The organism is Pseudomonas ulcerans (genome assembly GCF_036324125.1).
Lineage (GTDB): Bacteria > Pseudomonadota > Gammaproteobacteria > Pseudomonadales > Pseudomonadaceae > Aquipseudomonas > Aquipseudomonas ulcerans.
On record NZ_JAZDQN010000005.1, the window covers coordinates 1 to 226,197 of the forward strand.

At 64.2% G+C, this 226,197-nt stretch carries 205 protein-coding genes, 1 other RNA gene and 6 pseudogenes (1 of these 212 only partly in view); 113 read left to right on the top strand and 99 right to left on the bottom strand.

Going from position 1 to position 226,197, the window contains the following annotated elements; all coding sequences use genetic code 11:
* The first annotated feature begins 387 nt into the window (after positions 1 to 387).
* Together V0R59_RS06200 and V0R59_RS06205 are read left to right on the top strand one after the other, a co-directional pair.
* Positions 388 to 666, top strand: a complete 279-nt coding sequence (locus V0R59_RS06200) for a hypothetical protein (protein WP_330073768.1) — start codon at positions 388 to 390, stop codon at positions 664 to 666.
* A gap of 99 nt (positions 667 to 765) precedes the next feature.
* Positions 766 to 1,095 carry a DUF6388 family protein gene (locus tag V0R59_RS06205; protein ID WP_330073767.1) on the top strand — a complete coding sequence of 110 codons (330 nt, stop codon included), beginning with the start codon at positions 766 to 768 and terminating at the stop codon, positions 1,093 to 1,095.
* 36 nt (positions 1,096 to 1,131) lie between these two features.
* Here V0R59_RS06205 and V0R59_RS06210 read toward each other — a convergent pair whose 3' ends face one another.
* A complete protein-coding gene (locus V0R59_RS06210) occupies positions 1,132 to 1,569 on the bottom strand; it encodes a hypothetical protein (RefSeq protein ID WP_330073766.1) in 438 nt (145 codons plus the stop codon).
* 1,101 nt (positions 1,570 to 2,670) lie between these two features.
* Here V0R59_RS06210 and V0R59_RS06215 point away from each other — a divergent pair.
* Positions 2,671 to 2,943, top strand: coding sequence for a hypothetical protein (locus tag V0R59_RS06215; RefSeq protein WP_330073765.1), 273 nt, complete (start codon positions 2,671 to 2,673; stop codon positions 2,941 to 2,943).
* A 3-nt stretch (positions 2,944 to 2,946) separates the two neighbouring features.
* Entirely contained in the window at positions 2,947 to 3,426 is a 480-nt protein-coding gene (locus V0R59_RS06220) for a hypothetical protein (RefSeq protein ID WP_330073764.1), read from the top strand.
* A 391-nt stretch (positions 3,427 to 3,817) separates the two neighbouring features.
* Here V0R59_RS06220 and V0R59_RS06225 read toward each other — a convergent pair whose 3' ends face one another.
* The 3 genes from V0R59_RS06225 to V0R59_RS06235 all read right to left on the bottom strand — a co-directional run bounded on the left by V0R59_RS06225 (position 3,818) and on the right by V0R59_RS06235 (position 8,003).
* Positions 3,818 to 6,148 carry a S8 family peptidase gene (locus V0R59_RS06225; protein ID WP_330105836.1) on the bottom strand — a complete coding sequence of 777 codons (2,331 nt, stop codon included), beginning with the start codon at positions 6,146 to 6,148 and terminating at the stop codon, positions 3,818 to 3,820.
* 182 nt (positions 6,149 to 6,330) lie between these two features.
* Positions 6,331 to 7,320: an AAA family ATPase gene (locus V0R59_RS06230; RefSeq protein ID WP_330073762.1), complete on the bottom strand. Its 990-nt coding sequence runs from the start codon at positions 7,318 to 7,320 to the stop codon at positions 6,331 to 6,333.
* An 83-nt stretch (positions 7,321 to 7,403) separates the two neighbouring features.
* Positions 7,404 to 8,003, bottom strand: coding sequence for a DUF6088 family protein (locus tag V0R59_RS06235; RefSeq protein WP_330073761.1), 600 nt, complete (start codon positions 8,001 to 8,003; stop codon positions 7,404 to 7,406).
* 296 nt (positions 8,004 to 8,299) lie between these two features.
* Between V0R59_RS06235 and V0R59_RS06240 the strand changes: the two genes are divergently transcribed.
* Both V0R59_RS06240 and V0R59_RS06245 read left to right on the top strand, forming a co-directional pair.
* On the top strand, positions 8,300 to 8,803 hold the full coding sequence (locus V0R59_RS06240) for a transposase (RefSeq protein ID WP_330073760.1): 504 nt from the start codon (positions 8,300 to 8,302) through the stop codon (positions 8,801 to 8,803).
* 201 nt (positions 8,804 to 9,004) lie between these two features.
* Positions 9,005 to 9,577, top strand: a complete 573-nt coding sequence (locus tag V0R59_RS06245; RefSeq protein WP_330073759.1) for a hypothetical protein — start codon at positions 9,005 to 9,007, stop codon at positions 9,575 to 9,577.
* Between the two features lie 4 nt (positions 9,578 to 9,581).
* On the opposite strand, the gene V0R59_RS06250 is transcribed toward V0R59_RS06245, so the two are convergent.
* The 3 genes and pseudogenes from V0R59_RS06250 to V0R59_RS06260 form a co-directional block, all read right to left on the bottom strand.
* Positions 9,582 to 10,352, bottom strand: coding sequence for a hypothetical protein (locus V0R59_RS06250; RefSeq protein WP_330073758.1), 771 nt, complete (start codon positions 10,350 to 10,352; stop codon positions 9,582 to 9,584).
* A 2,221-nt stretch (positions 10,353 to 12,573) separates the two neighbouring features.
* Entirely contained in the window at positions 12,574 to 13,569 is a 996-nt protein-coding gene (locus V0R59_RS06255; RefSeq protein WP_330073757.1) for an SEL1-like repeat protein, read from the bottom strand.
* 913 nt (positions 13,570 to 14,482) lie between these two features.
* Positions 14,483 to 15,328, bottom strand: a pseudogene (locus V0R59_RS06260) (YifB family Mg chelatase-like AAA ATPase); the annotation flags it as partial.
* A 250-nt stretch (positions 15,329 to 15,578) separates the two neighbouring features.
* On the opposite strand from V0R59_RS06260, the gene V0R59_RS06265 reads away from it, so the two are divergent.
* Positions 15,579 to 16,625, top strand: a complete 1,047-nt coding sequence (locus V0R59_RS06265) for a hypothetical protein (RefSeq protein ID WP_330073756.1) — start codon at positions 15,579 to 15,581, stop codon at positions 16,623 to 16,625.
* On the opposite strand, the gene dmeF is transcribed toward V0R59_RS06265, so the two are convergent.
* The 3 genes from dmeF to V0R59_RS06280 form a co-directional block, all read right to left on the bottom strand.
* Positions 16,626 to 17,537, bottom strand: a complete 912-nt coding sequence (dmeF, locus tag V0R59_RS06270) for a CDF family Co(II)/Ni(II) efflux transporter DmeF (protein WP_330073755.1) — start codon at positions 17,535 to 17,537, stop codon at positions 16,626 to 16,628.
* Positions 17,538 to 17,545: 8 nt separating this feature from the next.
* Complete coding sequence (locus V0R59_RS06275) at positions 17,546 to 17,821, bottom strand: metal/formaldehyde-sensitive transcriptional repressor (protein ID WP_330073754.1); 276 nt, start codon at positions 17,819 to 17,821, stop codon at positions 17,546 to 17,548.
* Between the two features lie 153 nt (positions 17,822 to 17,974).
* The gene (locus V0R59_RS06280) at positions 17,975 to 18,238 is read right to left on the bottom strand and encodes an accessory factor UbiK family protein (protein WP_330073753.1); all 264 of its coding nucleotides are present in this window, start codon (positions 18,236 to 18,238) and stop codon (positions 17,975 to 17,977) included.
* A 410-nt stretch (positions 18,239 to 18,648) separates the two neighbouring features.
* Here V0R59_RS06280 and glnK point away from each other — a divergent pair, with 410 nt between their 5' ends.
* The 3 genes from glnK (at position 18,649) to sutA (ending at position 21,186) form a co-directional block, all read left to right on the top strand.
* On the top strand, positions 18,649 to 18,987 hold the full coding sequence (glnK, locus tag V0R59_RS06285; RefSeq protein ID WP_002555808.1) for a P-II family nitrogen regulator: 339 nt from the start codon (positions 18,649 to 18,651) through the stop codon (positions 18,985 to 18,987).
* A 38-nt stretch (positions 18,988 to 19,025) separates the two neighbouring features.
* Positions 19,026 to 20,360 (top strand): ammonium transporter, encoded by a 1,335-nt coding sequence (locus V0R59_RS06290; RefSeq protein WP_330073752.1) that lies wholly within the window; start codon positions 19,026 to 19,028, stop codon positions 20,358 to 20,360.
* Positions 20,361 to 20,862: 502 nt separating this feature from the next.
* Positions 20,863 to 21,186 carry a transcriptional regulator SutA gene (sutA, locus tag V0R59_RS06295; protein ID WP_330073751.1) on the top strand — a complete coding sequence of 108 codons (324 nt, stop codon included), beginning with the start codon at positions 20,863 to 20,865 and terminating at the stop codon, positions 21,184 to 21,186.
* A 64-nt stretch (positions 21,187 to 21,250) separates the two neighbouring features.
* On the opposite strand, the gene V0R59_RS06300 is transcribed toward sutA, so the two are convergent.
* From V0R59_RS06300 to lptM, 6 genes and pseudogenes are all read right to left on the bottom strand, one after another.
* Positions 21,251 to 21,946: an HAD family hydrolase gene (locus tag V0R59_RS06300; RefSeq protein ID WP_330073750.1), complete on the bottom strand. Its 696-nt coding sequence runs from the start codon at positions 21,944 to 21,946 to the stop codon at positions 21,251 to 21,253.
* Complete coding sequence (gene xerC / locus V0R59_RS06305; protein WP_330073749.1) at positions 21,943 to 22,842, bottom strand: tyrosine recombinase XerC; 900 nt, start codon at positions 22,840 to 22,842, stop codon at positions 21,943 to 21,945. Before xerC ends, V0R59_RS06300 begins: the two co-directional genes overlap by 4 nt.
* Positions 22,842 to 23,579 (bottom strand): DUF484 family protein, encoded by a 738-nt coding sequence (locus tag V0R59_RS06310; RefSeq protein ID WP_330073748.1) that lies wholly within the window; start codon positions 23,577 to 23,579, stop codon positions 22,842 to 22,844. Before V0R59_RS06310 ends, xerC begins: the two co-directional genes overlap by 1 nt.
* 13 nt (positions 23,580 to 23,592) lie before the next feature.
* Positions 23,593 to 24,423: a diaminopimelate epimerase gene (gene dapF, locus V0R59_RS06315; protein ID WP_330073747.1), complete on the bottom strand. Its 831-nt coding sequence runs from the start codon at positions 24,421 to 24,423 to the stop codon at positions 23,593 to 23,595.
* Between the two features lie 4 nt (positions 24,424 to 24,427).
* Positions 24,428 to 25,675 (bottom strand): diaminopimelate decarboxylase, encoded by a 1,248-nt coding sequence (lysA, locus tag V0R59_RS06320; protein ID WP_330073746.1) that lies wholly within the window; start codon positions 25,673 to 25,675, stop codon positions 24,428 to 24,430.
* A 12-nt stretch (positions 25,676 to 25,687) separates the two neighbouring features.
* Positions 25,688 to 25,822, bottom strand: a pseudogene (lptM, locus tag V0R59_RS06325) (LPS translocon maturation chaperone LptM); the annotation flags it as partial.
* Between the two features lie 187 nt (positions 25,823 to 26,009).
* Between lptM and cyaY the strand changes: the two are divergent.
* The 3 genes from cyaY (at position 26,010) to rnk (ending at position 27,127) form a co-directional block, all read left to right on the top strand.
* Positions 26,010 to 26,342 carry an iron donor protein CyaY gene (gene cyaY / locus V0R59_RS06330; RefSeq protein WP_330073745.1) on the top strand — a complete coding sequence of 111 codons (333 nt, stop codon included), beginning with the start codon at positions 26,010 to 26,012 and terminating at the stop codon, positions 26,340 to 26,342.
* A 1-nt stretch (position 26,343) separates the two neighbouring features.
* Positions 26,344 to 26,559: a DUF1289 domain-containing protein gene (locus tag V0R59_RS06335; RefSeq protein WP_330073744.1), complete on the top strand. Its 216-nt coding sequence runs from the start codon at positions 26,344 to 26,346 to the stop codon at positions 26,557 to 26,559.
* A 157-nt stretch (positions 26,560 to 26,716) separates the two neighbouring features.
* Entirely contained in the window at positions 26,717 to 27,127 is a 411-nt protein-coding gene (gene rnk, locus V0R59_RS06340) for a nucleoside diphosphate kinase regulator (protein WP_330073743.1), read from the top strand.
* On the opposite strand, the gene V0R59_RS06345 is transcribed toward rnk, so the two are convergent.
* The 3 genes from V0R59_RS06345 to V0R59_RS06355 form a co-directional block, all read right to left on the bottom strand.
* Entirely contained in the window at positions 27,128 to 29,980 is a 2,853-nt protein-coding gene (locus tag V0R59_RS06345) for a class I adenylate cyclase (RefSeq protein WP_330073742.1), read from the bottom strand.
* 176 nt (positions 29,981 to 30,156) lie between these two features.
* Positions 30,157 to 30,402: a TIGR02647 family protein gene (locus V0R59_RS06350; protein WP_042121039.1), complete on the bottom strand. Its 246-nt coding sequence runs from the start codon at positions 30,400 to 30,402 to the stop codon at positions 30,157 to 30,159.
* Positions 30,403 to 30,489: 87 nt separating this feature from the next.
* Positions 30,490 to 30,774: a hypothetical protein gene (locus V0R59_RS06355; protein WP_330073741.1), complete on the bottom strand. Its 285-nt coding sequence runs from the start codon at positions 30,772 to 30,774 to the stop codon at positions 30,490 to 30,492.
* Between the two features lie 147 nt (positions 30,775 to 30,921).
* Here V0R59_RS06355 and V0R59_RS06360 point away from each other — a divergent pair, with 147 nt between their 5' ends.
* Positions 30,922 to 31,590: a glutathione S-transferase family protein gene (locus V0R59_RS06360; protein ID WP_330073740.1), complete on the top strand. Its 669-nt coding sequence runs from the start codon at positions 30,922 to 30,924 to the stop codon at positions 31,588 to 31,590.
* Between the two features lie 145 nt (positions 31,591 to 31,735).
* Here the strand turns inward: V0R59_RS06360 and argH are convergent, their stop codons facing one another.
* Positions 31,736 to 33,130, bottom strand: coding sequence for an argininosuccinate lyase (argH, locus tag V0R59_RS06365; RefSeq protein WP_330073739.1), 1,395 nt, complete (start codon positions 33,128 to 33,130; stop codon positions 31,736 to 31,738).
* Between the two features lie 199 nt (positions 33,131 to 33,329).
* On the opposite strand from argH, the pseudogene V0R59_RS06370 reads away from it, so the two are divergent.
* The 8 genes and pseudogenes from V0R59_RS06370 to rsd all read left to right on the top strand — a co-directional run.
* Positions 33,330 to 33,437: pseudogene (locus V0R59_RS06370) on the top strand (sensor histidine kinase); the annotation flags it as partial.
* Positions 33,434 to 34,180: a LytR/AlgR family response regulator transcription factor gene (locus V0R59_RS06375; protein ID WP_330073738.1), complete on the top strand. Its 747-nt coding sequence runs from the start codon at positions 33,434 to 33,436 to the stop codon at positions 34,178 to 34,180. The pseudogene V0R59_RS06370 and the gene V0R59_RS06375, both read left to right, overlap by 4 nt.
* Before the next feature lie 118 nt (positions 34,181 to 34,298).
* Positions 34,299 to 35,240 carry a hydroxymethylbilane synthase gene (hemC, locus tag V0R59_RS06380; RefSeq protein ID WP_330073737.1) on the top strand — a complete coding sequence of 314 codons (942 nt, stop codon included), beginning with the start codon at positions 34,299 to 34,301 and terminating at the stop codon, positions 35,238 to 35,240.
* The gene (locus V0R59_RS06385) at positions 35,237 to 36,004 is read left to right on the top strand and encodes a uroporphyrinogen-III synthase (RefSeq protein WP_330073736.1); all 768 of its coding nucleotides are present in this window, start codon (positions 35,237 to 35,239) and stop codon (positions 36,002 to 36,004) included. Before hemC ends, V0R59_RS06385 begins: the two co-directional genes overlap by 4 nt.
* Positions 36,005 to 36,048: 44 nt before the next feature.
* Complete coding sequence (locus tag V0R59_RS06390) at positions 36,049 to 37,179, top strand: uroporphyrinogen-III C-methyltransferase (protein WP_330073735.1); 1,131 nt, start codon at positions 36,049 to 36,051, stop codon at positions 37,177 to 37,179.
* A complete protein-coding gene (locus V0R59_RS06395; RefSeq protein ID WP_330073734.1) occupies positions 37,176 to 38,414 on the top strand; it encodes a heme biosynthesis protein HemY in 1,239 nt (412 codons plus the stop codon). Before V0R59_RS06390 ends, V0R59_RS06395 begins: the two co-directional genes overlap by 4 nt.
* 198 nt (positions 38,415 to 38,612) lie before the next feature.
* Positions 38,613 to 39,119, top strand: coding sequence for a disulfide bond formation protein B (locus V0R59_RS06400; RefSeq protein ID WP_330073733.1), 507 nt, complete (start codon positions 38,613 to 38,615; stop codon positions 39,117 to 39,119).
* A gap of 245 nt (positions 39,120 to 39,364) precedes the next feature.
* Positions 39,365 to 39,835 (top strand): sigma D regulator, encoded by a 471-nt coding sequence (rsd, locus tag V0R59_RS06405; protein WP_330073732.1) that lies wholly within the window; start codon positions 39,365 to 39,367, stop codon positions 39,833 to 39,835.
* Between the two features lie 28 nt (positions 39,836 to 39,863).
* Here the strand turns inward: rsd and V0R59_RS06410 are convergent, their stop codons facing one another.
* Positions 39,864 to 40,526 (bottom strand): FKBP-type peptidyl-prolyl cis-trans isomerase, encoded by a 663-nt coding sequence (locus tag V0R59_RS06410; protein ID WP_375547341.1) that lies wholly within the window; start codon positions 40,524 to 40,526, stop codon positions 39,864 to 39,866.
* Between the two features lie 239 nt (positions 40,527 to 40,765).
* On the opposite strand from V0R59_RS06410, the gene V0R59_RS06415 reads away from it, so the two are divergent.
* Positions 40,766 to 41,884, top strand: coding sequence for an AlgP family protein (locus tag V0R59_RS06415; RefSeq protein WP_330073731.1), 1,119 nt, complete (start codon positions 40,766 to 40,768; stop codon positions 41,882 to 41,884).
* On the opposite strand, the gene V0R59_RS06420 is transcribed toward V0R59_RS06415, so the two are convergent.
* A complete protein-coding gene (locus V0R59_RS06420; protein ID WP_330073730.1) occupies positions 41,860 to 42,342 on the bottom strand; it encodes a TIGR02444 family protein in 483 nt (160 codons plus the stop codon). The genes V0R59_RS06415 and V0R59_RS06420 overlap by 25 nt on opposite strands.
* A 50-nt stretch (positions 42,343 to 42,392) precedes the next feature.
* Between V0R59_RS06420 and V0R59_RS06425 the strand changes: the two genes are divergently transcribed.
* The 3 genes from V0R59_RS06425 (at position 42,393) to V0R59_RS06435 (ending at position 45,608) form a co-directional block, all read left to right on the top strand.
* Positions 42,393 to 44,303, top strand: a complete 1,911-nt coding sequence (locus V0R59_RS06425) for an ATP-binding cassette domain-containing protein (RefSeq protein WP_330073729.1) — start codon at positions 42,393 to 42,395, stop codon at positions 44,301 to 44,303.
* Entirely contained in the window at positions 44,303 to 44,890 is a 588-nt protein-coding gene (locus tag V0R59_RS06430) for a mechanosensitive ion channel family protein (protein ID WP_330073728.1), read from the top strand. The genes V0R59_RS06425 and V0R59_RS06430 overlap by 1 nt, the downstream gene beginning before the upstream one ends.
* 85 nt (positions 44,891 to 44,975) lie before the next feature.
* Positions 44,976 to 45,608 (top strand): LysE family transporter, encoded by a 633-nt coding sequence (locus tag V0R59_RS06435; protein ID WP_330073727.1) that lies wholly within the window; start codon positions 44,976 to 44,978, stop codon positions 45,606 to 45,608.
* Positions 45,609 to 45,656: 48 nt separating this feature from the next.
* On the opposite strand, the gene V0R59_RS06440 is transcribed toward V0R59_RS06435, so the two are convergent.
* From V0R59_RS06440 to V0R59_RS06455, 4 genes are read right to left on the bottom strand one after another with little or no spacing between them, the layout of a single operon-like run.
* Positions 45,657 to 46,403 carry a penicillin-binding protein activator LpoB gene (locus V0R59_RS06440; protein WP_330073726.1) on the bottom strand — a complete coding sequence of 249 codons (747 nt, stop codon included), beginning with the start codon at positions 46,401 to 46,403 and terminating at the stop codon, positions 45,657 to 45,659.
* A 3-nt stretch (positions 46,404 to 46,406) separates the two neighbouring features.
* Positions 46,407 to 46,997 (bottom strand): penicillin-binding protein activator LpoB, encoded by a 591-nt coding sequence (gene lpoB, locus V0R59_RS06445; RefSeq protein ID WP_316920449.1) that lies wholly within the window; start codon positions 46,995 to 46,997, stop codon positions 46,407 to 46,409.
* A gap of 19 nt (positions 46,998 to 47,016) precedes the next feature.
* Positions 47,017 to 47,388 carry a YcfL family protein gene (locus V0R59_RS06450; protein WP_330073725.1) on the bottom strand — a complete coding sequence of 124 codons (372 nt, stop codon included), beginning with the start codon at positions 47,386 to 47,388 and terminating at the stop codon, positions 47,017 to 47,019.
* A gap of 14 nt (positions 47,389 to 47,402) precedes the next feature.
* Positions 47,403 to 48,803, bottom strand: coding sequence for a COG3014 family protein (locus V0R59_RS06455; protein ID WP_330073724.1), 1,401 nt, complete (start codon positions 48,801 to 48,803; stop codon positions 47,403 to 47,405).
* Positions 48,804 to 49,128: 325 nt separating this feature from the next.
* Between V0R59_RS06455 and V0R59_RS06460 the strand changes: the two genes are divergently transcribed.
* Together V0R59_RS06460 and V0R59_RS06465 are read left to right on the top strand one after the other, a co-directional pair.
* Positions 49,129 to 51,024 (top strand): cytochrome c/FTR1 family iron permease, encoded by a 1,896-nt coding sequence (locus V0R59_RS06460; protein WP_330073723.1) that lies wholly within the window; start codon positions 49,129 to 49,131, stop codon positions 51,022 to 51,024.
* A 66-nt stretch (positions 51,025 to 51,090) separates the two neighbouring features.
* Complete coding sequence (locus tag V0R59_RS06465; protein ID WP_330073722.1) at positions 51,091 to 51,555, top strand: YaiI/YqxD family protein; 465 nt, start codon at positions 51,091 to 51,093, stop codon at positions 51,553 to 51,555.
* Positions 51,556 to 51,642: 87 nt separating this feature from the next.
* Here the strand turns inward: V0R59_RS06465 and elbB are convergent, their stop codons facing one another.
* Positions 51,643 to 52,308: an isoprenoid biosynthesis glyoxalase ElbB gene (gene elbB / locus V0R59_RS06470; protein ID WP_330073721.1), complete on the bottom strand. Its 666-nt coding sequence runs from the start codon at positions 52,306 to 52,308 to the stop codon at positions 51,643 to 51,645.
* 113 nt (positions 52,309 to 52,421) lie between these two features.
* Here elbB and V0R59_RS32160 point away from each other — a divergent pair.
* A pseudogene (locus V0R59_RS32160) lies at positions 52,422 to 53,492 on the top strand (sterol desaturase family protein); the annotation flags it as partial.
* 57 nt (positions 53,493 to 53,549) lie between these two features.
* Here V0R59_RS32160 and V0R59_RS06480 read toward each other — a convergent pair.
* Entirely contained in the window at positions 53,550 to 54,194 is a 645-nt protein-coding gene (locus V0R59_RS06480) for a DedA family protein (protein ID WP_330073720.1), read from the bottom strand.
* 208 nt (positions 54,195 to 54,402) lie between these two features.
* Between V0R59_RS06480 and hemB the strand changes: the two genes are divergently transcribed.
* Together hemB and ppk1 are read left to right on the top strand one after the other, a co-directional pair.
* A complete protein-coding gene (hemB, locus tag V0R59_RS06485) occupies positions 54,403 to 55,413 on the top strand; it encodes a porphobilinogen synthase (RefSeq protein ID WP_330073719.1) in 1,011 nt (336 codons plus the stop codon).
* A 19-nt stretch (positions 55,414 to 55,432) separates the two neighbouring features.
* Positions 55,433 to 57,667 carry a polyphosphate kinase 1 gene (gene ppk1, locus V0R59_RS06490; RefSeq protein ID WP_330073718.1) on the top strand — a complete coding sequence of 745 codons (2,235 nt, stop codon included), beginning with the start codon at positions 55,433 to 55,435 and terminating at the stop codon, positions 57,665 to 57,667.
* On the opposite strand, the gene ppx is transcribed toward ppk1, so the two are convergent.
* Positions 57,654 to 59,156 carry an exopolyphosphatase gene (ppx, locus tag V0R59_RS06495; RefSeq protein ID WP_330073717.1) on the bottom strand — a complete coding sequence of 501 codons (1,503 nt, stop codon included), beginning with the start codon at positions 59,154 to 59,156 and terminating at the stop codon, positions 57,654 to 57,656. The genes ppk1 and ppx overlap by 14 nt on opposite strands.
* A gap of 240 nt (positions 59,157 to 59,396) precedes the next feature.
* Here ppx and trxA point away from each other — a divergent pair, with 240 nt between their 5' ends.
* The 5 genes from trxA to V0R59_RS06520 all read left to right on the top strand — a co-directional run bounded on the left by trxA (position 59,397) and on the right by V0R59_RS06520 (position 64,708).
* Positions 59,397 to 59,723 (top strand): thioredoxin TrxA, encoded by a 327-nt coding sequence (gene trxA / locus V0R59_RS06500; protein ID WP_330073716.1) that lies wholly within the window; start codon positions 59,397 to 59,399, stop codon positions 59,721 to 59,723.
* A 227-nt stretch (positions 59,724 to 59,950) separates the two neighbouring features.
* Positions 59,951 to 61,210, top strand: a complete 1,260-nt coding sequence (rho, locus tag V0R59_RS06505) for a transcription termination factor Rho (protein ID WP_009395654.1) — start codon at positions 59,951 to 59,953, stop codon at positions 61,208 to 61,210.
* A gap of 127 nt (positions 61,211 to 61,337) precedes the next feature.
* Positions 61,338 to 62,804: a 4-hydroxy-3-polyprenylbenzoate decarboxylase gene (ubiD, locus tag V0R59_RS06510; protein ID WP_330073715.1), complete on the top strand. Its 1,467-nt coding sequence runs from the start codon at positions 61,338 to 61,340 to the stop codon at positions 62,802 to 62,804.
* Complete coding sequence (locus V0R59_RS06515) at positions 62,804 to 63,772, top strand: CDP-6-deoxy-delta-3,4-glucoseen reductase (protein WP_330073714.1); 969 nt, start codon at positions 62,804 to 62,806, stop codon at positions 63,770 to 63,772. Before ubiD ends, V0R59_RS06515 begins: the two co-directional genes overlap by 1 nt.
* 285 nt (positions 63,773 to 64,057) lie before the next feature.
* Positions 64,058 to 64,708, top strand: a complete 651-nt coding sequence (locus V0R59_RS06520) for a gamma-glutamylcyclotransferase (protein ID WP_330073713.1) — start codon at positions 64,058 to 64,060, stop codon at positions 64,706 to 64,708.
* Positions 64,709 to 64,761: 53 nt separating this feature from the next.
* Here V0R59_RS06520 and V0R59_RS06525 read toward each other — a convergent pair whose 3' ends face one another.
* Entirely contained in the window at positions 64,762 to 65,739 is a 978-nt protein-coding gene (locus V0R59_RS06525; protein WP_330073712.1) for an NADPH:quinone oxidoreductase family protein, read from the bottom strand.
* A 163-nt stretch (positions 65,740 to 65,902) separates the two neighbouring features.
* Between V0R59_RS06525 and V0R59_RS06530 the strand changes: the two genes are divergently transcribed.
* Positions 65,903 to 66,310, top strand: coding sequence for a flagellar basal body-associated protein FliL (locus V0R59_RS06530; RefSeq protein WP_330073711.1), 408 nt, complete (start codon positions 65,903 to 65,905; stop codon positions 66,308 to 66,310).
* Here the strand turns inward: V0R59_RS06530 and V0R59_RS06535 are convergent, their stop codons facing one another.
* From V0R59_RS06535 to V0R59_RS06550, 4 genes are all read right to left on the bottom strand, one after another.
* A complete protein-coding gene (locus V0R59_RS06535) occupies positions 66,311 to 67,420 on the bottom strand; it encodes an ABC transporter permease (RefSeq protein WP_330073710.1) in 1,110 nt (369 codons plus the stop codon).
* The gene (rbbA, locus tag V0R59_RS06540; protein WP_330073709.1) at positions 67,420 to 70,140 is read right to left on the bottom strand and encodes a ribosome-associated ATPase/putative transporter RbbA; all 2,721 of its coding nucleotides are present in this window, start codon (positions 70,138 to 70,140) and stop codon (positions 67,420 to 67,422) included. The genes V0R59_RS06535 and rbbA overlap by 1 nt, the downstream gene beginning before the upstream one ends.
* Positions 70,137 to 71,102, bottom strand: a complete 966-nt coding sequence (locus tag V0R59_RS06545; RefSeq protein WP_330073708.1) for an HlyD family secretion protein — start codon at positions 71,100 to 71,102, stop codon at positions 70,137 to 70,139. The genes rbbA and V0R59_RS06545 overlap by 4 nt, the downstream gene beginning before the upstream one ends.
* Before the next feature lie 93 nt (positions 71,103 to 71,195).
* Complete coding sequence (locus tag V0R59_RS06550; RefSeq protein WP_330073707.1) at positions 71,196 to 71,645, bottom strand: EVE domain-containing protein; 450 nt, start codon at positions 71,643 to 71,645, stop codon at positions 71,196 to 71,198.
* Between the two features lie 185 nt (positions 71,646 to 71,830).
* On the opposite strand from V0R59_RS06550, the gene V0R59_RS06555 reads away from it, so the two are divergent.
* On the top strand, positions 71,831 to 71,977 hold the full coding sequence (locus tag V0R59_RS06555; protein WP_330073706.1) for a hypothetical protein: 147 nt from the start codon (positions 71,831 to 71,833) through the stop codon (positions 71,975 to 71,977).
* 14 nt (positions 71,978 to 71,991) lie between these two features.
* Here V0R59_RS06555 and V0R59_RS06560 read toward each other — a convergent pair whose 3' ends face one another.
* The 4 genes from V0R59_RS06560 to V0R59_RS06575 all read right to left on the bottom strand — a co-directional run bounded on the left by V0R59_RS06560 (position 71,992) and on the right by V0R59_RS06575 (position 73,406).
* Entirely contained in the window at positions 71,992 to 72,597 is a 606-nt protein-coding gene (locus V0R59_RS06560) for a 5-formyltetrahydrofolate cyclo-ligase (protein WP_330073705.1), read from the bottom strand.
* An 87-nt stretch (positions 72,598 to 72,684) separates the two neighbouring features.
* A non-coding RNA gene (gene ssrS / locus V0R59_RS06565) (6S RNA) lies at positions 72,685 to 72,863 on the bottom strand.
* 19 nt (positions 72,864 to 72,882) lie between these two features.
* Positions 72,883 to 73,200, bottom strand: a complete 318-nt coding sequence (locus V0R59_RS06570) for a cell division protein ZapA (RefSeq protein ID WP_330073704.1) — start codon at positions 73,198 to 73,200, stop codon at positions 72,883 to 72,885.
* The gene (locus V0R59_RS06575; protein ID WP_330073703.1) at positions 73,197 to 73,406 is read right to left on the bottom strand and encodes a TIGR02449 family protein; all 210 of its coding nucleotides are present in this window, start codon (positions 73,404 to 73,406) and stop codon (positions 73,197 to 73,199) included. The genes V0R59_RS06570 and V0R59_RS06575 overlap by 4 nt, the downstream gene beginning before the upstream one ends.
* A 144-nt stretch (positions 73,407 to 73,550) precedes the next feature.
* Here V0R59_RS06575 and V0R59_RS06580 point away from each other — a divergent pair, with 144 nt between their 5' ends.
* From V0R59_RS06580 to gcvP, 9 genes are all read left to right on the top strand, one after another.
* On the top strand, positions 73,551 to 74,105 hold the full coding sequence (locus V0R59_RS06580; RefSeq protein ID WP_330073702.1) for a YecA/YgfB family protein: 555 nt from the start codon (positions 73,551 to 73,553) through the stop codon (positions 74,103 to 74,105).
* A gap of 19 nt (positions 74,106 to 74,124) precedes the next feature.
* Complete coding sequence (gene pepP, locus V0R59_RS06585) at positions 74,125 to 75,465, top strand: Xaa-Pro aminopeptidase (protein WP_330073701.1); 1,341 nt, start codon at positions 74,125 to 74,127, stop codon at positions 75,463 to 75,465.
* Positions 75,462 to 76,661, top strand: coding sequence for a 2-octaprenyl-6-methoxyphenyl hydroxylase (gene ubiH, locus V0R59_RS06590; RefSeq protein WP_330073700.1), 1,200 nt, complete (start codon positions 75,462 to 75,464; stop codon positions 76,659 to 76,661). Before pepP ends, ubiH begins: the two co-directional genes overlap by 4 nt.
* Before the next feature lie 41 nt (positions 76,662 to 76,702).
* Positions 76,703 to 77,920 (top strand): 2-octaprenyl-3-methyl-6-methoxy-1,4-benzoquinol hydroxylase, encoded by a 1,218-nt coding sequence (locus tag V0R59_RS06595; protein ID WP_330073778.1) that lies wholly within the window; start codon positions 76,703 to 76,705, stop codon positions 77,918 to 77,920.
* 105 nt (positions 77,921 to 78,025) lie between these two features.
* Positions 78,026 to 79,027 (top strand): extracellular solute-binding protein, encoded by a 1,002-nt coding sequence (locus V0R59_RS06600; protein WP_330073699.1) that lies wholly within the window; start codon positions 78,026 to 78,028, stop codon positions 79,025 to 79,027.
* Between the two features lie 223 nt (positions 79,028 to 79,250).
* A complete protein-coding gene (locus V0R59_RS06605; RefSeq protein WP_375547347.1) occupies positions 79,251 to 80,813 on the top strand; it encodes an ABC transporter permease in 1,563 nt (520 codons plus the stop codon).
* Between the two features lie 120 nt (positions 80,814 to 80,933).
* Complete coding sequence (gene gcvT / locus V0R59_RS06610; RefSeq protein ID WP_330073697.1) at positions 80,934 to 82,016, top strand: glycine cleavage system aminomethyltransferase GcvT; 1,083 nt, start codon at positions 80,934 to 80,936, stop codon at positions 82,014 to 82,016.
* 48 nt (positions 82,017 to 82,064) lie between these two features.
* Positions 82,065 to 82,448 carry a glycine cleavage system protein GcvH gene (gene gcvH / locus V0R59_RS06615; RefSeq protein ID WP_330073696.1) on the top strand — a complete coding sequence of 128 codons (384 nt, stop codon included), beginning with the start codon at positions 82,065 to 82,067 and terminating at the stop codon, positions 82,446 to 82,448.
* 101 nt (positions 82,449 to 82,549) lie between these two features.
* Positions 82,550 to 85,423 (top strand): aminomethyl-transferring glycine dehydrogenase, encoded by a 2,874-nt coding sequence (gene gcvP / locus V0R59_RS06620; RefSeq protein ID WP_330073695.1) that lies wholly within the window; start codon positions 82,550 to 82,552, stop codon positions 85,421 to 85,423.
* Positions 85,424 to 85,486: 63 nt separating this feature from the next.
* On the opposite strand, the pseudogene V0R59_RS06625 reads toward gcvP, so the two are convergent.
* Positions 85,487 to 87,133: pseudogene (locus V0R59_RS06625) on the bottom strand (GspE/PulE family protein).
* A gap of 63 nt (positions 87,134 to 87,196) precedes the next feature.
* Positions 87,197 to 87,553 (bottom strand): hypothetical protein, encoded by a 357-nt coding sequence (locus V0R59_RS06630; RefSeq protein ID WP_330073694.1) that lies wholly within the window; start codon positions 87,551 to 87,553, stop codon positions 87,197 to 87,199.
* Between the two features lie 126 nt (positions 87,554 to 87,679).
* On the opposite strand from V0R59_RS06630, the gene V0R59_RS06635 reads away from it, so the two are divergent.
* Entirely contained in the window at positions 87,680 to 88,150 is a 471-nt protein-coding gene (locus V0R59_RS06635; protein ID WP_316920481.1) for an Lrp/AsnC family transcriptional regulator, read from the top strand.
* Between the two features lie 69 nt (positions 88,151 to 88,219).
* Here the strand turns inward: V0R59_RS06635 and V0R59_RS06640 are convergent, their stop codons facing one another.
* Positions 88,220 to 89,587, bottom strand: coding sequence for a CYTH domain-containing protein (locus tag V0R59_RS06640; protein ID WP_330073693.1), 1,368 nt, complete (start codon positions 89,585 to 89,587; stop codon positions 88,220 to 88,222).
* Between the two features lie 126 nt (positions 89,588 to 89,713).
* Between V0R59_RS06640 and argE the strand changes: the two genes are divergently transcribed.
* Both argE and argA read left to right on the top strand, forming a co-directional pair.
* Complete coding sequence (argE, locus tag V0R59_RS06645) at positions 89,714 to 90,862, top strand: acetylornithine deacetylase (protein WP_330073692.1); 1,149 nt, start codon at positions 89,714 to 89,716, stop codon at positions 90,860 to 90,862.
* A gap of 116 nt (positions 90,863 to 90,978) precedes the next feature.
* A complete protein-coding gene (argA, locus tag V0R59_RS06650; RefSeq protein WP_330073691.1) occupies positions 90,979 to 92,277 on the top strand; it encodes an amino-acid N-acetyltransferase in 1,299 nt (432 codons plus the stop codon).
* A 108-nt stretch (positions 92,278 to 92,385) separates the two neighbouring features.
* On the opposite strand, the gene V0R59_RS06655 is transcribed toward argA, so the two are convergent.
* Positions 92,386 to 93,762, bottom strand: a complete 1,377-nt coding sequence (locus tag V0R59_RS06655; RefSeq protein WP_330073690.1) for a glutamine synthetase family protein — start codon at positions 93,760 to 93,762, stop codon at positions 92,386 to 92,388.
* A 602-nt stretch (positions 93,763 to 94,364) separates the two neighbouring features.
* Between V0R59_RS06655 and V0R59_RS06660 the strand changes: the two genes are divergently transcribed.
* The 7 genes from V0R59_RS06660 to V0R59_RS06690 all read left to right on the top strand — a co-directional run bounded on the left by V0R59_RS06660 (position 94,365) and on the right by V0R59_RS06690 (position 102,642).
* A complete protein-coding gene (locus tag V0R59_RS06660) occupies positions 94,365 to 95,726 on the top strand; it encodes a glutamine synthetase family protein (protein ID WP_330073689.1) in 1,362 nt (453 codons plus the stop codon).
* A gap of 48 nt (positions 95,727 to 95,774) precedes the next feature.
* Positions 95,775 to 97,136, top strand: coding sequence for an aspartate aminotransferase family protein (locus V0R59_RS06665; RefSeq protein ID WP_330073688.1), 1,362 nt, complete (start codon positions 95,775 to 95,777; stop codon positions 97,134 to 97,136).
* A gap of 151 nt (positions 97,137 to 97,287) precedes the next feature.
* A complete protein-coding gene (locus tag V0R59_RS06670; RefSeq protein ID WP_330073687.1) occupies positions 97,288 to 98,385 on the top strand; it encodes a polyamine ABC transporter substrate-binding protein in 1,098 nt (365 codons plus the stop codon).
* 165 nt (positions 98,386 to 98,550) lie between these two features.
* Positions 98,551 to 99,645, top strand: coding sequence for a polyamine ABC transporter substrate-binding protein (locus V0R59_RS06675; protein WP_330073686.1), 1,095 nt, complete (start codon positions 98,551 to 98,553; stop codon positions 99,643 to 99,645).
* A 59-nt stretch (positions 99,646 to 99,704) separates the two neighbouring features.
* A complete protein-coding gene (locus tag V0R59_RS06680; protein ID WP_330073685.1) occupies positions 99,705 to 100,847 on the top strand; it encodes an ABC transporter ATP-binding protein in 1,143 nt (380 codons plus the stop codon).
* Positions 100,844 to 101,764 carry an ABC transporter permease subunit gene (locus tag V0R59_RS06685; RefSeq protein WP_330073684.1) on the top strand — a complete coding sequence of 307 codons (921 nt, stop codon included), beginning with the start codon at positions 100,844 to 100,846 and terminating at the stop codon, positions 101,762 to 101,764. Before V0R59_RS06680 ends, V0R59_RS06685 begins: the two co-directional genes overlap by 4 nt.
* Positions 101,761 to 102,642 carry an ABC transporter permease subunit gene (locus V0R59_RS06690; RefSeq protein ID WP_330073683.1) on the top strand — a complete coding sequence of 294 codons (882 nt, stop codon included), beginning with the start codon at positions 101,761 to 101,763 and terminating at the stop codon, positions 102,640 to 102,642. Before V0R59_RS06685 ends, V0R59_RS06690 begins: the two co-directional genes overlap by 4 nt.
* Before the next feature lie 85 nt (positions 102,643 to 102,727).
* On the opposite strand, the gene V0R59_RS06695 is transcribed toward V0R59_RS06690, so the two are convergent.
* Complete coding sequence (locus tag V0R59_RS06695; RefSeq protein WP_330073682.1) at positions 102,728 to 105,109, bottom strand: penicillin acylase family protein; 2,382 nt, start codon at positions 105,107 to 105,109, stop codon at positions 102,728 to 102,730.
* Between the two features lie 95 nt (positions 105,110 to 105,204).
* Here V0R59_RS06695 and V0R59_RS06700 point away from each other — a divergent pair, with 95 nt between their 5' ends.
* Complete coding sequence (locus V0R59_RS06700; protein ID WP_330073681.1) at positions 105,205 to 105,753, top strand: sugar O-acetyltransferase; 549 nt, start codon at positions 105,205 to 105,207, stop codon at positions 105,751 to 105,753.
* A 54-nt stretch (positions 105,754 to 105,807) separates the two neighbouring features.
* Here V0R59_RS06700 and V0R59_RS06705 read toward each other — a convergent pair whose 3' ends face one another.
* The 3 genes from V0R59_RS06705 to V0R59_RS06715 all read right to left on the bottom strand — a co-directional run bounded on the left by V0R59_RS06705 (position 105,808) and on the right by V0R59_RS06715 (position 108,924).
* Entirely contained in the window at positions 105,808 to 106,083 is a 276-nt protein-coding gene (locus V0R59_RS06705; protein WP_330073680.1) for a bacteriocin immunity protein, read from the bottom strand.
* Positions 106,080 to 108,266, bottom strand: coding sequence for an S-type pyocin domain-containing protein (locus tag V0R59_RS06710; protein ID WP_330073679.1), 2,187 nt, complete (start codon positions 108,264 to 108,266; stop codon positions 106,080 to 106,082). The genes V0R59_RS06705 and V0R59_RS06710 overlap by 4 nt, the downstream gene beginning before the upstream one ends.
* Before the next feature lie 97 nt (positions 108,267 to 108,363).
* Positions 108,364 to 108,924: a DUF6436 domain-containing protein gene (locus V0R59_RS06715; protein WP_330073678.1), complete on the bottom strand. Its 561-nt coding sequence runs from the start codon at positions 108,922 to 108,924 to the stop codon at positions 108,364 to 108,366.
* Positions 108,925 to 109,022: 98 nt separating this feature from the next.
* Between V0R59_RS06715 and V0R59_RS06720 the strand changes: the two genes are divergently transcribed.
* Complete coding sequence (locus V0R59_RS06720; RefSeq protein WP_330073677.1) at positions 109,023 to 109,955, top strand: phospholipase BipL; 933 nt, start codon at positions 109,023 to 109,025, stop codon at positions 109,953 to 109,955.
* Here V0R59_RS06720 and V0R59_RS06725 read toward each other — a convergent pair whose 3' ends face one another.
* Complete coding sequence (locus V0R59_RS06725) at positions 109,956 to 110,705, bottom strand: hypothetical protein (RefSeq protein ID WP_330073676.1); 750 nt, start codon at positions 110,703 to 110,705, stop codon at positions 109,956 to 109,958.
* A 114-nt stretch (positions 110,706 to 110,819) separates the two neighbouring features.
* Between V0R59_RS06725 and V0R59_RS06730 the strand changes: the two genes are divergently transcribed.
* Positions 110,820 to 111,452: a 2OG-Fe(II) oxygenase gene (locus tag V0R59_RS06730; protein WP_330073675.1), complete on the top strand. Its 633-nt coding sequence runs from the start codon at positions 110,820 to 110,822 to the stop codon at positions 111,450 to 111,452.
* Positions 111,433 to 111,936: a DUF523 domain-containing protein gene (locus tag V0R59_RS06735; RefSeq protein ID WP_446033240.1), complete on the top strand. Its 504-nt coding sequence runs from the start codon at positions 111,433 to 111,435 to the stop codon at positions 111,934 to 111,936. Before V0R59_RS06730 ends, V0R59_RS06735 begins: the two co-directional genes overlap by 20 nt.
* A gap of 57 nt (positions 111,937 to 111,993) precedes the next feature.
* On the opposite strand, the gene V0R59_RS06740 is transcribed toward V0R59_RS06735, so the two are convergent.
* The gene (locus V0R59_RS06740; RefSeq protein ID WP_330073674.1) at positions 111,994 to 112,770 is read right to left on the bottom strand and encodes a transporter substrate-binding domain-containing protein; all 777 of its coding nucleotides are present in this window, start codon (positions 112,768 to 112,770) and stop codon (positions 111,994 to 111,996) included.
* 204 nt (positions 112,771 to 112,974) lie between these two features.
* Positions 112,975 to 114,204: a phosphoglycerate dehydrogenase gene (gene serA, locus V0R59_RS06745; protein ID WP_330073673.1), complete on the bottom strand. Its 1,230-nt coding sequence runs from the start codon at positions 114,202 to 114,204 to the stop codon at positions 112,975 to 112,977.
* A gap of 173 nt (positions 114,205 to 114,377) precedes the next feature.
* Between serA and V0R59_RS06750 the strand changes: the two genes are divergently transcribed.
* The 4 genes from V0R59_RS06750 (at position 114,378) to V0R59_RS06765 (ending at position 118,563) form a co-directional block, all read left to right on the top strand.
* Positions 114,378 to 115,775 (top strand): FAD-binding oxidoreductase, encoded by a 1,398-nt coding sequence (locus V0R59_RS06750; protein WP_330073672.1) that lies wholly within the window; start codon positions 114,378 to 114,380, stop codon positions 115,773 to 115,775.
* 38 nt (positions 115,776 to 115,813) lie between these two features.
* Positions 115,814 to 116,488 (top strand): fumarylacetoacetate hydrolase family protein, encoded by a 675-nt coding sequence (locus tag V0R59_RS06755; RefSeq protein WP_330073671.1) that lies wholly within the window; start codon positions 115,814 to 115,816, stop codon positions 116,486 to 116,488.
* Positions 116,489 to 116,636: 148 nt separating this feature from the next.
* Positions 116,637 to 117,569, top strand: coding sequence for an SdiA-regulated domain-containing protein (locus V0R59_RS06760; RefSeq protein WP_330073670.1), 933 nt, complete (start codon positions 116,637 to 116,639; stop codon positions 117,567 to 117,569).
* Positions 117,570 to 117,663: 94 nt separating this feature from the next.
* Complete coding sequence (locus V0R59_RS06765; protein WP_330073669.1) at positions 117,664 to 118,563, top strand: SdiA-regulated domain-containing protein; 900 nt, start codon at positions 117,664 to 117,666, stop codon at positions 118,561 to 118,563.
* 124 nt (positions 118,564 to 118,687) lie between these two features.
* Here V0R59_RS06765 and rpiA read toward each other — a convergent pair whose 3' ends face one another.
* Positions 118,688 to 119,359, bottom strand: coding sequence for a ribose-5-phosphate isomerase RpiA (rpiA, locus tag V0R59_RS06770; protein ID WP_075802888.1), 672 nt, complete (start codon positions 119,357 to 119,359; stop codon positions 118,688 to 118,690).
* Positions 119,360 to 119,492: 133 nt separating this feature from the next.
* On the opposite strand from rpiA, the gene ilvA reads away from it, so the two are divergent.
* Positions 119,493 to 121,004 (top strand): threonine ammonia-lyase, biosynthetic, encoded by a 1,512-nt coding sequence (ilvA, locus tag V0R59_RS06775; RefSeq protein WP_330073668.1) that lies wholly within the window; start codon positions 119,493 to 119,495, stop codon positions 121,002 to 121,004.
* Positions 121,005 to 121,043: 39 nt separating this feature from the next.
* A complete protein-coding gene (locus tag V0R59_RS06780) occupies positions 121,044 to 121,472 on the top strand; it encodes a DUF2269 family protein (RefSeq protein ID WP_330073667.1) in 429 nt (142 codons plus the stop codon).
* 9 nt (positions 121,473 to 121,481) lie between these two features.
* Here V0R59_RS06780 and V0R59_RS06785 read toward each other — a convergent pair whose 3' ends face one another.
* Positions 121,482 to 122,138 carry a histidinol-phosphatase gene (locus tag V0R59_RS06785; protein ID WP_330073666.1) on the bottom strand — a complete coding sequence of 219 codons (657 nt, stop codon included), beginning with the start codon at positions 122,136 to 122,138 and terminating at the stop codon, positions 121,482 to 121,484.
* Between the two features lie 143 nt (positions 122,139 to 122,281).
* Between V0R59_RS06785 and V0R59_RS06790 the strand changes: the two genes are divergently transcribed.
* Both V0R59_RS06790 and ptsP read left to right on the top strand, forming a co-directional pair.
* Complete coding sequence (locus V0R59_RS06790; protein ID WP_009396722.1) at positions 122,282 to 122,761, top strand: RNA pyrophosphohydrolase; 480 nt, start codon at positions 122,282 to 122,284, stop codon at positions 122,759 to 122,761.
* 22 nt (positions 122,762 to 122,783) lie between these two features.
* On the top strand, positions 122,784 to 125,048 hold the full coding sequence (gene ptsP, locus V0R59_RS06795) for a phosphoenolpyruvate--protein phosphotransferase (RefSeq protein ID WP_330073665.1): 2,265 nt from the start codon (positions 122,784 to 122,786) through the stop codon (positions 125,046 to 125,048).
* Between the two features lie 83 nt (positions 125,049 to 125,131).
* Here ptsP and V0R59_RS06800 read toward each other — a convergent pair whose 3' ends face one another.
* On the bottom strand, positions 125,132 to 125,878 hold the full coding sequence (locus V0R59_RS06800) for an NRDE family protein (RefSeq protein WP_330073664.1): 747 nt from the start codon (positions 125,876 to 125,878) through the stop codon (positions 125,132 to 125,134).
* 126 nt (positions 125,879 to 126,004) lie between these two features.
* Between V0R59_RS06800 and V0R59_RS06805 the strand changes: the two genes are divergently transcribed.
* Genes V0R59_RS06805 through V0R59_RS06815 form a run of 3 tightly spaced genes read left to right on the top strand, consistent with a single transcriptional unit; the run spans position 126,005 to position 128,632 of the window.
* Entirely contained in the window at positions 126,005 to 126,787 is a 783-nt protein-coding gene (locus V0R59_RS06805; RefSeq protein WP_330073663.1) for a sulfite exporter TauE/SafE family protein, read from the top strand.
* A gap of 14 nt (positions 126,788 to 126,801) precedes the next feature.
* The gene (lgt, locus tag V0R59_RS06810; protein WP_330073662.1) at positions 126,802 to 127,611 is read left to right on the top strand and encodes a prolipoprotein diacylglyceryl transferase; all 810 of its coding nucleotides are present in this window, start codon (positions 126,802 to 126,804) and stop codon (positions 127,609 to 127,611) included.
* Between the two features lie 49 nt (positions 127,612 to 127,660).
* Positions 127,661 to 128,632: a thymidylate synthase gene (locus V0R59_RS06815; RefSeq protein ID WP_330073661.1), complete on the top strand. Its 972-nt coding sequence runs from the start codon at positions 127,661 to 127,663 to the stop codon at positions 128,630 to 128,632.
* A 100-nt stretch (positions 128,633 to 128,732) separates the two neighbouring features.
* On the opposite strand, the gene cadR is transcribed toward V0R59_RS06815, so the two are convergent.
* A complete protein-coding gene (gene cadR, locus V0R59_RS06820; protein WP_330073660.1) occupies positions 128,733 to 129,176 on the bottom strand; it encodes a Cd(II)/Pb(II)-responsive transcriptional regulator in 444 nt (147 codons plus the stop codon).
* Between the two features lie 84 nt (positions 129,177 to 129,260).
* On the opposite strand from cadR, the gene V0R59_RS06825 reads away from it, so the two are divergent.
* The 7 genes from V0R59_RS06825 to V0R59_RS06855 all read left to right on the top strand — a co-directional run bounded on the left by V0R59_RS06825 (position 129,261) and on the right by V0R59_RS06855 (position 138,214).
* The gene (locus V0R59_RS06825; protein WP_330073659.1) at positions 129,261 to 131,510 is read left to right on the top strand and encodes a heavy metal translocating P-type ATPase; all 2,250 of its coding nucleotides are present in this window, start codon (positions 129,261 to 129,263) and stop codon (positions 131,508 to 131,510) included.
* Between the two features lie 8 nt (positions 131,511 to 131,518).
* Entirely contained in the window at positions 131,519 to 132,388 is an 870-nt protein-coding gene (locus V0R59_RS06830; protein ID WP_330073658.1) for a LysR family transcriptional regulator, read from the top strand.
* Between the two features lie 136 nt (positions 132,389 to 132,524).
* Positions 132,525 to 133,589, top strand: coding sequence for a putative 2-aminoethylphosphonate ABC transporter ATP-binding protein (locus V0R59_RS06835; protein WP_330073657.1), 1,065 nt, complete (start codon positions 132,525 to 132,527; stop codon positions 133,587 to 133,589).
* Between the two features lies 1 nt (position 133,590).
* Positions 133,591 to 135,315 (top strand): putative 2-aminoethylphosphonate ABC transporter permease subunit, encoded by a 1,725-nt coding sequence (locus V0R59_RS06840; RefSeq protein WP_330073656.1) that lies wholly within the window; start codon positions 133,591 to 133,593, stop codon positions 135,313 to 135,315.
* Between the two features lie 46 nt (positions 135,316 to 135,361).
* Positions 135,362 to 136,387, top strand: a complete 1,026-nt coding sequence (locus V0R59_RS06845; RefSeq protein ID WP_330073655.1) for a putative 2-aminoethylphosphonate ABC transporter substrate-binding protein — start codon at positions 135,362 to 135,364, stop codon at positions 136,385 to 136,387.
* Positions 136,388 to 136,535: 148 nt separating this feature from the next.
* The gene (locus V0R59_RS06850) at positions 136,536 to 137,663 is read left to right on the top strand and encodes a TIGR03364 family FAD-dependent oxidoreductase (protein ID WP_330073654.1); all 1,128 of its coding nucleotides are present in this window, start codon (positions 136,536 to 136,538) and stop codon (positions 137,661 to 137,663) included.
* Positions 137,660 to 138,214: a phosphonate degradation HD-domain oxygenase gene (locus tag V0R59_RS06855; RefSeq protein ID WP_330073653.1), complete on the top strand. Its 555-nt coding sequence runs from the start codon at positions 137,660 to 137,662 to the stop codon at positions 138,212 to 138,214. The genes V0R59_RS06850 and V0R59_RS06855 overlap by 4 nt, the downstream gene beginning before the upstream one ends.
* Before the next feature lie 114 nt (positions 138,215 to 138,328).
* On the opposite strand, the gene V0R59_RS06860 is transcribed toward V0R59_RS06855, so the two are convergent.
* Both V0R59_RS06860 and V0R59_RS06865 read right to left on the bottom strand, forming a co-directional pair.
* A complete protein-coding gene (locus tag V0R59_RS06860) occupies positions 138,329 to 139,693 on the bottom strand; it encodes a GTPase/DUF3482 domain-containing protein (protein WP_330073652.1) in 1,365 nt (454 codons plus the stop codon).
* Positions 139,686 to 141,065, bottom strand: a complete 1,380-nt coding sequence (locus V0R59_RS06865) for a DUF2868 domain-containing protein (RefSeq protein WP_330073651.1) — start codon at positions 141,063 to 141,065, stop codon at positions 139,686 to 139,688. Before V0R59_RS06865 ends, V0R59_RS06860 begins: the two co-directional genes overlap by 8 nt.
* Positions 141,066 to 141,131: 66 nt before the next feature.
* Between V0R59_RS06865 and V0R59_RS06870 the strand changes: the two genes are divergently transcribed.
* Entirely contained in the window at positions 141,132 to 141,650 is a 519-nt protein-coding gene (locus tag V0R59_RS06870) for a dihydrofolate reductase (RefSeq protein ID WP_330073650.1), read from the top strand.
* Positions 141,651 to 141,779: 129 nt separating this feature from the next.
* Here V0R59_RS06870 and V0R59_RS06875 read toward each other — a convergent pair whose 3' ends face one another.
* Positions 141,780 to 143,168: an L-cystine transporter gene (locus tag V0R59_RS06875; RefSeq protein WP_330073649.1), complete on the bottom strand. Its 1,389-nt coding sequence runs from the start codon at positions 143,166 to 143,168 to the stop codon at positions 141,780 to 141,782.
* Positions 143,169 to 143,411: 243 nt separating this feature from the next.
* Between V0R59_RS06875 and V0R59_RS06880 the strand changes: the two genes are divergently transcribed.
* From V0R59_RS06880 to V0R59_RS06895, 4 genes are all read left to right on the top strand, one after another.
* Positions 143,412 to 144,467: a haloacid dehalogenase-like hydrolase gene (locus V0R59_RS06880; RefSeq protein ID WP_330073648.1), complete on the top strand. Its 1,056-nt coding sequence runs from the start codon at positions 143,412 to 143,414 to the stop codon at positions 144,465 to 144,467.
* Between the two features lie 124 nt (positions 144,468 to 144,591).
* Positions 144,592 to 145,122, top strand: a complete 531-nt coding sequence (locus V0R59_RS06885) for an RNA polymerase sigma factor (RefSeq protein WP_330073647.1) — start codon at positions 144,592 to 144,594, stop codon at positions 145,120 to 145,122.
* Positions 145,119 to 146,084: a FecR family protein gene (locus V0R59_RS06890; protein WP_330105837.1), complete on the top strand. Its 966-nt coding sequence runs from the start codon at positions 145,119 to 145,121 to the stop codon at positions 146,082 to 146,084. The genes V0R59_RS06885 and V0R59_RS06890 overlap by 4 nt, the downstream gene beginning before the upstream one ends.
* 188 nt (positions 146,085 to 146,272) lie before the next feature.
* Positions 146,273 to 148,621: a TonB-dependent siderophore receptor gene (locus V0R59_RS06895; RefSeq protein ID WP_375547346.1), complete on the top strand. Its 2,349-nt coding sequence runs from the start codon at positions 146,273 to 146,275 to the stop codon at positions 148,619 to 148,621.
* A gap of 182 nt (positions 148,622 to 148,803) precedes the next feature.
* On the opposite strand, the gene ilvD is transcribed toward V0R59_RS06895, so the two are convergent.
* Positions 148,804 to 150,645 (bottom strand): dihydroxy-acid dehydratase, encoded by a 1,842-nt coding sequence (gene ilvD, locus V0R59_RS06900; protein WP_330073644.1) that lies wholly within the window; start codon positions 150,643 to 150,645, stop codon positions 148,804 to 148,806.
* Between the two features lie 310 nt (positions 150,646 to 150,955).
* Here ilvD and V0R59_RS06905 point away from each other — a divergent pair, with 310 nt between their 5' ends.
* Complete coding sequence (locus V0R59_RS06905) at positions 150,956 to 151,438, top strand: DUF2867 domain-containing protein (protein ID WP_330073643.1); 483 nt, start codon at positions 150,956 to 150,958, stop codon at positions 151,436 to 151,438.
* A 68-nt stretch (positions 151,439 to 151,506) separates the two neighbouring features.
* On the opposite strand, the gene V0R59_RS06910 is transcribed toward V0R59_RS06905, so the two are convergent.
* Entirely contained in the window at positions 151,507 to 152,703 is a 1,197-nt protein-coding gene (locus tag V0R59_RS06910; RefSeq protein WP_330073642.1) for a class I SAM-dependent rRNA methyltransferase, read from the bottom strand.
* A 197-nt stretch (positions 152,704 to 152,900) separates the two neighbouring features.
* Here V0R59_RS06910 and V0R59_RS06915 point away from each other — a divergent pair, with 197 nt between their 5' ends.
* Positions 152,901 to 153,713 carry an HDOD domain-containing protein gene (locus tag V0R59_RS06915; protein WP_330073776.1) on the top strand — a complete coding sequence of 271 codons (813 nt, stop codon included), beginning with the start codon at positions 152,901 to 152,903 and terminating at the stop codon, positions 153,711 to 153,713.
* 3 nt (positions 153,714 to 153,716) lie between these two features.
* Positions 153,717 to 154,529, top strand: a complete 813-nt coding sequence (gene mutM, locus V0R59_RS06920; RefSeq protein WP_330073641.1) for a bifunctional DNA-formamidopyrimidine glycosylase/DNA-(apurinic or apyrimidinic site) lyase — start codon at positions 153,717 to 153,719, stop codon at positions 154,527 to 154,529.
* A 114-nt stretch (positions 154,530 to 154,643) separates the two neighbouring features.
* Here the strand turns inward: mutM and ggt are convergent, their stop codons facing one another.
* The 6 genes and pseudogenes from ggt to V0R59_RS06950 all read right to left on the bottom strand — a co-directional run bounded on the left by ggt (position 154,644) and on the right by V0R59_RS06950 (position 160,856).
* Entirely contained in the window at positions 154,644 to 156,329 is a 1,686-nt protein-coding gene (gene ggt / locus V0R59_RS06925; protein WP_330073640.1) for a gamma-glutamyltransferase, read from the bottom strand.
* Entirely contained in the window at positions 156,329 to 156,580 is a 252-nt protein-coding gene (locus V0R59_RS06930; protein ID WP_011531711.1) for a YfhL family 4Fe-4S dicluster ferredoxin, read from the bottom strand. The genes ggt and V0R59_RS06930 overlap by 1 nt, the downstream gene beginning before the upstream one ends.
* 111 nt (positions 156,581 to 156,691) lie before the next feature.
* Complete coding sequence (coaD, locus tag V0R59_RS06935) at positions 156,692 to 157,171, bottom strand: pantetheine-phosphate adenylyltransferase (protein ID WP_330073639.1); 480 nt, start codon at positions 157,169 to 157,171, stop codon at positions 156,692 to 156,694.
* 107 nt (positions 157,172 to 157,278) lie between these two features.
* Positions 157,279 to 158,862, bottom strand: a pseudogene (locus V0R59_RS06940) (GMC family oxidoreductase N-terminal domain-containing protein); the annotation flags it as partial.
* Positions 158,863 to 158,876: 14 nt separating this feature from the next.
* Complete coding sequence (locus V0R59_RS06945) at positions 158,877 to 159,362, bottom strand: twin-arginine translocation pathway signal protein (protein ID WP_330073775.1); 486 nt, start codon at positions 159,360 to 159,362, stop codon at positions 158,877 to 158,879.
* Between the two features lie 51 nt (positions 159,363 to 159,413).
* Positions 159,414 to 160,856: a coniferyl aldehyde dehydrogenase gene (locus V0R59_RS06950; RefSeq protein ID WP_330073774.1), complete on the bottom strand. Its 1,443-nt coding sequence runs from the start codon at positions 160,854 to 160,856 to the stop codon at positions 159,414 to 159,416.
* 185 nt (positions 160,857 to 161,041) lie between these two features.
* On the opposite strand from V0R59_RS06950, the gene V0R59_RS06955 reads away from it, so the two are divergent.
* Entirely contained in the window at positions 161,042 to 161,707 is a 666-nt protein-coding gene (locus V0R59_RS06955; protein ID WP_330073638.1) for a TetR/AcrR family transcriptional regulator, read from the top strand.
* Between the two features lie 30 nt (positions 161,708 to 161,737).
* Positions 161,738 to 162,592, top strand: coding sequence for a sulfurtransferase (locus V0R59_RS06960; RefSeq protein WP_330073637.1), 855 nt, complete (start codon positions 161,738 to 161,740; stop codon positions 162,590 to 162,592).
* Here the strand turns inward: V0R59_RS06960 and V0R59_RS06965 are convergent, their stop codons facing one another.
* From V0R59_RS06965 to V0R59_RS06980, 4 genes are all read right to left on the bottom strand, one after another.
* On the bottom strand, positions 162,593 to 163,576 hold the full coding sequence (locus V0R59_RS06965; RefSeq protein WP_375547345.1) for a hydrolase: 984 nt from the start codon (positions 163,574 to 163,576) through the stop codon (positions 162,593 to 162,595).
* A gap of 92 nt (positions 163,577 to 163,668) precedes the next feature.
* Positions 163,669 to 164,250, bottom strand: coding sequence for a 16S rRNA (guanine(966)-N(2))-methyltransferase RsmD (gene rsmD / locus V0R59_RS06970; RefSeq protein ID WP_330073636.1), 582 nt, complete (start codon positions 164,248 to 164,250; stop codon positions 163,669 to 163,671).
* The gene (locus V0R59_RS06975; RefSeq protein WP_330073635.1) at positions 164,250 to 165,713 is read right to left on the bottom strand and encodes a M16 family metallopeptidase; all 1,464 of its coding nucleotides are present in this window, start codon (positions 165,711 to 165,713) and stop codon (positions 164,250 to 164,252) included. Before V0R59_RS06975 ends, rsmD begins: the two co-directional genes overlap by 1 nt.
* Positions 165,710 to 167,062 (bottom strand): M16 family metallopeptidase, encoded by a 1,353-nt coding sequence (locus tag V0R59_RS06980; protein WP_330073634.1) that lies wholly within the window; start codon positions 167,060 to 167,062, stop codon positions 165,710 to 165,712. The genes V0R59_RS06975 and V0R59_RS06980 overlap by 4 nt, the downstream gene beginning before the upstream one ends.
* Before the next feature lie 236 nt (positions 167,063 to 167,298).
* Here V0R59_RS06980 and ftsY point away from each other — a divergent pair, with 236 nt between their 5' ends.
* From ftsY to rpoH, 4 genes are all read left to right on the top strand, one after another.
* Entirely contained in the window at positions 167,299 to 168,723 is a 1,425-nt protein-coding gene (gene ftsY / locus V0R59_RS06985) for a signal recognition particle-docking protein FtsY (RefSeq protein ID WP_330073633.1), read from the top strand.
* Positions 168,720 to 169,391 (top strand): cell division ATP-binding protein FtsE, encoded by a 672-nt coding sequence (gene ftsE / locus V0R59_RS06990; protein ID WP_075805208.1) that lies wholly within the window; start codon positions 168,720 to 168,722, stop codon positions 169,389 to 169,391. The genes ftsY and ftsE overlap by 4 nt, the downstream gene beginning before the upstream one ends.
* Positions 169,388 to 170,413 (top strand): permease-like cell division protein FtsX, encoded by a 1,026-nt coding sequence (gene ftsX, locus V0R59_RS06995; protein ID WP_330073632.1) that lies wholly within the window; start codon positions 169,388 to 169,390, stop codon positions 170,411 to 170,413. Before ftsE ends, ftsX begins: the two co-directional genes overlap by 4 nt.
* Positions 170,414 to 170,526: 113 nt before the next feature.
* On the top strand, positions 170,527 to 171,381 hold the full coding sequence (rpoH, locus tag V0R59_RS07000) for an RNA polymerase sigma factor RpoH (protein WP_330073631.1): 855 nt from the start codon (positions 170,527 to 170,529) through the stop codon (positions 171,379 to 171,381).
* Positions 171,382 to 171,458: 77 nt separating this feature from the next.
* Here the strand turns inward: rpoH and mtgA are convergent, their stop codons facing one another.
* Positions 171,459 to 172,154, bottom strand: a complete 696-nt coding sequence (gene mtgA / locus V0R59_RS07005; protein ID WP_330073772.1) for a monofunctional biosynthetic peptidoglycan transglycosylase — start codon at positions 172,152 to 172,154, stop codon at positions 171,459 to 171,461.
* A 67-nt stretch (positions 172,155 to 172,221) separates the two neighbouring features.
* Here mtgA and V0R59_RS07010 point away from each other — a divergent pair, with 67 nt between their 5' ends.
* From V0R59_RS07010 to trmB, 4 genes are all read left to right on the top strand, one after another.
* On the top strand, positions 172,222 to 172,593 hold the full coding sequence (locus V0R59_RS07010) for a DUF423 domain-containing protein (protein ID WP_330073630.1): 372 nt from the start codon (positions 172,222 to 172,224) through the stop codon (positions 172,591 to 172,593).
* 102 nt (positions 172,594 to 172,695) lie between these two features.
* The gene (gene thiS, locus V0R59_RS07015) at positions 172,696 to 172,896 is read left to right on the top strand and encodes a sulfur carrier protein ThiS (protein WP_010222198.1); all 201 of its coding nucleotides are present in this window, start codon (positions 172,696 to 172,698) and stop codon (positions 172,894 to 172,896) included.
* 52 nt (positions 172,897 to 172,948) lie between these two features.
* Positions 172,949 to 173,743, top strand: a complete 795-nt coding sequence (locus V0R59_RS07020) for a thiazole synthase (RefSeq protein ID WP_330073629.1) — start codon at positions 172,949 to 172,951, stop codon at positions 173,741 to 173,743.
* A gap of 9 nt (positions 173,744 to 173,752) precedes the next feature.
* The gene (gene trmB, locus V0R59_RS07025) at positions 173,753 to 174,478 is read left to right on the top strand and encodes a tRNA (guanosine(46)-N7)-methyltransferase TrmB (RefSeq protein WP_330073628.1); all 726 of its coding nucleotides are present in this window, start codon (positions 173,753 to 173,755) and stop codon (positions 174,476 to 174,478) included.
* A gap of 97 nt (positions 174,479 to 174,575) precedes the next feature.
* Here the strand turns inward: trmB and V0R59_RS07030 are convergent, their stop codons facing one another.
* The 10 genes from V0R59_RS07030 to V0R59_RS07075 form a co-directional block, all read right to left on the bottom strand.
* On the bottom strand, positions 174,576 to 174,902 hold the full coding sequence (locus V0R59_RS07030; RefSeq protein ID WP_330073627.1) for a DUF3392 family protein: 327 nt from the start codon (positions 174,900 to 174,902) through the stop codon (positions 174,576 to 174,578).
* Positions 174,903 to 174,911: 9 nt separating this feature from the next.
* Complete coding sequence (hemW, locus tag V0R59_RS07035) at positions 174,912 to 176,093, bottom strand: radical SAM family heme chaperone HemW (protein ID WP_330073771.1); 1,182 nt, start codon at positions 176,091 to 176,093, stop codon at positions 174,912 to 174,914.
* Positions 176,094 to 176,122: 29 nt separating this feature from the next.
* Complete coding sequence (gene rdgB / locus V0R59_RS07040) at positions 176,123 to 176,719, bottom strand: RdgB/HAM1 family non-canonical purine NTP pyrophosphatase (protein ID WP_330073626.1); 597 nt, start codon at positions 176,717 to 176,719, stop codon at positions 176,123 to 176,125.
* Entirely contained in the window at positions 176,716 to 177,150 is a 435-nt protein-coding gene (locus V0R59_RS07045; protein WP_330073625.1) for a DUF4426 domain-containing protein, read from the bottom strand. The genes rdgB and V0R59_RS07045 overlap by 4 nt, the downstream gene beginning before the upstream one ends.
* A gap of 27 nt (positions 177,151 to 177,177) precedes the next feature.
* Complete coding sequence (gene metW, locus V0R59_RS07050) at positions 177,178 to 177,798, bottom strand: methionine biosynthesis protein MetW (RefSeq protein ID WP_330073624.1); 621 nt, start codon at positions 177,796 to 177,798, stop codon at positions 177,178 to 177,180.
* Positions 177,799 to 177,805: 7 nt separating this feature from the next.
* Positions 177,806 to 178,945, bottom strand: a complete 1,140-nt coding sequence (gene metX, locus V0R59_RS07055; protein WP_330073623.1) for a homoserine O-succinyltransferase MetX — start codon at positions 178,943 to 178,945, stop codon at positions 177,806 to 177,808.
* A gap of 143 nt (positions 178,946 to 179,088) precedes the next feature.
* Positions 179,089 to 179,679, bottom strand: coding sequence for a YggT family protein (locus tag V0R59_RS07060; RefSeq protein WP_330073622.1), 591 nt, complete (start codon positions 179,677 to 179,679; stop codon positions 179,089 to 179,091).
* Between the two features lie 10 nt (positions 179,680 to 179,689).
* Positions 179,690 to 180,508 (bottom strand): pyrroline-5-carboxylate reductase, encoded by an 819-nt coding sequence (gene proC / locus V0R59_RS07065; RefSeq protein WP_330073621.1) that lies wholly within the window; start codon positions 180,506 to 180,508, stop codon positions 179,690 to 179,692.
* A 38-nt stretch (positions 180,509 to 180,546) separates the two neighbouring features.
* Complete coding sequence (locus tag V0R59_RS07070; protein WP_330073620.1) at positions 180,547 to 181,233, bottom strand: YggS family pyridoxal phosphate-dependent enzyme; 687 nt, start codon at positions 181,231 to 181,233, stop codon at positions 180,547 to 180,549.
* 135 nt (positions 181,234 to 181,368) lie between these two features.
* Positions 181,369 to 181,995: a C40 family peptidase gene (locus tag V0R59_RS07075; RefSeq protein ID WP_330073619.1), complete on the bottom strand. Its 627-nt coding sequence runs from the start codon at positions 181,993 to 181,995 to the stop codon at positions 181,369 to 181,371.
* Positions 181,996 to 182,151: 156 nt separating this feature from the next.
* On the opposite strand from V0R59_RS07075, the gene V0R59_RS07080 reads away from it, so the two are divergent.
* Positions 182,152 to 182,571, top strand: a complete 420-nt coding sequence (locus V0R59_RS07080; protein ID WP_330073618.1) for a TM2 domain-containing protein — start codon at positions 182,152 to 182,154, stop codon at positions 182,569 to 182,571.
* Positions 182,572 to 182,622: 51 nt separating this feature from the next.
* Here V0R59_RS07080 and V0R59_RS07085 read toward each other — a convergent pair whose 3' ends face one another.
* From V0R59_RS07085 to V0R59_RS07095, 3 genes are all read right to left on the bottom strand, one after another.
* On the bottom strand, positions 182,623 to 183,315 hold the full coding sequence (locus tag V0R59_RS07085; RefSeq protein WP_330073617.1) for an SPOR domain-containing protein: 693 nt from the start codon (positions 183,313 to 183,315) through the stop codon (positions 182,623 to 182,625).
* 1 nt (position 183,316) lies between these two features.
* Entirely contained in the window at positions 183,317 to 185,053 is a 1,737-nt protein-coding gene (gene argS / locus V0R59_RS07090) for an arginine--tRNA ligase (protein WP_330073616.1), read from the bottom strand.
* Positions 185,054 to 185,157: 104 nt separating this feature from the next.
* Positions 185,158 to 187,377, bottom strand: coding sequence for a primosomal protein N' (locus tag V0R59_RS07095; RefSeq protein WP_330073615.1), 2,220 nt, complete (start codon positions 187,375 to 187,377; stop codon positions 185,158 to 185,160).
* Between the two features lie 169 nt (positions 187,378 to 187,546).
* Here V0R59_RS07095 and rpmE point away from each other — a divergent pair, with 169 nt between their 5' ends.
* From rpmE to V0R59_RS07110, 3 genes are all read left to right on the top strand, one after another.
* Complete coding sequence (gene rpmE / locus V0R59_RS07100) at positions 187,547 to 187,762, top strand: 50S ribosomal protein L31 (protein ID WP_330073614.1); 216 nt, start codon at positions 187,547 to 187,549, stop codon at positions 187,760 to 187,762.
* Positions 187,763 to 187,821: 59 nt separating this feature from the next.
* On the top strand, positions 187,822 to 188,562 hold the full coding sequence (locus tag V0R59_RS07105; RefSeq protein ID WP_330073613.1) for a thermonuclease family protein: 741 nt from the start codon (positions 187,822 to 187,824) through the stop codon (positions 188,560 to 188,562).
* Positions 188,563 to 188,742: 180 nt separating this feature from the next.
* Complete coding sequence (locus V0R59_RS07110; protein ID WP_330073612.1) at positions 188,743 to 190,011, top strand: malic enzyme-like NAD(P)-binding protein; 1,269 nt, start codon at positions 188,743 to 188,745, stop codon at positions 190,009 to 190,011.
* Between the two features lie 161 nt (positions 190,012 to 190,172).
* Here the strand turns inward: V0R59_RS07110 and V0R59_RS07115 are convergent, their stop codons facing one another.
* Complete coding sequence (locus V0R59_RS07115) at positions 190,173 to 192,602, bottom strand: penicillin-binding protein 1A (protein WP_375547344.1); 2,430 nt, start codon at positions 192,600 to 192,602, stop codon at positions 190,173 to 190,175.
* 135 nt (positions 192,603 to 192,737) lie between these two features.
* Entirely contained in the window at positions 192,738 to 194,444 is a 1,707-nt protein-coding gene (gene ltrA / locus V0R59_RS07120; RefSeq protein ID WP_313116998.1) for a group II intron reverse transcriptase/maturase, read from the bottom strand.
* A 1,339-nt stretch (positions 194,445 to 195,783) separates the two neighbouring features.
* Here ltrA and pilM point away from each other — a divergent pair.
* The 10 genes from pilM (at position 195,784) to hemE (ending at position 210,316) form a co-directional block, all read left to right on the top strand.
* Complete coding sequence (gene pilM, locus V0R59_RS07125) at positions 195,784 to 196,692, top strand: type IV pilus biogenesis protein PilM (protein ID WP_330073610.1); 909 nt, start codon at positions 195,784 to 195,786, stop codon at positions 196,690 to 196,692.
* Positions 196,692 to 197,231: a PilN domain-containing protein gene (locus V0R59_RS07130; RefSeq protein WP_330073609.1), complete on the top strand. Its 540-nt coding sequence runs from the start codon at positions 196,692 to 196,694 to the stop codon at positions 197,229 to 197,231. The genes pilM and V0R59_RS07130 overlap by 1 nt, the downstream gene beginning before the upstream one ends.
* Positions 197,228 to 198,112, top strand: a complete 885-nt coding sequence (locus V0R59_RS07135) for a type IV pilus inner membrane component PilO (protein WP_330073608.1) — start codon at positions 197,228 to 197,230, stop codon at positions 198,110 to 198,112. The genes V0R59_RS07130 and V0R59_RS07135 overlap by 4 nt, the downstream gene beginning before the upstream one ends.
* Positions 198,113 to 198,145: 33 nt before the next feature.
* Positions 198,146 to 199,399, top strand: coding sequence for a type IV pilus secretin PilQ (locus tag V0R59_RS07140; protein WP_375547343.1), 1,254 nt, complete (start codon positions 198,146 to 198,148; stop codon positions 199,397 to 199,399).
* 4 nt (positions 199,400 to 199,403) lie between these two features.
* Entirely contained in the window at positions 199,404 to 199,922 is a 519-nt protein-coding gene (gene aroK / locus V0R59_RS07145) for a shikimate kinase AroK (protein WP_075802147.1), read from the top strand.
* Between the two features lie 100 nt (positions 199,923 to 200,022).
* Positions 200,023 to 201,120 carry a 3-dehydroquinate synthase gene (gene aroB, locus V0R59_RS07150; protein WP_330073607.1) on the top strand — a complete coding sequence of 366 codons (1,098 nt, stop codon included), beginning with the start codon at positions 200,023 to 200,025 and terminating at the stop codon, positions 201,118 to 201,120.
* Between the two features lie 16 nt (positions 201,121 to 201,136).
* On the top strand, positions 201,137 to 202,762 hold the full coding sequence (locus V0R59_RS07155) for an SPOR domain-containing protein (protein ID WP_330073606.1): 1,626 nt from the start codon (positions 201,137 to 201,139) through the stop codon (positions 202,760 to 202,762).
* A 372-nt stretch (positions 202,763 to 203,134) separates the two neighbouring features.
* Entirely contained in the window at positions 203,135 to 207,580 is a 4,446-nt protein-coding gene (gene gltB, locus V0R59_RS07160) for a glutamate synthase large subunit (protein WP_330073605.1), read from the top strand.
* A gap of 121 nt (positions 207,581 to 207,701) precedes the next feature.
* Entirely contained in the window at positions 207,702 to 209,120 is a 1,419-nt protein-coding gene (locus tag V0R59_RS07165) for an FAD-dependent oxidoreductase (RefSeq protein WP_330073604.1), read from the top strand.
* Between the two features lie 131 nt (positions 209,121 to 209,251).
* Positions 209,252 to 210,316: a uroporphyrinogen decarboxylase gene (hemE, locus tag V0R59_RS07170; protein ID WP_330073603.1), complete on the top strand. Its 1,065-nt coding sequence runs from the start codon at positions 209,252 to 209,254 to the stop codon at positions 210,314 to 210,316.
* A gap of 56 nt (positions 210,317 to 210,372) precedes the next feature.
* Here hemE and V0R59_RS07175 read toward each other — a convergent pair whose 3' ends face one another.
* Positions 210,373 to 211,227 (bottom strand): hypothetical protein, encoded by an 855-nt coding sequence (locus tag V0R59_RS07175; RefSeq protein WP_330073602.1) that lies wholly within the window; start codon positions 211,225 to 211,227, stop codon positions 210,373 to 210,375.
* A 150-nt stretch (positions 211,228 to 211,377) separates the two neighbouring features.
* On the opposite strand from V0R59_RS07175, the gene V0R59_RS07180 reads away from it, so the two are divergent.
* A complete protein-coding gene (locus V0R59_RS07180; RefSeq protein ID WP_330073601.1) occupies positions 211,378 to 211,731 on the top strand; it encodes a NirD/YgiW/YdeI family stress tolerance protein in 354 nt (117 codons plus the stop codon).
* A 99-nt stretch (positions 211,732 to 211,830) separates the two neighbouring features.
* Here the strand turns inward: V0R59_RS07180 and V0R59_RS07185 are convergent, their stop codons facing one another.
* Entirely contained in the window at positions 211,831 to 213,096 is a 1,266-nt protein-coding gene (locus V0R59_RS07185; protein ID WP_330073600.1) for an MFS transporter, read from the bottom strand.
* Between the two features lie 112 nt (positions 213,097 to 213,208).
* Here V0R59_RS07185 and V0R59_RS07190 point away from each other — a divergent pair, with 112 nt between their 5' ends.
* Positions 213,209 to 214,096: a LysR family transcriptional regulator gene (locus tag V0R59_RS07190; protein WP_330073599.1), complete on the top strand. Its 888-nt coding sequence runs from the start codon at positions 213,209 to 213,211 to the stop codon at positions 214,094 to 214,096.
* Between the two features lie 6 nt (positions 214,097 to 214,102).
* On the opposite strand, the gene V0R59_RS07195 is transcribed toward V0R59_RS07190, so the two are convergent.
* The 13 genes from V0R59_RS07195 to V0R59_RS07255 form a co-directional block, all read right to left on the bottom strand.
* Positions 214,103 to 214,897, bottom strand: a complete 795-nt coding sequence (locus tag V0R59_RS07195) for a hypothetical protein (protein ID WP_330073598.1) — start codon at positions 214,895 to 214,897, stop codon at positions 214,103 to 214,105.
* Positions 214,898 to 214,934: 37 nt separating this feature from the next.
* Positions 214,935 to 216,161 (bottom strand): beta-ketoacyl-ACP synthase, encoded by a 1,227-nt coding sequence (locus V0R59_RS07200; protein ID WP_330073597.1) that lies wholly within the window; start codon positions 216,159 to 216,161, stop codon positions 214,935 to 214,937.
* The gene (gene fabG, locus V0R59_RS07205; protein WP_330073596.1) at positions 216,161 to 216,889 is read right to left on the bottom strand and encodes a 3-oxoacyl-ACP reductase FabG; all 729 of its coding nucleotides are present in this window, start codon (positions 216,887 to 216,889) and stop codon (positions 216,161 to 216,163) included. Before fabG ends, V0R59_RS07200 begins: the two co-directional genes overlap by 1 nt.
* Positions 216,886 to 217,353, bottom strand: a complete 468-nt coding sequence (locus tag V0R59_RS07210; RefSeq protein ID WP_330073595.1) for a hotdog family protein — start codon at positions 217,351 to 217,353, stop codon at positions 216,886 to 216,888. The genes fabG and V0R59_RS07210 overlap by 4 nt, the downstream gene beginning before the upstream one ends.
* A complete protein-coding gene (locus V0R59_RS07215) occupies positions 217,350 to 218,537 on the bottom strand; it encodes a beta-ketoacyl-[acyl-carrier-protein] synthase family protein (protein ID WP_330073594.1) in 1,188 nt (395 codons plus the stop codon). Before V0R59_RS07215 ends, V0R59_RS07210 begins: the two co-directional genes overlap by 4 nt.
* Positions 218,534 to 219,019: a hypothetical protein gene (locus V0R59_RS07220; RefSeq protein WP_330073593.1), complete on the bottom strand. Its 486-nt coding sequence runs from the start codon at positions 219,017 to 219,019 to the stop codon at positions 218,534 to 218,536. The genes V0R59_RS07215 and V0R59_RS07220 overlap by 4 nt, the downstream gene beginning before the upstream one ends.
* Positions 219,016 to 219,747 carry a class I SAM-dependent methyltransferase gene (locus V0R59_RS07225; protein WP_330073592.1) on the bottom strand — a complete coding sequence of 244 codons (732 nt, stop codon included), beginning with the start codon at positions 219,745 to 219,747 and terminating at the stop codon, positions 219,016 to 219,018. Before V0R59_RS07225 ends, V0R59_RS07220 begins: the two co-directional genes overlap by 4 nt.
* Complete coding sequence (locus V0R59_RS07230; protein ID WP_330073591.1) at positions 219,744 to 220,991, bottom strand: NAD(P)/FAD-dependent oxidoreductase; 1,248 nt, start codon at positions 220,989 to 220,991, stop codon at positions 219,744 to 219,746. The genes V0R59_RS07225 and V0R59_RS07230 overlap by 4 nt, the downstream gene beginning before the upstream one ends.
* Positions 220,978 to 222,138, bottom strand: coding sequence for a cation:proton antiporter (locus V0R59_RS07235; RefSeq protein ID WP_330073590.1), 1,161 nt, complete (start codon positions 222,136 to 222,138; stop codon positions 220,978 to 220,980). The genes V0R59_RS07230 and V0R59_RS07235 overlap by 14 nt, the downstream gene beginning before the upstream one ends.
* Entirely contained in the window at positions 222,135 to 224,453 is a 2,319-nt protein-coding gene (locus tag V0R59_RS07240; protein ID WP_330073589.1) for an MMPL family transporter, read from the bottom strand. Before V0R59_RS07240 ends, V0R59_RS07235 begins: the two co-directional genes overlap by 4 nt.
* A complete protein-coding gene (locus V0R59_RS07245; RefSeq protein ID WP_330073588.1) occupies positions 224,443 to 225,039 on the bottom strand; it encodes an outer membrane lipoprotein carrier protein LolA in 597 nt (198 codons plus the stop codon). The genes V0R59_RS07240 and V0R59_RS07245 overlap by 11 nt, the downstream gene beginning before the upstream one ends.
* A gap of 231 nt (positions 225,040 to 225,270) precedes the next feature.
* A complete protein-coding gene (locus V0R59_RS07250; protein WP_330073587.1) occupies positions 225,271 to 225,696 on the bottom strand; it encodes an acyl-CoA thioesterase in 426 nt (141 codons plus the stop codon).
* Positions 225,689 to 226,197, bottom strand: the final stretch of a protein-coding gene (locus V0R59_RS07255) for an HAL/PAL/TAL family ammonia-lyase (RefSeq protein ID WP_330073586.1). It continues 1,036 nt past the right edge of the window; only the last 509 of its 1,545 coding nucleotides appear in the window; its start codon lies off the right edge, out of view — the gene reads right to left on this strand; its stop codon occupies positions 225,689 to 225,691. The genes V0R59_RS07250 and V0R59_RS07255 overlap by 8 nt, the downstream gene beginning before the upstream one ends.

Genomic DNA, 226,197 nt, shown 5'->3' on the forward strand with positions numbered 1-226,197 from the left:
GTCATCTGCTTCATCAGGCGTCTCTGCGGTTGAGATCAGGCATTCTGCCAAAGCTGGAAGCCCTCTTCAGAGTTTCCTTAGGTTATCGCGGCGTTGAGTTCTTAGGATGCGTTGAGGCAATTCATGACTCCAATGTCAAGGATACCGATCCTGGATAGGCGCTATTGTGCTTCGAACAACGGATAGGATGCAGCCCCATTCTGCACTTTCGTTCCTGATTCGGGTTCTATTCTGGGGGCGTGCTTAGGACACAGCAATTGCCCTTTCGCCAGAAACCCTTGAAAATTCCCTATGCCTCTCCGAACGGCCGAGTGAGTGGGATACTTCATCTACGGAGGCCTGAGCTGACGCTCAGCCACGATCCTGCAGCTCATTATGTAGAAGACTATGACGACAGATTTAGAGGAAGAGATGCGCCACGCGCTGTTTGGCCGTGCAGGCGCAAGCACGTCGGTGGAGCCTCCCCCTGAGGTGAGGACCAATCGTAAGGTGGGTCGGTCGCGACTGAGGGTAACGCTGCGCGTGGGTAATGAGTACGAAGGTAAAATGTTCGACTTTGTCCATGACGCCGATACTTTGAGCACGCTGCTGGCCGAACAGGAGGCTACGAAAGCCGCTCGGAAGAAGTATCGTTTTGTAGAACTGGTCTCGGTTAAGCCGGTTTGAGTAGTTCGTGGCTGCTAGCAAGGTGTGATGTGAACTCTTGTGCGAGATCCGAGCTGATTTTAAGGCGCCGCCATGAAATGACCCAGGGAGAGAATTAATATGCCGAGCTACGAAGATCGGTACGCTGCAGCACATGAAAAGTTCTTCGCGGAACACCCTGAGGCACAAGTCGAGGTTGAGTCAGCAGACGTCCGTGAGGTTGAGGCGCTCGGGGTAACAATGGAACAATACTGCCAGCAGAAGCGGTATGAGGTCTTTTCCAAAGCGGCCAGGAGGCGTGGCCTCGATCTGGATGAGTTTGTGATCTGGCTTGTTGCTGATTCTCCTCAGCAAGCTCATGAGTGGCGCTTGAGGACCCATCGTAGGATGGCCGACGCGCTTGGCATCGAGTGGAATGAGTATAAGGAAATGAACCGGATCTTTGAATGAAGACGACGGGTTCAACGGACGCCCCAATGTTCACTTTCAAAAGTAAAGCCCGGATATCTCGTCCTTTGCTGCCTCAAGCACCATCAATGGCTCGTCCCTCAAGACATCCTTTGGCAAGCGTCCGCCCAGATAGGAATTTGACGAACCAAACCAGAAGGCCATTCCCCAGCCATCCTTCTTTGCGGCGAGAATAGCTATGACCTCAGCCATACCCGACTGCGGGCTGTAGCCGGCTGAAGGATCAAGCCCGTAAGCGGGAAAATAGTCGTTATCCTCATGCCGAAGGACGAAGATCTTCCGCGCACGTAGCCATTCGCCAGGCAGGGGGTGAGGGCCGGCCGGATTCAGCCCGGCGAGCTTTGTGACTTCTTGAGCGGTTAGCCAATCCCCACTCTGCAGGATGCGTGTTTTCCCCTTGGCCAGCATTGCTGCTTCACGACGCTGCGTGGGGCGCGGAGGTTTCTGGGAGGTCATTATTAATGCCTAGCCGACGAGAGCTGAATCCTGAATTCAAAGTATAGCCAGCTTGGTCAATGTAGATTCGGGTCTGAGGGAGTCATCCGAGATATTGCCACTTCGCTTAGGCGGCAGTCTCCCAAGAAGTACCTTCTCCACCTCACGGCGGAAAAATCCGTAGATCGAAGGTTCGAGACTTCTTCGTACTGGCAGATGCTGTCAGTGCGCGAGGTGAGTGGGTACGAGCATGTGATTTATGAGCGCGGGCAGCACGTTTAGCTGAGTCCAGAACGTAAAAGGGACCGCCTAGCAAGCTAGGACGGCCCTCCCGTCACGACAACAATCCGCAGATGTCGTCCCAGTGATCCCGCATGAATTCCCAAGCTGACTTGAGCAAGCTCAAGATTCGCAGGGTGTCCCATACGCGCTTTCCAATATCAAGCAATCGCTTCATAACGGTTGGCCCTTTTGTGGGGGGCCAGTCTTCCAGCGTCTAACCGGCGCATCGACGCCTTCGGATGCACATGACTGCATTCAGTGAAGTGGCCAGATGGTGGACCCTCCGAATACAGCTCGCCGGCACGGTTTCTCAGGCCGTGTCAGAGGGATGGGTACAGCCTTTAAGTCTCTAAGGCCCCGCTCCCCTGAACGAATCATGCGCAAGCAGCGGGTGCATCATACCGGCGTTGCAGAGCGCCCGCCAATGCCTGGTGTGAAAATAGTGGCCCTTTCAACTGTTGACGCTGGCGTCCTCCCGGCTTTATCATCAGCCCCACATGACTGCATTCAGTGACACTAGATGTCCGAGGTTCTCAGCCACGGCCATTGAAAGAGACCGCCCTCTCAAGGCGGTTTTTTTTCGCCCATAGGGTACGGATGCAGAAAAATGATCAAACCGCCCCGCGAGGCGGTTTTTTTGTCCCTGAAGAAAGAAAAAGGAGGAGATTTACAAAAAAAACCGAAAGTCAAGAAAAAGTGTTTACTTTTCTCGATGGCTGCTATAGAATGTATAGCACTGGGGGGATAAACGCATTTCTACTCCCTAGATGGGGAGCCTGTCCAAGGCTCGACCTGCCCTGTGTAAAGGGCTCAGACGTTAGTTACACCTGGAGTTCGCAAATGCAACAAGCAGTCGCAGAACCGAAAATCCTGTTGCGGTTACGCCCGCAGGACACACCTTCGGGAATCAGCGCGGCCACTCTGGACGCACTGGTATCGCAGACAGGCTTAAACAAAACCGAAGTCATCCATTACGCGCTTCGCCGGCTGGCCAATCAGTGCCTGCCCAAGTACGAACTGGACGACGGACCATTAACAGACGCTCAAATGGCAGCTATCCGGGCAGAGTGCCCGCCAACGCCAGAGGAGCGCATAACGCGGAGATTGTTCTAAAAGATGACCATTGCCCAACAAAACCAACAACAAGCGACACCGTTCCACCCACTCCCTTCGCCGGGCGACATCGTGTGGTGCCACTACCCCGAATCCGTCCAAGCTGCGGACGATTCCCCATGCAAGGCTCGACCAGCACTCGTTTCCGCTGTGTCGGACCATGATCACTGTATCGAAGTCTGCTACGGGACCAGCCAGAAAACTGGCGCGAGCCAAATTTACCCGAGCGAGTTCGTGCTTGACCCCGCAGCTGATGGCTTTGATCTCAGCGGCTTGGCTACTCGAACCAAGTTCGACACCGGACAGCGCTGGTACCTTCCTTTCAACTCCCGTTGGTTCTCAAAGAGCCCCGGTGTTGATATCGAGATTCCGCTGCCTAAACTCGGCGTGTTACACCCCAGCTTTCTCCCCGAACTACGAGCGGCAGTTGCCAGTGGCCGCCTTTCCGGGACCTCCGTGGTATCGATGCCCAAGACAGCATAGCGAGAAGATTAAGGCGATCCAGGCCGTGCATCTCACGGCTGTGAAGCCCGATATCTAGTGCCCGCTGACGTGGAATGAAGAAGAACCGGCTTAAGCCGGTTTTTCTTTACTTGGTCGCTGCTATTCAGCGGAGCTGTGGTTTTTCTGCGAACCGCCATGAAAGATATTTGAAGTGTAAATTGCTCGACCCGATTCCTGGCTTACGAATTTTGTGAGGGTCTAGTATCGGCACCTTTAGCTGGGGGGCAAGGAGGCCGAGTAAACAGCAATAGGGTTGGACTTTGCCCTGCACGTGGCTCAGCGCTTGCTGCCGTGGTGGAGTAAGCGCTGGCTCGATGGAAACGCACTGCCGGCCCAGATAGCTAGTTCCGGGGCTCAGTGCCGGGCGTGATTAGACCGTAATGGCTGCTCTATTCACGATCTCGGTAGTCACCGCGTTGTACAGGTCTACTTCAGTTTGCTGTGTTTTGATCGAGACGACCAGGCTGTATCGAACCTTGTCGTGGAATCGCTTCTTCGATACCAAGGTTTTCCACCATCCCGGGGCGGGGTAGACACCAAGCATGCCCAGGCCTGCTAGGTCTGAGGCTGGGCCTCGCCACACATCCGAATGAAGAGAGCCGCGGTGGCGCGCATTCACGCCAATCAACCACCGGTCGTCCGAAGAGCTGGAGACAAACGGAAGTCCCTCTTCTTCGTCGCGAGCCCGCTTGTTAATGCGGTGGCGGAAATCAATCACGTCTTCGTTGGGGCGGCTTACCTGGAAGCGAAGCCCGTGTGATTCGTAGCGATAGCGACCCTTTAGACCACGCTCAGCTACCCCGGGGTTGGGCTCGATGAAGTACGACAGGGTGACACGCATTTCAACTTCGACCTCGCCCAGGTCGATCAAGGCCTCCTTCGGCCATGGCAATTGGTGAAGATGCATGTCGAAGGCAGTGGGTGGCTTGGATTGCACTCGTGTATAGGGCTTCAGTTCATCTTCGACGATGAGGGTCAGTGTGTTGGAGGCACTCCAAAGCGCTCGCCCAATGTCGGGCACACCGAACCCGCAGGTACGCACGAGATTTTCATACGCTCCTTTAGCGTTTCCTCTGAGGAAGTCCACCTTCATGCGCTCAGTCCACTCGGCGGAGTGGACAATCAGCGCACGGACGGTCTCGGGCCATAGCTCCGGATAAGCCGCCGATATCTGTGCAGCCATTCGCGCGGCGAGCGCTGAAGCTGCGCTGGTCGCCCAAGTGGTGGAGAAAAGGCGTTCTTGAGGCCGATGAGAGGTGGTGAGCAGTGACAACGATGTGTGGCTAAACGCGCCAATCTCGTCCCGAATGAGATTCCCCCCTTCAAACACAACATCAGGCTTCAATGGCCATGGAGTGTTGAGCCAGAGTCTCGACGTCGTGCTGTATGGGCTCAAGCTGCCGTGGGCTGCCAATGCACTTGAGTTTGGGTACGGTGGAACAATCCTGTCCTTGAGCGTGTAGGCGCCGACACAGAGCGCATTCCAAGACTGACCAGGATCGTGGATACCGTCGGTGATGTTGCTATTGGGGTATTCCACCCAGCCAGATTCTTTGGCGTTGCCGGCGGACACAATCATCAACCGAGGATTTGCGCGTTGGCCCAGAGAGTCAGAGGTAAGCATGTCCACCGCGGATGACCACGCTGAAGGCCGTCCCCTATCTCGGTCATCGATGCTGGTGACCGCCATGCTGAAAATGCGTTGTTTGAAGGGGGTGGATATTTCGGGATACGCCACCGCTCGCAATGTCAGCGCACCATAAGGCTCGCTGGAGTCACTCCGATCCGCTTGAAGCAGCTTCACAGATTCAAGACGATGGGAAATTGTGACTGGGCTGTTGCCGTCGAGGGGTTCTATCAGATCGCCATACAGCGCGACGCCGGCGAGCCCTGTGCCATGCCCCTGACGATCATCGACGCCCCATTCGGCATTGACTGTGTGCAGATCGTCGAGATCAATGTGGGCTGATAGCAATGGATGACCGGGGTTCACGCCGGTATCGAGCAGGCAAATTCGAAGATTGTCATCTGCGGCCGGCGTGGTCCTGCCGGTGAGATGAGTGACCCAGGCCTGTTGCTCAATGGGCGGTAGAGCGTCGAAAAACTCGGCTGTTTCTTTCGCCCTTCGGATCTCTGCCACCTCGTTTAGCAAGTGAATCGATTCGACTATTGCCGCGCGTGATGCAAAAACGTTGATGACCGTGCGCTCGGGGAACGTGAGTACGTGCTCTGACGTCCTGATGCGAAGCACCGCAGCGATTGTCCTGAATCGTTGTTCAACTGCTGCCTGATTATCGCGCGCCGGAAGCCAGAACTCCCACCAGACAACCTGCTGGTCATCCTCGGGCAGCATGTGGGTAGCATCTGTCCACAACGCTTCGAAGGTGGCTGAGCGGATTTCGGCAATAGGATTAAGCAACGGGGTGTTGAGAGGAATGTCTTTCTTCGAGCTTTCGGTGAGGTATTTCGTCACCAGCTTTTCGAACGCAACCAGCTTTCCATCGGGGACGAAGACTGTCGCGAAGTGAGTGTCGGTTGCTTTATCAAATCGGACGTTTAACAGCTCTATCCGTTGTTGTCCGCGGGCCAGCCCTTCAAAGACGAGGGGGAAGGAAGGTTCGCTTACGAATTCAATTTGAAGCCCGAGGCCTTTCTCTTGACCATTTGCCCGTTGGAGGTTCACAGCCTCGTCGAGTTGCACTTGCACACGCTGCAACTGCCGTCTCAGCAAATCCCCGTGAGTCCTGCGGTCCCGCTCCGGGTACCAGGGATTCCGCTTGGCGCTGATCGTCGACTGGAACCTTTCGGCTTTCCCTGTCTGCTTGAAGTGGAAGTGTCGTCGCTGTCCTGCGTTTGGTTCCGTCATCGAAAAGCTCTACCGACTTATATCCGTTGTCGTTGGTGGAAGGCCTTGCGCTCCCCAAGGTGCCTTTCCACGTCCCTAGCATCTACCTGGGCACGGTCATCTATGATCGCATCCTTGATAGCGTCATCCGCTGCCCGCGTCAGTTCCGCATAGCTGAGGCCTGCTGCAGCCTCGGCTAATGCATCCCACTTACTGAGCTTCTTCGAAAAGTTTGCCAAGCGACTTTTGAGTACGGCCTGGATCTGTTCGCTGTTGGGCAACCCATATTCGATAACATCATCGAAGCGGCGGAACAAGGCGTAGTCGAGAATTTCAGGGTGATTCGTGGCCGCGATAATCAGGCTGTTCGATTGATCTTGCTCAATCATTTGCAGGAAGCTATTGAGCACCCGGCGAATTTCACCGACGTCATTTGCCAAGCCACGTTGAGAGCCGATGGCATCGAACTCGTCGAAGAAGTAGATGCCTCGAGTATCACGAATGGCGTCGAATACTTGGCGCAGTTTGGCTGCAGTCTCGCCCATGAACTTGGTGATCAGGCTGTCCAGGCGGACGACGTACAAAGGGATCTTGAGCTCGCCGGCGAGTGCCGACGCGGTCATTGTCTTGCCGGTACCTGGTGGCCCCACGAGCAGCAGTTTCCTGCGCGGGGACAGTCCGTGGGCACGAATCTTCTCGAAGTTGCGTTGCTCGCTGATAATCCGAGCCAGGCGGCCGTGTGTGCCTTCGTCGAGCACCATTTCCGAGAAGCGAGTGCTCGGCATGGCCACCGACAAAAGGTTGCTCAACTCGCCGCGCGGCTGACCAATAGGCACGGGTTGACTGGGCGGCAGCTGATTTCGCTTGCTGACCGCCGCGTCGATGAGCGTGCGCAGGTCTTGGGCGAGTTTGCCATGACCTTGTTTGGCTTCGTGTGCGGCCATCTGCAAGGCGACGGAGAGGAAATGGCTATCGTCCCCTTTGATGTGGGAACGTAAAAGTGCCTTCAAGTGCTCGCCGCTAGCCATGGTTTTCCTGCCTTTTCGATATCTATAGTGTAAACGTTCTGACCCAATGCTTTCCGTGCTTACGCCCTCAATGAGGCCGTTGGTCACTGGCCGTCCTGTGCTGCTGACGCTCGGCCTATGGCGATTGCCATCCAGGAAGGAAGGCGACCGCGGATCGATGACAGTGCTTCCCACTCCGCCCCAGACATCTTTGAACGAATCTGGCGAGCAGTCTTTTCGGCGTGTTTTGGCCCTAGCCACGCCAGCGCGCGAAGCGCATTCCCGGCCCTGGAACTGCCCAACGCCAGCATCCATTGGGGGGCATGCCGGACCAGAGCCACTTGGTTCCCGACCTTCAGGTGCTGCGTGCGGCCAGAGGTCAAAAAATCCTCATTGCCCAGCTGGGTGGGGGTTAGGCCGAGAAGTGCCGCTGCTTGTGCACCAGCCAATACAATAGCCGCCTTACCTTTTTCCGCCATGGACTTCACCACCTTTTCCAGGGCTGGCACGGCTCCTTTGGCCCCTGAAGCCGCGCGCACGTAAATGCCTCGCGCTACTCGGCAGAGCATTCCTCCCCTCGTCAGTCTAGAAAACGCCTGATCAATGGCGGCCCGACTGCCCAAGTGCAAAAACTCCTTGGGAGACAGAATGGTGCCCGCCGGTAAAGCGTGGGAGCGTTCCAGAATGATCGACGGTAAGGACATCGGAAGTTCCAAGATGGGTTATGTCAGATATTACATACCTTATCTGACATTCCAAGCAAAAGGTTTATGTTGAGCTCTCAGCATTTTGCCGAGCTGAAGAACACCGCGCGCGTGCCGGATCGCAATACGATCTAGAGTTTCCGTGAGCTCGTGCGGGCCAAGGTCGAGGATCTGATTTTTGATGAAGTGCAACGCCAACTGCTGCTAAACGGCTTCAACGCTCGCGAAAGGCAGACCATCGATGCCAGTTCGTCCGTGCTCTCAGCCAGCACAACACGGCTGAAGAACAGAATGTCGTGAAGCAGCGAGCAGCGCCCGTCGAGTGGAAACCTGCCAGGCGCCGGCAAACGGATGTCGAGGCGTGCTGGACGAAGAAGCACGGCAAATCGCACTTCGGTTACAAGCTGTTGGCCAGCGTGGATAGCCGGCACAAACTGATCCGCAGCGTGTGGGTGAGCGACGCCAGCGATGCAGACACACTTCATTTGGTAGATGTGCTGGATAGGCGTAATAGCCGCTGGGATTTCTGGGCCGACCGTGGCTACTACGACAGGCCACGCGAACGCTGGCTCAGGCTCAAAGGATGGCGCCCTCATATTCAGCGCCAAGGGCAGGCTTGTTGGCGAGCGGGAAAAGCACGCAATAAGTGTACTGCCAGCCCACGCGCTCGAGTTGAGCACATATTTGCCAGTCTGGTGCAGATGGGTGGCAAAACGATCCGCAGCATCGGGTTGGCACGGGTGCAGTTTGGTTTGACGATCAAATCAGCTGTGCAGCCGAGTTTGATGGAGGTGGCGTGAGGATAACAACAGCCCGGCTTCTTCGGCCTGCATTGCTCCAGTCACGAGAAATGTCAGTCCCCCAATGGGCGGCAGCTAGCTGCATATATCTCACGCCCAACTCAAAAAACGAGTTTTTAGAGGCGCCCTTTTGACGCTAAATTGCAGATCCGCGTGAGCTGCAAACCAACTCCACCCTGACTTATGGAAGTGAAGTCATTGATGAATGATCCTATCCAATTTACCGCCAACTACAAGCATTACCAGATGACGGCATTGCGGTTTACGTTTGAGTTGGATCGGCTTACTGATCAGGTAGATCTGATTAAGGAGCAGGCTGAGAAGACGAGCGAAAACGTCCAGAACCTCCAGGAGATTGCCGGTCGCATCGAAGATGAGGTTGAGCGGGCATGTGCCGCCTGGGGAAACGGTTCCGCAGTGGTAAAGGAAACTGCGAAAGCTGCCCAGATAGCAGCGACGTCAGGTGTCGAGCAGGCCGCCAATGCTCTGATTTCGCGAATCGACGCGGCTACGGCGCAAGCTCAAGATGCCGTTACAGCGCTGCGGAAAGCGCAGCGCAGTGTGCGCTGGCGGCTTACGGTATTGGCTTTGGCATTTTTGGCCGGATCCGCATCGACTTACGCTGTCGCGCGTTTTGGATTCGATATCGGCGTTGAATCCGAAGCGCGCAAGACTGAAAGTGCCCAGAGCCAATATTTGAGCAGATTCTGGAGCCGAGCCACTGTGAGAGAAAAGCAGGATTTCCAAAAAGTCATGGCGCGTAAGCCTCAGTAGCGGCCTACTTACCCATGGTTCTGGGTTTTATGGAGCGGTCAGGCTTCTGGGAGTCGAGGGCCTGACTTGGAGACTCCAAGAGGTTGATGAGATGCTGGAGGCCTTTGAAACGGTACGATTTGAATTTTTGTACGGACTCGATGTAGATGCAGACGAGTCCTTCAAGAGTGCCTTCATCTTGCTTGCTGTCGCTTGGGAGCTTGGCCAGATCTTTCACGTATTGTCTGAACCTCTGCAGTCCGCTACCGAACTGCTGGCTTTCAAAGAAATGTTCGACGAAGGACTCTGGAGGATATTCCTCCGCCTTCGTCAGTTCAGGTTTGGTCTCCATGTAAGGAGCTACGCAGGGGGCATACTGTCCTAGCATCTCGTTTTCTTCGCGCACCGGCGCGCTCATGCCAGGCAGACAGACGAATTCATCGGTTCCCCAGCACATATAATGCAGATCCAGGCTACGACGCAGTACGTCCTTGCGCTTAGCCAGCAATTTAAATAATTCGACGCGTAGTTCCTTCTGGTTTTCGGAACTGAAATTGCCCTTGGTGGCTTTGAATTCAATTAGACAAAAGCGGGCGTTGGTGGCCAGCAGGTAGTCGGCGAACACAGTGTCCTGGCTCCCCAAGGGGCTTCCCGCGTAGGAGGTTACGTTTCGCTTGAGCGCGAGATCGTTCAGCTTGATCGAGAACCGCTTGATGACGTCCGGTTCGATGTCCCGAAACTTATCATCGGATTGAGGTGGCGTGGTATTCGGAGTTGTCACTGCGTTCTGGCTCACTGGCTGTTGTTGGCGGATGGCTTAGCAGTCATGCAAGCGCTACTGAGGGCTAGATGCCAGGGGTTTAGGCTTCCTTTTGACCGTTCTCAATCGTCGGAGGCCGCGGGTTCACGGATGCAGGTCCTTGGGCATCAACTCGAGAGGGAGGCCTTAGTCGCAGACATGACGCAGGTGCCTGCTAATTGCAGCTGCGCCAAGCGAAGTAGAGTGGCTGCAGCGCAAAACGTATCGGCGGTAACCGGACCGAGCTAAACGCCGGCGTTTTCGACCGAGTCTTCGCGCCGGCGAAGCAACGAGTCCAGAAATTCTAGCTCTTCATCGGTGATCCTAGCGAGAAGGCCTTTGAGGTGACTAGCGTGGGTATCGATGCCTCGGTAGATCCGTTCAATCTCTACAATTGTCAGCATGACAGTGGTTCGACGGGCGTCTACGGGAGCGATTATCCGCTGAGCTAAACCGGCTTTCATATGCTGAATCTGATTGGCCATCGTTCCCGTGGGGAGCATCATGGCGGAACTCAGTTCGCTGGCGGTCAAAGCAAAGGGAGGGCCCGACCGGTGCAACGCCGACAGGACATCGAAACCGGGAATGTTCGTTCGGTCTCAGCTAGGCTGCGGTCCGAATAGTCGTTATCGTTACGTGCGTCCAATTGACGGGATCGTTGGGTTCGAGCGGTGGGGGCAGGTTGTCAGAATGATTAAGCCTGGGGCTCTCTAATGGGCGCGTAGCCAAGCTATCAGGGGCGGAACCGATTGCTCAAAAATGCGATCCGTCGTGAGCAGGCCGCTACAGATAAAAAAACCGCCCAGAGGGCGGTTTTTCTTTACGCTTACCGAGTGCTGTCCGGAGTCCGATTGCGCGGAACCCAGCTAGACCCTGGGGTAGTGGTTGGGGGCAAACGAGTGTTATCTGGCACAGTAGTGTAGTTATCCCGCTTACCACCACGCGGGCCTACTTCCTGATAGATGCCACCGTCGCGGCCCGTGTTTTCCCCTGGTTTTTTTCCATTAGCCATTTTGCATTTCTCCACATTAAAAGGCATGGAGACAAGGCAATAGGCAGACGATCGGAAGATACACAATAATAATTGCGTTCAGCACCGGATCGGACGTAGAATCCTGTCGCCTTGGCTCCAAGCCAAGCTCGCTGAAAAGGGAGAGCGGTCGAAAACTTGCCCTTTACAGCATCTGAGTCCCGCACCATTGCGGGACTTTCCTTTTAGGCCCATGGCCAATTCTTTGACGTCACACTCCCTGTACTAGGGTGGTGCCGTTTCGTTGTCGCTATATTAGTGACTCTCGATTCTGAAAAGCAAGCCCTGTTTTTACTAAAGTTATCCACAGGTTGCCTGTGAATTCTGGGTGTAAGTCTGTGGATTAGTTGGTCTCGTTAGTGCGCTTCGTGGCGTGTGATCAAGTGTTTGGGCGACAGTCATGCAATCTTGGCCTTGCCTGATCAAAAAACAACCAGCATCGTCCACAAAAAGACGTCCCTTTTACAGCTGTAAATTGGAAGCCTAATATTTCTATATAAATCATACAGTTAAGATGGTTTCCTAGACTTCGTCTGCCGTGCCGTCGGATTTTGTGCACAGGTTTATCCACCTGGTTATACCGGTCTGCTTGGAAATTGCGGTCGCCCAAAGAGTGCATACGCGTTCCGCTTTGTTCGGTGCGAAATCTCCTGTACCACCGGTTAAAAAATCTTTGGTGTAAAGGTTCACCTAAGCGCCCTGCAGTCTCGAAGATTCCTGGTGTGGGCTAATCCAGAAATGGGGCGCGCTGCCACAGCAGTATCTGTCATGAGTCACTCGGTCTGTAGCGTTGCGGATAGCGCTATTCATGCTTAGGTCTCCTGGGCGTTCTCTGAAAGCACGCGGGTGGGTGAGGAGCAGGTGTCTCTACACTGAGGTCAGTGGAAATGCTGGTACCTCGGTGCTCGGTTCCTCGAATCACGCTGGTGCCCTCGCGGAGAAAGGCCAAGACCTCGGCAGGCTGTTGGAAGATATCCCTAGCCTAGGGAAGCTCCGAATAAGTTGCCTATCGTCCGGAAGAGGGCCGCTTGGGGGCAGAATAGCCCGATTTCAGCATCTGGTTATCTACCCTCACGGCTGCACCTCTCCCGCACCAGGCAATAATTCCTGCGTGCCATCGACAGGCTCGACAGGGAAAACAGCTTGGTGAATTGCGCCCTGTTCTTGACCGGGTCGCGGAAGCGGCTCCTATCCGGATGCAAGAATTTCCTTAGTGATTTTGAAAAAATCATCATAATCTGCAAAGCTGCAGAAGCCGGCCTGTTTGCCCCGAGTCGATATGGAGTTGAGCAGGGGCGTTCCTGAGGGTATATCATTCAGAATGCCCTCAATGAAAGCGCTGACAAGCCTGATTTGGTTCCCGTAAACCTCATGGGTATCATGCTCCGGTGGCTTTTTCCTCGGCTCTTTCAAGAAGTTTTTTAGGATAGAAATTCCTTCGGTTTGTTTGTCTGAAAAAAGCTTAAGCATGCCTTTGAAGTAGTTGGCGCTTGATGCGTGGGATGCATCTATGAGTTCTTCCAGCATGCTTTCAATCAAGATTTTTTCTTGAATTTTGAACATGTTTGTCAGAGTGCTGATCTGAAAGATAGACATATAAGCCATATCGCTTCCACCATCAGCTGATATTATCAAGCATCGCAAGGATTCTATGTAGTTCCCTTTAGCGGCAAGGTGTATAGCCATTTCATGGCATGCGCCGAGCTGCCCTCTATTGTGAGCCATTGATAGCCAACGTAGGCAAGCATCATCCTGCTGATCTCTGAGGGCAGTGCCTATCCAGTACATAGCCCCAATATGCCCATTGAGTGCGGCATTCTGAACTTCCACCTGCTCTTTTATTGTGAGTCGATGCGGCGCAAGAAGAAGGCGGTTGCAGGCGTTATTAATGTTATCTTTAATCAGTCCTATGAGGTGATCCCAGTCATGCCCAAAGTCGCGTCGCGAGCGCTCATTAAGATGCTGTTTCGCTGACGAGCAAGATCTGTTTGTCTGAGACTTGTACTCTGACTTTTTTTCAGCTTTATAAGCTCCTGCTGTCTTGCCGTCTGGAAGAAGAATATCATCTGTAGATATTTCCTGGATTGCGATCGAGGTTTTGCTATTCAGATGCTGAAGCCAACTTCCCATAGTGAGATCGTAAGCTGAACCGTTATGCGAGACAACTGCGGTTTTCTTAGTCATGACTGTTCTCGCTTAATTATGTGCGCGATCAAAATATGCTTGTGCCGCGAAGATGGCTTGCTCCCGAGACATGCTTGGGTGGCGTTCCATATAGTCTAGTGCAATATTGAGGATCAAGCGCTCAGCGCCCAGCGGGCCAGACACCAGCATCTTCTGCTCGTGATCAATGCGCGCAAGTGCACGCCCCTTCAGCCTGCGTAATTGAGGGGTAGAGAGAGGGGAAGGAATTATATCTGACATGATGCTGCCTCCAGAGTAAGAGGCAGATTCGATGACGCACAGATCCGCCTCTCACTAGTTAAGATTAGTGAGCAAGAGAATCCGTTATTTGCTGGTGCTAGCCACGAATTAAGCCGCTACAGACGCTATCTAAAAAACGGGGGGATGTCAACAAAAATAGGATGATGTAGTTGGCGGGCCAGTCCTGAGGGCGAGCGCAGCGTATTTCATCGGCGACGACTGGTTTTGCCCTGTCTAGCACCCTCCCGGTGTGGATCGACCGTTCAGCAAGGCAGAGCAATGTTGGACGAAACATGCTTGCTTCGGCTCTCGGGGGAGCGATCTGGGCAAAAGGTTAGAACTGATGCTGCCAAAGGTGCTCTGGGCGGAAGTATCGGTGAATGAGGAAGGCGTGCCTACTCGTCTATGTTGAGAGATTCCAGGTCAACAGGACCTCTGCTATGAGTCGAAAGCAGCAGTTCGCAACCGACGGCTATCGGCCAGAAGGGGCTGAATCCTTTCCTCCGGATGGGGCGAAATCCGAAGCGAGCGCCAATCAAATCGACCTTGGAGTACCCAATGAAGGCTGCTAACTGGCCGTTATGGAATGTGGGTGGAAAAAAGAGTCGATTCAGATGTCGATTAATCAGTTGCATCTATTTCGCATTAGTTGCATTTATTGCGCAATGTGACAGCCACCGCCTACCAATGCCGGCCCGGATGCCGAATGATGAGGATGGCGAAACGGCCGCTGTGGCCAGCAATCCAGCGGTTTGGAATCCGCAACCGACTGGATCGCCGCCACCTCCAGGGCCTCGCGTTCGTCCAGTGGCGGCAGCAGGCCGGGCAGGCGGCTGGCGAGCAAGGTCTTGCCGGTTCCGGGCGGGCCGCTGAACAGCAGGTTATGCGCACCGGCCGCCGCCACCAGCAACGCACGCTTGGCGGCGATCTGGCCTTGCACCTCGCTCAAGTCCGGATAGGGCCGCGGGTTCAGCAGCAGTCCATTGGCCTTGTAGGGCTCCAGTGGCTGAACTCCGCTGAAATGCCCCACCAGCTCCAGCAGACTCCCCGCTGCATACACCACCAACCCGGACGCCATGCAGGCTTCCTCGGCATTCTCCTTCGGCACCACCAGCGCCCGTCCGGCATCGCGGGCGGCGAGGGCGGCGGGCAGCACGCCCTGGACCGGCCGCACGGCGCCCGACAGCGCCAGCTCACCCAGGCACTCCACGCTGTCCAGCGCCGCCAGCGGAAACTCGCCATTGGCCGCCAGCAGGCCCAGGGCAATGGCCAGGTCGAAGCGTCCGCCGTCCTTGGGCAGGTCCGCCGGGGCGAGGTTCAGGGTGATCCTGCGCTGGGGGAATTCCAGCTTCGAATTGACGATCGCGCTGCGCACCCGGTCCTTGCTTTCCTTGACCGTGGCTTCCGGCAGCCCGACCAGGGTCAGGGTCGGCAGGCCATTGGCCAGGTGGGCTTCGATGATGACGGGCGGCGCCAGCACACCCACCTGGGCGCGGCTGTGGACGAGGGCGAGGGACATGAACACTCCATGATCGATGCGGAGCCGCGTCGTGCGGCCTTGCAAGGATAGTGGCGGACTCGCGGGCACCCGCCCGGACTGTGCTTCCGGGTGTTACACAGGCGCTTTCGGCTTGGCCGGGACCAAGCAATGGCATTTTGATTTTGCTTGCGCTGATCTATAGTCGGGCGGCTTTTTCAGCTGCCTTGGCCATACCGCGCTGTGGTGTCGGGCAAGGGTCAATGGTTTTCCTGGATAAGGAAGTCAGTCCATGCCGGTCGCCACCTGCTCCGAGTGCAACCACTACGTCAATGTCCCCAACGTGGGCAACGCACAAGCGTTCGAATGTCCGTTCTGCCTGCCCGACAAGGTGAGCAAGAAGAAAGCCGTGATGGTCCTGTACAAGTGCACTTCGTGCATGGGGGTCTCGCTGTTCGCTGCCAAGCGTCCGCCGCGCGCCTGCCCGCGCTGCCACACCTTGGTCAGGACCCTTATCAATCCACAGGTGCCGTCGGCGGTCGCGCCTTTCGTGGAGCGGGACTGGCTGTATCACGTGACCAGCCCGACCGTCGCCCGGCTGGTGAAGGCTGGCGGATTGCGTTCGGCCCTGGCCCGGACCGGCGTGCGCCAGCCCGATCCGGAGGGATCGTTCGCCAAGGACCGGGTCAAGCGCGTGTCCACCGAGATCGACTCCCGGCTTCGGCAGTACATCGCCAACTGTCGAGCGAACCGGGACACCGACTGGTTCATCCAGCAGGCCACGGCCTACACGCCGATCCCGTTGGCATTCACGGGTGACAACAACGACTACGTCACCCTGAAGGCGCAGGACGAAAGCCGCTTCATGGCGTTCGGCAGGCAGACGATCGGCAATGGTTTCAAGGGCGACATCGGCACGGTCAAGATCGCCAGGGACGCGACCACCCGGAACTACATGAATACCCTGAAAGCGCTGCCGGCGCATTTCCTGACGCGGCTGGCCAACGACTACGCCAATCTGAACTTCGATATCGAAGGTGCGATCACGGCCAGCCACGTGTACTTCCTCAACACGTCCGACGTGATGATGACCAAGGACGGTTTCAAGGACTACATCAAATTCCGCAAGCCCGAAGACACCGCGGTCCTGCGTATCCGGCGCCGGGATGTGTTCGGGCTCATGCCCGACGAGGCTGACCAGCGTGCTGTCAGGACCGCGCTCAGCGTCAGTGCGTTCGCCGGGTTCGAGATCATGACGAAGGGCACCCGCGAAGATTTCCTGCGGGACGATTTCCGTGCCGACAGCGACAACTGGACTCCGTTCAAGAGCTGGGTCTGATCACGCGGGTTGCACCTCGACCGTCAGGTGGCGCACCTCATGCACGGGCAGCAGGCGCTGCCGGATGCTCGCCAGGTCCGACCCGACCACGCTGACGATCGCCGCATGCGCCTCGGGGCCGACCCGCCACACATGCAGGTCGGTGATCCGCGCATCGCCCGGTTGCTCCACCAGCGTGCGGATTTCCTCGGCGACATGGGCGTCGGTCTGGTCCAGCAGCACGCCTGCGGTGACCTTCATCAGGCTCCATGACCAGCGTGCGATGACCAGCGCGCCGACGATGCCCATCAGCGGGTCGAGCCACACCCAGCCCAGGTAGCGCCCCGCCAGCAGCGCGGCGATGGCGAGCACCGAGGTCAGGGCATCGGCGATCACGTGCAGGTAGGCAGAGCGCAGGTTGTTGTCGTGACCGCCGTGGTGAGGGTGGTCGTGCCCATGGTCGTGATCGTGATGGTGGTGATCATGGCCGTGCCCGTGGCCGAGCAGAAGGGCACTGACGATATTGACCGCCAGACCGATCACCGCGATGAAGATCGCCATGTCGAACTGCACCTCGCCCGGCTGGAACAGGCGGATGGTCGATTCGATACCCACGCTCAGGGCAACGATGCCCAGGATCAGCGCCGAGGCGAACCCGCCCAGGTCACCTACCTTGCCGGTGCCGAAGCTGTACCGCGAACTTCCCGCATGGCGCCGGGCATAGGCGTAGGCCGCCGCAGCGATGCCAAGCGCCCCGGCATGGGTGGCCATATGGAACCCGTCGGCCAGCAGGGCCATGGACCCGGTGATATACCCGGCGGCGATCTCGGCCACCATCATCGCCAGGGTAAGTATCACCACCCACAAGGTGCGACGGGCGTTCTGGTCATGGGCGGAGCCCAGGAACTGGTGTTCGTGCGCGTGCTCGTTCATGGCGGTGCTCACCTGGAATAGCGGCGAATGGCTTCGAGGAGTTCTTCCACGCCTTTGCTGCGCTCTTCGTCGCTCAGTTCGGGATTGGCAACGTGCTCGCGGGCATGGTCCTCGATGATCTCTTCCAGCAGACCGTTCATGGCGCCGCGAGTGGCTGCGACCAGGTGCAGGGTGGTGCCGCAGTCGGCCCCTTCTTCCAGGGCCTTTTCCACCGCTTGCAACTGGCCGGCAATACGTTTCACGCGCTTGAGCAGTGCGTCCTTCTTCACGTGGGTGTGCGACATGGGTATACCCCCCCTACCTATGCAATGGTGCGGAGCATGACATACCCCCTCCCCCTATACAAGCGGCAGGCGTGCGAAGGCTGGGGACGTGCAGGTCGTGATCGGGAAGGGACGGTGGCCAGCACCGCAAGGCGCTGGCCGGGAGGGCGGCGATTATTCGCTGGCGATGGGATTCAGGCGGGTTTCGAGCTCTTCGACCTTGGCTTCCAGCGCTTCGAGGCGCGCGCGGGTGCGGGCAAGCACGACCATCTGGCTGTCGAATTCCTCGCGGCTGACCAGGTCCAGCTTGCTGAAACCGCTTTGCAGCAGGGCCTTGAACTGGCTTTCGAGTTCGCTGCGCGGTTGCGCGGTGTCGTTGCTGAACAGGCGCGAGGCCTGGTCGCTCAGGGCATCGAGAAAGGCTTTCGGCGCGAGCATGGTCGGCGCTCCTGTTTCGAAAAGAGGGCCGGCAGTGTAGCACGGGGCAATCATGGCCTTTCGCTGCACGCTTTTTGCGCATCTCTGCCGGAGGCTATGCACCGTTGTTGTGCGTCGTTAACCGTGCTGGCGACTGGCCAAGATCGGTCTTTCCACACAAGTCGTTGTAATACGGTGCTTTCCCGGACATGGCACTGTTTCTGCTAAGACCATCGTGACCCATGCACTGATGCAGTCCCAGGACGATGCAGTGCTCAGGCGGAGCGAAGACACGACCATGGTCGGGTGCTGTTTCGCGAGTCGGCGCGGGGATAGGCGCCGAGGAAACGTTACAAAGCCCAGGCACTGCGCTTAGACTTGAGTCGGGTTTGTTTTCCTGGGGCAAGTCCACCTATTCGGGAGAGAGTTTCATGAAGCTAGTCACTGCCATCATCAAGCCGTTCAAACTGGACGATGTGCGCGAGTCGCTGTCCGAAATCGGCGTGCAGGGCATCACTGTCACTGAAGTCAAAGGCTTCGGTCGTCAGAAGGGTCACACCGAGCTGTATCGCGGCGCGGAATACGTGGTCGACTTCCTGCCCAAGGTCAAGATCGACGTCGCCATCGACGACAAGGATCTGGATCGGGTCATCGAAGCCATCACCAAGGCGGCCAACACCGGCAAGATCGGTGACGGCAAGATTTTCGTGGTGAACCTGGAACAGGCTATCCGCATCCGTACCGGCGAAACCGATACCGACGCGATCTAAACAGCCGCCCCAAACCCAACGCCCCAGGAGATAACAAAATGACTCTGCGTAAATTCGCAGGGCTAGGAGCCCTTTTGTCCCTCGTAATGCCTGCCCTGGCGCTGGCCGAGGAAACCACAGCGGCTGCAGCCCCCACGCTCAACACCGGCGACACCGCCTGGATGCTCACCGCGACGGCCCTGGTGCTGTTCATGACCATCCCTGGCCTGGCCCTGTTCTACGGCGGCATGGTGCGTTCCAAGAACGTACTCTCGGTGATGATGCAGTGCTTCGCCATCACTGGCCTGATCAGTGTTCTCTGGGTTATCTACGGCTACAGCCTGGCGTTCGATACCACCGGTATGGAGCAGGGCGTCACCAACTTCAATTCCTTCGTCGGCGGCCTGTCCAAGGCGTTCCTCGCTGGCGTGACGCCGTCGAGCCTGACCGCGGCGTTCCCGGAAGCCGTATTCATCGTCTTCCAGATGACCTTCGCCATCATCACCCCGGCGCTGATCGTCGGTGCCTTCGCCGAGCGCATGAAGTTCTCCGCGATGCTGGTGTTCATGGCCATCTGGTTCACCCTGGTCTACGCGCCGATCGCGCACATGGTCTGGTCCGGCAACGGCGGCCTGATGTGGGACTGGGGCGTGCTCGACTTCGCCGGCGGCACCGTGGTGCACATCAACGCCGGTATCGCTGGCCTGGTCTGCTGCCTGGTGCTGGGCAAGCGTAAAGGCTACCCGACCACCCCGATGGCCCCGCACAACCTCGGCTACACCCTGGTCGGCGCCGCCATGCTGTGGATCGGCTGGTTCGGCTTCAACGCCGGTTCCGCCGCTGCCGCCAACGGCACCGCCGGCATGGCCATGCTGGTGACCCAGGTTGCCACCGCCGCCGCCGCGCTGGGCTGGATGTTCGCGGAGTGGATCACCCACGGCAAACCAAGTGCACTGGGCATCGCCTCGGGCGTGGTCGCCGGTCTGGTGGCAATCACCCCGGCTGCCGGTACCGTGGGCCCGATGGGCGCCCTGGTGATCGGCCTGGTGTCCGGCGTGATCTGCTTCTTCTGCGCCACCAGCCTGAAGCGCAAGCTGGGCTATGACGACTCGCTGGACGCCTTCGGCGTGCACGGTGTCGGCGGTATCGTCGGTGCGATCCTCACTGGCGTATTCGCAGCGCCGGTCCTGGGTGGCTTCGGCACCGTCACCGACATCGCCGCACAGGTCTGGATCCAGGCCAAGGGCGTCGGCTTCACCGTGATCTACACCGCCATCGTCACCTACGTGATCCTCAAGGTCCTGGACGTAGTGATGGGCCTGCGTGTGAACGAAGAAGAAGAATCGGTCGGCCTCGACCTGGCACAACACAACGAGCGCGGCTACAACCTGTAACCCGCCGAGAAAAAACTTGCCCGGCTCGCCGGGCATTTTTTTGTCTCGATTTTGCCTTCCAAGGGCCGCGCAAACGGTTTTTCGCGGCAGGTTCATCCCTCAAGGAATGGCTCTGCGATTGTCGGCGGAAAACTTACAGTCATCGGGGCGTTTTAGACACTTTGCTTTTTCATCGGGCACGCTAGAATGCGCGCCGTGGGGTGATGATGGCCTGTTCACACACTTCATGGCCCTTTGCTAGGCTTGCTGATGAGCGAGCCGATTGGCAGGGACCAGCCGGCGCATTTGAACCGGCGGCTTTTTATCTGGTCAGGCTCTGAAGAGCCTGGTCAGCGTTATTTTGGTCAGGCTCTGAAGAGCCTGCACGGCGTTCGCCAGCGGAAGCGGCGGGCGCTGCCGATCATGGGGTAATCCGTGGTCCGTGATCTTTCTCCTGCGGTCGTAAACCTCTACGGCGGCTGGTCTATAACTAATCTGCTTTTCGCAAGTCATGAGGTAGAACATGAGCGACGACGATCTGGAAAATGACGACCTCGAAGTAGGCGACGACGAAGAAGGTGATGAAGGCCTCGAAGCGGCGGCGGACGACGTAGCCGACGACAGCGCTGACGACAGCCCGGCCCCTGCGGCCAAGGGCAAGTCCAAGGCGTCGGTCTCGGTCGACGAGATGCCGAGCATGGAAGCCAAGCAGAAGGAGCGCGATGCGCTCGCCAGGGCCATGGAAGAATTCCTGGCGCGTGGTGGCAAGGTGCAGGAAGTCGAAGCCAACGTGGTTGCCGATCCGCCCAAGAAGCCCGACAACAAATACGGCAGCCGTCCTATCTGAGGCCGTCGTAACGAAAAAGCCCGCCATTGCAGCGGGCTTTTTTGCGTCTGGTGGCGCTTTCTGGTCAGCGCCAGCGCGCGAGTACATCCGGCAACTGCGACAGCCGCTGGATCTCCGCATCCGGCCGCCCCTCGGCTTCCCAGGCCTTGCCCTGCGGGTTGAACCACACCGCGCGCAGCCCGGCGCGCTGGGCGCCGGCGATATCGTCGCCGGGATGATCGCCGATATGCACTGCGGCTCCGGCATCCACCTCGCCCTGGCGCAACGCTTCGAGGAACGGCGCCGGATCCGGCTTGCCGATACCCAGGTCTTCTGCACACAGGGCGAACTTGAAGTAGTCCGCCAGGCCCAGGCGGCGTACATCGGCATTGCCGTTGGTGACCACGCCCAGGGTGTAGTGATGGCGCAGCAGCTCCAGCACCGGCTGCACCTCCGGGAAGATCTCGATCTGGTGGCGGGCGTGGAGGAACACCTCGAAGCCTTCGTTAGCCAGCTCGCGGGCATGGGCCTCGCTGTAGCCGACATCCTCCAGGGCATGGAACAGCACGCGCCGGCGCAGGGCGCTGATGCGGTGCTTGAGGGTGGGTTCGGCCTGCACCACGCGCTCGCGGATGGCGTACAGGTGCTCCACGGGCACCGCGCCCAGGCTCGGCGCGTTGGCCGCCAGCCAGTCGCGCAAAACAGCCTCGGCACTGACGATCACCGGCGCGGTGTCCCACAGGGTGTCGTCGAGGTCGAAGGTAATCAGCTGAATACTCATGAATCTCCGCCTTTACTGCGTTTTGCACGAGGATGCGCGCTGTCATAGACCGCCGCAAGGTGCTGGAAATCGAGGTGGGTGTAGATCTGGGTGGTGGCGATGTCGGCATGGCCGAGCATTTCCTGGACCGCGCGCAGGTCCTGGGATGACTCCAGCAGATGGCTGGCGAAGGAGTGGCGGAGCATGTGCGGGTGCAGGTTCTGCCCCAGCTCGCGCTCGCCGGCAGCCTTGACCCGTTTCTGGATCGCACGCGGGCCAAGGCGCAGGCCTTGCTGGCTGACGAACACGGCGTCGTCCTTCGGGTTGCTCAGCACGCGCATCGCCAGCCACTGCTCCAGCGCCTCGCGGGCCTTGCGGCCCACCGGCAGGACGCGGGTCTTGCTGCCCTTGCCATGCACCTGCACCAGCCCGGCGGGCAGGTCCAGCTGGGCGAGGTCGAGGCCGGTCAGCTCGGACAGGCGCAGCCCGGAGGAATAGAACAGTTCGAGGATCGCCTGGTCGCGGCGGGCGAGGAAGTCGTCTTCCACCCCGCCTTCCAGCAGCTGCAAGGCGCGGTCGGTGTCCAGCGTGCGTGGCAGGCGCCGCTCGCCCTTGGGCGCGGACAGGCCGTTGGCCGGGTCGTGCTCGCAGACGCCTTCGCGGTTCAGGTAGCGGTAGAAACCGCGTACCGCCGAGAGCAGGCGGGCGAGGCTGCGGGACGATTGGCCCTGGTGATGGCGGCGCGCGATGAACTGGCGCAAGTGCTGGATCTGCAGGGCTTTCCAGTCGCTGATGCCGGCCGTGGCGCAATACGCCAGGACACTGTCGAGATCACGTCGATACGCCAGCTGGGTGTGCTCGGACACCTGGCGTTCGCTGCGCAGGTGCGTGCAGAACGCGTCCAGCTGGCGTTCCATCAGCGCACCGGGCGCAGGGTCTGGGTCAGGCGCGGCACGACGCGGCCGAGGACTTCGGCGATATAGCCGAGGAACAGGGTACCGACGCTGCTCTTGTAGTGATGCGGATCGTGGCTGCCGATCGCCAGAACGCCATGCAGGCCCTGGTTTTCCAGGGCCGCCACCGCACTGGAGCCGACCTCCTTGCGCTGTGCCTCGCCGAACAGGAAGTCCAGCTCATGGTCGCGCAGGTTGCCGCTGACGGTCTTGCCGCCGCCCAGCAGGCCGCCGATGGCCTGTTGCGCCTCGCTGGCGCTGACCCAGCGGCCCACCGGCGTGGGGTTGTCGCCGAACAGGATGAGGCTGACGAAGGGCACCTGGAAGTCCTGGCGCAGACGGTCTTCCACCGCCATGACCACGGCTTCAAGGCTGTCGGCATCGAGCAGGTCGAGGATCAGCCGGCGGGTCTTTTCGAACAGCCGGTCGTTGTCTCGGGCAACATCCATCAGGTGCGAGAGGCGGTGGCGCATCTCGATGTTGCGGTCGCGCAGCAGCTTCAGCTGGCGCTCCACCAGCGACACGCTGTCGCCGCGCTGGTGGGGGATGCGCATGTCGAGCAGCAGCTCGTCATGCCCGGCGAAGAAGGTGGGGTGGGCGCGCAGGTAAGCGGCCACGGCCTCGGCCCCGACGTCGGGCGTGGAGCCCTCCACGAGGTTATCGTCGGGTTCCGCGGCTGGCGCCTGGGGCTGATCGGTCATGGCTGGCACTCACTCATAGACGAACCTGTCCTTCATACACCCGAACGGCCGGACCGGTCATCATCACCGGCTTGCCCGGGCCGCCCCACTCGATGGACAGGCGTCCGCCGGGCAGGTCGATGAGCAGCGGAGAATCCATCCAGCCCTGGCTGATCGCGGCCACCGCAGCGGCGCAGGCGCCGGTACCGCAGGCCTGGGTTTCCCCGGCGCCACGTTCCCAGACGCGCAACTGGGCGCGATGGCGGTCGATGACCTGGAGGAAACCGACGTTGACCCGCTGCGGGAAGCGCGGGTGGTGTTCGATCTGCGGGCCGAGGTCGTGGACAGGGGCGTTGTTGATGTCATCGACGCGCAGCACGGCGTGGGGGTTGCCCATGGACACTGCGGCCAGCTCGACGGTCTGTCCGCCGACTTCCAGCGGATAGCTCAGGGCTTGCTCGGGGGCCTGGAACGGGATGTCCGCCGGGACCAGCCGCGGCGGTCCCATGTCGACGCAGATCTGTCCGTCGTTGCGCACGTCCAGCTCGATGATGCCGCCCTTGGTTTCCACGCGGATGCGCTTCTTCGCAGTCAGGCGCTTGTCGAGGACGAAACGGGCGAAGCAGCGCGCGCCGTTGCCGCACTGTTCCACTTCGGAGCCGTCGGCGTTGAAGATCCGGTAGCGGAAGTCCACTTCCGGATTGCTCGGTGCCTCGACGATCAGCAACTGGTCGAAGCCGATCCCGGTATGCCGGTCGCCCCACGCCTTGGCGTGCTTGGGCTGGATATGCGCGTGCTGGCTGACCAGGTCGAGGACCATGAAGTCGTTGCCCAGGCCGTGCATCTTGGTAAAACGCAAAAGCATCGTGTCACTCCGGCAGCAGGCTTTCGCCGGCGAACAGCTCGGCTACGGTCTCGCGGCGGCGCACTTCGAAAGCCTGGTCGCCATCGACCAGCACTTCGGCGCAGCGGCCGCGGGTGTTGTAGTTGGAGCTCATGACGAAACCATAGGCGCCCGCGGAGCGAACGGCCAGCAGGTCGCCTTCGGCCAGGTTCAGGGCGCGGTCCTTGGCGAGGAAGTCGCCGGTCTCGCAGATCGGCCCGACCACGTCGTAGTTGCGCGTCTCGCCCGCACGGGGCTGCACGGCGCTGACGTCCATCCAGGCCTGGTACAAGGCCGGGCGGATCAGGTCGTTCATCGCCGCGTCGACGATGGCGAAGTCCTTGTGCTCGGTGTGCTTGAGGTATTCCACGCGGGTCAGCAGCACGCCGGCGTTGGCCACGATGTGCCGGCCCGGCTCGAAGACCAGGGCCAGGTCGCGGTCGCCGAGGCGCTCGCGCACGGCCTTGATGTAGTCGCCGGCCAGCGGCGGCTGTTCATCGCGGTAGCGCACGCCGAGACCGCCGCCCAGGTCCAGGTGGTTGAGCAGGATGCCGCAGTCGCCGAGGCGGTCGACCAGCATCAGGATGCGGTCGAGGGCGTCGAGGAAGGGTTCCAGTGAGGTCAGTTGCGAACCGATGTGACAGTCGACGCCGACGATTTCCAGGTTCGGCAGCTGTGCGGCGCGGATGTAGACCTCTTCGGCATCGGCGATGGCGATGCCGAACTTGTTCTCCTTGAGGCCTGTGGAGATGTACGGGTGGGTGCCGGCATCGACGTCCGGGTTGACCCGCAGCGACACCGGGGCGCGCACGTCCATTTCGGCGGCGACCTGTTGCAGGCGCTCCAGCTCCTCGGTGGACTCGACGTTGAAGCAGTGCACGCCGACTTCGAGGGCGCGGCGCATGTCCGCGCGGGTCTTGCCGACGCCGGAGAACACCACGCGATCGGCGCGGCCACCGGCGGCCAGGACGCGTTCCAGCTCGCCGCCGGAGACGATGTCGAAGCCCGCGCCGAGGCGCGCCAGGACGTTCAGCACGCCCAGGTTGGAGTTGGCCTTGACCGCAAAGCAGACCAGGTGCGAGGTGCCCTGCAGGGCATCGGCGTAGCTACGGTACTGGGCCTCGATATGGGCACGGGAGTACACGTAGGTCGGGGTGCCGAAGCGTTCGGCGAGCGCCGACAGGCCTACACCTTCCGCGAACAGCTCGCCGTCGCGGTAGTTGAAAGCGTCCATCGGGATCCCTTACTGGTGCTGGTGCGATTGCGACTTCTTGCCGTCCTTGCTGTCATCAGGAAGGTACAGTGGGCCTTTCTGGCCGCAGGCGGAGACGAGGCAGGCAATCGCGACGAGCGCCGCGAGGGAGGAAATCAGGCGCTTCATTGGCGAAATCCTTTGATTCAAAGCAGTATTGCGCCGGAGTATACCGAGCCCCCGGCGGCTTGCCTATGTAGCCGGCCAGCCGTCGGGCGGCGTGCCCGGGGCGTGGCGTTTGTCTTTGCATTCGCGGCGCGGCGCTCGTATCTTGCCCGGCTTGCATGTTGAGCAGACATTTTTCGAGGTTCCTGCAATGAGTTTGAGCGAAGCGCGTTTTCACGATCTGGTAGACGCGACCCAACAGGCACTGGAAGACCTGTTCGATGAGAGCGGCATGGATCTGGACATGGAAAACTCGGCCGGCGTGCTGACCGTCAAGTTCGACAACGGCGCCCAGCTGATCTTCAGCCGCCAGGAGCCGCTGCGCCAGCTGTGGCTGGCCGACCGTTCCGGCGGTTTCCACTTCGACTACGACGAAGAAAGCGGCAAGTGGACCTGCGAGAAGACCGAAGAGCTGCTGGGCGAGATGCTGGAACGCATCGTCTGGGAACGTGCTGGCGAAAAACTCGATTTCGAAGAGATCTGAGATGACCAGCGAGGTTCGGCCACCCAAGCCGCTGTACAGCAACGTGAGTTCGGCGGTGCCTTCGCCGTGCATCGGCACCTGCCGCCTCGACGAGGCGCGGGTGTGCATCGGCTGCTTCCGGCATGTGGAGGATATTCGCCAGTGGCGTTCGGCGGATGACCAGCGCAGGCGGGAGATCGTGGTGCAGGCGGGTGCAAGGCGAACGGCTGCTTCCTGATCTCCGGGTTGTTCATTCTGGCCGTGTCGAGGGCACTTGAGTATTTGCCCTGCTGTGGTAGTGTCAGTCCGTCACGGCCATTGCCGAACTTACGAAAACCCCGCCCTTGGGCGGGGTTTTGCTTTATTCGATCTGCCAAAAGGAGTCTGACTGGATCATGAGCACCTCACCTTCCCTCACCCTCACCCGACTGGACGTGCAGCGTCTCGAGCGCCTGATCGACAGCCTCGATGAAAACACCCCGGGTGTGCTGGCCCTGCAGGGCGAGCTGGACCGTGCCGCACAGGTGGTCGGTCATGAGGAAGTGCCTGCGGGCGTGGTGACCATGAATTCCCGCGTGCACTGCCGCGAGGAAGCCAGCGGCAAGGACTACCACCTGACCCTGGTCTACCCGCAGGACGCGGGCAAGGAAGGCAACGTGTCGATCCTCGCGCCGATCGGCTGCGCGCTGCTCGGCCTGTCCGTGGGCGAGCAGATCGACTGGCCGGCCCCGGGCGGCAAGACCCTCAAGCTCAAGCTGCTGGAAGTCGAGTACCAGCCCGAAGCCGCAGGCGATTTCGATCTCTGATCACACCGCTGCGAGTGCCTGGTTCAGTACCCGCTCCAGGTCCTGCTTGTAGCGCAGGTAGAGAATGGTCGAATCCTGGCCATCGGCGAGCAGGTCGGAGAGATCCAGGTCGGTGATGTAGCAGCGGTAGCGCTGGGCATCGCGGCGCTGCTCGATGATCTCGCGGGCGACCACGGCATACAGCTGGTCGCCATGGTCCAGCTCGGAAAACTCCTTCTGGTTGCAGTACAGGGTGACGTGCAATGCGTTGTCCGCCGCGGCCTGGATGATCGCCTGGACCTCGTAGTAGGGCATGTCCAGCGCGAGCTCCGGTGCCTGCCAGGGCTCCACCTGCCGGGCGCGCCCGGCCCCGGACGGCAGCAGCCTGTAATACAGGGTGTCCAGCGGATGGGCCTGCTGTTCGTCCAGCGGCAGCCGCGCGTTGCGACGGAACACCACGGCCTGCAGGAAACGCTGCAGCGGCAGCAGCAGGCTGCTTTCGTCGTGGTACGGCAGGCGCTGCTGCCACAGGGTGTTGTATTCATCCAGCACGTAGACATCCGCCCAGGCGTCCTGCACCCGGTAGAACACCTGCACGCATTGCGGCTGACCCATCGGCAGGACCAGCGCCAGGTCGTGGTCTTCCAGGACGTTGGCGTCCAGCTCCAGCGGGCTGTAGGCGCTGCGTTCCTGGCCAAGGTAGGCCAGCAGCGCGGCCTGGCTGTCCAGTGACACCAGGTTGACCCCGCTGCGATACAGCTCCAGCACGTGGGTGTGCTGCTGCACCTGGATCAGGTAGCGGTGCTCAAGGCGCTGGTCGAACAGGGCCAGCGCGGTGGTGAAGACTTCCTCGACCCGCTGGGCGATGGCCATGGCGCGGTTGTGACAGAAGCTGCGTACCCGCAGTTTCGGTTGGTGTGCGCCGTCCACGCTGCTGTCGAGGCTGTTGAGGTAGTCGCGTACGCAACGCAGCAGTGCGTGCTCGCCTTCGTAGCGCAGTACCTGCACTTCGTTCCAGCTGTTTAGGATGACCTGGTCCAGGGTCAGCACCAGGTTCTCGCGGACCCCGGCATAGCTCAGCGAGTCGGTACGCTCGGTGGTCATCAGGATGTTCAGGTCGCGGTGATGGCGCAGCGGGTCGACACCGACGTTGACCAGCAACAACACCTCGTCGGCCACGCTAGGGCGCAGCAGGCGCGCGTCGCTGACGGTGCTCAGCGGCAGCGTGACGCTCTGCTGCAGGCTGCCCATCAGGTGGAACAGCTCGTACTCGCTAAGGTCGCTGTCACCCGGGTGCAGGGCCAGGCGCGTGGCGCTGTCGATCACGCCGTTGCGATGCGCCCACGCCAGCAGGTCGAGAAGGTCGCGGGTGCGCTTGATCGGCGTGAAGTGTTCCCACTCGTGCACGCCCAGGTTGCCGTTGTACAGGCCCCAGTGGCTCTGGCCCGGCTCCTTGCGGTCGGGGGACTGGACCAGGGTCAGGGTGTCTTCGGCGAGGTCCGGGGCGACGCCCGGGTTGACGAACTCGACCTTGCCGGCACGGCGCTCGAAGGCGGCATAGAGGCGGCGGCCGAGGATGTTCAGGTCGCGCTGGTCGATCCGGGCGATGGCGCCGAGGTTGCGCGCGAACTGGTCGAGGAAGCGGTAGCTGTGGTTCAGCTCTGCCACCAGTACCCGGCGCTCGGCGGCGACCTGGCGCACCTTCCACTGGCTGCGGCTGTCGAGCAGCGCCAGTTGCCGCTCGTCCCAGCCCCATTCGTGGGCCAGGCGCTCCAGCAGTTCGCATTGCCAGTTGGGTTTCTGCCGGGCCAGCTGGCTGATCTTGCGGTTGACCTTCAGGTACAGACTGCGTCGCACCAGTTCCAGGCGCTGGGTCTCGTTGCGCCGCTGCAGGTACTGCTCGATGCGCCGGTAGACCATCATGTACGGGTCCAGCTCGTCGATATCGAGGACGTTGGCGAACACCGCCTGCTTGAAATGCAGGCTCAGGCAGCGCACGTCCGGGTGCTCGCTGGCGTAGACCTCGGTCAGCAGCAGCTTGAGCACCGACTTGTAGGGGGACTCGATGCCCTTGAACAGTTGCCATAGCCCGGCACCGACGAACTCGCCAGGCGGGATGTGCGCCAGGTGGCCCAGGTCGAGTACTTCGTCGCTGCGCACGAAGCGCTTGGACAGCAGCGTCTCGGTGTAATGCGCGTAGTTGCCTTCCTCGTACACCGGCACCAGCCACCACAGTGGCGTGCGCCCCGCCAGCCAGATTGCAGTGCGGTAGAACTCGTCCAGCAGCAGGTAGTGCTGGGTGGTGCCGCAGTCGTCCGAACTCAGGCGGCTGTCGCGCTCGCCGGTGACGAACTGCCGCGGCTCGATCAGGAACAGGTGCGCCTCGGCGCCCTGGCTGGCGGCCCAGGCTTCCAGCAACTGGCATTTCCTGCGCAGCTCGGCGACTGCAGCCTCGCCCAGGTCGGGGGCGTGGCAGACCCAGATGTCCATGTCGCTCTGCTCCGCCTGGGCCAGGGTGCCCAGGCTGCCCATGAGGAACAGGCCGTGGATCGGGAGCTGGTTGTCACCGCGTTTGGCCTTGTAGGAGAACGAGCGGGTCAGGCGCTGGGCTTCGGCCAGCGCCAGCGGGCTCGGCTCATAGGCGGAAAGGCCCGCCGGGGTGTTGCCGGAGACGTAGCCGGGCAGCAGCGGATGATTGACGTGGAAAAACAGTGGCAGCAGGGTCAGCACCTGCTGCTGGCGGCTGGACAGCCCCTCCATGGCCCGGGCCAGACGGCCCTGGTTGAGGTCCAGGAAGCGCTTGCGCAACTGGTTGAGGACCTTGCGGTCGATGCCCTGGTCGAGGTCAGGGCGGATTTCGTGAGGAAGATTCATCGCAAGCTCAAACCAGCCGTCGTGAAGGCACGGGCGAGTTTAGCCGCAGTGATAGCGAAGGGATAAGGCCTATTTGAAAATTGACGCCATTTTTCCAACGCCGTCTGTCGGCGCCGCCGAATCTGTCGTGGCAAGCCCGCTGCGCGAGGCCCCGGGCTTGCCGCTGCGGAAGGGAATCAGGCGGTTTCGGAAACGTTGAGGATGGTCAGCAATTGCTGGGTGGCCTGGGCGGCGTCGATGCCAAGGCTGGTCAGGTAGCCGCCATCGGGCTGGGTGATCAACTGCTTTTCATGCAGGCGCTTGGCGGCGGCGATGGCCTGGGGCGCGGCAGTGGTATGGACCTTCAGTCCTTCCTGGGTGCTGTCGAGGTTGAACAGCGCGAGAATTTCCAGTTCGGCAACCAACTCGGGGGTAAACGACATAGGTACTCCGGACTTCAAGAATTTAGGAGGGTGGCACCTCTGCGGATGCCTGGACTTGCAGTGTAGCCAGCCTCGCCCGTACCTGCGTCAGTCTTTTTCCGGCGGCAGTTCGGGCAGGGCGCGCAGCGCGGTTTCGTACCACTCGGTATTGAACGGGCGGTCATCGTCGAGCATGGCGTCGATCTCGACCGCCAGCACGTGGGCCATCAGGTTGAGGATGTCCTCGCGCTCGTAGCCGACCAGGGTCAGCTTGTTGAACGCCGCCTTGGCCGCCGGCGGCTCGCCGCTTTCGATCTGGTTCTCGATGGCCTGGGTCAGGGTCGATTCGGCGAAGGCTTCTTCTTCGTCGTGGTCGATATCGTGGTCGCTCATGGGCGCGCTCCTCTGGGTGTGGCGGCCAGTGTGCCATGCCCTGCGCGACAATGCCGGGCTATCTGCCGGGCGCATGATGCTGGTCAGTCCGGGGCCTTGCGGCTATAACAACCCGGCCAACCCCTTACGGCCTGGAGGCTGTTCCACATGCTCAAGCTTCATGGATTCGCGGTCAGCAACTACTACAACATGGTCAAACTGGCGCTGCTGGAAAAAGGCCTTCCGTTCGAGGAAGTGCTGTTCTTTGGCGGCCAGGTCCCTGATTCGCTGAATATCAGCCCGCGCGGCAAGGTACCGGTGCTGGAGACCGAGCACGGTTTCATCAGTGAAACCGCGGTGATCCTCGACTACATCGAGCAGACCCAGGGTGGCAAGCCGCTGCTGCCGGCCGATCCGTTCGCCCGGGCGAAGGTCTGGGAGCTGGCCAAGGAAATCGAGCTGTACATCGAGCTCACGGCTCGCGCGCTTTATCCACAGGCGTTCTTCGGCGCCGAAGTGCCGGAAGCCATCAAGGCCAAGGCCTGGCCCGAGTTGCTCGCGGGGCTGGCCGCGCTCAAGCGTGCCGGTACCTTCGCCCCTTACGTGGCGGGTGAAAGTTTTACCGTGGCGGATATCTATTTCGCCTTCAGCGTCGACCTGGCCCGTGCCGTGGGCAAGAAGGTGCAGGGCGTGGATGTGCTGGAGGATTTCCCGCAGGCCCAGGCGCTGCTGGAGCTGATCGGGCAGAACCCGCACATGCAGGCGATCAATGAAGCGAAAGCGGCGCAATTCCCGACCTTCCTGGAGAAGGTGGTCAAGGCGCGCAGTCAGCCCTAGGGGGAAAGGCCGGCTTGGTGGCGACTTGTGGGAGCGGGTTCACCGGGACGCCGGACCGCCGCGATTACGTCGGTGAAGCCACTACCGTAATCGCGGGTGAACCCGCTCCCACAGGTCTCCGCCAAGCCTCAAGCTCGCGACAGGCTTAGCGGCTGGCCAACAGCGCCTTGCCGCGGGCCACGGCGGCGCGGACCTGCGCCGGGGCGGTACCGCCGATATGGTCACGGGCGTTGACCGAACCTTCCAGGGTCAGCACCGCGAACACGTCTTGCTCGATCTGGTCGCTGAACTGGCGCAGCTCATCCAGGCTCATCTCGGCCAGGTCCTTGCCGCTGTCCACGCCGTATTTCACGGCATGGCCGACGATCTCGTGGCAATCACGGAACGGCAGGCCACGGCGTACCAGGTAGTCGGCCAGGTCGGTGGCGGTGGAGAAGCCGCGCAGGGCTGCTTCGCGCATCACCGCATGGCGCGGCTTGATCGCCGGGATCATGTCGGCGAAGGCGCGCAGCGAGTCGCGCAGGGTGTCGGCAGCGTCGAACAGTGGTTCCTTGTCTTCCTGGTTGTCCTTGTTGTAGGCCAGCGGCTGGCCTTTCATCAGGGTCAGCAGGCCGGTGAGGGCGCCGAATACACGGCCGGTCTTGCCGCGCACCAGTTCCGGCACGTCCGGGTTCTTCTTCTGCGGCATGATCGAGCTGCCGGTGCAGAAGCGATCAGGCAGGTCGATGAACTGGAACTGCGCGCTGGTCCACAGCACCAGTTCTTCGGAGAAGCGCGACAGGTGCATCATCGCCACGCTGGCGGCGGCGCAGAATTCGATGGCGAAGTCACGGTCGGAGACGCCGTCCAGCGAGTTGCCGGCCACGGCTTCGAAGCCCAGCAGCTCGCAGGTCAGTTCGCGGTCGATAGGGTAGGTGGTACCGGCCAGCGCGGCGCTGCCCAGGGGCATGCGGTTGGTGCGCTTGCGGCAGTCGACCAGGCGCTCGTAGTCGCGGCTGAGCATTTCGAACCAGGCCAGCAGGTGGTGACCGAAGGTCACCGGCTGGGCGGTCTGCAGGTGGGTGAAGCCGGGCATGACGGTTTCGGCTTCGCGCTCGGCTTGCTCCAGCAGGCCCTGCTGCAGGCGGGTGATCTCGGCGAGGATCAGGTCGATCTCGTCGCGCAGCCACAGGCGGATGTCGGTGGCCACCTGGTCGTTGCGGCTGCGGCCGGTGTGCAGCTTCTTGCCGGTGATGCCGATGCGGTCGGTCAGACGCGCCTCGATGTTCATGTGCACGTCTTCGAGGTCGACGCGCCAGTCGAAGTTGCCGGCCTCGATCTCGCCCTGGATGGTCTTCAGGCCGTCGATGATGCTGTCGCGCTCGGCGTCGGTGAGCACGCCGACTTTCGCCAGCATGGTGGCGTGGGCGATCGAACCCATGATGTCGTGGCGGTACAGGCGCTGGTCGAAGGTGACGGAGGCGGTGAAGCGGGCGACGAAGGCGTCGACGGGCTCACTGAAGCGGCCGCCCCAGGACTGGTTGGTCTTGTCAGTGCTCATGGATTCGCTCGTTGAAGGCGTGAACGGGAAAAAGTGTCGCGGATGATAACAGGGTTGCCGCGCCCGTCGGGGCTCGGCGGTCGGCCTGTGTGCGGGTTTATGTCGCGGTCGCGGGTGATATTCAACGATTGAACGGCAGTGTTGCGGCAACCGTCTACAGTTGGACAGAGGATCGGCATTGTTTGCTGTCGACCAGTGAATCTTTAGCCATCGTGCGAGTCTGAGCGTGGATCGCCGTGACGGCCGTCACCGTGATTGTCCACATCAGTCTTGTGCGAGACTCACGCAGGAATCCAGCGCAATATGAATGTCCTGATCGTTGATGACGAACCCCAAGCCCGCGATCGCTTGAGCCGCCTGCTCGGCGAACTGGAGGGCTATACCGTGCTGGAGCCCAGCGCCACCAACGGCGAAGAGGCTCTGGCGTTGATCGACTCCCACAAACCCGACGTGGTCCTGCTCGATACCCGCATGCCCGGCATGGACGGCCTGCAGGTCGCCGCCCGCCTGTGCGAGCGCGAAGCCCCGCCGGCGGTGGTGTTCTGCACCACCGATGACGAATTTACCCAGCAAGCGTTCAAGGAAAGTGGCCTGGGCCACGTGCTCAAGCCGGTGCAGGGCGAGGAACTGCACAGCGCCCTGCGCAAGGCCGAGCGCCCGAATCGTGCGCAACTGGCCGCCCTGACCCGGCCGGCCGGGGAAGGCGGCGGTGGCCCGCGCAGTCATATCAGCGCGCGGACCCGCAAGGGTATCGAACTGGTGCCCCTGAGCCGGGTGATCTACTTCATCGCCGACCACAAGTACGTGACCCTGCGTCACGAAGAGGGTGAAGTGCTGCTGGACGAGCCGCTCAAGGCCCTGGAGGACGAGTTCGGCGAGCGCTTCGTGCGCATCCACCGCAACGCCCTGGTGGCCCGCGACCGCATCGAGCGCTTGCAACGTACGCCTCTCGGGCACTTCCAACTGTTTCTCAAGGGCTTGAATGGCGATGCCCTGATCGTCAGCCGGCGACACGTGGCCGGTGTCAGGAAAATGATGCAGCAGCTTTAGGGCGGGGATGGACGGGATCATGACCAGGGAGGGTCACTTCTCTTTGCTGACATGGATCTGCAAGAGGCTTTGACGGAGCTGTTATCATCCGGCGAATCTTTCTGGTACGGATCGTTCCATGTCCACTCGCGAAATCCGCATTGCCACCCGCAAAAGCGCCCTTGCCCTGTGGCAGGCCGAATATGTCAAAGCCCGTCTGGAACAGGCCCATCCGGGATTGCTCGTGACCCTGGTGCCGATGGTCAGCCGCGGCGACAAGCTGCTCGACTCGCCGCTGTCGAAGATCGGTGGCAAGGGCCTGTTCGTCAAGGAACTGGAAACCGCGCTGCTCGACCAGGAAGCCGATATCGCCGTGCATTCCATGAAGGACGTGCCGATGGGCTTCCCCGAAGGCCTGGGCCTGTTCTGCATCTGCGAGCGTGAAGACCCGCGCGACGCCTTCGTTTCCAACACCTTCGCCAGCCTCGACGACCTGCCGGCCGGCAGCATCGTCGGCACCTCCAGCCTGCGCCGCCAGGCCCAGCTGCTGGCGCGTCGCCCGGATCTGGAAATCCGTTTCCTGCGGGGCAACGTCAACACCCGTCTGGCCAAGCTGGACGCCGGCGAGTACGACGCCATCATCCTCGCCGCCGCCGGCCTGATCCGCCTTGGCTTCGAAGACCGCATCACTTCCACCATCAGTGTCGACGACAGCCTGCCTGCTGGCGGCCAGGGCGCCGTGGGCATCGAGTGCCGCAGCGCCGACAGCGAGATCCATGCGCTGCTGGCGCCGTTGCATCACGTCGATACCGCCGACCGCGTCTACGCCGAACGGGCGCTGAACAAGCACCTCAACGGTGGCTGCCAGGTACCGATCGCCTGCTACGCCGTGCTCGAAAGCGACCAACTGTGGCTGCGTGGCCTGGTGGGCGATCCGGCCGGTGGCGCGCTGCTCACTGCCGAGGCCCGCGCACCGCGCAGCCAGGCCGAGACGCTGGGCGTGCAGGTGGCCGAAGCGCTGCTGGCCCAGGGCGCCGGCGACATTCTCAAGGCGGTATATGGCGAGGCCGGTCACCCGTGACCGCCTGGCGGCTGCTGCTGACCCGGCCGGCCGAGGACTGCGCGGCCCTGGCCGCTACCCTCGGTGAAGCCGGCGTGCAGGGCAGTTGCATGCCCTTGCTGCACATCGCGCCATTGGCGGTTTCGGAGCAGCAATTGGCGCTGGCACGCACGCTCGACCGTTACTGCGCGGTTATCGTGGTCAGCAAGCCGGCGGCCCGGCTCGGCCTCGACCTGCTGGCCGGGCTCTGGCCGCAACTGCCGGCGCTGGCCTGGTTCACGGTTGGCGCAGCCACTGCCGCGGTACTCGAAGCCGCCGGCCTGACCGTGCACTTTCCCGACGGCGGTGACGACAGCGAAGCACTGCTGCGCCTGCCCGAGCTGCAGGCGGCACTGGCCGGCGCGGCACCGCGGGTGCTGATCCTGCGGGGCGAAGAGGGCCGCGAGTGGCTGGCGGGGCAATTGACCGCTCGCGGTGTGCATGTCGACTATCTGCCGCTGTACCGTCGTTGCCTGCCGGACTACCCTGCCGGTGCCCTGCTGCGACGCATCGAAGCGGAACGCCTGAATGGCCTGGTGGTCAGCAGTGGGCAGGGCTTCGAACACCTGCGCACCCTGGCCGCGCAGGATTGGCCGCGTCTGGCGCGGTTGCCCTTGTTCGTGCCGAGCCCGCGGGTGGCGGAAATCGCCCGCCAGGCCGGCGCGCAGAATGTGGTGGATTGCCGCGGCGCCAGTGCCGCGGCTTTGCTGGCGGCGTTGCAGGAAACCCCTGCGCCCGCTTCCTGAGGCGCTAAGCTGAGGCGACGCGCCTTAAAACAAAGGATGGATACGTGAGCGAAACAGCCTTGCCCAACGAAGATCAGCCAACGCCGTCCGAGGCTTCTACGAACCCCGCGCCTGCCTCCTCCGGCCGCTCCGGCAATGGCCTGGCGATCCTCGCCCTGCTGCTCGGCGCTGCCGGTGTCGCCGCGGGTGGCTGGGGCCTGTGGCAGGTGCGCCATCTGCAGCAGGTCAACCAGGACCAGGTCGAGCAGGTGCGTCAGTTGAACCAGCAGAGCGAAGCTCTGCAGGCGCGCGAACAACAGCTGTCGGCGCAACTGGATAGCCTGCCGCCGGCCAGCGAACTGGAAGATCGCCGCCGCCTGGTGACGCAGTTGCAAGGCGACCAGCAACGCCTGAGCCAGCGCCTGGAGACCGTGCTCGGGGCCAGCCGCAAGGACTGGCGCCTGGCCGAGGCCGAGCACCTGTTGCGCCTGGCCAGCCTGCGCCTGTCGGCGTTGCAGGACATCGCCAGTGCCCGCGCGCTGGTGGAAGGCGCCGACCAGATCCTGCGCGAGCAAAGCGACCCGGCGTCTTTCGCCGCCCGCGAACAGCTGGCGCGCAGCCTCGTCGCGCTGAACAGCACCCAGCAACCGGACCGTACCGGCCTGTTCCTCAAGCTCGCCGCGCTGCGCGAGCAGGTGGTGCAGCTCAATGTGCTGGCGCCGGAATTCAAGAACGATGGCGAATCCCTGTTCGGCCTCACCGCCGACGGCGATGGTGCGAGTCGCTGGTCGCAGTGGTGGGAGCAGATCTCGCGCTACTTCCGCATCGACTTCGATGCAGACAAGAACATCAAGCCGTTGCTCGCCGGCCAGGCCCTGAGCCAGGTGCGCCTGGCCCTCAGCCTGGCGCTGGAGCAGGCGCAATGGGCCGCGCTGAACGGCGAGGCCAAGGTCTACACCCAGGCTATCGACGAGGCGCGCAGCGTGCTGCTGGGCAACTTCAACAAGGACAACGAGCAAGGCCGGCTGATGCTGGAGCAGCTCAATGCGCTGGTGAAGGAACCGGTCACCGTGGTCACCCCCGACCTGGCCGAGAGCCTCTCCGCGGTGCAGGCCTACCTCGAACGCCGGCACCTGCCGGCCGAGGAAGCGGCGCTGCGCCAGCCGGGTGAAAAAGCCCAGGAGGCCACGCCATGAAACGAGCCTACCTCCTGGTGGTCGTGGCGATCGTCGTCGCGACCCTGCTGGGGATCGCCGTGGCTCGGCACAGCGGCTACGTGTTGATCGCCTATGACAGCTTCCGCTACGAGTCCAGCCTCTGGGCGACCTTGGGCCTGCTGGTGGGCATCGTGCTCGTGCTGTGGTTGCTCAAGGCGCTGATCGGCGCGGTGCTGCATTCCACCGGCGTGGTCAATCCATGGTCGCGGCGCAACCGTGGCCGGCGTACCCGCCTGGCCATCGAGCAGGGCCAGCTGGACCTGGCCGAAGGTCGCTGGGCCAGTGCCCAGCGTCATCTGCATCGCGCCGCCGAGGCCGAGCGCCAGCCGTTGCTGTATTACCTCGGCGCGGCCCGCGCGGCCAACGAGCTGGGCCGTACCGAGGACAGCGACAACCTGCTGGAGCGTGCGCTGGAGCGCCAGCCACAGGCGGAACTGGCCATTGCCCTGACCCATGCGCAACTGCAGGTCGACCGCGGTGATACCGATGCCGCCCTGGAAACCCTGCAGGCCATGCACGAGCGCCATCCGCACAATGCCCAGGTGCTGCGCCAGTTGCAGCGCCTGTACCAGCAGCGTGGCGACTGGCCGGCGCTGATCCGCCTGATGCCTGAGCTGCGCAAGGACAAGGTGCTCTCGGCCAAGGAACTGGCCGAGCTGGAACGTCGCGCCTGGGGCCAGAACCTGTCCCTGGCGGTGCAGCGCGAGGAAGATGGCCAGGCTGCCCGGCAATCGCTGGAGCGCGCCTGGCAGCAGTTGACCAACGCCCAGCGCCAGGAGCCGCAACTGGTCCTGGCCTACGCCGAGCAACTGCGCCAGCTCGGCGCGGAAAGCGAGGCGGAGGAAATCCTTCGCACTGCACTCAAGCGCGAGTATGAGAGTCACCTTGCGCGTCTCTACGGGCTGGTGCGCGGCAGTGACCCGGCCAGGCAGTTGCAGACCGCCGAGGGCTGGCTCAAGACCCATCCGGACGACCCGAGCCTGCTGCTGACCCTGGGTCGCCTGAGCCTGCAGAATCGTCTGTGGGGCAAGGCCCGCGACTATCTCGAAGGTAGCCTGCGCCTGCAACGCAATCCCGAAACCTGCGCCGAGCTGGCACGCCTGCTGGCCGGGCTGGGCGAGAACGAGCGCAGCAACGCCCTGTTCCAGGAAGGCCTCGGCCTGCTCGACGAGCGCCTGCTGGCGTTGCCGATTCCGGACCCGGTACGGGCCTGAGGCGATATCACGGGTCGGCCGCAAGGGTCGGCCCGTGGTTGGGTCGGTAAATAGTCGTGCAGCAACTTGTGGAAATTTCCTACCCGTTTCGGCGAAGTTTCCAATGAAATCAGAGACTTGTCCCGTTAGTTGCTTCTTGAAACAACGAGCCCCTTTCCTCTAACGTTGCCAAATGTCTTTTCCTGCCTTGGTCTTGCCATGCCGTTGGCCTGTCTGCGTACTTTTTTCTTCCCGGCTTTGCTGGCGTCCCTGCTGACCCTGTGTGGCGCGCTGTATCTCGAGTTCGGCCTAGGCCTGGACGCCTGCCCGCTGTGCCAGGGCCAGCGCCTGCTGCTGGCGGCGTTCTCGCTGACCTGCCTGGGTGCCTTGCTCCATCGGCCGGGAAACCTCGGCGAGCGCGTCTACCTTTGGGCCGGCCTGGCGCTGACCCTCGGCGGCAGCGCGCTGGCCGCGCGGCATGTCTGGTTGCAGGGCCTGTATGCGTCTCCAGAGTTGTCGTGCGAACAGTCGATGACCTACCTGCTGGAGCGCGGCACCCCCGTCGAATGGCTGCACGGCCTGCTGCTGGGGACGGCCGAGTGTGCACCGATCAACTGGAGCTTCCTCGACCTGAGTGGCCCGGAATGGAGCCTGCTGGCATTCCTCGGGCTCGCGGCACTGGTGCTGGCGCGCCTGATGGGCAGGCGCCGGGTGAACCCGGGCTGATCCCCGGGGTCATGAAAGGGTGTCCGCCGGCGTTTGAAACGACCGGCGGCGATGGGTCGCAGGATTAAACACTTGTATGAAACTAGTCGCCTGCGTACCTTGAAGCCTAGGGCGTGCGGGAATAATCTCCCCTCCACGCATTATCGAAAACACTGCTGCTCAATGCCGTTCTGCCGTAATTTCCTTGTGTATCGCCACTTGCGATACAGGGCGCAGGGGCACGACCCAAAAGGGATGAGACCGCCATGTTAGAGAGTTGTCAGAATGCTCAGGAGCGCTGGGGTGGGGTTCACAAGCTCATTGACCGCTGGCTGCGAGAGCGTGAGGAACTGGTAACCGCGTTCCGCGAGTTGCGCGATGCCAAGCCGGCATTCGCCGACAAATCATTGAACGGCCGCTTCTGCGAAATCCTCGTGGACTACGTGTCGGCCTGGCACTTCGAAATCTGCGAACAATTGATCAGTGAAGCCAAGGCCTTCGGTGATGATGGCGGCCTGGAGCTGGCGCAGCAGATCAACCCGCGTATCGATGTCAGCACCGAGCGAGCCTTGGCCTTCAACGACCATTGCAGCAAGGGCCAATGCACTGACAACGGGCGTTTTGCCGAAGAACTCAAGACGCTGGGTGGCCAGTTGCGCGAGCGCTTCGAGCTGGAAGACTGCCTGATCGAAGTGCTGCACACCGCGCACAAGGAAGAAGCGCCAGCTACCGTCTGACGCCACCTTCTGCAACGTTGCCGGCTGCTCAGTCGGCAACGTCGAGCAATTCGATCTCGAACACCAGTGGTGTGTAGGGTGCGATCAGGTCGCCCGCGCCATCGGCGCCATAGGCTTGCGCCGAAGGGATCACCAGGCGGTATCTCGAACCCGCCGCCATCTCCGGCAGCGCTGACTGCCAACCCGCGATCACGCTATCCAGGTTGAACCACTGCGGTTGATCGTTCTGGTCGAACACCGTGCCGTCCGGCAATTTCCCCACGTAACGCACCTTCACCTTGCCGTGTGCTTTTGGCTGCGCGCCCGCGCCGGCCTGCAACTGGGTCATCAGCACGCCATCGCTCAGCTCGCGCACGCCAGCCCGGCCACGTTCATTGGCGATGAAGCGGCGCTCGGCAGCCAGGGCCTGTTCTACGTGGGACTGGGCGACGGCGTCGTTGGCCTGCTGGTCATGCTGGGCGAGGATGGCATCGATGCGTGCCTGGGACAGCGCCAGTGGTTTGTTCTGGTAGGCCTGTTGCAGGCCTTCGATCAGTGCCTGCAGTTGCAGCCCCGGGACTTCCTCACGCAGGCGTTCGCCGAGGCTGGCGCCCAGGCTGTAGGCGAGATCGTGGTCCGAAGGTGTTGCGGCCGGCTCCGCCAGAACGGGAGGCAGCGTGAAGAGTAACGACAGCAGCAAGTAGCGCGGCACGGGCTGGCTCCGAAGATGGAAGGAAGAGTTGCAGCAGATTCGATTATGCCTGTTCGCCGGGGGCAAGTTTGTTAATTGTCTGCAGTCTGTAACACAGCAACTACACTTGTCCCGAGCTGCAGCTTCAGAACTTTGCCCAGGCATGCAACGCGGCGTCTTCTTTACTGTCAACATGCCCTAGCGGCGATAGCAGCACAGGTCTAGTATGAGCCGCAATTTCGTCAGCCAGGAGGAAAGCCATGTCGGCCAACAAGAAGCCAGTCAACACGCCGTTGCACCTGCTGCAACAACTCTCGGGCAGCCTGCTTGAGCATTTGGAAAATGCCTGCTCGCAAGCGCTGGCCGATGCGGAAAAACTACTCGCCAAGTTGGAGAAACAACGCGGCAAGGCTCAGGAAAAACTCCACAAGTCCCGTCTGAAACTTCAAGACGTCGCTGCCGCCGGTAAAGCCAAGGCACAGGAAAAGGCAAAAGGTGCGGTCGCCGAGTTGGAAGATGTACTCGAATCGTTGAAAGATCGTCAGGCCCAGACCCGTACTTATATCGTGCAACTGAAACGCGATGCCCAGGAAAGTCTGAAACTGGCCCAGGGCGTGGGCAAAGTTCGCGAAGCGGCTGGCAAGGCACTTTCTTCTCGCACTCCGGCCAAACCGGCTGCCGCCAAGCCGGCCGCCAAAGCTGCTGCTGCCAAGGCTCCTGCGAAACCTGCCGCCAAACCTGCTGCTAGCAAATCCGCCGCTGCCAAGGCGCCAGCCAAGGCCGCTGCCAAACCAGCCGCTGCCAAGCCCGCAGTGAAAACTGCCGCTGCCAAGTCTGCGGCGAAGCCAGCTGCAGCCAAACCGGTGGCTGCCAAGGCGCCGGCCAAACCTGCCGCGAAAACCGCTGCTGCCAAACCTGCTGCCAAGCCAGCAGCAAAACCCGCTGCTGCCAAGGCCCCGGCCAAGCCTGCTGCTAAAACTGCTGCTGCCAAACCGGCTGCTGCCAAGCCTGCGGCGAAACCAGCTGCTGCGAAACCGGCTGCTGCCAAGCCTGCTGCCAAACCGGCTGCCGCCAAGCCTGCGGCGAAACCAACTGCTGCCAAACCGGCCGCTGCCAAGCCTGCTGCGAAACCCGCTGCCGCCAAACCAGTTGCCGCCAAATCGGTGGCTGCCAAGCCTGCTGCGAAACCAGCTGCTGCCAAAGCACCGGCCAAGCCAGCCGTAGCGAAAGCACCAGCCAAACCTGCACCAGCCAAACCTGCCGCAGCAAAACCAGCCACTACCGCTCCAGCCGCGACCCCGGCGTCGGCACCTGCTGCTTCGCCAGCGCCAGCCGCTCCAGCCGCCACCAGCACTCAGTCGCCGACTTCGGCATCCTGAGTGATTCCCGTCACGGCGCGCAGCATCCGCAGCGCGTCGTGATCCCGGGAGGCTGCCGGCGCTAGCCGGACCAGCCAGCTCTCCGGCGGGGCGTTGTCCTCGTCCGGCCAGCCATCGCAAATCACCTGCAAGCGTTCCAGTTGCAGGCGCTCGGCATCCAGTTCAAGCCCTTTCAATCGTTCGCGCAGCGCTGCCAGTTGCGGGTCGCCAGTTGCCTGCGTACGCCACTGCTGGCGTAGTGCGCGCAACGGCTGCACTACCGATGATTGCCAGGGACCGGCCAACTGTCGCAGTTGGTCCAGTCGTTTATCGCTAACGCTCACCCGCCGCTGCTCAAGCCAGGCCGCGCACAGCAGCAGGCAGACATCCGCACCCTGCGCCTGCAATTGCAGGCAGGCCGCCTCCACGCCGGGACGGGCATAGAACCCGATGGCGAAATCCCACAGATCGGAGTGCATGGTCCTACTCGCGCCAGTTGCCATCGAAGCTGGTAGACTCCGCGGCCATTATGATCAGACTTTCGAACCTCACTTTACAGCGTGGTCCGCAACGCCTGCTAGAAGGCGCCGAGCTGACCCTGCACGCCGGCCAGAAAGCCGGCTTGATCGGTGCCAACGGTGCCGGCAAATCCAGCCTGTTCGCCCTGCTGCGCGGCGAGCTCACCCCGGACTCGGGTGACTGCCGGCTGCCTGGCGACTGGCGCATTGCCCATATGCGCCAGGAGGTCGACACCCTCGATCGCCTGGCCGTGGACTATGTGCTCGATGGCGACCTGCGCCTGCGCCAGGTCCAGGCCGATCTCGCCGCTGCCGAAGCCGCCCACGACAACACCGCCCTGGCGCGCCTGCACATCGAGCTCGACAGCGCCGACGGCTACACCGCCGATGCCCGCGCGCGCAAGCTGCTGGCCGGCCTGGGCTTCAGCAACGAGCAGATGGACCGCCGCGTCGGAGACTTCTCCGGTGGCTGGCGGATGCGCCTGAACCTGGCGCAAGCACTGATGTGCCCGTCCGACCTGCTGCTGCTCGACGAACCGACCAACCACCTCGACCTCGACGCGATCCTCTGGCTGGAAGACTGGCTCAAGGGCTATCCCGGCACCTTGCTGCTGATCTCCCACGACCGCGATTTCCTCGATGCCGTGGTCGACCACATCGCCCATGTCGAGCAGTGCAAGCTGACCCTCTACCGCGGCGGCTACACCGCGTTCGAGCGGGCCCGGGCCGAGCGCCTGGCGCAGCAGCAACAGGCCTACGAGAAGCAGCAGGCCCAGCGCGCGCACATGGAAAAATACATTGCCCGCTTCAAGGCCCAGGCCACCAAGGCGCGCCAGGCGCAGAGCCGGATCAAGGCCCTGGAGCGCATGGAAGAGCTGACGGCGGCCCATGTCGACTCGCCGTTCGACTTCGTCTTCCGCGAATCGCAGAAGATCTCCAGCCCGTTGCTCGACCTGTCCGAAGCTCGCCTGGGCTACGGTGACAAGACCGTGCTGGAGAAGGTCAAGCTGCAACTGACGCCGGGTGCGCGGATCGGCCTGCTCGGTCCCAATGGCGCGGGCAAGTCGACCCTGATCAAGAACCTCTCCGGCGAGCTGCAACCGCTTGCCGGGCGGCTGGTACGTGGCGAGAACACCTCGGTCGGCTACTTCGCCCAGCATCAGCTCGATTCGCTGGACAGCAAGGCCAGCCCGCTGCTGCACCTGCAACGCCTGGCCCCGACCGAGCGCGAGCAGACGCTGCGCGACTTCCTCGGTGGCTTCGACTTCCGCGGCGATCGTTGCGACGAGCCGGTGCTGAATTTCTCCGGTGGTGAAAAGGCCCGCCTGGCGCTGGCCCTGATTGCCTGGGAACGACCGAACCTGCTGCTGCTCGACGAACCGACCAACCACCTCGACCTGGAAATGCGCCTGGCGCTGACCATGGCCCTGCAGGAGTTCAGCGGCGCGGTGGTGGTGGTCTCCCACGATCGGCACCTGCTCAAGAGCACCACCGACGAGTTCCTGCTGGTCGCCGACGGCAAGATGGAGCCGTTCGACGGCGACCTCGACGACTACGCCCGCTGGCTGGTGGAGTATCGTCAGCGCAACGCGCCGGTGAGCAGTTCGCCGGTCAATCCGGACAAGACCGACAAGAAAGCCCAGCGCCAGGCCGCCGCAGCCCTGCGCCAGCAACTGGCGCCGCACAAGCGCCAGGCCGACAAGCTCGAAGCCGACCTGAACAAGCTTCATCAGGACCTCGCCAAGGTCGAGGCCAGCCTCGGCGACAGCGGCGTCTACGAGGCGGCGCGCAAGGACGAGCTGCGTGACTTGCTGGCCCGCCAGGCCCAGCTGAAGGGCCGCGAGGCGGAGCTGGAGGAAGCCTGGATGGCTGCCCTCGAAGTGCTGGAGAACATGCAGGCGGAGCTGGAGGCATTGTCCTGATGGAAGCGTTGCGCCAGATCCTGCCGGCGGAGTTGATTGGTCCCTTCTGGATGGGCCTGCAGATCCTGCTGATCCTGGTGGTGGCTTTCGTCCTGCAACGGCTGGTGGCGCGCAGTCTGCACAGCCTGGGCGAGCGCTATCCGCTGCCGCCGCAACTGATGATGCCGCTGCGCGGCGGTCTGCGCTGGCTGATCATGGGCAGCGCGCTGTTGTTCGTGCTGGAGCGCCTAGGGGTGTCCGCCACGGTGCTGTGGACCGCGCTGTCGGGTTTCGTCGCGGTAGCGGCGGTGGCCTTCTTCGCGATCTGGAGCGTGCTCTCCAACCTGCTCTGCGCGGTGCTGATCTTTACCGTCGGGCCGTTCCGCATCGGTGACGTGGTGGAACTGGTCGACACCACCGACAAGCCAGGCATCAAGGGCCGGGTCACGGCCATCAACCTGCTGTTCACCACCCTGGTGGAAATGCCCGAGACCGGCGGTGCGCTGGTGCAGGTACCGAACAGCCAGTTCTTCCAGAAATCCGTGCGCCGCTGGCGCGGTAGCGATGTGCTGCCGGTGATCGGCGAGAGCAAATCCAGCGACACCTGATCGCCTCCTGAAAAATTTCGTGGTGATTTTCTTGCAGGCGGATTAGCGTTGAGGCCTTGAACAAGATTCCTGGCCGAGGTGTGAGATGTCGCTGGAAACGTGGTTGGCCTTTTTTGCGGCCTGTTGGGTCATCAGTCTGTCGCCGGGCGCGGGGGCCATCGCCTCGATGTCCTGCGGACTGCAGTACGGATTCTGGCGTGGCTACTGGAATGCCCTGGGCCTGCAACTGGGCCTGATCCTTCAGATCGCGATCATCGCCGCCGGTGTTGGCGCGGTGTTGGCGGCCTCGGCCACGGCCTTCCATGTGATCAAGTGGTTCGGCGTGGCCTACCTGGTCTATCTCGCGGTCAAGCAATGGCGGGCGCTGCCGGCGGACCTGTCCGATGAGTCCGCCGTGCGACCGATCGGCAAACCCTTGAGCCTGGTGTTCCGCGGGTTCCTGGTGAATGTCAGCAACCCCAAGGCGCTGGTGTTCATGCTGGCGGTGCTGCCGCAGTTCATCAATCCCCATGAAGCGCTGCTGCCGCAGTACCTGGCGATCACCGTGACGATGGTCTGCGTGGATCTGCTGGTGATGGCGGGCTATACGGGACTGGCGTCGAAGGTGTTGCGCCTGCTGCGCACGCCGAAGCAGCAGCGGCGGATGAACCGTACGTTCGCGGGGTTGTTCATCGGGGCGGCGACCTTGCTGGCCACCATCCGGCGAGCGCCGGTCTGATGTAGTACTGGCCTCATCGCCGGCAATACCGGCGATGAGGCAGTGAACTCAACGCAGGATCTGCGCCGGCTCATCCGGCGGCAGGTTGTTCCGCGGGGCGTATTGCCCCTGGCCCTGCCCAGGTACCGGACCACCCAGCTGTTCGGCCATTTGCCGGGCCACGTCCATCCCCAGCTCCTTAGACACTTCCCGCACCACGCGCGGCCTGTTCAGGCTGATCTTCAGGTCCCGGCTCTTCACCAGCTTGGTGTCCTGTCCTTCACCCATGGCGGTGAACGCCGAGGTGATTTCATAGGTACGGGTGTTGATCAGGCTGAAGTCCGCCACCAGGCTCAGGCCCAGCACTGCCGAGTAGGCATTGGTGTTGTCGATGGCATTGACGTCCTGCTGGAAGTCGATGTCCGACAGGGTACCGAACAACACATAGTCGGCACCCTTGAAATCGCCGGCCTTGATGCGCTTGATGATGTCGTAGACATCGGTCTTGGCTCCGGTGATGTACGGCTTGCCCTGCACCAGCTGGAACATCCCGGACTTGAGGATCTCGCCCTTGATGTCACCGCTGAACTTGCGCAGCTCGGTCTGCTCGATGTAGCTGTCGCTGGCCTCGAACTCGGCGTAGCTGGACGAACTGTTGGCGTGGTACATGCTCGCGGAGGAATTGCTTTGCGCCGCGACGATGTGGATGTACTGCTCCACACGTTCCTGGTAGGCCAGGTCGGTGACCGCCACCTTGGGGGCCGCCTGCACGCCGAAGGCGCAGGCCAGGCCGAGAATACCCATCCATGCGCGCATTGATTAACGCTCCGTGGTCTTGCGGATTTCTTTTTCGTCCATCCATTCGGCCAGGCCGCTTTCGACGTCGACCAGTTGCAGGCTGAACTTGTAGAACACGTCCTTGTAGTCGCTGCTGCGCTTGACGATCGAGCTGATCGAACCTTCCAGGCGGTACTTGGCGGCGATCATGTTGCCGGTCTTGGCGATGGTGTTCTTCTTGTACAGGCCGCTCTGGTTCTGCAGCTTGAGCTGGTCGACCTGGCTGTCCATCTGGTTGTTGTCGCTGGCGAAGCGGGCGGTGCCGGACTTCATCAGCTGGGTCTTGATCGAGGTGGTGATCTCGCGGGTATCGATGTACTCGCTGGTCTTGTTCTTCACGTCGTACACCTGCACCACCGGACGGCCTTGCAGCACGCCGGACTGGGCCAGGGAGCGGGTCATGCTCTCGGCGATCATCTGCAGGTCGGTGGAGCCGAACTCGTTGGTCACCAGCTCGACGGCCTTGGTATCGCCGTAGCCGATGTTCTTGCCACCCAGGACAGGCGACGGGGAGGAGCAGCCGCTGGCCAGGGCAACGACAGTGGCGAGCAGGGAAATCTGGACGAACTTCATGGAAAACTCCGGGGCAGAATTACTGGGACTGGACTTCGAGACGGAAATCGGTGGCTTGTGGCACCGGCGCAATGGCCGGCAGCACGGTGGATTGCGAGCCATACAGGCTCAGGGCTTTCCAGCCCTCTTCATCGGCCACCGGGAAACCGTCGTTGCCCAGCCAGGCAAAGCGGTAGAGCAGGGTCTTGTTGCTGCCGCTGGTGTTGTTCAGCGCCACCTTGACGGTGAGGAAGCCGTTCTCGCGGGCGACCCGCATGGGACCGGTCTCGATGTTCTTCAGCTTGCCCATGACCACCACCTTGCTGGCGGCGCTGCCGGGAGCCGGTGGCGGCGGGGTGGCGCAGCCGGCCAGGAGCGCGGCGGCGAGGGCGAGGGTGAGTTTGAAACGCATGACGAGTCCTTCGTTTACTTGAGACTGGCGACGGCGGCAGCCGGCGCGGTGGGGGTGACGACGTGGGCGGCCTGGCCGGCGGCATAGACCTGGTTGCCCACCACGCGCAGGGCGACGACCTGATATGGACGATCGACCTTCACGGTGACCTTGCTGCCACCCAGGCCCGACGGCAGGCTCAGCTGGTGCTCGCCCTGGCCCAGGCGCACGCGGGTGACCCGGGTTTCGTTCGGCAGGGTGCGCCAGGTGCGGGTATCGGCGCCTTCGGTGACCGCCGAGGCGATACCCATGACCAGGCCGGCCATCGGGTTGACGTCGTTGATCTGTTTTTGCGCCACGCCGCGGGTGACCGCGCGCACGGTGGTACGCAGGATGATCCCCGGCATGTCGTCGCGCAGGGCGCGGCGGGACATGGCGGACGTGCTGTTGAGCGCGGTCAGGTCCAGCGTCTTGTCGTCCAGGTTGATCTGGCCGACGGTGGCGGTGGAGGTGTCCTCGCGCATGATCGGGAACGACAGCGGGGTGATCACCAGGTTGCCGCTGATCAGCAGTGGCAGCGGGATGCGGATGGAGTCGCGGGCCGGGGCCAGGCCGCTCTGCACCACGATCAGCACGTCGCTTTCCTTGTCGTTGCGCTTGCCTGCGCTCTTGTCCAGGTCGAGTAGCGCCTGCTCCAGCAGCGGGGTGTTGGGCAGCAGTTCGGCGGCCTTGCGGTAGCCCGGCGCGGCGAGGCCCTGTTCGCCGAGGGCCTCGTAGACGTAGCCGGACAGGTAGTGGCTGAAGGCGCTCTGGTAGCTGTTCTTCAGGTTGATGACTTCCGGGGCGTCCAGAGCGGCGACCGGGTAGCCCTTGAGGTCCTTGTACTCGGTCTTGACCCCTTCCTTGTCAGCTTCTTCCTCGCGCTTGAGGTATTCCTTGTCGCGCAGCTCGGCGATCACCGCTTCGCGTTCGTGGGTCTTCTTGATCTCGGTACGGGCGCCGTCGAAATCGTTCTGCGCCAGCAGGTTGAGGGCCATCTGCGTGGTCAGCATGACCTTTTCGTAGTCATAGCCTTCGTAGCGGCGCACCTTGTCGTTGACCAGGTAGCTGCCGAACTGGCTGAGGTACTTGGCGGTGTCGAGCTTTACCGACTCTTCCCACTTGAAGACCATGCCGTCGGCTTCGCGCCAGGCGCTCTGGCTGCCGGCCAGGTCACCCTTGGAGCGCAGCAGTTCGCCCTTTTCGAACCAGTAGAGCAGGTCCTTGTCCTCGCCCTTGTTGTTCTTCTCCAGCACGGCGAGGGCGGCGTCGACATTGCCGGCGCTCAGGTGCTGGTTGGTTTCCTTGAGTTCGTTGTCGTAGCTGCGGAAGACCGCGCAGCCGGTCAGTTGAGTGGCCACGAACAGTGTGGCAAGCGTGAGGACGCGGGATTTCATTACTTCTTCCCTGAGTGTTGGCGGAGTCTTTTCGAATCGATACGTCCGAAAAGTTATTATTTGTCTTTCACAAATTCCGAATGGCTATATCGAAAGGCGTGACGTATTAGGCGCGATTTCCCTGCGAGCCAGGCGCACCGAGTTGTTACAACCAGTGAGAGCCATCAGAGGTGCCATTATCCCCGAAGTGCTGGACGAACGGTATTTTTCCCCGTGATGAAAGTGGCAATTAATGAAATTGTTGCTAATTTTTACGATTCGCCTTGAGCCCGCCCGGACGGCGGTGAACAATATTCGCCTCATCGACGACGTCCGAGACTGTCCCATGATTTCCCCCTCCCGCTTGATCGCCTGGCTGCTGTGGCCAGTGCTGGCCCTTGGTAGTGCCGCGGCACTGGCCGAACCTGTCGAGGGAGCGGCGAAGGCCCTGCACCTGCTGGATTACATCGGTGCCGACTACCCGGCGAGCGTCGAGTCGGGCAAGGTCATCGACGAGGCCGGCTATCGCGGGCAGCTGAAATCCATCGACACCCTCCAGGGCGTGCTCGCCGGCTTGCCCGAGCGCCCGCAGCGCAAGGCGCTGGAGGACGGCGTGACGGTGTTGCGCCAGGCGATCGACGCGCGTCAGGACAGCGCCGGCGTGACCCGCCAGGCGCGGCAGCTCGGGGCCGAGCTCGCGCTGGCCTACGAGGTCGCCCTGGCGCCCTTGATCACCCCCGATCCAACCCGCGGTGCGCCGCTGTATGCCCAGCATTGCTCGGTCTGCCACGGTGACAGCGGGACCGGCGATGGCCCGGCGGGTGTCGGCCTGGAGCCTGCGCCGAGCAACCTGCGCGACGCCGCACGGCTCGATCGCCTGAGCCTCTACGACCTCTACAACACCCTCGGCCTTGGCATCGAAGGCACTGACATGCCGTCCTTCGCCGACCAGCTCGACGAACGCCAGCGCTGGGACCTGGCCACTTACATCGCCAGCTTCACCGCCGACCCGGCCAAGGCCGCCGGCGACAAGACCTTCAGCCTGGGCGACCTGGCGCGCCAGACGCCGGCTGAAGTCGAAGCCAGCCAGGGCCATGATGCGCTGTCGACCTTCCGTGCCCAGCGGGCCAAGCCACCGCAAGTCAAGCGCGGCCCGGGGCAGTTGCTCGACTACACCGCCAGCACCCTCGACAAGAGCCTGGTGGCCTACCGGGACGGCGACCACGAGCAGGCCTATGACCTGTCGGTGGCGGCCTACCTGGAGGGCTTCGAACTGGTGGAAAGCTCCCTGGACAACGTCGACAGCGTCGTGCGCAAGGACACCGAGAAGGCCCTGATGGCCTACCGTCAGTCGCTGCAGGACGGCCTGCCGCTGGAGCAGGTGCAAGGCAAGCTGGGCCTGGCCAAGGCCAAGCTCAAGGAATGCGCCGGCCTGCTCGGTGGCGATGGCCTGAGCTGGTCGCTGAGCTTCATTTCCGGCCTGTTGATCCTGCTGCGCGAAGGTCTTGAGGCGATCCTGGTGCTGGCGGCGATCCTCGCCTTCCTGCGCAATACCGGCCAGCAGGCGGCGGTGCGCAGCGTCAATATCGGCTGGGGCCTGGCGCTGGTGGCGGGCTTCGCGACCTGGGCGCTGGCGGCCTACGTGATCGACGTCGGTGGCGCCCAGCGCGAACTGCTGGAAGGCTGCACGGCGATGTTCGCCTGCGTGATGGTGCTCTGGCTCGGCGTGTGGATGCACGACCGCCGGCACGCTGCTGCGTGGCAGGGCTACATCAAGAGCAGCCTGGTCGGCGGCGGTGGTCGCTTCGGCTTCGCCGTGCTGTCGTTCTTCTCGGTGTACCGCGAGCTGTTCGAAGTGATCCTGTTCTACGAAACCCTGTGGCTGCAGGCTGGCCCTGCGGGCCACCAGGCGGTGCTGGCCGGTGGCGGCACGGCGCTGGTGCTGCTGGTGGGTCTGGCCTGGATCATCCTGCGCGGCTCGGCCAGGCTGCCGCTGTCGCTGTTCTTCAGCATCAACGTGGCGCTGCTGTGCGCGCTGTCGGTGGTGTTCGCCGGACATGGCGTCAAGGCGCTGCAGGAAGCCGGCATCTTCGGTACTCACCCGGTGCCATTCTTCGACTTCGATTGGCTGGGCATCCACGCCGACCTTTACTCGCTGTCCGCCCAGGCGGCAGCGCTGCTGGCCATCGTCGTGCTCTACGGGCGCAGCTGGCTGGCCTCCCGTCGCGTGACGGCGTCCTGATTTGAAGCGGGGCGGGCAAGCAGCGATACTGCCCGCCCGTTTCAAGTCGTTGTGGAAAACTCCCTCATGCGTGTCTGGATCGACGCCGATGCCTGTCCGAAGCTGGCCAGGGATCAGGTCGTCAAATTCGCTCTAAAGCGTCAGTTCGAAGTGGTGATGGTGGCCGGTGGCCCTCAGGCCAAGCCGCCGTTTGCCCTGGTGAAGCTGATCGTCGTGCCCAGCGGGATGGATGCTGCCGACGATTACCTGGTCGAGCACGCGGTGCCGGGGGAACTGGTGATCTGCAGCGATGTGCCGCTGGCAGACCGCTTGATCAAGAAGGGCGTGGCCGCGCTGGACCCGCGCGGGCGAGAGTTCGACGAGCGGAACATGGGCGAGCGGCTGGCGGTGCGCAACCTGTTCACCGACCTGCGCGAGCAAGGGCAGGTCGGGGGCGGCCAGGCGGCCTATGGGGACAAGGACAAGCAGGCGTTCGCCAATGCGCTGGACCGGATCCTGACGCGGCTGGTGAAGCAATTCCCCGATTCATAAGGCCGCCGCACACTGTAGGAGCTGCGTTAGCTGCGAAGGACCGCGTTGCGGTCCTTCGCAGGCAAGCCAGCTCCTACAGTCTGTTGATTATTCCCCTTCGTGGGTCAGCTCCAGCACCCGGTCCACCAGCTTGTAGATCCCGCCCGCCGCCTCACTGATCGACTGCGCCAGCATGTAAGCCGGGGTACTCACCAGCTTGCGCTGGGTATCTTCGACGATGTCATGCACATCGCACTCTTCATGGGTGCCGCCCATCTTGACGATGGCCGCGCTGGTCTCGGCGTCGGTACCGATGGTGCAGACCACGCCGGGTCCGTAGATCTTCGCCGCCAGGGCCGGTGAGATGCAGATCAGGCCGACCGGCTTGCCCGCTTCGGCGAAGGCTTCGGCCAGGGCCAGGACATCCGGGTGCACGCTGCAGCCCGGACCATCGATGGCGAAGCTCGACAGGTTCTTCGCCGCACCGAAGCCGCCAGGCACGATCAGCGCGTCGAAATCATCGACATCGGCCTCGCGCAGGTCCTTGACGTTGCCGCGGGCGATCCGCGCCGACTCCACCAGCACATTGCGCGATTCGGGCATTTCCTCGCCGGTCAGGTGGTTGATCACGTGCATCTGCGCGATGTTCGGCGCGAAGCACTGCACCTGGGCGCCACGCTGGTCGAGGCGCAGCAGGGTGATCACGCTCTCGTGGATTTCCGCGCCGTCGTAGACGCCGCAGCCTGACAGAATCACAGCCACTTTTTTAGTCATGCTTCCTACTCCCGTTTCGAGGCGCTAAATGTCGTCTAGTTTGGCAGTTGTCGCCATAGGGATTACAGCTTTGTAGGCCTAATCTTGATCCATTGCCTGAAAATGGACCTGCCATGGACTTCATCCTGTATGCCGTGCCGTTTTTCTTCGTGCTGATCGCCGTGGAACTGCTTGCCGACCGCTGGCGGGGCACGCGCAATTACCGCGTGGCCGATACCGTCAACAGCTTGAGTGCCGGGGTCTTGTCCACCACGTTCGGCCTGCTGACCAAGGGCGTTGGCCTGGTGACCTATGCCATCGCCGTCGAGCATCTGGCGCTGTTCCAGTTGCCCGCCGAGGCCTGGTGGGTGTGGGTGGCAGCCTTCGTCGCCTACGACTTCTGCTACTACTGGCTGCACCGTTTCGGCCATGAACGCAACATCCTCTGGGCCGCGCATTCGGTGCATCACCAGAGCGAGGACTACAACCTCTCGACCGCCCTGCGCCAGACCAGCACCGGCTTCCTTCTGTCGTGGATCTTCTACTTGCCGCTGGCGGTGCTGGGCGTGCCGCTGCTGGTATTCGTCAGTGTCGGCGCGCTGAACCTGCTGTACCAGTTCTGGGTGCACACCCGGCATATCCCCAAGCTGGGCTGGTACGAATGGCTGTTCGTCACGCCGTCCAATCATCGCGTCCACCATGCACAAAACCCTCTGTACTTGGATCGCAACTATGGCGGTGTGTTCATTATCTGGGACCGCCTGTTCGGCACCTTCCAGCCCGAGGAGGATGCCGAACCGGTGATTTTCGGGGTGACTACGCCGCTGGCCAGCTGGAACCCGCTGTGGGCCAACCTGCAGTTCTACGCCCAGTTGTGGAGCGATGCGCGGCGCGCGGAACGCTGGCAGGACAAGCTGCGCATCTGGTTCATGCCCACCGGCTGGCGCCCGGAGGATGTGGCGCGGCGTTATCCACAGGCCAGGCAGGACCTGGCCAATTTCCGCAAGTTCGAGGTGCCACTGGCCTGGCCGCGGCAGGTCTACGTGGTGTTGCAGTTCGCCGTGTACGTGGCGCTGGGCAGTTACCTGATGAACGCTGGCGCGGGGTTGCCGCAGCCGGCCTTGCTGCTCGGTGCGCTGGTGATGGGGTTTGGGTTGTTCGTGCTGGGGGCGGCCCTGGAGAACCGCCCCTGGGCCATGCGCCTGGAGTTGCTGAGACTGGCGCTGTGCCCGCCTGCTTTCGCCCTGGCGGGCTGGACCGGCTTAGCGCCGGTCACCACCTTCGGATGGGTCTTGCTGATCGCTTACAGTCTGCTCAGCCTTGTTGGCCTGTATATCAGCCGCTTCCTGCCTGGCGATACGCGCAGCCTTGAAGCGTCGGCGCAGCCACAGGCAGCCACCGAGCAGCAGCAGGCCGCCGAGCACCCATAGCTCGTATTTCTTCACGTTGCCCAGCAGGCCTTCGAGAATGGCGCCGAAGTGATAGGCGGCGGCGCCGAGGGCCAGGGCCCAGATCGCCGCGCCGATGCCGTTGAGCAGCAGGTAGCGCCGCGGCGGATAGCCGGACAGGCCGATCGCCACCGGCATCACCGTGCGCAGGCCGTAGACGAAGCGGAAGCTCAGCACCCAGATATCCGGATGGCGGCGCACGTGCTCCAGGGCCCGGTCACCCATCATCTGCCAGCGCGGCTTGCGCGCCAGCAACTTGCGCCCATGCCGACGGCCCATGAAGTACCAGAGCTGGTCGCCTGCATAGCTGCCGAAGAAGGCCACCAGCACCACCAGGTTGATATCCATGTATCCGCGGAACGCCAGGAATCCGGCAAGCACCAGGATGGTCTCGCCTTCAAAGAACGTACCTAGAAAGAGGGCAAAGTAGCCAAAATCTTGCAGGAATTGTTGAAGCATTTTCGGGATGCTGGCGAAATGAACGCGCAGCCTACCCCTTCGAGCGCTCTTGGGAAAGTGTCCAAATGTGTCTCGACGTGAACAATTCCTACAGGGGACAATGCCTGCGTCTGTAGGTCGCAGGGTTATCCCCGCCTGTCACACAAGCGTCATAATGGCCGCTTATAACTGTCGCGCCCGCCTGTTCGCGCGGGCTCAGGAGTCTGCCGTGAGCTTTACCCCTGCCAATCGCCTGTTCCCCGCTACCCGCCTGCGTCGCAACCGCCGCGACGATTTTTCCCGTCGCCTGGTTCGTGAGAATGTTCTGACCGTCGATGACCTGATCCTGCCGGTATTCGTGCTTGACGGTGAAAACCGTCGTGAGGAAGTCGCCTCCATGCCGGGCGTCGAGCGCCTGAGCATCGACCTGCTGCTGGAAGCGGCGGCGGAATGGGTCGACCTGGGCATCCCGGCCCTGGCCCTGTTCCCGGTGACCCCGGCGGAGAAGAAATCCCTCGATGGCGCCGAAGCCTGGAACCCCGATGGCATCGCCCAGCGCGCCACCCGCGCACTGCGTGCCCGTTTCCCCGAGCTGGGCGTGATCACCGACGTCGCCCTCGACCCGTTCACCACCCACGGCCAGGACGGCATCCTCGATGAAGAGGGTTACGTCCAGAACGACATCACCGTCGACGCCCTGGTCCGCCAGGCCCTGTCCCATGCCGACGCCGGCGCCCAGGTGGTGGCCCCTTCGGACATGATGGACGGTCGCATCCAGGCCATTCGCGAAGCGCTGGAACTGGCCGGCCACGTGAATGTCCGCATCATGGCCTACTCGGCCAAGTACGCCAGCGCCTATTATGGTCCGTTCCGCGATGCGGTCGGTTCGGCGCTCAATCTGGGCAAGGCCAACAAGGCTTCCTACCAGATGGATCCGGCCAACACCAACGAGGCGCTGCATGAAGTGGCGGCCGACCTCAGCGAAGGCGCCGATATGGTCATGGTCAAGCCAGGCATGCCGTATCTGGATATCCTTCAGCGGGTCAAGGACGAGTTCAAGGTACCGACCTTCGTTTACCAGGTCAGTGGCGAATACGCGATGCACATGGCTGCGATCCAGAATGGCTGGCTCTCCGAGGGCGTCATTCTCGAATCGCTCACCGCTTTCAAGCGAGCGGGCGCCGACGGCATCCTCACGTACTTCGCCGTACGTGCCGCACAATTGATGAGAGGGCAGTAACGCCCTTCAGGAACGCAAGATGAATAACGAAGCACTGATCGAAGCTGCTGTGAAGGACGTCAAGGAAGTACCGGCCGCACCCGAGCCGATGCTGGAAACCCCGCCGGAGCCCGAAGTGGTGCCGGCGCCGGCGGCGGAAGCGCCGGCGGTCGCGCCCGTGCCGGCTGTCGCCGTGCCGGGCCTGGATGACAGCAGCCTGTACATCCATCGCGAGCTGTCGCAGCTGCAGTTCAACATCCGCGTGCTGGAACAGGCGCTGGATGAGTCCTACCCCTTGCTGGAGCGGCTGAAATTCCTGCTGATCTTCTCCAGCAACCTGGACGAGTTCTTCGAGATTCGTGTTGCGGGCCTGAAGAAGCAGATCACCTTCGCCCGTGAACAGGCCGGCGCCGACGGCCTGCAGCCGCACCAGGCGCTGGCGCGCATCAGCGACCTGGTGCACAGCGAAGTGCAGCGCCAGTACGCGATCCTCAACGACGTGCTGTTGCCAGAGCTGGAGAAGCACCAGATCCGCTTCATCCGTCGCCGTCACTGGACGGTCAAGCTCAAGACCTGGGTGCGGCGTTTCTTCCGCGACGAGATCGCACCGATCATCACCCCGATCGGCCTCGACCCGACCCACCCGTTCCCGCTGCTGGTGAACAAGAGCCTGAACTTCATCGTCGAGCTGGAGGGCGTCGATGCCTTCGGTCGCGACTCCGGCCTGGCGATCATCCCGGCGCCGCGCCTGCTGCCGCGGATCATCCGCGTGCCGGAAGAAGTCGGCGGTCCTGGCGACAACTACGTATTCCTGTCGTCGATGATCCACGCCCACGCCGATGACCTGTTCCAGGGCATGAAGGTCAAGGGCTGCTACCAGTTCCGCCTGACCCGCAACGCCGACCTGGCGCTGGATTCGGAAGATGTCGAAGACCTGGCCCGCGCCCTGCGCGGCGAGCTGTTCTCCCGTCGCTACGGTGACGCGGTGCGCCTGGAAGTCGCCGATACCTGCCCGAAACACCTGTCCGACTACCTGCTCAAGCAGTTCAGCCTGAGCGAGAGCGAGCTGTACCAGGTCAACGGTCCGGTCAACCTGACCCGCCTGTTCAGCATCACCGGCCTGGACAGCCATCCGGAGCTGCAATACACGCCGTTCACCCCGGCGATCCCCAAGCTGTTGCAGAACAGCGAGAACATTTTCAGCGTGGTGGGCAAGCAGGACATCCTGCTGATGCACCCGTTCGAGTCCTTCACCCCGGTGGTGGACATGCTGCGCCAGGCGGCCAAGGACCCTCACGTCCTCGCCGTGCGCCAGACCCTGTACCGCAGCGGTGCCAACTCGGAAATCGTCGATGCGCTGGTGGACGCCGCGCGTAACGGCAAGGAAGTCACCGCGGTCATCGAGCTGCGCGCGCGCTTCGACGAAGAGTCCAACCTGGCCATGGCCAGCCGCCTGCAAGCGGCCGGCGCGGTGGTGATCTACGGCGTGGTCGGTTTCAAGACCCACGCCAAGATGATGCTGATCCTGCGTCGCGAAGCCGGCGAGATCGTCCGCTACGCGCACCTGGGTACCGGCAACTACCACGCCGGCAACGCCCGCCTGTACACCGACTACAGCCTGCTGACCTCCGACGACGCCCTGTGCGAGGACGTCGGCAAGCTGTTCAGCCAGCTGATCGGGATGGGCAAGACCCTGCGCATGAAGAAGCTGCTGCACGCGCCTTTCACCCTGAAGAAAGGCATGCTCGACATGATTGCCCGGGAAACCCAGTTCGCCCTGGAAGGCAAGCCGGCGCACATCATCGCCAAGTTCAACTCGCTGACCGATCCGAAGATCATCCGCGCGCTGTACAAGGCCAGCCAGTCCGGCGTTCGCATCGACCTGGTGGTGCGTGGCATGTGCTGCCTGCGTCCGGGCATCGCCGGGGTGTCGCACAACATCCAGGTGCGCTCGATCATCGGCCGTTTCCTGGAACACACCCGGGTCTTCTATTTCCTCAATGGCGGCGACGAACAGATCTTCCTGTCCAGTGCCGACTGGATGGAGCGCAACCTCGACAAGCGCGTCGAGACCTGCTTCCCGGTGGAAGGCAAGAAATTGCTGCTGCGGGTGAAGAAGGAGCTGGAAGGCTACCTGACCGACAACACCCACGCGTGGATCCTGCAACCGGACGGCCGCTACGTGCGCAGCACGCCGACCGGCAACCAGAACCCGCGCAGTGCCCAGGCGACCTTGCTGGAGCGCCTGAGCAACCCGGTGCTTATCGTACGCTGAGGATGAAGCCGACCCGGGTCAGCCACTCGGCCTCCTGGTCGAAGTCGGCCTGGGTCAGCTGGTTTTCCTGCAGCCACCCATCCGGGAAGGCGACCGCCAGGCTGTCGCCGCTGGCGTGGAGCTCCACCTTCGGCATCTGCTGGTTGCCGCGGATGTGGTGGAACAGGATGGCAAAGCGCAGCAGCACGCACAGGCGGATCAGCTTCACGCCTTCGTCGCCGAACTCGGCGAACTTGTCCTTGGGAATGTTGCGGCGGTGGCCGCGCACCAGCAGGGCCAGCATCTGCTGGTCCTCGCGGGAGAAGCCGGCCAGGTCGGAGTGTTCGATCAGGTAGGCGCCGTGCTTGTGGTAATGGTAGTGGGCGATATCCAGGCCCACTTCATGCACCTTGGCCGCCCAGCCCAGCAGTTCACGCCAGATTCCCTCTTCGAGATCCCATGCCTTGGCCACCTGGTCGAAGGCATGCAGCGCCTTGCGCTCGACCCGTGCGGCCTGGCCCTGGTCGACGTGGTAGCGCTCCATCAGCGAGGTGAGGGTGCGTTCGCGCACGTCCTCGTGGTGATGGCGGCCGAGCAGGTCGAACAGCACGCCTTCGCGCAGGGCCCCGTCGCAATGGTCCATGCGTTGCAGTTCTAGGGCGTCGAAGATGGCTTCGAGGATCGCCAGGCCGGCCGGGAAGATCGCCCGGCGATCGGGCTTGACGCCATCGAAGTCGATCTTGTCGGTCTCGCCCAGCTTGAACAGCTTGCGCTTGACCCAGGCCAGGCCCTCGGCGTTGACCTCGCCGCTGCCCAGGCCGCCGGCCTTGATCGCCGAGCCGATGGCGCGGATGGTGCCGGAGGAGCCGATGGCCTCGTCCCAGCCCAGGCGGTGCAGGGCTGTCTCGATACTCATCAGCTCCAGGCGCGCCGCGGTGTAGGCCTGGGCGTAGCGTGCGGGGGTGATCTTGCCGTCGCGGAAATAGCGCTGGGTGAAGCTCACGCAGCCCATCTGCAGGCTCTCGCGCAGCAGCGGTTCGAAGCGCTGGCCGATGATGAATTCGGTACTGCCGCCGCCGATGTCGGCCACCAGGCGCTTGCCCGGGGTGTCGGCGAGGGTGTGGGAAACGCCCAGGTAGATGAGGCGGGCCTCTTCACGGCCAGAAATCACTTCCACCGGATGGCCAAGGATTTCCTCTGCGCGACGGATGAATTCGCCGCGATTGCGCGCTTCGCGCAGGGCGTTGGTGCCGACGATGCGCACCGAACCCTGGGGCATGCCGTTGATCAACTGGGAGAAGCGCTTGAGGCAGTCGAGGCCGCGCTGCATGGATTCTTCGCTGAGCTGGCGCTCTTCATTGATGCCGGCCGCCAGTTGAACCTTCTCGCCGTTGCGCTCGAGGATGCGGATCTCGCTGTGATGGGCCTTGGCTACAACCATGTGGAAGCTGTTGGAGCCCAGGTCGATGGCGGCGATCAGGGACAGGTTCTTGGCGGAGGATTGGGGCATGGTAGTGATTTCTCGGTCGTTAACCTGGCAATCCTGCCACGATAGTCGGCTGACGCCAACGCGGGGCTATCCAGGGCTTGATGTGGCGCAGTTTCGCGTAGGAAATGTGTCTTTTGTGTGACAGTCGATACGCCGAATCATCAACTATCATAGACAGACTCAATCGGTTGCGACTTCCTGTCGACAGACAGGGCGGCTATGATGGGCGACGATTTTTTGCTTCCGAACTTGGAGATTTCCATGAGCGACCTGATCAAATACGTCACCGACGCCACTTTCGAGGCCGAAGTGCTGCAGGCCCAAGGCCCTGTACTGTTGGACTACTGGGCTGAGTGGTGTGGTCCTTGCAAGATGATCGCTCCTGTCCTGGACGACATCGCCGAGGACTACGCGGGCCAGTTGATCGTTGCCAAGCTGAACATCGACGAAAACCCGGATACTCCGGCCAAGAACGGCGTTCGCGGCATCCCGACCCTGATGCTGTTCAAGAACGGCCAAGTCGAGGCTACCAAGGTTGGCGCGCTGTCGAAATCGCAGCTCAAAGCCTTCCTCGACGCTCATATCTGAGCCTCGAAAAAGCCCCGCATTTGTCGGGGCTTTTCTCTTTCTGGTGACTAGACGCCAGAAAAAGCAGGTGTTACATTCGGCCTCGCACTGATTCTCCAGTGCCCCCTGCACGCCCGTCGCCGCATTCCAATTCGAATTCAGTACGCGATCTTTCGCCTCCCGCGGCGCGGCTTCATTAAGCCAGATGCTTAATCTCTCCCTTCTTACATGATTACTCCATTCCCCTTATGAACCTGACTGAACTCAAGCAAAAGCCGATTACCGATCTGCTCGAAATGGCCGAACAGATGGGCATAGAAAATATGGCCCGTTCGCGCAAGCAGGATGTGATTTTCTCCCTGCTGAAAAAGCACGCCAAAAGCGGCGAGGAAATTTCCGGTGACGGCGTGCTGGAGATTCTCCAGGACGGTTTCGGCTTCCTGCGTTCGGCGGATTCCTCCTACCTGGCCGGCCCTGACGACATCTACGTCTCGCCAAGCCAGATCCGTCGCTTCAACCTGCGCACCGGCGACACCATCGTCGGCAAGATCCGGCCGCCGAAAGAGGGCGAGCGTTACTTCGCACTGCTGAAGGTCGATACCATCAACTTCGACCGTCCGGAAAACGCGAAGAACAAGATCCTGTTCGAAAACCTGACGCCGCTGTTCCCCAACGAGCGGCTGAAGATGGAAGCCGGCAACGGCTCCACCGAAGACCTCACCGGTCGCGTGATCGACCTCTGCGCCCCGATCGGCAAAGGCCAGCGCGGCCTGATCGTCGCCCCGCCGAAAGCGGGCAAGACCATCATGCTGCAGAACATCGCGGCGAACATCACCCGCAACAACCCCGAGTGCCACCTGATCGTCCTGCTGATCGACGAGCGCCCGGAAGAAGTGACCGAGATGCAGCGCACCGTGCGCGGCGAAGTGGTCGCCTCCACCTTCGACGAGCCGCCGACCCGTCACGTGCAAGTGGCCGAGATGGTCATCGAGAAGGCCAAGCGCCTGGTCGAGCACAAGAAGGACGTGGTCATCCTGCTCGACTCCATCACCCGTCTGGCCCGCGCCTACAACACCGTGATCCCGAGTTCCGGCAAGGTCCTGACCGGTGGTGTCGACGCCCACGCCCTGGAGAAGCCGAAGCGTTTCTTCGGTGCCGCGCGTAACATCGAGGAAGGCGGTTCGCTGACCATCATCGCCACCGCGCTGGTCGAGACCGGCTCGAAGATGGACGAAGTGATCTACGAAGAGTTCAAGGGTACCGGCAACATGGAGCTGCCCCTGGACCGTCGCATTGCCGAGAAGCGTGTGTTCCCGGCCATCAACATCAACCGTTCCGGTACCCGTCGCGAAGAGCTGCTGACCGCCGACGACGAACTGCAGCGCATGTGGATCCTGCGCAAGCTGCTGCACCCGATGGACGAGATCGCCGCCATCGAGTTCCTGGTCGACAAGCTCAAGCAGACCAAGACCAACGACGAGTTCTTCCTGTCGATGAAGCGCAAGTAAGCACTCGCCACACGCAAGAGCCGGGGAAACCCGGCTTTTTGCTATCTGTCTTTCAGACTATTCTGACCGGCCCGGTTCGGCGCTACACTGCCAACCCCGACCGATACGGCCAACACGAGGCTCACGCATGCAGTATCGCGATTTGCGCGACTTTATCCGTGGCCTGGAACAGCGCAACGAACTCAAGCGCATCCAGGTCCCCATTTCGCCGGTCCTGGAAATGACTGAAGTCTGCGACCGCACGCTGCGGGCCAAGGGGCCGGCACTGTTGTTCGAGCGTCCCACCGGTTACGACATCCCGGTGCTGGGCAACCTGTTCGGCACCCCGGAGCGGGTGGCCATGGGCATGGGCGCCGAATCCACCGAGGAACTGCGCGAGATCGGCAAGCTGCTGGCCTTCCTCAAGGAGCCGGAGCCGCCGAAAGGCCTGAAGGACGCCTGGTCGAAACTGCCGATATTCAAGAAGGTCGTGTCCATGGCGCCGAAGGTGGTCAAGGACGCGCCGTGCCACGAAGTGGTCATCGAGGGCGACGACGTCGACCTGGCCATGCTGCCGATCCAGCATTGCTGGCCGGGCGACGTCGCACCGCTGATCACCTGGGGCCTGACCGTCACCCGCGGGCCGAACAAGGAACGCCAGAACCTGGGCATCTATCGCCAGCAGGTGATCGGCCGCAACAAGGTGATCATGCGCTGGCTGAGCCACCGCGGCGGCGCCCTGGACTACCGCGAATGGTGCGAGAAGAACCCCGGCAAGCCGTTCCCGGTGGCCGTGGCCCTGGGCGCCGATCCGGCGACCATCCTCGGCGCGGTGACCCCGGTGCCGGACACCCTTTCCGAATACGCCTTTGCCGGCCTGCTGCGGGGCAACCGCACCGAACTGGTGAAGTGCCGTGGCAGCGACCTGCAGGTCCCGGCCACTGCGGAAATCATCCTCGAAGGCGTGATCCATCCGGGCGAGACCGCGCCGGAAGGCCCCTACGGCGACCACACCGGCTACTACAACGAAGTCGACAGCTTCCCGGTGTTCACCATCGAGCGCATCACCCACCGCACCAAGCCGATCTACCACAGCACCTACACCGGCCGGCCGCCGGATGAGCCGGCGATCCTCGGCGTGGCGCTGAACGAAGTGTTCGTGCCGATCCTGCAGAAGCAGTTCCCCGAGATCACCGACTTCTACCTGCCGCCGGAAGGCTGCTCGTACCGCATGGCGGTGGTGACCATGAAGAAGCAGTACCCGGGGCACGCCAAGCGCGTAATGCTGGGTGTCTGGTCGTTCCTGCGACAGTTCATGTACACCAAGTTCGTTATCGTCACCGACGACGATGTCAATGCGCGGGACTGGAACGATGTGATCTGGGCCATCACCACGCGCATGGACCCCAAGCGCGACACGGTGCTGATCGACAACACGCCGATCGACTACCTGGACTTCGCCTCGCCGGTCTCGGGCCTCGGCTCGAAGATGGGCCTGGACGCCACCAACAAGTGGCCGGGCGAGACCACCCGCGAATGGGGCCGGGTCATCGTCAAGGACGAAGCCGTCACCAAGCGGATCGATGAGCTGTGGAACCAGTTGGGAATAGATTGATGCAGGTGACCTTGCAGCCGTCCGGTGCGGTGATGACCCTCAACCCGGGCGAGAGGATTCTGGAAGCGGCGCAGCGCCTGGGTTACGACTGCCCGCAGAGCTGTCGCAACGGCAACTGCCACGTCTGCGCCGCGCTGCTGGTGGAAGGCAGCGTGCGCCAGGACGGCGAGGTGCGCGATCACGGTGAGCTGTTCACCTGCATAGCCGAGCCGCTGGAAGACTGCGTGCTGCTGTGGGACGGCGTGCTGGCCCTGGGCGAGCTGCCGGTTCGCTCGCTGGCCTGCCAGGTCAGCGATTGCAGCAACGTCGGTGGCGATGTCTGGCGCGTGCGCCTGCGTGCCCCGGCAGGCAAGCCGCCGCGCTATCACGCCGGGCAGTACCTGATGATCCAGCGCGAAAGCGGCGACAAGGCGGCGTTCTCGCTGGCGTCGGCACCGCACCGTGGGCGAGACCTGGAACTGCACGTGCTGGCCCGTGAGCAAAGCGCACAAGACCTGATCGCCCAGTTGCAGCGCAATCGCATGGCGCGCATCGAGCTGCCTTTCGGTGATACCCACCTGGCGGAATTGCCGGACGGCCCGTTGGTGCTGATCGCCGCTGGCACCGGCATGGCGCAGATGCACAGCCTGATCGAGCATTGCCGGGTCCGTGGCTTCCAGCATCCGGTCCACCTGTACTGGGGCGTGCGCCGGCCCGAGGACTTCTACGAAATCGAGGAATGGCTGCAATGGCAGCAGTTGCCCAACCTGTTCCTGCACAAGGTGGTCAGCGACCTGTGCGATTGGGAAGGGCGTTGCGGGCTGTTGCACGAAGCGGTCTGCGAGGACATTGACGACCTGTCGCGAATCCACGTGTACGCCAGCGGCTCGCCCGCCATGGTCTATGCCACCCTCGATGCCCTGGTGAATGCCGGCATGGATGCGCACCAGATGCGTGCCGATGTATTCGCTTATGCACCACGCGGGTAACTTCGGTAATAAGGCGCGTTGCAATGACGCGCCTTGTTTAAATAACCAAGCGTGCAAGTAAAGCTTATAAGCGGTGCCTTCCTTTAATTGTTGCGCGCGCTGCGAAAAAGTATCGCTACACTTGCAAGAGTACAGTCAAATTTTCCGAAATCCCCGTGAACAGGGGCTTTGAGCGCGACGGGACTTGCTGACATACCGTTATCTGCCGTACGGTAAGTGTTCACCGAGTGTGTTGGCTTTATAGTGAGCTACTTCGGTAGTTCACGAGGATCTTTGGCGGCTGCTATGTCGGTACTTGAACCTGCACCTTTCCCCCTGGCGTATCCGCCGGTGCTTGATTTCGGACAGCAATTGTCCCGGGAACAACTTCTCGACTCCATGCAGAAGACCATGGCCCTGCATAAGGGTGGCCCTGTCTGGCTGTTTGCCTACGGCTCGCTGATCTGGCGGCCGGAGTGCCAGTCCACCGAGCGTCGTCGCGGGCGGGTGCATGGTTATCACCGTGGCCTGTATCTCTGGTCCCATGAGCATCGCGGCACGCCGGAATGTCCGGGGTTGGTGTTCGGCCTGGATCGTGGGGGTTCCTGCAGCGGCTTTGCCTATCGCTTGCCGGAAGAGACCTTGCAGGATTCGCTGCTGGCGCTGTGGCAGCGGGAGATGCCGTACCCGGCGTATCGCCCGCACTGGCTGAATTGCCGGCTGGACGACGGCAGCAAGGTGCAGGCCCTGGGCTTCGTGCTGGAGCGGCATCTGCCGTGCTACGCGGGCAACCTGCCGGACAGCCTGCTCAGTCATATCCTGGCCAGCGCCAAAGGGCGCTATGGCACGACCCGGGACTATGTGGAGCAGACGCTGCAGGCGCTGCGCAGCCATGCGATGCCGGATCGGAACCTGGAGGCGCGGTATCGGCGCTGCCATTCGCAGCAAGGGAATTGATGGTGTTGCCGAGGGCCCTATCGCTGGCTTGCCAGCGATGAGGCCCTCGCGTCTTACCTCACTTTCACGACCAACTTGCCCACTGCCTTCCGGCTAGCCAGTTGCGCAATGGCCTCCCCAGCCTCCGCCAACGGATACGTCTTCGAAACCAGAGGCTTCAACTTCCCTTCCGCATACCAGGCAAACAACTGCCTGAAGTTCGCCGCATTATCCGCCGGCTGCCGCTGTGCGAACGATCCCCAGAACACCCCGAGCACCGCGCCGCCCTTGAGCAGCATCAGGTTCACCGGCAACTCCGGGATCCGCCCGCTGGCAAAACCCACCACCAGCAGCCGGCCATTCCACGCCAGCCCACGCACGGCCTGGTCGAACAGGTCGCCACCGACCGGGTCGTAGATGACGTCCACGCCCTTGCCGCCGGTCAGGCGCTTGATCTCGTCCTTCAGGCTGGCCTGGCTGTAGTCGATCAGATCGTCCGCACCTGCCGCGCGAGCGGTTTCCAGTTTCTCGGCGCTGCTGGCGGCGGCAATCACCCGTGCGCCCAGGGCCTTGCCGATTTCCACCGCCGCCAGGCCGACACCGCCGGACGCTCCCAGCACCAGCAGGGTCTCGCCCGCCTGCAACTGTCCGCGCTGGGTCAGCGCATGCATCGAAGTGCCATAGGTCATGCCGAAGGCCGAGGCGGTGACGAAGTCCATGCCTTCGGGAATCGGCATGACGTTGTAGGCCGGCACCGCCACCTGTTCGGCGAAGCTGCCCCAGCCGGTCAAGGCCATGACCCGGTCGCCGGCCTTGAACGCGCCGGCGTTCTCGCCCGCCATGGCGACTACCCCGGCCGCCTCACCGCCGGGCGAAAACGGCATCGGTGGCTGGAACTGGTACTTGCCCTCGATGATCAGGGTGTCAGGGAAGTTGACGCTGGCCGCATGCACGTCCAGGAGGATCTCGTTCTTCTTTGGCGTCGGGCTGGCGACGTCTTCCAGCACCAGGTCACGGGCCGGACCATGGGCTTTGCACAACACGGCTTTCATCGGGACTATTCCTTTGCGGGTGGTGGCCGATAAGTGTAGGTGTGCGAAGTGCCGGGTCAACGAGCATGGCCTGGCCTGAATAGGCCGGCATAAGCCAGCCCGGGCTTGGGTTTGCACGGTGCGCTGGGTATGCTGGCGGCCAACTGTTTCGAGGAGTGAATTCGTGAAAGCGTGGATCCTGGTGGTACTGGCATTGATGCTGCCCGCAGCGGCAATGGCCGAAGAAGAGAAGGAAGGCGCGGCACCCAAGGTGTCCTACATCAGCCTGACCCCGCCTTTCGTCGGCAACTACGCCCTCGACGGCAGCCCGCGCCTGCGCGTCTACAAGGCCGACGTGGCGCTGAAGGTCACCGGCGACGCCGATGCCGCCGCGGTCAAGCACCACGAGCCGCTGATCCGCAACCAGCTGGTGGCGCTGTTCACCCAGCAGACCCTGGATGCCATGAGCAACGTCGAGGCCAAGGAAAAACTGCGCCAGGAAGCGCTCAAGCAGGTGCAGCAGGTACTGGAGAACGAAGAAGGCCGTCCGGTCGTCGAAGACCTGCTCTTCAACAACCTGATCGTCCAGTAATCACGAGGCCAGGCTGCGGCGGAAGCGCGCCAGGGCGATCGCGAAGAACGCCAGGCCGATCGCCGCCAGGGCCAGCAGGTCCGGCCAGACCACGTTGGGCCCGGCGTCGCGGAACAGGATCGCGGCGCCGAGGCTGACGAAGTGGGTCGAGGGCGACAGCTGCATCACCCACTGCAACCACTGCGGCATGCTGTCCAGCGGCGTGCTGCCACCCGACAGCAGCAGCATCGGGATGATCACCGGGATCGCCAGCAGGCCGAACTGCGGAGTCGAGCGCGCCAGCGTGGCGAGGAAGATCCCCAGCGCGGTACTGGCGAACAGGTACAGCGCCGTCACCCCCAGGAACAGTCCCAGCGAGCCCGCCAGCGGCACGCCCAGCGCCCCCTTCACGATCACTTCCAGCGACACCCAGGTGCACAGCACCACCACCAGGGCGTTGCTGGCGATCTTCGCCAACATGATTTCCAGTGCGGTCAGCGGCAGCACCAGCAGGTGGTCGAGGGTGCCGTGCTCGCGTTCGCGCAGCAGCGCGGTGCCGGTGAGGATGATGGCGAGGATGGTGATGTTGTTGACGATCTGGATCACCGCGAGGAACCAGCCGCCTTCCAGGTTGGGGTTGAACAGCGCCCGGGGCTCCAGTTGGGCGGGTGACTGGCTGGCGGCGTTGGCATAGTCGAGCAGCTCGCGCTCGAAGATCCGCCCGATGTAGCCGGCCCCCATGAACGCCTGGCTCATGGCCGTGGCGTCGACGTTGACCTGGATTTCCGGCGAGCGGCCGGCCAGCAGGTCGCTGTGGAAATTCACCGGGATGTTGATGACGAAGGTGAACAGCCCGCTGTCCAGGCTGCGGTCCATCTGGTCGTAGGCCAGGGGCACGGCCGCCTGGAATTCCGGCGGTTGCAGGGCTTCGGTGAGCTTGCGCGAGATTGGGCTGTGGTCCTCGTCGACCACCGCGACGCTGGCATTGTGCACGCCGATCACCGAACCCGCTGCCGGCATGTAGATGGCTACGCTGAAGGCGTAGAGCAGGAACAGCAGCAGGACGCTGTCGTGGCGCAGGCTGGTCAGTTCCTTGAGGCCGAGACGCAGGATATGGGCAAGACGCTGCATCAGGCCTCCTGTTTCTTCAGCATGACCAGGCTCAGCCCGGTGAAGGCGGCGAAGAAGCCCAGCAGCGCCAGGCACTGTGGCCACAACTCGCGCAGGTCGAGGGCCTTGGTGAAGGTGCCGACGGCGATGTCGAGAAAGTAACCCGCCGGGAACAGCTGGCCCATCAGCGCCGCCGAGCCGTCGAGGGAGGAGCGCGGCACGATCAGCCCGGAAAACTGGATGGTCGGAAGGCTGGTGAGGATCATGGTGCCGAGGATCGCGGCGATCTGGGTACGGGTGAAGGCCGAGATCAGCAAGCCCAGGCTGGTGGTCGCCAGCAGGTACAACACCCCGCCACAGGCCAGGGCCAGGGCGCTGCCCTTGAACGGCACGCCGAACAGCCAGCGGTTCATCGCCACCAGCAGCGCCAGGTTGACCAGGCTCACTGCCAGGTAGGGCATCTGTTTGCCTAGAAGGAATTCCAGTCGGGTCAGTGGCGTGGCGTAGAAGTTGGTGATCGAGCCCAGTTCCTTCTCGCGGACGATGCCCAGGGCGGTGAGCATCGCCGGGATGAAGGCCAGGATCAGCGCCATCACCCCGGGGCCGATGGCGTTCACGCTGATCACGTCCTGGTTGTAGCGAAAGCGCGTCTCCAGCTTCACGGGCGCCTGGCGCGGCTGTGCCGGGCTGCTCAGGGCCGCCAGCTGTTCGAGGTTGGCCTGGTGCACGGCCTCGACGTAGTTGCGGCTGGTCTCGGCACGGAACGGCATGCCGCCATCCAGCCACGCGGCGACCACCGGCTGGCGCCCGGCCAGCAGATCGCGGCCGAAGCCCGGCGGGATCTCCAGGGCCAGCTTGATCTCCGAACGCTGCAGGCGTTGGTGTAATTGTTTCGGATCACGGATTGGCGGCTGTTCGGCGAAATAGCGCGAGCCGCGGAAGGCTTCCAGGTAGGCCCGGCTTTGCGGGCTCTGGTCCTGGTCGTAGACGGCGAAGGCGAGATTTTCCACGTCCAGGGAAATGCCGAAGCCGAAGATCACCATCATGAACAGCGCGCCAGCCAGGGCGAAGGCCAGGCGCACCTTGTCGCGCAGCAGCTCCTTGCCTTCGCGGCTGGCCACGGCGACCAGCCGGGTCAGGCTGAAGCCCCTGCGTGGCGGCGGGCTGGCGGGGGCCGCGGGGCTGTCGAGATGGGCTTCGGGCGTTTCCGGGGCGCCACCCTGGGCCTGTTCCAGGCAGGTGACGAAGGCATCTTCGAGGGTCTCGCCGCCGTACTGCAGCTGCAGCGCCGCCGGGGTGTCGCAGGCCAATACCTGGCCGGCGTGCATCAGGGAGATGCGGTCGCAGCGCAGGGCTTCGTTCATGAAGTGGGTGGAGAGGAAGATGGTCACGCCCTGGTCCCGCGACAGCTCGACCAGCAGCCGCCAGAAGTCGTCACGGGCGGCCGGGTCGACGCCCGAGGTGGGCTCGTCGAGGATCAGCACTTCCGGGCGGTGCAGTACCGCGACCGCCAGCGACAGGCGCTGGCGCAGGCCCAGGGGCAGGGCGCCGGATTGCTGGTCGGCGATATCGCCGAGGTCGAAGCGCTCGATCAGCTCGGCGATGCGCGGGGTGCTGTCGGACTTGCTCAGGTCGAACAGGCGAGCGTGCAGTTCCAGGTTCTGGCGCACGCTGAGTTCGCCGTACAGCGAGAAGCTCTGCGACATGAAGCCGACCCGCTTGCGCGTCGCCAGGTCCCCGGCGTCCACCGGCCGGCCGAGCAGGGTGGCGCTGCCCTCGCTGGCCGGCATCAGGCCGGTGAGGACCTTCATCGTGGTGGTCTTGCCGCAGCCGTTGGAGCCGAGGAAACCGAAGATCTCGCCGCGACCGATGGCGAAGCTGACCTTGTTCACCGCGGTGAAGTCGCCGAAGCGCAGGGTCAGGTCATGGGCCTCGATGGCGATGCCGGCGTCACCGGCATTTCGCGGCGGGATGTGCAGGGGCTCGACGGCGTCGTGGCTGTCGCCCTGGAAGTGGGTGAAGGCTTCGTCCAGCTTGCCGCTGGCCGTGACGCCGGCCAATTCCGCACTGGGCCCGGCGGCGATCAGCTTGCCGCGGTCGAGCATCAGGCAGTGCTCGAACTGTTCGGCCTCTTCCATGTAGGCGGTGGCCACCAGCAGGGTCAGTTGCGGGCGCTGCTGGCGCACACTGTCCACCAGTTCCCAGAAGCGCCGGCGCGACAGCGGGTCGACGCCGGTGGTGGGCTCGTCGAGGATCAGGAGGTCAGGCTCGTGGATCAGCGCGCAGCACAGGCCGAGTTTCTGCTTCATGCCGCCGGACAGCTTGCCCGCCGGACGTTCGGCGAAACGCAGCAGGTCGGTGGCCGCCAGCAGGGTGTGCATGCGCGCCTCGCACTCGGCGCGGGACAGGCCGAACAGGGTGGCGAAAAAGCGGATGTTCTCGCTGATCGACAGGTCCGGGTACAGGTTGCCGCCCAGGCCCTGAGGCATGAAGGCGATACGCGGGTACAGGCTGGCGCGGTGCGAGCGGCGCTGGATCGGGCCGCCGAGCACGTCGAGTTCACCCTCCTGCAGCTTCTTCACCCCGGCGATCAGGCCGAGCAGGGTGGATTTGCCGGCGCCGTCCGGGCCGATCAGCCCGCAGCGGGTGCCGGCGGGCAGTTCGAAGGCGATGTCCTGCAGGGCTTGCAGCGCACCATAGCGATGGGCAATACCGCTGGCGCGCAGGGCCGGGGCGTTCATTGCAGGTTGGCCGGCCAGTCCACAGGGGCCGTGCGCACGTAGCCGGCGCCGGGCATGCCGGGCTTGGCCTGGGGCACTGCGTCGGGGGCGGTCAGGCGCAGCTTGACCCTAAACACCAGCTTCTGCCGTTCGTCACGGGTTTCCACCTGCTTGGGAGTGAACTGCGCCTTTGCTGCGACGAAGGCGATTTTCGCCGGCAGCGCCTGCTCGGGCAGGGCGTCGAGAACGATGCGGGCTTGGTCGCCGACGGTGAGCCGGCCCGTGGTGGAAGCGGGCAGGTAGAGGTTCATGTACTGGTCGCTGGGGTCGATCAGCAGCAACACGCGACCGCCGGCACCGAGCACTTCGCCCGGTTCGGCCAGGCGCAGCTGGATCACCCCGTCGAGAGGAGCACGCAGGCTGCTGTCGTCGATTTCGCTGGTCAGCTGTGCGACCTGAGCCTCGGCCGCGCCGATCGCTGCCTTGATCGCCGCCAGTTGAGCGCGGGCTGCGACTACCGCCGAGTTGCTGGTGTCGAAGCGCGCCTGCTGCTGGTCGAGCAACTGCTGGCTGGCGTATTTGCGCTGGAACATTTCCTTGATCCGCTTCAGCTCCTGGCTGGCCAGCAACTGCTCGCTTTGGCGCAGTTGCACGGTGGCCTGGGCCGCGGCGTAGTTTTCCCGGGCACGCACCACCTCGGCTTCGGCCTGGGTGCGCTGGGCTTCGAGGGTGCGGGTATCGATGCGGGCGAGAAGCTGGCCGCGGGTCACCTTGTCGCCTTCGTCCACCAGCACTTCGGCGAGGCGTCCGGGGACCTTGCTGGCGATCTGCACTTCGGTAGCTTCGAGGCGCCCGTTACCCATGGCCAGGCCTTCGGGAAGGCGGTCATGCAGGGATTTCCAGTAGCCCAGGCCACCGGCACCAAGAAGTAGCGCGATCAGCGCGCCGGCGAACAGTTTGGGAGTGCGTTGGCTCTTCGACATGATTCTGCGTCCTGCTGCATACACGTCTGATTGTGACGTGCCGCCGTTCCTGGCGGATTGATTCGCGTCAAATGAGTCCCGATCCTACGCGGTTCAACGAAGATTGAGTATTGCCGCCCATTGTTCCGCTGTGACCGGCATCACAGACAGGCGACTGCCTTTCTGCACCAGCGGCAGTTCGGCGAGCACCGCCTGCTGCTTCAGGTAGCCGAGGCCGAGGACTTTGCGGAAGGTTTCCACGTGGGCGACGTCCACGGCGCTCCACGGGTTCTTCTCGGCATTGGCCTTGGGGTCGTGGTAATGGCTCTCCGGGTCGAGCGCGGTGGGGTCCGGGTAAGCGGCGTTGCTGATCCGCGCGATACCGGCGATGCCCGGCTCGGGGCAACTGGAGTGATAGAAGAAGAACTCGTCGCCGACCGCCATCGCGCGCATGAAATTGCGCGCCTGGTAGTTGCGCACGCCGTCCCAGCGGGCTTCGCCAAGTCTGGCCAGGTCCTCGATGGACAGCTCGTCGGGTTCGGATTTCATCAGCCAATAGGCCATGGGTTCAGCTCCTTCATTGTTCTGAAACAACCTGTTGCATCTAACCGACGACTGGCTGACGTCAAGGTTTGCGTACGGACGAATGTTGTCGGAAAATGCGCCAATTTTGAGCTTGACGCTGCTGCACGGCCTACAAAAAGAACCGCTGCGGACATCGTGATGAGTTTGCCTTAGGGGGGCAATCGATGAATCGCAAACCGGATTTGTTCTGGGTACTGGTCTTTGTGTTCGGTCTTGGCGTGGTCACCACCGGTTACGCCCAGAGCCTGTGGGAACGCAATGCCGACGCCGCGTACCAGATGCCGGTTGCCCCTGCCCAGGCCCAGCGTTGATTCGGCGCCTGTCCTCAGCGCGCCAGGTACCAGCTTCTGTCCGACACGGTTCCCTGTAGCGGAACGTCCCAACTGGCCTGTGCCAGTCGCTCCACCTTCTGGCATTCGTGTGCCAGCCCCAGCAGCAGTGGTTTCTTCCATGCCTTGCGGCGGCCCTGGTAGGCCAGGCTGCGGTCGTAGAAGCCACCGCCCATGCCCAGGCGCCCGCCCGTCTCGTCGAATCCCACCAGCGGCAGCAGGATCAGGTCCAGCGCCCAGATCGGCCGTTGCCGCGCCAGGCTGATGGTCGGCTCGGGGATGCGGAAGCGGTTGGGCCGGAGCTTTTCCCCATGCTCGAAACGCTGGAAGGCCATCTTGGTCCGCGGCCAGGCATGCAGCACCGGCAGGTAGGTGAACTTGCCACGGCGCTGGGCCTCGCGCAGGAGCAGGCGCGGATCGATCTCGCTGTCGTTGGGCAGGTACAGGGCGATGTGCTTGGCGCGGCGGAACAGCGGATGCTGCGCCAGCTGGCGGTACAGGCCGCGGGCGGCGCGCCGCTGCTCGGCCGGCGTCAAGGCGCGACGGGCATCTCGGAGCAGGCGGCGAAGTTGGGGGCGGGTCAGCGACGCGGTGTCGGTCATGGCACTGGCGATCCCTTGGGCAGACGTCACGAGGTAACGTTGCGGATGCTCGCGCAGCAGGAGAAGAGGGCGCGAACAATAAGAAACAGGCTCCCCGACGAACCGCTGTCGGTGTAGCCCTTGAACCCGAAAGTTCAAGGTGGAGATTGCAGGGGGCGTTAAGGCTTTCCGTCAAGCGGACATGCACACCGGCCCCAACGTGCAACCCCCGTGGTTGTGCGTATCGGCTCAGGGACATGACCGACTGGCAAGCACTCCAGGGAGTGGGGCGGAGTATACAGAAACTTAGTTGCTTTTTGTATCCGCGTCGTCGGCCAGGGCCTGGTCCACGCGCTCCAGGAGATCGCGCACCTGCTCGCGGGTGGCGCCGCCATTCTGGGCGTCGGGGCGTTCCTGGTTGTGCAGCAGGTCGTGGGTGATGTTCAGCGCCGCCATCACGGCGATGCGGTCGGCGCCGATCACCTTGCCGCTGCTGCGGATCTCGCGCATCTTGCCGTCCAGGTAGCGGGCCGCGCTGATCAGGTTGCTGCGCTCTTCCGGCGGGCAGATGATCGAATACTCCTTGTCGAGGATCTGCACGGTGACGTTGTTCGGTGAACTCATGAGTCTTGCTCCAGGGCCTTGAGCCGCGAAATCATCGATTCGACTTTCTGTCGCGCGATTTCGTTTTTTTCGATGAGGTGGGCACGCTCCTCGCGCCAGGATCTTTCCTGCACGGATAGGAGTGCATTTTGCCGTTTTAGTTGCTCGACCCGCTCGATCAGCAGTTCGAGGCGGCTCTTCAGCGTTTGCAGCTCGTCTTCTTGCATTGCTCGCCACTCGGTTCGGTCCGACCCGGGATCCTGCGTCCGGCACCCGCGTAATTGCCCGCGTCGATGGTCTTGGCGCGCCTGCCGGTGCTAGGATACAAGGCCTTCATTCTAGTCATTGCGCCGTCTGGCGCCTAGTTGCCCATGCCTACTACCAATTCGCCGTACACCGCCTTCGCCACCCTGCTCAGCAGCAACGGCCATCCTGTTTCCCCCGCTGAACTGCACGGCCTGTTGCTGGGCCGCAGTTGCGCCGGCGCCGGTTTCGACGTCGACAGCTGGCTGGCCGATGCCGCCCAGCTGCTGGAGAGCGAACCGGTAGACAACGTGCGCAACGCTTTGATCGGTCTCCAGGAAATGGTCAAGGCCGAACTGACCGGTGAAGATATCACCATCGTCCTGCTCCTGCCGGGCGACGACCAGCCCCTGACCGAGCGCGCCGCGGCCCTGGGTCAGTGGTGCCAGGGCTTCCTCAGCGGTTTCGGCCTGAACGCCGGCGGCAAGGACCTGAGCAGCGAAGTCAACGAGGTGCTGCAGGACCTGAGCGCTATTTCGCAAGTCCAGGACGCCCTGGAAGAATCCGAAGACGGCGAAAGCGACTATATGGAAGTGATGGAGTACCTGCGCGTCGCGCCGCTGCTGCTCTACACGGAGCTGGCCAAGCCGGTTGCCGCCGCCGCCAAACCTTCCTTGCACTGAGGCCGAACAGGGGTTCCCCGTGGCAGTCACCCATATCCCGAAAGCGGAATACGCCAGGCGCCGCAAGGCGCTGATGGCGCAGATGGAACCCAATAGCATCGCCATCCTGCCGGCGGCTGCGGTTGCCATTCGCAACCGTGACGTCGAGCACGTCTATCGCCAGGACAGCGACTTCCAGTACCTCAGCGGCTTCCCCGAGCCCGAGGCGGTGATCGCCCTGATCCCTGGCCGCGAGCACGGCGAGTACGTGCTGTTCTGCCGCGAGCGCAACCCCGAGCGCGAACAATGGGACGGCCTGCGCGCCGGCCAGGAAGGCGCGGTGCGCGACTTCGGCGCCGACGACGCCTTCCCCATCAGCGATATCGACGACATCCTGCCCGGCCTGATCGAAGGCCGCGACCGTGTCTACTCGGCCATGGGCAGCAACGCCGAGTTCGACCGGCGGCTGATGGAGTGGATCAACGTGATCCGTTCCAAGGCGCGCCTGGGCGCGTCGCCGCCGAACGAATTCGTTGCCCTGGATCATCTGCTGCACGACATGCGCCTGTATAAATCGGCGGCGGAAGTGAAGGTGATGCGCGAGGCCGCGGCGATTTCCGCGCGGGCCCATGTGCGGGCCATGCAGGCTTGCCGCGCCGGTCTCAACGAATTCAGCCTGGAAGCCGAGCTGGACTACGAGTTCCGCAAGGGCGGGGCGAAGATGCCGGCCTACGGCTCTATCGTCGCCGCCGGGCGCAACAGTTGCATCCTGCACTACCAGCAGAACGACGCGCCGTTGAAGGACGGCGACCTGGTGCTGATCGACGCCGGTTGCGAGATCGACTGCTACGCCAGCGATATCACCCGTACCTTCCCGGTCAGCGGCGTGTTCTCGGCGGAGCAGAAGGCGATCTACGAACTGGTGCTCAAGGCCCAGGAAGCGGCATTCGCCGAGATCGCCCCGGGCAAGCACTGGAACCACGCCCACGAGGCGACGGTGCGGGTGATCACCGAGGGCCTGGTGGAGCTGGGCCTGCTCAAGGGCGCGGTGGACGAACTGATCGAGAACGAGGCCCATCGGGCCTTCTACATGCACCGTGCCGGACACTGGCTGGGCATGGATGTACATGATGTCGGCGAGTACAAGGTCGGCGGCCAGTGGCGCGTGCTCGAACCGGGCATGGCCCTGACGGTCGAACCGGGTATCTACATCGCCGCAGACAACCAGAGCGTCGCGAAGAAGTGGCGCGGTATCGGTGTACGAATCGAGGATGACGTGGTGGTAACCCGAAACGGCTGTGAAATCCTGACCTGCGGCGTGCCGAAGACGGTCACCGAGATCGAGGCGCTGATGGCCGCTGCGCGAAGCCAGGCGGCATGAGCCGGGTCAATCTGGCGATCATCGGCGGCGGCCTGGTCGGCGCCAGTCTCGCCCTGGCCCTGCAGGCGGGGGCCCGCGAGCGCGGCTGGAAGATCCTGCTGATCGAGCCGTTCGCCCCCGGCGACAGCTTCCAGCCCAGCTATGACGCACGCTCCTCGGCACTGTCCTTCGGCACGCGGCAGATCTACGAGCGCCTGGGCCTGTGGCAGACCATCAGCCGCCGTGCCGAGCCGATCCGCCAGATCCAGGTGTCCGACCGCGGCCGTTTTGGCGCGACCCGTCTCGATGCCCTGGAAGAAGGCGTTCCGGCACTGGGCTATGTGGTGGAGAACGCCTGGCTCGGTCAATGCCTGTGGCAAGGTCTCGATGCCGAGGTGGTGAGCTGGCGTTGTCCGGCGGAAGTCACCGCGATGCAGCCGCTTGGCGACGGTTACCGCCTCTCCCTCAACGATGACACCCAGGTCGATTGCGACCTGGCCGTACTGGCCGATGGCGGGCGTTCCGGCCTGCGCGAGCAACTGGGCATCCATGTCAACGAGCGGCCGTACCGACAGAGCGCGCTGATCGCCAACATCACCCCGGGCGAGGCCCATTGCGGCCAAGCCTTCGAGCGCTTCACCGACGACGGCCCCATGGCCCTGCTGCCACTGCCGGAAAACCGTTGCGCCCTGGTCTGGACCCGCGCCGGGATGGATGCGAAACGCCTCGCCGAGCTGGACGAGCGCAGCTTCCTCGCCGAGTTGCAGGGCGTGTTCGGCTACCGCCTCGGCGCCTTGCGCCAGGTCGGCGCGCGGCACCTGTACCCGCTGTCGCTGGTGGAAGCCCAGGAGCAGGTGCGCCCGCACCTGGTGGTGTTGGGCAACGCTGCCCACAGCCTGCACCCGATCGCCGGGCAAGGCTTCAACCTGTCGCTGCGTGACGTGCAGTCGCTGGCCGACGGCCTGCTCGCCGGCCCGGACGCGCCCGGCGACTTCGCCACCCTGCGCGCCTACCGCGAACGCCAACGCCTGGACCAGGACCTCACCGTCGGCTTTTCCGACAAGGTCACCCGCCTGTTCGGCACCGCCCAGCCGCTGGTGGCCACCGGGCGCAACCTCGGCCTGCTCGGTCTCGACCTGCTGCCGCCGGCCAAGCGCTGGTTCGCTCGCCAGGCCATGGGCCTAGGCACCCGCCCCGACCTCCAGGGCAAGGCATGACCCCTTCTTTCTTTCACGTGGAACAGGCTTGAAGCATGGACATGCGTGCGGATCTGTTGATTGTCGGTGCCGGTATGGTCGGCAGCGCCCTGGCCCTGGCCTTGCAGCACAGCGGCCTGGAAATCCTCCTGCTGGATGGCAGCCCGCTGACGGTGCAGCGCTTCGACGCCGAGGCGCCGTTCGAGCCACGGGTCAGCGCCCTGTCGGCGGCCAGCCAGCGCATCCTTGAGCGCCTGGGTGCCTGGGACGGCATCAGCGCGCGGCGGGCCAGCCCATACTCCGACATGCATGTCTGGGACGGCAGCGGCACCGGGCAGATCCACTTCTCCGCCGCCAGCGTACACGCCGAGGTGCTTGGCCACATCGTCGAGAACCGCGTGGTCCAGGATGGTCTGCTGGAACGCCTGCACGACAGCGAGATCGGCCTCCTGGCCAACGCCCGCCTGGAACGCATGCGCCGCTCCGGTGACGAGTGGCTGCTGACCCTCGCCGACGGCCGCAACCTGCGCGCGCCGCTGGTGATCGCCGCCGACGGCGCCAACTCGGCGGTACGCCGCCTGACCGGCTGCGAAACCCGTGAATGGGATTACCTGCACCATGCCATCGTCACCAGCGTGCGCTGCGCCAGGCCACACCAGGCCACGGCCTGGCAGCGTTTCACCGACGAAGGCCCGCTGGCTTTCCTGCCGCTGTCGCGTGACGGCCGGCAGGACTGGTGCTCGATCGTCTGGTCGACCACGCCGGAGCAGGCGGAGCGGCTGATGGCGCTGCCGGACGACGCCTTCTGCGCCGAGCTGGAACGCGCCTTCGAAGGTCGCCTGGGCGAAGTGCTCGGCGCCGACCCGCGGCTTTGCGTGCCACTGCGCCAGCGCCACGCCAAGCGCTACGTCGCCGAGGGCCTGGCGTTGATCGGCGATGCCGCGCATACCATCCATCCGTTGGCCGGGCAGGGCGTCAACCTCGGTTTCCTCGATGCTGCGGTGCTCGCCGAGGTCTTGCTGGCGGCCTATGAGCGCGGCGAGCGCCTGGCCGATGTGCGCGTGCTGAGCCGCTTCGAGCGCCGGCGCATGCCGCACAACCTGGCCCTGATGGCGGCGATGGAAGGCTTCGAGCGCCTGTTCCAGGCCGATCCGCTGCCGCTGCGCTGGCTGCGCAACAGCGGGCTGAAATGGGTCGAGCAGATGCCCGAGGCCAAGGCGCTGTTCGTCCGCCAGGCCCTGGGCCTGAGCGGCGATCTGCCGGAACTGGCGAGGGCCTGAGCCCTCCGCAACATCTGGTAACTCCTCGACTCACCGTTCGGTTTGTGGCGGCAAATGACATTAACTACCATTTGCGCCTCATTCCGATACCGAGGAGCGCCACCGATGTCGCCACGCAAGCATTTACTCGCTGCCCTGACCCTCACCCTGTTCGGCGGCGCTGCCCAGGCGGCGGACGAAGTAGTGGTGTATTCCTCGCGCATCGACGAGCTGATCAAGCCGGTATTCGACGCCTACACCGCCAAGACCGGGGTGAAGATCAAGTTCATCACCGACAAGGAAGCCCCGCTGATGCAGCGGATCAAGGCCGAAGGCGAGAACGGCGTGGCCGACCTGCTGCTCACCGTCGACGCCGGCAACCTCTGGCAAGCCGAGCAGATGGGCATCCTGCAGCCGATCAAGTCCGCCGTGATCGATGCCAACATCCCGCCGCAATACCGTGCGTCCTCCCATGACTGGACCGGCCTGAGCCTGCGCGCGCGGACCATCGTCTACTCCACCGAGCGGGTCAAGCCGCAGGAACTGAGCACCTACGAAGCCCTGGCCGACAAGCAGTGGGAAGGCCGCCTCTGCCTTCGCACCGCGAAGAAGGTCTACAACCAATCGCTGACCGCGACCATGATCGAGACCCACGGCGAGGCGAAGACCGAAGAACTGGTCAAGGGCTGGGTCAACAACCTGTCCACCGACGTGTTCTCCGACGACAACGCGGTGGTCAATGCCATCGCCGCCGGCCAGTGCGATGTCGGCATCGTCAACACCTACTACTACGGGCGCCTGCACCAGGCCAACCCGAAGCTGCCGGTCAAGCTGTTCTGGCCTAACCAGGGCGACCGCGGTGTGCACGTCAACCTGTCCGGCATCGGTCTGACCAAGCATGCACCGCACCCGGAAGCGGCCAAGGCGCTGGTGGAATGGATGACCGGCGAGGAAGCGCAGAAGATGTTCGCCGGCATCAACCAGGAATTCCCGGCCAATCCGAAAGTCGCACCGTCCGAGGAAGTGGCGGCCTGGGGCAGCTTCAAGGCCGACACCCTGCCGGTGGAAGTGGCCGGCAAGCGCCAGGCTGAAGCGATTCGCCTGATGGATCGGGCTGGCTGGAACTGAGGGTCAGCCCTTATCCTCGCTGGGTCCTTGAGGGCCTCATCGCCGGCAAGTCGGAACGCCGAACCGCAGCTCCCACAGTGACCGCGTGCACCGCGAAACCTGTGGGAGCTGGCTTGCCAGCGATAGGGCCCGCAAAAACACCACATCTCCAGAGACCCGCCCCTTGTCCCGCCCCACCCAACGCCGCTGGTACCCCCTGGTCTTCGCCATCGCCGCGCTGGTGATGCTGCCCCTCAGCGTCCTGCTGCTGTCCTGGCAGAGCATCGACACGCAGATCTGGTCGCACCTGCTCGACACCCAGATGAGCCGCCTGCTGGGCAACACCCTGGTCCTGGTGCTCGGCGTCGGTGTCGGCGTGACGATCCTCGGCGTCAGCCTCGCGTGGCTCACCAGCCTCTGCGAATTCCCTGGCCGTCGCTGGCTGGACTGGGCGCTGATGCTGCCGTTCGCCATTCCCGCCTACGTGCTGGCCTTTGTCTTCGTCGGCCTGCTCGACTTCTCCGGCCCGGTGCAGACCCTGCTGCGCGAGTGGTTCGGGCCGATGCGCCTGCCGCGGGTGCGCTCCACCGGCGGGGTGATCATCGTGCTGGTGCTGGTGTTCTACCCCTACGTCTACCTGCTGGCGCGCAATGCCTTCCTCGCCCAGGGCAAGGGCCTGATGGAAGCGGCGCGGGTCCTCGGGCAGTCGCCGCTGCAAGCATTCTGGCGTGTCGGCCTGCCCATGGCGCGTCCGGCGATCCTGGCCGGCCTGGCCCTGGCGTTGATGGAAACCCTGGCCGATTTCGGCGCCGTCTCGGTGTTCAACTTCGACACCTTCACCACGGCCATCTACAAGACCTGGTACGGCTTCTTCAGCCTTTCCAGCGCCGCGCAACTGGCCAGCCTGCTGCTGCTTGCGGTGATGCTGGTGCTCTACGGCGAACGCCGCGCCCGCGGCGCGGTGCGCAGCAGCAACGAGCGCCCGCGGGGCAAGGCGCTGTACCACCTGCGCGGGATCAAGGCCGCCGCCGCCAGCGGCTGGTGCCTGCTGGTGTTCGCCTGCGCCTTCGTGGTGCCGGTGCTGCAACTGCTGGCGTGGTTCTGGCAACGTGGCCGCTTCGACCTAGACGAGCGCTACAGCGCCCTGATCCTGCACACCCTCTACCTCGGCGCGGCGGCCGCGCTGCTCACGGTCGCCGTGGCATTGCTGCTGGCCTTCGCCCGGCGCCAGTCCTCGGCGCCGGCGATCCGCGCCGGGGTCAGCCTGGCCAACCTAGGCTACGCGTTGCCCGGCTCGGTGCTGGCGGTGGCGATCATGCTGGCGTTCAGTTATCTCGACCGCGAACTGGTGATCCCGCTGTCCAGCTGGCTCGGCGGGGCGGGCAAGCCGTTGTTGCTGGGCAGCCTGGCGGCCTTGCTGCTGGCTTACCTGGTGCGTTTCATCGCGGTGGCCTACGGGCCACTGGAAAACAGCCTGGGCCGCATTCGCCCGTCGCTGCCGGAAGCGGCACGCAGCATGGGGGTCAGTGGGCCGGGATTGTTTTTCAAGGTGTATCTCCCGCTGCTGGTGCCGGGGGCGCTGAGCGCGGCCTTGCTGGTCTTCGTCGATGTGCTCAAGGAAATGCCGGCCACCCTGCTGATGCGTCCGTTCGGCTGGGACACCCTCGCGGTGCGGGTCTTCGAGATGACCAGCGAGGGCGAGTGGGCGCGGGCCTCGCTGCCGGCGCTGACCTTGGTGCTGGTAGGCCTGTTGCCGGTCATCGGTTTGATCCGGCGTTCTGCCCGCCACCCGGGTCAGAGTGACTGACGGATGCCACCCGGCTTCCTTGCGGATACAATGCGCGGCATTCGCTGCGGCCGGTCCCTGGCCGGGTAGCTGAAACGCTGCCGTCAGCCGTAGCTTCGCCACGCCCGGAAGGAGAAACCCATGGGACAGCGTACGCCTCTGTATGACCTGCACCTGGCGCTTGGCGCCAAGATGGTCGATTTTGGCGGTTGGGATATGCCCCTGCATTACGGCTCGCAGGTCGAGGAACACCACCAGGTGCGCCGCGACTGCGGAGTCTTCGACGTGTCGCACATGACCGTCATCGATATCGCCGGTGTCGATGCCACGCACTGGCTGCGCCATCTGCTGGCCAATGACGTGGCCCGCCTCGACGAGAGCGGCAAGGCCCTCTACAGCACCCTGCTCAACGACCAGGGCGGGGTGATCGACGACCTTATCGTCTACCGCCTCGACGACGGCTACCGCGTGGTGGTCAATGCCGCTACCCGCGACAAGGTCCTGGCCTGGCTCGAAGCGCACCGCAGCGGCTTCGAGGTGCAATACCGCGAGCGCCCGGAACTGGCGATCCTCGCCATCCAGGGCCCGCAGGCACGGGAGAAGGTCGCCGCGTTGCTCAGCGCCTCGCGCGCCGCCCTGATTCGCGAACTGAAGCCGTTCGAAGGCCGCTTCGAAGGCGACTGGTTCATTGCGCGCACCGGCTACACCGGCGAGGACGGACTGGAAATCATCCTTCCGGCGCTGCAGGCCCCGGCCTTCTTCAACGACCTGGTCGGCGCCGGCATCGCCCCCAGCGGCCTCGGTGCCCGCGACACCCTGCGTCTTGAAGCCGGGATGAACCTCTACGGCAACGATATGGACGAAGAACACTCCCCGCTGACCTCGAACCTGGCCTGGAGCATCGCCTGGGACCCTGCCGATCGCGACTTCATCGGGCGCCAGGCGCTGAACGTCGAGAAAAGCCACGGGGTGATCTCGAAACTGGTGGGCCTGGTGCTGGAGGAGCGCGGCGTGCTGCGTGCCCACCAGGTGGTTCGTGTCGCGGAAGTTGGCGAAGGAGAGATTACCAGTGGTAGTTTCTCACCTACGCTGAGCAAGGCGATCGCGCTGGCGCGCCTGCCGATGGCCACCGCTGACCGGGCCGAGGTGGAAATCCGCGGCAAGTGGTACCCGGTGCGCGTGGTCAAGCCGACGTTCGTGCGCCACGGCAGAATTCTGATCTGACATCCATTCCGGCGGGCCGACCGCTAACCTGTTGAGGAAAACACAAACATGAGCAATATCCCCGCTGATCGGCGCTACGCCGAAAGTCACGAATGGGCGAAGCTGGAAGCCGATGGCACGGTCACCGTGGGTATCAGTGACCACGCCCAGCAAGCCCTGGGTGACGTGGTATTCGTCGAGCTACCGGAAATCGGCAAGGTCTTCGCCCAAGGCGATGCTGCCGGTGTCGTCGAGTCGGTGAAAGCGGCTTCGGACATCTACTCCCCGGTGGGTGGCGAAGTCATCGCCGTCAACGAAGAGATCAGCGAAAGCCCCGAACTGCTCAACGAAGAACCCTACGAGTCCTGGATCTTCAAGCTGAAGCCGTCGAACAAGGCCGATCTGGACAAGCTGCTGGATGCTGCCGGCTACGCTGCTGCCATCGGCGACTAAGCTCCCCTCCTGCGTATTTTTCCTACGCAATCGGCAATCCCTTCCTAGACTCTAATGGCCCCGACACCCATCGAGGCTTGGTCTAGGAAGAGAGAGCCGCTATGTCCCTGTTGCCGTCCCTGAGCCAACTGCACGACCCCAATCCGTTCCTGCGCCGTCACCTCGGCCCCGATGCCGCCGAGCAGCAAGCGATGCTCGATGCCCTGGGCGTCGCCAGTCGTACCGAGCTGATCGAGCAGACCGTGCCGCCGGCCATCCGCTTCAACCGCCCCCTGGCCCTGCCGCCGGCGCTCGATGAGCAGGCCGCGCTGGAGTGCCTGCGTGGCTATGCCGAGCAGAACCAGCGCTGGACCAGCCTGATCGGCATGGGCTACCACGGCACCCGTACGCCGACGGTGATCCTGCGCAATGTCCTGGAAAACCCGGGCTGGTATACCGCCTACACGCCCTACCAGCCGGAAATCGCCCAAGGCCGCCTGGAGGCCCTGCTGAACTTCCAGCAGATGGTCATCGACCTCACCGGCCTCGACCTGGCCAATGCCTCGCTGCTCGACGAAGCCACCGCCGCCGGCGAAGCCATGGCCCTGGCCAAGCGGGTCAGCAAGTCGCGCAGCAACCGCTTCTTCGCCGACGAGCATTGCCATCCGCAGACGCTCTCGGTGCTGCAGACCCGGGCCGAAGGCTTCGGCTTCGAACTGGTGATCGACGCCCTGGACAACCTCGACCAGCACGATGTGTTCGGCGCCCTGTTGCATTACCCCAATACCCACGGCGGCGTGCATGACCTGCGCCCCGCCATCCAGCACCTGCACGGCCAGCAGGCCATCGCCTGCGTCGCCGCCGACCTGCTCAGCCTGTTGCTGTTGACCCCGCCGGGCGAGCAGGGCGCCGATGTGGTGCTCGGCTCGACCCAGCGATTCGGCGTGCCCATGGGCTACGGTGGCCCGCATGCCGCCTACTTCGCCTGCCGCGACGAGTTCAAGCGAGCCATGCCGGGACGCATCATCGGCGTGTCCAAGGACGCCCGCGGCAACCTGGCGCTGCGCATGGCCCTGCAGACCCGCGAACAGCACATCCGCCGCGAGAAGGCCAACTCGAACATCTGCACCGCCCAGGTCCTGCTGGCCAACATTGCCGGCTTCTATGCCGTCTATCACGGGCCTGACGGGCTGCGGCGCATCGCCCAGCGGGTGCACCGGCTGACCACGATCCTGGCCGCCGGGCTTGAGCGCAACGGCGTGAAGCGTCTCAACGCGCACTTCTTCGACACCCTGACGCTGGACGTCGGCGGCAGCCAGACCGCGATCATCCAGAGTGCCGAAGCCGCGCGGATCAACCTGCGCATCCTCGGTCGCGGCCACCTCGGCGTGAGCCTCGACGAGACCTGCGACGAGAGCACCGTGCTGCGCCTGTTCGATATCTTCCTCGGCGTCGACCACGGCCTGCGGGTGGAAGACCTGGACGGCGAGGACCTGCCCGCCGGCATCCCCGACGCGCTGCTGCGAAGCTCCGGCTACCTGACCCACCCGGTGTTCAACCTGCACCACAGCGAAACCGAGATGCTGCGCTACCTCAAGCAGCTGGAGAACAAGGACCTGGCCCTGAACCAGTCGATGATCCCGCTGGGCTCCTGCACCATGAAACTCAATGCCAGCAGCGAGATGATCCCGATCACCTGGCCTGGCTTCGCCGAGTTGCACCCCTTCGTCCCGGTGGAACAGGCCGCAGGCTACAAGGCGCTGATCGACGAGCTGGAAAGCTGGTTGTGCGCGATCACCGGCTTCGATGCCATCTGCATGCAGCCCAACTCCGGCGCCCAGGGCGAGTACGCCGGGTTGCTGGCGATCCGCAAGTACCACCAGAGCCGTCAGCAGGGGCAGCGCGACATCTGCCTGATCCCCGCTTCGGCCCACGGCACCAACCCGGCGTCGGCGCAGATGGCCGGGATGCAGGTGGTGATCGTCGCCTGTGACAACGCCGGCAACGTCGACCTGGAAGACCTCAAGGCCAAGGCCAGGGAGGCAGGGGAGCGGCTGTCGTGCCTGATGGCCACCTACCCGTCGACCCACGGCGTGTACGAGGAGGGCATCGGCGAGATCTGCGAGGTTATCCACAGCCATGGCGGCCAGGTCTACATGGACGGCGCCAATCTCAATGCCCAGGTAGGCCTGGCGCGGCCGGCGGATATCGGTGCCGATGTCTCGCACATGAACCTGCACAAGACCTTCTGCATTCCCCACGGCGGTGGCGGCCCGGGCATGGGCCCGATCGGCGTGCGCGCACACCTGGCGCCGTTCGTCGCCAGCCACCCGGTGGTTCCGGTGCCAGGGCCGGACCCGCAGAACACGGCGGTCAGCGCCGCGCCCTGGGGCAGTGCGAGCATCCTGCCGATCAGCTGGATGTACATCGCCATGATGGGGCCGCAACTGGCGGATGCCAGCGAGGTGGCCATCCTCTCCGCCAACTACCTGGCCGAACGCCTGGGCGGAGCGTTCCCGGTGCTGTATCGCGGGCGTAACGCGCGCGTTGCCCATGAATGCATCCTCGACCTGCGGCCGCTCAAGGCAGCGACCGGGATCAGCGAGGAGGATGTGGCCAAGCGCCTGATGGACTATGGCTTCCATGCGCCGACCATGTCGTTCCCGGTGCCGGGGACGCTGATGGTCGAGCCGACCGAGAGCGAACCCAAGGCCGAGCTGGACCGCTTCGTCGAGGCGATGCTGAGCATCCGTGCGGAGATCGCCGAGGTGCAGAACGGCAACTGGCCGGCAGAGGACAACCCGCTCAAGCGCGCACCGCACACCCTGGCGGATGTGCTCGGGGTGTGGGACCGGCCGTACAGCCTGGAACAGGCGGTGGCGCCGAGTGCCCATGCCCGGGCGCACAAGTATTGGCCGGCGGTGAACCGGGTGGACAACGTGTACGGGGATCGGAACCTGTTCTGTGCCTGTGTGCCGGTGGAGGACTATCGCTGAGCTTGAAAACAGCTTTTGAAAATGCCCAATCGCTGGCTTGTCGGCGATTGGGCGTTTCAGGCATTACACCGAGATCAGGTCGACCTCACTCATGCTCGTGACCCCGTCGGCGACCTTGCGCTCCCCGGCTTCACGCAACCCCTCCATCCCGAGCTACCGCGCCCGTCGCCGCAGCGCCTGCACATCGCATTCCGCCCCGATCAGCGCCCTGAGCCCATCCCCCAGCTCCAGTACCTCATATACACCGGTGCGCCCACGGTAGCCGGTCTGCCTGCATTCCCGGCAGCCGCACCCCGTCTTGCACCCGGGACAAAGAACCCGCACCAGCCGCTGCGCCATCACCCCCACCAGCGTCGCCTTGAGCAAATAATGAGCAACCCCTAGTTCCAGCAACCGCCCGATCGCCCCGCAGGCATCGTTGGTATGCAGGCTGGACAGCACCAGGTGCCCGGTCAGCGCCGCCTGGATCGCCACCTGCGCGGTTTCCAGGTCGCGGATCTCGCCGACCATGATGATGTCCGGGTCCTGGCGCAGCAGGGCACGTACGCCGTTGGCGAAGTCGAGGCCGATGCCCGGCTGGACCTGGGTCTGGTTGAACGACGGCTCGACCATCTCGATCGGGTCTTCCAGGGTGCAGACATTGACCTGCGGCGTGGCCAGTTGCTTGAGCGCGCTGTACAGGGTGCTGGTCTTGCCAGACCCGGTCGGCCCGGTGACCAGGATGATGCCGTGCGGCCGGCGCAGCATTGTCTGCCAGCGCTCCAGCGCCGTGCCGTCCAGGCCCAGGGCACGGCAGTCGCGTTGTAGCAGGTGCGGGTCGAAGATGCGCATCACCAGCTTTTCGCCGAAGGTCGTGGGCAAGGTCGACAGGCGCAATTCGACTTCATCTCCGGTGGGCGAACGGGTCTTGATCCGGCCATCCTGGGGCCGGCGCTTTTCCGCGACGTTCATCCGCCCGAGGTGCTTCAGGCGGCTGGTGATGGCCAGGGTCACTGCCGGTGGGAACGGGTAGGCATCGTGCAGCACGCCGTCGATGCGCAGGCGCAACTGGCCCTGCTCGCGCCGCGGTTCGAGGTGGATATCGCTGGCGCGCTGCTCGAAGGCGTACTGCAGCAGCCAGTCGACGATGCTGACGATATGCGCGTCGTCGGCGTCGTGCTGCCCCTCGCCCAGTTCCAGCAACTGTTCCAGGTCGCCAGCGGCTGGCGTGGGCATGTCCAGGTGGCTGGCGCCGCTGACCGAGCGGGCCAGGTGAAAGATGTCCTGGCTGAGCTGGCGAATCAGCAACGGGCTGGCGAGTACCCGGATCACCCTGCGCTTGAGGACCTGGGCAAGGTCCGCCTCCCAGCCGCGCAGCCATGGCTCGGCACTGGCCACGGTGACGCTGTCGGCCGTCTGCGCCACGGCGAGGATACCGTGGCGACGGGCGAAGGCGGCGGACATCAGGCCGCTCATGCCGGCCAGGTCGAGGTGCAGCGGGTCGAGGCGCAGGAAGGGCTGGCCCGCCTGCTCTGCCAGCCACTGGCAGAGGCGGTCGAGGTCGAACACCTGGCCAGGTTGGCGCAGGTCATCCAGGCGCTGGCTGGCGAGGGTTTCCAGGGGATGGGCATCCAGCGCTCCGGGAGTGAAGCGCTGGCGCGATGCGGGGCTGACGCAGCCCTGGGCAATCAGGGTGTCCAGCAGCTGGAACAGGTCCAGGCGGCGATCCATGTGCGACGTCCTTGTGCAATGGTAGGACTGCCAAGGCTAGTCGCGGTACCGCCGGACGCCGCTTCAGAAGCTTTTCCGGGTTTGTCCGTGACTATCGGCGGACAGCAACGCGGTACGCAGAACCACTTCGCACACGCAGATCAGGTTGCGCATCTTCTGTTCGATGAGCTGGGCGCGATGCCAGCTCAAACCATCGATGGCGATCTCCACCTGCAGCAGGTCAGCCTGCTGGCGCATCTGCACACCGGAGGGCAGCAGGCATTGCAGGGCGAACAGGTTGAGGATGCGGCACAGGCTGTCGGATTCCGCTTCGACCTGCAGCTGGTAGTGGTAGCGCACCTTGTTGTTGTCTGCGCCAAGGCTGTCGGCAGCAGGCAGTCGCGGGGCGGCGAAATAGTCAGGGCGTTCGAGTGCGGTCATGGGATATCTCCGGAAGCGGTGCAGGAATCTTTGCACGGCAAAGCGGAGATTGTTTTTCTATCATTAGCCGCTGTGGCATTTTTTCGAATTGTTCAATTCGCTGGATAGCGATAAGGGGGAATAATCATGCAAAGCGAGCTGGACGCCTATGATCGCCGCATTCTGGCCCTGTTGCAGGACGACGCTTCGCTGTCCAGCGCTCAAATTGCCGAGAAGGTCGGCTTGTCGCAGTCGCCGTGCTGGCGACGAATCCAGCGGCTCAAGGAGGAGGGGGTGATCCGCGCCCAGGTGACCCTGCTGGACCGTAAGAAGATCGGTCTGAACACGCAGATCTTCGCCGAGGTAAAGCTCAACGCCCACGGTCGTTCCAACTTCGCCGAGTTCACCGAGGCGATCCGCGGCTTTCCGGAAGTGCTGGAGTGCTATGTGCTGATGGGGGCGGTGGATTTTCTGCTGCGCATCGTCACCCCGGATATCGAGGCCTACGAGCGCTTTTTCTTCGAGAAGCTGTCGCTGGTGCCGGGGATCCAGGAGGTCAACTCGACCGTGGCGCTGTCGGAGATCAAGTCGACCACCAGCCTGCCGGTCTTGCGTTGAGTCATCAAGCCATTGGGGCTGCTTCGCGGCCTTGCGCGAGCAGGGGCCGTGAAGCAGCCCCGAAACGGCTTACTTGCGTGCCAGCTGTTTCCAGGCGCGGCATTGCGCGACGGCGAATGTCTGGTGCACGCGGGCGTCGAGGATTTCGTCGCTGATCGGCTGGTTGGCCAGGTGTTGCAGCTTGACCAGTTCACCGTACAGGCGGTCCAGCTCCGGCACTTCCAGCACATTGCGTGCGTAGTGCAGCCAGGCCAGCAGGCGCTCGATGCGTGGCAGCTGTTCGGCGAGGTCTTCCGGCTGCTGCTGGTACAGCGGCAGTTGCAGGGCCTTGGCTTCGTCGCCCAGTTCCACGGTCAGCCAGTTGACCAACTGTGCCGCGCCCTGGCGGTCGCCGCGCTTGTTGCGCTCGACGGTCCAGCCGCGGGCCAGCAGCCAGCGCGAGGTATCCAGGGAGAACTGGCCCCAGCGGGTGTCCAGCAGCTCGTCGGCGAACTGCTCGGGGGCGGCGCGGCGCACGTCTTCGTCGTCGTTGCCGGCCAGTACCAGGGTGCGCCAGTCTTCCAGCAGGGCGTCGAGGACGTTGCGCAGCTCACGGGTGGTGGCGCGCGGAGCGGCCTGGCCGAGGCTGCTGGCCAGGGCGCGCAGTTCGCCGAGGTTCTGCACCCAGTCCTGCAGCAGGCGCCAGTGGCCGGTGTGGTGGAACTGCTCGGCGAGGCGCTGGCTGCTGGCGAGCAGATGCCAGGCGATGGCCGCGAAGGCGTCGTCCAGCGACATTTCCGCGTTCAGCTCGGGGGCCTGCAGGTTGACGTGGTAGCTGGCCGGATCGAGCAGGCGGTAGCCGCGCTCGGCCTTGCTGATGTCGCAGGGGAACAGCGGCAGGCTCGCCGCCAGCTCGGCGGCCAGTTCCAGCAGGGCTTCCGGCTCGCCTTCGCGCAGTTCCAGCTCCAGCTCGCAGATTTCTTCCTTCTGCTTGCCAGCGCTGACGGTGCCGAGGTCCAGGGCCGCTTCGATGAACACCTTGGACTTGCCGCGGCCCCAGGCGATATCGGCGTATTCGCGGACGAAATCGGTGGTGAACAGCGGCTTGATGGTCTTCTTGTCCAGCTCGGCCAGGGCGGCCGGCCAGCAGGTATCGTCGAGCTTCTTCAGGTCGAGCTTGGCCTTGGGCAGCTCCCACTGGAACTCGTTGCGCTCGGACAGGCCGGCGACGCTGTTGCCGCGGGTCTTCAGGGTCTGGATCACCACGTCGCCGTCACGGCGCAGGCGCAGGGCCACCTTGGCCGCGGACAGATCGCGTTCCGGGGTGTCGAAGTACTGGTTGAGCAGTTCGCGCTGCTGCCAGCCGGATTTGTTGCGCTTTTTCAGCAACGGGTGTTCGCGCAGCGCGGCGAGGGTCTCGCGGCTGATGCGCAGTTTGATTTCGGTTTCTTTATTCATTGCCGGGTAACCAGGCTGGAAGGGCGGGGTACGTCTTGGCCGTGCAGTGTACAGGAGTCGCTCGCCGACGGTTTATTCATGCAACCCGATGGCCCTATGATGGGCCTCGTTTCCAGGAGAACGCGCATGTCGCTGCCATCGCTCAAGGACCAGTTCGCCGCGCTGATCGCGGCGCCTTCGGTCAGTTGTACCCAACCGGATCTGGACCAGTCCAATCGCGCGGTGATCGACCTGCTCGCCACCTGGCTCGGCGACCTGGGTTTCGCCTGCGAGATCCAGCAGGTCACCCCGGGCAAGTTCAACCTGCTCGCCAGCTTCGGCAGCGGTCCCGGCGGCCTGGTGCTGGCCGGGCACAGCGACACCGTGCCGTACGATCCGCAACTGTGGAAAAGCGACCCGCTGACCCTCACCGAGGACGGTGATCGCTGGGTCGGGCTGGGCGTGTGCGACATGAAGGGCTTCTTCCCGTTGATCATCGAGGCGGTCCTGCCGTTGCTCGACCAGCCGTTCAGGCAGCCGCTGCTGATCCTGGCCACCTGCGACGAGGAAAGCTCCATGTCCGGCGCCCGCGCCCTGGCCGAGGCCGGACGGCCGCTGGGGCGCGCGGCGGTGATCGGCGAGCCGACCGGGCTCAAGCCGATCCGCCTGCACAAGGGCGTGATGATGGAGCGCATCGACATCCTCGGACGCAGTGGCCATTCGTCGGATCCTTCCCTCGGCCACAGCGCCCTGGAAGCCATGCATGACGTCATGGGCGCGATGATGGACCTGCGTCGGCAATGGCAGCGCGAATACAACAACGCCCAGTTCACGGTGCCGCAACCGACCATGAACTTCGGCTGCATCCATGGTGGCGACAACCCCAACCGCATTTGCGGCCAGTGCGCCCTGGAGTTCGACCTGCGGCCGCTGCCGGGCATGGACCCGCAGGTGCTGCGCGCTGCGATCCGCAGCAAGCTGGCGCTGCTGGCCGAGCAGCACCAGGTACGGATCGACTATGCGCCGCTGTTCCCCGAAGTGCCGCCGTTCGAGCAGAACGCGGAAGGGGAACTGGTGCAACTGGCCGAACGTCTTACCGGTCATGCGGCCGCAGCAGTAGCCTTCGGCACCGAAGCGCCTTATCTTCAGCGCCTGGGCTGCGAGACCATCGTGCTCGGCCCCGGTGACATCGCCTGCGCCCACCAGCCCGGCGAGTACCTTGAACTGTCACGCCTGGCGCCTACAGTGCGTCTGTTGCGTGAACTGATCCAGCATTACTGCCTCGGCCCGGCCTGAGGCCAGTCCTTTTCTCAATAGAGGAGAACGCGTGTGACGCCTTGCCTGTTGCGACGATAACCCTTCGAGCGCTGTGTGCCGTTCCGTTCTTGTTTTAATCCTTACAGGCTCAGGTCATGCCCGAATACGTCAACTGGCTGCGTCACGCTTCTCCCTATATCAATGCCCACCGGGACTGCACCTTCGTGGTCATGCTCCCGGGAGACGGGGTCGAACACCCCAACTTCGGCAATATCGTCCACGACCTGGTGCTGCTGCACAGCCTCGGGGTTCGCCTCGTCCTGGTGCACGGTTCCCGTCCGCAGATCGAAAGCCGCCTGGCCGCCCGTGGCCTGAGCGCCCATTACCATCACGGGCTGCGCATCACCGACGCGGCCACCCTGGAGTGCGTGATCGACGCCGTGGGGCAACTGCGCATTGCCATCGAGGCGCGCCTGTCGATGGACATGGCCAACTCGCCGATGCAGGGCGCGCGCCTGCGGGTGGCCTCGGGCAACCTGGTGACTGCGCGGCCGATCGGCGTGGTCGAGGGTGTCGATTACCACCACACCGGCGAAGTGCGCCGGGTCGACCGCAAGGGTATCGGCCGCCTGCTGGACGAGCGTTCGATCGTGCTGCTGTCGCCGCTGGGCTATTCGCCGACCGGCGAAATCTTCAACCTCGCCTGCGAAGACGTCGCCACCCGCGCGGCCATCGAGCTGGGCGCGGACAAGCTGCTGCTGTTCGGGGCCGAGCCGGGGCTGCTGGATGCCAACGGCAAGCTGGTGAAGGAGATTCGCCCGCAGCAGGTGGCGCCGCACCTGGAGCGCCTGGGCAACGATTACCAAGGCGAGCTGCTGGATGCCGCGGCGGAGGCCATCCGTGGCGGCGTGGCGCGCAGTCATATCGTCAGCTACGTGGAAAACGGTGCGCTGCTCAACGAGCTGTTCACCCGCGGTGGTGGCGGTACGCTGGTGGCGCAGGAGCAGTTCGAACTGGTGCGCGAGGCGGCGATCGAGGATGTCGGTGGCTTGCTGGAACTGATCAGCCCGCTGGAAGAGCAGGGCATCCTGGTGCGTCGTTCCCGCGAGGTGCTGGAACGGGAGATCGAGCAGTTCAGCGTGGTGGAGCGGGAAAGCACGATCATTGCCTGTGCGGCGCTGTATCCGATTGCCGATTCCGATGCGGGCGAGCTGGCTTGCCTGGCGGTGAACCCGGAGTATCGCCATGGCGGGCGTGGCGATGACCTGCTGGAGCGGATCGAGGAGCGGGCGCGGGAGATGGGCCTGAAGACCCTGTTCGTGCTTACTACGCGGACGGCGCACTGGTTCCGTGAGCGTGGTTTCGTGCCGAGCGGGGTAGAGCGGCTGCCGGCGGCGCGGGCGTCGCTGTACAACTACCAGCGCAATTCGAAGATCTTCGAAAAAGCCCTATAAAAACACCGCAGCCCCCTGTGGGAGCGGGTTCACCCGCGATTACGTCAGTGGATTCACTATCGTAATCGCGGGTAAGCCCGCTCCCACAGGGGGCTGCGGTGTTTTCAATTACACGGTGTGCAGGTACCAGTTGTACTCAAGGTCCGAGATGGAGTGCTCGAACTCCTCAAGCTCACTCTCCTTGCACGCGACGAAGATGTCGATGTACTTCGGATCGATGTACTTGTTGAGGATCTCGCTATCGTCCAGCTCGCGCAGGGCATCGCGCAGGTTGTTCGGCAGGCTCTGCTCGACCTGCTCGTAGGCATTGCCTTCCACGGGTGTGCTCGGCTCGATCTTGTTGGTCAGGCCGTGGTGAACACCCGCCAGCACGGCGGCCATCAGCAGGTACGGGTTGGCGTCGGCGCCGGCAACGCGGTGCTCGATGCGCACGGCATCGGCAGTACCGGTCGGTACGCGCAGGGCCACGGTACGGTTGTCCAGACCCCAGCTCGGTGCGTTCGGCACATAGAACTGCGCACCGAAACGACGGTACGAGTTGACGTTCGGGCAGAGGAACGCCATCGAGGCGGGCAGGGTCTCGAGCACACCGCCGATCGCGTGACGCAGCGCGGCGTTCTGCTCGGGATCCTCACTGGTGAAGATGTTCTTGCCATCCTTGTCCAGCACCGAGATATGCACGTGCAGACCATTGCCCGCCTGGCCCGGGTACGGCTTGGCCATGAAGGTGGTGTCCATCTCATGGTCGTAGGCGATGTTCTTGATCAGGCGCTTGAGCAATACCGCGTAGTCGCAGGCGCGCAGCGGGTCGGCGACGTGGTGCAGGTTCACTTCGAACTGCGCCGGGGCACTTTCCTTGACGATGGCGTCAGCAGGGATGCCCTGCTCCTTGGCACCTTCGAGGATGTCCTGGAGGCAGTCGACATATTCATCGAGGTCATCGATCAGGTAGACCTGGGTCGATTGCGGGCGTTTGCCGGAGATCGGCGAGCGTGGCGGCTGTGGACGCCCGTTCACGTTCTCCTGGTCGATCAGGTAGAACTCCAGCTCGAACGCGGCGCAGATGGTCAGGCCCAGTTCGTCGAACTTGCTCACCACCTGGCGCAGGACTTCACGCGGGTCGGCGAAGAACGGCTCGCCTTCGAGCTCGTGCATGGTCATCAGCAGCTGCGCGGTCGGGCGCTTCTGCCAGGGTTCGTTGGACAGGGTGCCCGGGATCGGATAGCAGATCCGGTCGGCGTCGCCGATGTCCAGGCCAAGGCCGGTGCTTTCGACGGTGGAGCCGTTGATATCCAGGGCGAAGAGGGAGGCGGGCAGGTTGATGCCTTTCTCGTAAACCTTGTGGAGGCTGGTGCGCTCGATGCGCTTGCCACGCACCACACCATTCATATCTGCAATCAGAAGGTCAACGTAGAGAACCTCAGGATGTTCCTTAAGGAACGCGTTCGCTTCGTTAAGCTGAACGGCACGCGGGGGTACCGACATGATGCAACACCTTTGTTGTTAAAAATATCAATCAAGTGGGGCTTGCAGGCCCAGTCAAACGGAAAGCCCGAGTGAAGTCAAGCAAGCCACATGATGCCCTAAAAAGGCACCATGGCGGCATTTTTGCTGCAATTAAGGGCATCGACAAGGGCGGCTTTCGTCGCGCAAGAGCGGAATCGAGAAAGCCGTATTTTATTTTTTACGGGGGTGTTGTGTAAAAAAATGAACAAGGCTAAGCTCGGTCGCAACCCATAACATCAATAATACCGGGGGTTACATGTTACGCCTGCCGATCAACGGCGAGAGCGGCCGTCCCGTGTGGACTGGCCCGAGCGCCACTTTCGCGAGCAGCGATCGCTACCTGCCCGTAGCGTTCAATCCGGCCAAAATAGTTGACGGCCAAGGCGACGTGTTCCCGAAAGATTCACCCTCTCATACTGCCTTTCATGACTATAGTCGGCTCCCCCGCATCCGGTCGGATGACGGAGACGCATTCTTCCCGCGCGGCTTTTGCTTTGCCTTGCCGGGGCATCCAGAATGCTGGGGAAGGCCTGCCATGGGCCTCCTGACCACCGTCCAGGCGTTTACCTCCCGAGGTATGTATGAGTAGCAGCAATCTCGACCAGCTCACCGATTGGCTGAAAGAGCACAAGATCACCGAAGTCGAATGCCTGATCAGCGACCTGACCGGCATCACCCGCGGCAAGATCTCGCCGACCAACAAGTTCATCGCCGAAAAAGGCATGCGTCTGCCCGAAAGCGTCCTGCTGCAGACCGTGACCGGCGACTACGTCGATGACGACATCTATTACGAACTGCTCGACCCTGCCGACATCGACATGGTCTGCCGCCCCGACGAAAACGCCGTGTTCCTCGTGCCGTGGGCCATCGAGCCGACCGCCCAGGTCATCCACGATACCTACGACAAGAAGGGCAACCCGGTCGAGCTGTCGCCGCGCAACGTGCTCAAGAAGGTTTTGAAACTCTACGCCGACAAGGGCTGGCAACCGATCGTGGCGCCGGAGATGGAGTTCTACCTGACCAAGCGCTGCGAAGACCCGGACTTCCCGCTGCAACCGCCCGTTGGTCGCTCCGGCCGCCCGGAAACCGGTCGCCAGTCGTTCTCCATCGAGGCCGCCAACGAATTCGACCCGCTGTTCGAGGACGTCTATGACTGGTGCGAGCTGCAGAATCTCGACCTCGACACGCTGATCCACGAGGACGGCACCGCGCAGATGGAAATCAACTTCCGTCACGGCAATGCCCTGTCCCTGGCCGACCAGATCCTGGTGTTCAAGCGCACCATGCGCGAGGCCGCGCTCAAGCACAACGTCGCCGCCACCTTCATGGCCAAGCCCATGACCGGCGAGCCGGGCAGTGCGATGCACCTGCACCAGAGCATCATCGACGTGAAGACCGGCAAGAACATCTTCTCCAACGAAGACGGCAGCATGAGCGAGCTGTTCCTCTATCACATCGGCGGATTGCAGAAGTTCATCCCCGAGGTGCTGCCGCTGTTCGCCCCCAACGTCAACTCGTTCCGCCGCTTCCTGCCCGACACCTCGGCGCCGGTCAACGTGGAGTGGGGCGAGGAAAACCGTACCGTCGGCCTGCGCGTACCGGATGCCGGCCCGCAGAACCGCCGTGTGGAAAACCGCCTGCCCGGCGCCGATGCCAACCCGTACCTGGCGATCGCCGCCAGCCTGCTGTGTGGCTATATCGGCATGGTCGAGGGCGTGAATGCCAGCGCACCGGTCCAGGGTCGTGGCTACGAACGGCGTAACCTGCGCCTGCCGCTGACCATCGAGGACGCCCTGGAACGCATGGAGAACTGCCGTGCGCTGGAGGCCTATCTGGGCAAGAAATTCATTGCCGGCTACGTCGCGACCAAACGCGCCGAGCATGAAAACTTCAAGCGCGTGATCAGCTCGTGGGAGCGTGAGTTCCTGCTGTTCGCGGTCTGATAAACCCCGGGGCCGCAGGAGCGCGGCCGCCAGCAATCGGAGAAGCACATGAGCGTCAAGAACCCGCAAACCCGCGAGTGGCAGGACCTGAGTCGTGATCATCACCTGGCGCCCTTCAGCGACTACAAGCAGTTGCAGGAGAAGGGGCCGCGGATCATCACCAAGGCCCAGGGCGTGCACCTGTGGGACAGCGAGGGCCACAAGATCCTCGACGGCATGGCCGGCCTGTGGTGCGTGGCGGTCGGTTACGGGCGTGAAGAGCTGGCCGAGGCGGCGAGCAAGCAGATGCGCGAGCTGCCGTACTACAACCTGTTCTTCCAGACCGCTCACCCACCGGCACTGGAGTTGGCCAAGGCCATCTCCGACGTGGCCCCGGCGGGCATGAGCCATGTGTTCTTCACCGGTTCCGGTTCCGAAGGCAACGACACCGTGCTGCGCATGGTCCGTCACTACTGGGCGCTGAAAGGCAAGCCGCAGAAGAAGGTGATCATCGGCCGGGTCAACGGCTACCACGGATCCACCGTGGCCGGTGCCAGCCTGGGCGGCATGTCGGGCATGCACGAGCAGGGCGACCTGCCGATCCCGGGCATCGTCCACATTCCGCAGCCGTACTGGTTCGGCGAGGGCGGCGACAAGAGCCCCGAGGAATTCGGCATCTGGGCCGCCGAGCAACTGGAGAAGAAGATCCTCGAAGTCGGCGTGGACAACGTCGCCGCCTTCATCGCCGAGCCGATCCAGGGCGCTGGCGGCGTGATCATCCCGCCAGACAGCTACTGGCCGAAGATCAAGGAGATCCTCGCCCGTCACGACATCCTGTTCGTCGCCGACGAAGTGATCTGCGGCTTCGGCCGTACCGGCGAATGGTTCGGCTCCGACTATTACGACCTCAAGCCCGACCTGATGACCATCGCCAAGGGCCTGACCTCCGGTTACATCCCCATGGGTGGTGTGATCGTTCGTGACGAAGTGGCCAGGGTCCTCGGCGAGGGCGGTGACTTCAACCACGGCTTCACCTACTCCGGCCACCCGGTGGCAGCAGCAGTGGGCCTGGAGAACCTGCGGATCCTGCGCGATGAGAAGATCGTCGAGCGCGTTCGCGAGGAAACGGCACCTTATTTGCAAAAGCGTCTGCGCGAGCTGAACGACCACCCGCTGGTGGGCGAGGTCCGCGGCCTGGGCATGCTCGGCGCGATCGAGCTGGTCAAGGACAAGGCCACCCGCAGCCGTTACGAAGGCAAGGCCGTCGGCATGATCTGCCGCCAGTTCTGCTTCGACAACGGCCTGATCATGCGCGCGGTAGGCGACACCATGATCATCGCGCCGCCGCTGGTGATCACGCGCGAAGAGATCGACGAACTGGTGGAAAAGGCCCGCAAGTGCCTGGACCTGACTCTGGAAGCGCTGCGCTGAGCACCTGCTAGGCTGGCGTAGTGGCTTTGCGGCATGCCAAGGCGTTGAAAGAGCGCCTTGGATCTTGCCAGACTAGCGACTGTTTCAGTCGCGGCGCAGACAGGGCCGGCCGCTGAACAGATGGCTTTATAAAAATTCTGGAGCAATACGCATGAAGAAAATCGGCAAGACGCTGTTGGCCGCATCCCTCGCCGGGATGGTGGCTAGTGCTGTTCACGCGGACGACAAGGTTCTCCACGTCTACAACTGGTCCGACTACATCGCCCCGGAGACCGTTGCCAAGTTCGAGAAGCAGACCGGCATCAAGGTCGTCTACGACGTCTTCGACAGCAACGAGACCCTGGAAGCCAAGCTGCTGGCAGGCAAGTCCGGCTACGACGTGGTCGTGCCGTCGAACAACTTCCTGGCCAAGCAGATCAAGGCCGGCGTCTACCAGGAGCTGGACAAGTCCAAGCTGCCTAACTGGAAGAACCTCGACGAAGACCTGCTCAAGGCCGTCGGCGATGCCAGCGACCCGGGCAACAAGCACGCCTTCCCGTACATGTGGGGCTCCATCGGCATCGGCTACAACCCGGAGAAGGTCAAGGCTGCGCTGGGCGTGGACAAGATCGACTCGTGGGACGTGGTGTTCAAGCCGGAGAACATCGCCAAGCTGAAGAGCTGCGGCGTGAGCTTCCTCGATGCCCCGACCGAAATGATCCCGGCCGCGCTGCACTACCTGGGCAAGCCGACCGCGAGCAAGGACAAGGCTGACCTGAAGGCCGCCGAAGACCTGTTCCTCAAGGTTCGTCCATCGATCGCCTACTTCCACTCGTCCAAGTACATCTCGGACCTGGCCAACGGCAACATCTGCGTGGCCGTGGGCTACTCGGGTGATCTGGAGCAGTCCAAGGCCCGTGCCCACGAAGCGGGCGACAAGGTGAAACTGGACTACGTCATTCCGAAGGAAGGTGCCGGCACCTTCTACGACATGGTAGCCATTCCGAAGGACGCCGAGAACGTCGACGCCGCCTACAAGTGGATGGACTTCCTGATGCAGCCGGAAATCATGGCCGAGATCACCAACGCCGTGCGCTTCCCGAACGGCAACAAGGCCGCCACGCCGCTGGTCGAGAAAGACATCTCCGGCGACCCGAGCATCTACCCGTCTGCCGAAGTGAAGAAGCAACTGTACGCAATCAGCGACCAGGATCCACAGACCCTGCGCCTGATCACCCGTAGCTGGACCAAGATCAAGTCGGGCAAATAAGCCGACGCATGCCTCGGGGCGCGGCGAAAGCCGCGTCCTTGACGGCTGCAACATAAAATTTTTTTGCTGCAAGGGTGTATCGAAGGTAAGTTGCGCGCCGGTTCGGTGATCCGGCAGTCATTTCTGCCGCACGCCACACGGGCACTAATGTAGAGGACCTCCCACTTGTCTATTTCCGTATTTCGCAAGGCCGTCATGGCTGGAGCGGGTCTGACGCTGGCTTGCAGCGTCCAAGCGGCGCCCACGGTGCACATTTACAACTGGTCGGACTACATCGGCCAGACCACCCTCGCGGACTTCGAGAAGTCCAGCGGCATCAAGCCGCTGTATGACGTTTTCGATTCCAACGAAACCCTGGAAGGCAAGCTGCTGGCCGGTCGCACCGGCTACGACGTGGTGGTGCCGTCCAACCATTTCCTCGGCAAGCAGATCAAGGCCGGCGCGTTCCAGAAGCTCGACCGCGCCCAGTTGCCGAACTGGAACAACCTCGATCCGGCCCTGCTCAAGCGCCTGGAGCGCAACGACCCGGGCAACCAGTACGCCGTGCCGTACCTGTGGGGCACCAACGGCATCGGCTACAACGTCGAGAAGGTCAAGGCGGTGCTCGGCACCGACAAGATCGATTCCTGGGCCGTGCTGTTCGAGCCGGAGAACATCAAGAAACTCTCCAGCTGCGGCGTCGCCTTCCTCGATTCGGCGGACGAAATGCTGCCGGCGATGCTCAACTACCTCGGGCTCGACCCCAACAGCCAGGATCCGAAGGACTACAAGCAGGCCGAGGAAAAGCTCCTCGCCATCCGTCCCTACGTGACCTATTTCCACTCGTCCAAGTACATCTCGGACCTGGCCAACGGCGACATCTGCGTGGCCGCCGGCTTCTCCGGTGATGTGTTCCAGGCCAAGGCCCGTGCCGAAGAAGCCGGCAAGGGCGTGAACGTGGCCTATGTGATTCCCAAGGAGGGAGGCAACCTCTGGTTCGACATGCTGGCCATCCCCAAGGATGCCAAGAACGTCAAGGAGGCCCATGCCTTCATCAACTATCTGCTTGAACCTGAGGTTATCGCCCAGGTCAGCGATTACGTTGGTTACGCCAACCCGAACCCCAAGGCTGGCGACCTGATGGACCAGGATGTACGCAAGGACCCTGCGGTCTACCCCTCGCAGGATGTGATCGACAAGCTTTACGTCAATTCCGAGTTACCGCCCAAAGTGCAGCGTTTGATGACCCGTACCTGGACTTCGGTCAAGACGGGTAAATAAAAAATCCGGACCCGCCACGGCAGGGGCGGGTGCAGAACATTCTGTTGGGAGTTTCACAAATGGCAGTTGCCTCCGGCGCCTATAAGAAAGCCCTCGAAGGCGACCAGCAACCCAAGCAGGTGCTGGTCAAGATCGATAGGGTCACGAAGAAGTTCGACGAAACCGTCGCGGTGGACGATGTCTCCCTCGAAATCAAGAAGGGCGAGATCTTCGCCCTGCTCGGCGGCTCCGGCTCGGGTAAATCGACCCTGCTGCGCATGCTGGCCGGTTTCGAGCGTCCGACCGAAGGGCGCATTTTCCTCGATGGCGTCGACATCACCGACATGCCGCCTTACGAGCGGCCGATCAACATGATGTTCCAGTCCTACGCGCTGTTCCCGCACATGACCGTGGCGCAGAACATCGCCTTCGGCCTGCAGCAGGACAAGATGCCCAAGGCCGAGATCGAGGCCCGCGTGGCCGAGATGCTCAAGCTGGTGCACATGACCCAGTACGCCAAGCGCAAGCCTCATCAGCTGTCCGGCGGCCAGCGCCAGCGCGTGGCCCTGGCCCGCTCGCTGGCCAAGCGTCCCAAGCTGCTGCTGCTCGACGAGCCGATGGGCGCGCTGGACAAGAAACTGCGTTCGCAGATGCAACTGGAACTGGTGGAGATCATCGAGCGGGTCGGCGTGACCTGCGTGATGGTGACCCACGACCAGGAAGAGGCCATGACCATGGCCCAGCGCATCGCCATCATGCACCTGGGCTGGATCGCCCAGATCGGTAGCCCGATCGACGTCTACGAGACCCCGACCAGCCGCCTGGTCTGCGAGTTCATCGGCAACGTCAACCTGTTCGACGGTGAAGTGGTCGACGACGCCGAGGGCCATGCCCGCATCGCCAGCCCCGAGCTGGAGCGCAACATCTACGTCGGTCACGGTGTCACCACCTCGGTGGAAGACAAGTCGATCACCTATGCACTGCGTCCGGAAAAACTGCTGGTCACCGCGCAACAGCCGACCTGCGAATACAACTGGTCGCGCGGCAAGGTCCACGACATCGCCTACCTGGGCGGCCACTCGGTGTTCTACGTCGAGCTGCCGAGCGGCAAGATCGTCCAGTCCTTCGTCGCCAACGCCGAACGCCAGGGCTCGCGTCCGACCTGGGGCGACGAAGTCTACGTCTGGTGGGAAGACGACAGCGGCGTGGTACTGCGCTCATGAACATGCGCAAGCTCAAGCGAGCGCTCAATCGCGTGACGCCTGAAGGGCGGCATGTCGTCATCGGCATCCCGTTCCTCTGGCTGTTCCTGTTCTTCATGCTGCCGTTCTTCATCGTCCTGAAGATCAGCTTCGCCGAAGCGGACGTGGCGATCCCGCCGTACACGGAGATCTACAGCTACGTCGAGGACAAGATCCAGGTCGTGCTCAACCTGGCCAACTACGGCCTGCTGACCGAGGACGAGCTGTACATCTCGGCCTACCTGGGCTCTTTGAAGATGGCCTTCTTCAGCACCCTGCTGTGCCTGCTGATCGGTTACCCGATGGCCTACGCCATCGCCAATGCGCGCAAGGACATCCAGACCGTCCTGCTGCTGCTGATCATGATGCCGACCTGGACCGCGATCCTGATCCGTGTCTATGCGTGGATGGGCATCCTCAGCAACAACGGCCTGCTCAACGCCTTCCTGCAATGGCTGGGCGTGATCGACCAGCCGCTGCAGATCCTCAACACCAACCTGGCGGTGTACATCGGCGTGGTCTATTCGTACCTGCCGTTCATGATCCTGCCGCTGTTCGCCAACCTCGTGAAGCATGACCAGAGCCTGCTGGAAGCCGCGTCGGACCTGGGTTCGAGCCGCTTCAACAGCTTCTGGAAGATCACCGTGCCGCTGTCCAAGAACGGCATCATCGCCGGCTGCATGCTGGTGTTCATCCCGGTGGTGGGCGAGTTCGTGATTCCTGAGCTGCTTGGTGGTCCGGAGACCCTGATGATCGGCAAGGTGCTCTGGCAGGAGTTCTTCAACAACCGCGACTGGCCGGTGGCCTCGGCCCTGGCGGTAGTGATGCTGGCGATCCTGATCGTGCCGATCCTGCTGTTCAACCGCAGCCAGGCGAAAGAGATGGAGGGCCGGGCATGAAGCGTGTCGGATTTTCCAATGTAATGCTGGTCCTCGGCCTGTTGTTCATCTACCTGCCGATGCTGATCCTGGTGATCTACTCGTTCAACGCCTCCAAGCTGGTGACGGTGTGGGGCGGCTGGTCGGTGAAGTGGTACGTCGGCCTGCTGGACAACACCCAGCTGATGGGTTCGGTGATGCGCTCGCTGGAGATCGCCTGCTACACCGCGATCGCCGCGGTGGCGCTGGGTACCCTGGCGGCCTTCGTGCTGACCCGGGTCACCCGCTTCAAAGGCCGTACCCTGTTCGGTGGCCTGGTCACCGCGCCGCTGGTCATGCCCGAGGTGATCACCGGTCTGTCGTTGCTGCTGCTGTTCGTGGCCATGGCGCAGATGATTGGCTGGCCGCAGGAGCGCGGTATCGTCACCATCTGGATCGCCCACACCACGTTCTGCGCCGCCTATGTGGCGGTGGTGGTGTCGGCCCGCCTGCGCGAACTGGACCTGTCCATCGAGGAAGCGGCCATGGACCTTGGCGCGCGGCCGTGGAAGGTGTTCTTCCTGATCACCATCCCGATGATCGCGCCTTCGCTGGCGGCGGGCGGCATGATGTCCTTCGCCCTGTCGCTGGATGACCTGGTACTGGCGAGCTTCGTGTCCGGCCCGGGTTCCACCACCCTGCCGATGGAAGTGTTCTCCGCGGTGCGCCTGGGCGTGAAGCCCGAGATCAACGCCGTGGCCAGCCTGATCCTGCTGGCGGTGTCGATGGCGACCTTCCTGGTCTGGTACTTCAGCCGCCGTGCCGAGGAACGCCGCAAGCGCGCGATCCAGCAGGCGATCGAGGAAGCGGCTGCCGATGGCTGGAAACAGCCGGAAGTGCGGCGTCCGGCTCAAGCTTGAGCTGAGACCCTATCGCTGGCAGCTCCCACACGATCCCTGTGGGAGCTGGCTTGCCAGCGATAGGGCCCTCAAGATCAACCGACAGCTATTTGCCCGGCACCAGCCTCAAAGTCCCCTCCGTCTCCCCCGCCAACCCCAACCAGGCCCGCTGGTATTTCCCCTCGATATACGGCCTGGCCTGATCGCTGTAATGCCGATCGAACAACACCCCGCTCTGCCCCACCGGATTGATGCTCAACGCCGTCCCCGCATCGGCGAAGTCGATCAGTCGCCTCGTTGAAGGCCCATAAGTCACCGGCCATGGCGCCGGGCCGATCTTCGCCGATAGGTTGTTCGGCACCTCATGGGTCCCCGGTGCGGCGAACGGCCCGACATTGAACAGCTTGTCCAACGGCTTCTGCATACCCAGCGGATGCCCGTGGGTCAGGGTATGCGCCTTGCCCCACTGCCAGCCGGACGGATCCTTGCCAAGCGTTTCGCCCAGGTGCGCCAGGGTCTTGTCCCACGCCTGCCTGACCACCGCCGTGCGACTGCCGCGTTCGCTGCTGCCCTCGCTGTTCCACCACGGCGAATCCGCATCGGCGGCCAGGCGTGGCAGGGCGTCGTCGATCACCCGGGTCGAGATCAGCGCCTGGAACCAGGCATCGCCCAGTTCGTCGTGCATCGCGGCAAAGGCCAGCTCATAGAGGAACTGGTTGAACAGCGTGGCGCTGACCGAGGCCAGCGGATAGTCGCCGCGCCAGGCGGCCAGTTGCTCCACCAGTTCGCGACCCTGCTGGTCCTGCACCACCTGGCGCAGCACCGGCAGCAGCGGGCCTAGGGTGCGCGGGCCGTAGTCGGTGGCGGTGCCCAGTTGCAGGGCCTGGCTGTTTTGCAGGTCCCATTTGACCTGGTCGTCGGCCAGTTGTCGGTCCAGCTGGCGACCGCGGTCCGGCAGGTTGTAGTAGCCGGGAATCGCCACGCCGCTGGGCGATTGCGGCTGGAAGTTGGCCGAGACGATGTAGCCGCTGGCCGGGTTCTCCGACTGCGGGTTGGCGCTGAACGGGTAGAAGCCGGACTTGTCCGCCTGCCCCGTGCTGCCATCGAGGATGAACGCCGGGTTCACGCCCTCCGGCCGGATCGGCAAGGCCGCCGCCGCCCACCAGCCGATATCGCCGCGGGTGTTGGCCCAGACGAAGTTGAGGCCCGGTGCCTGGACCTTCTGCACCGCACTGCGCATGGCGTCCAGGCTACTGGCGCGGTTGATCTCGTAGAAACCGTCGAGGATCGGGTTGGCACTTTCCAGGAAGGCCCACCACATGGCAATCGGCGTCGGACCTGCGTCCTGGCCCAGCACCTTGTTGACGATCGGGCCATGGGGCGAGCGCAGCAGGGTCACGGTCTGGTCGGCTTCACCCTTGACCTTGATCCGCTGCTCGCTACGGGTCAGCGGCTGCCACTGGCCATGGACCATGACCTGGTCCGGGTTGTCCGGGTTGATCTTCTCGGCGATCAGGTCGACGTCGTCGTTCTGGAACATGGTCAGGCTCCAGCCGAATTCACGGTTGTGCCCGAGCGAGGCAAACGGGTTGAGCGCCTGGTGATAGCCGTACAGATGGAAGCCTGGTGCCGACAGCTCGGCCTCGTACCATACCGCCGGCACCGAGAAGCGGATATGCGGGTCGCCGGCCAGCAACGGCTTGCCGCTGCGGGTGCGACTGCCGCTGACCGCCCAGGCGTTGCTGCCTTCGAACTGCGGCAGGCCGGCTTCGCCGAAGGCCTGTTGGCTGACCTGGGCCAGTTGCCCGAGGGATTTCCAGTCGGCGTCCGCCAGCGCCGGGGCGCGTTGCAGCACGCCGTCGGGATGCCAGTCGAGGTCGAACACCTTCAGGTACTGTTCGCCGAGATGGTCGCGGACGTAGGTCAGCAGCGGTTCGGTGCGGAAGGCGGCGGCGAAGCTGTAGGCCATGAAGCCGGCGATGCTCAGGGTGTCCTGGGCGGTGAAGGGGCGCGGGCTGATGCCCAGTGCGTCGAACTCCATCGGCCGCGGGTGCGAGTCCTGCCAGGCATTGACCCCTTCGAGGTAAGCCTGCAACGCCTTCCACGCAGGTGACTGCTTGTCCTGGCGATCGACCATGACCTGCGCCTGCTCGCCGATGCGCAGGCTGCGGAACAGGGTGTCGGTGGCGACCATCTTCGGCCCCAGCACCTCGGCCAGCTCGCCGCGGGCCAGGCGCCGGGTGATCTCCATCTGGAACAGGCGGTCCTGGGCATGCACGTAGCCCAGGGCGCGGTACAGGTCGATCTCGTTCTGCGCCTGGATATGCGGCACGCCGCGCTCGTCGTAGCGCATGCTGACCGGCGCCTGGAGCTTCGCCAGGGCGATCTCGCCGTCCCGTTGTGGCTGCTTGCCTTGCACATACAGATAACCGCCACCGGCTGCCGCGAAGGCGATGGCAACGGCGAGAAGGGTGAGACTGCGTTTCATCGAAGCTCCTTGGGGATCTTTCTGGCAGCGAGTCGGTCATGATCGGACAGAGGATAGACTTTGCCAGCCGATAGATCAGCCAGGAGTGATGGCCAATGGACCTTAGCGAAAAACAGAAGATGCTCACCGGCCAGTTGTACCGCGCCACCTGCCCGGAGCTGCAAGCCGAGCAGATCGCCAACAAGCACTGGATGCAGCGCTACAACGACTCCGCCGACCTGCTCAACGAGCAGCGCCATGGCCTTCTCGTCGAGCACTTCGCCAAGGTCGGGCGCGGCGCGGTGATCCGGCCACCGTTCTATTGCGACTACGGCTACAACATCGAGCTGGGTGCCAACGTCTTCATGAATTTCAACTGCGTGATCCTCGATATCTGCAGGGTGAGCATCGGCGACGACTGCCAGATCGGGCCGGCGGTGCAGATCTATGCGGCGGACCACCCACGGGATCCGGATGTCCGCCGCAGCGGACTGGAGAGCGGCAAGCCGGTGACGATCGGCTGCAACGTCTGGATTGGTGGCGGGGCGATCATCCTGCCGGGGGTGACGGTGGGGGATAACGCGATCATCGGTGCGGGCAGCGTGGTGAGTCGGGATGTGCCAGCGGGGGTGACGGTGATGGGCAATCCGGCGCGGGTGCGCTAACGGGCTGACGCGGACCTTTTGGGAGTGGGTCCGCGTCGTTTTCCTGATTTTCTATCAGGCCGACTTGAAGCCGGGTTTGCCGTTGGCGGCGCGCCATTCCTTGACGTGATTGACGATCGACTGAGGGGTCGCGCTATGCCCTTCTTCGGGGTAGTAAATCAGGTCGGATTTTGCGGGGTGCTCGGTCAGGCGTTCGAACTCACTGGTGAGGTGGTCCAGATATTTGCCGAAGGCGTTGCCCTTCAAGCCTGAGCGGTTTTCGAAGAACTCCTCCACCAACTGGATGAACTCGGCCTCGGTATAGTCTTCAATCTTCTGTTTGGTGTTCATTGCTGGCTCCCCCCTTTATGAGCTTCGGCATGCTGTTTCGGAGTCATGACCACAATGTTGTCAATGTCGTATACGGCTCCTCCTTTGGCAATTTGGTGGACATGATGCAGCTCGAAGGATTTTTTACTTTTGTTGTGCTCTTGGCTTGTGGCCATTGGTGCTAAGCCCTCCCGCATTCTTACAACATTCGAAGGAATGAACTGTTGGCTAAGCTCGGCATCAGCAGCGACCGCCTTCCAGATGGCTTCGCGCATTCGATCCCAGTTGCTGAATGTCCGTCCCCTCAGGTGGTCCGCGATTCGAGACGGTATTGGTGAGCCCTGCTGTGTACCTGCAGTTCCGAGCCAGGTCCCAGAGATGTTCTGCCCGGTCCCTGTGGCGACGCCCGCATAATCCCGCGGGCTCTTGAACATGAGGTAAACAGGCTCAAGCCCCGAATCCGCCGGGAAGACCACGATGTAGTCATCCGGCCGGATATCGTCGAGCTCCGGGAACGGCAGGATCTGCGGCCTCGTCTGGATGCTGATCCTGCCGGGATAGAGACCGCTGAGTTCGAGCGCGGATGGCACTGTCGCCGTCGAGTTGTCCGCAGGCTGCTGCTCCGGAGTCCAGAGCACGGTGATCGGGCCGGGGCCGTCGGTGGTGAAGCGCCAGGCGCCCTGTTCAGCGTCCCAGGTCGCCGCGCGGACCGGCACGTCCGCGGGGAGGGCGTCGGAGCCGGTCGTGGCAATTTCGATCTGCGATTTTCCATCCAGCAAGCCGGAGATGAGCCGAATCGGCAGGGGTATCGATTCACCGATGCTGGCCTTCAACTGCTCCCAGTCGATGCTCAGCGTCATGTCGGTAAACGGCACGCTGATGCCATGGCGCTCGCCTTGGCCCAGCTTCATGGAGAACGCCAGCAGGGACGCCACGTGAAGCACCTTGCCCGCGAGGCCGGCTTTTGGCAGCACATGCCCTAGGCCCTTGCGCAGGACGCTGCCCTTGGAGGCGAACACCGCCATCGACAGGGGGGAGGGCGTGATCACCTGCGGCAGCCCCGCAGCGCTGGCTGTCAGCGAGTAGGTGACCGGAAGCTGGGGGATTTCCAGGCCTTCCAGTGCGGCCATGCGCACCAGCCCGTCCCGGACCTCGCTGAGCGCGGCTTCAAGATGCTCGATGTATTCGGCAATCCGCGCGGACTCTTCGGGCCAGGTCGCGTGATGGTTGTCGATGAACATGAAGGTCTGTTGCGAGAGGGTGCTGGCTGCGCCGCAGGTGGCATCGGAAATCTGGAAGGGCTTGGCGGTCGCGACCCAGGACTGCAACAGTTTGGCGGGGGCCCCGAGCTTTAGGATCGAGGTTTCGACACCTTGGCGTGAGGACCGTACGGCGTAGGCTGCCTGGAGCAGCGCGGCGATATCATCTTCCAGTTCCGCAGAAAACGCCGTTGCCGTAGATGGGTCGATCGCGTCGAACCGGTGATGGGAACAGTGCTCCAGGCACTCCCAGGCCTGTTGCAGGCCGACTTGCAGTGCGTGTCGTGCCTGCGCCAGTTCCGCCTGCAGTCGCTGTATTTCCAGCGAGTTCCGGTCCAGGCTGTTTTGCGCCTGTCCATGCAGGCGCTGCTCGGCCTGGATCTTCTCGATGGTGAGCTTCTGCGCGCGTGATCTCAGCTGGTCGATCGACTGGGCCAGCAGACGGGCTTCAAAGGCCGCCTTGTAGGAAGCGAGCCAGGCCTGTTTCGGATCGGTCCCCAGTGAGGGCTGATGGGCGGCGCGCAGGTAATCCGTAGAGGTCCTGGAGACCGGGTCAACGCCGTAGAACGCCAGGGCGGACTTCCAGGCGATGTCCCGTGCGGCTTGCTTCTGCTCCAGCAACCGCTCTATGGCGGATAGCTGGCGCTCGATGGAAACCCGCTGATCCAGCCCCTTGAGCGAGCCGGTGATCCCGATGACCTGTTGATCGAGCTCGGCCTTCAGGGATTTCTCGTTTTCCTTGTATTGCTGTTCGACCGTTTTACGCTCGGTCTCGATCTCTTCGACCACATCGATCACCAGGCTGCCAGGACGGAAGCGCGAGATGTAGTGATGACGAGGAATGAAATCGTTTGCCCATCTAAAGGCATGCAGGTCGTGCAGCCGGTCATTGCCCGGATAAATGCCTTTGACAGGGCTTGGGGGTAGATTCACAGGATTCGACATACAGGCTCTCCTTTGCTTGTATGCGCGAAACCTACGAGGTGGTGTCCTCCCCAAGGGTGTAGATAGTTATCGGTCCAGGCTCAGGTTCGGCCGGGTATCACTGCCCCCACGGGCAGTAACAGCCCACCGCCATCGTCTGCGTTACCTGTACCGGCCGGCCCTGGGTCAGGGCCTGCAGGATCGGTTCGATGAAGCTGTTGCTGGCATTGCAGGTCGCGCCTTCGCTGTACGGCCCGAAGTAGGCGAGGTTGCCTTCGCGGTCCCAGATCGCCACGGCCGGGCTGGCCGGCAGGTGCTCGGCGCCGGGCAGGCTGGCGATGGGCTTGAGTGCCGTGAGGTTGGCGGGAAGCTGGCCGTGGCTGCCGGGCTTCTGGACCACGTGGAAAGACACACCCTGCGGCGCGTAGTGCTCGATCAGCTCGCCCAGGTGCTGCTGGTTGCCGACATTGCACGGGCAGGCCGGATCCCAGAAGTGCACCAGGCGGATCGGTCCGGGGCCGGCGAGTTCTGGTGGCAGGCGCAGCCGGTCGCCGCTGAACAGCGCGGTCTGGTTGTCGAACGGACGCAGGTACTGGCGCTGGAAATTGTCATAGGCCCACCATAACCCGGCGGCACACAGCAGGAGGGTGAGGGCGGCGATCAGCTTTTTCCCCGACATGGGCAATCCCGGCAAATTGAAGGGGGCCAGCTTGCCATGCCCCCGCCGACAGATGAATATCGCAGATCAATCCTTTGCCGCCTTTCCGGAAATCCGCCATGTCCGCCTCGTTCCAAGCCGATTCACTGCGTGCCAGCCTGCCTGCATTGGCGGCACGCCAGCCGTTGTCGGTCGAGGGCCAGGCGTACCAGCGTTTCTATGGACTGGATCGCGCGCCGCGTGCGGCGAGCTGGCTGGGGCGCTTTTCCTGCGCTGGCTTCGACGTGGTCGCCCAGGCCTGGCTGCCCGCCGAACCGGTGGCGACCCTTGTGGTGCTGCATGGCTTCTACGACCACATGGGTCTGTACCGGCATGTGATCGACTGGGCGCTTGGGCAGCGCTTCGCAGTGCTTTCCTGCGACCTGCCGGGGCACGGGCTGTCCAGTGGCGAGCGGGCCAGCATCGATGACTTCGCGGTGTACCAGCAGGTCCTCGATGCCTTGTTCGAGCAGGCCGGCGCGCTGCAATTGCCGCAACCCTGGCACCTGTGCGGGCAGAGCACCGGCGGCGCCATCGCGGTCGACCATCTGCTGCACCGCGGTGAGCACAGCCCGGTGACGGGCGAAGTGGTCCTGTTGGCGCCGCTGGTACGGCCGCGGGCCTGGGGCTGGTCGAAACTCAGCTACTGGATGCTGCGGCCTTTCGTGAACGGCATTGACCGGCGTTTCAGCGAAAACAGCAACGATCCGACCTTCCTCCCGTTCCTCCTGGCCGACCCGCTTCAACCACGACGCCTGCCCACTGCCTGGGTCGGCGCGTTGCTGGAATGGGTGCGGCGCATCGAGGCAGCGCCGGGCAGTACGCGGCGGCCGCTGATCGTGCAGGGTGAGCAGGACATGACGGTGGACTGGCGCTACAACCTGGAGGTGCTCAGGAGCAAGTTCGATGCCCCGCAGGTCCTCCTGCTGCCGCAAGCACGGCACCACCTGGCCAATGAGCTGCCGGAGATCCGCCAGCGCTACCTGGCGTTCATCGGCCAGCGCCTGGGCTGATCAGCGCAGGTCTGAGCTGCTCTGGCCGACGGCGAGGCCGGCGCGGATCGCGGCCAGGGCCGCCTTGTAGTAGGCCTGGCCTTCGCTGGATTCGGCAAAGGTGGCGAACTCTTCCAGCTCGGCGTCGGACAGGTCGCGGTAGACGTACAGCAGGGTGTTGTTCAGGTCTTCGCCGATCTGCTGCATCAGGCGCTGGCGCTGGCCGTCCAGCAGGCCCTGGGCCTGGCCGCCGCCAAACAGGCCGGGAATCATCTGGCTGAGGCTGTCGGCTGCCACGCCGGCGATCGCCAGGCTGACTTCGGCACCGGCTTCGCGGGCCGGCAGGGCCTGGGCCAGGTGGCCGACGATCAGCAGGCGGGTGTCGCTGGCCTCGATCTTCGGCAGGCCCTTGGCGTTCTTCGCCAACTGGTCGCGGCGGGTAGCGAGCAGTTCGGCGGCCACCACCTTGCGCCCCAGCGGCGACTGGAAGAAGTCCAGCGCGGGCGCGGGGTTGCTCAGGTTGGCGCGCAACTGGGCCTCGGCGCGGCGGTCCACGGCCTTGGCTTCGAAACGCTGGTTGCTGTTCTCCACCAGCGCCTGGAATACCGCGGGCGGCAGGCTTTTCTGGTAGCGCTGCTGGGCGGCAGCGATGGCATCGGAGAAGTGGGCGCGCTGCTCAGGCCAGCCGGCGACCTTGTACAGCTGATCGAGGGAGTCTGCCCGGACAGGCGTGGTGCAGATGATCAACAACAGAAAAAACAGACGGCGCATTCAGGACTCCTGTCGGCAGGCCGCTATTGTCCGTGGCCTTGCGGGCCTTTGTCGAGAAGCCCGTGACGCGATGCGACCAAGTGGCGCTGTCGGTTTGCCCGGCGGCCCGCTACCATGCGCGGCATGCACATATCCTCCGAACATCCGCAGTTGCTCGGCATCGTCGACGACCTGGCCAACCAGGGCTGGTCGCGGCAGGCCATTTTCCTTCCCGACGCCCTGACCCGGGCGCTGGCGGCCGAGTGCCGGCGGCGCAAGGCCGAGGGTGAGCTGGCGCCGGCCGGAGTAGGTCGTGGCCAGGGCCAGGAGGTCCGCGAGGGGATTCGCGGCGACCATATCCTGTGGCTCGAACCCGGCCAGTCCGAAGCCTGCGACCAGTACCTGGCGCTGATGGACAGCCTGCGCGAGGCGCTCAATCGCGACCTGTACCTGGGCCTGGAGGATTTCGAGTGCCATTTCGCCCTGTACCCGCCGGGGACTTTCTATCGCAAGCACCTGGATCGCTTCCGCGATGACGACCGACGGACGGTGTCGGCGATCATCTACCTCAACGACGACTGGCAGCCTGCCGATGGTGGCGAGCTGCGCGTCTACTTCGCCGATGGCCGCGAGCAGGACCTGCCGCCAGTGGGTGGCAGCCTGATCGTGTTCATGTCTGCCGACCTGCCTCATGAAGTGCTCGCCGCCAATCGCGAGCGCCTGTCGGTCACCGGCTGGTTCCGCCGCCGTGGCAACGAACCGTTCTGACCTGCCGCGAGTGCTGGTGAGCGCCTGCCTGCTCGGCCAGCCGGTGCGTTATGACGGGCGCGCCAGTGGCCATCCTGATCTGTTGCGGCTCTGGCAGGAACAAGGCCGGGTGGTGCCGCTGTGCCCGGAAGTCGCCGGTGGCCTGCCGACGCCGCGCCCGCCCGCGGAGATTCCCGGCGGGCAGGGCGGCGAGGTGCTGGATGGCGGGGCGCAGGTGGTGACGGTGCTTGGCGAGGATGTCAGCGCGGCGTTTCTGGCGGGGGCCCGACAGGCGCTGGAGCTGGTGCGCCGTCATGAGATCCGGGTGGCGGTGCTGAAGTCCGGCAGCCCTTCGTGTGGCAACCGGCTGGTGTACGACGGGACGTTCAGCGGCAGCAAGGTTGGCGGCGAAGGGGTGACTGCGGCCTTGCTGCGGCGGGAGGGGGTGTCGGTGTTCAGTGAGCTTGAGCTGGAAGAGGCGAGCCAGGAACTGGATTCGCTCTGAACTTCAAAGCCTCATCGCTCGCTTGCCAGTGATGAGGCCTTCAGTAGCAATGAAGAGCTAGGGCTTCGGCGGCTCGCTGGCATCCACCCCGAACCACTTCTTCGACAGCTCGGCCAGCCGGCCATCCGCCTTGATCCGCTGCAGGGCATTGTCCAGCGCACTCTGGAAGGCCGGGTTGCCCTTCTGGAACGGAATCGCCAGGCTCAGCACCGGGCCGACGCTGGCGCCTTCCTCCACGGGCAGCTTGCTGTCGCGAATCGCGTAGGGCACCAGCAGGCGATCGCTGATCACTGCGTCGATCTGGTCATCGGCCACTTCCTTGATCGGCTGCGCCGGATCCTGATAACCGCGCAGGTCCACGCCCTCGACCGCCTTGGCCTGCTCGGCGAACGAGCTGCCCTGGACGAAGCCCAGGCTATGTCCCTTGAACGCTTCGAGGCTGTGCAGCGGTCGCTTCTCTTCGCGGCGCACGATCAACTGGGCGCGGGTATAGCTGTAGGGCGTGCTGAAATCCAGGCGTTCTTCCAGTTCCGCACTGACCGCGACCTGGTTCAGGGCAATATCGTACTTGCCGCTCTGCACGCCAGGCAGCAGGGCATCGGCCGTCACCTCGACGAAGGACGCGTTGACGTCCAGTTCACGGGCAAGCATCTGTCCTAGTTCCACTTCGAAACCACTCAGTTGCCCGGCGGTATCGCGGAAGTTGAACGGCGGCATCTTCGCTTCGATGGCAATGCGCAACTCGTTGCGGTCGCTGACGTCGTCCATCAGTTCCGCGTGAGCCCACGGACTTAGAAGGCTGGCGGCAAACAATGCCCCGGTAAGAAAACGCATTCGAGCCCCTTTTTATTGGCAATTAACACAGTATTGCCGCAGCTTTCTGGTTTGCCACGGTCAACGTGCCCCTTGTGACCACGTCACACCCGGGATGTTTAACGGTAGTTGAAATATTTCTCGCGCATTCGTGTAACTTCCGTTTTTGTCCGACCAATAAAAAGGGAGGCCACCAGGGCCTCCCTTTTCAACAGCGAAGCGAACTCAGAACAGGACGCGGGAACGGATGGTGCCCTTGACCTGTTGCAGTTTCTCTTGCGCCAGGTCGGAGTAGTCGGCGTCGACGTCGATCACCACGTAACCGACTTTCTCGTTGGTCTGCAGGAACTGACCGGAGATGTTGATGCCGTTCTCGGCGAAGACCTTGTTGATCTCGCTGAGCACGCCCGGGATGTTTTCGTGGATATGCAGCAGGCGGTGCTTGCCCGGGTGCGCCGGCAGGGCAACTTCAGGGAAGTTGACCGAGGACACCGAAGTACCGTTGTCGCTGTACTTGACCAGCTTCTCGGCCACTTCCAGGCCGATGTTGGCCTGGGCTTCGGCGGTGGAACCACCGATGTGCGGGGTCAGGATCACGTTGTCCAGGCCACGCAACGGGCTTTCGAACTCTTCGTCGTTCGAGCGCGGCTCGACCGGGAACACGTCGATGGCGGCGCCGATCAGGTGCTTGTCGCGGATCGCGGCGGCCAGGTGGTCCAGTTCGACCACGGTGCCGCGGGCGGCGTTGATCAGGATCGAGCCCTTCTTCATCGCGCGGATTTCCTTCTCGCCGATCATCCACTGGGTGGATGGCAGCTCAGGCACGTGCAGCGAGACGATGTCGGCCAGGCCGAGCAGTTCGTGCAGGCTGGTGACCTGGGTCGCGTTGCCCAGCGGCAGCTTGGTCAGCGGGTCGAAGAAGAACACCTGCATGCCCAGGCTCTCGGCCAGGACCGACAGCTGGGTGCCGATCGAACCGTAGCCGACGATGCCCAGTTTCTTGCCACGGATCTCGAAGGAGTTGGCCGCGCTCTTGATCCAGCCGCCACGGTGGCAGGACGCATTTTTCTCAGGGATGCCGCGCAGCAGCAGGATGGCCTCGGCCAGCACCAGCTCGGCAACGGAGCGGGTGTTGGAGTACGGGGCGTTGAACACGGCGATGCCGCGCTCGCGAGCCGCGTCCAGGTCGACCTGGTTGGTGCCGATGCAGAAACAGCCGACAGCGACCAGTTTCTTGGCGCAATCGAAGATCTCTTCGGTCAGTTGGGTGCGGGAGCGGATACCGATGAAGTGGGCATCGGCGATCTTTTCCTTCAGCTCGGCTTCCGGCAGGGAACCGGTGAGGTACTCGATGTTGGTGTACCCGGCGGCCTTGAGGACGTCCACGGCGTTCTGGTGGACCCCTTCGAGAAGAAGGAACTTGATCTTGCTCTTATCGAGAGAAGTCTTGCTCATCTGCGTAAACCTGTGTCCCGGAGAAAAATGGCAGGGAAGTGAAGCGCTCGCAGAGTCGGCGGGAAAGCTCGATCAGCGGGGGGCGTATGCTAGCATACCGACGCCGCGCTCAGACCATCCCCGGCACGTGAAGTGTGCTCAGGGTGACCATGAAAAGTTCGAGAGTTCCGCCGATGACCGACCCCGTTCTGATCGATGAACTGAAGACCCTTGTCGAGCCTGGCAAGGTCCTCACCGACCCCGCGTCCCTCGAAGCCTGGGGCAAGGACTGGACCAAGCACTTCCCCCCGGCCCCGTCGGCCATCGTCTTCCCCAAGACCGTCGATCAGGTCCAGGCCATCGTCCGCTGGGCCAACCGGCACAAGGTCGCGCTGGTCCCGTCGGGCGGACGCACCGGGCTCTCCGCCGCTGCCGTGGCGGCCAATGGCGAAGTCGTGGTGTCCTTCGACTACATGAACCGCATCCTCGACTTCAATGCCTTCGACCGCACCGTGGTGTGCCAGCCAGGCGTGGTCACCGCGCAGTTGCAGGCTTTCGCCGAAGAGCAGGGGCTGTATTACCCGGTAGACTTCGCGTCGTCCGGCTCCAGCCAGATTGGTGGCAATATCGGTACCAATGCCGGCGGAATCAAGGTGATTCGCTACGGCATGACCCGCAACTGGGTGGCCGGCCTCAAGGTGGTCACCGGCGCCGGCGAACTGCTGGAACTGAACAAGGACCTGATCAAGAACGCTACCGGCTACGACCTGCGCCAGCTGTTCATCGGTGCCGAAGGCACCCTGGGCTTCGTGGTGGAGGCCACCATGCGCCTCGACCGGGCGCCGAAGAACCTCACCGCGATGGTCCTCGGCACCCCGGACTTCGACTCCATCATGCCGGTGCTGCATGCATTCCAGGGCAAGCTCGACCTGACCGCCTTCGAGTTCTTCTCCGACAAGGGCCTGGCGAAGATCCTCGGTCGCGGCGACGTACCCGCGCCGTTCGCCACCGAATGCCCGTTCTATGCCTTGCTGGAATTCGAGGCCACCACCGAGAACGTGGCCAACGAGGCGCTGGCCCTGTTCGAACACTGCGTCGAGCAAGGCTGGGTGCTGGACGGGGTGATGAGCCAGAGCGAGCAGCAACTGCGCAATCTGTGGAAGCTGCGCGAATACCTGTCCGAGACCATCTCCCACTGGACCCCGTACAAGAACGACATTTCGGTGACGGTGGCCAGGGTCCCGGCGTTCCTGCGCGATATCGACGCCATCGTCACGGCGTACTATCCGGACTTCGAAGTGGTCTGGTACGGGCATATCGGTGATGGCAACCTGCACCTGAACATCCTTAAGCCAGACGACATGGGCAAGGACGAGTTCTTCGCCAAGTGTGCCGTGGTCAACAAGCAGGTGTTCGAAACCGTCGAGAAGTACAACGGTTCGATCTCCGCCGAGCATGGCGTCGGCATGACCAAGCGCGATTACCTTGCCTACAGCCGCTCGGCGGCGGAAATTGCATACATGAAAGCAGTCAAGGCGGTATTCGATCCCAACGGGATCATGAACCCGGGCAAGATCTTCGCCCCCGAGTGAGCCGCTGCCACGGATTCAACCAGCACCAGGAGTCGGTCATGAATTATCAGCACCAATATGTAGACGGGACGCGCATCCACTTCACCCTGGGCAAGGTGGTGTGCATCGGACGCAACTACGCCGAGCACGCCAAGGAACTGGACAATCCGATCCCCACCGAGCCGCTGCTGTTCATCAAGCCGGGCAGCTGTGTGGTGCCGCTGGAAGGCGGTTTCGCCATTCCGAGCGAGCGCGGATCGGTGCATTACGAAGCGGAAATCGCCGTGCTACTGGGCAAGTCGCTGTCGCCGCAGCCGTCCGAGGAAGAGGTGCTGGATGCCATTTCCGGGTTCGCCCCGGCCCTGGACCTGACCCTGCGCGACCTGCAGTCGCAACTGAAGGACAAGGGCCTGCCCTGGGAACGCGCCAAGTGCTTCGACGGCGCCTGCGTGCTGGCGCCGTTCGTCGTCGCCAGCACCTTCGAAGACCTTGCCGATATCGGCATCCGCCTGACCATCAACGGTGAAGTGCGCCAGGACGGCAACAGCGCGCTGATGCTCAACCCCATCGTGCCGATGATCCAGCACATGGCCTCGCAGTTCTCCCTGCAGGCCGGCGACGTGATCCTGACCGGCACCCCGGTGGGCGTCGGTCCGCTGAATCCTGGGGACGAGCTGGTCCTGGAACTGCCGGGTGCCAGCCGTTTCGAGAGCCGGGTGCTCGTCACCGGCTGATTTCGCCTGGCTTTGCAGGAGCCGGCACGCCGGCTCCTGCAAGTGCACTTCATCGGCTTTTGTCATATTTTTCACAAAACATCTGGATAATTCCCACCCGGTCCCGCGGCTGCGTCCGTCAGCCGGGAAAACAACAGGGAATTCTCCAATGGCCGCTCCCCTCGTCTCCGACGGCACCCCGCCGTCCGCACGCAAACGCCCCATCGTCCGTCGCTGGTCCACCTGGCTGGCCGCTGCTGCCGTGATCGGCTACGGCGTGGCCATCGCCATGCATTGGGATGACCGCGGGTTCCTGTGGTTGCAGGAGCGTTTCGAGAGTCAGGTCGAGCAGAAGGCCAGTGTCTGGTTGCCGGACTACCACGCTGATATCGACGCCAAGGTGCTGCCGGGCATGGAGAAGGACGAGGCTTCCGACCTTGCCTACGATCCGCAGCGCAAGACCCTGTTCGCCGTTATGGGCAAGAACCCGTTCCTGGTCGAGCTGACCCTGGACGGCGACGTGCTGCGCAAGATCCCGCTGGTGGGCTGGGCCAACCCGGAGGGCGTGGCGGTGATGGCGGACGGGCGCATAGCCATCGTTGATGAGCGCCTGCACCATCTGGTCCTGGTCCGTCTCGACGACGCGACCCGCGAGCTGAACATCAAGGATTTCCCGCAATACGACCTCGGCCCTTCGGAGGACCAGAACAAGGCCTTCGAATCGATTGCCTGGGACCCGGCGCAACAACGCCTGGTGCTTGGCGAAGAGCGTCCGCCGCGGCTGTTCACCTGGAGTACCGATGGTCGTTCGGACCTGACCGGCAGCAAACAGGAACTGGCCAACGACGACCTCGACCTGCGCAACCTATCCGCCCTCGGCATCGATCCGCGTACCGGGCACCTGCTGGCACTGTCCGCCGACTCCAACATGCTTCTGGAGCTGGACGAGAAGGGCGAGCAGGTCAGCTTCATGACCCTGCTTGGCGGCTTCAATGGCCTGGCCAAGCGCATCCCGCGTGCCGAAGGCGTGGCGATGGACGAGGCGGGCACCCTGTACATGGTCAGCGAGCCGAACCTTTTCTACCGCTTCCGCAAGGAGTGAGCACCGTCGGATTTTTCCGATAGTGGCATTAAGCTTCGTTTCAGCTGGCTATGGTTAGATTCAGGCCGTTCCGTTTCCCCGCCTGAGTCTCCCCATGCGTGTGCGCTTCCTGCTGCCTGTCCTGTCGATTGCCCTGCTGACCGTTCTTGTCTTGGCAGGGCAGCACTATCGTCTGTTCGAGCGTGGCTGGTTCAACCTCACCACTTGGCTGCAGCCCGCGCAGCAGAGCATCGGCCTTGATCGCTACCAGGTGGAGATCGAGGCGAAGCCCGTCGAAGGCCTGGACAAGGACATCTCCGCGCTGACCTACGATCCGGACCGCAACAGCCTGTTCACCGTCACCAACAAGTCCCCCGAGCTGATCGAGCTGTCGCTGGACGGTCGCATCCTGCGCCGGGTGCCGCTGACCGGTTTTGGCGATCCGGAGGCGGTGGAGTATGTCGGGCGTGACAGCTACGTGATCACCGACGAGCGCCAGCAGCGCTTGATCCGCGTGCGGCTCGACGACGACACGCCGTTCCTCGATGCCAAGGACGCCGAGCAGCTGACCCTGGGCATCGGCCTCAATGGCAACAAGGGGTTCGAGGGCCTGGCCTTCGATCAGCAGGGCAAGCGCCTGTTCGTGGCCAAGGAACGCGACCCGATGCTGATCTACGAAGTGCATGGCTTCCCCCATGACAACCCGGAGCAGCCGTATGCGGTGCATGTGGTGCAGGACCGCAAGCGCGATGCGCGGTTGTTCGTGCGGGACCTGTCCAGCCTGCAGTTCGATGAGCGCAGCGGGCACCTGTTGGCGCTGTCGGATGAATCGAAGCTGGTGCTGGAACTTGATGTGCAGGGGCGACCGCTGGCGAGCCTGTCGCTGCGCAAGGGGTTTCACGGGCTGAAGGAAAGCGTGCCGCAGGCGGAGGGGATTGCGATGGATGGGGCGGGGACGCTGTATCTGGTGAGTGAGCCGAATCTGTTCTATGTGTTCAGGAAGGCAGTGGACTGAAGCTATTTGACTGACTTCAGGGCCTCATCGCTGGAGCTGTGTCTGGCCTCGATACTGACGGCAACTCAGAACCCTGTGGGAGCTGGTTTACCAGCGATGAGGCCAGCAGCTACAGCGAAAATCCTCAGGCCTTGAGGGTCTTCACACCTTCGCTGGTACCCAGCAACAGCAAGTCCGCCGGCCGTGCCGCAAACAGGCCATTGGTCACCACGCCGACGATGGCATTGATCTGTGCTTCCAGCTCCACCGGATTGGTGATCTGCAGGTTGTGCACGTCGATGATGATGTTGCCGTTATCGGTCACCACACCCTCGCGGTACACCGGATCGCCGCCCAGTTTCACCAGTTGGCGCGCCACATGGCTGCGGGCCATCGGGATCACTTCCACCGGCAGCGGGAAAGCGCCCAGCACCGGTACCAGCTTGCTGGCGTCGGCGATGCAGATGAAGGTCTTGGCCACCGCCGCGACGATCTTCTCGCGGGTCAGGGCCGCGCCGCCGCCCTTGATCAGGTTCAGGTGTTCGTCGCTTTCGTCGGCGCCGTCGACGTAGAACTCCAGTTCGCTCACGGTGTTCAGCTCGTAGACCGGGATGCCATGGCCCTTCAGGCGTGCGGCGGTGGCTTCGGAACTGGCCACGGCGCCGTCGAAGGCGGTCTTGTGCTGGGCCAGGGCGTCGATGAAGCAGTTGGCGGTCGAGCCGGTGCCGACGCCGATGATGCTCTTGGCATCCAGGCTAGGCAGGATGAAATCGACGGCGGCCTGGGCGACGGCCTGTTTGAGTTGGTCCTGGGTCATGCGGGCTCCGAAGCGGTGGAGTATCGTGAAGCCGGGCATTATAGCGACTAAAACCCCTGGTTTGCTGTGGTCGCCCGACAAGGCGCTGCGGTAGACTCCGATCCCCCGTCCCGCCGCCTGTGATGCTTTCCCGATGCTCGAACAGTACGTCAAGAAGATCCTCACCTCGCGCGTCTACGACGTCGCCGTGGAAACCCCTCTGCAAGCCGCCGGCCAGCTGAGCAAGCGCCTCGGCAACCAGGTGCTGCTCAAGCGCGAGGACCTGCAGCCGGTGTTTTCCTTCAAGATCCGCGGCGCCTACAACAAGCTGGCACAGTTGAGCGCAGAGGAGCGCGCCCGTGGCGTGGTCACCGCCTCGGCCGGCAACCATGCCCAGGGCCTGGCCCTGGCGGCGAAGGAAATGGGGGTCAAGGCGACCATCGTGATGCCGCGCACTACCCCGGAAATCAAGGTCGAGGGCGTGCGTTCCCGGGGCGGCAAGGTTGTCCTGCATGGCGACTCCTTCCCCGAGGCGCTGGCCTACTCGCTGAAACTGGTGGAGGAAAAGGGCTTCGTCTACGTCCACCCCTACGACGACCCGCACACCATCGCCGGCCAGGGCACCGTGGCCATGGAGATCCTGCGCCAGCATCCGGGCCAGCTGGACGCGATCTTCGTGCCGGTCGGCGGTGGCGGCCTGATCGCCGGCATTGCGGCCTATGTGAAGTACCTGCGCCCGGAGATCAGGATCATCGGCGTCGAACCGGACGACTCCAACTGCCTGCAGGCCGCCATGGCCGCCGGCGAGCGCGTGGTGCTGCCGCAGGTCGGGCTGTTCGCCGACGGCGTTGCGGTGGCGCAGATCGGCCAGCACACCTTCGATATCTGCCGCGAGCATGTCGACGAAGTGCTCACCGTCAGCACCGACGAGATCTGCGCTGCGATCAAGGACATCTACGACGACACCCGCTCGATCACCGAGCCGGCCGGCGCCCTGGGTGTGGCCGGCATCAAGAAGTACGTGGAGCAGCGTGGCGTCAGCGGCCAGACCCTGGTGGCCATCGACTCCGGTGCCAACGTCAACTTCGATCGCCTGCGCCATGTCGCCGAGCGCGCCGAGCTGGGCGAGGGCCGCGAAGCCATCATCGCGGTGACCATTCCCGAGCAGCCGGGCAGCTTCAAGGCCTTCTGCGAGGCCATCGGCAAGCGCCAGATCACCGAATTCAACTACCGCTATCACACTGGCGGCGAGGCGCACATCTTCGTCGGCGTGCAGACCCACCCGGACACCGACCCGCGCAGCGCGCTGATCCAGCACCTGACCGAGCAGGGCTTCCCGGTACTGGACATGACCGACAACGAACTGGCCAAGCTGCACCTGCGGCATATGGTCGGTGGGCATGCCGAGGTCGCCGACGAACTGGTGCTGCGCTTCGAATTCCCCGAGCGGCCGGGGGCGCTGTTCAACTTCCTCAACAAGCTGGGCGGGCGCTGGAACATCTCGATGTTCCACTACCGCAACCACGGCGCGGCGGATGGTCGCGTGGTCGCCGGCCTACAGGTGCCGGCGGACGAGCGCCACCTGGTGCCGGCGGCGCTGGAGAAGATCGGCTATCCGTACTGGGACGAAACCGGTAACCCGGCGTACCGCCTGTTTCTCGGCTGAACGGCTACGCTTTGAGCAACGCCCGAGGAAATCGTCGCCATGGAAACCCTGACCGCCCTGAAAGTCGCCCACGTACTGGCCCTCGTCGTGCTGCTGGGCAGCGCGCTGGGGCTGGCGGTCTGGACCTGGCGTACGCAGCGCGGGGCTGACGCGGCGGTCTACGGGCGGCTGCTGGCGCGTCCGCAGGGCTTTCTCTGGCTGGGGATGGCGCTGGGCCTGCTGAGCCTGCCCTTCACCGGCTGGTGGCTGGTGCACCTGGTGGGCTGGCCGCTGGGGCAGACCTGGGTGCTGGGCTCCAGCCTGCTTTACACCTTTGGCGCGCTGGCCTGGTTCTGGCTGTTGGCCCGGATCAACCGCCTGCGCAGCGAACCGGCCAGGGGCATACCGCAGTTCACCCTGGCCCTGGCTCTGTTCAGCGGCCTCTGCTTCATCGCCATCGCCGGCCTGATGGGCGCCAAGCCGGTCTGACGTTTTCCCTCAATCCCGCAGGCTGATCACCGGCCAGCCGCGTTTCTCGGCTTCGGCGCGCAGGTTCGGGTCCGGATCGACCGCCACCGGGTTGTCCACCTGCTCCAGCAGCGGCAGGTCGTTCATCGAGTCGCTATAGAAGTAGCTGCCTTCCAGGTTCAGGCCATTCTCTTCCAGCCAGCGCTTCAGGCGCGTCACCTTGCCTTCGCGGAAGCACGGCACGTCGATGCTGCGCCCGGTGTAGCGGCCGTCGACCAGCTCGCATTCGGTGGCCAGCAGGGTTTCCACTTCAAGGCGCTTGGCGATCGGGCCGGTGATGAAGCGGTTGGTAGCGGTGATGATGACCAGCTTGTCGCCCGCGTCGCGGTGCTTCTTCAGCAGGGCCAGGGCCTTGGGCAGGATGATCGGTTCGACGCAGTCGCGCATGAAGTCGCCATGCCATTCGTCGAGCTGGGCCATCTCGGTGGTGGCCAGGATCTCCAGGCTGAAGTTCAGGTATGCCTGCAGGTCCAGCTTGCCGGCCAGGTAGTCCTGGTAGAAGGCGTCGTTGCGGTTCTGGTACTCGACCGGGTCGAGAATGCCGCGGGCGCACAGGTAGTCACCCCAGGCGTGGTCGCTGTCGCCGCCAAGGAGGGTGTTGTCCAGATCGAATAAAGCCAGGCGCATTGAAGAGTCACTCGCATAACATCTGAAAAGTCCCACAGAATACGGACTTTTCACAGAGCTGCACATAAGGTATGGCGGGCGCGTTGCTGGCCTTGCAGGCTTTGTGGAACAATGCGGCGACATGCGTTTGCGAGGTTGCTGCCGTGATCGACCCCGATGGTTTTCGCCCCAATGTCGGGATCATTCTGACGAATGATCTTGGACAGGTGCTATGGGCCCGGCGAATCAACCAGGATGCCTGGCAGTTTCCACAAGGGGGTATCAACCCCGATGAGACACCGGAAGATGCTCTGTACCGCGAGTTGAATGAAGAAGTAGGCCTTGAGCGTCAGGACGTGGAAATTCTTGCCTGCACCCGTGGCTGGTTGCGTTATCGTTTACCCCAACGTCTGGTCCGCACCCACAGCCAACCGCTGTGCATCGGCCAGAAACAGAAGTGGTTCCTGCTGCGCCTGGTGTCCAACGAGCAGCGGGTACGGATGGACCTGACCGGCAAACCGGAGTTCGATGGCTGGCGCTGGGTCAGCTATTGGTACCCGTTGGGCCAGGTGGTGACATTCAAGCGCGAGGTGTATCGCCGCGCGCTCAAAGAGCTTGCCCCGCGCCTGCTGGCGCGCGACTGACGACGGAGTTCGACCCCGAGCCATGCTCAATACGCTGCGCAAGATCGTCCAGGAAGTTAACTCCGCCAAGGATCTCAAGACGGCGTTGGGGATCATCGTCTTGCGCGTCAAAGAGGCCATGGGCAGCCAGGTCTGCTCGGTCTACCTGCTCGACCCGGAAACCAACCGTTTCGTCCTGATGGCCACCGAAGGCCTGAACAAGCGCTCCATCGGCAAGGTCAGCATGGCGCCGAACGAGGGCCTGGTCGGCCTGGTCGGCACCCGGGAAGAACCGCTGAACCTGGAAAACGCCGCCGACCACCCGCGCTACCGCTACTTCGCCGAAACCGGCGAGGAGCGTTTTGCCTCCTTCCTCGGCGCGCCGATCATCCACCACCGTCGCGTAGTGGGCGTCCTGGTCATCCAGCAGAAGGAGCGCCGCCAGTTCGACGAGGGCGAGGAAGCCTTCCTCGTCACCATGAGCGCGCAGCTTGCCGGGGTTATCGCCCATGCCGAAGCCACCGGCTCGATCCGCGGCCTGGGCCGCCAGGGCAAGGGCATCCAGGAAGCCAAGTTCGTCGGCGTGCCGGGTTCTCCGGGCGCTGCCGTGGGTACTGCGGTGGTCATGCTGCCGCCGGCCGATCTCGACGTGGTGCCGGACAAGACCGTCACCGACATCGATGCCGAACTGAAACTCTTCAACAACGCCCTCGAAGGCGTGCGCAGCGATATGCGCACCCTCTCGGCCAAGCTGGCCACCCAGCTGCGCCCGGAAGAGCGGGCGTTGTTCGACGTCTACCTGATGATGCTCGACGACGCCGCGCTGGGCGGCGAGGTGGTCGAGGTCATCAAGACCGGCCAGTGGGCCCAGGGCGCCCTGCGCCAGGTGGTCGGCGAGCACGTCAACCGCTTCGAACTGATGGATGACGCCTACCTGCGTGAGCGTGCCTCCGACGTGAAGGACCTCGGCCGGCGCCTGCTGGCCTATCTCCAGGAAGCCCGCCAGTTGTCGCTGGTCTACCCGGACAACACCATCCTGGTCAGTGAAGAGCTGACCCCGGCGATGCTCGGCGAAGTGCCGGAAGGCAAGCTGGCCGGCCTGGTCTCGGTGCTCGGTTCGGGCAACTCCCACGTGGCGATCCTCGCCCGCGCCATGGGCATTCCCACGGTGATGGGCCTGGTCGACCTGCCGTATTCCAAGGTCGACGGCATCCAGATGATCGTCGACGGCTACAAGGGCGACGTCTACACCAACCCCAGCGACGTGCTGCGCAAGCAGTACGCCGACGTGGTCGAGGAAGAGCGCCAGCTGGCCCAGGGCCTCGATGCCCTGCGCGAACTGCCCTGCGAGACCACCGACGGCCACCGTATGCCGCTGTGGGTCAACACCGGCCTGCTCGCCGACGTGGCGCGGGCGCAGCAGCGTGGCGCCGAGGGCGTCGGCCTGTACCGCACCGAAGTGCCGTTCATGATCAACCAGCGCTTCCCCAGCGAGAAGGAACAGCTGGCGATCTATCGCGAGCAGCTGCAGGCCTTCCATCCACTGCCGGTGACCATGCGCAGCCTGGACATCGGTGGCGACAAGGCGCTGTCCTACTTCCCGATCAAGGAAGACAACCCGTTCCTCGGCTGGCGCGGCATCCGCGTTACCCTGGACCACCCGGAAATCTTCCTGGTCCAGACCCGCGCCATGCTCAAGGCCAGTGAGGGCCTGAACAACCTGCGCATCCTGTTGCCGATGATTTCCGGCATCCACGAGCTGGAAGAAGCCCTGCACCTGATCCACCGCGCCTGGGGCGAAGTGCGCGACGAAGGCACCGACGTGCCGATGCCGCCGGTGGGGGTGATGGTGGAAATTCCCGCAGCGGTGTACCAGACCAAGGAACTGGCGCGCCAGGTGGACTTCCTCTCGGTTGGTTCCAACGACCTGACCCAGTACCTGCTGGCGGTGGACCGCAACAACCCGCGGGTCGCCGACCTCTACGACTACCTGCATCCGGCGGTGCTGCAAGCGCTGCAGCACGTGGTCACCGCGGCCCATGCCGAAGGCAAGCCGGTGAGCATCTGCGGCGAGATGGCCGGTGATCCGGCGGCGGCGGTACTGCTGATGGCGATGGGCTTTGACAGCCTGTCGATGAACGCCACGAACCTGCCGAAGGTGAAGTGGATGCTGCGCCAGATCAGCCTGGGCAAGTCGAAGGAGATGCTGGCGCAGGTGATGGAGATCGACAACCCGCAGGTTATCCACAGTACGTTACAACTGGCGCTTAAGACCCTGGGGCTGGGGCGGATGATCAATCCGCACTGATTCCGGTTGTCCTTGCGGGCCTCATCGCTGGCAAGCCAGCTCCCACAGGATTGCGGTGCACGCGGTCCTTGTGGGACTTGGTATCACAGTGACAGCTCGACTTCTCCCAGATGTCCCCCAAACGGCCCGAAGCTCCGTTCCATGAGCCGGCGGCGCCCATCCGCCTCGACAATCAGCACCGTACTGGCCCGCGTCCCGTAGTTCTGGCTGGCGATGAACACGCTGGACAGCAAGCGCTCGGTGGCCAGGCCGACGCCGGTACTGGGCAGTTCGGCATCCGCAGCTTGCCGGTGATCACCCAGCAGGTCGAACAGCTCCAGTGGATCGGGATCGTCCAGTCGCTCGCGCAGTCCCTCTCGGGCCTTGACCAGCTTCGGCCACGGCGTGTCCAGCGCCGCATTGGACAGCCCGTATACCCCGGGCTCCAGCAGCCGTGGCACTGCATCGCCGCCATGCAGGTAGCCCAGGCGCTGCCCGTCACCCACCAGCAGGTTGAATCCCGAATAGTGATGGGCTTCGCCTGCCACCTTCTGCAGATACGCTTCCACCGACAGCTCACCGCGCAGATAGCCGGCCACCAATTCACCGCGGGAGCGCGTGCCCAGCGGCTGCCCCGGATCGCGGATATTGGTCAGTGCGGCAAAACGGCCCTGGGGCCCGACACCCAACCAGGTCCCGCCGGCTTCGAGGTCGCGCCCGGCATGCACCCCGGGCGCCTCGTCCCAGGGCGCCAGGGCCTGGGTCGGGCGGGCATAGAACTCGTCACGGTTGGCCGCGACGATCAGCGGCCGGGCATGCCCCGGCCGCCAGGCGAAAACGATCAGGCACATCGTGGCTCCCGTTCAGCTGGCCTGTGGTAGTGCGCCACTGTACCCAGACTTACCTGTCGGCGTCTTCACTGGAGACCGGGGCCCACCTTCCGTTACCATGCCGGACTGAATTTTCCGGGGGCGACAATGGAATTCGTGCTCTATCTGCTGCTGGGCGCCTGCGCAGGCGTGCTGGCCGGGCTGTTCGGCGTCGGTGGCGGCATCATCATCGTCCCGGTGCTGGTGTTCAGCTTCACCCTGCAAGGGTTCGATCCCTCGGTGCTGACCCACCTGGCCGTCGGCACTTCGCTGGCGACCATCGTCTTCACCTCGCTCAACGCCATCAGCGAGCACCATCGCAAGGGCGCGGTGCAGTGGCCGATCTTCGCCTGGATGACCCTGGGCATCCTCATCGGCGCGGTGATCGGCTCCAAGACCGCCTCGCTGATCCAGGGCCCGCACCTGCAGAAGATCATCGGCGTGTTCGCCCTGGTGATCGCCGTGCAGATGGCCCTCGACCTCAGGCCCAAGGCCAGCCGTGGCGTGCCCGGCAAGGCCGGGCTGACCGTGGCGGGTGGTGTGGTCGGTTGGGCCTCGGCGATCTTCGGCATCGGCGGCGGCTCGCTGACCGTGCCGTTCCTGACCTGGCGCAGCCTGCCGATGCAACAGGCGGTGGCCACCTCATCGGCCTGTGGCCTGCCGATCGCCCTGGTCAGCGCCCTGAGTTTCATGCTCCTGGGCTGGCACGAAGAGCACCTGCCGCCCCACAGCGTTGGTTTCGTCTATCTGCCGGCGCTGCTCGGGATTGCCGTGACCAGCATGTTTTTCGCCCGCTTCGGCGCGCGCCTGGCGCATAAACTGTCGCCGCGCCTGCTCAAGCGCCTGTTCGCCGCGCTGCTGTTCTGCGTCGGGCTGAGCTTTCTGCTTTAACGAGAGGAGTCACCATGCTGCCTTACCCGCAGATCGATCCCGTGGCACTGGCCATCGGGCCGCTGAAAATCCATTGGTATGGCCTGATGTACCTGGTCGGCATCGGTGGTGCCTGGCTGTTGGCCTCGCGCCGGCTGAACCGCTTCGATCCCACCTGGACCCGGGAAAAGCTCTCGGACCTGGTGTTCTGGCTGTCGATGGGAGTGATCGTCGGCGGACGGCTCGGCTACGTGCTGTTCTACGACCTGAGCGCCTACCTGGCCAACCCGACCCTGATCTTCGAAGTGTGGAAGGGCGGCATGTCGTTCCACGGCGGCTTCATCGGCGTGATGCTCGCGGCCCTGTGGTTCGGCAAGCGCAACAACAAGTCGTTCTTCGAGCTGATGGACTTCGTCGCGCCGATGGTGCCGATCGGCCTGGGCGCCGGACGCATCGGCAACTTCATCAACGCCGAGCTGTGGGGCAAGGCCACCGATGTGCCGTGGGCCATGGTCTTCCCGCCGTTCAGCGATCCTGCGCAACTGCCGCGCCACCCGTCGCAGCTGTACCAGTTCGCCCTGGAAGGCGTGGCGCTGTTCCTGATCCTCTGGTTCTACTCGCGCAAGCCGCGGCCGACCATGGCGGTGTCCGGCATGTTCGCCCTGTTCTACGGGATCTTCCGCTTCATCGTCGAGTTCGTCCGCGTCCCGGACGCCCAGCTTGGCTACCTGGCCTGGGGTTGGCTGACCATGGGTCAGATTCTCTGCGTGCCGATGATAGCCGGCGGCCTCGCCCTGATCTGGTGGGCCTATAATCGCAAGCCGACGGTAAAACCCGCGGTCTGATTTTCCACGGCAGGGGCGATCCCCCTGCCGTCTTCGTTACAGGAACGCTATGAAACAGTATCTGGACCTGGTCCGCGACGTCATCGAGAACGGCACCCTGCAAGAGAACCGCACCGGCGTGCGCACCATCGCCCTGCCGGGCGCCATGCTGCGCTTCGACCTGCAGAAGGGCTTTCCCGCCATCACCACGCGCAAGCTGGCATTCAAGTCGGCAATCGGCGAGATGGTCGGCTTCCTCCGCGGAGTGAAGAATGCCGCCGAGTTCCGCGAGCTGGGTTGCAAGGTCTGGGACCAGAACGCCAACGAAAACGCGGCCTGGCTGGCCAACCCGTTCCGCCAGGGGGCTGACGACCTCGGCGAAATCTATGGCGTGCAATGGCGTCAATGGCCGGCCTACAAGCGCATCCCGCTGAGCAATGCCGCGGCCATCGAGCTGGCGCAGAAGAATGGGTTCGTGAAGATCGCCGAGTCCGAGGAAGATGGCGAAGCCTTCGTCGTGCTGTACAAGGCCATCGACCAGATTCGCCAGTGCGTCGACACCATCGTCAACGACCCCAACAGCCGGCGCATCCTGTTCCACGGCTGGAACTGCGCGCAGTTGGACGAAATGGCCCTGCCGCCGTGCCACCTGTTGTACCAGTTCCACCCGAACACCCAGACCAAAGAGATCTCCCTGACGCTCTACATCCGCTCCAACGATCTGGGCCTGGGCACGCCGTTCAACCTCACCGAAGGCGCTGCGCTGCTGTCGCTGATCGGTCGACTGACCGGCTACACGCCGCGCTGGTTCACCTATTTCATCGGCGATGCCCATGTGTACGAGAACCATCTGGACATGCTCAACGAGCAACTGCGTCGCGAGCCGCTGGAAGCGCCGAAGCTGGTGATCAGTGATCGTGTGCCGGAGTTCGCCAAGACCGGCAAGTACGAGCCGGAATGGCTGGAGAAGATCGAGCCGAGCGACTTCAGCCTGGAAGGGTATGAGCATCACCCGCCGATGACGGCGCCGATGGCGGTCTGATGGTCATGGACCTGTGGGAGCGGGTTCACCCGCGATTACGATAGGGGGTTCACCATCGCAATCGCGGGTGAACCCGCTCCCACAGGGATAGTAACCAGCTTCAATGCCCGTGGCTTCGCCCCACATGCGAATGCTCCGCGTCCGGCACCGAAACCGCCCCATTCACTTCCAGCCTCTCCAGAATCGCGCAATGCTCGCCTTCGGCACGGCACCTCCTGCGCAACTCCACCAACTGCTCCTGCAACGCCATCAGCCCGTCGATCCGCGCCTGGACGTGCTCGATATGCTCGTCGACCAGCGCATTGACGCTCTCGCACTGGTCCTGCGGGCTGTCCCGTAACCGCAGTAGACTGCGGATTTCCTCCAGGGTCATGTCCAGCGTCCGGCAGTTGCGGATGAAGGTCAGGCGCTCGACATGGGCCTGGGTGTAGACCCGGTAGTTGCCTTCGCTGCGCGCCGGTTCCGGCAGCAGGTTTTCCCGCTCGTAGTAACGGATGGTCTCCACCGCGCAGTCGGTGGCCTTGGCCAGTTCGCCGATCTTCATCTGAAAATTCCTCGACAGGTTGCTTGACCCTATAGTGGCTACAGGGTGTTCACTTGGCAACAGGACTTTTAGGGATGAACCCTCATGAATCAGCCAGCCAATCACGATCACCTCCATAAGCATCACGATCATGGCCATAGCAAGCACGATAGCTGCTGCGCGCCCAAGCCTACGTCCTGCTGCTCCTCTGCCGAGGCTCCGGCGCTGGTGCAACTGAGCGAAAAATCAAGCAGCGATGCCCGGCTCAGCCGCTTCCGTATCGAGGCCATGGACTGCCCGACCGAACAGACGCTGATCCAGAACAAGCTCGGCAAGCTGGCGGGCATCGAACAGCTGGAATTCAACCTGATCAACCGCGTTCTCGGCGTGCGCCATACCCTCGGTGATACCCACGGCATCGTCGAGGCCATCGGCTCGCTGGGCATGCAGGCCGAGCCGCTGGCTGACGATGCGCCGGAGAAGGCCGCTCCCCCGACGAAGAAAGCCTGGTGGCCCCTGGCGCTGTCCGGCGTCGCTGCGCTGGCAGCGGAAATCGTCCACTTCACCGCCGCCGCGCCAGAGTGGGTGGTCGCCGCGCTGGCCCTGGCGGCGATCCTCGGCTGTGGCCTGGGCACCTACAAGAAGGGCTGGATTGCCCTGAAGAATCGCAACCTCAACATCAACGCGCTGATGAGCATCGCCGTCACCGGCGCCGTGCTGATCGGCCAGTGGCCGGAAGCGGCCATGGTGATGGTGCTGTTCACCCTCGCCGAGGTGATCGAAGCGCGTTCGCTGGATCGCGCGCGCAACGCCATCGGCGGGCTGATGCAGTTGAGTCCGGACATGGCCACGGTGCAGCAGGCTGACGGCCAATGGCTGGAAATCGAGGTGACCAAGGTCGGGCTCGGTGCGCGGGTGCGCGTTCGCCCGGGCGAGCGCATCGGCCTTGATGGCGAAGTGATCAGCGGTCAGTCGACTATCGACCAGGCGCCGATCACCGGCGAAAGCCTGCCGGTGGAGAAGGGGCCGGGCGACAGGGTCTTCGCCGGCACCATCAACCAGTCCGGCGCCCTGGAGTACCGCGTCACTGCCGCTGCAGGCGAATCCACCCTGGCGCGGATCATCCGCGCCGTGGAAGAAGCCCAGGGCGCGCGGGCACCGACCCAGCGCTTCGTCGATCAGTTCTCGCGCATCTACACCCCGGCGGTGTTCGCCTTCGCCCTGGCGGTGGCGGTGATTCCGCCGCTGTTCATGGCCGGAGCCTGGTTCGACTGGATCTACCGCGCGCTGGTCCTGCTGGTGGTGGCCTGCCCCTGCGCCCTGGTGATTTCCACCCCGGTGACCATCGTCAGCGGCCTCGCCGCCGCAGCGCGCAAGGGCATCCTGATCAAGGGCGGCGTGTACCTGGAAGGCGGGCGCAAGCTGGACTTCCTGGCCCTGGACAAGACCGGCACCCTGACCCACGGCAAGCCGGTGCAGACCGACATGCAGGTGCTGGACACCCTGTTCGACGACCGCGCCCAGCGCATTGCCGCCAGCCTTGGCGGGCGCTCCGATCACCCGGTTTCGCTGGCGATCGCCCGCCAGGGTGAGGAACAGGGCCTCGACCGCTTCGAGGTGAGCAACTTCCAGGCCCTGATGGGCCGCGGTGTCAGCGGCGAGGTGGACGGCGTGCTCTACCACCTGGGCAACCATCGCCTGGTGGAAGAACTGGGCCTGTGCTCGCCGCAGCTGGAAGAAAAGCTCGACGCTCTGGAGCGTCAGGGCAAGACCGTGGTCCTGCTGCTCGACGGATCCGGCCCGCTAGCGCTGTTCGCCGTGGCCGACACCGTCAAGCAGACCAGCCGCGAGGCCATCGCCGAGTTGCATGAACTGGGTATCCGTACCGTCATGCTCACCGGTGACAACCCGCACACCGCCGACGCCATCGCGGCCCAGGTCGGTATCGACGAAGCCAGGGGCAACCTGTTGCCGGCGGACAAGCTGGCGGCCATCGAAGACCTCTACGCCAAGGGTCATCGCGTTGGCATGGTCGGCGACGGCATCAACGACGCCCCGGCCCTGGCCCGCGCCGAGATCGGCTTCGCCATGGCTGCGGCCGGCACCGACACCGCCATCGAGACCGCCGACGTCGCCCTGATGGACGACGACTTGCGGAAAATCCCGGCCTTCGTCAGGCTCTCGCGGCAAAGCGCGGCGATCCTGGTGCAGAACATCGTTCTGGCTCTGGGCATCAAGGCGATCTTCCTGGCGATCACCTTCGCCGGCCTGGCGACCATGTGGATGGCGGTGTTCGCCGACATGGGGGTCAGCCTGCTGGTGGTCTTCAATGGTTTGCGTCTGCTGAGAAAGTAAGGGGTTTCATGCTGAGTTCCGAGTTGAAGGCGTTCTACATGGTGGCCCGCCTGGGCAGCATCACCCTGGCCGCGAAGAAGCTCGGACTCAGCCAGCCCACGGTCACCACGCAGATCCGCAATCTGGAAGGCCACTACGGCGTCGAGCTGTTCTACCGCGGCGGCCGCCGCCTGGCCCTGAGCGAGGACGGGGTGCGGCTGCTGCCGATGGTGCGCACGCTGCTGCAGCAGGAAGCCGACATCGAGTTCTTCCTGCGCAACAGCGGCGTGGGGCAGGGCACCTTGCGCGTGGCGGCGACCGCGCCTTACTACATCCTCGACCTGGTGAAGATCTTCCGCGAGCGCCTGCCGCAGGTGGAGGTGTCGGTGGAGATCGGCAATTCGCAGCAGGTGCTGGAGTTGCTGGAGGACTACCGGGTGGACGTGGCGGCGTCCTCGCAACTGCTGGACGACAACCGCCTGGTGCGGCGCATCCTTGGAACCGACCCACTGGTGGTGGCGGTGCATCGCAGTCATCCGCTGGCAGCGCGGGATTCGGTGCCACTGGCGGCGCTGGCGGGGCACTGCCTGCTCATGCGCGAGCAGGGCTCGACCACGCGCAAGCTGACCGAGCAGATGCTCGCCGATGCCGGGGTCAAGGTTGGTGCGCTGCTGGAGATCGGCAGCCGCGAGTCGATCCGCGAGGCGGTGCTGCGCAATATCGGGATCAGCATCATTGCCCGGCACGAGGTGCCGCATAACCCGGAATTGCGCGTGCTGGCCCTGGAGGGGGCGCCGGTGATGCATGAGTATCTTTACTGCCTGAAGGAGCGGCGCCAGGCGCGGTTGCCGGCGGCGTTCCTGGGGGTGGCGCAGGAGATGTCGGCCCTCGATTCCTGAAGCCCCGCTGCAGAACCCTGTGGGAGCATCCAACAAAAATCCGCCAATACCACTATCGGCAGCTTTTGCCCAAACGCCACGGAACCTTCGCAAAGCGTACCTAGCATGACCTCCACTAGCTCGGTGAGGTCCTGTCATGAACAACACGCTCGCAAATCCTGGCGCCCAGCTGCGCGTCCGGGGCATCAACAAACGCTTCGGCGCCTTCACGGCCCTGCATGACGTCTCCCTCGACGTCGCCGCCGGTGAACTGGTCTGCCTGCTCGGCCCGTCCGGCTGCGGCAAGACCACCCTGCTGCGTTGCATCGCCGGCCTGGAGCGCCAGGACCGCGGCGAGCTGATGATCGGTGAGCGCGACATCTCCACCCTGCCACCGCAGGCCCGCGACTACGGCATCCTGTTCCAGTCCTACGCGCTGTTCCCCAACCTCACCGTCGAAGCCAACATCGCCTACGGCCTGGCCGGCGCCGGCCGCAACGAAGTGCGCCAGCGCGTCGGCGACATGCTCGACCTGGTCGGCCTGACCGGCAGCGAGAAGAAATACCCCGGCCAGCTCTCCGGCGGCCAGCAACAGCGTGTCGCCCTGGCCCGCGCCCTGGCCCCGGCGCCGTCGCTGCTGCTGCTCGACGAGCCGATGTCGGCCCTCGATGCCCGGGTCCGCGAGCACCTGTGCACCGAGCTGCGCCAACTGCAACGCCAGCTGGGCATCACCACCCTGATGGTCACCCACAACCAGGATGAAGCCATGCTGATGGCCGACCGCATCGCCGTGATGAACAACGGCCAGGTCGAGCAGTACGCCACCGCCCAGCAGATCTACGACAAGCCGGCCACGCCGTTCGTCGCCGAGTTCATTGGCCAGGGCAACTGGCTGCCGTTCCAGCGTTGCAGCGACAGCCATGCCCAGGTGGGCGAGATGAACCTGCGCCTGGCCCCCGGCGCGCGCGCCAGTGGCAGCGGTCGCCTGTTCTGCCGGCCCGAGTCGATCAGCGTCAACCCGGTCGTCCACGAGGAAAACCTGTTCCCGGCACGCCTGCGGGAAATCACCTTCCTCGGCAACCGTTGCCGCATGAGCTTCGAACTGCACCAACTGCCCGGTCATGCCCTGCTCGCCGAAGTCGCGCCGGAAGCCATGCCGCGCCTGGGCTCCCAGGACATCTGGGTGGCCCTGCCGCCGCGTTCCCTCCAGGTGTTTGCCTGAGATGGGCGCGCCAATCACCCTGCCGATCGCACCCGCGAAGGCAAGACCGCGGTCTGGCGTTGCCCTGGGTGACCGTCTGTTCGTGGTCGGCGGCAAATGGCTGCTTCTGATGTTCCTCGTGGTCTCGGTGCTGCTGCCGCTGCTGGCGATCTTCTGGCGTGGCTTCAGCAGTGAAGCCGGGCAGGGCGGTGGCTGGGTTGCGGCCCGCGAGCTGTTTGCCAGCGCCAACTTCCACTGGCTGCTGGGTAACAGCCTCAAGGTGTCCCTCAGCGTCGCCGCCATCGTCGTGCCGCTGGCCTATCTGTTCGCCTATGCCCTGCAACGCACGCTGATTCCCGGCAAGCGCATCTGGCGCGGGATTTCCCTGCTGCCGCTGCTGGCGCCATCGATGCTGCCGGCCATCGCGCTGGTCTACCTGTTCGGCAACCAGGGCCTGCTGCGTGGCCTGCTCTCCGACAATATCTACGGCTTCTGGGGCATCGTCCTCGGCGAGGCCATCTACACCTTCCCTCATGCCCTGATGATCCTGCTGTCGGCCTTGTCCCTGGCCGATGCGCGGCTGTTCGACGCGGCGTCGAGCATGGGCGCCGGCCCATGGCGAGCCTTCCACAGCATCACCTGGCCGGCCACGCGCCAGGCCGTGTTCGCCGCGTTCTGCCTGGTGTTCACCCTGACCATCACCGACTTCGGCGTGCCGGTGGTGGTGGGTGGCGATTACCAGGTGCTGGCACTGGAAGCCTACAAGGCCGTGGTCGGCCAGCAGCAGTTCGGTCGCGGCGCGCTGATCGGCATGATCCTGCTGGTCCCGGCCCTGCTCAGCTTCGGCGTCGACGCCTGGCTGCGCCGGCGCCAGGGCGAGGCCATGAGCGGTCGTGCCCAGGTCTTCGAGCCGCAGGTGTCGCGCCGTCGCGATGCCTGCTTCCTGGCCATCGTCCTGGTCGTCTGCGCCGTGCTCCTGCTGGTGGTGGGCATGGCGGTGTACTCGTCGTTCGTTAAGTTCTGGCCCTACAACCTGTCGCTTTCCCTCAACCACTACCAGTTCGACGAGACCGCCGGCGGCGGCTGGCTGGCCTACCGCAACAGCCTGACCATGGCCCTGGGCAGCGCACTGATCGGCAGCTTCGCGATCTTCACGGGTGCCTACCTCATGGAAAAGACCAGCGGCCAGCGTCGCCTCAACCTGATCCTGCGCCTGCTCAGCTTCGTGCCGATGGCGGTGCCGGGGCTGGTGCTGGGCCTGGGCTACGTCTTCTTCTTCAACCTGCCGGGCAACCCGCTGCATGTGTTCTACGGGACCATGGCCCTGCTGGTGGTGTGCACCGTCGCCCACTACCTGACCACCGCGCAGATGACCGCGACCACCGCCCTGCGCCAGCTCGACGGCGAGTTCGAGGCTGCCGCGCTGTCGCTCAAGGCGCCGCTGTACCGGCATTTCCTGCGGGTCACCGTGCCGATCTGTCTGCCGGCGCTGCTGGACATCGTCCGCTACCTGTTCGTCTCGGCGATGACCACGGTGTCGGCGGCGATCTTCCTCTACAGCCCGGACACCATCCTCGCCGCGGTGGCCGTGCTGAACATGGACGACGCCGGCAACGTCGGCGGTGCCGCCGCCATGTCGACCCTGATCCTGTTCACCAGCGCTGGCGTCTCGCTGCTGCTGGCCTGGACCTCCCGGGGCCTGTTGAAACGTTCCCAGGCCTGGCGCCAGCGCGCGCCGGGTCATTGATCTGCGCCACCCAACCTGACCAACGTCCCTCCAAAGGAACCGCATCATGTTCAAGCCCCTCGCTCTTGCCGCTGCCGTCCTCTCTGCGTTCAGCCTGCAGGCCAGCGCTGCGCCGACCTCGCTGACGGTCTATACCGCACTGGAAGCCGAGCAGCTCAAGAGCTACAAACAGGCGTTCGAAAAGGCCAACCCGGACATCGAGATCAAGTGGGTGCGTGATTCCACCGGGATCATCACCGCCAAGCTGCTGGCCGAGAAAGACCGTCCCCAGGCCGACGCGGTGTGGGGGCTGGCCGCTTCCAGCCTGGCGATCCTCGACCAGCAGGGCATGCTGCAAGGCTATGCGCCGAAGGACCTGGGCAAGATCGGCGCGAACTACCGCGATGCCGCCAATCCGCCGGCCTGGGTCGGCATGGACGTGTGGGCCGCGACCATCTGCTTCAACACCGTCGAAGCGCAGAAGCAGGGCCTGAGCAAGCCGGTGAGCTGGCAGGACCTGACCAAGCCCGAGTACAAGGGCAAGATCGTCATGCCCAACCCGGCGTCCTCCGGTACCGGCTTTCTGGATGTCAGCGCCTGGCTGCAGACCTTCGGCGAGCCGCAGGGCTGGGCCTACATGGATGCGCTGCACCAGAACATCGGCCAGTACGTTCACTCCGGTTCCAAGCCATGCAAGCTGGCGGCGGCCGGTGAGTTCCCCATCGGCATCTCCTTCGAATACCCGGCCGTGCAGCTCAAGCGCCAGGGCGCGCCGCTGGACATCGTCCTGCCGAAGGAAGGCCTGGGCTGGGAGATCGAGGCCACCGCAGTGATCAAGGGCACTCCCCATGAAGACGCGGCCAAGCGCCTGGCCGACTTCTCCGCCAGCCCGGCGGCGATGGAGCTGTACAAGGAAAACTTCGCCGTGCTGGCCCAGCCGGGCATCGCCAAGCCGCAGACCGAACTGCCGGCGGACTACGAGCAGCGCCTGATCAAGAACGACTTTGGCTGGGCGTCGAAGAATCGCGACCAGATCCTCAGCGAATGGCGCAAGCGGTATGACGGCAAGTCCGAAAAAGTAGCCCAGCAATAAGAGCGGGGACCGCTTTGCGGTCCTTCGCGAGCGAGCTCGCTCCCACAGATATTAGGCAGTCCCTGTGGGAGCGAGCTTGTCGGTGCGCCGAACCGTCGCGAAGGCCTGCAAAGCAGGCCCAGAACCTGTCTTCACGGTAGGACCAGAAATGACCGATTTCCTGATTGTCGGCGCCGGTATCCTCGGCCTCTCCCACGCCTACGCCGCCGCCCGCCGTGGCCTGCGGGTCAAGGTCTTCGAGCGCAGCGCCACTCCACTCGGTGCCTCGGTACGCAACTTCGGCCAGGCCCTGGTCAGCGGCCAGCCTCCTGGCCAGATGCTCGACCTGGCCCGCGCCAGTCGCCCGTTGTGGGCGCACTGGGCGGAAACCGCCGGTTTCTCCATCAAGCGCAACGGCTCGCTGTTGCTGGCCCGCACCGACCAGGAGCGCGACTTGCTGGAGGCCTTCTGCACCAATCGCGCCGTCGAGCACGGCTATCCCGCGCGCCTGCTCGAAGGCGATGACCTGCGCGCCCTGTACAACGGCCGCTTCAGCCATCACCGCGCTGCCCTGCACGGCCTCGATGACCAGCAGGTGTTCTCCCGCGAAGCCCTGCCCAGCCTGATCGACTGGCTGCGGGACAAGATGGGCGTGGAGTTCCACTTCTCCACCCTGGTCCGCGGCATCGAACCCGGGCACCTGGACACCACCCAGGGTCGCTTCAGCGGCCGGCAGATCGTGGTCTGTTCCGGACACGACTACCAGACCCTGCTGGCCGAGCCGATCGCTGCGCTGAAACCGCAGGTGTGCCGCCTGCAGATGCTCCGAGCCCGCCCGCGTTTCGAACTGGACCTGCAGCACGCCCTGCTGACCGGCCTGAGCTGCCTGCACTACGGCGCCTACGCCGACCTGCCGGAAGCCCGGGGGCTGCGCGAGCGGGTCGAAGCCCACAGCCCACACCTGCTGGAGCACGGCATCCACCTGCTGATCAGCCCGACGCCCTATGGCGAACTGATCATCGGCGACTCCCACGCCTACGGCAGCGATGCCTCGCCGTTCAATGCCGAGCAGGTGGACAACTGGATGATCGAGCTGGCCGAGCACACGCTGGGCGGTCGCATCGATATCGTCGAGCGCTGGCAAGGCGTGTATGGCTCGGGTGGTCCGGGACCGTTCTCGCTGCTGCCGGTGGCGCCGGGGATCAGTGCTGCCTTGATGCACACCGGCGTCGGCATGAGTGTCGGTCCGGCGCTGGCCGAGGGACATGTGGCGCAACTGTTGGGGGAAGGCGCGTGAGGACGGCTGAGCAGGTGGTGGAGACGGTCTTCGCCCTCTACCAGCAGCATGGTGACGAGGACTACATCGGCGAGCCGGTTTCCCAGCTGGAGCATATGTCCCAGGCGGCGCAGCTGGCCCTGGACGAAGGCTTCGACGACGAAGTGGTGCTGGCGGCGTTCTTCCACGATATCGGGCATATCTGTGGCGGTGCCGAGGGCAGCATGGGCGGGTTCGGCGTGGTCAGCCATGAACGGGTGGGGGCCGAGTACCTGCGTCGCTGCGGCTTCGGTGAACGGATGGCGAGGCTGGTGGAGTATCACGTCGAGGCCAAGCGCTATCTCACCTTGCGCCAGCCGGGATACTACGAGCGATTGAGCGAGGCCAGCCGGCGGACCCTGGAATATCAGGGTGGGGTGATGAGCGAGGCGGAGGCGGATGCCTTTGAACAGGATCCGTTGTGCGCGGTGAGCCTGCGCATGCGGGTCTGGGATGAGGAAGCGAAGCTGGAATGGGCGCCGGTGATGGATCTTGAGGTACTCAAGGCCAAGGCGATCGCCTTGTTGAGCTAGGATTTCTATCGCTATCGAGGGCCTCATCGCTGGCAAGCCAGCTCCCACAGGGACCGCGTGCACCGCAGGCCTTGTGGGAGCTGGCTTGCCAGCGATGAGGCCCTTGAGAGCGACCTAGATTTCCTGCAACAGCGCCTCGATCTGCTCCAGCCGCTCCGCCTGGCTCAACCTCGCCCCCGGATTCAGCGAAGACCACTGCGGATGCGCCCGCGCCTTGTTCAGCGCCGCCGGCAGCTTGCCCTCGCGCCAGCTCTGGTCCGGCGGTGTGTCGAGATTGATCCGGTTGATCGCCGCATGCCCCCGGCTGTCGAGTGCTTGCAGCAGTTGCTTCTGCCGCACCGCAAGCAAGCGCAAAACCGCATCATCCACCGTCAGCTCCTGCTGCCCCTTCAGCTTGCCCAGCAAACGCGAGCCATAACTGCGCGCCGTACCCAGTGCACCACCGGCAATGGCGCCGGCCAGCGCCGCGACACCCAGGGTCAGCCCGCCCACTGCCAGGTCGATCCCGGCTCCCGCCGCCGCACCGGCCACCGCTCCGCCGCCGAGCTTGATGCCCAGTTGCTTGAGGGTTTCCGGATTGAACAGATCGTCGCCCCAGCGTCCGTCCAGCAACGGCAGGTCACCGGCGTTGGCGTCCTCGCGGCGGAAGGCATAGAGCTTGAGCAGCGCTTCGACACAGCGCTGCTCCCGCTGGCGAATGGCACTGCGCAACTCGGCGATGGCCGCGGCTTCCTCGTCCGCCTTGGCCACCACGCTGCGCCGGCAGGCGGCGCAATCCATCAGCAACTCGGCGATCAGGCGCTTGCCGCTGTGTCGGCGTACCTGCCGCTGTGCCTGCTGGTCATCGATCAGCCGTTGCAGGGCCGGGCGGGCGTTCTCCAGCATCAACTGCAGGCTTTCGTACAGCCGCCGCTCGCCATCCTCCGGCGGCGCGACGCTGTCGAAGCGCACCAGCGCATGCAGGCCCAGGCGGGCGAGGGCTTCGCGCCAGTCCGGTTCGCGGTGGTCGCTGCTGGCGACGAAATTGAGCACCGGCAGCAGCGGCTTGCCGCAGCCGGCGAGGACTTCCAGTTCGTCACGGTACTTTGCCAGCACCGGCTCACGGGCGTCGATCACATAGAGCCCGGCATCGCTGGCCATCAGCTGGCGCACCACCTTGGCTTCCTGCTCGAAACGCTGGCGCGCCTCGCTGCTCTGCAGGAAGCGTTCGAGCCGCGCCGGGCCATCGAGGCGCTCGCCCGGGCGCTCCAGGCGTTCGAGGTAGTCGAGCAGGGCGATGGCGTCTTCCAGGCCCGGCGTGTCGTACAGCTCCAGCAACGGCTGGCCATCCACCGACAGCCGCGCGCCCTCGACATGGCGGGTGGTACTGGGGCGATGAGACACCTCGCCGAAGCCGACATCCCGGGTCAGGGTGCGCAACAGCGAGGTCTTGCCGACATTGGTGTGGCCGACCACGGCCAGTTTCAGGGCGTCAGTCATGGCCATGCTCCAGCCAATGGATCGGCGAGGTGTCGGCATAGGGCAGGGCCAGTTGCTCCAGGGCCTGGTGCCAGTCACCGAGGCGCTCGGCATCCAGGGCCTGGCCGGGTGGCGGCAGCATCAGCCAGATGCGGGTGGCGGCGGCGCTGCGGGCCAGCTCGGCGAGCAGGGCCAGGCTGCCGCGATCCGGCGAGCGGCGCGGATCGCAGGCGATGGCCAGGCGTGCAGGGGGGAAATGGCTCAGTTGCTCCAGCAGGCGGCGGCGTGACTCGCGGCTGTCGAGCACGCCGGCATCGGTCACCGACGCCGGCAGCGCAGGCGGCCAGGGGCGCTGGTCATCCAGCTCCAGGCCCACCAGCAAGGCGCCTTCGTGCTGCACATCGTCCTGGCCACGCGGGATCTGCGGCAGGTGCTCCGGGGCAGCATCATTGACCCCGAGGCGCTCGCTGCTCGGCATCAGGGCTTCGCGCAGGCTGCTATAGCCGGGCAGTTTCAGGTCCAGTACCAGCCGGGTGCGACCCCGGCGCCAGCGCCACAGGCACAGGGCCACCAGCAGCAGGCGCGGGAGGATGCCGTAGACCACCAGCACCCCCAGCAGCCAGCCGGCCCAGGCCTGGCGACCGAGGTCCAGCGCCGGCTGGCTGTCGCCGCTGGCGCGGATCATCGCCACGTCCGGCGTGCTGAAACCGAGCAGGGACGGCAGGGCGCCGAGGGCCTGGGTGAGGCCGACGAAGGTGTCGGGCTGGAGCAAGGTGGTTTCCCAGACGAAGCCATAGCGACGGGTCGACAGCAGCATCAGCAGCACGACCAGCGCACTGCTCAGCGCGAGCAGCCAGAGGCCGTGGACCAGCACGCCGAGCAGCCAGCGGGTCAGGCGCTGGCGTTGCAGCAGGACCAGCAGCGCCGGAGCCAGGTGCACGCTTTTCGCATCGCGGGCGAATTTCTCGCTGAGCCACAGCCACAGCCGGCCAAGGCTTGCCCCCTGGTCGCCGGCCAGGGCCAGCCCGGCGGCCCAGCCCAGCAGCAACAGCAGGTCGAGCCCGAGCAGGCTGCCCAGGGCCCAGAACACATTGACCGGGCGCTGCCCGTCGCCGAGCGCGGCGAAGGCCAGGCCGGCGCCGCTGACCACGGCCAGCACCAGCAACACCAGCAGGGCCAGGCGCGCGCCGCGCTTGTAGTGGTCGAGGGCCTGGCGCAGGCCGTCGCGTTCGGCCAGCCACAGGGCGCGGTTTTCGAGGCGTTGCGCAAGATCGCCGCCCTGCTGGCGGGCGCGGCGGTTGGCTTCCTGGTCGTCCAGGGGCCCGGTGTGTTCTTCGCGCAGGCGTACCGCTTCGGTCAGCCAGCGCTTGTCCAGGTCGGTCAATCCAGTCACGTACAGCTTCCTTGAACCAGTCACCGGGGAAGCATAACCCAGGCGTCCTTTGCTATCCTCGCCGCCATGAAAACATCACGCCCCCTCAGCCTGATCGTGGCTCTCGCCGAGAACCGCGTCATCGGCCTCGACAACCGCATGCCCTGGCACCTGCCGGGGGACTTCAAGTACTTCAAGGCCACCACCCTGGGCAAGCCGATCATCATGGGGCGCAAGACCTGGGACTCGCTGGGTCGGCCACTGCCGGGCCGGCTGAACCTGGTGGTCAGCCGCCAGGCCGGGCTGCAGCTGGAAGGCGCCGAGGTGTTCGGCTCGCTGGAAGACGCCATGGTGCGTGCCGAGCAGTGGGCGGCGGAGCAGGGCGTGGACGAGCTGATGCTGATCGGCGGCGCGCAGTTGTATGCGCAGGGGCTGGAGAAGGGGTTGGTGGATCGGCTGTACCTGACCCGGGTGGAGATGAACCCGGAAGGGGATGCCTGGTTCCCCGAGGTGGACGAGCGCGTCTGGAAGAAGGTGTCCAGCCAGCAGGGGCCGGTGGAGGAAGGGAAGCCGGTGTATCACTTCGAGGTTTGGGAACAGGTCTGAGATTGTCGGGACCGCTTTGCGGTCCTTCGCGACGGTTCGGCGCACCGACAAGCTCGCTCCCACGGAGATCTTGCAGTGCCTGTGGGAGCGAGCTTGCTCGCGAAGGCCTGCTTAGCAGGCCCAAAGATCTCAAGAGTGACTCAGCTGAACCTGCTCATCCCCAGCCAACACTGCTTTGTCGGTCTGCCCAAGCATCTGGCTGGTGATGGTCCCCGCCGTCATCGAGCCACTGACATTCAACGCCGTCCGCCCCATGTCGATCAGCGGCTCCACCGAAATTAGCAGCGCCACCAGCTCCACCGGCAAGCCCATCGCCGGCAGCACGATCAGCGCGGCGAAGGTCGCACCGCCACCCACTCCGGCTACCCCGGCCGAACTCAAGGTCACCACCGCCACCAGCGTGGCGATCCACAGCGGGTCCAGCGGGTCGATACCCACCGCCGGCGCCACCATCACCGCCAGCATCGCCGGATACAGCCCGGCACAACCGTTCTGCCCGATGGTCGCACCGAACGACGCGGCAAAGCTGGCGATCGCCTGTGGCACGCCCAGGCGACGGGTCTGCGCCTCGATGCTCAGCGGGATGCTGGCGGCGCTGGAGCGGCTGGTGAAGGCGAACGTCAGCACCGGCCAGACCTTGCGCAGGAAGCGCAGCGGATTGACCCCGGCCAGGCCCAGCAGCACGCCATGCACGCCGAACATCAGCGCCAGGCCGATGTAGGACACCACCACGAAACTGCCCAGCTTGATGATGTCGTCGAGGTTGGAACTGGCGACCACCTTGGTCATCAGCGCCAGCACGCCGTACGGCGTGAGCTTCATCACCAGGCGCACCAGGCGGGTCACCCAGGCTTGCAGGGTGTCGATGGCGGCCAGGGCGCGGTTGCCCTTCTCGGCGTCATCCTTGAGCAGTTGCAGGGCGGCGACGCCGAGGAAGGCGGCGAAAATCACCACGCTGATGATCGAGGTCGGCTTGGCCCGCGCCAGGTCGCCCACCGGGTTGCTCGGCAGGAAGGAAAGCAGCAGTTGCGGGATGTTCAGGTCGGCGACCTTGCCCGCGTAGTCGCTCTGGATGGTGGCCATCCGCGCGGTTTCCTGGGTCCCGGCCACCAGCCCCTCGGCGCTGAGGCCGAACAGGTTGGTGAGGACTATGCCGATCAGCGCCGCGATGGCGGTGGTGAACAGCAGGGTGCCGATGGTCAGCACGCTGATCCGGCCCAGGGACGAGGCGTTGTGCAGGCGCGCCACGGCAGACAGGATCGAGACGAAGATCAGCGGCATCACGATCATTTGCAACAGCTGCACATAGCCGTTGCCGACCAGGTCCAGCCAGCCGATGGTGGCTTTCAGCACCGGATGGCCGGCACCGTAGAAGGTATGCAGGGCGGTACCGAACAGCACGCCGAGGATCAGGCCGACCAGCACCTTCTTCGCCAGGCTCCAGCCCGGGTTGGTTTTCGCCAGGCCCAGCAGCAATGCGAGGAACACCAGCAGGTTGAGAAACAGCGGCAGGTTCATTGAAGCTCCAGTAAAAACGACGCAACCGCCGATAAACGGCGGTTGCTGAAACGAAAATGCTAACAGCATGAAAACAAACGAATTTATATCGTTATGGAATTAGTGATGTCGTTTCTGGAATAAACACCGGTCGCTCACAGGCAAGTGGCTGCCGCTCGGGCCATTGTCGGCGTCGTTGTCGGAGCGCAAGGGTGGGGCTGGAGTGCTTAGGGTTGGACGGTCATCTTTTCTGGAGAACCGCACATGAAGTTCGCTCCGAAGATCCTTGCCACCGGCCTGGCCCTCCTGCTCGCCGGCCAGGCGCTGGCGGTCGAGCTGAAACACTGGCCGGAACCGGCCGCCAGGCAGCTCGACGCCATGATCGCCGCCAACGCCCACAAGGGTAACTACGCGGTATTCGACATGGACAACACCAGCTATCGCTTCGACCTCGAAGAGTCGCTGCTGCCGTTCATGGAAAACAAGGGCGTGCTGACCCGCGACAAGCTCGACCCGTCGCTCAAGCTGATGCCGTTCAAGGACACGGCCGAGCACAAGGAAAGCCTCTTCAGCTACTACTACCGCCTCTGCGAAATCGACGACATGGTCTGCTACCCCTGGGTGGCGCAGGTGTTCTCCGGCTTCACCCTCAAGGAGCTCAAGGGCTACGTCGACGAGCTGATGGCCTCGGGCAAGCCGGTGCCGAGTACCTATTTCGAGGGTGACCAGGTCAAGACCATCGAGGTACAGCCGCCCAAGGTCTTCACCGGGCAGACCGAGCTGTACAACAAGCTGATGGAGAACGGCATCGAGGTCTACGTGATGACGGCGGCCTCGGAGGAACTGGTGCGCATGGTCGCCTCCGATCCGAAGTACGGCTACAACGTAAAGCCGCAGAACGTCATCGGCGTCAGCCTGCTGCTCAAGGACCGCGCCACGGGTGCGCTGAGCACCGCACGCAAGCAGATCAGCGCCGGCAAGTACGACCCTGCCGCCAACCTCGGCCTGGAACTGACCCCGTACCTGTGGACCCCGGCGACCTGGATGGCCGGCAAGCAGGCGGCCATCCTCACCTATATCGATGAATGGAAGAAGCCGGTGCTGGTGGGCGGGGACACGCCGAACAGTGACGGCTACATGCTGTTCCACAGCGTCGATGTGGCCAAGGGCGGCATCCATCTGTGGATCAACCGCAAGGCCAAGTACATGGACCAGATCAACGGGATGATGGCCAAACATGCCGCGGCGCAGGCCAAGGAAGGGTTGCCGGTGACGGCGGACAAGAACTGGGTGGTGGTGACGCCGGAGGAAATCCAGTAGTTTGTCGGGGGCCTCATCGCAACGATGAGGCCCGCAAGGCAACAAAAGACAATACCAATTGCGAATTGATCTCATCCTCTGCTAGCGTGCGCATCCTCCCGACCCCGCTCACCAGGAAGTGCCCGTGTCTTCGTGGAATACGCAGATCGCCCGCTTGTTCGCCGAGCAGAAGAAAGCCCTGGAGGCCTTTGTCGCGCGGCGCACCGGTAACAGCCAGGTGGCCGCGGACCTGACCCAGGAATCCTTCCTGCGCCTGGCGCGGCTGCCCGCCGACAAGCAGGTCGATAACCTGCCGGCCTTCCTGTTCACCATCGCCAGCAACCTGGTCCGCGATCACCAGCGCCAGGCGATCCGCCGCGAGCGCCTGGACGGCGGCGAACCGAGCGAAGACCTGCCCTGCAGCGCCCCCGGCGCCGAGGAACAGCTTGCCACCCAGCAGGAGCAGCGCCTGATGCAGGCCGCCATCGAGGCGTTGCCCGAGGCGACCCGGCATATCTTCCTGCTCTATCATGTCGACGATTTGTCCTACCGGGAGATCGGTGAGCGCCTGAAGATCACCCCGCGCAGCGTCGAATACCAGTTGCGCCGCGCCCTGGTGGACTGCCGGGCGTTCATCAAGGCCCGCCTGCTCGACGACACACCGGGGGCACGATGACCGAGCCCTTCGCTGCCATGGATACGCGCATGACCCACCCTGACGATCTGTTCGAAGAGGCAAGCGCCTGGTACTACCGCTTGCAGGCCGAGGACGTCAGCCAGCAGGAGCGCAGCGATTTCGCCGCCTGGCTCGCCCGTGGTCCGCATCAGGCGCAGGCCTGGGACGAGGTGCTGGCGCTGCTGGGCGCCCTGCGCGAGCCGGCCCGGCAACTGCGCGAGGCCGAGCGGGCGCGCTGGCGCCGGCCGAGGCTGAGGGCCTGGGCCAGCGCCGCCGCCGTGGTCCTGGCGGTGGGCGTCCTGACCCTGTCCAGCCCTTGGCCGGACCGCTGGCGCGCCGACTACGCCACGACCACCGGCGAGTCGCGCAACCTGAGCCTGGCCGATGGTTCCCAGGTCCAGCTCAATACCGACAGTGCGATCCAGGTCGACCTCGGCCAGGGCGAGCGTCGCGTGCAACTGCTGCGCGGCGAAGCCTGGTTCGAGGTCAGTGCGGACCCGGCGCGGCCCTTCGTGATCCGTTCCGGCGAGGGCTGGGTCAAGGTGGTCGGCACCCGTTTCAGCGTGTCGCGCCAGGACGGCCAGACCCGGGTGCGGGTGGCCCAGGGCAAGGTGCAGGTCAGTGCCGGCGGCGAGCAGGCCGTGCTGCTGGAGCCGGGGCGCGGTGTCGAATACCAGGGCGGGCAATTGGCCGCGGTGCACGAGATCGACGGCGCCAGCGAGTTCGCCTGGCGCCAGCGCCAGCTGGTGTTCCGCCAGCAGCCGCTGGCCGAGGTGGTCGAGGAACTCAATCGTTATTGGCCGGGGCAGACCCTGGTGCTCGGCGAGGCCCTGCGCCAGCGCAAGGTCTCCGGGGTGTTCGAGATCGACAAGCCGGACGCCGTGCTCAAGGCGTTGAAGCACACCCTCGGGCTCAACGCCGAGCAATACACCCCCTGGCTGCGGGTGCTGCGCGAAGGCTGAGGAAAAATTTTCGGAAAGTTTCAGGGTTTTCCCCAAACCCGTCGTCCTTGAACTCGTAGGCGCAAATAACAAGCACTCTCAGATGGTGCGGCGCCGCTGAACGACTTCGACGATTTTGGGGAGCACCACCGATGCCACACACCACCACCCGGCGGCACCTGCCGACGCTGCTCAGCCTGGCCATCGCCATGGGCTGCGGCACGTTCGCCCTGCCAACCCTGGCTGCCAGCGAGACCCAGGCGCAGGTCCATCGCTTCGAGATTCCCGCGCAGTCCCTCGACGGCGCGCTGGCCGCGTTCAGCGCGGTCACCCGGGTGCAGGTGCTGGTCACGGCGGAGGTTACCCAGGGCCTGCGTTCGCCGGGCGTGATCGGCAGTTATCCACAGAGCGAGGCGCTGGGTCGGCTGCTGGCCGGTACCGGGCTGTCCGCCAGCTACATCGACGGCGACAGCGTGACCCTGGAAAAGCGCGCCCGTGGTGACGAGGCCGTGCAACTCGGCGCCACGAAGATCAATTCCGACCTGCTCGGCGCCACCACCGAGGGCAGCCGCTCCTACACCACCGGGGCGCTGACCATCGGCAAGGGCGAGCAGAAGCTCAAGGACATCCCGCAGTCGGTCTCGGTGGTCACCCGCCAGCGCATGAACGACCAGAACATGAACAACCTGCAGGACGCGATGCGCCAGGTCACCGGGGTGACGATCAAGTCCTACAACTCCGGCTCCAGCCTGAACGACGTGTACATGCGCGGCTTCCTGGTCGACCAGGTGCAGGTCGACGGCGTGTCCCAGGCCACCGGCCAGGGCGACCTGGCCACCAGCTTCGATCTGGCGATGTACGACCGCGTCGAGGTGCTGCGTGGGCCGAGCGGCCTGTACCAGGGCTCCGGCGAGCCCGGCGGGACCATCAACGTGGTGCGCAAGCGCGCCCTCGGCACCTTCGGCCTGAACGGCGAGCTGTCCGCAGGTTCGTGGGACAACTACCACTCCAGCGTCGACATCACCGGCCCGCTTAATGCCGATGGCAGCCTGCGCGGGCGTTTTGTCACCGCCTACGAGGACAACCAGTCTTGGGTCGACTACGCCAAGAATGAACGGCCGATGGTCTATGGCCGCCTGGAATACGACTTCACCCCGTCCACCACCCTGTCGCTGGGTGGCACCTACCAGAAGAACCGTTCGACTCCGGCCTTCGGTCTGCCGGCCTATGCCGACGGCTCGCTGCTGGATGTCAGCCGCTCCACCTTCGTCGATGCCAAGTGGAACAAGCTGGAAGAGCGCGTGTGGGAAGGCTTCGCCGAGCTGGACCATGCCCTGGACAACGGCGGCCAGTTCAAGACGTCGCTGACCTACCGCGATGCCGAGACGCCGACGCGCAACTTCACCTGGTCGGACGATGCCGTGGACCCGGCCACCGGCGACAGCTGGGCAGTGGCGTATTCCTACTACACCCATATCAAGAGTCTCGGCCTGGACAGCTTCGTCACCCTGCCGGTGGAAGCCTTCGGCCGCACCCACGAGTTCACTGCCGGCGCCGAGTACCAGCACCTGAACAAGGACTTCACCTACGGTGGCGGCGAGTACTTCCCGATCAATGTGTTCGACCCGGGTCGTATCGACATTCCCAAGCAGGAGTTCGCCATGGACAACGGCACCTGGTCGACCTCGCGGCAGTACGGGGTCTACGGCCGGGCCAAGCTCGCCGCGACCGACCAGCTGGACGTGATCCTCGGCAGCCGGGTGACCTGGTTCGAGGCCGAGGGCAAGAATGCCAATGCCTACTTCAACCGGTTCGGCGAGACCGAGACCAATATCGACCGCAAGTTCATCCCCTATGGCGCGCTGGTCTACGAGCTGACCCCGGAACTGTCGGCCTACGGCAGCTACACCAAGGTATTCAAGCCGCAGACCGATATCGATGCCAGCGGCTCGGTGATCGACCCGCGTGAAGGCGAGCAGTACGAACTGGGCCTGAAGCGCGAGTTCCTCGACGGACGCCTGAACGGCAGCATCGCCCTGTTCCGCATCTATGACGAGAACCGCGCCGAGCTGGTCTCCGGCGGGCAGTTCTACCGCGCCCAGGGCAAGGTTCGCAGCCAGGGCTGGGAGACCGAGCTGAGCGGCAACCTGACCGACAACTGGAGCGTGGTGACCGGTTACGCCTACACCATGACCCGGTCGATGAACGGCTCGGAGGAAGAGCAAGGGCGTACGTTCAGCACCATCACGCCGAAGCACAACTTCAACCTGTGGACCGACTACCAGTTCAGTGACGGGCTGCTGCAGGACTTCAGCGTTGGCGGTGGCGTCAGGGCGGTGAGCGCCACGTACTACCGGCGCAATGTCGACTTCGAGCAGCCGGGCTATGCGATCACCTCGGCGCAGATCGGCTACAAGGTCAACAAGCATGTGTCGGTGAAGCTGACCGGCAACAACCTGTTCGACCGCAAGTACTACGAGCGCGTGGACAGTCCGTGGGGCTCGAACTTCTACGGCGAGCCGCGCAACTTCACCTTTACCGTGCGGGCCAGTTACTGAAATAGCCAGGCCTGCATGGCCCTTGTAGGAGCGGGTTCACCCGCGATTGCGATGCTGGGCTCGCTGACGTAATCGCGGGTAAACCCGCTCCTACAGGATCCGCGTGACGCCTGGCCCCATCTTTCTTTGTTCCATAAAAAAACCGGCGCCCAAGGCGCCGGTTTTTCATTCAGCGGGCCCACTCACAGCCCGTCGAGCAACGCCTTGTTGCGCACCGCACCCTTGTCGGCACTGGTCGCCAGCAGGGCGTAGGCCTTCAGCGCGGTGGTCACCTTGCGTGGACGCTGTTCCACCGGTTTCCAGCCTTTCTTGTCCTGTTCGACACGACGCGCCGCCAGTTCTTCATCGCTGACCAGCAGGTTGATCGCACGGTTCGGGATGTCGATCAGCACCTTGTCGCCGTCCTGCACCAGGCCGATGGCACCGCCGGCTGCCGCTTCCGGCGAGGCGTGGCCGATGGACAGGCCCGAGGTGCCGCCGGAGAAACGACCGTCGGTGAGCAGGGCACAGGCCTTGCCCAGGCCCTTGGACTTCAGGTACGAGGTCGGGTAGAGCATTTCCTGCATGCCCGGACCGCCTTTCGGACCTTCGTAGCGGATGATGACGATGTCGCCTTCCTTCACTTCGTCGGCGAGGATGCCGCGCACCGCGCTGTCCTGGCTTTCGAAGATCTTCGCGTTGCCTTCGAACACGTGGATCGACTCGTCGACACCGGCAGTTTTCACCACGCAGCCGTCGAGGGCGATGTTGCCGTACAGCACGGCCAGGCCGCCTTCCTGCGAGTAGGCGTGCTCGACGCTGCGGATGCAGCCGTTTTCACGGTCGTCGTCGAGGGTGTCCCAACGGGTCGACTGGCTGAACGCGGTCTGGGTCGGGATGCCCGCCGGGCCGGCCTTGAAGAAGTGGTGCACGGCCGGGTCGTCGGTCTGGGTGATGTCCCACTTGGCGATGGCTTCTTCCATGCTCGGCGAGTGCACGGTCGGCACGTCGGTATGCAGCAGGCCGCCACGGGCCAGCGAGCCGAGGATGCTGATGATGCCGCCGGCGCGATGGACGTCTTCCATGTGGTACTTCTGGATGTTCGGCGCCACCTTGCACAGCTGCGGTACCTTGCGCGACAGGCGATCGATGTCGCGCAGGTCGAAGGCCAGCTCGGCTTCCTGGGCCGCGGCCAGCAGGTGCAGGATGGTGTTGGTCGAACCGCCCATGGCGATGTCCAGGGTCATGGCGTTCTCGAACGCCTTGAAGCTGGCGATGCTGCGCGGCAGCACGCTGGCGTCGTTGTCGCCGTAGTAGCGCTTGCACAGCTCGACGATGGTGCGGCCGGCGGTGAGGAACAGCTGCTCGCGGTCGGCGTGGGTGGCCAGGGTCGAACCGTTGCCCGGCAGGGACAGGCCCAGGGCTTCGGTCAGGCAGTTCATCGAGTTGGCGGTGAACATGCCGGAGCAGGAACCGCAGGTCGGGCAGGCGCTGCGCTCGTACTCGGCGACCTTCTCGTCGCTGGCCGAGGAGTCGGCGGCGATGACCATGGCGTCGACCAGATCCAGGCCGTGGCTGGCCAGCTTGGTCTTGCCGGCTTCCATCGGGCCGCCGGAGACGAAGATCACCGGGATGTTCAGGCGCAGGGCGGCCATCAGCATGCCGGGGGTGATCTTGTCGCAGTTGGAGATGCAGACGATGGCGTCGGCGCAGTGGGCGTTGACCATGTACTCCACGGAGTCGGCGATGATCTCCCGGCTCGGCAGGGAATAGAGCATGCCGTCGTGACCCATGGCGATGCCGTCGTCCACCGCGATGGTGTTGAATTCCTTGGCCACGCCACCGGCGCGTTCGACTTCGCGGGCGACCAGCTGGCCCAGGTCCTTCAGGTGCACGTGGCCCGGGACGAACTGGGTGAACGAGTTGGCGATGGCGATGATCGGCTTCTTGAAATCCTCGTCCTTCATGCCGGTGGCGCGCCACAGCGCGCGGGCACCGGCCATGTTGCGGCCGTGGGTGGACGTTTTGGAACGGTAATCAGGCATGAAGCACTCCTGGCGGCTAATCAGGTGACAAAAAGGGGAGTGAGCTTCTCTTGTCCTTGGTACCGCAAGGCAGGTGGCCGCTGGTACGGATGAGGCCGCAGACGTCACGGGATCGCCGCGCGCTCGGCCAGAGCTCATAAACCCGCCGGGGGATGACTGGCGATGAATAGGCCGATTCTACACCGCTGGCGGGCTTAGGGAATGGCGCAATGGATGGTCGGCGGGAATTGTCATCGGGCTCGCTTTCCACGGGCTAGAGCGTTACCGTGGCGGCCATCTTCGATCGATGGGCTTTTTTCACGGAGGAAATATGGTCCACCCTGCCGATGTTCCTGCCAGCAGCGTGCTGCGCATGCTCTCCACCACGGCCTGGTTCTTCGACTGTTTCGCCCGCCGGGTCACCCCGGAACAGGGCCTCACCGCGCTGGACGCTTACCGGCGCATGAGCCGCGCAGTACCGAAATGGATCAACCAGGCGCTGTGGCTGCGCGACCTCTTGGTCCGCCCGTTCGGGCTCAAGCCGGTGGCTGGATTCAACCTGCGCGAGCAGAAGACCGCGCGGGTCGGCGAGCAGCTCGATTTCTTCCAGGTGGCGGCGGTGACCGACCGCGAGCTGGTGCTGACTATCAAGGACAGCCACCTCGACGTGATGATCTCCGTGCACCTGGATCCGAACAATCAGCTCAGCCTGACCTCCATCGTCGAGCCGCACAATCTGCTGGGGCGGATGTACATGCGCTTGATCACGCCGTTTCATCGGCGGGTGGTGAAGTCGATGTTGGGTGGGTTGTAGGAACAACCCATCCATCGCGCCCATGAAAAATCCCGGCACCAGGCCGGGATTTTTCATTCAAGCGCTTATCAGCTGTTAGGCAGCAACCGGCAAATGATGCTCTTGATATAGCGAGTTTCCGGGATCGCCGGGTGCACCGGATGATCCGGACCCTGGCCGCCGCGTTCCAGCAGCTGGATATTGCGGTCCAGGTGACGGGCGCTGGTCAGCAGGATGTTCTGCAGGTCGTCTTCGGGCAGGTGCATCGAGCACGAGGCGCTGACCAGGATGCCGTCCTTGGTGAGCAGGCGCATGGCCTGTTCGTTGAGGCGGCGGTAGGCACCTTCGCCGTTCTTCAGGTCCTTCTTGCGTTTGATGAAGGCGGGCGGGTCGGCGACGATCACGTCGAAGCGCTCTTCGGCAGCCTTCAGTTCACGCAGCGCGGCGAACACGTCGCCTTCGATGCAGGTGACCTTCTCGGCGAAACCGTTCAGCGTGGCGTTGCGCTCGACACCATCCAGGGCGAAGCCCGAGGCATCGACGCAGAACACTTCGCTGGCGCCAAAGGCACCGGCCTGCACGCCCCAGCCACCGATGTAGCTGAACAGGTCGAGCACACGCTTGCCCTTGACGTACGGCGCCAGGCGCGCGCGGTTCATGCGGTGATCGTAGAACCAGCCGGTCTTCTGGCCTTCCATCACCGGCGCTTCGAACTTCACGCCGTTCTCTTCCAGCGCGACCCACTCCGGCACTTCGCCGTAGACGGTCTCGACGTAGCGCTCCAGGCCTTCGGCATCACGGGCCGAGGAATCGTTCTTGAACAGGATGCCGCTAGGCTTGAGCACCTGGATCAGGGCGGCGAGGACGTCGTCGCGCTGGCGCTCCATGGTCGGCGAGGCGATCTGCACCACCAGGATGTCGCCGAAGCGATCGACCACCAGGCCCGGCAGCAGGTCGGAGTCGCCGTAGACCAGGCGGTAGAACGGCTTGTCGAACAGGCGCTCGCGCAGGGACAGGGCGACGTTCAGGCGATGCACCAGCAGCGACTTGTCCAGCGACAGCTTGATGTCGCGGGACAGCAGGCGAGCGCAGATCAGGTTGTTCGGGCTCAGGGCGACGATGCCCAGGGGCTTGCCGCCAGCGCCTTCGAGGATCGCCTGGTCGCCGGCCTTGAATCTGTGCAGCGGAGTGGCGGCGACGTCGATCTCGTTGCTGTAGACCCACAGGTGGCCGGCGCGCAGGCGGCGGTCGGCATTGGCTTTGAGACGAAGGGTGGGCAGGGACATGACGTCGCTCCGGGAAAAAAGAGCGGGAGTATACCGTGCCGGCCAGCCCAGGCGCCCGTCGCCGCGACAAATTGCATGGCGACTGGCCGTCACTCGACCGAACGATCAGGTTAGAATCGCCCGTCAGCCCCGAGTGTGAACTTATGATCCAGGAACTCACCGCCGAACAGATCCAGCAAGCCTTGCAAGGCATCAGCGTGCCGCCCCAGCCGCAGATCATGGTCGACCTGCAGATGGAGCAGTACATGCCCGATCCCGACCTTGAGACGATCGCCAAGCTGATCTCCCAGGATCCGGGCCTGGCCGGCGCGCTGCTGAAGATCGTCAATTCGGCGCATTACGGGCTGAGCAACAAGATCGCCTCGATCCAGCGCGCGGTGAACCTGCTGGGCAGCCGCTCGATCATCAACCTGATCAATGCGCAATCGATCAAAGGCGAGATGAGCGACGAGACCATCGTCACCCTCAACCGCTTCTGGGACACCGCCCAGGACGTGGCGATGACCTGCCTGACCCTGGCCAAGCGCATCGGCTCGCAGGCGGTGGACGAAGCCTATGCCCTGGGGCTGTTCCATGATTGCGGCGTGCCGCTGATGCTCAAGCGCTTCCCCGACTACATGAGCGTGCTCGAAGACGCCTACGCCAGCGCCGGCGCGCGCCAGCGCGTGGTAGACACCGAGAACCAGGTGTTCAACACCAACCACGCGGTGGTCGGCTACTACACCGCCCGCTCCTGGCGCCTGCCGGAGCATGTCAGCAACGCCATCGCCAACCACCACAACGCCCTGGCGGTGTTCAGCGACGACTCGCCGCGCAATGCGCAGTTGAAGAACCTGCTGGCGATCCTGAAGATGGCCGAGCACATCTGTGCCTCGCACCGGGTGCTGGGCAACACCAGCGTCGACCACGAATGGAATACCGTCGGGCACCTGGTGCTGGACTACATCGGCCTGTCGGAATACGACTTCGACAACCTCAAGCAAACCATCCAGGAACTCGGTAGCCACTGATCCATGCCTGAATTACCTGAAGTCGAAACGACCCGCCGCGGCATCGCCCCCTACCTCGAAGGCCAGCGCGTCAGCCGCGTGATCGTGCGTGACCGGCGCCTGCGCTGGCCGATTCCCGAAGACCTCGACGTGCGCCTGTCCGGGCAGCGTTTCGTCTCGGTGGAGCGGCGCGCCAAGTACCTGCTGTTGAATGCCGAGGTGGGCACGCTGATCAGCCACCTGGGGATGTCCGGCAACCTGCGCCTGGTGGAGATCGGCCTGCCGGCCGAGAAGCACGAGCATGTGGATATCGAGCTGGAGTCCGGCCTGGCGCTGCGTTACACCGATCCGCGGCGTTTTGGCGCCATGCTCTGGAGCCATGCGCCGCTGGAGCATGAGCTGCTGGTGCGCCTGGGGCCGGAGCCTCTGACCGACCTGTTCGATGGCGAGCGCTTGTTCCAGTTGTCCCGCGGGCGGTCGATGGCGGTGAAGCCTTTCATCATGGACAACGCGGTGGTGGTGGGCGTGGGCAATATCTATGCGACCGAGGCCCTGTTCGCGGCGGGGATCGATCCGCGGCGGGAGGCGGGGAGCATTTCGCGAGCGCGGTATCTGCGGTTGACCATCGAGATCAAGCGGATCCTGGCTGCGGCGATCGAGCGGGGCGGGACTACCTTGCGCGACTTTATCGGTGGTGATGGGCAGCCGGGGTATTTCCAGCAGGAGCTGTTCGCCTATGGGCGCGGCGGGGAGCCGTGCAAGGTGTGTGCGGCGACGCTCAGGGAAGTGAAGCTGGGGCAGCGGGCGAGTGTGTTTTGTCCCAGGTGCCAGAAGTAAGGTTTGTCGGGAGTTTGATGGCCTCATCGCGGGTGAACCCGCTCCTACAAGGTTCGGTGCAGCTCTGTGGGAGCGGGTTCACCCGCGATGAGGTCAGTGGTTGCGCCAGAAAACTCAGGGTGTCACCACCTCCGAGTTGCCAACCCCTCTAGGGTCGCTGGCAGATTCCAGCCGGCCATCGCGCTTGTCCCAGAACAGCACCTGCTGGTTGCCGTAACTGCGTCCCACATCCTTCAGGCTGTAGCCGCGCTCGCGCAGATCATCCATCTCGGCTTCGCTGAACGCCCCCGGCTCATGCTCCACCACATCCGGCAGATACTGGTGGTGATAGCGCGGCACCGCCGGCCAGGTATTCACCGGCCGTCCATCCAGGTACTCCAGCATCGACAGCAGCACCATGCTCGGAATCCGGCTTCCGCCCGGCGTACCGAAGGCGGCGAATTGCGTCGGGCTTTCGATGAAGCTCGGACTCATGCTCGACAACGGTCGCTTGCCCGCTGCCACCGCATTGGCCTGGCTGCCCGTCAGTCCGTAGCTGTTGCTGCCCCGGGGATCGGCGGCGAAATCATCCATTTCATTGTTCAGCACCACGCCGGTACCCGGCGCAGTGAAGGCCGCACCGAACGGCAGGTTCACCGACAGCGTCGCCGCCACGGCATTGCCCTCGGCATCGATCACCGCGAAATGGGTGGTGTGATCGCCCTCGCGCCAGGCCGGTGACGGCGGCAGGCTGCTGCTGGGCGTGGCGTCATGCACGTCGATGCTGTCGGCGAGCTGGACCAGATGCTGGCGCGCCAGCAATTGCGGCACCGGGTTGGCCACATGATCCGGGTCCCCCAGCAGACCGCGATCGCGGTAGGCGCGGCGCAGCACTTCCAGTACGTAGTGGGCGCGCTGGACCTTGTCGGCGCTCTGCCACGGCAGGCGCTGCAGCATCGCCAGGCTCTGGGCGATGGCCACGCCCCCGGCGGAAGGCGGCGGCGCGCTGATCAGCTCGCGCTGGCCAGCCAGGCTGTAGCGCAGCGGCTCGCGGTTGACGGTGTGGTAGTCGGCGAGGTCGTTGGCGCTCCAGATACCGCCGGCTGCGTTGACCTCGGCCACCAGCTTCAGCGCCACGGGGCCGCGATAGAAACCGTCGCGCCCCTGGTCCGCCAGGCGTTGCAGGGTCTCCGCCAGTTCCGGCTGACGAATCATCTTGCCCGGCGCCGGCACTTCACCCCGGTCGAGAAACAGCCGGGCGGTTTCCGCGTCGTCGCGCATGGCCGCCAGGCGCATCTGCGCGCGGTCGCGGTAGATGCGGTCGACGGCGAAACCCTGGTTGGCCAGGCGGATCGCCGGGGCCAGGGTGTTCTTCAACGGCAGCTTGCCGTAGTGCGCGGCCAGTTCGTCGAGCGCCGCCGGCAGGCCGGGGATCGCCGCCGCCAGCGGACCGTTGATCGACAGGCCGGGCTGGACCTTGTCATCCTTCAGGTACATGTCCGCCGTGGCCCTGGCGGGCGCGCGTTCGCGGGCGTCGATGAAGTGATAGGCAACGGGATTGCCGGGCTGGCGCAGGAGGAAGAAACCGCCACCGCCCAGGCCCGAGCCATAGGGCTCTACCACCGCCAGGGCAGCGCTCACGGCGATGGCCGCGTCGAAGGCGTTGCCGCCTTGCTGGAGGATTTCCCGCGCGGCGGCGGTCGCGTCGGGATGGGGTGTCGCCACCGCCGCGTGCCCCGGGCCGTCGGCCAGGGCGGCGACACTGCACAGCGCCAGGCCGGCGCCAAGGAACAGGGTGCGCAGCGCGGCGACGCCGCTCATCAGGCCTTGCCGGTGATACGGCGGTACTTGGCCATCAGCTCGTCTTCGGTTTCCGGGTGGGCTTCATCCAGCGGGATGCAGTCGACCGGGCAGACCTGCTGGCACTGCGGTTCGTCATAGTGGCCAACGCACTGGGTGCACAGGTTCGGGTCGATCACGTAGATCTCTTCGCCCTGGGAGATGGCGGCGTTCGGGCACTCGGGTTCGCAGACGTCGCAGTTGATGCAATCGTCGGTGATGATCAGGGACATGGGGACTCCGGCCAGGATCGTCGGCCCTGGCAATTGAAAACCAATGGGCGCAATTGTGCCGTATTAGCGCCCGTTGTGCACGCGGGCGCCGGTTTTCCTGGCCAGATGAGATTACTTCTTGAAACGCTCGGTCAGCGCGTCGGCCACCGCCGGATGGACGAACTTGGTGATATCGCCGCCCAGTGCCGCGATTTCGCGGACCAGCGTCGAGGAGATGAACGAATAGCGCTCCGACGGGGTGAGGAACAGGCTCTCGACGTCCGGCGCCAGCTGTCGGTTCATGTTGGCCAGCTGGAACTCGTACTCGAAGTCCGAGACCGCGCGCAGGCCGCGCAGGAAGACATTGGCCTGCTGCTCCTTGGCGAAGTGTGCCAGCAGCGACGAGAAGCCGATGACTTCGACGTTGGGCAGGTGCTTGGTCACTTCGCGCGCCAGTGCCACCCGTTGTTCCAGGGGGAACAGCGGATTCTTCTTGGGGCTGGCGGCGACCGCGATGATCACGTGGTCGAACAGACGCGAGGCGCGTTCGACCAGATCGCCATGGCCCTTGGTAATAGGGTCGAAAGTACCCGGGTACAACACTCGGTTCATCGCGTCGTCCTGGCAGGAGTGCGTTAGGGACTCGGATGGTAGCGCAGCCGATGCGCCCGGGCCAAGTCGCCATCATCGGCCAAAGGCACTATGGACAAGGGCTGGCCAAGGCGCTCGGCAAGCAGGTGGCTGAGTCGTGCGCTGATGGCATAGACCGACAATTGCGGGTTGGCGCCGATGCTGGTGGGGAACAGCGAACCGTCGTGGATCGACAGGTTTTCCAGCTGGTGGTGCCGGCCCAGGCTGTCGCAGACGCTCTGGCGCGGGTCCTGGCCCATGGCGCAGCCACCCATGACATGGGCGCTGCCCAGACGGGTGAGAAAGGTTTCCAGCGCCAGTTCGTCGATGGTCCGTCGCGCTTCGGCCAGGGTCTTTGCCGGCCTGGCATGGCTGTGCAGCGGCAGGACGCTCTCCGCTCCGGCGGCGAACTGGATCTCGGCCATGCTGTGGAAGGCACGGCGCACGCCATCCCAGGCATAGGGCGACACGGCGTAGTCGAGCACCGGCGTGCCGTCGCCACGCAATTCCACGCTGCCGCCGACGCTGTCCGGGTGAAAGCCGTCGCGCAACAGGGCCAGCATCACGTGGGTGTGGGGCAGGTCCTCCATACGCAGGGCGTTTTCCGTGCCGAAGCCGCCGAACAAGGTCGCGGCCAGCGCGGGGTGCAGCGGCGGCACCTCCAGCTTGTAGCCCATGGGGCCGGTCACGCCGTTGCGCCATTGGAAATGGTCGCTGTAGATCGACTGCGGCGCACCGTAGAAGGGGTTCACCGGCTCGGCGAAGCGCGCCGCGCTGAAGTTGACCAGGTGCAGGAAGGTGCGTTTGCCCAGGCGCTTGTGTGGGTCGGGCGCGGCCGAGCGCAGGAGCAGGGCCGGGCTGTTGATGCCGCCGCCGGCCAGCAGGTAATGCCGGGCGCGGACGCGGATGCTGCGGCCTGTGGGGGCGACGCACTGCGGGTCCACGGCCACGCAGTGCAGCTCGCGGATCCGCTGGCCGTCATGCTCCAGTTTTTCCGCGCGGGTCAGGTAGAGCAGTTCGCCGCCGTGCTCCAGGGCCGCCGGGATGCTGGTCACCAGCATCGACTGCTTGGCGTTGACCGGGCAGCCCATGCCGCAATAACCGAGGTTCCAGCAGCCGCGGACATTGCGCGGGATCACCTTCCAGTCCAGGTCGAGGGCCGTGCAGCCGCGGCGCAGCACGTCGTTGTTGGCGTTGGGCGGCAATTGCCACGGGGTAATGCCGAGGCGCAGTTCCATGCGCTCGAACCACGGCGCCAGGTCGTCCACGCCGTGGCCTTCGACACCCTGTTCGCTGGCCCAGTGGCGCAGGGTCGGCTCCGGGGTGCGGAAGCTGGAGGTCCAGTTGATCAGCGTGGTGCCGCCCACGGCGCGGCCCTGGAGGATGGTGATGGCGCCGTCCTTGCTCAGGCGGCCGATGCCTTCCTGGTAGAGGCTGGCGTAGGCCTCGTTCTCCAGCATCTTGAAGTCGCTGCTGGTCTTCAGCGGGCCTTCTTCGATCAGCAACACGCGAAAACCGGCGGCGCTGAGCAGTTCGGCACTGGTGGCGCCGCCGGCACCGCTGCCGATGATGGCGATATCGGTTTCCAGCGTGAGGTCCTGGCTCAAGGCCGAGCCGTCACGGGTTTTCCAGCCGCGGGCGAGGCCGTCGCGGAACAGGTCGGGTACGGGCATGGGGTGGCTCTCGCTCAGATTTTCGGTGGGCCGGGATAGCCGCATGCGCCCCAGGATTCGGGCAGGCTGTACCAGGCCATCAGCAGCAGTTGCAGCAGCGAGCAGTAGCCCTGGCGCAGCAGGTTCAGCGAGCTGTCGCGCCAGCGTAGGAGAAAAGCCTGGATGCGCGCTGGCTCGGCCTGTTCCCAGGCGCCCCAGACACCGGTCAGCGGGCCGCGGGTCAAGGGCAGGGCGAGTACGTCGAACAGTTGCCAGGTCAGCTTGAGCATCTCCGGGGACAGGCTGGCCAAGGTTTCGTCGAGGCGGATGAGGACCTGGTCGAGCAACGAATGCGTGCCTTCGAGGACCACCGGGATCACCGCGCGCAGCATCGGCAGATCGTCATCGCGCAGGATGCGAAAGCCATTGGCCGGCGTCGTGGCGGAGCAACCGACCAGGCTGGCGCCGCCGAGAAACAGCGTGGCGCCGAGACTGAACTTGAGCAGGCCGCGGCGGTTCAGCGAGGCGGCTTCGGGCAGGCGTGTTGTCATTGTTGTGGGCCTGTGCAGCGATCAGCGGATGAAGAAGCGGTACACCAGTTGTTGCAGGCGCTTGCCGTAGGGCGGATAGACCAGCCGCGCCAGGTTCAGGCGCTGCTTGGCCAGCACGGCCTTGGCCTTGCTGAAGGTCTGGAAGCCTTCGTAGCCATGATAGTGACCCATGCCGGACGGGCCGACGCCGCCGAACGGCAGGTCGTCCTGGGCCACGTGCAGCAGGGTGTCGTTGAGGCAGGCTCCGCCGGAGTGGGTGTTGTCCAGGACCAGGCGCTGCTCGCCGCGCTCGTAGCCGAAGTAGTACAGGGCCAGCGGGCGGGGGCGCTGGTTGATGTAGGCAATCGCCTCGTCGATATGGTCGTAGGGCACCAGCGGCAGCAGCGGGCCGAAGATCTCGTCCTGCATCACGCGCATGCCGTCGCTGACGTTTTCCAGGATCAGGGGCGGTAGGCGCCGGTCGGCCGGGGTTTCGTCCGGGTACAGGCTGGTGACCCGCGCGCCCTGGCGACGGGCGTCGTCGAGATAGCCGTTGAGCCGGGCCAGGTGGCGCGGGTTGATGATCGCGGTGTAGTCGGGGTTGTCGCTGATGCGCGGATAGAAACGGCGCACGGCGTCGCGGTAGGCGTCGATGAAGCCAGGTACGCGCTCGCGGGGCAGCAGCACGTAGTCGGGGGCGACGCAGGTCTGCCCGGCATTGAGGGTCTTGCCGAAGGCTATGCGCTCGGCGGCGTCGGCCAGGGGCACGCTGGCGGAGACGATGGCCGGGGACTTGCCGCCCAGTTCCAGGGTCACCGGCGTGAGGTTGTCGGCGGCGGCGCGCATGACTTCTCGGCCGATGCTGGTGGCGCCGGTGAACAGCAGGTGGTCGAAGGGCAGGCGGGAGAAGGCCTGGCCGACATCGGCCTCGCCGAGCACCACGCTGACCATGTCGCTGGGGAATACCGATTCCAGCAGGGCCTTGAGCGCCTGGCCGCTGGCCGGAGTGGCTTCGCTGAGCTTGAGCATGACCCGGTTGCCGGCGGCGAGGGCGCCGGTCAGCGGGCCGATGGCGAGGAACAGCGGGTAGTTCCACGGCACGATGACCCCAACCACTCCCAGCGGCTGGTACTGCACCCGCGCGCTGGCCGGCTGGAAGGCCAGGCCGACGGCGCGGCGGCGGGGTTTCATCCAGCGGGCCAGGTGTTTCTCCGCGTGGACCAGGCCCTGGACGCTGGGCAGGAGTTCGGCAAGGCGGGTTTCGTCGGCGCTGCGGCCGTTGAAATCCTGGTCGATTGCGGCGATCAGCTCGTCCTGGCGGGCGACCAGGGCCTGGCGCAGGGCCTTGAGCCACTGCCGGCGCTGGGCCAGGGGCGGCATGGGCAGGCGATTGAAGGCGGCGCGCTGTTCGGCGAACAGGGTGTCGAGCCAGTCGAGCTGGGACATCGGGACCTCCAGTGACTTGTTATCGTGGCTAGAGCATATACTCTAATTCTGGTCCTGTGAGTGGCGCGGACCCTGTGGGAGCGGCTTTAGCCGCGATTACGGCAGTGACGCCGCCTTCGCAATCGGTTCCCACAGAATCCGCATGGATCGCATGGATGCAAGCCACTCACCGACGCCGTAAGATCAAGCAATCATTTCAAGCTCATGAATGGGGAACCGCAGTCATGGCCCCGCGAATCAAGACCCGCGAGCGCATCGTGCAGAACAGCCTGGAGCTGTTCAACCAGAACGGCGAGCGCAGCGTCAGCACCAACCACATTGCCGCGCACATGGAGATTTCTCCCGGCAACCTGTACTACCACTTCGCTAACAAGCAGGAAATCATTGCCGAATTGTTCAGTCAGTATGAGGAACAGGTGGAAAGTTTCCTGCACCCGCCCAAGGGCCGTCCGGCCACGGTCGAGGACAAGCGCTTCTACCTCAAGGAAATCCTCGCGGCGATGTGGAACTTCCGTTTCCTGCACCGCGACCTGGAACACCTGCTCGACAGCGACAAGGAACTGGCCGCCCGCTACCGGCGCTTTTCCCAGCGCAGCCTGTTGCAGGGCCAGTCCATCTACACCGGTTTCGTCGAAGCCGGGATCCTGGAGATGAACGCGGTGCAGATCGAGTCGCTGACCCTCAACACCTGGATCGTCCTGACCTCCTGGGTGCGCTTCCTCTGCACCACCCGGGAAAATTCCGCGCACCTGAGTGAAGAAGCCATCAAGCGTGGCGTCTATCAGGTACTGGTGCTGGAACTCGGTTTCGTCACTGCCACGGCACGTCCGGCGGTGGACGCGCTGTGCGAAGAATTCTACGTACCGCTGCAGCAGGCGCTGGAGCAGTAACGTGCCCTTTCAATCGATATGGAGACTGTCATGCCCCTCGCGCAACTGATTGCACCCCGGCAACTGGCGGAACGCCTCGGCGACCCGAAGCTGGTGATTCTCGATTGTCGTTTTGCCCTGGAGGACGTCGACTACGGTCAGCGCAGCTACGCCGAGGGGCATATTGCCGGGGCGCATTTCGCCGATCTGGAGCGCGACCTCAGCGGGCCGGTGGTCAAGGGCGTGACCGGGCGCCATCCGCTGCCGCAGCCAGGACGCCTGATCGAGCGATTCCAGCAATGGGGCATCAGTAACGACAGCGACGTGGTGCTGTATGACGACGGTCCCGGCGCCTTCGCCGCCCGCGCCTGGTGGCTGCTGGCCTGGCTCGGCAAGCGCAGCGGCGTGTACCTGCTCGATGGCGGCCTCAAGGCCTGGCACGCGGCGGGCCTGCCGCTGAGCCTGGACCCGGCGGATCGCCACGAAGGCACCTTCAGCGGCAAACCCGATCCGGCACTGCTGATCAGCGCGCAGCATCTGCGCGAACGCCTTGGTGATCCGGCCCTGACCCTGCTCGACGCCCGCGCCTTGCCGCGCTTCCGTGGTGAAGTGGAGCCGATCGATCCGGTGGCTGGGCATATCCCCGGCGCGCAATGCGCGGCCTTCACCGAGAACCTCGGTGCGGACGGCCATTTCCTTCCGGCGGAGCAACTCAAGGCCCGTTTCGCCAAGCTGCTCGGCGAGCGCCAGCCGCAAGACCTGGTGGCCTACTGCGGTTCCGGTGTCACCGCCTGCCACAACCTGTTCGCCCTGAGCCTCGCTGGCTACCCGCTGGCACCGCTGTATGCCGGCTCGTGGAGCGAATGGATCACCGACCCGCAACGCCAGGTCGCCACCGGCGACTGATCAGCCGCCCGCCAGCCACTCGGGGATACGCCGTTCCAGGTAGTACCCCGGCTGGCGCAGGCTGCCCTCGACGAACCCGACATGACCACCGTGGGCGTGCAGCTCCAGGGTGGTGCTGCTCGCCAGCTCGCCGGCCTCCGGCAGGCTGTGGGGGAAGACGAAGGGATCGTCGCTGGACTGGATGATCAGCGTCGGTGTGCGGTTATCGCTCAGGTAGTAGCGGCTCGACGAGCGCTTGTAATAGTCGTGGGCATCGCTGAAACCGTTGAGTGGCGCGGTGACGCGGCCGTCGAAGTCCCAGAAGGTGCGCAGGTTGGTGAGCGGGCCGAGGCGGGCGAGGATATCCAGGCCTTCGTCATGGCCACGGTGCAGGAAATGCCGTTCCTTGTTCTTCAGGTAGGCGAGCATCTCGCGGATGAAGTGCGCCTGGTACACCCGTGAGAAACCCTGGCCGATGCGGTCGGCGCACTGATCCAGGCGAAACGGCACCGACACCGCCACGGCCGCCTGCAACTGGCTGGCCGAGCCGGCCTCGCCCAGGTGCTTGAGCAGCACGTTGCCGCCCAGCGAATAACCCACCGCGTACAGCGGCGCGGCGGGGCGTTGCGCCCGCAGGTGGGCGATGACTTCCGCCAGGTCCTCGCTGGCCCCGGAGTGGTAGCTGCGCGGCAGCAGGTTCGGCTCGCCGGAGCAGCCGCGCCAGTTCACCGCCACGCTGGCCCAGCCCCGGGCCTGCAGGGCATGTTGCAGCCCGAGCACGTAGTGCGAGGACGACGAACCGGTCAGGCCGTGCAGCACCAGGACCAGCGGCGTGTCGCTGCGGTGCGGGCCGCTCCAGTCGAGGTCGAGGAAGTCGCCGTCGGCCAGCCACAAGCGCTCGCGCTGGTGATCCAGCGGCGTCGACTTGCGCCAGAGAGGGCCCCAGAGGGTTTGCAGGTGAGGGTTGCGCAGGCCCGTTGCGGGCTTGAAGAAGGTGGACATCATGACGGCTTCACTCGGGAACACACGGCAGCTCTATCAGCCAGTGTAAGTGCTGGCTTCAAGGGCTGCCGCGCGAGATGACGGACAGATGACGATCAGCCGCGTTCCCACAGGGCGTAGTGCACCTGGCCGGCCTTCTTTTCCCGGTGCAGGCGCCAGCTGCCCGGCACGTTCAGCGACGATGGCGCGGTTTCGCTTTCGATATAGATCCACGCGTGATCGGCGAGCCAGCCACCGTTCTCCAGCAGTTCGCAGGTTTGCGGTACCAGGTCCTGGTGGAACGGAGGATCGAGGAACACCACGTCGAAGCGCTGTTTCGCTTCACCCTGCAGATAGCGCAGGACATCGCTCTGCACCAGCTGGCCGCGCGGGCAGCGCAGCACTTCGAGGTTGTTGCGCAGGCTGCTGATGGCCGCTGCGTTGCTGTCCACGGCGACGGCATCACCGGCACCGCGGGACAGGGCTTCCAGGTACAGGGCGCCACTGCCGGTGAAGGCATCCAGCACCTTGGCCCCTTCGATGTAGGGGGCGAGCCAGTTGAACAGGGTTTCCCGCACCCGGTCCGGCGTCGGGCGCAGGCCGGGGGCGTCGGGGAAGCTCAGGCGACGGCTGCGCCATTCGCCGGCGATGATGCGCAACTGGCCTTGGCCCGCGTGCGGCTTGGATGGACTGGCCATTAATGCTCCGGTACGCCGAGCGCTTGCTCGGCGGGTTTGTCGAGGGGCGGTGGCAGCGGTTGCTGCGGCACCTTCGGCCCCGCGCTGACGATCACCAGCTTGTCCGCGGACAGGTGGCGATTCAGCGCGTCCCGCACCTGCTCTACGGTCAGGGCCTGGGATTGGCGCATGTAGTCTTCGAGGTAGGTCAGCGGCAGATTATAGAAGCCGATTGCCCCCAGTTGCCCGACGATACTCGCGTTGCTGGCATTGGACAGCGGGAAGCTGCCGGCCAGCTCGCGCTTGGCGTCGTCCAGTTCCTGCTGGGTCGGGCCGGTCTTCAGGTAGTCGCGCAGGAGGTCCTGGACCAGCTTCAGGGTGCCCTCGCTGAGTTCGGCGCGGGTCTGCAGGTTGATCATGAACGGGCCACGGGCCTGCATCGGCACGAAGGTCGAGTAGATACCGTAGGTCAGGCCGCGTTTCTCGCGGACTTCGCTCATCAGGCGAGTGCCGAAGGAGCCGCCACCGAGGATCTGGTTGCCCAGGGACAGCGCGGCGTAGTCCGGGTCGGCGCGGTCGATGCCCAGTTGCGCGAGCATCAGGTGGGTCTGCTTGGACGGGAAGTCGATATGGCTCGGACCTGCCTTGGGTTCGGCTGGTGCCGCGACCTTGGCCAGTGCCGGACCTTTCGGCAGTGCGGCGGAGACCTGGGCGGCGATGGCCTCGGCGTCCTGGCGGCTGAGGTCGCCGACCAAGGCGATCACCGTGTTGCCGGCCGCGTAGGCCTTGTCGTGGAAGGCGCGCAACTGTTCCAGGGTGATCGGCGGCACGCTTTCGGCGGTGCCGTCACTTGGGTGACCGTAGGGGTGCTTGCCGTACAGGCGTTCGAACAGTTGCAGGCTGGCCAGCTTGCCGGGGTTCTGCTTCTGGTATTCGAAGCCGGCGAGCATCTGGTTCTTGATGCGGGTCAGGGCATCGGCAGGGAAGGTCGGCTTGCCCACCACCTCGGCGAACAGCTTCAGCGCCGGTTCGCGCTTGTCGGCGACGCTCAGGCTGCGCAGCGAAGCCACCGCCATGTCGCGGTAGGCGCCGTTGCCGAAGTCGGCGCCCAGGCCTTCGAAGCCCTGGGCGATGGCGTTGACGTCCTTGCCGGCCACGCCCTCGTTGAGCATGGCGTTGGTCAGTGCGGCGACGCCGGGCACATCGCCGTCCTGGCTGCTGCCGGCGGCGAAGGTCAGGCGCAGGTCGAACATCGGCAGCTCATGGGCCTCGACGAACAGCACGCGGGCGCCTTCGCGGGTGTTCCAGGTCTGGATATTCAAGGCGCGGTGGCTGGGCGGCGCCTTGCCTTCCAGTTCGGCCAGGGATTGCAGGGTATTGGCCGGCTTGGTCTCCGCTGCGTGGGAAGGACCGGCGAGGGCCAGGGCCAGGGCGCTTGCCGCGACCAGGCTGGTCAGCTTGAAGTGGGTGATCGGCTGGCTCATTTCGCCTGTTCCTCGGGCAGTACGTGGGCAACGCTCAGGCGTTCGCGAACGAAGTAGGTGCGCGCGGCGTTCTGGATGTCCGCCGGGGTCACGCTCTTCAGCTCATCCAGCTCGTTGTCGATCAGCTTCCACGACAGGCCGACGGTTTCCAGCTGGCCGATGGTGGTGGCCTGGCTGCTGATGGAATCGCGGTCGTAGACCAGGCCGGCGATGACCTGGGCACGGACCCGCTCCAGTTCCTCTGCACTCGGCGGGGTGGTCTTCAACTCGTCGAGGAGCTTCCACAGGCCGGTTTCCACTTCGGCGAGGGTCTTGTTCTTCTGCGTGTTCGGCGTTGCCGACAGGGTGAACAGGCTGTCGCCGCGGGCGAACGGGTTGTAGTTGCTGGAGGCGCCGGCCACCAGCTCTTCGCCGCGCTCCAGGCGGCTGGCCATGCGCGCGCTGTAGCCGCCGTCGAGCAGGGCGGAGATCAGGCGCAGGGCGTGGACTTCACGCGGGTTTTTTGCGGTGGCCAGGCCCGGCACGTTGAAGCCGAATATCAGGCTCGGCAATTGGGTCCGCACATGCACGGTGAGCTGGCGCAGGCCGGGTTCGGCCAGTTCCAGCGGCAGCTTGCTCGGCGGCAGGGTGCGTTTCGGGATCCTGGCGAACCAGCGTTCGGCCAGCTTGCGCACTTCGTCCACGGTGACGTCGCCGACCACCACCAGGGTGGCGTTGTTCGGTGCGTACCAGGATTCGTACCAGTGGCGCAGTTCCTCGACCTTCATGCGCTGCAGGTCGGCCATCCAGCCGATGGTCGGGGTGTGGTAGCCGCTGGCCGGGTAGGCCATGGCCTTGAACAGCTCGAAAGCCTTGGCGCCCGGGTTGTCCTCGGTGCGCAGGCGGCGTTCTTCCTTGATCACCTCGATCTCGCGGCTGAATTCGTCCGGCGGCAGGCGCAGGCTGGCCATGCGGTCGGCTTCGAGCTCCAGGGCGACGTTCAGGCGATCGCGGGCCAGCACCTGGTAATAGGCGGTGTAGTCGTCGCTGGTGAAGGCGTTTTCCTCGGCGCCGAGGTCGCGCAGGATGCGCGAGGCCTCGCCGGGGCCGAGTTTCTCGCTGCCCTTGAACATCATGTGTTCCAGGGCGTGGGAAAGGCCGGTCTGGCCCGGGGTTTCGTAGCTGGAGCCGACCTTGTACCAGACCTGCGAGACCACCACCGGGGCGCGGTGGTCTTCGCGCACGACCACTTTCAGGCCGTTGTCGAGGATGAATTCGTGGGTCGGTTGCGGGTCGGCGGCCAAGGCCGCGAGGGGCAGACAGATCGTGCCGAGCAGCAGGCCAGCGGCACGGCGGGCTAGAGCATTCATTCGTGATTCAACCTGTTGGGCTGCCCGCTTGGCTTAGCGTCGGCGGGCTAGGAGGTGCTAGGATACTGATCCGGTTGCCTGGCGACCATGCCTGTCGAGGATGTCGCCGCAAAGGCCCCCCGACAAAATAGACGACGCGCACGAACGAGCCGGATTTAAAACAGTCTGTTCTGCGTTACAAAAGAATTCCGAGTGCGCCGCACTGGCGCATCGCCACCCTGAGATAGCCGTCTTCCATGTTTGGTTCCAACGACGACAAAAAAACGCCGGGCGCCCCCGGTGAAAAGAAAGGCCTGTTCGGCTGGCTGCGCAAGAAGCCCCAGCAACCTGTTGTCGAACAGCCTGAAACTCCTGTCCCAGACGCTGCCGAGCCCGCTCCTGCGGTAGTCCCGGAAGCGCCGGTCGCTGCCGCTCCGGTGGTGACGCCCGAGCCGGTCGCTGCACCGGTCGTCGAGGCGCCGGTCGCCGCGCCGTCGAGCCTGGTGTTGCCAGTGCCGGAAGAGCCGGTGGCGCTGGTGCCGGATCTGGAGCCCAAGGAACCGCCACCGATTCCCGAGTTGCCGGCTGCGGTAGTCCAGCCTGAACCCGGGCCCGAGCCTGTCGTGGTTGCGCCACCTGCGCCGATGGTTGCGCCAGCGCCTGTGGTACCTGTGGTTGCACCGGCACCACAGCCCGAGCCTGTAGCGGAGCCAGTCGTCGCTGCCGTTCCTGCCCCCGTAGAGGAAGCCAAGACCGGCTTCTTCGCCCGCCTGAAGCAAGGCCTGTCGAAGACCAGCGCCAGCATCGGCGAGGGCATGGCCAGCCTGTTCCTCGGCAAGAAGGCCATCGACGACGACCTGCTCGACGAGATCGAGACCCGCTTGCTGACCGCCGACGTCGGCGTCGAGGCCACCTCGCTGATCGTGCAGAACCTGACCCAGAAGGTCGCGCGCAAGCAACTGGCTGACGCCAACGCCCTGTACAAGTCGCTGCAGGATGAGCTCGCCGGCCTGCTCAAGCCGGTGGAACAGCCGCTGCGCATCCAGTCGCAGAACAAGCCGTTCGTCATCCTCGTGGTCGGCGTCAACGGCGCGGGCAAGACCACCACCATCGGCAAGCTGGCGAAGAAGCTCCAGCTCGAAGGCAAGAAGGTCATGCTGGCCGCCGGCGACACCTTCCGTGCCGCTGCGGTGGAACAACTGCAGGTGTGGGGCGAGCGTAACCATATCCCGGTCATCGCCCAGCACACCGGCGCCGATTCGGCCTCGGTGATCTTCGACGCCGTGCAGGCCGCCAAGGCCCGTGGCATCGACGTGCTGATCGCCGACACCGCCGGTCGCCTGCATACCAAGGACAACCTGATGGAAGAGCTGAAGAAGGTCCGTCGGGTCATCGGCAAGCTCGATGCCGACGCGCCGCACGAGGTCCTGCTGGTCCTCGACGCCGGCACCGGGCAGAACGCCATCAACCAGGCCAAGCATTTCAACCAGAGCGTCGAACTGACCGGCCTGGCCCTGACCAAGCTGGACGGTACCGCCAAGGGCGGGGTGATCTTCGCCCTCGCCAAGCAGTTCGGCCTGCCCATTCGCTATATTGGCGTAGGGGAAGGGATCGACGATCTGCGTCCGTTCGAGGCGGAGCCCTTCGTTAAAGCACTGTTTGCCGAGCAGGAGCATCCATGATCCGATTCGAACAGGTCGCCAAGCGCTATCCGAATGGTCACGTTGGCCTGCATGAGCTGAGTTTTCGGGTACGGCGGGGCGAGTTTCTGTTCGTGACCGGTCACTCCGGGGCCGGCAAGAGCACCTTGCTGCGCCTGCTCCTGGCCATGGAGCGTCCGACCAGCGGCAAGCTGCTGCTGGCCGGCCAGGACCTGGGCCAGATCAGCAATGCGCAGATTCCCTTCCTGCGCCGGCAGATCGGCGTGGTGTTCCAGAACCACCAGTTGCTGTTCGACCGCACCGTGTTCAACAACGTCGCCCTGCCGCTGCAGATCCTCGGCCTGTCCAAGGTCGAGATCGCCAAGCGGGTCGACTCGGCGCTGGAGCGCGTGGCCCTGTCCGACAAGGCCGAGCTGTTCCCCGGCGACCTGTCCACCGGCCAGCAGCAGCGGGTCGGCATCGCCCGCGCCATCGTCCACCGTCCGGCCCTGCTGCTGGCGGACGAACCCACTGGTAACCTCGACCCGCGCCTGGCCGCGGAGATCATGGGTGTTTTCGAAGATATCAACCGCCTGGGCACCAGCGTGCTGATCGCCAGTCACGACCTGGCCCTGATCGCGCGCATGCGCCATCGCATGCTGACGCTGCAGCGCGGCCGCCTGATCGGCGACGGGGAGGCCGGGCAATGAGTGCGACACGCAGTCCAAAAGTATCCGAACGGGTGGCGCCGAAGGCCGCCGACCCGCAGCCATCGAAAAAGAAGCAGCGTGACGAAGACGACGGTCCGGATTTCCGCACTCTGCTGGCGGCCTGGCTGGAAAGCCATCGCTCCAGCCTGCTGGACAGCCTGCGCCGCCTCGGCAAGCAGCCGATCGGCAGCTTCTTCACCTGCCTGGTGATGGCGGTGGCGCTGAGCCTGCCCATGGGCCTGTCGCTGATCCTCGGCAATATCGAGCGTCTGGGCGGTTCCTGGCAGCGCGCGGCGCAGATTTCCCTGTACCTCAAGCTGGACGCCGGCGCGCGTGACGGCGAGGCCCTGCGCGACCAGATCAAGGCCCTGCCGGGCGTGGCCGATGCCGAGTACGTCAGCCGCGAACAGGCGCTGAACGAGTTCCAGCAGCAGTCCGGTCTGGGTGAAGCCCTGCGTGAACTGCCGGAGAACCCGCTGCCCGGCGTGGTGGTGGTGACGCCGCAGGAAGTCGACAAGCCAGCGCTGGAAGCGCTGCGTCAACGCCTGGCGGAGATGCCGCGGGTCGAGCTGGCACAGCTGGACCTGGTCTGGGTGGAGCGCCTGGCGGCGATCCTCAAGCTGGGTGACCGCTTCGTCTTCGGTCTGACCGTGCTGCTGGTCTCCGCGTTGTTGCTGGTGATTGGTAACACGATACGTCTGCATATCGAGAACCGCCGTACCGAGATCGAGGTGATCAAGCTGGTCGGTGGAACCGACAGCTATGTACGTCGCCCCTTCCTCTATATGGGCGCGTTGTACGGTTTTGGTGCAGGGATCCTGTCCTGGGGCGTGCTGGAATTCGGTCTGAACTGGCTGAACGAGGCGGTGGTCGACCTTTCAGGGCTGTACAACAGCGATTTCGCCCTGGCCGGGGTGCCCGCTGCCGATGGTCTGTCGCTCTTGCTTGGTGCGGTGCTGTTAGGGTATATCGGTGCATGGATCGCGGTGGCCCGCCACCTGAGTGAGCTGGCGCCACGATAGTGTCTTTTTGCTGGTATTGACTATTCGGGTATTCAGGGAACTTGTTTCGCGGTTCCCGGTCAATGTTGGCAGTGCCCACGGGCACGAGTTCAGTGAGTCGGAGGTTTTTTCGTATGACCACTTCGTTGCAACCTGCTTACGCCTTGGTCCCGGGTGCAAACCTGGAGGCCTACGTGCACACGGTGAACAGCATTCCCCTGCTGACCGCCGAGCAGGAGCGTGAACTGGCCGAGAGTCTCTACTATGAGCAGAACCTTGAGTCCGCTCGGCAGATGGTGCTCGCGCACCTGCGCTTTGTCGTACATATCGCCCGCAGCTATTCCGGCTACGGGCTGGCCCAGGCCGACCTGATCCAGGAAGGCAACGTCGGCCTGATGAAGGCGGTAAAACGCTTCAACCCGGAAATGGGCGTGCGCCTGGTGTCCTTCGCGGTGCACTGGATCAAGGCCGAGATCCACGAGTTCATCCTGCGTAACTGGCGCATCGTCAAGGTCGCCACCACCAAGGCCCAGCGCAAGCTGTTCTTCAACCTGCGCAGCCAGAAGAAACGTCTGGCCTGGCTGAACAACGACGAAGTGCATCGCGTCGCCGAAAGCCTGGGTGTGGAGCCGCGGGAAGTCCGCGAGATGGAAAGTCGCCTGACCGGCCAGGACATGGCCTTCGACCCGGCCTCCGAGGCCGATGACGACAGCGCCTTCCAGTCGCCGGCCAACTACCTGGAAGACCACCGCTACGATCCGGCGCGCCAGCTGGAAGATGCCGACTGGAGCGACAGTTCGTCGAGCAACCTGCACGAAGCGCTGCAGGGCCTGGACGATCGCAGCCGCGACATCCTCTACCAGCGCTGGCTGGCGGAAGAGAAGGCCACCCTGCATGACCTGGCGGCCAAGTACAGCGTCTCGGCGGAGCGGATCCGCCAGCTGGAGAAGAATGCGATGAACAAGGTGAAAGCCCTGATCGCCGCCTGATTGCTCCGGTAGCTGAAAAACAGAAAACCCGACTCGCAAGGTCGGGTTTTTTATTGGCTGTCAGGGCCTCATCGCTGTTACTTCAACTGCTCCAGATAACCATCTCCACCCAATTGGCTCATCTGCTGCCGAATCCACCCGGCCCGCCGTGCCACATAGCTGCTCGGCCGACTGGCACTCCAGTTCCGCGGATTGGGCAGCACCGCCGCCAACAGACTCGCCTGCTGCCGGCTCAGCTGACTGGCATTCACCCCAAAGTGATGCCGCGCCGCCGCCTGTGCTCCGAACACGCCGTCATCCCACTCCGCACTGTTCAGGTAGACCTCCAGGATGCGTTCCTTGGACCAAAGCAGCTCGATCAACCCGGTAAACCACACCTCCAGTCCCTTGCGCAGCCAACTGCGGCCAGACCAGAGAAACTGGTTCTTCGCCACCTGCTGGCTCAAGGTACTGGCCCCGCGAATGGTCCCGCCGCGCTCGTTGTGGGCCAGGGCGGCCTGGATGGCGGTGAAGTCGAAGCCCCAATGGCTGGCGAACTTCTGGTCCTCGCCGGCGATCACCGCGACCTTGAGATCATCGGAGATCTTCTCCCACGGCTCCCAGTCGCGCTGCAGATCGATAGGCTCGCCATCGACCCACGACTCGATCTTGCGCTCCACCATCAACGCCGTGCCCGGTGGTGGTACCCAACGGAAGATCAGCACCAGCACGATACTGCCAGCGGCGAACCAGAGCGCGGCACGATAAAGGCGGCGGAGAACGAGTGACAGCATGATGATGGCTTGGCCGCGGCGGATGAGCGGGCCATTATACAGGCCCCTGCCATCAAGGAGTTCTTCCATGCTTCGCAGCTTCCTTCTGCTCGCGGCCTTCTTCGGTTTCACCGGCGTGGCCCTCGGCGCCTTCGCGGCCCATGGCCTGAAGGCCCGCCTGAGCGCCGAGTACCTGGCGGTCTTCCACACCGGCGTGACCTACCAGCTGATCCACGCCCTGGCCCTCTTCGGCGTCGCCATCCTCAGCGTGCACCTGCCGGGGCGCCTGGTGACCTGGGCTGGCAGCCTGTTCATCCTGGGCATCCTGCTGTTCTCCGGCAGCCTCTACATCCTCACCCTGAGCGGTATCGGCAAGCTCGGCATGATCACCCCGCTGGGCGGCACGGCGTTCCTCGCCGGCTGGTTGTGCCTGGGTCTGGCGGCCTGGCGGCTGAACTGACTCGCGGGTCGAATATCGTGACGAATGGTGTCGGCCGGCCTTGGGTTCGGGTGTGGATCGGCGCTAGAATGCGGGCCCCTGAAAACAATGGCGGCCGTGCGCATGCGCATCCAACTGAACGGTGAACCCTTCGAATTGCCCGACGGCGAGAGCGTCGCGGCCCTGCTGAACCGGCTCGATCTGGCCGGTCGCCGGGTGGCGGTCGAACTGAACCTGGACATCGTGCCGCGCAGCCAGCACGACAGCACCGCCCTCAACGAGGGTGACCAGGTCGAGGTGGTCCACGCCATCGGTGGCGGCTAGTCCGCCATCCGCGTCCCACCCGCAAGTCCCTCCCCCAGCAAGAGGATGTTTGATGAGCAACGTTCGTAGCGACAAGCCCTTCACCCTGGCCGGCCGTACCTTCCAGTCGCGCCTGCTGGTCGGCACCGGCAAGTACCGTGACCTGGAAGAGACCCGCCTGGCCATCGAGGCTTCGGGTGCCGAGATCGTCACCGTCGCCGTGCGTCGGACCAACATCGGCCAGAACCCGGGCGAGCCGAACCTGCTCGACGTGCTGCCGCCAGACCGCTACACCATCCTGCCGAACACCGCCGGTTGCTACGACGCGGTCGAAGCCGTGCGCACCTGCCGCCTGGCCCGCGAGCTGCTGGATGGTCACAACCTGGTCAAGCTGGAAGTCCTGGCCGACCAGAAGACCCTGTTCCCCAACGTGATCGAGACCCTCAAGGCCGCCGAAGTGCTGGTCAAGGACGGTTTCGACGTGATGGTCTACACCAGCGACGACCCGATCATCGCCCGCCAGCTGGCCGAGGCCGGCTGCATCGCGGTCATGCCGCTGGCAGGCCTGATCGGCACCGGCCTTGGGATCTGCAACCCGTACAACCTGCAGATCATCCTCGAAGAGGCCAAGGTTCCCGTGCTGGTGGACGCCGGTGTCGGTACCGCCTCCGACGCCACCATCGCCATGGAGCTGGGTTGTGAAGCGGTCCTGATGAACTCGGCCATCGCCCACGCCCAGCAGCCGATCATGATGGCCGAAGCCATGAAGCACGCCATCATCGCCGGGCGCATGGCCTACCTGGCCGGCCGCATGCCGAAGAAACTCTATGCCAGCGCCTCGTCGCCGCTGGATGGTCTGATCAAGTAAGAGTCCCAGATGACTGAATCGCAAGAAACGCCCGTCACCGCCGAAGGCGAAGAGCGCCAGCACCGCCGCATCAAGAGTTTCGTGATGCGCGCCGGGCGCATGACCGAAGGCCAGCAACGTGGCCTGGACCAGGGCGGCCCGCTGTACATCCTGCCGTTGGCTGACAGTCCGGTGGACTACGACCAGGTGTTCGGCCGCTCGGCGCCGCGTACCCTGGAAATCGGCTTTGGCATGGGCCATTCCCTGCTGGAAATGGCTGCCGCCGCGCCGGAGCAGGACTTCATCGGTGTCGAAGTGCACCGTCCGGGTGTCGGCGCGTTGCTCAACGGCGTGCTGACCCAGGGCCTGAAGAACCTGCGGGTGTATGACTGCGATGCCATCGAAGTGCTTAACCGCTGCGTCGCCGACGGCAGCCTGGACCGGCTGATGCTGTTCTTCCCGGACCCGTGGCACAAGAGCCGCCACCACAAGCGCCGCATCGTCCAGCCGGAGTTTGCCGAGCTGGTGCGCCGCAAGCTGAAGGTGGGGGGCGTGTTCCACATGGCGACCGACTGGGAGCCGTATGCGGAGTACATGCTGGAAGTGATGGCGGTAGCGCCGGGTTATCGCAACCAGGCGGCGGATGGAGCTTATGTGCCGCGTCCGCAAGAGCGGCCGATCACCAAGTTCGAGCGCCGTGGTGAGCGCTTGGGTCATGGCGTCTGGGACTTGAAGTTCGAGAAGCTGGCTGATTGATGCAGTGCCCTTGAGGGCCTCATCGCGGGTGAACCCGCTCCCACAGAGATTGCATAACCTGTGGGAGCGGGTTCACCCGCGATGAGGCCATCGAATTTTATCCCCGCCGATCAGCCACCACGCCGATCAACACCAGCACCACCAGCAACACCGGGGCCAGCGCGTAGTTGTTGAACTGGCTCAGTCCCTTCACCACCCACGGGGTGGCATAGATCAGCGCGGCGCCGCTGCCGATCAGCACCAGCAAGGCCATGAACGGCACGCGCAGGGCGCCGGCCAGGTTGCCGAGGCGACCTTCGACCCAGCCCTTGATATCGGTGCCAAACAGCACCAGCAAACAGCCGACAAGCGCCAGAGAGATCTCCGACAGGTTGCTGCGACTCCAGCGGGAGACGGTCGAGAGCAGGTCGAGTACCAGGTCCATGGGCTTTCCTTAGGTCAAGAAATACTGCAGCAGATCATTGAGGAACAGCTGGCCCCGTGGCGTGGCGACCAGCCGCGTCGGTTCGACTTGCAAAAGACCCTTTTGTTCGGCCTCGCGCCGTGCCTGCCGCAGGTTCTCCAGCGGCAGCCCGGTGCGCAGGGCGAACAGCTCGGCGTCCACGCCGTCGGTCAGGCGCAGGGCGTTCATCAGGAACTCGAAGGGCAGTTCGTCCAGGGGCAGCAGCTTTTCCCCGGCCTTGAAGGCTTTGGCCGGGTTCAGGTAGTCCTTCGGCAGACGGGTCTTCCAGGTGCGCAGGATGCGGCCGTCAGGGTGACTCAGCTTGCCGTGGGCACCGGCTCCGATACCGATGAAATCGCCGAAACTCCAGTAATTCAAATTGTGTCGCGCCGCCCGGCCGGGTTGGGCGTAGGCGGAGATTTCGTACTGGTGATAGCCGTGGCGGGCCATCAGTGCCTGGCCGGCTTCCTGGATGTCCCAGAGGATATCGTCCTCCGGTAGCTCCGGTGGCTGGTTCCAGAACACGGTGTTCGGTTCCAGGGTCAGCTGGTACCAGGACAGGTGCGTCGGGCTCAGGTCAATGGCCTGCTGCAGGTCGTCCAGGGCGTCTTCCAGGGATTGGTCCGGCAGGCCGTGCATGAGGTCCAGGTTGAAATTGTCGAACCCGGCATTGCGTGCCATGCCGGCGGCGCGGACCGCTTCGTCACCGTTATGGATGCGGCCGAGGGCTTCCAGCTTGGCCTGCTGGAAGCTCTGGATGCCGATGGAGAGGCGATTGATCCCCAGTTGCCGGTAGGCCTTGAACTTCTCCTGCTCGAAGGTCCCCGGATTGGCTTCCAGGGTGATCTCGATATCGCTGGCGAAGGGAATCCGTTGCTCGACCCCGGCCAGCAGGCGGCCGAGGGCCCTGGCGCTGAACAGGCTCGGCGTGCCTCCGCCGAAGAAGATGGTGCTGATCGGCCGGCCGTACGCCGCTGGGAGCTCCTGGTCGAGGTCGGCCAGCAGCGCGTCGACATAAGCCTCTTCAGGCAGCTCGGGGCTGGCGGCGTGGGAGTTGAAGTCGCAGTACGGGCATTTGCGCACGCACCACGGGATATGGATGTACAGCGACAGGGGTGGCAACTGCGGCAGTGCCGCCCGTGGCGCTTGGGTGGTGAAGCCTGCCTCGTCCATGTGCAGTGGCTGGGCCGGCATTTTTTCGGTCATGCCAGGCCCAGACGTTGACGCAACAGGCTCATGGCGCGGGCGCGATGACTCAGTTGGTTCTTGTCGGCCGGTGTCAGGTCGGCGCTGGAGCAGTCGCGCTCCGGGACCCAGAACAGCGGGTCGTAGCCGAAGCCGTGCTCGCCGCTGGCGGCGGTGAGGATGCGGCCGTGCCACAGGCCTTCGCAGAGGATCGGCAGCGGATCGTCGGCGTGCCGCACCAGGGCCAGGACGCAGACGAACTGGGCGCCACGCTCGGCTTGCGGAACGTCCTTGAGGGCATCGAGCAGCTTGGCGTTGTTCGCCGCGTCGCCCTTGCCGTCGGCATAGCGCGCCGAGTAGATGCCCGGCGCGCCGCCGAGGAAGTCAACGGCCAGGCCGGAATCGTCGGCCAGCGCCGGCAGGCCGGAAATGCGCGCGGCATTGCGGGCCTTGAGGATGGCGTTCTCGACGAACGACAGGCCGGTTTCTTCCGGCTCGACCTTGCTGAATTCGCCGATGGAGCGCAGTTGCACGGATTCACCGAGCATGGCCTGCAGTTCCTTGAGTTTGCCGGCGTTATGGCTGGCCAATACGAGTTGCTGGATATTCATCATTCGCCTGGGAATACGGTTTGAGTGAAGCTGAAGCTGTTGTTGGTCTCGCCGGAACCGACCGTGATCGCGAAGGTGCGGTTTTCTTCCTGTTCTACCGGGAACTGGGCCAGGTAGTACACGGCGCCCTGATCGGTGACCTGCTTGAACGACAGGTTGCTCTGCCGGCTGGTCAGGTCGGCGACTGTGCCGCTGACGTTGGCCACGGCGGGTTTGCCGTCCTTGAGCACGGTGATGTTGATCACGCCCTGGTTCTTGCTGCGGATCAGCCCGGCGGCCTGGGCCGTGGCTGGCTGCACGAAGGTGGAGTTGAACACGCTGTAGTGCACGGTCACGTTACCGAAGACTTCCTTGCGCTCCGGTTTCGCGGCATCGGCGGCCAGTGCCGGCAGGGCCAGGCACAGGCTGAACAGAAACATGGCTAGACGACGCATGATCGCATTCCTCTGATGGACGACGGGTTACACCGCGACCTTGTGCTCCTGCAGGCCGGGGCTGCTGACACGATAGATACCGATTTCACCTAGAAGATTAGGCCAAAGGCGCCCGCCCCATCCGTTGCGGTGACGATTGTCCACCGCCAGGCGGTTCAGTACCTGGGCACGCCGTTCGCTGCACAGCGCCTCGAAGTCCTCGAAGGTGCAGAAGTGGATGTTCGGCGTGTTGTACCAGGTATACGGCATGAAGTCGGAAACCGGCATGCGCCCCTTGGTCGCCAGGTACCAGCGGCAGCGCCAGTGGCCGAAGTTGGGGAAGGTGATGATGCACTGGCGGCCGACGCGGAGCATCTCGTCGAGGATGCGGTCCGGGTACTCCACGGCCTGCAGGGCCTGGGTCATGACCACCACGTCGAAGCTGTTGCTGGCGAAGTTGCCCAGGCCCTTGTCGAGGTCCTGCTCGATGACGTTGACGCCCTTGGCCACGCACTGGGCAATGTTGTCGGCATCGATCTCCAGGCCATAGCCGGTCACCTGCTTGGTGTCGCGCAGCGAGGCCAGCAGTTCGCCGTTACCGCAACCCAGGTCGAGGACGCGGCTGCCGGCGGGGATCCAGTCCTGGATGATTTCCAAATCGGCTCTCATGGCTTCCTCAGCAGGTGATGCGGTTCATGTAGTTGGCGAAGCCCTGGATATAGCGCGGCGTCGGGATCAGGAAGGCGTCGTGGCCGTAAGGCGAGTCGATCTCCAGGTAGCAGACGTTCTTGCGCGCGGCGATCAGCGCATCGACGATTTCCCGCGAGCGGGCCGGGGAGAAGCGCCAGTCGGTGGTGAAGGACATCACGCAGTAGTCCGCCGTGACATGCGCCAGGCTCGCCGCCAGGTCGCCGCCCTTGCTGGCCGCCGGGTCGAAGTAGTCCAGCGCCTTGGTCATCAGCAGGTAGGTGTTGGCGTCGAAGCGTCCGGAAAACTCCTCGCCCTGGTAGCGCAGGTAGCTTTCCACCTGGAACTCGACGCTGTGGAAGTCGTAGTTGAGCTTGTCGCTCTTCAGTTCGCGGCCGAATTTCTCGCCCATGGAGTCGTCGGACAGGTAGGTGATGTGCCCGACCATCCGCGCCAGCATCAGGCCGCGCTTGGGGATCACGCCCTGGTCCTGGAACGAGCCGCCGTGAAATTCCGGGTCGGTAAGGATGGCCTGGCGGGCCACCTCGTTGAAGGCGATGTTCTGTGCCGAGAGCTTGGGCGCCGAGGCGATGTCCACGCAGTGACGGACGCGATCCGGGTAGGTGATGGTCCACTGCAGTGCCTGCATGCCGCCGAGACTGCCGCCGACGATCGCGGCCCATTGCTGGATGCCGAGGCGATCGGCCAGGCGTGCCTGGCTGTGTACCCAGTCTTCCACGGTCAGTACCGGGAAGTCGGCGCCGTAGGGCTTGCCGGTCGCCGGGTTGAGGCTGCTCGGACCGGTGCTGCCGTTGCAGCCGCCGAGGTTGTTCAGGCTGACCACGAAGAAGCGGTTGGTGTCGATCGGCTTGCCCGGGCCGATGCAGCTGTCCCACCAGCCCGGCTTGCGGTCTTCGCTGCTGTAGTAGCCCGCGGCATGGTGATGGCCGGACAGCGCGTGGCAGATGAGCACGGCGTTGCTGGCCGCGCTGTTGAGCGTGCCGTAGGTTTCGTAGATCAGCTCGTAGGAGGCCAGCGAGCGGCCACAGGCGAGGGCCAGCGGTTCATCGAACCGGGCGATTTGCGGTGTTACCAGACCGACGGAATCTTCGGGAAGGACAGTGGACATCGACCCTGCTCACGCGTGAAAGAGGCGTAAGTCTAAAGACCACTGGGGGCAAGCGGCAAGCAATGTGCCAAGGGTTGTGAGTCCAGGGTGCATGTGGGGGATTCACCGCTCCGGTGAATCCCCCGCACCTGTCCCTGTTGCCGTCAGATCAGGCGACGCAGCACTTCCGGCATCGCCGTCATCGCCGCCAGGTTGTTGATCACCAGCATGTCGATCAGCTTCAGCGCCATGAACGCCAGGATCGGCGAGATATCCAGGCCGCCGAGGTTCGGCAGGATGCGGCGGAAGGGTGCCAGGAACGGATCGCAGATCTGGTTGATCAGCTCGGCACCCGGGTTGTGGCTGCGCGGCGCGACCCAGGACAGGATCACGCTGATGATCAGCGCATAGAAGAAGATGTTGAGGAACAGCGCGGTCACCCCGATCAGCGACCAGATCAGCAGTTGCACCGGATTGCCGAAGGTGCCGTAGAGCAGCATGAGGATCACGCCCATCAGCAGCATCTGCACGATCACCGCCAGCAGCAGCGAGGACATGTCCAGGCCGAACAGGCTCGGGATGATCCGGCGCATCGGCTTGAGCAGCGGCTGGGTGGCGCGCACGGCGAACTGGCTCAGCGGGTTGTAGAAGTCGGCGCGGACCAGCTGCAGGATGAAGCGCAGCATGATCACCAGCAGATACAGGCTGCCCAGGGTCTGCAGGATGAAGACGGCGGCGGTACTCAGTCCGATCATTGAAGGCTCCTTAATTGCCCAGTTGTTCGGCCATCTCGGCCGAGCGATGTGCCGCGGCGCCCAGCGCCTTTTCCACCAGAGCTTCGAAACCGTCGGCCTGGAACGATTTGATGGCCGCTTCGGTGGTGCCGTTCGGCGAGGTCACGCGGCGGCGCAGTTCGGCGGCGTCGACGTCGCTGGAAGTCGCCATGTGCGCGGCGCCGAGGGCGGTTTGCAGGGTGAGTTTCGAGGCGGTCTCGCGGGACAGGCCGAGTTTCTCGCCGGCGGCGGTCATCGCCTCGATCAGCAGGAAGAAATACGCCGGGCCGCTGCCGGAGACGGCAGTGACCGCGTCCAGTTGCGCTTCGCTGTCCAGCCACAGGGCGATACCCACTGCCGACAGCAGTTGCTCAGCCTGCTGGCGCTGTTCGGCGCTGACATCGCTGGTCGCGTACAGACCGCTCACGCCCTGGCGCAGCAAGGCCGGAGTGTTGGGCATGCAGCGCACGATCGGCTGGGCGCCGAGCCACTTGTTCATGCTTGCGCAGGTGATGCCGGCAGCGATGGAAACCACCAACTGGCCTGGCTTGAGGCTTGGCTTGAGGGCTTCGCACACGGCTTTCATCGCCTGCGGCTTGACCGACAGCACCACCACGTCGGCGCCATCGATGGCTTCGGCGTTGTTTTCGAACAGGTCGATGCCGTGCTCGGCGTGGATCTTCGCGCGTTGCTCGGCACCCGGGTCGCTGGCGCGGATCTGCGCGGCTTCCAGGCCCTGGGCGCGCAGGCCGCCGATCAGGCTGGCGGCCATGTTGCCGGCGCCGATAAAGGCAATACGAGTCTTGCTCATGTCAGGTCCTTGAGAGGAGAAAAGGGAAAAGGCATGGTTCAGGCCTGGCCATAGTCGCGGGCACCGAACAGCGCGGTACCGATGCGTACCCAGGTCGCGCCCTGGGCGATGGCGCTTTCCAGGTCATGGCTCATGCCCATGGACAGGGTGTCGAGGCCCAGTCCGAGGCTGTCCTGCAGTTCGCGCACGCGGGCGAAGGCGGCATCCTGCGCGGCGCGGTCGTCGGTGGGTTCGGGGATCGCCATCAGGCCGCGCAGGCGCAGCTTCGGCAGGGCGGCGATGGCCTGGGCCAGGGCCGGCAGTTCCTCCGGCGTGCAGCCGGACTTGCTGTCCTCGCCACTGACGTTGACCTGCAGGCACAGGTTCAGCGGCGGCAGGTGGTCGGGGCGCTGTTCCGAGAGGCGTTGTGCGATTTTCAGTCGATCCACCGAATGTACCCAGTCGAAGTGCTCGGCGATGGCGCGAGTCTTGTTCGACTGAATGGGGCCGATGAAGTGCCAGGTCAAGGGCAGGTCGGTCAATTCGGCCTGTTTGCCCAGGGCTTCCTGCAGATAGTTCTCGCCGACGTCGCGGACCCCGGCGGCGAAGGCTTCGCGTACCGCGTCGGCGGGCTTGGTCTTGCTCACCGCCAGTAGCTGGATGCTCGCCGGATCGCGCCCGGCTGCGGTGGCAGCGGCCTGGATGCGGGTGGCGAGGATGGAAAGGTTGTCGGCAATGGTGGACATGGAATGAATGCCAGCAGCTTTTGGGTCCGGGGCATTCTACCCGCTTGGCGGGGTTTGGGGAGGTTGGCTGGCGGGGATTTGAGATCACGCGGGACCCTGTTGGAGCAGGCCTGCCAGCTCCAACAGGGTTTGGGATCAGCGCTTGGCCAGGCGCAGTTGCTGCTGTTCCTTCGGCAGCACCCGCTTGGCCACCACATAGTGCTTCTGCCAGTACGGTTTGTTCAGCGTGTCGATGGTCACGTTCTTGCCGGTACGCGGGGCATGGATGAAGCGGTCGTTGCCCAGGTAGATGGCCACGTGGTTGACCCGGCGGCTGCGGATGTTGAAGAACAGCAGGTCGCCCGGCTTGAGGTCGCCGCGCTCGACTTTCACCCCATGACCGCTGGCCATGGCGTTGGAGGTGCGTGGCAGGTCGACTTCGTCGATATCGTTGAAGGCGTATTTCACCAGTCCGCTGCAATCGAAGCCCTTGCCCGGCGTACTGCCGCCCCAGCGATAGGGCGTGCCCAACTGGTTGACGGCACGGCTGAGCACATCGCTGCTCTGGCTGGCGGGCATCTGCGCGACCTGGCGGATGACGGCGCTGTGCTTGCTGCGGGTTGCACGAGACTTGGCGGCACTGCTCTTGTTCGAGCGGACCGCCGTGGCGTTGGCGGTGTATCCGACATAGCCGTTGGGAAGACGTTGCTCACGGTTGGTGGCGTGGGCGGCCAGTGGCAATAATAGGCAAATGGTCAGCCATGTCTTGAAAAATGAACGCATTAGGCAAGGCTCTTATGGTGTTGGCGCGCAACTTTATAACAGCTTTTTGGTCAATTTCTGATCCGCTGGTCGTCTCAAAAGTGTCATCTGTCGGCAAGTTCCCAAAAAGTCACATCTTTCCTTAGAAAATTTTTTCCTAACCCTCCGAGGCTATGAATGAACGGTTATCAACAGGCAGGACGTCCTGACACCCACAGCAAGCTGTTCGGCTACCTGCTGTGGATCTTCGGTTTCCTTGGTGCGCACCGCTTCTACTACGGCAAGCCGGTGACCGGCACCATCTGGTTCTTCACTCTGGGTCTTCTTGGCATCGGCTGGATCATCGACCTGTTCCTGATCCCGGCCATGGACCGCGAGGCCGACCTGCGCTTCCAGCCCGGCGCCCTGGACTACAACATCGCTTGGCTGCTGCTGACCTTCCTCGGCGTGTTCGGCGTGCACCGGATGTACCAGGGCAAGTGGATCACCGGTGTGATCTACCTGTTCACCGGTGGGTTGTTCCTGGTCGGCATCCTCTACGACCTGTGGACGTTGAACACGCAGATCTCGATCAAGAACGCCCAAGGGCGCTACTAAGAAAAAAGGCCCTGATGATGATCAGGGCCTTTTCGTTTGCGGGTGGCTCGACTACTGGCGAAGCTGGCGCTGCTGCAGCAGCAGGTTGTTGAAGCCGCTGCCGGAGAGCTGCTTCTGCGCCACGGTCAGCTGTTCGCGGTTGCTGAACGGGCCGACCAGCACCCGGTACCAGGTCTCTTCCTTGACCGTGCCGGACTCCACCTGCACCGACTGCCCCAGCAGGATGATCTGCGCGCGGACCTTGTCCGCATCCGCCTGTTTGCGGAACGAACCGGCTTGCAGATAGAACTGCGTGGTGGCCGCCGGCTTGACCACCGGTGGCGCCGGCGGCGGGGTCTCGCCGTTGAGCGCGGCCTGGGCACGGGCCGTGTCGATCTTCGCCGCTTCCGCCGGGGTTACCGGGGGTTGCGCCGGTACTGGCGGGGTTTTCTCCGGCACGGCCTCGGGCGGCACGATCACTTCCGATTCCGGCAGCAGGGTGTAGAAGTCGTACTTAGGCTTCACCGGCTGCTGCGGGCTGGGCGGAGTCTTGTTCGCTTCGGCGATCTTCTCGGCCTTCTGCTGCTGTTCCGGCTTCTCCCGCTTCACGTCGTCGCGGCCCGGCTCCAGCTTCATCAGGAAGACGATGAAGGCGCCGATGGTCAGGCCGGCCGCCAGCCACATCCAGCCCGGAATCGGCTGCTTGGCCGCGGGCTGGTTGCGACTGGCGCCGCGCTTGGGCGCAGGTTTTTTCTTGGCTGCCAAGTTACATGCGCTCCAGGGTTTCCAGGCCCAGCAGCTCCAGGCCCTGTTTCAGGGTGCGACCGGTCAGGGCGGCCAGGCGCAGGCGGCTTTGCTGTTGTTCCGGGGTGTCGGCAGCAAGGATCGGGCAGTTCTCGTAGAAGCTGGAGAACAGGCCGGCAACGTCGTACAGGTAGCTGCACAGGATGTGCGGGGTGCCTTTCTCGGCGACGTTGTTGAGGGTCTCGGCGAACTGCGCCAGGCGCGCGGCCAGGTCCTGTTCCTGCTGGGCCTGCAGGACGATCTGGCCGTCTACCTCGCTGAAGTCCTTGCCCAGCTTGCGGAACACGCCGGCGACGCGGGTGTAGGCGTAGAGCAGGTACGGCGCGGTGTTGCCTTCGAAGTTCAGCATCAGGTCGAAGTTGAAGCTGTAGTCGCTGGTGCGGTGCTTGGACAGGTCGGCGTACTTGACCGCGCCGATGCCGACCACCTTGGCGATGGCGCGCAGGTCGTCTTCCGGCAGCTCCGGGTTTTTCTCTTTCACCAGGGTGTAGGCGCGTTCCTTGGCTTCGGTCAGCAGGTCGATCAGCTTCACGGTGCCGCCGTCACGGGTCTTGAACGGACGGCCGTCGGCGCCGTTCATGGTGCCGAAGCCCATATGCTCGGTCTGCATCGGGTGAGTGATGAAGCCGGCACGGCGGGCCACCTCGAACACTTGCTGGAAGTGCAGGGCCTGGCGCTGGTCGACGAAGTACAAGGCGCGGTCGGCGTGCAGCACGTTGCTGCGGTAGCGCACGGCGGCCAGGTCGGTGGTGGCGTAGAGATAGCCGCCGTCAGCCTTCTGCACGATCACCGGCAGCGGCTCGCCGTCGGCGGTCTTGAATTCTTCGAGGAACACGCACTGGGCGCCGTTGCTCTCCACCAGCAGGCCCTTGGCCTTGAGGTCGCTGACCACATTGGCCAGGTCGTCGTTGTAGGCGCTTTCGCCCATCACGTCGGCCATGGTCAGCTTGACGTTGAGCAGCTCGTAGGTCTTCTGGCAGTGCGACAGCGAGATGTCCTTGAAGCGCGTCCACAGGGTCATGCACTCGGCATCGCCGGCCTGCAGCTTGACCACCAGGCCGCGGGCGCGGTCGGCGAACTCGCTGGACTCGTCGAAGCGTTTCTTCGCCGCGCGGTAGAAGTTTTCCAGGTCCGACAGCTCGTCGCTGGTGATAGGGTTCTCTTCCAGGTAGGCCAGAAGCATGCCGAACTGGGTGCCCCAGTCGCCCACGTGGTTCTGCCGGATCACCTCGTCGCCGAGGAATTCCAGGACCCGCGCCACAGCGTCACCGATGATGGTGGAGCGCAGGTGGCCGACGTGCATTTCCTTGGCCAGGTTCGGCGCGGACAGGTCGATCACTACCTTTTGCTGCGCGCCGGCCTTGTGCACGCCCAGCTTGGCGTCGGCCAGGGCGGCATCCAGGCGCGAAGCCAGGGCCTGGGTGTTCTGGAAGAAGTTGAGGAAGCCGGGGCCGGCGATCTCGACCTTGCTCACCTGCGGGTCGGCCGGCAGCGCGGCGATGATCTTCTCGGCCAGGTCGCGCGGCTTCATGCCGGCCGGCTTGGCCAGCATCATGGCGATGTTGCTGGCGAAATCGCCATGGGTCTTGTCCCGGGCGTTCTCCACCTGGATCGCCGGCGCCAGCCCTTCAGGCAGCACACCTTCGGCGGTGAGACGGGTGAGGGCTTGCTGGATGAGCTGGCGAATGGTGTCTTTCATGGGATTCTCTTTCGACCGCAAGCGCGGTGGCGCTTCGAGGCGCAGGTGGAAAAACTGGGCATTATCCGTTGCCGGGCATGGGTTGCCAACCTTTGCTGCCGGGATCAGTACAGGTCGACGGGGTCCACATCCAGCGACCAGCGCACCTGGCGTCCGCTCGGCAGCCCCTCCAACACTAGCAGCCAGGCGCTGATCAGGCGGTGCAGCGGCGCCCGGGCATTGGCTTGCAGCAGCAGTTGCGCGCGGAAGCGCCCGGCACGGCGTTCCATCGGTGCTGGCACCGGGCCGAGCAATTCGATCCCATGCAGACCCTGTTCGGCCAGCAATCGTTCGGCGGCGGAGCAGGCTTCGTCGAGAAAACCTTCCGCCTGCCCCGGCTTGTGGGCTTCGGCGCGCAGCAGGGCAAGGTGGGCGAAGGGCGGCAGGCCAGCGGCGCGGCGCTCGCTCAGGGCCTGCTCGGCGAAGGCGAAATAGCCTTCCTCGGTGAGTTGCACCAATAAAGGATGGTCGGCGAGGTGGGTCTGGATGATCACCTTGCCCGGCTCTTCGGCACGCCCGGCGCGGCCGGCGACCTGGACGATCAGTTGCGCCATCCGCTCGCTGGCGCGGAAGTCGCCGGAGAACAGCCCGCCATCGGCATCGAGGATCGCCACCAGGGTCACACGCGGGAAGTGATGGCCCTTGGCGAGCATCTGCGTACCCACCAGGATGCACGGTTGGCCACGCTGGATGGTGTTGAACAGCTGGTTCATTGCGTCCTTGCGCGAGGTGCTGTCGCGATCGACCCGCAGCACCGGGTAGTCGGGGAACAGGATGCTCAGGCGCTCTTCGGCGCGCTCGGTGCCGGCACCTACCGGGCGCAGGTCGACATGGCTGCATTGCGGGCACTGGCGCGGGATACGTTCTTCATGGCCGCAATGATGGCAGCGCAATTCGCCGGAGCGCTGGTGCACCGTCATCCGCGCATCGCAGCGCGGGCACTCCGACAGCCAGCCGCAATCGTGGCAGAGCAGGGTCGGGGCGAAGCCACGGCGGTTGAGGAACACCAGCACCTGCTGGCCGGCGGCCAGGGTCTGGGCGATGGCCTGTTGCATCGGGCCGCTGATGCCGCTGTCCAGGGGCCGGCTCTTCACGTCCAGGCGCAGGAAACGCGGGGCCTGGGCGCCACCGGCTCGGTGGTTCAGGCGCAACAGGCCGTAGCGACCGGAGTGGGCGTTGTGCAGGCTTTCCAGGGACGGCGTTGCCGAACCCAGCAGGATCGGGATGTTTTCCTGCCGTGCGCGCACCAGGGCCAGGTCGCGGGCGTGGTAGCGCAGGCCTTCCTGCTGTTTGTAGGAACCGTCGTGCTCCTCGTCGATGATGATCAGGCCCGGGTTCTTCATCGGGGTGAACAGCGCCGAGCGGGTGCCGATGATGATGTCGGCCTCGCCGTCGCGGGCAGCGAGCCAGGCATCCAGGCGCTCGCGGTCGTTGACCGCCGAATGCAGGAGCGCGATGCGGGCGTTGAAGCGCTGTTCGAAGCGTGCCAGGGTCTGCGGCCCGAGGTTGATCTCCGGGATCAGGATCAGCGCCTGCTTGCCGGCCTCCAGGGTCTCGCGGATCAGTTGCAGGTAGACCTCGGTCTTGCCGCTGCCGGTGACCCCGGCCAGCAGGAAGGCATGGAAATCATCGAAGCCGGCACGTACCGCATGGAAGGCCGCGCGCTGTTCATCGTTCAGCGGCAGTTCCGGCTGCGCCAGCCAGTGTTCGTGGCGCGCCTGCGGGGCGTGGCGGCGCACTTCCACCTGCACCAGCTCCTTGGCCAGCAGCAGGTCGAGGCTGTCCTTGCTCAGGCCGAGCTTGCCCAGCAGGCCATGGGCGACGCCGTGGGGGTGCTGGGCCAGGGTGGTCAGGGCCTCGCGCTGGCGCGGCGCACGGGCGATGCGCGGGTCGTCGAAGCGGGCGTTCGGCGCGATCTGCCAGAAACGTTCCTGGCGCGCCTCGGCCGGCTCGCCCTGGCGGAGCAGCACCGGTAGCGCCCAGCTAAGGGTGTCGCCGAGGCTGTGCTGGTAGTACTGCGCGGTCCACAGGCACAGCTTGAACAGTGCCGGCGGCAGCGGCGAGACCGGGTCGAGCAGGGCGATCGCCGGCTTGAGCTTGTCCGCCGGGACTTCGCTCTGCTCGGCGACTTCCACGAGGATGCCGATCATCTCCCGCCGACCAAACGGCACGCGCACGCGCATGCCCGGCGTCAAGGCCTGGCGGGCCATGCTTGCCGTGGCCCTGTAGTCGAACAGTCGCCGCAGCGGCGAGGGCAGGGCAAGGCGAAGAATGACGTCGGACACGCGGAGAGTACTCTGTAGGGATGATTCCAGATGCTGGCGAGCCTAGCAGACGACGGTTGGTACGAGCGACATCTTGCGTTGATGAGCGCCTCTGGTATTATTCGCCGCCTAATTACGTGCGGTATTCAACAATGGTGTTGGGTGGCGGCACGCAGTCGAGGAAAGCACCATGAAAGCAGATATTCATCCGACTTACGAAGCCGTTGCAGTCACCTGCAGCTGCGGCAACAAATTCGAAACCCGTTCGACTCTGGCCAAGCCTCTGTCGATCGACGTTTGCTCTGAGTGCCACCCGTTCTACACCGGCAAGCAGAAAGTCCTGGACACCGGCGGCCGCGTACAGAAGTTCGCCGACCGTTTCGGCATGTTCGGCGCCAAGAAGTAAGAGTGCGCGTGGGTTTACCCACGTTGCTGAAGAAAGCGCCCCTTGTGGGCGCTTTTTTTATGGCCGCGATCTGGCAGGCGCCGGCCCTGGCCTTCTGCCCGGCACCGCTGGCGCCGAAGACGGCGGAGGTGCGCCGGGTGATCGATGGCGACACCCTGCGCCTGGCCGATGGCCGCAGCGTGCGCCTGATCGGCATCAATACCCCGGAAATCGGGCGCAAGGGCAAGCCTGGTGAAGCACTGGGCGAAACCGCTCGTCGGCGCCTGGCCGTCCTGGTGCGAGAGAGCGGTGGTCGGGTCGACCTGGTGGCGGGGCGTGAGTCCCGTGACAAATATGGCCGCACCCTGGCCCATGTGTACGCCCGCTCTGGCGACAATCTGGCGGCTCGCCTGCTCGGCGAGGGTCTTGGCTACCGGGTGGCGGTGGCGCCGAACAACCGCCTGGTGGTCTGCCAGCGCCGCGCGGAACAGGCCGCGCGCAAGGCGCGCATTGGCCTGTGGCGCACCCAGTCACCGGTCATGGCGAGCGACCTGCGCCGCCCCGGGTTTGCCGTGGTCGGTGGCAAGGTCAGCGCGATCAGTCGCCATCGTGGTGCCATTCGCCTGGAAATCGATCGTTCGCTGGTGGTGAGCGTACCGCGTGGTGTTCCTCTTTCCTTTACCTCTGGCCTCAAGGGGCAGCGGGTCGAAGTCCGCGGCTGGGTGCTGGAACGTTCCCGCAACGGCGGCTCGTCAGCCCAAGCAAAGCGCTGGTTGCTGCCATTGAGTGATGCGAGCATGCTGGAAAGGATCGGAAGCTGAAAAAATTGTGAACATTTTTCAGGTCGATTGTACACACCGAAAGCCTTGAACTACGCGGGTCTTGGCTGAAAGTCGTAGGTTAAAGGCCTTGACACTGGTGACCGGGCAGTCTTGTCGGCCCATTGCTCTTTGCGTATCCTCGGCGGTCCGTCAGAACAGTAAACAAGCGGAATGCCCACCATGTCAGACCTGAAAACCGCCGCTCTCGAATATCATGCTCAGCCTCGTCCGGGGAAACTGAGCGTCGAGCTCACCAAACCGACCGCAACCGCCCGTGACCTGGCGCTGGCCTACAGCCCGGGCGTCGCCGAGCCGGTGCGTGAAATCGGTCGCGATCCTGAGCTGGCATACCAATACACCGGCAAGGGCAACCTGGTCGCAGTGATCTCCGACGGTACCGCCATCCTCGGCCTGGGTAACCTCGGCCCGCTGGCGTCCAAGCCGGTCATGGAAGGCAAGGGTGTTCTGTTCAAGCGTTTCGCCGGCATCGACGTGTTCGACATCGAAGTCGACTCGGAAAGCCCGCAGGCTTTCATCGACACCGTCAAGCGCATCTCCATCACCTTCGGTGGTATCAACCTGGAAGACATCAAGGCACCTGAGTGCTTCGAGATCGAGCGCGCCCTGATCGAACAGTGCGACATCCCGGTATTCCACGATGACCAGCACGGCACCGCGATCGTTACCGCAGCCGGCATGATCAACGCCCTGGAAATCGCTGGCAAAACCCTCGGCGACGCCAAGATCGTCTGCCTGGGCGCCGGCGCCGCCGCCATCTCCTGCATGAAGCTGCTGGTGAGCATGGGTGCCAAGGTCGAGAACATCTTCATGATCGACCGTTCCGGCGTGATCCACGCTGGCCGCGACGACCTGAACCAGTACAAGGCCGTGTTCGCCCACGCCACCGACAAGCGCACCCTGGCCGATGCCCTGGATGGCGCTGACGTGTTCGTCGGTCTGTCCGGCCCGAACCTGCTGAGCCCTGAAGGCCTGAAGTCCATGGCCGCCAACCCGATCGTGTTCGCCTGCTCCAACCCGGATCCGGAAATCTCCCCGGAACTGGCGCACGCGACCCGTAGCGACGTGATCATGGCCACCGGTCGTTCCGACTACCCGAACCAGGTCAACAACGTACTGGGCTTCCCGTTCATCTTCCGTGGTGCCCTGGACGTTCGCGCCAAGCGCATCAACGAAGAAATGAAGATCGCTGCCGCCAACGCCCTGAAGGACCTGGCCAAGCTGCCAGTGCCGAAGGAAGTCTGCGAGGCCTATGGTGTCGACGCGCTGGAATACGGCCGTGGCTACATCATTCCGAAGCCACTGGACCCACGCCTGCTGAACGTCGTTTCCGACGCGGTAGCCAAGGCGGCCATCGAGTCCGGCGTAGCGACCCTGCCGTATCCGAAGCACTACCCGCTGAACAGCGTGGATGAAGTGTTCAACGGTTGATCCGCTGACGCTGCAAACAAAAAGCCCCGGCTCGTGAGAGTCGGGGCTTTTTGTTTGGGCTGGAGATTTGCTGTGCTCTTCAGCCCCTCATCGCTGGCAAGCCAGCTCCCACAAGGTCCACGGTGCACTTGGTTCCTGTGGAAGCTGGCGGTACCTGAGGGTCAGAACAGATCCATCGGCGCCGCCTCATCCGCCGGCAGCGGGCTGCCCGGCGCACTGCCGTTGCCCAGTTCGTTCACCGACGGTGGCGTGTCTTCAGCCTTGAACAGCTCGAAATACGCATTTGGCGTGCTTGGCGTTGCCGCACGGCCACTCACCGGGTCGATGCGCAGGCTGAGGATGCCTTCCGGCTCCGGCAAGCGATGTTCCGGCCGGTCCTTCAGCGCCGGGCCCATGAAGTTCATCCAGATCGGCAGCGACACGGTGCCGCCGTACTCACGACGGCCCAGGGTTTCCGGCTGGTCGAAGCCAGTCCACACGGTAGTCACGTAGTCGGCGTTGTAGCCGGAGAACCAGGCGTCCTTGGAGTCGTTGGTGGTCCCGGTCTTGCCCGCCAGGTCGCCACGGCCCAGGGCCAGGGCGCGACGGCCAGTGCCGCGCTTGATCACGTCTTCCAGCATGCTGGTGAGGATGTAGCTGGTGCGGCCATCGATGATCCGCTCGGCGATCTGTGGCGCTTGCGGCAGCCCGGACGGGGCTGGCTGGGCATCGGTAGCAATCGGCTGGACCTGCGGCGCGGCGATGCCGGCAGCAGCCTCGTGGCCGCTCGGCACCCGCGCCGGGTTGGCGGTGAACAGGGTCTCGCCGTTGCGGCTCTCGATGCGCTCGATCAGGTACGGGCTGATCTTGTAGCCGCCGTTGGCGAAGGCGCTCCAGCCGGTGGCGATTTCCATCGGCGTCAGGGTCGCGGTGCCCAAAGCCAGGGACAGGTTGCGCGGCAGGTCCTGCTTGTTGAAACCGAACCTGGCGATGTAGTCGATGGTGCTGTCCACGCCCATGCTCTGCAGCAAGCGGATCGACACCAGGTTGCGCGACTTGTACAGCGCCTCGCGCATGCGGATCGGGCCGAGGAAGGTGTTGGTGTCATTCTTCGGGCGCCAGACCTTGTCCAGGTACTCGTCGACGAACACGATCGGCGCGTCGTTGACCAGGCTGGCGGCGGTGTAGCCGTTGTCCAGCGCGGCGCTGTAGACGAATGGCTTGAAGCTGGAGCCTGGCTGGCGCTTGGCCTGCATGGCACGGTTGTAGTTGCTCTGCTCGAAGGAGAAACCGCCGACCAGGGCGCGGATCGCACCGTTGTTCGGGTCCAGGGTCACCAGCGCGCTCTGCGCGCCCGGCACCTGGCTGAAGGCCAGGTGGCCATCAGGCATGTGGCGTACCCGGACCAGGTCGCCGATCTGGGCGACATCGCCCGGCTGCTGCGGCGCGCGGCCCTGGCTGTTGGTGTTGAGGAACGGACGGGCCCATTTCATGGTGTCCCAGGCCACGGTCGCTTCCTCGCCGGAGCGGGTCAGGACGCGCAGGCCGGTCTTCTCGACCTGGGTGACGATGACCGGCTCCAGGCCGCCCATGTTGCGCTGCTTGCCCAGCTCCTGCAGCCAGGCGGCGCGGGTCTTGCCCGGCAGGCGCGACTCGGGGCCACGGTAGCCGTGGCGCTGGTCATAGTTGGTCAGGCCGTCGAGCACCGCGTTGTTGGCGATTTCCTGCAGGTTGCTCGGAACCGTCGTGGTCACGCGGAAGCCTTCGGTGTAGGCGTCGCTGCCATAGCGGCCGACCATCTCGGCGCGGGCCATCTCGGCGATGTACGGCGCGTTCACTTCCGGGGTCGGCACGTGGTAGCTGGCGTTCAGTGGCTCGGCGAGTGCGGCCTGGTAACTGGCCTCGTCGATCTTGCCCAGCTTGTACATGCGCCCGAGGATCCAGTCGCGGCGCTCCTTGGCCCGTGCCGGGTTGGCCAGCGGGTTGAAGCGCGACGGCGCCTTGGGCAGGCCGGCGATCATCGCCATCTGCGCCAGGCTGATGTCGCGGATCGACTTGCCGTAGTACACCTGGGCCGCCGCCTCGATGCCGTAGGCGCGGTTGCCCAGGTAGATCTTGTTGACGTACAGCTCGAGGATCTCGTCCTTGGTCAGCTCGCGTTCGATCTGCAGGGCCAGGAGGATCTCGTTGGTCTTGCGCGAGAAGCTGCGTTCGCTGGTCAGGAAGAAGTTCTTCGCTACCTGCATGGTGATGGTGCTGCCGCCGGTCTGGATATGCCCGGACTTGACCAACTGGGTGGCGGCGCGCATCAGGCTGCTGGGGTCGACGCCGTAGTGGTTGAGGAAATTATCGTCCTCGGCTGACAGCAATGCCTGAATGAAGTGTGGGGGAATATCCGCGAAACGGATTGGAGACCGCCGCATTTCGCCAAATTCGGCGATCAGCTTGCCGTCACTGCTGTAGACCCTCAGCGGTATCTGCAACTGGATGCTACGCAGCGCCTCGACCGACGGCAGGCTGGGACTAAGATACAGAAACGCGCCGCTCAGACCGAGGACGGCTGCGCTAATGACTGCGACGAAAGACCACCAGAAGAACTTCAGCAGGCGTATCAAGGCGTTGGGGTGTCCAGTTGGAGTTTTGAGTGGGGCGCCGGGCCTGACGGGCCGGAAAAGTCGGGTGGGAGCCAGCCATTCCTGGCTGACTCCCCCCTAAGAACCGTACGTGCGCCTTTCAGCGCATACGGCTCAAGCCTTCGCTAAGCTTCCGATGGAAGCCGGTTTGTTCACGTGCAGGCCACGAGTATGCAGTTGGTTGTGGCAGTTAGGGTGTAAGAGTACCCGATTGGCCAGTTCGTCTCCACCGCCGAGGGAGCGGTGTACGACGTGGTGGTCATGCCACCCTGTCTCTCTGGTAATCGGTTGCTTACACAGCAGACACAGTCCATTTTGACTGGCAAAGAGGCTGCCGATTTGTTTCCGGTATTTGAGCTTGCTCAGCATCCGGTCCATCCGCAGTTTCTCGCCTTGAGCCTCCATGGCGGGATCGTAGGGGTTGTAATCCCCACTCACCTTTTTGTGTCGCTCGATCGGAGTACTCGCGAGCGAGTACAGCTCGACCTCCCTTTTACCTCCGTCTGCATCTACCACTGTGGTGGCAAACACCCAGCTCCTGTCTCCTGAGGTCCGGAAATACTTCTTCCTTACCCAGTCGAGGGACTTGTTAGGGTGTCGCCTCTTCGCCCAACGCCAGAGTTTGATAAACACTCTGTGGTCCATTCGGCTGTAAGCCTGTTTCGCGACGACTGGTTGATGGTACAGCGCCCAGCCCCTCAGTTTCGGGTTGAGCAGTCGGATCAGATCCTCCTGCTTGACCGTCTTGTGAGAGTCGATTGCCTCTCTGATCTTGCTGTAGAACGCCTTGACGTTCTTCTTGTTCGGCTTGATCAGTAACGTTCCGTCGTACTTCCGGAAATTCCAGCCAAGGAAGTCAAAGCCTTCGTCGATGTGGACGATGCGCGTTTTCTTGAGTGACAACCGTAGCCCGCGCGTTGCGAGGAACTGCTCTACCCAAGGTTTTACTTCATTCTCCAGCACCTCCGGAGAGGCCCCTGTGATCACGAAGTCGTCGGCGTATCGCACCACGTTCACCTTCAGCTTTTTCGCCCTTGTCACTCCCAGGTATTCCTTGAGGAGCGTTTCCAGACCATCCAGTGCCAGATTTGCCAGCGTCGGGGAGATAATCCCCCCTTGCGGCGTACCTGCATCCGTTGCGTGTAGCTGCCCCTTGTGGATGACCCCGGCCTTTAACCATTGCCGCAGCACCCGTGTTTCCGTTGGGGCATTTCTTAACAGCCAGTCGTGGTTGATGTTGTCGAAGAACCCTTCGATGTCTGCGTCCAATACCCAGCAGGCCGAAGCCCGTTTGGATAGACACAAGAACAACTGCGCCATCGCATCCGCCGTGGAACGTTCGATCCTGAAGCCGTAGCTATTCGGGTCGCCTCGGGTTTCAGCGATGGGGGACAGAGCCAGCATATACAGCGCTTGCATGGCTCTGTCCGTCATGGTCGGTATACCCAGTGGGCGTTCCCGTCCATCCGACTTCGGGATGTAGACTCGCCGTAGTGGCCGAGCCTTGTATCCCCGCGTCTTCAACTGACCAACCGCATTCCATTTTGCGTTGGGTGTATCCCAGAGTTGCTTATCGACTCCCGCCGTGCGGCCCCCCTGATTTTCCGTGACTCTCCGTACAGCCAAGTATCTGGCCGACTTCGAGCGGGTGAGCATCCGTTGCAGAGATTTGACTCTGCGCCATTTGCCTTCCCGACAAGCCTTCGCAATTCGCATCTGCATTCCCCGGACATTCCGCTGGGCTCGGCGCCAATCGACGTCGTGCCACTGTTGCGGAGTGCCGGAAAGCGCAGACTCACCTTGCTGGCTGAGCTCTATCATGCTGCTTTCCTCTCAAAGTGAAACCACCCGAGCGGAAGGCGCACGTACCCCCTGAGGGGTGCATGCACCCCGTCAGGGTAGGGTTATCAAGGGCCAATTGGAGCTAGGCCCTGAAGTTAATGAGACGGTCTCAGTCAGAGTTATTGCGATGGAAGACCACGCAGAAGTCTGCCCGGTTTTCCCGTGGGGTGATGTTCCAACCCCTATCCAGGCCATTACAGCCTGGCATTCGCTTTCTCTGCGATCCCATACCCGCACCGCTAACAGTGTCCCTTACGGTTCACCTGCCCAAGGGCAGCGATACGGGCTTACCACGTTCCCTATCTGTCACACGACTGGGTTAGGACCTGCCTTTTCACCGGCGATCATATGAGGCGACGTATCCCCAAGCGCCACGGAGATAACCGACCGCGTACCTTTTGGTTCAAGCCTAACAGCAGTTTTGGCTTGGTAATGCTTACGGTGTTTATTAGCAGTTCACGTATGTTGTCCATACCAGTCAGCCTAGCGCCTCAACCCGGTACTGCTCCGAGTATCTACCGCCTCCCTCGCAGGAGAGCGGCACCCCTTGAAGGGGGGCTACATTGTCGGACGGGCTTCGAACACCACCATTACTAGTGATGCACGCCGTCGTAGGCTACCGTTGGTCGCACAACGAGTCCGCTGCCATCCTGTATTAGCGATGGTTGGACAATGACAGACAGAGCTTTCGCTCATGTCTCCGTTTGGAAGAAGTGGGGACCGCTGTGGCGGCTCACTTAGGTTGGGTTACTCCTGTTTTGAGGCAGGAGAAACCCCAGCGGGGATTTCTCCCGCGAGGGTTGAAGCCGCAAGGGCTTGAGTTAGTGTCGTGGAGGTGACCGTTTGAAAAGTTTCTTGACCTCTGACCAGTTGGCCCACGTTGCCAGCCCTAAGCAAAAGATTAGGAGGCTAGTGAGGCAAATGATGCCAAATGTGTCATGACTCATTTCGTACATATCACTTTCCGACGAATGGCACTCCAAGACCGATGAAATCGGTCCGCAGTCGCGCTTCCGAGTGCTCAGCGACCTAGGGGTTTTGCCACCGCCGCTGCGGCAAGTCCTTTAAGGCGAGGGACCTCTGGGCGGGTTTTGGTTCAAGGGGATGGATACCCAAGTATTTGATTCCTTTGGGAATCTCTCAAGCTGACCCTACAGCTTGGGACGGGAGACACGTTACACGTGTCGCACAGCGCTCGGCATTATAAGCAATTTTCACTTTCCCGCGTGATTTGCACCGGGTGTCAAGGTGGGCCGCTGCCGCCTTCGCCAGGACGGCGGCTTGTCGCCTTTTTTCAGGGCAGAACGAGGAAAACAGGATGTTTGGACGTACAGGAAGGGATGCCGGTTCACTGTTGGGGGTGGAAATTGCCTCCGGCGCGGTGAGGTTGCTGCAGCTTGAGCGCCGTCCGAGCGGGTTGGGGCTGCGTGGCTGGGCCATCGAGGCGCTGCCGCCGGGTGCCCTGGCGGATGGCCGGATAGTTGCGCACGAGGGCGTGGCCGAGGCGTTGCGCAGGGCGCTGGCGCGCAGCGGTGCGAGCGCCCGGGAGGCCGCGCTGGCGGTTCCGGCGGCAGCGGTGATCCAGCATTCGGTGGCCATGCCGCCGGGGCTGGATGATGAGGAAATCGACGAACGGCTGCGGGACGAAGCGGAACAGTTCATCCCCTTCGCGGTGGAGGAGGCGGCCCTGGATTACCGCGTCGTGCCCGGTACGCCAGGCATGCTCAACGTGGCCTTCAGCGCCTGTCGCCAGGAGTGGCTGGACAGCCTGGAGCGGGTCATGGGCCTGGCAGGGCTGCGCGCCCGAATCGTCGACATCGACAGTCATGCCTGGCAGCGGGTGCTGGCCCGGCAGGCGCCGGGGTTGTCGGCACTGGTGTTGGTGGAAGTCGATTACTGGGTATTCCATGGCTTTCGCATGGACGGCTCGCTGTCGTTCAGCGAGCGCCAGCTGCCGCGGGAGCCGGTTCTCGAAGAGCTGGCGGACTTCGTCGACCAGTGCCTGCTGCGTGAGCCCGGCGCGATGCCAGACCAGCTCTGGCTGGCGGGTGTCGATGCCGGGCGGGAAGGGCTTGCCGAGCACCTGCAGCAACGCCTGGGTATCGCGACCCGGCCCTTCGATCCCCTGGCCGGCCTGCTTGCCTCGCAGCAGGACCATGAAGGGCTGGACCAGGCTGCGCCGTTGCTCGGCGTGGCCTGTGGATTGGCGCTGCGAGGATATTGCTGATGCCAGGGATCAACCTTCTGCCTTGGCGCGAATGGCGTCGGCGCCGGGCGATTCGCTGCTGGCAGGGACTGCTTGGCGCCAGTCTGCTGGTCGGGGCGCTGGCTTCGTTGGTGGCTGCCGCCTGGCTGGACCGGCAGATGGAGCGTCAGTCCGAGGTCAGCACCCGCCTGGCGCAGCGCATCGCCGGGCTGGCCGGTGATCTCGAACAGGTCTCGGTGCTGCGCGAGCGCCGCGACGAGCTGCTTGGCCAATGGAGTGAGTTGCAGCGCTTGCGGGACAAGGGGCGGCCGGCAGGCGACCTGTTGTCGCGCCTGATGGAGATCGTTCCGCCTGGCGCCTGGCTCGATGGGCTGCAGCTGGCCGACGACGAGCTGCACTTGTCCGGAGTCGCCCGTGGTGGGGCGGAGGTGGCGCAACTGCTGCGTAACCTGCGGCAGGCGCCCGGACTGGAAGCGCCAGACCTGCAGGAACTGGTGTCTTCCCCGGCAGGCGAGCGGTTTCGCCTGATGGTCAGTCTCCAATCGCGGGAGTCGTCATGAGCCTTTCATTCATCGATGGCGCCGTGGACTGGCGGGCGCTGTTGCGTTGGTCGTTGCCGATAAAGGCTGCGCTGCTGGGCCTGTGCCTGTCGCTGGTTCCGGCTCTGGTCTATGGCCTTTACGGTCGCGCGCAGCTCGAAGCGCTTGCCGGCGTGCAGGCCCGGCACAGTGAGCTGCAACAGCAGTGGCAAACACGATCCGCTGAGGCGGATGCACTGGCAGCCCATCGGGAAAAGGTGGCGCAACTGCAGGATGACCTGAGCCAGGCGCGCAGTGAGCTGTTCGACGATGATGGCCTGGCGAGCCTGTTGCAGAGCCTGGCCCGCCTCGGCAGTGGGCTGTCCTTCGAGCAGGTCACGGCCCTGGAGGCGCAGGTGCAACCGAATCATGTCGAGCTGCCGCTGCAATTGCAGGTATCGGGTGAGTACCGCTCCCTGAGCCGGTTCCTTTCCGGGCTCGGCGGGCTGGACAAGCTGGTGACGGTACACGAGCTGGATCTGACTGCGGCGGGCGAGCAGTTGTCCGGTGTGCTGCGTATGAGCCTGCGCCTGCAGGCGTATCGCGCTGTCGACGCGCAAGGCACGCAGGCGTCGGGCGGGACGGCGGCGATGGTACCCCGCAATCCGTTCGAGAGGGTGGATGTGCCGGCGCTTGCCGGGGGCGGTGTTGCAGCGGACCAGGCGCGACTGGTCGGGCATCTGCGTGATCGCGAGGGCTGGGTGGCGTTGGTCCACCTGGGCTCGACGCTGCACATGCTGCGCGAGGGCGACAGGTTCGGGGCCGGGCGGGTGTCGGTCATCGAGGAAGGACGGGTCGAGTTGCTGGGCGCCACGGAAGGCGCGGCAGGGATTACGCGGGTGCTGACGCTCGCCAGGGGATAAGGACGAAACGGTATGGACAGGATGTTCAAGGTAATGGGGTTGTGGCTGGCGCTGCTGGCGCCAATGGTCGGCGCGGTACCGGCACCTGCTGGGGGGCAGGCGGGCAAGCCGCTGTCGTTGAATTTCCAGGATATCGAGGTCAGGGCGGTGCTGCAGGTGCTGGCGGATTTCATCGGGGTCAACCTGGTGGTCAGTGACGAGGTGCAAGGCAATATCACCTTGCGCCTGCAGGAGGTGCCGTGGGACCAGGCGCTGGATACGGTGTTGCGCAGCAAGGGCCTGGGCAAGCGCCTGGAGGGCAATGTACTGCTGGTGGCGCCGCTGGCGGAGCTGGAGAACAGTGGCAGGCAGGTATACGGCGCGCGTGAGCAGGCGCTGCTCCAGGTCAGGTATGCCCGGGCTGCGGATGTCGCGGGGCTGCTCCAGTCGCTGCTGGAGGTCAGCCCTGACGAGGAGCCCTGGGGCGCGATCAGCGTCGATGAGCGTACCAATACCCTGGTCACCAGCCAGCACCCGCAGCGGCTGGCGACCTTGCGCCGCCTGCTCGGACAGCTGGACGTGCCGGTGCGCCAGGTATTGATCGAGGCGCGGATCGTCGAGGCCAACGTCGATTACGAGCGCGGGCTGGGGGTGCGCTGGGGTGGTTCGCTGGGCGGTGGCCGGTTGAAGGCCGCTGGCCTGGGTGCAGAATCACCCACGTTTGTCGATCTCGGCCTGGATCGTCCGGGGGCCGGCATCGGCTTCGGCCTGATCGGCGACAGCGGCCTGCTCGACCTGGAACTGAGTGCCATGGAGAAGTCCGGCAACGGCGAGATCATTTCCCAGCCCAAGGTGCTCACCGCCGACAAGGAGACCGCGCGGATCCTCAAGGGCTCCGAGGTGCCGTACCAGGAATCGGGGGCCAACGGCACCACCTCGATCACCTTTCGCGAAGCGTCGCTGTCGCTGGAGGTCACGCCGCAGATCATGCCGGGCGGGGAAGTCAGCATGCAGGTCAAGGTGACCAAGGACGAGCCGGATTACCTGAACATCCAGGGCACGGTGCCGCCTATCCGCAAAAACGAGGTCACTGCACGGGTCCGGGTGGGGGACGGACAGACCATCGTGATCGGTGGCGTTTACTCCACCAGCAAAAACAAAGTGCAGGACAAGGTGCCATTTTTCGGCGATGTGCCGTATGTTGGGCGGCTGTTTCGTCGCTCTACCGTCCAAGAGAAAAAATCCGAGCTGTTGGTCTTCCTGACTCCGCGTATCATGAATGACCAGGCGATTGCTGTGAGTCATTGATTCTGTGCGAAATTTGATACTTGTTGGGCCGATGGGTGCTGGCAAAAGCACCATCGGCCGCCTGCTTGCCAAAGAACTGCGCCTGCCTTTCAAGGATTCCGACAAGGAAATTGAACTGCGTACCGGTGCCAATATCCCGTGGATCTTCGACAAGGAAGGTGAACCGGGCTTCCGCGACCGCGAGCAGGCCATGATCGCCGAACTGTGCGCCGCCGACGGCGTGGTCCTGGCCACCGGTGGCGGCGCGGTGATGCGCGACGCCAACCGCAAGGCCCTGCATGACGGTGGCCGGGTCATCTACCTGCACGCCTCGGTCGAGCAGCAGGTGGGGCGTACCGCCCGTGATCGCAATCGCCCGTTGCTGCGCACCGCCAATCCGGAAGAAACCCTGCGCAACCTCCTGGCACTGCGCGATCCGCTTTATCGCGAGATCGCCGACCTGGTAGTGGAAACCGACGAACGGCCACCGCGCATGGTGGTGCTGGATATTCTCGAACGCTTGCAGAAGTTGCCGCCCCGCTGACGCATGACTATCCTCGGCGACCAGTCATGCCGTGACAGGGCACTTTGTTATCACGCGGGCCGACACTTCGAGCCCGCGTCTTCGTTCTTTGTGGGGATACATGCAGACACTTAAGGTCGACCTGGGCGAACGCAGCTACCCGATCTACATCGGTGAAGGGCTGCTGGACCAACCTGAACTGCTGGCGCCGCATATTGCCGGTCGGCAGGTCGCCATCGTTTCCAACGAGACCGTCGCGCCCCTGTATCTGGAGCGCCTCAGCAAGACCCTCGGCGCCTACAAGGTGCTGCCGGTGGTGTTGCCGGATGGCGAGGCCTACAAGAACTGGGAAACCCTGCAACTGATCTTCGATGCCCTGCTCACCGCACGGCATGACCGCCGTACCACCGTGATCGCCCTTGGTGGCGGCGTCATCGGCGACATGGCCGGCTTCGCCGCCGCCTGCTACCAGCGCGGTGTCGACTTCATCCAGGTGCCGACCACCCTGCTGTCCCAGGTCGACTCCTCCGTGGGCGGCAAGACCGGCATCAACCACCCGCTGGGCAAGAACATGGTGGGCGCCTTCTACCAGCCCAACGCGGTGCTGATCGATACCGCCAGCCTGCGCAGCCTGCCGCCGCGCGAGCTGTCTGCGGGGCTTGCCGAAGTGATCAAGTACGGCCTGATCTGCGACGAGCCGTTCCTCGGCTGGCTGGAAGACAACGTGGATGCCCTGCGCAACCTCGATTCCGTGGCCCTGACCGAGGCCATTCGCCGCTCCTGCGCGGCCAAGGCTGCGGTGGTCGGTGCCGATGAGCGTGAGTCCGGGGTGCGCGCTACGCTGAACCTCGGCCACACCTTCGGCCACGCCATCGAAACCCAGATGGGCTACGGTGTCTGGCTGCATGGCGAAGCGGTGGCGGTGGGGACGGTCATGGCCCTGGAAATGTCCTCCCGTCTCGGCTGGATCAGCCAGCAGGACCGCGACCGTGGCATTCGCCTGCTGCAGCGCGCCGGCCTGCCGGTCGTGCCGCCAGAGGGCATGACCCCGGCGGAGTTCATGCAGCACATGTCGGTGGACAAGAAAGTACTCGATGGTCGTCTGCGCCTGGTCCTGCTGAGCAAGCTGGGCGAGGCGGTGGTCACCGACGACTACCCGCAACAGATTCTTCAGGACACGCTGGCGGCGGATTACCCTGCCATCGTGGCCCAGCTTTGAGGTTGATGAGAGCCCAATGACCCTACATGCCGACGAGGCCTTTCTCGGCCACTACCAGCTGAACCACGATCCCTTCGCCGCGCGCGTGCCGGGATTCAAGTTCTTCCCCGCCCAGCGCAAGCCGGTCCTGGGCCAGCTGCATCACCTTGCCCGCTACAGCCAGCTGCTGCTGGTGGTGACCGGCCCGCAAGGCAGCGGCAAGACCCTGCTGCGCCAGGCCCTGGTGGCCAGCACCAACAAGCAGTCGGTGCAGAGCGTGGTGGTGTCCGCCCGTGGCGCCAGCGACGCGGCCAGCGTGCTGGCCCAGGTGGCACAGTCGCTCAACGTGGCCAAGGCCGAGGCTCCGGCGATCCTCTCCCAGGTGGTGCAGCTTGGCCTGACCGGCCAGGAAGTCTATCTGTTGGTGGACGATGCGGAACAACTGAACGAATCGGCGCTCCAAGCGTTGCTGGAACTGGCGGCGGGCACCGCGGAAGGTCGCCCCCATGTGTTCCTGTTCGGCGAACCCGAGCTGATCACCAGCCTGGATGCGCTGGAGATCGAGGAAGAGCGTTTCCATGTCATCGAGCTGCAGCCCTACAGCGAAGACGAGACCCGGGAATACCTGGAGCAGCGTCTGGAGGGTGCGGGTCGCGGCATCGAGGTGTTCACCGCCGAGCAGATCGCCGACATCCAGCAAAACTCCGAAGGCTGGCCCGGGAACATCAACCAGGTCGCCCGCGATACCTTGATCGAAGCCATGATCGCCAGCCGCTCGACGGCGAAGCGACCATCAATGGGGTTCACTATGCCGAAGAAACATGTGCTGGCGCTGTCTGCCGTGGTGATCGTCGCCGTCGGCGCCGCCGTGCTGATGCCGAAGAAAGGCGACCAGCCCAAGACCGGCGCACCTGCCGAGCAGACGCAACTGCCGCTGGGCCAGGGCCAGCCGTCCGCTGCACAGTCGAACAATGGCGGCCCGGCGATCGAGTTCGCCGGCTCGTCGCAGCCGATGCCGCTGCCGCTGGTGGGTCAGTCCCAGCCGGTGATGCGCGGTCCGCTGGCGGAAGCCGCGGGCATGAATGAAGGTGAGGAAGGCGGTCCGGCCGGCAACACCGCCCTGCAGCCGCCTACCGTGACCACCACCGCGCCGCCCGAAGGTGTTGCGGCCGGCCCGGCACCGACGCCGGCGCAGCCTATCCAGCCATCGCAGACCCTGGCTTCCGCACAGCCGGTTGCACCTGCGGCCAGCAAGCCGGTTGCACCTGCGCCGAAGCCAGCTGAAGTCGCCGTGGCCAAGCCTGTTGCTCCAGCCGCCAAGCCAGTGGAAAAACCAGCCGCCAAGCCGGCTGCCGCTCCTGCCGGTGGAACCTCCGGTGGTGGCTGGTATGCCGCGCAGGCACCGGGCAACTACGTGGTGCAGATCCTCGGTACCAGTTCCGAAGCCACCGCCCAGGCCTATGTGAAGGCACAGGGTGGCGACTATCGCTACTTCAAGAAAAACCTCCAGGGCAAGCCGCTCTACGTCATCACCTACGGCAGCTTCCCCAGCCGCGATGCCGCACTCAATGCCATCAAGGCCTTGCCAGCCAAGGTCCAGGCTGGTAAACCTTGGCCTCGCACTGTCGCAAGCGTCCAACAAGAGCTCGCCGCGACTCGCTGATTAGATAGCCTGATCCGGCTGGCAACCTACCCCCGCCAGCCGATCACCTCTGAATTTCACAGGCAGCCTGCTGTGCTTTTGCGCGGCAGGCTTTTCTGTCCCGGACTGCCGGCCAAAAGCCCGTCTTGCAGTCATGGCTGAAACGCTTCAGACTCAAGCCAAGTCGTTACCACGACACTCGCTTAAAAACATTCAAAAATGCGACATGGATTTTCGATGATTCGTCATCAAATTTGTGGGATTCACTGTCGCCGTGCAACAATGGCACCCGTATTGCCCCCGCAAAGCTGGCGTTCGTTCGGCGTGGATGGTAAGTGGTTGAATTAAAAGAGATTTGCCTACTCGATAGGCGAACCTGGTGAGAAAGTGTCTATGAAAACAGGTCTGTACCATCCCGAAGAGTTCAAGGACAACTGTGGATTCGGTCTGATCGCCCACATGACGGGCGAACCCAGCCACCACCTTTTGACAACGGCTATCGAAGCCCTGACCTGCATGACCCACCGCGGCGGCATCAACGCCGACGGCAAGACCGGCGACGGTTGCGGTCTGCTGATGCAGAAGCCCGATGCGTTCCTGCGCGCCATTGCCAAGGAAACCTTCAGCACCGAACTGCCGAAGCAGTACGCCGTGGGCATGGTGTTCTTCAACCAGAACGACGCCAAGGCCGAAGCCGCTCGCGAAAACATGAACCGCGAGATCCTCGCCGCCGGCCTGCAGCTCGTCGGCTGGCGCAAGGTCCCGATCGACACCAGCGTCCTCGGCCGCCTGGCCCTGGAGCGCCTGCCGCAGATCGAGCAAGTGTTCATCGGCGGTGAAGGCCTGAGCGACCAGGAATTCGCCATCAAGCTGTTCAGTGCCCGTCGCCGCTCCTCGGTGGCCAACGCCGAAGACAGTGACCACTACATCTGCAGCTTCTCGCACAAGACCATCATCTATAAAGGCCTGATGATGCCGGCGGACCTCGCCGCCTTCTATCCGGACCTGGGTGACGAGCGCCTGCAGACCGCGATCTGCGTGTTCCACCAGCGCTTCTCCACCAACACCCTGCCGAAATGGCCGCTGGCCCAGCCATTCCGCTTCCTCGCCCACAACGGCGAGATCAACACCATCACCGGTAACCGCAACTGGGCCCAGGCCCGTCGCACCAAGTTCGCCAACGAACTGATCCCGGACCTGGAAGAGCTCGGCCCGCTGGTCAACCGCGTGGGTTCCGACTCGTCCTCGATGGACAACATGCTCGAACTGATGGTCACCGGTGGCATCGACCTGTTCCGTGGCGTGCGGATGATCATTCCGCCGGCCTGGCAGAACGTCGAGACCATGGACGCCGACCTGCGCGCCTTCTACGAATACAACTCCATGCACATGGAGCCGTGGGACGGCCCGGCTGGCGTGGTGATGACCGAAGGTCGCCACGCGGTCTGCCTGCTCGACCGCAACGGTCTGCGCCCGGCGCGCTGGGTCACCACCAAGAACGGCTACATCACCCTGGCCTCGGAAATCGGCGTGTGGAACTACAAGCCGGAAGACGTCATCGCCAAGGGCCGCGTGGGCCCGGGCCAGATCTTCGCCGTCGACACCGAGACCGGCCAGATCCTCGATACCAATGCCATCGACGATCGCCTGAAGTCGCGCCACCCGTACAAGCGCTGGCTGCGCCAGAATGCCCTGCGCATCCAGGCCGACCTGAGCGACGACCAGGGCGTGGCCAGCTACGACGCCGACCAGCTCAAGCAATACATGAAGATGTTCCAGGTCACCTTCGAAGAGCGTGACCAGGTCCTGCGTCCGCTCGGCGAGCAGGGCCAGGAAGCGGTCGGCTCGATGGGCGACGACACGCCGATGGCGATCCTGTCGCAGCGCGTGCGTTCGACCTACGATTACTTCCGCCAGCAGTTCGCCCAGGTGACCAACCCGCCGATCGACCCGCTGCGCGAAGCCATCGTCATGTCCCTGGAGATCTGCCTCGGTGCCGAGCGCAACATCTTCCAGGAGTCCCCGGAGCATGCTTCGCGGGTGATTCTGAGCTCGCCGGTGATCTCGCCAGCCAAGTGGCGCTCGCTGATGAACCTCGAACGCGAAGGCTTCGAGCGTCATCTGATCGACCTCAACTATGAAGAAAGCCTGGGTCTGGAAGCCGCGGTGCGCAGCATCGCCGACCAGGCCGAGGAAGCCGTGCGCGCGGGCAAGACCCAGCTGGTGCTGAGCGACCGCCATATCGCTCCGGGCAAGCTGCCGGTCCACGCCTCGCTGGCCGTAGGTGCGGTGCACCACCGCCTGACCGAGAAAGGCCTGCGCTGCGACAGCAACATCCTGGTCGAAACCGCGACCGCCCGTGACCCGCATCACTTCGCCGTGCTGCTCGGCTTCGGCGCTTCGGCGGTGTACCCGTACCTCGCCTATGAAGTACTGGCCGACCTGATCCGCACCGGCGAAGTGCTGGGCGACCTGGACGAAGTCTTCAAGTACTACCGCAAGGGCATCTCCAAGGGCCTGCTGAAGATCCTGTCGAAGATGGGCATCTCCACCATCGGTTCTTACCGTGGCGCGCAGCTGTTCGAAGCGGTCGGCCTGTCCGAGGAAGTGGTCAACCTGAGCTTCCGTGGCGTTCCGAGCCGCCTCAAGGGCGCTCGCTTCGTCGACATCGAGAACGAGCAGAAGCTGCTCGCCGCCGAAGCCTGGAGCGCGCGCAAGCCGATCCAGCAGGGCGGCCTGCTGAAGTTCGTCCACGGCGGCGAATACCACGCCTACAACCCGGATGTGGTCAACACCCTGCAAGCCGCCGTGCAGCAGGGCGACTACGAGAAGTTCAAGGAATACACCGCGCTGGTGGACAACCGTCCGGTGTCGATGATCCGCGACCTGCTCAAGGTGAAAACCGCCGACCAGGCCCTGGACCTGTCGGAAGTCGAGCCGCTGCAAGCCATCCTGCAACGCTTCGACTCCGCCGGTATCTCCCTCGGCGCGCTGTCGCCGGAAGCCCACGAGGCGCTGGCCGAGGCGATGAACCGTCTGGGCGCGCGCTCCAACTCCGGTGAGGGCGGCGAAGACCCGTCGCGCTACGGCACCATCCGCAGTTCGAAGATCAAGCAGGTTGCCACCGGTCGCTTCGGTGTCACCCCGGAATACCTGGTCAACGCCGAAGTGCTGCAGATCAAGGTGGCCCAGGGCGCCAAGCCGGGCGAGGGCGGCCAGCTGCCAGGCGGCAAGGTCAACGGCCTGATCGCCAAGCTGCGCTACGCAGTGCCGGGCGTGACCCTGATCTCGCCACCGCCGCACCACGACATCTACTCGATCGAAGACCTGTCGCAGCTGATCTTCGACCTCAAGCAGGTCAACCCGCAGGCGCTGGTCTCGGTCAAGCTGGTGGCGGAAGCCGGTGTCGGCACCATCGCCGCCGGCGTGGCCAAGGCCTATGCCGACCTCATCACCATCTCCGGTTATGACGGCGGTACCGGTGCTTCGCCGCTGACCTCGATCAAGTACGCCGGCGCCCCGTGGGAACTGGGCCTGGCCGAGACCCACCAGACCCTGCGCGGCAACGACCTGCGCGGCAAGGTCCGGGTGCAGACCGACGGCGGCCTGAAAACCGGCCTCGACGTGATCAAGGCGGCCATCCTCGGCGCCGAAAGCTTCGGCTTCGGCACCGCGCCGATGATCGCCCTGGGCTGCAAGTACCTGCGCATCTGCCACCTGAACAACTGCGCCACCGGCGTAGCGACCCAGAACGACAAGCTGCGCAAGGATCACTACATCGGTACCGTCGACATGGTGGTGAACTTCTTCACCTACATCGCCGAGGAAACCCGTGAATGGCTGGCCAAGCTGGGCGTGCGCAGCCTGGGCGAACTGATCGGGCGGACCGACCTGCTGGAAATGCTCCCGGGTGAAACCGAGAAGCAGAAACACCTCGACCTCAGCCCGCTGCTGGGCAGCTCGCACGTGCCGGCCGACAAGCCGCAGTTCTGCGAGGTCGACCGCAACCCGCCATTCGACCAGGGCGTGCTGGCCGAGAAGATGGTGCAGATGGCCCTTCCGGCCATCCGCGACCTCAGCGGCGGCGAGTTCGAACTGGACATCTGCAACTGCGACCGTTCCATCGGCGCGCGGATTTCCGGCGAGATCGCCCGCCTGCACGGCAACCAGGGCATGGCCAAGGCACCGGTGACCTTCCGCTTCAAGGGCACCGCGGGCCAGAGCTTCGGCGTGTGGAACGCCGGTGGCCTGAACATGCACCTGGAAGGTGACGCCAACGACTACGTCGGCAAGGGCATGACCGGTGGCAAGCTGACCATCGTGCCGCCTGCCGGCAGCCCGTTCGCCACCCAGGACAGCGCCATTGTCGGCAACACCTGCCTGTACGGCGCCACTGGCGGCAAGCTGTTCGCCGCCGGTACCGCGGGCGAGCGTTTCGCCGTGCGCAACTCCGGTGCCCACGCCATCGTCGAAGGCACCGGCGATCACTGCTGCGAATACATGACCGGTGGTTTTGTCTGCGTCCTGGGCAAGACCGGCTACAACTTCGGCTCCGGCATGACGGGCGGTTTCGCCTACGTGCTGGACATGGACAACAGCTTCGTCGACAAGCTGAACCATGAACTGGTGGAAATCCAGCGGATCACCGGCGAGGCGATGGAGGCTTACCGCAGCCATCTGCACCGCGTGCTGACCGAGTACGTCGAGGAAACCGGTAGTGAATGGGGCCGTGAGCTCTGGGAAAACCTGGACGACTACGTTCGTCGCTTCTGGCTGGTCAAGCCGAAGGCGGCGAACCTGAAGAACCTGTTGTCCAGCACCCGGGCCAACCCGCAATAAAGCAGCTGCAAGTGGCAAGCCTCAAGCTGCAAGAAAAGCAGTGCGAGGTTTGCCGGGCATAAGTGATCGACTTGCGGCTTGCAGCTTATAGCTTGCAGCTGCTGTAAAGAGGTTTTGAAAAATGGCTGAACGTCTGAGTAATGACTTCCAGTTCATCGAAGTCGGGCGCAAGGATCCGAAGAAGAAGCTGCTGCGCCAGCGCAAGAAAGAGTTCGTGGAAATCTACGAGCCTTTCAAACCCCAGCAATCGTCGGAGCAGGCCCACCGCTGCCTGGGTTGCGGCAACCCGTATTGCGAGTGGAAGTGCCCGGTCCACAACTTCATCCCCAACTGGCTGAAGCTGGTCTCGGAAGGCAACATCCTCGCCGCGGCGGAGCTGTCGCACCAGACCAACACCCTGCCTGAAGTCTGCGGCCGCGTATGCCCGCAGGACCGTCTGTGCGAGGGTGCCTGCACCCTGAACGACGGCTTCGGCGCAGTGACCATCGGCTCGGTGGAGAAGTACATCACCGATACCGCCTTCGCCATGGGCTGGCGTCCGGACATGTCCAAGGTCAAGCCGACCGGCAAGCGCGTCGCCATCATCGGCGCCGGTCCTGCGGGTCTCGGCTGTGCCGACATCCTGGTGCGCGGCGGCGTGACCCCGGTGGTGTTCGACAAGAACCCGGAAATCGGTGGCCTGCTGACCTTCGGCATCCCCGAGTTCAAGCTGGAGAAGACCGTGCTGAGCAATCGCCGCGAAGTCTTCAGCGGCATGGGCATCGAGTTCCGCCTCAACACCGAGGTGGGCAAGGACGTGACCATGGAACAGCTGCTCGCCGAGTACGACGCCGTGTTCATGGGCATGGGCACCTACACCTACATGAAGGGCGGTTTCCCGGGCGAAGACCTGCCGGGCGTGCATGACGCGCTGGACTTCCTGGTGGCCAACGTCAACCGCAACCTGGGCTTCGAGAAGTCGCCGGAAGACTTCGTCGACATGAAGGGCAAGAAGGTCGTGGTCCTCGGCGGCGGCGACACCGCGATGGACTGCAACCGCACCTCCATCCGCCAGGGCGCCAAGGCCGTGACCTGCGCCTACCGCCGCGACGAGGCGAACATGCCCGGCTCGCGCAAAGAGGTGAAGAACGCCAAGGAAGAAGGCGTGAAGTTCCTCTACAACCGCCAGCCGATCGCCATCGTCGGTGAAGACAAGGTCGAAGGCGTCAAGGTGGTCGAGACCCGTCTCGGCGAGCCGGATGCCCGTGGCCGTCGCAGCCCCGAGCCGATCCCGGGTTCCGAGGAGATCATCCCGGCCGACGCCGTGGTCATCGCCTTCGGTTTCCGTCCGAGCCCGGCGCCATGGTTTGAGCAGTTCGGCATCCAGACCGACAGCCAGGGCCGCGTCGTCGCACCGGAGAAAGGCAAGTTCAAGCACCAGACCAGCAACCCGAAGATCTTCGCCGGTGGCGACATGGTCCGCGGTTCCGACCTGGTGGTGACGGCGATCTTCGAAGGCCGTAACGCGGCGGAAGGGATCCTCGACTACCTGGGCGTCTGATACACGCCTCCTGGGCGTAACAACAAAAACTATTGACCCAGGGCATCCTGATAGACAAAAGGCACGGTAACCACCGTGCCTTTTCTTTGTCCGTCTGAGAAAATGCCCGCACTTTTTTTCCGGATGCCGACATGACTGCCTTGAAGAATGATCGTTTCCTCCGTGCCCTGCTCAAGCAACCCGTAGACGTCACCCCCGTGTGGATGATGCGCCAGGCCGGCCGCTACCTGCCGGAATACCGTGCCAGCCGTGCCAAGGCCGGTGATTTCATGAGCCTGTGCATGAACCCGCAATTCGCCTGCGAAGTGACCCTGCAGCCGCTGGACCGCTACCCGCTGGACGCCGCGATCCTCTTCTCCGACATCCTCACCATCCCCGACGCCATGGGCCAGGGCCTGTACTTCGAGACCGGCGAAGGCCCGCGCTTCAAGAAAGTGGTCAGCAGCCTGGCCGACATCGAAGCCCTGCCGATCCCTGATCCGCAGAAGGACCTCGGCTACGTCATGGACGCGGTCAGCACCATCCGCCGCGAGCTGAATGGCCGCGTGCCACTGATCGGTTTCTCCGGCAGCCCGTGGACCCTGGCCACCTACATGGTCGAAGGCGGCTCGTCGAAAGACTTCCGCAAGACCAAGGCCATGCTCTACGACAACCCGCAAGCCATGCACCTGCTGCTGGACAAGCTGGCGCAGTCGGTTACCTCCTACCTCAACGGCCAGATCCAGGCCGGTGCGCAGGCGGTGCAGATCTTCGACACCTGGGGCGGCAACCTCTCGGCGGCGGCCTACCAGGAATTCTCCCTGGCCTACATGCGCAAGATCGTCAGCGGCCTGATCCGCGAACACGAAGGCCGCAAGGTGCCGGTGATCCTCTTCACCAAGAACGGCGGCCTGTGGCTGGAAAGCATCGCCGAAGCCGGTGCCGACGCGCTGGGCCTGGACTGGACCTGCGAGATCGGCGACGCCCGCCGCCGCGTCGGCGACAAGGTGGCACTGCAGGGCAACATGGACCCGACCGTACTCTACGCCAAGCCCGAGGCCATCCGTGCCGAAGTGGCGCGTATCCTTGCCAGCTACGGCCAGGGCACTGGCCATGTGTTCAACCTCGGCCACGGAATCACCCCGGAAGTCGACCCCGAGCATGCCGGTGTGTTCATCAATGCGGTGCATGAGTTGTCGGCGCAGTATCACGCGTAAGTTCAACGCGGCATGACCAAGCCCCGGGTATCGATCCTGTCGATGCCCGGGGCTTTTCATTCGGTGCTCACGCCAAGTCCTTCCAGGTACGGTTGCGACTGGTCGCGAGGCACGTAGAAAAACACCTGATCCGGATGAGTCAACTCGACCCTGACCACTGGAACGAACTTGCCCGTGGCCCGGATGAAGTTGTCTTGCATATGCCGTGCATGCTCGAGGTTTTGGTAGCCGGGCACATCCATGTAATACAGCGCTTCAAGGGGCAGTTGCTCTGGCACGTCCTGTGGCCAGGGAGCGATGACCACTTCGTTCCACAGCCGTCGCTCGGAAGGGTTCGGGAAGTGTTCACGGACCTCGATGTTGAACTGGAACCAATGTGCCGTTGGCTCGAAGTAGCAGGCGTTGCGGCGCCCGTGCTCAGCGAAGTGAGCCTGCCAGGTGGGAAGATCGACTACGCCGCTGAGGTGGCAGGGCAAGGGAAACTGCTGGCTGGCGCAGCTCTGGGGACGGATATCGCTGGCTGCATCCGACGGGAACACGCAACGGATAGCGAGGGGCTGCTCAGCCGGGGCACCCTGCTCGCGCATGATCAGTCCTGCACCGCCGGGGAGAATCTCGTTGCCGACATCGGCACGGAGATAGATGAAGGACACGCCGTTGCGATCAATATCCTTCTGGCTGGGATTCCAGAAGGTCGGATCTGACCATTCGCGGACGTAGCGAGCCAGTACCCCGTTGCAATTGATGGCGGCGCTACCATCCGTGCACTCGGGGCGGATATCGTCGAAGCGTTGCTGCAGGCGTATCACTACACTGGGCCCCGGGTCGTCTGCGGCGATGGCGGGGCGGGGATGCAAACCTGGCAGGGCGACCAGCAGCAGGAAAAGGTAGCGAGCGAAGGCCGGAATCATGGGGGTGTCCTCGTGGTCGAGGAGCTCATCAGGCCATGAGGATCGTGGTTGGCACAACTGACAGAAATATCAGGTGCGGCGTGCGTTTAAGCTTGAATTCAGCCTCCCCGGGTAACCTGATCCCATCAAAACCTGCCAAGGATCAGAACCATGAAAACCCGTTATCTCGCCTTCGTTCTCGCCCCTCTGTTCAGCACTGCGGCACTGGCCGCTGGCACCGGCTATACCGGCCCTGGCGCGCAATCGGTGACCACCGTGGCCGCGGCCAACGATGCCGCCGACGACACCCCGGCGGTGCTGACCGGCTACGTGATCAAGAAGGTCAACAACGACGACAAGTACGAGTTCAAGGACAACACCGGCACCATCACCGTCGAGATCGACAACGAGGACCTGCCGCCGGTGGCGTTCAACGACAAGACCAAGGTCAAGCTGACCGGCGAGGTGGAGAAGCACCTGATGTCGCGGGAGATCGATGTGGATGTGGTCGAGATCGTTAACTGATCCGAAGGCCTCATCGCTGGCAAGCCAGCTCCCACAGGTACTGCTCATGACTCAAGATGTGCAGTGACCCTGTGGGAGCTGGCTTGCCAGCGATGCTTTTCAAGCGGTTTTCGGCGGCAGCCTGCTCAGATGCAGCGCGACAACGAGGGCAATCACCAGCAACGATCCGATAAATACCCCGATCCCGTTCCACCCGCCGTAATGCCAGGCCACCCCGCCCGCCGTCCCCGCCACGCTCGACCCCGCGTAGTAACTGAACAGGTACAGCGACGAAGCCTGTCCCTTGGCCTTGAACGCCCGCCGGCCGATCCAGCTGCTGGCCACCGAGTGGGCGCCGAAGAAGCCGAAGGTGAACACCAGCATGCCGATGATCACCAGCGGCAGGGCCGTGAACAGGGTCAGCAGCATGCCGCTGAACATCAGCACGATGGTGCCCCAGAACACCCGGCGCCGGCCCAGCTTGTCGGCCAGTGCGCCGATCTGCGCCGAGCTGTAGATGCCCGACAGGTAGACGATCGACAGCAAGCCCACCAGCGCCTGGCTCATGTGATACGGCTCGGCCAGCAAGCGATAGCCGATGTAGTTGAACAACGTGACGAAGGCGCCCATCAGCAGGAAGGCTTCGAGGAACAACCACGGCAGCCCGGCATCGCGAAAATGCAGGACGAAACCGTCCAGCAGGCTGCGCGGGTTCATCGAGCGCGAGCGGAAGTTGCGCGACTCCGGGAGGATCTTCCAGAACACCGCCGCCGCGATCAGGGCCAGGCCGCCGATCACCAGCATCGCCGTGTGCCAGCTGACGAAATCGATCAGCACCCCGGTGATCAGCCTACCGCTCATCCCGCCAATGGCGTTGCCGCCGATATACAGGCCCATGGCCAGGCCGATGTGCTGCGGATGAATCTCTTCGCTCAGGTAGGTCATCGCCACCGCCGCCAGCCCGCTCAGCGACAGCCCCACCAGCGCACGCATGGCCAGCACGCCTTCCCAGGTCGGCATCAAGGCACTGGCGAGGGTACTGAGGGCTGCGCAGAACAGGGCGAAGACCATCACCGGCTTGCGCCCGATCCGGTCGGAAATCGGCCCGGTGATCAGCAGCCCGAAGGCCAGCAAGCCGGTGGACACCGACAGCACCAGGCTGCTCTGCGCCGCATTGATGGAAAAGTCCCGGGACAGCAGTGGCATCATCGGCTGCACGCAGTAGAGCAGGGCGAAGGTGGCGAAGCCGCCGCAGAACAGCGCCAGCACCGTGCGCATGAAAGCCGGGGTGCCTTTCTCGATCCAGGTTTCTTGCAGGGTGGCCGCGATATCGGCCTGGGGTGCGGGGGGCAGATCGTGGGCGTGTGGCGCTACAGCAGTTTTCACAGGAGACCTCGGCCGGGTAGGGCGACTGCAAAAAAGCATATAGCTGGCTAACGTTCATTTCCAATATATTGTTCGACCCGTTTAAGACGTTTCACGACTCAATGGAGCGACCATGGAATTGCGTCACCTGCGGTACTTCATCGCCGTTGCCGAGGAACTGCACTTTGGCCGCGCCGCAGAGGCGCTGGGGATTTCCCAGCCGCCGCTGAGCCAGCAGATCCAGGCCCTGGAGCAGGAACTGGGGGCCCGCCTGTTCGACCGCACCAACCGACGGGTGGCGCTGAGCGAAGCCGGCCGGCTGTTTCTCGAAGAGGCCCGCCAGGTGCTGGCCCAGGTGGACAAGGCGGCGGATGTGGCGCGCCGCGCGCAGTTGGGCGAACTGGGCGAAATGAAGATCGGCTTCACCTCGTCGGCACCCTTCAATTCCAGCATTCCCAAGGCCATCTACAGCTTTCGCCAGCGCTTCCCGGCGGTGCACCTGAACCTGCAGGAAATGAGCAGCCGCGATGTTGCAGACGCCCTGCTCGACGAAAGCATCGAGGTCGGCCTGATGCGGCCCTTGCCGCTGCCGGATTCGCTGGTGGCCACCGAACTGTTCCGCGAGCCGCTGGTGGCGGTGCTGAACGCCGATCATCCGCTGGCGCAGGGCTCGGAAAAGGGCCTGCACCTGTCCGCGCTGGCCAACGAACCCTTCGTGTTCTTCCCGCGCAGCTACGGCAGCGGCCTGCATGCGCAGTTGCTGAGCCTGGCGCGGGCAGCCGGGTTCACCCCGCATTTCTCGCAGGAGGCGGGTGAGGTGATGACCATCATCGGTCTGGTGTCGGCGGGGTTGGGGGTGTCGGTGCTGCCGGCGTCATTCCAGCGCATGCGAATCGACGGGGTGGTCTATCGCACGCTGCTGGATGCCGACGCCGACACTGCGGTGTGGCTGGTACAGCGGCGCGAGCCAGGCTCGGCGATGGCCGGAGCCTTCGTCGAGCTGCTGACCCGCAAGGCGTGAATCCAGTCAGTCGACGTGGGCGAGCTCGCCTCGCAGGGCCACGCTGGCAACCAGGGTGCCGGCGCGGCACTGGAATTTCTCGGTGTCCTTGTAGACATCGCGCTTGCTGACGCTGGCGATGTTGATCACCGCGTTGGCATCGGCTTCCTTGGCGGCTTTCTGCAGGGTTGCCAGTGCCGATTGCAGCGCCCAGTAGCAGGCTTCTTCATCGGACTTGTTCGAACCGTTGGTCTTGCGGCTGGTGCTCACCGGCTGCAGGGAGCGCACCTGGTTCGGCAGGGCTTGCCCGGCGAGGTAGAAGGTCACGCTGCCGTCGAGCAGGCCGGCGTCGGTGGCGCGTTTCACGCCTTCGCGGAAGCTCAGCAGGGTCGCGCCATCGACGCCCTGGTTGATGATCCCGAGGTTGCTGACGCGCTCCACCGTGGGGTCGAACTGCAACTGCTTGAGGATGTTGTCGCGCAGGTTGTTCACCCAGCGGTTGTAGTTGCCGTGGATCTTGCCGTCCTTGTAGTCCAGGCCCCAGCTGCTGCGGTAGTTGATCTGGAACGAGGTCGGGGTGTAGGGAATGTCGACCTCGGCGTGGTGCTTGCCGCGAACGGTCAGTGCCGCCTTGACCATGCCCGGACGCACCGATTGCACGATCCACTGGCGGTCGTGGGCGGCGGTGACGATGGCGCGGCTCATCTGGTCGTTGGTGAAGTTGAGGTCCTTGGAGAAGTCTTCACGGGCGTTGTACACGGGTTTGCTGGTACAGCCGCCCAGCACCAGGGCCAGGGCCAGCAGGGTTGCGATGCGATGCATCCGGATCATTCCTTTCACTCCGAAGTGGTTGTCGAAATCAGGACCAGCGGCGGAAGATCAACGAGGTGTTGACCCCACCGAAGGCGAAGTTGTTGCTCATCACGTATTGGTTTTCGAGGCTGCGGAACTCGCCGCAGAGGTAGTCCAGCTCGCCGCAGCGTGGGTCGACGTGGTTCAGGTTGAGGGTGTGCACGTAGCGGTCGCTGTTCATCATCTCGATGCTGAACCAGGCTTCCAGCGCGCCACAAGCACCCAGGGTGTGACCGAGGAAGCTCTTCTGTGAACTGATCGGCATCCGCGGTCCGAACAGGCTGCTGGTGGCCAGGGTCTCGGCGATGTCGCCCTGTTCGGTGGCGGTGCCGTGGCCGTTGACGTAGCCGATGGCGTCCGGCGCCAGGTCGGCATCCTCCAGGGCCAGTTCCATCGCCCGGCGCATGGTCGCCTGCTCGGGACGGGTGGTGTGCTGGCCGTCGGCGTTGCTGCCGAAGCCGACGATCTCTGCGTAGATGTGCGCGCCACGGGCCAGGGCATGTTCCAGCTCTTCGAGCACCAGCATGCCGGCGCCCTCGCCGATCACCAGGCCGTCACGGCCACTGTCGTAGGGGCTCGGGGTCTGCTGCGGGGTGTCGTTCTTCAGGCTGGTGGCGTACAGGGCGTCGAACACCATGGCCTCGGTGGGGCACAGCTCTTCGGCGCCGCCGGCGAGCATCAGTGGCAGGCGGCCGAACTTGATCGCTTCATAGGCATAGCCGATGCCCTGGCTGCCGCTGGTGCAGGCGCTGGACGTGGGGATCAGCCGCCCGGTGAGGCCGAAGAAGATGCTGATATTGGCCGCGGTGGTGTGCGGCATCATGCGCACGTAGGAGTTGGCGTTGAGGCCCTCGGCCACCGAGTTGAGCAGCATGTTGCCGAACGCCTTGATCTCGTCGGTGCTGCCGGTGGACGAGCCGCAGGCCACGCCCATGCGCCCGTCGCGGATCGAAGGGTCGTCGAGCAGGCCGGCGTCGCGCAGGGCGTTCTGCGAGGCGGCGACCGCCAGCCGCGAGACCCGGCCCATGCTGCGCAACTGCTTGCGGGTCCAGCTGGACGGCACGGCGAAGTCATCCACCGGCCCGGCCAGGCGGGTGTTCAGTTCTTCGAAACGGTCCCATTCGTCCATGCGCCGGATGCCGCTGCGGTTGGCGGCGAAGTTGCCGGCGATGGTCGCCCAGTCGCTGCCCAGGGCGGTGATGCCGGCCATGCCGGTAACGACCACGCGCTTCATCAGCACAGCCCTCCGTTGACCGCCAGGACCTGGCGGGTGATGTAGGCGGCCTCGGCGGACATGAGGAAGTTCACCGCGCCGGCGACTTCCTCGGGGGTGCCCATGCGCTGCGCCGGGATCATCTTCATCAGCTCTTCCACTGGCACGTGCTCGTCGAGCATGGCGGTGTCGATCAGGCCGGGGGCCACGCAGTTGACGGTGATCCTGCGCTTGCCCAGCTCGATGGCCAGGGCCTTGGCCGCGCCGATCACGCCGGCCTTGGAGGCGCTGTAGTTGACCTGCCCGCGGTTGCCGATCAGCCCGGACACCGAGGTGATGCAGACGATGCGCCCGGCCGCGCGGCGGCGGATCATCGGCATCATCACCGGGTGCAGGACGTTGTAGAAGCCGTCGAGGTTGGTGCGCAAGACCTGGTCCCAGTCTTCCTCGGTGAGGGCCGGGAAGGCGCCGTCACGGGTCAGGCCGGCGTTGCACACCACGCCGTAGTAGGCGCCGTGGGTTTCCACGTCATCGCTGAGGATCGCCGCGCAGGCGGCGCGGTCAGCCACGTCGAACTGCAGGACCCGGGCCTGCCGGCCCAGGCCGCGGACTTCATCGGCCACCGCATCGGCCTCCATGCGGCCGCTGCGGCAGTGCAGCACCAGGTCGAAGCCGGCGCGGGCCAGGCGCAGGGCGATGGCGCGGCCGATGCCACGGCTGGAACCGGTGACCAGGATGGTGTCGGTCATTGTGGGGACTCCTCGACGCCCGCTTCGGCCAGGTAATCGGCGACCTGCGGCGGGCGGAAAACATTCAGGCGGGCCGTGGCGTGCAGCCCCGGTCCGTACAGGTGGCATTCGAACACGCCCATGCCGTTCTCGTCTTCCAGCGAGCGCAGGGCATGGATGCGCAGTGGCGCGCCAGCCGGGAAGTGCTCGACGTCGCACTCGAACTTGCGCGTGCCGAGCAGGAAGCCCAGCTCCACCGCCTTGCCCTGCTGGCGCGCACGGCAGCCGGCGTAGGCGGCGACGGTCTGGGCCATCAGCTCGATGCCGACCCAGGCCGGCAGGCTGCCGTCGGGACGGTTGAACAGGCCGCCGGGACGCACGGTGAGGTGGGCGTGGATCTGCTCGTCGTCGAACGACTCGATCCCGTCGATCAGGATCATGTCGCCGGCATGGGGCAGGAGTTCGGCCAATGGCCAGGCAATCATGGGGTGTCTCCGAGAATCAGGCTGACGTTGTTGCCACCGAAGGCGAACGAGTTGCTCATCAGGTAGCGCGAGCCGTCGGCGGGCAGGCGCTGGCTGCCGGCGATCAGGTTGAGCGTGGCGAGCGCCGGGTCGGCCTGGCCGTCCCAGAGATGCGGCGGTAGCCGGCCGTCGGCCAGGGCCAGCCAGCAGAACGCGGCTTCCAGGGCGCCGGCGGCGCCGAGGGTGTGGCCGGTCATGGGCTTGGTCGAGGAACAGGCCAGGCCGGCACCGAACAGCTCGTTGACGGCGATGCTCTCCATGGCGTCGTTGTGCCGGGTCGCGGTGCCGTGGAGGTTCAGGTAATCGATCTGCGCCGCCTGCAGGCCGGCATGCGCCAAGGCCTCGCGCATCGCCCGCAGGGCCCCGGCCCCGCTTGGGTCGGGGGCGGAGATATGGTGGGCGTCGGAGCTGGCGCCGGCGCCGAGCAAGGCCGCGGTGGTGCCCTCGGCATTGGCTTCGCGGGTCATCAGGAACACCGCGGCGGCCTCGCCGATATTGATCCCGTCGCGGTTGACCGAGAACGGGTTGCAGCGCGCCGGGCTCACCGCTTCCAGGGCGGTGAAGCCGTTCAGGGTGAGCCTGCACAGGCTGTCGACGCCGCCGCAGATCACTGCGTCGCAGAGGTTCAGGTCGAGCAGGCGACGGGCGCTGATCAGGGCACGGGCGCCGGAGGTGCAGGCGGTGGAAATCACATAGGCCGGACCGCCCAGGCCCAGCCAGCTGGCGAGGAAGGCCGCCGGCGCGCCGAGGGCCTGCTGGGCGTAGTTGTAGCTGGTCGGGAAGCGGCCCTGGTGCAGGTGCTCGGCGATGCCCTGGCTGGCCTCCTCGATGCCCGAGGTGCTGGTGCCGAGGACGACGCCGACGCGCTGGGCGCCGAAGCGGGCGATGGCCTCGCGCAGCGCTGTTTCGATCTGGGTGCAGGCCTGGTGCAGCAGCTGGTTGTTGCGGCTGTGGCGGTCCGCGAGATCCGCCGGCAAGGGCGGCAACTCACCGGCGACCGCGCCGACGATCACCTGCTTCTCCGGGACCCAGCCCGCTTCGGCACGCATGCCGGAGGCGTCGCCGGCGAACAGGCGGCGGCTGACTTCGGCCTGGCCGCGCCCCAGGGCACAGACCAGGCCCAGGGCGTTGAGGTAAGCGGTCATTGTCGGTTCTCGCCGGGCAAGGGGGTGACTTGATAACGCAGCCCTTGCTGCAGATTCAAGGTGAAGTCGTCGGCCTGGCGGTAGCTGACCTGCCAGCGCTCGCCGAGCCAGCGCCGATTATCCTGCTGGCGCGCCGCCGGATAAAGCGCCGTCAGGCGCTCCGCCGGGGTCAGGGCGAAGAGCACGGCGGCGAACAGCTCCCGGGCCGCCGGGTTGGGGGGCAGCAGGCCGTCGGCCTGCCAGCTGCCGTCCTGCAGCAACTGGCGGGCCTGGGGAATGCCCAGCAGGTCGAGCAGCGACCAGCGCAGGCGGTGCTCTTCGCGCTGGATCACCAGCAGCCAGTCCTGGCTTTGCCCGGCCTGTTCGCGCTGCACGTGCAGGGTCATCGGCAGTTGCAGCGGTGGCAGTTGCTCGGGCAGCGGCGGCTTGCCGGCGCAGGCGCCGAGGATCAGGCAGGTGAACAGCAGCAACAGGCGTTTCATGGCGCATCCAGTGGCTTGCGCGCCACTACGTTGACCAGGGTTTCCTCGCGCTGGCCGGGCGGTGGCGGCTTGCGCAGGCCGAAGCGCTCCAGCAGGCCGAAGTCCTTGGAACGGCTCCACCACAGGTAGGGATAGGAGACATTGCCCTCGCCGAATTCGAAGCCCTGGTCACGCAGCATCTGCAGGTAACCCTCGGCGCTCTTCTGCACGTGCATCGGATGGCGGAACAGCCAGCGGATCACCCAGGTATCGATATAGGCCTCGGTGGACTCGGCGAACAGCAGGTAGCCACCGGGCTTGAGCACCCGCCAGAACTCGGCCAGGGCCTTTTCCTGTTCCACCAGGTGGTGGAAGGTCTGGTGGCAGAACAGCAGGTCGACGCTGGCGTCGGCAAATTGCAGCTGGGCGCAGTCGCTGCCCTTCAGTTCGACCTTCAGGCCCTGGTTCACCGCCTCGGCGCCGCTGCACTCCAGGCTGTGCGGATCGGCGTCGGTGCCGAGCAGCCGGCCCGGCTTGAACACCTGGTGCAAATGGCGGAACGAGCGGCCCTGGCCGCAGCCGACGTCGAGCAATACAGGCGCCTGCGGCGGCTCTTCGTCGAACAGGCGACGCAGGTCGTTGATCGCCACCCGCAGCACGTGGTGTTGCCAGGTGTGGCTGCGCAGGAACCAGAAGCCGAAGCGGGTTTCTTCGACGTAGGTGTCGCTCAGGAAGCGTGATTCGCTCATGCCTCGGCCCTCGCGCAGACTTCGGCGAGCATGCGCAGGCGCCGCCTGGGTTCGCTGACGAAGGGGTTGCGCTGGTCCCAGGCATAGCCGGCGAGGATCGAACTGATCATGGCGCGGATCTCCTCGGAGGCCTCCGGGTGGTAGATCACGTCCTGGAAGCTGCCGTCGTACCAGCCCTCCACGTAGCAGCGGAAGGTGTCCACGCCGCGCTTGAGCGGAGTGGCGAACTCGCTTTCCCAGTCCACCGCTTCACCCTGCAACTGGCGGTGCAGGACGCCGGCGGCCATGCTCGCCGAACGCATGGCGATGGTCACCCCGGAAGAGAACACCGGGTCGAGGAATTCCGCAGCATTGCCGAGCAGGGCGAAGCCCGGGCCGTGCAGGGCCTTCACGTTGGCCGAGTAGCCGCCGATGCTGCGCGCCGGGGTGTCCCACACGGCGTTCGCCAGCACCTTCGACAGGCTTGGGGTCTGGGCGACGAAGCCTTTCAGGCAGGCATCCAGGTCGGCCGGGGCATTGGCGTAGTGCTCCGCCGCAGCGACCACGCCGAGGGAGCAACGGCCATCGCTGAAGGGGATGGTCCAGAACCAGATGTCACGGTGCTGCGGGTGAGTGGTGATGAGGATCTTGTTGCGGTCGAAGCCCGGGTGCTCGATGCGGTCCTCGATATGGGTGAACACGGCCTGGCGCACCGGGAAGCTCGATGGCGCCTCCAGATCCAGCAGGCGCGGCAGCACGCGGCCGTAGCCACTCGCGTCGAGGACGAAGCGGGCCTCGACCAGATACTCGCTGCCATCCAGCCGGCGCACCCGCACCTGTGGACGCTCGCGCGCGAAGTCGGCAGCGACGATCTCTTCTTCATAGCGGATTTCCACGCCCTGCAGGGCGGCCTGGTCGGCCAGCAACTGGTCGAAGCGGGCGCGTTGCACCTGGAAGGTGGTCGGCCGGCCCTGGCTGAAGGTCTGGCCGAAATCGAAGGCGCTGTATTCCTCGCCCCAGGCGAAGGCGGCGCCGTTCTTCAGCTGGAAGCCGGCCTCCAGCAGGGCGTCGAGCATGCCCGCTTCCTCGACGAAGTCGATGCAGTGCGACAGCAGGCTTTCGCCGATGGAGAAGCGCGGGAAGCGCTGGCGTTCGATGATCAGTACATCGTGACCCTGGCGCTTGAGCAGCGCCGCGGCGATGGCGCCGGACGGGCCGGCGCCGATCACCAGGACCTGCCGTTGTTGCAATTCAGTGTTCGGCATGTGGCCTCCGTGCCGTGGTAAGGGTGTTCAGTGGAATTCGGTGCAGCCCGGCCAGTGCGGGCATCAGGGTCGCGATCAGGCTCATCAGCATCAGCGCGAAGTACAGCGCCGGGCTGATCAACTGCTGTTGCAGGAGCAGGTTGAGGAAAACGATCTCGCTCAGGCCGCGGATGTTCAGCAGCAGGTTCTCGCGCCAGCGGCTGGCACCGGGGAACGAGGGTTCGGCCCACTTCAGGCCGAGCCAGTTGCCGAGCATCTTGCTGATGATCGGCAGTGCCACCAGGGCGGCCAGTTGCCCCAGGTCGAGGTGCTGCAGCAGGTGCTGGAAGTCGATCTGGACGATGCCGAAGGTGATGATCAGCGGGATCGCCACACCCTGCTGCAGGCGCTTGATCCAGAGGGCTGGCAACGGCAGGCGCAGCGGCACCTTGAGCCAGGCCAGGCAGGCCATGTAGCCGATGCCGAGGATCAGGGCGTTGAGCCTGTAGTGCTCGGCGACGAACAGCAGGGCGAGAAAGGTCAGGCCGAACAGCCAGGGTCGGCGCAGGCCGACCAGGTACATCGGCAGCGGTACGCAGGCGGCCAGCAGCGGCCAGGCCAGGCTCATGGGTGCGAGGCTGCCCTGGCCCAGGCCGAACAGCAGCCAGCAGAGCAGGTCGATGCCGATCGCCACCTGCATCAGCCGGCGGGTGGCGGCGGGCGGATAGTCGATGTTGCGCAGGTACAGGTAGAGCACCGGCACGGCGGTGATGGCGAATACCAGGCCGAGGGCCAGGGCGCTCAGCCAGGATTGTCCGGGCAGCAGCAGGACAGCGCAGGCCAGGCCGCAGGCGAAGGGCACGAGGAAGCTGGGCAGGGCGATCTTCAGGCTCTGGCGATCGACCTTGAGGTCGACCACATCGGACAGGATATGACCCAGCAGCAGGGCGAAGCTCAGGCCATAAAGGGTCTTCAGCCAGGACGGCGCGACCAGTTCGGCACCGCTCAGTTGCCAGTGCGGTTCGACCCAGAACAGCATCAGCAGCGGCAGGCCGAGGGTCGCCAGCAGCAGGTGGCTGACGATGTTGATCAGGCCCAGGCGGCGACCGATTTCCCCGGCGATAAGGAACAGCGCAAGGGCCAGGCCCCAGAACAGCACGATGCTCAAGCCCGCGTCTCCCTGTGGCGTGGCGCGGCCCAGGGGGCCAGGGCGAAGCTGAAGACCAGGCCGAGGCTGACGGCCAGGCCGAAATTGCTCACCGCCGGCGTGCTGGACACCGCCAGCAGGCCGAACGACAACCAGGTGGTGACAGCGGCCAGCAGGGTGCCCAGCAGGCTGACCGCAGCGCCGCCGATCTGCTCGTGCATGAGGATCGCGTAGTCGACGCTGATCGCCGTCACCAGCAGCAGGCCGAACAGGCTGAACAGGGTCAGCGGCTGCCCCAGCCAGCCCAGGCTGGCCAGGCTGCACAGCGCCGCCAGCAGTGGCAGGGCGACGATGCGCACGGCGCCGCCGAAGCCGAAGGGCACCACCAGCAAAGCGACGATCAGCGCGCAGGACAACAGCTTCAGCTCCGCCGCGCTGACCTGGGTGGCGGCGAACAACTGGTTCAGTTCGCCGAGGCGGTCCACCAGTTGCACGCCCTCCAGGCCCTCGGCCTGTTGCCGCAGGACGCCCGCGTCGCTCAGGCCCTGCAGGCTGACGATGGCGGCGACGCCGTTGGCATCAGCGCCCAGCCACAGTGGGCGGAAGGCTTCGCCGAGCGGGCCGGCGAGGACCTGGTCGATGGTCTGCGTCGGCAGGGCCTGTAATTGCGCCAGCTCGGCATCAAGGGCGCTCTGCGGCACGCCGCCGGCCAGCAGGGGCTGCCAGTGGGCGGGCAGGCGGGCCAGGGCGGCGCGGGTCTTGTCCTGCTCGGCAGGGCTGGCGAGCAACTGGTCGAGGGCCATGTAGCCCTTCAGGTGGCCGGCGGCAACCTGTAGGTCAAGGCGTTCGCCGAGGCTGCGCAGGCGCTCGAGCAACTGGCCCTGATCGCGGGCGCGCACCAGGTAGAACTGGCTGGTGGGCTGGTAGCCGGTGATCCGCGCCACGGCCATGGCTTCTTCCTGCAGCTGCGGCGGGCTGGCGACCCACTGGCGCACGTCGTTGCGGTTCTGCAGGTGCCACAGGCCGCCGATGCAGAACAGCGCCAGCAGCCCCGGCAATACCACGGCCGGCAGCCGCTGCAGCAGGCGCACGCGCAGGTTCACCAGCGTTTCGGCGATACGCAGCGGCCACTGCGCCGGTTGCAGGTCGATGTTCTTCAGCAGTGCCGGCAGCAGGCACACCGAGCCCAGGTAGGCGCCGATCAGTCCGGCGGCGGAGAAGGCGGCGATCTGGGTCAGCGCCGGGAACGGCGTGAAGCCCAGGGCCAGGTAGCCGATGCAACTGGTGGCCAGGCTCAGGCTCAGGCCGGGCAGGGTCTTGCGCACCGCCTGCCAGGTGTTCCACGGGCGCAGGCTCCAGCTTTTCGAGAGGAAGTGCAGCGGATAGTCCACGGCCACCCCGATCAGACTGGAGCCGAGCACCAGGGTCATGACGTGCATCTGGCCGAACAGGGCGATGCACGCGGTGGTGCCGAAGAGCATGCCGATCGGCACCGGGACGAAGGCCAGCAGCACGCGCCAGCGGCGGAAGGCCAGGAGCAGGATCGCCAGGATGCCGAGCGTGGCGCCGCCGCCGATCCAGGTCATCTCGTGGCTGGCCTGGCGCTGGCCGTTGGCGGCGTAGAGCAGGCCGCTGGCAGCCAGCAGGCGGGCGTCCTGTCGTGCCGCCAGGCTACGGCTGCTTTCCAGCAGGTCGGCGACCCGCAGCGGCAGCTTCATGTCGAAGGCATTGCCCTCGGTGCGGGCGCGCAGTAACACCCAGTAGCGGTCGTCGGCCTTGGCCAGCAGGGCGCCGCTGGCGGTATCCAGCTCGATATTGGCCGGGCGTGGCTGGTTGTTCTGGATGCGCCCGGTCAGGCCCAGCCAGTCGTCCTGGCTGGACACCAGGCTGAAGCCGGCGAAGGGGTCGAAGAGGCTTTGCAGGCGTTGCTGGATGAAGGTCTCGGGCGAGTCGGCGAGGGTCGCCCGGTCGGCTCGGGAGAGCATGGCCAGGCGGCCCAGCAGCAGTTGTTCACGCACTGCCGCAAGATCGGTCTGCAGGCTCCACTGGACTTTCTCGAACAGACCGCTGGCCTGCCATGTCCCGGCCAGTTCGCGGGCCAGGTCGATGGCCTTGTCGCGGTCGGCATGGCCCACCAGCACCAGCATCTCGCGGTTGAGCGGTTCCTGCATGCGCTGTTCGGCGCGCTTGACCAGCGGGTCCTGGGTTGCCCCGGGCACCAGCGTCATCAGGTCGGCGGACAGCGCCGGGCCGCGCTGCCACTGCCAGCCGGCCACGACGAGCACACCGAGCAGCAGCACGAGGAACAGGCGCGGCAGCAGGCGCTCAATCGACAAGGTCGTGGCGCTCCGCGTCGGTCAGGGTGCTGCTGGTGCTGGACGGCATGCGCAGCACGGTGCTGTCGCCCTGGGTTTCCAGCAACTGGATACGCTCGACGAACTGCCCGCCGTGAATCTCGATGCGGGTGAAGATCTGCTTGAGCACCAGCGAACGCGGGGTCAGGTCGAGCGTCCAGCCCTTGGCATCGCCTTGCAGGGCCAGCTCGAAGTCGCGCTCCAGGCCGCTGCTGTCGCCCTGCAGCACGGCGAAGAACAGCTTGTTCTGCTCGGTGCCGGCGGTGCGTGTCGGCAGCGCCTGCCAGCCATTGGCGTCGCGACGGGAAATGCCCTGGGCGTTGAGGCGGTAGTCCTGCTTCAGCGGCGTTTGCAGCAGCCACAGCAGGCCATGGTCGCGGGCGAGGACGAACTGGCCGTTGCTGACCAGCGGCTGGGGCAGGGCGCGCAGGTGCTTTTCCTGGATGAACGGGCCCTTGATCACCTCGGGCGCGCTCAGTTGCTTGCGCAGGTCGTCGAGGCCGAAGGCCTGGGCCAGGCCGCAGGCGCAGAGCAGGCCGAGGCCGAGGCCGAGCAGCAGGCGTTTCATGGCAGCACCTTTCATAGAAAAACCATAACCCCTTGATTTAAATGAACCTCGTGGGAGCGAGCTTGCTCGCGAACGGCGGCGAAGCCGTCGCAGAACCTGAGTCCGCAGTTTCCCAGGCAAACCGAAGTGGATGGCTTTGGGGCCGCTTTGCGCCCCTTCGCGAGCAAGCTCGCTCCCACGATCAAGATTGTTCTCTGCGCGACAGCGCAGCCTGAAAGGCTGGGTGAACTCTCATGGCAACACCCGGGCGACGGCGTCGAGCATGACCTGGGGCGAGGCCAGTTGCATCTCGCGGCTGGCGATATGCACTGCGACCTGCACCGAGCTTGCGCGGGTCATGCGTTCGCCGGTGGCGGCGTCGCTGATCAGGTAGTTGATCTTCAGGCGGTTCTCCCACTCCACCAGGCTGGCGCGCACCGTCAGGCGCTGGCCGAAGGTGGCGCCGCGCACGTAGCGCAACTGCAGGTCGATCACCGGCCAGGCATAGCCGGACTCCTGCATCTGCAGGTAGTTGTGGCCCAGGTGGTCGAGCAGCGCACAACGCGCTACTTCCAGGTATTTCACGTAGTGCCCGTGCCAGACCACCAGCATGCTGTCGACATCGAAGAAGGGCACCAGCACTTCGGTGTCGACGTGAAGAACGCCCTGACTACGCATGAAGCCTCCAGTGTTGCTCGGCGATGCGTTGCAGGCAGCGGCGCAGGTCGCTTTCCAGGGCCCGGTCCTCGATCACCGGGGCGAAGTCGTCGAGCAGGGCCCGGTGCATGGCATCCAGCGCAGGCGGCAGCGGCCGGGCATCGGCTTCGCGGTTGCGCAGCCAGACGCCCTGATTGGCCGCCAGCAAGGTCGCGGCGGCCACCTGCTCGGTCAGTTCCAGCACCCGCAGGGCATCGCGGGCGGCGATGGTGCCCATGCTCACCTTGTCCTGGTTGTGGCATTCGGTGGAGCGCGAGAACACGCTGGCCGGCATCGTGTTCTTGAGGGCCTCGGCGGTCCAGGCGCTGGCGCCGATCTGCACGGCCTTGAAACCGTGGTTAATCATCGCGCGGTCGGCCGGGGCGCCGGACAGGTTGCTCGGCAGGCCGTGGTTGTAGCGCACGTCCACCAGCAGGGCGAGCTGCCGGTCCAGCAGGTCGGCGACGTTGGCCACCAGGTTCT

Coding starts and splice junctions, on each gene's coding strand:
- V0R59_RS06975 (WP_330073635.1), bottom strand. CDS start 165,713: ATGAGCCAGCCGATCACCCACTTCAAGCTGACCAGCCTGGTCGCGGCA.
- cadR (WP_330073660.1), bottom strand. CDS start 129,176: ATGAAGATCGGCGAACTGGCCAAGGCCACCGACTGCGCGGTGGAGACC.
- V0R59_RS06395 (WP_330073734.1), top strand. CDS start 37,176: ATGAAACGAGCCTACCTCCTGGTGGTCGTGGCGATCGTCGTCGCGACC.
- V0R59_RS06670 (WP_330073687.1), top strand. CDS start 97,288: ATGAAGAAAATCGGCAAGACGCTGTTGGCCGCATCCCTCGCCGGGATG.
- mtgA (WP_330073772.1), bottom strand. CDS start 172,154: ATGCTGTCACTCGTTCTCCGCCGCCTTTATCGTGCCGCGCTCTGGTTC.
- V0R59_RS06350 (WP_042121039.1), bottom strand. CDS start 30,402: ATGTCGTTTACCCCCGAGTTGGTTGCCGAACTGGAAATTCTCGCGCTG.
- gcvP (WP_330073695.1), top strand. CDS start 82,550: ATGTCCCTGTTGCCGTCCCTGAGCCAACTGCACGACCCCAATCCGTTC.
- V0R59_RS06205 (WP_330073767.1), top strand. CDS start 766: ATGCCGAGCTACGAAGATCGGTACGCTGCAGCACATGAAAAGTTCTTC.
- V0R59_RS07045 (WP_330073625.1), bottom strand. CDS start 177,150: ATGCGTCGTCTAGCCATGTTTCTGTTCAGCCTGTGCCTGGCCCTGCCG.
- V0R59_RS06310 (WP_330073748.1), bottom strand. CDS start 23,579: ATGACCGATCAGCCCCAGGCGCCAGCCGCGGAACCCGACGATAACCTC.
- V0R59_RS06355 (WP_330073741.1), bottom strand. CDS start 30,774: ATGAGCGACCACGATATCGACCACGACGAAGAAGAAGCCTTCGCCGAA.
- V0R59_RS07060 (WP_330073622.1), bottom strand. CDS start 179,679: ATGATCGGACTGAGTACCGCCGCCGTCTTCATCCTGCAGACCCTGGGC.
- V0R59_RS07080 (WP_330073618.1), top strand. CDS start 182,152: ATGAACGGTTATCAACAGGCAGGACGTCCTGACACCCACAGCAAGCTG.
- V0R59_RS06245 (WP_330073759.1), top strand. CDS start 9,005: ATGAATGATCCTATCCAATTTACCGCCAACTACAAGCATTACCAGATG.
- V0R59_RS06525 (WP_330073712.1), bottom strand. CDS start 65,739: ATGAAAGCCGTGTTGTGCAAAGCCCATGGTCCGGCCCGTGACCTGGTG.
- gltB (WP_330073605.1), top strand. CDS start 203,135: ATGAAAACAGGTCTGTACCATCCCGAAGAGTTCAAGGACAACTGTGGA.
- V0R59_RS06210 (WP_330073766.1), bottom strand. CDS start 1,569: ATGACCTCCCAGAAACCTCCGCGCCCCACGCAGCGTCGTGAAGCAGCA.
- ubiH (WP_330073700.1), top strand. CDS start 75,462: ATGAGCCGGGTCAATCTGGCGATCATCGGCGGCGGCCTGGTCGGCGCC.
- V0R59_RS06535 (WP_330073710.1), bottom strand. CDS start 67,420: ATGCAGCGTCTTGCCCATATCCTGCGTCTCGGCCTCAAGGAACTGACC.
- ubiD (WP_330073715.1), top strand. CDS start 61,338: ATGCAGTATCGCGATTTGCGCGACTTTATCCGTGGCCTGGAACAGCGC.
- ftsE (WP_075805208.1), top strand. CDS start 168,720: ATGATCCGATTCGAACAGGTCGCCAAGCGCTATCCGAATGGTCACGTT.
- argS (WP_330073616.1), bottom strand. CDS start 185,053: ATGAAAGACACCATTCGCCAGCTCATCCAGCAAGCCCTCACCCGTCTC.
- V0R59_RS06200 (WP_330073768.1), top strand. CDS start 388: ATGACGACAGATTTAGAGGAAGAGATGCGCCACGCGCTGTTTGGCCGT.
- V0R59_RS06265 (WP_330073756.1), top strand. CDS start 15,579: ATGCCGGTCGCCACCTGCTCCGAGTGCAACCACTACGTCAATGTCCCC.
- V0R59_RS06635 (WP_316920481.1), top strand. CDS start 87,680: ATGCAAAGCGAGCTGGACGCCTATGATCGCCGCATTCTGGCCCTGTTG.
- V0R59_RS06685 (WP_330073684.1), top strand. CDS start 100,844: ATGAACATGCGCAAGCTCAAGCGAGCGCTCAATCGCGTGACGCCTGAA.
- lysA (WP_330073746.1), bottom strand. CDS start 25,675: ATGGACGCTTTCAACTACCGCGACGGCGAGCTGTTCGCGGAAGGTGTA.
- rho (WP_009395654.1), top strand. CDS start 59,951: ATGAACCTGACTGAACTCAAGCAAAAGCCGATTACCGATCTGCTCGAA.
- V0R59_RS06905 (WP_330073643.1), top strand. CDS start 150,956: ATGGTCCACCCTGCCGATGTTCCTGCCAGCAGCGTGCTGCGCATGCTC.
- ftsY (WP_330073633.1), top strand. CDS start 167,299: ATGTTTGGTTCCAACGACGACAAAAAAACGCCGGGCGCCCCCGGTGAA.
- thiS (WP_010222198.1), top strand. CDS start 172,696: ATGCGCATCCAACTGAACGGTGAACCCTTCGAATTGCCCGACGGCGAG.
- V0R59_RS06700 (WP_330073681.1), top strand. CDS start 105,205: ATGGACCTTAGCGAAAAACAGAAGATGCTCACCGGCCAGTTGTACCGC.
- argH (WP_330073739.1), bottom strand. CDS start 33,130: ATGAGCACTGACAAGACCAACCAGTCCTGGGGCGGCCGCTTCAGTGAG.
- V0R59_RS06895 (WP_375547346.1), top strand. CDS start 146,273: ATGGGCTGCGGCACGTTCGCCCTGCCAACCCTGGCTGCCAGCGAGACC.
- V0R59_RS06415 (WP_330073731.1), top strand. CDS start 40,766: ATGTCGGCCAACAAGAAGCCAGTCAACACGCCGTTGCACCTGCTGCAA.
- V0R59_RS06275 (WP_330073754.1), bottom strand. CDS start 17,821: ATGTCGCACACCCACGTGAAGAAGGACGCACTGCTCAAGCGCGTGAAA.
- argA (WP_330073691.1), top strand. CDS start 90,979: ATGCCCGAATACGTCAACTGGCTGCGTCACGCTTCTCCCTATATCAAT.
- V0R59_RS07250 (WP_330073587.1), bottom strand. CDS start 225,696: ATGCGTAGTCAGGGCGTTCTTCACGTCGACACCGAAGTGCTGGTGCCC.
- V0R59_RS06755 (WP_330073671.1), top strand. CDS start 115,814: ATGAATTATCAGCACCAATATGTAGACGGGACGCGCATCCACTTCACC.
- V0R59_RS06455 (WP_330073724.1), bottom strand. CDS start 48,803: ATGAAATCCCGCGTCCTCACGCTTGCCACACTGTTCGTGGCCACTCAA.
- V0R59_RS06680 (WP_330073685.1), top strand. CDS start 99,705: ATGGCAGTTGCCTCCGGCGCCTATAAGAAAGCCCTCGAAGGCGACCAG.
- mutM (WP_330073641.1), top strand. CDS start 153,717: ATGCCTGAATTACCTGAAGTCGAAACGACCCGCCGCGGCATCGCCCCC.
- V0R59_RS06360 (WP_330073740.1), top strand. CDS start 30,922: ATGCTCAAGCTTCATGGATTCGCGGTCAGCAACTACTACAACATGGTC.
- glnK (WP_002555808.1), top strand. CDS start 18,649: ATGAAGCTAGTCACTGCCATCATCAAGCCGTTCAAACTGGACGATGTG.
- V0R59_RS06840 (WP_330073656.1), top strand. CDS start 133,591: ATGGGCGCGCCAATCACCCTGCCGATCGCACCCGCGAAGGCAAGACCG.
- V0R59_RS06520 (WP_330073713.1), top strand. CDS start 64,058: ATGTCGGTACTTGAACCTGCACCTTTCCCCCTGGCGTATCCGCCGGTG.
- serA (WP_330073673.1), bottom strand. CDS start 114,204: ATGAGCAAGACTTCTCTCGATAAGAGCAAGATCAAGTTCCTTCTTCTC.
- V0R59_RS06450 (WP_330073725.1), bottom strand. CDS start 47,388: ATGCGTTTCAAACTCACCCTCGCCCTCGCCGCCGCGCTCCTGGCCGGC.
- V0R59_RS06725 (WP_330073676.1), bottom strand. CDS start 110,705: ATGCGCCGTCTGTTTTTTCTGTTGTTGATCATCTGCACCACGCCTGTC.
- V0R59_RS06910 (WP_330073642.1), bottom strand. CDS start 152,703: ATGTCCCTGCCCACCCTTCGTCTCAAAGCCAATGCCGACCGCCGCCTG.
- V0R59_RS06230 (WP_330073762.1), bottom strand. CDS start 7,320: ATGGCTAGCGGCGAGCACTTGAAGGCACTTTTACGTTCCCACATCAAA.
- V0R59_RS06660 (WP_330073689.1), top strand. CDS start 94,365: ATGAGTAGCAGCAATCTCGACCAGCTCACCGATTGGCTGAAAGAGCAC.
- V0R59_RS06465 (WP_330073722.1), top strand. CDS start 51,091: ATGCGTGTCTGGATCGACGCCGATGCCTGTCCGAAGCTGGCCAGGGAT.
- V0R59_RS06730 (WP_330073675.1), top strand. CDS start 110,820: ATGCGCGGCATGCACATATCCTCCGAACATCCGCAGTTGCTCGGCATC.
- dmeF (WP_330073755.1), bottom strand. CDS start 17,537: ATGAACGAGCACGCGCACGAACACCAGTTCCTGGGCTCCGCCCATGAC.
- V0R59_RS07075 (WP_330073619.1), bottom strand. CDS start 181,995: ATGCGTTCATTTTTCAAGACATGGCTGACCATTTGCCTATTATTGCCA.
- V0R59_RS06845 (WP_330073655.1), top strand. CDS start 135,362: ATGTTCAAGCCCCTCGCTCTTGCCGCTGCCGTCCTCTCTGCGTTCAGC.
- V0R59_RS06235 (WP_330073761.1), bottom strand. CDS start 8,003: ATGTCCTTACCGTCGATCATTCTGGAACGCTCCCACGCTTTACCGGCG.
- rdgB (WP_330073626.1), bottom strand. CDS start 176,719: ATGATGAATATCCAGCAACTCGTATTGGCCAGCCATAACGCCGGCAAA.
- V0R59_RS06880 (WP_330073648.1), top strand. CDS start 143,412: ATGAAGTTCGCTCCGAAGATCCTTGCCACCGGCCTGGCCCTCCTGCTC.
- V0R59_RS06575 (WP_330073703.1), bottom strand. CDS start 73,406: ATGCAAGAAGACGAGCTGCAAACGCTGAAGAGCCGCCTCGAACTGCTG.
- V0R59_RS06695 (WP_330073682.1), bottom strand. CDS start 105,109: ATGAAACGCAGTCTCACCCTTCTCGCCGTTGCCATCGCCTTCGCGGCA.
- V0R59_RS06690 (WP_330073683.1), top strand. CDS start 101,761: ATGAAGCGTGTCGGATTTTCCAATGTAATGCTGGTCCTCGGCCTGTTG.
- V0R59_RS06420 (WP_330073730.1), bottom strand. CDS start 42,342: ATGCACTCCGATCTGTGGGATTTCGCCATCGGGTTCTATGCCCGTCCC.
- V0R59_RS06460 (WP_330073723.1), top strand. CDS start 49,129: ATGATTTCCCCCTCCCGCTTGATCGCCTGGCTGCTGTGGCCAGTGCTG.
- V0R59_RS06825 (WP_330073659.1), top strand. CDS start 129,261: ATGAATCAGCCAGCCAATCACGATCACCTCCATAAGCATCACGATCAT.
- V0R59_RS07180 (WP_330073601.1), top strand. CDS start 211,378: ATGAAAACCCGTTATCTCGCCTTCGTTCTCGCCCCTCTGTTCAGCACT.
- V0R59_RS06345 (WP_330073742.1), bottom strand. CDS start 29,980: ATGAATCTTCCTCACGAAATCCGCCCTGACCTCGACCAGGGCATCGAC.
- V0R59_RS07155 (WP_330073606.1), top strand. CDS start 201,137: ATGACCCTACATGCCGACGAGGCCTTTCTCGGCCACTACCAGCTGAAC.
- V0R59_RS06875 (WP_330073649.1), bottom strand. CDS start 143,168: ATGAACCTGCCGCTGTTTCTCAACCTGCTGGTGTTCCTCGCATTGCTG.
- cyaY (WP_330073745.1), top strand. CDS start 26,010: ATGAGTTTGAGCGAAGCGCGTTTTCACGATCTGGTAGACGCGACCCAA.
- V0R59_RS06860 (WP_330073652.1), bottom strand. CDS start 139,693: ATGACTGACGCCCTGAAACTGGCCGTGGTCGGCCACACCAATGTCGGC.
- V0R59_RS06435 (WP_330073727.1), top strand. CDS start 44,976: ATGTCGCTGGAAACGTGGTTGGCCTTTTTTGCGGCCTGTTGGGTCATC.
- gcvH (WP_330073696.1), top strand. CDS start 82,065: ATGAGCAATATCCCCGCTGATCGGCGCTACGCCGAAAGTCACGAATGG.
- proC (WP_330073621.1), bottom strand. CDS start 180,508: ATGAGCAAGACTCGTATTGCCTTTATCGGCGCCGGCAACATGGCCGCC.
- V0R59_RS07195 (WP_330073598.1), bottom strand. CDS start 214,897: ATGCATCGCATCGCAACCCTGCTGGCCCTGGCCCTGGTGCTGGGCGGC.
- V0R59_RS07010 (WP_330073630.1), top strand. CDS start 172,222: ATGCTTCGCAGCTTCCTTCTGCTCGCGGCCTTCTTCGGTTTCACCGGC.
- V0R59_RS07135 (WP_330073608.1), top strand. CDS start 197,228: ATGAGCCTTTCATTCATCGATGGCGCCGTGGACTGGCGGGCGCTGTTG.
- V0R59_RS07140 (WP_375547343.1), top strand. CDS start 198,146: ATGGGGTTGTGGCTGGCGCTGCTGGCGCCAATGGTCGGCGCGGTACCG.
- V0R59_RS06705 (WP_330073680.1), bottom strand. CDS start 106,083: ATGAACACCAAACAGAAGATTGAAGACTATACCGAGGCCGAGTTCATC.
- V0R59_RS06980 (WP_330073634.1), bottom strand. CDS start 167,062: ATGAATGCTCTAGCCCGCCGTGCCGCTGGCCTGCTGCTCGGCACGATC.
- V0R59_RS07215 (WP_330073594.1), bottom strand. CDS start 218,537: ATGACCGCTTACCTCAACGCCCTGGGCCTGGTCTGTGCCCTGGGGCGC.
- V0R59_RS07220 (WP_330073593.1), bottom strand. CDS start 219,019: ATGAAACGCCTGTTGCTGCTGTTCACCTGCCTGATCCTCGGCGCCTGC.
- pilM (WP_330073610.1), top strand. CDS start 195,784: ATGTTTGGACGTACAGGAAGGGATGCCGGTTCACTGTTGGGGGTGGAA.
- V0R59_RS06605 (WP_375547347.1), top strand. CDS start 79,251: ATGCTGCCCCTCAGCGTCCTGCTGCTGTCCTGGCAGAGCATCGACACG.
- dapF (WP_330073747.1), bottom strand. CDS start 24,423: ATGCTTTTGCGTTTTACCAAGATGCACGGCCTGGGCAACGACTTCATG.
- V0R59_RS06440 (WP_330073726.1), bottom strand. CDS start 46,403: ATGCGCGCATGGATGGGTATTCTCGGCCTGGCCTGCGCCTTCGGCGTG.
- V0R59_RS06280 (WP_330073753.1), bottom strand. CDS start 18,238: ATGCTCGCGCCGAAAGCCTTTCTCGATGCCCTGAGCGACCAGGCCTCG.
- rsmD (WP_330073636.1), bottom strand. CDS start 164,250: ATGGCCAGTCCATCCAAGCCGCACGCGGGCCAAGGCCAGTTGCGCATC.
- V0R59_RS06630 (WP_330073694.1), bottom strand. CDS start 87,553: ATGACCGCACTCGAACGCCCTGACTATTTCGCCGCCCCGCGACTGCCT.
- V0R59_RS06760 (WP_330073670.1), top strand. CDS start 116,637: ATGGCCGCTCCCCTCGTCTCCGACGGCACCCCGCCGTCCGCACGCAAA.
- rpoH (WP_330073631.1), top strand. CDS start 170,527: ATGACCACTTCGTTGCAACCTGCTTACGCCTTGGTCCCGGGTGCAAAC.
- elbB (WP_330073721.1), bottom strand. CDS start 52,308: ATGACTAAAAAAGTGGCTGTGATTCTGTCAGGCTGCGGCGTCTACGAC.
- V0R59_RS06930 (WP_011531711.1), bottom strand. CDS start 156,580: ATGTCCCTGATCATCACCGACGATTGCATCAACTGCGACGTCTGCGAA.
- V0R59_RS07230 (WP_330073591.1), bottom strand. CDS start 220,991: ATGCCGAACACTGAATTGCAACAACGGCAGGTCCTGGTGATCGGCGCC.
- V0R59_RS06580 (WP_330073702.1), top strand. CDS start 73,551: ATGCCTACTACCAATTCGCCGTACACCGCCTTCGCCACCCTGCTCAGC.
- trxA (WP_330073716.1), top strand. CDS start 59,397: ATGAGCGACCTGATCAAATACGTCACCGACGCCACTTTCGAGGCCGAA.
- V0R59_RS06220 (WP_330073764.1), top strand. CDS start 2,947: ATGACCATTGCCCAACAAAACCAACAACAAGCGACACCGTTCCACCCA.
- V0R59_RS06850 (WP_330073654.1), top strand. CDS start 136,536: ATGACCGATTTCCTGATTGTCGGCGCCGGTATCCTCGGCCTCTCCCAC.
- V0R59_RS06955 (WP_330073638.1), top strand. CDS start 161,042: ATGGCCCCGCGAATCAAGACCCGCGAGCGCATCGTGCAGAACAGCCTG.
- V0R59_RS06805 (WP_330073663.1), top strand. CDS start 126,005: ATGGAATTCGTGCTCTATCTGCTGCTGGGCGCCTGCGCAGGCGTGCTG.
- ptsP (WP_330073665.1), top strand. CDS start 122,784: ATGCTCAATACGCTGCGCAAGATCGTCCAGGAAGTTAACTCCGCCAAG.
- V0R59_RS06830 (WP_330073658.1), top strand. CDS start 131,519: ATGCTGAGTTCCGAGTTGAAGGCGTTCTACATGGTGGCCCGCCTGGGC.
- metX (WP_330073623.1), bottom strand. CDS start 178,945: ATGTCCACTGTCCTTCCCGAAGATTCCGTCGGTCTGGTAACACCGCAA.
- V0R59_RS06480 (WP_330073720.1), bottom strand. CDS start 54,194: ATGCTTCAACAATTCCTGCAAGATTTTGGCTACTTTGCCCTCTTTCTA.
- V0R59_RS06595 (WP_330073778.1), top strand. CDS start 76,703: ATGCGTGCGGATCTGTTGATTGTCGGTGCCGGTATGGTCGGCAGCGCC.
- ftsX (WP_330073632.1), top strand. CDS start 169,388: ATGAGTGCGACACGCAGTCCAAAAGTATCCGAACGGGTGGCGCCGAAG.
- V0R59_RS06600 (WP_330073699.1), top strand. CDS start 78,026: ATGTCGCCACGCAAGCATTTACTCGCTGCCCTGACCCTCACCCTGTTC.
- rpmE (WP_330073614.1), top strand. CDS start 187,547: ATGAAAGCAGATATTCATCCGACTTACGAAGCCGTTGCAGTCACCTGC.
- lpoB (WP_316920449.1), bottom strand. CDS start 46,997: ATGAAGTTCGTCCAGATTTCCCTGCTCGCCACTGTCGTTGCCCTGGCC.
- sutA (WP_330073751.1), top strand. CDS start 20,863: ATGAGCGACGACGATCTGGAAAATGACGACCTCGAAGTAGGCGACGAC.
- V0R59_RS06555 (WP_330073706.1), top strand. CDS start 71,831: ATGAATCGCAAACCGGATTTGTTCTGGGTACTGGTCTTTGTGTTCGGT.
- V0R59_RS06800 (WP_330073664.1), bottom strand. CDS start 125,878: ATGTGCCTGATCGTTTTCGCCTGGCGGCCGGGGCATGCCCGGCCGCTG.
- V0R59_RS07200 (WP_330073597.1), bottom strand. CDS start 216,161: ATGAAGCGCGTGGTCGTTACCGGCATGGCCGGCATCACCGCCCTGGGC.
- V0R59_RS06835 (WP_330073657.1), top strand. CDS start 132,525: ATGAACAACACGCTCGCAAATCCTGGCGCCCAGCTGCGCGTCCGGGGC.
- metW (WP_330073624.1), bottom strand. CDS start 177,798: ATGAGAGCCGATTTGGAAATCATCCAGGACTGGATCCCCGCCGGCAGC.
- V0R59_RS06870 (WP_330073650.1), top strand. CDS start 141,132: ATGAAAACATCACGCCCCCTCAGCCTGATCGTGGCTCTCGCCGAGAAC.
- fabG (WP_330073596.1), bottom strand. CDS start 216,889: ATGACCGACACCATCCTGGTCACCGGTTCCAGCCGTGGCATCGGCCGC.
- V0R59_RS06785 (WP_330073666.1), bottom strand. CDS start 122,138: ATGCGCCTGGCTTTATTCGATCTGGACAACACCCTCCTTGGCGGCGAC.
- hemC (WP_330073737.1), top strand. CDS start 34,299: ATGTCCACTCGCGAAATCCGCATTGCCACCCGCAAAAGCGCCCTTGCC.
- ilvA (WP_330073668.1), top strand. CDS start 119,493: ATGCTCGAACAGTACGTCAAGAAGATCCTCACCTCGCGCGTCTACGAC.
- rbbA (WP_330073709.1), bottom strand. CDS start 70,140: ATGAACGCCCCGGCCCTGCGCGCCAGCGGTATTGCCCATCGCTATGGT.
- V0R59_RS06335 (WP_330073744.1), top strand. CDS start 26,344: ATGACCAGCGAGGTTCGGCCACCCAAGCCGCTGTACAGCAACGTGAGT.
- V0R59_RS06715 (WP_330073678.1), bottom strand. CDS start 108,924: ATGTCGGGGAAAAAGCTGATCGCCGCCCTCACCCTCCTGCTGTGTGCC.
- V0R59_RS07130 (WP_330073609.1), top strand. CDS start 196,692: ATGCCAGGGATCAACCTTCTGCCTTGGCGCGAATGGCGTCGGCGCCGG.
- argE (WP_330073692.1), top strand. CDS start 89,714: ATGTCGCTGCCATCGCTCAAGGACCAGTTCGCCGCGCTGATCGCGGCG.
- lgt (WP_330073662.1), top strand. CDS start 126,802: ATGCTGCCTTACCCGCAGATCGATCCCGTGGCACTGGCCATCGGGCCG.
- V0R59_RS07245 (WP_330073588.1), bottom strand. CDS start 225,039: ATGAAACGCCTGCTGCTCGGCCTCGGCCTCGGCCTGCTCTGCGCCTGC.
- ppk1 (WP_330073718.1), top strand. CDS start 55,433: ATGAATAACGAAGCACTGATCGAAGCTGCTGTGAAGGACGTCAAGGAA.
- V0R59_RS06960 (WP_330073637.1), top strand. CDS start 161,738: ATGCCCCTCGCGCAACTGATTGCACCCCGGCAACTGGCGGAACGCCTC.
- rpiA (WP_075802888.1), bottom strand. CDS start 119,359: ATGACCCAGGACCAACTCAAACAGGCCGTCGCCCAGGCCGCCGTCGAT.
- V0R59_RS06515 (WP_330073714.1), top strand. CDS start 62,804: ATGCAGGTGACCTTGCAGCCGTCCGGTGCGGTGATGACCCTCAACCCG.
- V0R59_RS07175 (WP_330073602.1), bottom strand. CDS start 211,227: ATGATTCCGGCCTTCGCTCGCTACCTTTTCCTGCTGCTGGTCGCCCTG.
- V0R59_RS06710 (WP_330073679.1), bottom strand. CDS start 108,266: ATGTCGAATCCTGTGAATCTACCCCCAAGCCCTGTCAAAGGCATTTAT.
- V0R59_RS06750 (WP_330073672.1), top strand. CDS start 114,378: ATGACCGACCCCGTTCTGATCGATGAACTGAAGACCCTTGTCGAGCCT.
- V0R59_RS07030 (WP_330073627.1), bottom strand. CDS start 174,902: ATGGACCTGGTACTCGACCTGCTCTCGACCGTCTCCCGCTGGAGTCGC.
- hemW (WP_330073771.1), bottom strand. CDS start 176,093: ATGGACGAGGCAGGCTTCACCACCCAAGCGCCACGGGCGGCACTGCCG.
- V0R59_RS07225 (WP_330073592.1), bottom strand. CDS start 219,747: ATGAGCGAATCACGCTTCCTGAGCGACACCTACGTCGAAGAAACCCGC.
- V0R59_RS06765 (WP_330073669.1), top strand. CDS start 117,664: ATGCGTGTGCGCTTCCTGCTGCCTGTCCTGTCGATTGCCCTGCTGACC.
- coaD (WP_330073639.1), bottom strand. CDS start 157,171: ATGAACCGAGTGTTGTACCCGGGTACTTTCGACCCTATTACCAAGGGC.
- V0R59_RS06570 (WP_330073704.1), bottom strand. CDS start 73,200: ATGAGTTCACCGAACAACGTCACCGTGCAGATCCTCGACAAGGAGTAT.
- V0R59_RS07190 (WP_330073599.1), top strand. CDS start 213,209: ATGGAATTGCGTCACCTGCGGTACTTCATCGCCGTTGCCGAGGAACTG.
- hemE (WP_330073603.1), top strand. CDS start 209,252: ATGACTGCCTTGAAGAATGATCGTTTCCTCCGTGCCCTGCTCAAGCAA.
- rsd (WP_330073732.1), top strand. CDS start 39,365: ATGTTAGAGAGTTGTCAGAATGCTCAGGAGCGCTGGGGTGGGGTTCAC.
- V0R59_RS06640 (WP_330073693.1), bottom strand. CDS start 89,587: ATGAATAAAGAAACCGAAATCAAACTGCGCATCAGCCGCGAGACCCTC.
- V0R59_RS06375 (WP_330073738.1), top strand. CDS start 33,434: ATGAATGTCCTGATCGTTGATGACGAACCCCAAGCCCGCGATCGCTTG.
- V0R59_RS06780 (WP_330073667.1), top strand. CDS start 121,044: ATGGAAACCCTGACCGCCCTGAAAGTCGCCCACGTACTGGCCCTCGTC.
- V0R59_RS06545 (WP_330073708.1), bottom strand. CDS start 71,102: ATGTCGAAGAGCCAACGCACTCCCAAACTGTTCGCCGGCGCGCTGATC.
- V0R59_RS06560 (WP_330073705.1), bottom strand. CDS start 72,597: ATGACCGACACCGCGTCGCTGACCCGCCCCCAACTTCGCCGCCTGCTC.
- V0R59_RS06965 (WP_375547345.1), bottom strand. CDS start 163,576: ATGATGTCCACCTTCTTCAAGCCCGCAACGGGCCTGCGCAACCCTCAC.
- V0R59_RS06890 (WP_330105837.1), top strand. CDS start 145,119: ATGACCGAGCCCTTCGCTGCCATGGATACGCGCATGACCCACCCTGAC.
- V0R59_RS06290 (WP_330073752.1), top strand. CDS start 19,026: ATGACTCTGCGTAAATTCGCAGGGCTAGGAGCCCTTTTGTCCCTCGTA.
- V0R59_RS07210 (WP_330073595.1), bottom strand. CDS start 217,353: ATGATTGCCTGGCCATTGGCCGAACTCCTGCCCCATGCCGGCGACATG.
- V0R59_RS07105 (WP_330073613.1), top strand. CDS start 187,822: ATGGCCGCGATCTGGCAGGCGCCGGCCCTGGCCTTCTGCCCGGCACCG.
- ggt (WP_330073640.1), bottom strand. CDS start 156,329: ATGAGCGGCGTCGCCGCGCTGCGCACCCTGTTCCTTGGCGCCGGCCTG.
- rnk (WP_330073743.1), top strand. CDS start 26,717: ATGAGCACCTCACCTTCCCTCACCCTCACCCGACTGGACGTGCAGCGT.
- trmB (WP_330073628.1), top strand. CDS start 173,753: ATGACTGAATCGCAAGAAACGCCCGTCACCGCCGAAGGCGAAGAGCGC.
- gcvT (WP_330073697.1), top strand. CDS start 80,934: ATGGGACAGCGTACGCCTCTGTATGACCTGCACCTGGCGCTTGGCGCC.
- V0R59_RS06215 (WP_330073765.1), top strand. CDS start 2,671: ATGCAACAAGCAGTCGCAGAACCGAAAATCCTGTTGCGGTTACGCCCG.
- V0R59_RS06550 (WP_330073707.1), bottom strand. CDS start 71,645: ATGGCCTATTGGCTGATGAAATCCGAACCCGACGAGCTGTCCATCGAG.
- V0R59_RS06400 (WP_330073733.1), top strand. CDS start 38,613: ATGCCGTTGGCCTGTCTGCGTACTTTTTTCTTCCCGGCTTTGCTGGCG.
- V0R59_RS07165 (WP_330073604.1), top strand. CDS start 207,702: ATGGCTGAACGTCTGAGTAATGACTTCCAGTTCATCGAAGTCGGGCGC.
- V0R59_RS06665 (WP_330073688.1), top strand. CDS start 95,775: ATGAGCGTCAAGAACCCGCAAACCCGCGAGTGGCAGGACCTGAGTCGT.
- ilvD (WP_330073644.1), bottom strand. CDS start 150,645: ATGCCTGATTACCGTTCCAAAACGTCCACCCACGGCCGCAACATGGCC.
- V0R59_RS06815 (WP_330073661.1), top strand. CDS start 127,661: ATGAAACAGTATCTGGACCTGGTCCGCGACGTCATCGAGAACGGCACC.
- V0R59_RS06425 (WP_330073729.1), top strand. CDS start 42,393: ATGATCAGACTTTCGAACCTCACTTTACAGCGTGGTCCGCAACGCCTG.
- V0R59_RS07020 (WP_330073629.1), top strand. CDS start 172,949: ATGAGCAACGTTCGTAGCGACAAGCCCTTCACCCTGGCCGGCCGTACC.
- V0R59_RS07070 (WP_330073620.1), bottom strand. CDS start 181,233: ATGTCCACCATTGCCGACAACCTTTCCATCCTCGCCACCCGCATCCAG.
- V0R59_RS06655 (WP_330073690.1), bottom strand. CDS start 93,762: ATGTCGGTACCCCCGCGTGCCGTTCAGCTTAACGAAGCGAACGCGTTC.
- V0R59_RS06300 (WP_330073750.1), bottom strand. CDS start 21,946: ATGAGTATTCAGCTGATTACCTTCGACCTCGACGACACCCTGTGGGAC.
- aroB (WP_330073607.1), top strand. CDS start 200,023: ATGCAGACACTTAAGGTCGACCTGGGCGAACGCAGCTACCCGATCTAC.
- ppx (WP_330073717.1), bottom strand. CDS start 59,156: ATGCCCCAATCCTCCGCCAAGAACCTGTCCCTGATCGCCGCCATCGAC.
- V0R59_RS07110 (WP_330073612.1), top strand. CDS start 188,743: ATGTCAGACCTGAAAACCGCCGCTCTCGAATATCATGCTCAGCCTCGT.
- ltrA (WP_313116998.1), bottom strand. CDS start 194,444: ATGATAGAGCTCAGCCAGCAAGGTGAGTCTGCGCTTTCCGGCACTCCG.
- xerC (WP_330073749.1), bottom strand. CDS start 22,842: ATGGAACGCCAGCTGGACGCGTTCTGCACGCACCTGCGCAGCGAACGC.
- V0R59_RS06740 (WP_330073674.1), bottom strand. CDS start 112,770: ATGCGTTTTCTTACCGGGGCATTGTTTGCCGCCAGCCTTCTAAGTCCG.
- V0R59_RS06255 (WP_330073757.1), bottom strand. CDS start 13,569: ATGACTAAGAAAACCGCAGTTGTCTCGCATAACGGTTCAGCTTACGAT.
- V0R59_RS06720 (WP_330073677.1), top strand. CDS start 109,023: ATGTCCGCCTCGTTCCAAGCCGATTCACTGCGTGCCAGCCTGCCTGCA.
- V0R59_RS06430 (WP_330073728.1), top strand. CDS start 44,303: ATGGAAGCGTTGCGCCAGATCCTGCCGGCGGAGTTGATTGGTCCCTTC.